Origin of the sequence: Mesorhizobium sangaii, assembly GCF_014207355.1 — a bacterium.
Classification (GTDB): domain Bacteria; phylum Pseudomonadota; class Alphaproteobacteria; order Rhizobiales; family Rhizobiaceae; genus Mesorhizobium; species Mesorhizobium sangaii.
Genome location: NZ_JACHEF010000005.1, coordinates 1 through 228976 on the forward strand (window position 1 = coordinate 1; position 228976 = coordinate 228976).

207 protein-coding genes, 1 other RNA gene, 1 pseudogene and 1 riboswitch (1 of these 210 cut by a window edge) are annotated in these 228976 nt (G+C 63.4%); of the genes and pseudogenes, 69 read left to right on the top strand and 140 right to left on the bottom strand.

All coding sequences use genetic code 11. The features are described 5' to 3' along the window. Positions 1-197: 197 nt before the first annotated feature. Both HNQ71_RS22805 and HNQ71_RS22810 read right to left on the bottom strand, forming a co-directional pair. A complete protein-coding gene (locus tag HNQ71_RS22805) occupies positions 198-1106 on the bottom strand; it encodes a sugar phosphate isomerase/epimerase family protein (protein ID WP_184874888.1) in 909 nt (302 codons plus the stop codon). Continuing rightward, a complete protein-coding gene (locus tag HNQ71_RS22810) occupies positions 1103-2137 on the bottom strand; it encodes a Gfo/Idh/MocA family protein (RefSeq protein ID WP_184874889.1) in 1035 nt (344 codons plus the stop codon). The genes HNQ71_RS22805 and HNQ71_RS22810 overlap by 4 nt, the downstream gene beginning before the upstream one ends. A gap of 197 nt (positions 2138-2334) precedes the next feature. On the opposite strand from HNQ71_RS22810, the gene HNQ71_RS22815 reads away from it, so the two are divergent. Continuing rightward, complete coding sequence (locus HNQ71_RS22815; RefSeq protein ID WP_184874890.1) at positions 2335-3360, top strand: LacI family DNA-binding transcriptional regulator; 1026 nt, start codon at positions 2335-2337, stop codon at positions 3358-3360. A 42-nt stretch (positions 3361-3402) separates the two neighbouring features. Here HNQ71_RS22815 and HNQ71_RS22820 read toward each other — a convergent pair whose 3' ends face one another. The 4 genes from HNQ71_RS22820 to HNQ71_RS22835 all read right to left on the bottom strand — a co-directional run bounded on the left by HNQ71_RS22820 (position 3403) and on the right by HNQ71_RS22835 (position 8600). After that, positions 3403-3717: a ferritin family protein gene (locus tag HNQ71_RS22820; RefSeq protein WP_184874891.1), complete on the bottom strand. Its 315-nt coding sequence runs from the start codon at positions 3715-3717 to the stop codon at positions 3403-3405. Positions 3718-3772: 55 nt separating this feature from the next. Next, complete coding sequence (locus HNQ71_RS22825) at positions 3773-4528, bottom strand: bestrophin-like domain (RefSeq protein ID WP_184874892.1); 756 nt, start codon at positions 4526-4528, stop codon at positions 3773-3775. A 97-nt stretch (positions 4529-4625) separates the two neighbouring features. Further along, complete coding sequence (locus HNQ71_RS22830; protein ID WP_184875564.1) at positions 4626-6179, bottom strand: trimethylamine methyltransferase family protein; 1554 nt, start codon at positions 6177-6179, stop codon at positions 4626-4628. Between the two features lie 9 nt (positions 6180-6188). Next, positions 6189-8600 (bottom strand): GcvT family protein, encoded by a 2412-nt coding sequence (locus tag HNQ71_RS22835; protein ID WP_184874893.1) that lies wholly within the window; start codon positions 8598-8600, stop codon positions 6189-6191. Between the two features lie 311 nt (positions 8601-8911). Between HNQ71_RS22835 and HNQ71_RS22840 the strand changes: the two genes are divergently transcribed. Further along, complete coding sequence (locus HNQ71_RS22840; protein ID WP_184874894.1) at positions 8912-10393, top strand: esterase-like activity of phytase family protein; 1482 nt, start codon at positions 8912-8914, stop codon at positions 10391-10393. Between the two features lie 56 nt (positions 10394-10449). On the opposite strand, the gene HNQ71_RS22845 is transcribed toward HNQ71_RS22840, so the two are convergent. Beyond that, on the bottom strand, positions 10450-11238 hold the full coding sequence (locus HNQ71_RS22845; protein WP_184874895.1) for a L,D-transpeptidase: 789 nt from the start codon (positions 11236-11238) through the stop codon (positions 10450-10452). Positions 11239-11379: 141 nt separating this feature from the next. Here HNQ71_RS22845 and HNQ71_RS22850 point away from each other — a divergent pair, with 141 nt between their 5' ends. Together HNQ71_RS22850 and HNQ71_RS22855 are read left to right on the top strand one after the other, a co-directional pair. After that, positions 11380-12852, top strand: a complete 1473-nt coding sequence (locus tag HNQ71_RS22850) for an MATE family efflux transporter (RefSeq protein ID WP_184874896.1) — start codon at positions 11380-11382, stop codon at positions 12850-12852. Between the two features lie 162 nt (positions 12853-13014). Next, positions 13015-13590 carry a TMEM175 family protein gene (locus tag HNQ71_RS22855; RefSeq protein WP_184874897.1) on the top strand — a complete coding sequence of 192 codons (576 nt, stop codon included), beginning with the start codon at positions 13015-13017 and terminating at the stop codon, positions 13588-13590. Between the two features lie 55 nt (positions 13591-13645). On the opposite strand, the gene HNQ71_RS22860 is transcribed toward HNQ71_RS22855, so the two are convergent. After that, positions 13646-13927 (bottom strand): hypothetical protein, encoded by a 282-nt coding sequence (locus HNQ71_RS22860; RefSeq protein ID WP_184874898.1) that lies wholly within the window; start codon positions 13925-13927, stop codon positions 13646-13648. A 261-nt stretch (positions 13928-14188) separates the two neighbouring features. Here HNQ71_RS22860 and HNQ71_RS22865 point away from each other — a divergent pair, with 261 nt between their 5' ends. Beyond that, on the top strand, positions 14189-15055 hold the full coding sequence (locus HNQ71_RS22865; protein WP_184874899.1) for an SDR family NAD(P)-dependent oxidoreductase: 867 nt from the start codon (positions 14189-14191) through the stop codon (positions 15053-15055). Positions 15056-15089: 34 nt separating this feature from the next. On the opposite strand, the gene HNQ71_RS22870 is transcribed toward HNQ71_RS22865, so the two are convergent. From HNQ71_RS22870 to HNQ71_RS22880, 3 genes are all read right to left on the bottom strand, one after another. After that, entirely contained in the window at positions 15090-15515 is a 426-nt protein-coding gene (locus HNQ71_RS22870) for a low affinity iron permease family protein (protein WP_184874900.1), read from the bottom strand. Between the two features lie 251 nt (positions 15516-15766). After that, a complete protein-coding gene (locus tag HNQ71_RS22875) occupies positions 15767-16408 on the bottom strand; it encodes a DapH/DapD/GlmU-related protein (RefSeq protein WP_184874901.1) in 642 nt (213 codons plus the stop codon). A gap of 76 nt (positions 16409-16484) precedes the next feature. After that, entirely contained in the window at positions 16485-16988 is a 504-nt protein-coding gene (locus HNQ71_RS22880; protein WP_246461879.1) for a CreA family protein, read from the bottom strand. A 191-nt stretch (positions 16989-17179) separates the two neighbouring features. Between HNQ71_RS22880 and HNQ71_RS22885 the strand changes: the two genes are divergently transcribed. The 3 genes from HNQ71_RS22885 to HNQ71_RS22895 all read left to right on the top strand — a co-directional run bounded on the left by HNQ71_RS22885 (position 17180) and on the right by HNQ71_RS22895 (position 20706). Further along, positions 17180-17755, top strand: a complete 576-nt coding sequence (locus HNQ71_RS22885; protein ID WP_184874903.1) for an SCO family protein — start codon at positions 17180-17182, stop codon at positions 17753-17755. 87 nt (positions 17756-17842) lie between these two features. After that, positions 17843-18715: a 50S ribosomal protein L11 methyltransferase gene (locus HNQ71_RS22890; RefSeq protein ID WP_184874904.1), complete on the top strand. Its 873-nt coding sequence runs from the start codon at positions 17843-17845 to the stop codon at positions 18713-18715. A gap of 146 nt (positions 18716-18861) precedes the next feature. Next, a complete protein-coding gene (locus HNQ71_RS22895) occupies positions 18862-20706 on the top strand; it encodes an aminopeptidase P family protein (RefSeq protein ID WP_184874905.1) in 1845 nt (614 codons plus the stop codon). Positions 20707-20930: 224 nt separating this feature from the next. Here the strand turns inward: HNQ71_RS22895 and HNQ71_RS22900 are convergent, their stop codons facing one another. The 23 genes from HNQ71_RS22900 to mraZ all read right to left on the bottom strand — a co-directional run bounded on the left by HNQ71_RS22900 (position 20931) and on the right by mraZ (position 48335). After that, positions 20931-21227 carry an AzlD family protein gene (locus HNQ71_RS22900; protein ID WP_184874906.1) on the bottom strand — a complete coding sequence of 99 codons (297 nt, stop codon included), beginning with the start codon at positions 21225-21227 and terminating at the stop codon, positions 20931-20933. Further along, the gene (locus HNQ71_RS22905; protein WP_184874907.1) at positions 21224-21952 is read right to left on the bottom strand and encodes an AzlC family ABC transporter permease; all 729 of its coding nucleotides are present in this window, start codon (positions 21950-21952) and stop codon (positions 21224-21226) included. Before HNQ71_RS22905 ends, HNQ71_RS22900 begins: the two co-directional genes overlap by 4 nt. 111 nt (positions 21953-22063) lie before the next feature. Next, on the bottom strand, positions 22064-22756 hold the full coding sequence (locus tag HNQ71_RS22910) for a DUF2461 domain-containing protein (protein WP_184874908.1): 693 nt from the start codon (positions 22754-22756) through the stop codon (positions 22064-22066). Beyond that, a complete protein-coding gene (ligA, locus tag HNQ71_RS22915) occupies positions 22756-24960 on the bottom strand; it encodes an NAD-dependent DNA ligase LigA (RefSeq protein ID WP_184874909.1) in 2205 nt (734 codons plus the stop codon). The genes HNQ71_RS22910 and ligA overlap by 1 nt, the downstream gene beginning before the upstream one ends. 264 nt (positions 24961-25224) lie before the next feature. Continuing rightward, positions 25225-26898, bottom strand: coding sequence for a DNA repair protein RecN (gene recN, locus HNQ71_RS22920; RefSeq protein WP_184874910.1), 1674 nt, complete (start codon positions 26896-26898; stop codon positions 25225-25227). 202 nt (positions 26899-27100) lie between these two features. Further along, positions 27101-27973: an outer membrane protein assembly factor BamD gene (locus HNQ71_RS22925; RefSeq protein ID WP_184874911.1), complete on the bottom strand. Its 873-nt coding sequence runs from the start codon at positions 27971-27973 to the stop codon at positions 27101-27103. A 263-nt stretch (positions 27974-28236) separates the two neighbouring features. Further along, positions 28237-29187, bottom strand: a complete 951-nt coding sequence (lpxC, locus tag HNQ71_RS22930) for a UDP-3-O-acyl-N-acetylglucosamine deacetylase (RefSeq protein WP_184874912.1) — start codon at positions 29185-29187, stop codon at positions 28237-28239. Positions 29188-29467: 280 nt separating this feature from the next. After that, positions 29468-31138 (bottom strand): cell division protein FtsZ, encoded by a 1671-nt coding sequence (ftsZ, locus tag HNQ71_RS22935; protein ID WP_184874913.1) that lies wholly within the window; start codon positions 31136-31138, stop codon positions 29468-29470. A gap of 66 nt (positions 31139-31204) precedes the next feature. Further along, the gene (gene ftsA / locus HNQ71_RS22940; protein WP_184874914.1) at positions 31205-32512 is read right to left on the bottom strand and encodes a cell division protein FtsA; all 1308 of its coding nucleotides are present in this window, start codon (positions 32510-32512) and stop codon (positions 31205-31207) included. Beyond that, the gene (locus HNQ71_RS22945) at positions 32509-33450 is read right to left on the bottom strand and encodes a cell division protein FtsQ/DivIB (RefSeq protein WP_184874915.1); all 942 of its coding nucleotides are present in this window, start codon (positions 33448-33450) and stop codon (positions 32509-32511) included. Before HNQ71_RS22945 ends, ftsA begins: the two co-directional genes overlap by 4 nt. Continuing rightward, complete coding sequence (locus HNQ71_RS22950) at positions 33438-34364, bottom strand: D-alanine--D-alanine ligase (protein WP_184874916.1); 927 nt, start codon at positions 34362-34364, stop codon at positions 33438-33440. The genes HNQ71_RS22945 and HNQ71_RS22950 overlap by 13 nt, the downstream gene beginning before the upstream one ends. Positions 34365-34665: 301 nt before the next feature. After that, positions 34666-35631, bottom strand: coding sequence for a UDP-N-acetylmuramate dehydrogenase (gene murB / locus HNQ71_RS22955; protein ID WP_184875566.1), 966 nt, complete (start codon positions 35629-35631; stop codon positions 34666-34668). A gap of 2 nt (positions 35632-35633) precedes the next feature. Further along, positions 35634-37040, bottom strand: coding sequence for a UDP-N-acetylmuramate--L-alanine ligase (gene murC / locus HNQ71_RS22960; RefSeq protein WP_184874917.1), 1407 nt, complete (start codon positions 37038-37040; stop codon positions 35634-35636). After that, positions 37037-38164, bottom strand: a complete 1128-nt coding sequence (murG, locus tag HNQ71_RS22965; protein WP_184874918.1) for an undecaprenyldiphospho-muramoylpentapeptide beta-N-acetylglucosaminyltransferase — start codon at positions 38162-38164, stop codon at positions 37037-37039. Before murG ends, murC begins: the two co-directional genes overlap by 4 nt. A gap of 1 nt (position 38165) precedes the next feature. Next, on the bottom strand, positions 38166-39317 hold the full coding sequence (gene ftsW / locus HNQ71_RS22970) for a putative lipid II flippase FtsW (protein WP_095086935.1): 1152 nt from the start codon (positions 39315-39317) through the stop codon (positions 38166-38168). Continuing rightward, complete coding sequence (gene murD, locus HNQ71_RS22975; protein WP_184874919.1) at positions 39317-40717, bottom strand: UDP-N-acetylmuramoyl-L-alanine--D-glutamate ligase; 1401 nt, start codon at positions 40715-40717, stop codon at positions 39317-39319. The genes ftsW and murD overlap by 1 nt, the downstream gene beginning before the upstream one ends. Before the next feature lie 8 nt (positions 40718-40725). Continuing rightward, entirely contained in the window at positions 40726-41808 is a 1083-nt protein-coding gene (mraY, locus tag HNQ71_RS22980; RefSeq protein ID WP_023765130.1) for a phospho-N-acetylmuramoyl-pentapeptide-transferase, read from the bottom strand. Positions 41809-41827: 19 nt separating this feature from the next. After that, entirely contained in the window at positions 41828-43258 is a 1431-nt protein-coding gene (locus HNQ71_RS22985) for a UDP-N-acetylmuramoylalanyl-D-glutamyl-2,6-diaminopimelate--D-alanyl-D-alanine ligase (RefSeq protein ID WP_184874920.1), read from the bottom strand. Then, a complete protein-coding gene (locus HNQ71_RS22990) occupies positions 43255-44703 on the bottom strand; it encodes a UDP-N-acetylmuramoyl-L-alanyl-D-glutamate--2,6-diaminopimelate ligase (RefSeq protein WP_184874921.1) in 1449 nt (482 codons plus the stop codon). Before HNQ71_RS22990 ends, HNQ71_RS22985 begins: the two co-directional genes overlap by 4 nt. A 54-nt stretch (positions 44704-44757) precedes the next feature. Next, entirely contained in the window at positions 44758-46467 is a 1710-nt protein-coding gene (locus HNQ71_RS22995) for a peptidoglycan D,D-transpeptidase FtsI family protein (RefSeq protein ID WP_184874922.1), read from the bottom strand. After that, positions 46464-46859 carry a cell division protein FtsL gene (gene ftsL / locus HNQ71_RS23000; protein ID WP_184874923.1) on the bottom strand — a complete coding sequence of 132 codons (396 nt, stop codon included), beginning with the start codon at positions 46857-46859 and terminating at the stop codon, positions 46464-46466. The genes HNQ71_RS22995 and ftsL overlap by 4 nt, the downstream gene beginning before the upstream one ends. Before the next feature lie 4 nt (positions 46860-46863). Continuing rightward, entirely contained in the window at positions 46864-47880 is a 1017-nt protein-coding gene (gene rsmH / locus HNQ71_RS23005; protein WP_184874924.1) for a 16S rRNA (cytosine(1402)-N(4))-methyltransferase RsmH, read from the bottom strand. Next, positions 47877-48335 (bottom strand): division/cell wall cluster transcriptional repressor MraZ, encoded by a 459-nt coding sequence (mraZ, locus tag HNQ71_RS23010; protein ID WP_184874925.1) that lies wholly within the window; start codon positions 48333-48335, stop codon positions 47877-47879. The genes rsmH and mraZ overlap by 4 nt, the downstream gene beginning before the upstream one ends. 408 nt (positions 48336-48743) lie before the next feature. Here mraZ and HNQ71_RS23015 point away from each other — a divergent pair, with 408 nt between their 5' ends. After that, positions 48744-49859 (top strand): cystathionine gamma-lyase, encoded by a 1116-nt coding sequence (locus HNQ71_RS23015; protein ID WP_184874926.1) that lies wholly within the window; start codon positions 48744-48746, stop codon positions 49857-49859. Between the two features lie 12 nt (positions 49860-49871). Here the strand turns inward: HNQ71_RS23015 and HNQ71_RS23020 are convergent, their stop codons facing one another. The 7 genes from HNQ71_RS23020 to HNQ71_RS35725 form a co-directional block, all read right to left on the bottom strand. Then, positions 49872-50174: a type II toxin-antitoxin system RelE/ParE family toxin gene (locus tag HNQ71_RS23020; protein WP_184874927.1), complete on the bottom strand. Its 303-nt coding sequence runs from the start codon at positions 50172-50174 to the stop codon at positions 49872-49874. Next, positions 50171-50446: a type II toxin-antitoxin system ParD family antitoxin gene (locus HNQ71_RS23025; RefSeq protein ID WP_184874928.1), complete on the bottom strand. Its 276-nt coding sequence runs from the start codon at positions 50444-50446 to the stop codon at positions 50171-50173. The genes HNQ71_RS23020 and HNQ71_RS23025 overlap by 4 nt, the downstream gene beginning before the upstream one ends. 173 nt (positions 50447-50619) lie before the next feature. Continuing rightward, an RNA gene (gene rnpB, locus HNQ71_RS23030) (RNase P RNA component class A) lies at positions 50620-51019 on the bottom strand. Positions 51020-51099: 80 nt separating this feature from the next. Continuing rightward, positions 51100-51780, bottom strand: a complete 681-nt coding sequence (locus HNQ71_RS23035) for a lytic transglycosylase domain-containing protein (RefSeq protein WP_184874929.1) — start codon at positions 51778-51780, stop codon at positions 51100-51102. A gap of 210 nt (positions 51781-51990) precedes the next feature. Beyond that, a complete protein-coding gene (locus tag HNQ71_RS23040; RefSeq protein WP_184874930.1) occupies positions 51991-52746 on the bottom strand; it encodes an N-acetylmuramoyl-L-alanine amidase in 756 nt (251 codons plus the stop codon). Then, positions 52743-53462, bottom strand: a complete 720-nt coding sequence (locus tag HNQ71_RS23045; RefSeq protein WP_184874931.1) for a J domain-containing protein — start codon at positions 53460-53462, stop codon at positions 52743-52745. The genes HNQ71_RS23040 and HNQ71_RS23045 overlap by 4 nt, the downstream gene beginning before the upstream one ends. A 150-nt stretch (positions 53463-53612) precedes the next feature. Further along, positions 53613-53873, bottom strand: a complete 261-nt coding sequence (locus tag HNQ71_RS35725; RefSeq protein ID WP_343068222.1) for a hypothetical protein — start codon at positions 53871-53873, stop codon at positions 53613-53615. A gap of 190 nt (positions 53874-54063) precedes the next feature. On the opposite strand from HNQ71_RS35725, the gene HNQ71_RS23055 reads away from it, so the two are divergent. The 3 genes from HNQ71_RS23055 to HNQ71_RS23065 are packed head-to-tail and all read left to right on the top strand — an operon-like array spanning position 54064 to position 59676. Beyond that, positions 54064-57684 carry a hydantoinase B/oxoprolinase family protein gene (locus HNQ71_RS23055; RefSeq protein ID WP_184874933.1) on the top strand — a complete coding sequence of 1207 codons (3621 nt, stop codon included), beginning with the start codon at positions 54064-54066 and terminating at the stop codon, positions 57682-57684. Between the two features lie 31 nt (positions 57685-57715). Then, positions 57716-59014, top strand: a complete 1299-nt coding sequence (locus HNQ71_RS23060) for a BtaA family protein (RefSeq protein WP_184874934.1) — start codon at positions 57716-57718, stop codon at positions 59012-59014. Next, the gene (locus HNQ71_RS23065) at positions 59011-59676 is read left to right on the top strand and encodes a class I SAM-dependent methyltransferase (protein ID WP_184874935.1); all 666 of its coding nucleotides are present in this window, start codon (positions 59011-59013) and stop codon (positions 59674-59676) included. Before HNQ71_RS23060 ends, HNQ71_RS23065 begins: the two co-directional genes overlap by 4 nt. 3 nt (positions 59677-59679) lie before the next feature. On the opposite strand, the gene HNQ71_RS23070 is transcribed toward HNQ71_RS23065, so the two are convergent. Further along, positions 59680-61059, bottom strand: coding sequence for a serine hydrolase domain-containing protein (locus HNQ71_RS23070; protein WP_184874936.1), 1380 nt, complete (start codon positions 61057-61059; stop codon positions 59680-59682). 285 nt (positions 61060-61344) lie between these two features. On the opposite strand from HNQ71_RS23070, the gene HNQ71_RS23075 reads away from it, so the two are divergent. Continuing rightward, entirely contained in the window at positions 61345-62148 is an 804-nt protein-coding gene (locus tag HNQ71_RS23075; RefSeq protein ID WP_184874937.1) for a glycoside hydrolase family 25 protein, read from the top strand. Between the two features lie 240 nt (positions 62149-62388). Beyond that, entirely contained in the window at positions 62389-63567 is a 1179-nt protein-coding gene (locus HNQ71_RS23080) for a lytic murein transglycosylase (protein WP_184874938.1), read from the top strand. Positions 63568-63622: 55 nt separating this feature from the next. Here HNQ71_RS23080 and HNQ71_RS23085 read toward each other — a convergent pair whose 3' ends face one another. Beyond that, positions 63623-64843, bottom strand: coding sequence for an alanine racemase (locus tag HNQ71_RS23085; protein ID WP_184874939.1), 1221 nt, complete (start codon positions 64841-64843; stop codon positions 63623-63625). Positions 64844-65052: 209 nt separating this feature from the next. Between HNQ71_RS23085 and HNQ71_RS23090 the strand changes: the two genes are divergently transcribed. After that, positions 65053-65970 carry a DMT family transporter gene (locus tag HNQ71_RS23090; protein ID WP_184874940.1) on the top strand — a complete coding sequence of 306 codons (918 nt, stop codon included), beginning with the start codon at positions 65053-65055 and terminating at the stop codon, positions 65968-65970. Positions 65971-66410: 440 nt separating this feature from the next. Here the strand turns inward: HNQ71_RS23090 and metF are convergent, their stop codons facing one another. Both metF and HNQ71_RS23100 read right to left on the bottom strand, forming a co-directional pair. Next, positions 66411-67328 carry a methylenetetrahydrofolate reductase [NAD(P)H] gene (metF, locus tag HNQ71_RS23095; RefSeq protein WP_184874941.1) on the bottom strand — a complete coding sequence of 306 codons (918 nt, stop codon included), beginning with the start codon at positions 67326-67328 and terminating at the stop codon, positions 66411-66413. Further along, positions 67328-68335 (bottom strand): ArsR/SmtB family transcription factor, encoded by a 1008-nt coding sequence (locus HNQ71_RS23100; protein ID WP_184874942.1) that lies wholly within the window; start codon positions 68333-68335, stop codon positions 67328-67330. The genes metF and HNQ71_RS23100 overlap by 1 nt, the downstream gene beginning before the upstream one ends. Before the next feature lie 130 nt (positions 68336-68465). On the opposite strand from HNQ71_RS23100, the gene tsaA reads away from it, so the two are divergent. Beyond that, complete coding sequence (gene tsaA, locus HNQ71_RS23105; RefSeq protein WP_184874943.1) at positions 68466-69005, top strand: tRNA (N6-threonylcarbamoyladenosine(37)-N6)-methyltransferase TrmO; 540 nt, start codon at positions 68466-68468, stop codon at positions 69003-69005. Then, entirely contained in the window at positions 69002-69319 is a 318-nt protein-coding gene (locus tag HNQ71_RS23110; protein WP_184874944.1) for a DUF2293 domain-containing protein, read from the top strand. The genes tsaA and HNQ71_RS23110 overlap by 4 nt, the downstream gene beginning before the upstream one ends. Before the next feature lie 12 nt (positions 69320-69331). Here HNQ71_RS23110 and HNQ71_RS23115 read toward each other — a convergent pair whose 3' ends face one another. Further along, complete coding sequence (locus HNQ71_RS23115; RefSeq protein WP_246461889.1) at positions 69332-69805, bottom strand: hypothetical protein; 474 nt, start codon at positions 69803-69805, stop codon at positions 69332-69334. Positions 69806-69990: 185 nt separating this feature from the next. Between HNQ71_RS23115 and HNQ71_RS23120 the strand changes: the two genes are divergently transcribed. Both HNQ71_RS23120 and HNQ71_RS23125 read left to right on the top strand, forming a co-directional pair. Then, the gene (locus tag HNQ71_RS23120) at positions 69991-70953 is read left to right on the top strand and encodes a D-amino acid aminotransferase (RefSeq protein WP_184874946.1); all 963 of its coding nucleotides are present in this window, start codon (positions 69991-69993) and stop codon (positions 70951-70953) included. A gap of 132 nt (positions 70954-71085) precedes the next feature. After that, positions 71086-71925, top strand: coding sequence for an SDR family oxidoreductase (locus HNQ71_RS23125; RefSeq protein ID WP_184874947.1), 840 nt, complete (start codon positions 71086-71088; stop codon positions 71923-71925). Positions 71926-72002: 77 nt separating this feature from the next. Here HNQ71_RS23125 and HNQ71_RS23130 read toward each other — a convergent pair whose 3' ends face one another. Next, complete coding sequence (locus HNQ71_RS23130) at positions 72003-72620, bottom strand: MOSC domain-containing protein (RefSeq protein WP_184874948.1); 618 nt, start codon at positions 72618-72620, stop codon at positions 72003-72005. Then, entirely contained in the window at positions 72595-73266 is a 672-nt protein-coding gene (locus HNQ71_RS23135) for a TetR/AcrR family transcriptional regulator (protein WP_184874949.1), read from the bottom strand. Before HNQ71_RS23135 ends, HNQ71_RS23130 begins: the two co-directional genes overlap by 26 nt. 119 nt (positions 73267-73385) lie before the next feature. Between HNQ71_RS23135 and HNQ71_RS23140 the strand changes: the two genes are divergently transcribed. The 3 genes from HNQ71_RS23140 (at position 73386) to HNQ71_RS23150 (ending at position 74934) form a co-directional block, all read left to right on the top strand. After that, a complete protein-coding gene (locus HNQ71_RS23140) occupies positions 73386-73808 on the top strand; it encodes a tautomerase family protein (protein WP_184874950.1) in 423 nt (140 codons plus the stop codon). Between the two features lie 32 nt (positions 73809-73840). Beyond that, entirely contained in the window at positions 73841-74239 is a 399-nt protein-coding gene (locus tag HNQ71_RS23145; protein ID WP_184874951.1) for a VOC family protein, read from the top strand. A 116-nt stretch (positions 74240-74355) separates the two neighbouring features. Beyond that, positions 74356-74934: a methyltransferase family protein gene (locus HNQ71_RS23150; protein WP_184874952.1), complete on the top strand. Its 579-nt coding sequence runs from the start codon at positions 74356-74358 to the stop codon at positions 74932-74934. 183 nt (positions 74935-75117) lie between these two features. Here the strand turns inward: HNQ71_RS23150 and HNQ71_RS23155 are convergent, their stop codons facing one another. The 4 genes from HNQ71_RS23155 to ettA all read right to left on the bottom strand — a co-directional run bounded on the left by HNQ71_RS23155 (position 75118) and on the right by ettA (position 79249). Further along, positions 75118-76239 (bottom strand): beta-ketoacyl-ACP synthase III, encoded by a 1122-nt coding sequence (locus tag HNQ71_RS23155; RefSeq protein WP_184874953.1) that lies wholly within the window; start codon positions 76237-76239, stop codon positions 75118-75120. A 107-nt stretch (positions 76240-76346) separates the two neighbouring features. Next, the gene (locus tag HNQ71_RS23160) at positions 76347-76682 is read right to left on the bottom strand and encodes a hypothetical protein (protein ID WP_184874954.1); all 336 of its coding nucleotides are present in this window, start codon (positions 76680-76682) and stop codon (positions 76347-76349) included. Between the two features lie 103 nt (positions 76683-76785). After that, positions 76786-77553, bottom strand: coding sequence for a trans-aconitate 2-methyltransferase (tam, locus tag HNQ71_RS23165; protein ID WP_184874955.1), 768 nt, complete (start codon positions 77551-77553; stop codon positions 76786-76788). Between the two features lie 46 nt (positions 77554-77599). Beyond that, positions 77600-79249, bottom strand: a complete 1650-nt coding sequence (gene ettA / locus HNQ71_RS23170) for an energy-dependent translational throttle protein EttA (protein ID WP_184874956.1) — start codon at positions 79247-79249, stop codon at positions 77600-77602. A gap of 272 nt (positions 79250-79521) precedes the next feature. Between ettA and HNQ71_RS23175 the strand changes: the two genes are divergently transcribed. After that, complete coding sequence (locus tag HNQ71_RS23175) at positions 79522-80814, top strand: GGDEF domain-containing protein (protein ID WP_184874957.1); 1293 nt, start codon at positions 79522-79524, stop codon at positions 80812-80814. A gap of 3 nt (positions 80815-80817) precedes the next feature. Here HNQ71_RS23175 and HNQ71_RS23180 read toward each other — a convergent pair whose 3' ends face one another. Continuing rightward, positions 80818-81432, bottom strand: a complete 615-nt coding sequence (locus tag HNQ71_RS23180; protein WP_184874958.1) for a hypothetical protein — start codon at positions 81430-81432, stop codon at positions 80818-80820. Between the two features lie 86 nt (positions 81433-81518). Next, positions 81519-82526, bottom strand: a complete 1008-nt coding sequence (locus HNQ71_RS23185; protein WP_184874959.1) for a ribonuclease T2 family protein — start codon at positions 82524-82526, stop codon at positions 81519-81521. A 188-nt stretch (positions 82527-82714) separates the two neighbouring features. Between HNQ71_RS23185 and HNQ71_RS23190 the strand changes: the two genes are divergently transcribed. The 3 genes from HNQ71_RS23190 (at position 82715) to HNQ71_RS23200 (ending at position 86584) form a co-directional block, all read left to right on the top strand. After that, complete coding sequence (locus HNQ71_RS23190; RefSeq protein WP_184874960.1) at positions 82715-83647, top strand: alpha/beta fold hydrolase; 933 nt, start codon at positions 82715-82717, stop codon at positions 83645-83647. A gap of 115 nt (positions 83648-83762) precedes the next feature. Continuing rightward, positions 83763-84938: a CaiB/BaiF CoA transferase family protein gene (locus tag HNQ71_RS23195; RefSeq protein WP_184874961.1), complete on the top strand. Its 1176-nt coding sequence runs from the start codon at positions 83763-83765 to the stop codon at positions 84936-84938. After that, positions 84935-86584 carry a thiamine pyrophosphate-binding protein gene (locus tag HNQ71_RS23200; RefSeq protein WP_184874962.1) on the top strand — a complete coding sequence of 550 codons (1650 nt, stop codon included), beginning with the start codon at positions 84935-84937 and terminating at the stop codon, positions 86582-86584. Before HNQ71_RS23195 ends, HNQ71_RS23200 begins: the two co-directional genes overlap by 4 nt. A 105-nt stretch (positions 86585-86689) precedes the next feature. Here the strand turns inward: HNQ71_RS23200 and HNQ71_RS23205 are convergent, their stop codons facing one another. Beyond that, positions 86690-87130 carry a CHRD domain-containing protein gene (locus HNQ71_RS23205; RefSeq protein ID WP_184874963.1) on the bottom strand — a complete coding sequence of 147 codons (441 nt, stop codon included), beginning with the start codon at positions 87128-87130 and terminating at the stop codon, positions 86690-86692. A gap of 207 nt (positions 87131-87337) precedes the next feature. Continuing rightward, positions 87338-88621 (bottom strand): cystathionine gamma-synthase family protein, encoded by a 1284-nt coding sequence (locus tag HNQ71_RS23210; protein WP_184874964.1) that lies wholly within the window; start codon positions 88619-88621, stop codon positions 87338-87340. Positions 88622-88745: 124 nt separating this feature from the next. Here HNQ71_RS23210 and HNQ71_RS23215 point away from each other — a divergent pair, with 124 nt between their 5' ends. Then, positions 88746-89204 carry a winged helix-turn-helix transcriptional regulator gene (locus tag HNQ71_RS23215; protein ID WP_184874965.1) on the top strand — a complete coding sequence of 153 codons (459 nt, stop codon included), beginning with the start codon at positions 88746-88748 and terminating at the stop codon, positions 89202-89204. Between the two features lie 43 nt (positions 89205-89247). Here the strand turns inward: HNQ71_RS23215 and HNQ71_RS23220 are convergent, their stop codons facing one another. The 5 genes from HNQ71_RS23220 to HNQ71_RS23240 are packed head-to-tail and all read right to left on the bottom strand — an operon-like array spanning position 89248 to position 93592. Continuing rightward, positions 89248-90219, bottom strand: a complete 972-nt coding sequence (locus HNQ71_RS23220) for an ABC transporter substrate-binding protein (RefSeq protein ID WP_184874966.1) — start codon at positions 90217-90219, stop codon at positions 89248-89250. A 40-nt stretch (positions 90220-90259) separates the two neighbouring features. Then, positions 90260-91414 carry an ABC transporter permease gene (locus HNQ71_RS23225; protein WP_184874967.1) on the bottom strand — a complete coding sequence of 385 codons (1155 nt, stop codon included), beginning with the start codon at positions 91412-91414 and terminating at the stop codon, positions 90260-90262. Next, on the bottom strand, positions 91411-92289 hold the full coding sequence (locus HNQ71_RS23230; RefSeq protein WP_184874968.1) for an ABC transporter permease: 879 nt from the start codon (positions 92287-92289) through the stop codon (positions 91411-91413). Before HNQ71_RS23230 ends, HNQ71_RS23225 begins: the two co-directional genes overlap by 4 nt. After that, the gene (locus tag HNQ71_RS23235; RefSeq protein WP_184874969.1) at positions 92290-92835 is read right to left on the bottom strand and encodes an endonuclease domain-containing protein; all 546 of its coding nucleotides are present in this window, start codon (positions 92833-92835) and stop codon (positions 92290-92292) included. After that, on the bottom strand, positions 92801-93592 hold the full coding sequence (locus tag HNQ71_RS23240; protein WP_184874970.1) for an ABC transporter ATP-binding protein: 792 nt from the start codon (positions 93590-93592) through the stop codon (positions 92801-92803). Before HNQ71_RS23240 ends, HNQ71_RS23235 begins: the two co-directional genes overlap by 35 nt. A 146-nt stretch (positions 93593-93738) precedes the next feature. On the opposite strand from HNQ71_RS23240, the gene HNQ71_RS23245 reads away from it, so the two are divergent. Continuing rightward, positions 93739-94137, top strand: coding sequence for a cupin domain-containing protein (locus tag HNQ71_RS23245; RefSeq protein ID WP_184874971.1), 399 nt, complete (start codon positions 93739-93741; stop codon positions 94135-94137). A 20-nt stretch (positions 94138-94157) separates the two neighbouring features. Here HNQ71_RS23245 and HNQ71_RS23250 read toward each other — a convergent pair whose 3' ends face one another. The 5 genes from HNQ71_RS23250 to aptA form a co-directional block, all read right to left on the bottom strand. Then, complete coding sequence (locus tag HNQ71_RS23250) at positions 94158-94535, bottom strand: hypothetical protein (protein WP_184874972.1); 378 nt, start codon at positions 94533-94535, stop codon at positions 94158-94160. Between the two features lie 14 nt (positions 94536-94549). Continuing rightward, positions 94550-94921: a hypothetical protein gene (locus tag HNQ71_RS23255; protein WP_184874973.1), complete on the bottom strand. Its 372-nt coding sequence runs from the start codon at positions 94919-94921 to the stop codon at positions 94550-94552. 2 nt (positions 94922-94923) lie between these two features. Then, positions 94924-96375, bottom strand: coding sequence for a dihydropyrimidinase (gene hydA, locus HNQ71_RS23260; protein WP_184874974.1), 1452 nt, complete (start codon positions 96373-96375; stop codon positions 94924-94926). Positions 96376-96440: 65 nt separating this feature from the next. Further along, a complete protein-coding gene (locus HNQ71_RS23265; protein WP_184875568.1) occupies positions 96441-97691 on the bottom strand; it encodes a Zn-dependent hydrolase in 1251 nt (416 codons plus the stop codon). Between the two features lie 70 nt (positions 97692-97761). Next, positions 97762-99090 carry an omega-aminotransferase AptA gene (gene aptA, locus HNQ71_RS23270; protein WP_184874975.1) on the bottom strand — a complete coding sequence of 443 codons (1329 nt, stop codon included), beginning with the start codon at positions 99088-99090 and terminating at the stop codon, positions 97762-97764. A 242-nt stretch (positions 99091-99332) separates the two neighbouring features. Here aptA and HNQ71_RS23275 point away from each other — a divergent pair, with 242 nt between their 5' ends. Next, positions 99333-99968 carry a TetR family transcriptional regulator C-terminal domain-containing protein gene (locus tag HNQ71_RS23275; RefSeq protein WP_184874976.1) on the top strand — a complete coding sequence of 212 codons (636 nt, stop codon included), beginning with the start codon at positions 99333-99335 and terminating at the stop codon, positions 99966-99968. Between the two features lie 13 nt (positions 99969-99981). On the opposite strand, the gene HNQ71_RS23280 is transcribed toward HNQ71_RS23275, so the two are convergent. Beyond that, a complete protein-coding gene (locus HNQ71_RS23280; RefSeq protein ID WP_184874977.1) occupies positions 99982-100884 on the bottom strand; it encodes a helix-turn-helix transcriptional regulator in 903 nt (300 codons plus the stop codon). 103 nt (positions 100885-100987) lie between these two features. Here HNQ71_RS23280 and HNQ71_RS23285 point away from each other — a divergent pair, with 103 nt between their 5' ends. Then, on the top strand, positions 100988-101833 hold the full coding sequence (locus HNQ71_RS23285; protein ID WP_184874978.1) for an SDR family oxidoreductase: 846 nt from the start codon (positions 100988-100990) through the stop codon (positions 101831-101833). Further along, the gene (locus HNQ71_RS23290) at positions 101830-102552 is read left to right on the top strand and encodes an SDR family oxidoreductase (RefSeq protein WP_184874979.1); all 723 of its coding nucleotides are present in this window, start codon (positions 101830-101832) and stop codon (positions 102550-102552) included. Before HNQ71_RS23285 ends, HNQ71_RS23290 begins: the two co-directional genes overlap by 4 nt. A gap of 44 nt (positions 102553-102596) precedes the next feature. Here the strand turns inward: HNQ71_RS23290 and otsB are convergent, their stop codons facing one another. From otsB to HNQ71_RS23350, 12 genes are all read right to left on the bottom strand, one after another. Then, on the bottom strand, positions 102597-103358 hold the full coding sequence (otsB, locus tag HNQ71_RS23295; RefSeq protein WP_184875570.1) for a trehalose-phosphatase: 762 nt from the start codon (positions 103356-103358) through the stop codon (positions 102597-102599). Then, on the bottom strand, positions 103358-105136 hold the full coding sequence (locus HNQ71_RS23300) for an alpha,alpha-trehalose-phosphate synthase (UDP-forming) (protein WP_184874980.1): 1779 nt from the start codon (positions 105134-105136) through the stop codon (positions 103358-103360). Before HNQ71_RS23300 ends, otsB begins: the two co-directional genes overlap by 1 nt. A 145-nt stretch (positions 105137-105281) precedes the next feature. Further along, positions 105282-107444, bottom strand: a complete 2163-nt coding sequence (locus HNQ71_RS23305) for an amylo-alpha-1,6-glucosidase (protein WP_184874981.1) — start codon at positions 107442-107444, stop codon at positions 105282-105284. A 46-nt stretch (positions 107445-107490) separates the two neighbouring features. Next, on the bottom strand, positions 107491-108552 hold the full coding sequence (locus tag HNQ71_RS23310) for a glycosyltransferase family 4 protein (protein ID WP_184874982.1): 1062 nt from the start codon (positions 108550-108552) through the stop codon (positions 107491-107493). Positions 108553-108687: 135 nt separating this feature from the next. Then, positions 108688-109590, bottom strand: coding sequence for a GNAT family N-acetyltransferase (locus HNQ71_RS23315; protein ID WP_184874983.1), 903 nt, complete (start codon positions 109588-109590; stop codon positions 108688-108690). A 131-nt stretch (positions 109591-109721) separates the two neighbouring features. Beyond that, the gene (locus HNQ71_RS23320) at positions 109722-110099 is read right to left on the bottom strand and encodes a DoxX family protein (protein ID WP_184874984.1); all 378 of its coding nucleotides are present in this window, start codon (positions 110097-110099) and stop codon (positions 109722-109724) included. A gap of 69 nt (positions 110100-110168) precedes the next feature. Next, positions 110169-110627, bottom strand: a complete 459-nt coding sequence (locus tag HNQ71_RS23325) for a carboxymuconolactone decarboxylase family protein (protein WP_184874985.1) — start codon at positions 110625-110627, stop codon at positions 110169-110171. 11 nt (positions 110628-110638) lie between these two features. Beyond that, complete coding sequence (locus HNQ71_RS23330) at positions 110639-111157, bottom strand: RrF2 family transcriptional regulator (protein ID WP_184874986.1); 519 nt, start codon at positions 111155-111157, stop codon at positions 110639-110641. A gap of 111 nt (positions 111158-111268) precedes the next feature. Then, positions 111269-112582, bottom strand: coding sequence for an NAD-dependent dihydropyrimidine dehydrogenase subunit PreA (gene preA, locus HNQ71_RS23335; RefSeq protein WP_184874987.1), 1314 nt, complete (start codon positions 112580-112582; stop codon positions 111269-111271). Between the two features lie 12 nt (positions 112583-112594). Continuing rightward, positions 112595-113437 (bottom strand): class I SAM-dependent methyltransferase, encoded by an 843-nt coding sequence (locus tag HNQ71_RS23340; RefSeq protein WP_184874988.1) that lies wholly within the window; start codon positions 113435-113437, stop codon positions 112595-112597. A gap of 4 nt (positions 113438-113441) precedes the next feature. Continuing rightward, entirely contained in the window at positions 113442-114797 is a 1356-nt protein-coding gene (locus HNQ71_RS23345) for an NAD(P)-dependent oxidoreductase (protein WP_184874989.1), read from the bottom strand. Positions 114798-114942: 145 nt separating this feature from the next. Next, the gene (locus HNQ71_RS23350) at positions 114943-115659 is read right to left on the bottom strand and encodes a gamma-glutamylcyclotransferase (RefSeq protein WP_184874990.1); all 717 of its coding nucleotides are present in this window, start codon (positions 115657-115659) and stop codon (positions 114943-114945) included. Between the two features lie 173 nt (positions 115660-115832). Between HNQ71_RS23350 and HNQ71_RS23355 the strand changes: the two genes are divergently transcribed. Next, positions 115833-116609, top strand: coding sequence for a VOC family protein (locus tag HNQ71_RS23355; RefSeq protein WP_184874991.1), 777 nt, complete (start codon positions 115833-115835; stop codon positions 116607-116609). Between the two features lie 85 nt (positions 116610-116694). Here the strand turns inward: HNQ71_RS23355 and HNQ71_RS23360 are convergent, their stop codons facing one another. Beyond that, a complete protein-coding gene (locus HNQ71_RS23360; RefSeq protein WP_184874992.1) occupies positions 116695-117183 on the bottom strand; it encodes a hypothetical protein in 489 nt (162 codons plus the stop codon). 206 nt (positions 117184-117389) lie between these two features. On the opposite strand from HNQ71_RS23360, the gene HNQ71_RS23365 reads away from it, so the two are divergent. Continuing rightward, positions 117390-117782, top strand: a complete 393-nt coding sequence (locus tag HNQ71_RS23365; protein WP_184875572.1) for a DoxX family protein — start codon at positions 117390-117392, stop codon at positions 117780-117782. Between the two features lie 100 nt (positions 117783-117882). On the opposite strand, the gene HNQ71_RS23370 is transcribed toward HNQ71_RS23365, so the two are convergent. Continuing rightward, positions 117883-120309: a GcvT family protein gene (locus HNQ71_RS23370; protein ID WP_184874993.1), complete on the bottom strand. Its 2427-nt coding sequence runs from the start codon at positions 120307-120309 to the stop codon at positions 117883-117885. A 57-nt stretch (positions 120310-120366) separates the two neighbouring features. After that, positions 120367-121905 carry a trimethylamine methyltransferase family protein gene (locus tag HNQ71_RS23375; protein WP_184874994.1) on the bottom strand — a complete coding sequence of 513 codons (1539 nt, stop codon included), beginning with the start codon at positions 121903-121905 and terminating at the stop codon, positions 120367-120369. Between the two features lie 214 nt (positions 121906-122119). Between HNQ71_RS23375 and HNQ71_RS23380 the strand changes: the two genes are divergently transcribed. Continuing rightward, positions 122120-122710, top strand: a complete 591-nt coding sequence (locus tag HNQ71_RS23380; RefSeq protein ID WP_184874995.1) for a transglycosylase SLT domain-containing protein — start codon at positions 122120-122122, stop codon at positions 122708-122710. Positions 122711-122742: 32 nt separating this feature from the next. Here HNQ71_RS23380 and HNQ71_RS23385 read toward each other — a convergent pair whose 3' ends face one another. From HNQ71_RS23385 to HNQ71_RS23410, 6 genes are all read right to left on the bottom strand, one after another. Then, complete coding sequence (locus HNQ71_RS23385) at positions 122743-124935, bottom strand: dipeptide ABC transporter ATP-binding protein (protein WP_184874996.1); 2193 nt, start codon at positions 124933-124935, stop codon at positions 122743-122745. A 60-nt stretch (positions 124936-124995) separates the two neighbouring features. Continuing rightward, on the bottom strand, positions 124996-126153 hold the full coding sequence (locus HNQ71_RS23390; protein ID WP_184874997.1) for an ABC transporter permease: 1158 nt from the start codon (positions 126151-126153) through the stop codon (positions 124996-124998). Between the two features lie 12 nt (positions 126154-126165). Beyond that, positions 126166-127200 carry an ABC transporter permease gene (locus HNQ71_RS23395; protein WP_184874998.1) on the bottom strand — a complete coding sequence of 345 codons (1035 nt, stop codon included), beginning with the start codon at positions 127198-127200 and terminating at the stop codon, positions 126166-126168. 226 nt (positions 127201-127426) lie between these two features. Then, positions 127427-129079, bottom strand: coding sequence for an ABC transporter substrate-binding protein (locus tag HNQ71_RS23400; protein ID WP_184874999.1), 1653 nt, complete (start codon positions 129077-129079; stop codon positions 127427-127429). A gap of 265 nt (positions 129080-129344) precedes the next feature. Further along, complete coding sequence (locus HNQ71_RS23405) at positions 129345-135404, bottom strand: translocation/assembly module TamB domain-containing protein (protein WP_184875000.1); 6060 nt, start codon at positions 135402-135404, stop codon at positions 129345-129347. 3 nt (positions 135405-135407) lie between these two features. Further along, complete coding sequence (locus HNQ71_RS23410) at positions 135408-137336, bottom strand: autotransporter assembly complex protein TamA (RefSeq protein ID WP_184875001.1); 1929 nt, start codon at positions 137334-137336, stop codon at positions 135408-135410. 272 nt (positions 137337-137608) lie between these two features. Here HNQ71_RS23410 and HNQ71_RS23415 point away from each other — a divergent pair, with 272 nt between their 5' ends. From HNQ71_RS23415 to HNQ71_RS23465, 11 genes are all read left to right on the top strand, one after another. After that, entirely contained in the window at positions 137609-143089 is a 5481-nt protein-coding gene (locus HNQ71_RS23415) for an alpha-2-macroglobulin family protein (RefSeq protein ID WP_184875002.1), read from the top strand. 216 nt (positions 143090-143305) lie between these two features. Further along, on the top strand, positions 143306-145396 hold the full coding sequence (gene pbpC / locus HNQ71_RS23420) for a penicillin-binding protein 1C (protein WP_184875003.1): 2091 nt from the start codon (positions 143306-143308) through the stop codon (positions 145394-145396). An 18-nt stretch (positions 145397-145414) separates the two neighbouring features. Further along, entirely contained in the window at positions 145415-146137 is a 723-nt protein-coding gene (locus HNQ71_RS23425; RefSeq protein WP_184875004.1) for a M15 family metallopeptidase, read from the top strand. 3150 nt (positions 146138-149287) lie between these two features. Beyond that, positions 149288-150592, top strand: coding sequence for an autotransporter outer membrane beta-barrel domain-containing protein (locus tag HNQ71_RS23430; protein ID WP_246461900.1), 1305 nt, complete (start codon positions 149288-149290; stop codon positions 150590-150592). Between the two features lie 183 nt (positions 150593-150775). After that, on the top strand, positions 150776-151879 hold the full coding sequence (locus HNQ71_RS23435; protein ID WP_210334018.1) for a TIGR03032 family protein: 1104 nt from the start codon (positions 150776-150778) through the stop codon (positions 151877-151879). Between the two features lie 223 nt (positions 151880-152102). Continuing rightward, positions 152103-153131 carry a sulfate ABC transporter substrate-binding protein gene (locus HNQ71_RS23440; RefSeq protein ID WP_095091463.1) on the top strand — a complete coding sequence of 343 codons (1029 nt, stop codon included), beginning with the start codon at positions 152103-152105 and terminating at the stop codon, positions 153129-153131. 22 nt (positions 153132-153153) lie between these two features. Continuing rightward, a complete protein-coding gene (gene cysT, locus HNQ71_RS23445) occupies positions 153154-154005 on the top strand; it encodes a sulfate ABC transporter permease subunit CysT (RefSeq protein ID WP_184875007.1) in 852 nt (283 codons plus the stop codon). Beyond that, on the top strand, positions 153998-154882 hold the full coding sequence (gene cysW / locus HNQ71_RS23450; protein ID WP_184875008.1) for a sulfate ABC transporter permease subunit CysW: 885 nt from the start codon (positions 153998-154000) through the stop codon (positions 154880-154882). Before cysT ends, cysW begins: the two co-directional genes overlap by 8 nt. A 13-nt stretch (positions 154883-154895) precedes the next feature. After that, positions 154896-155936 (top strand): sulfate/molybdate ABC transporter ATP-binding protein, encoded by a 1041-nt coding sequence (locus tag HNQ71_RS23455; RefSeq protein ID WP_184875009.1) that lies wholly within the window; start codon positions 154896-154898, stop codon positions 155934-155936. 230 nt (positions 155937-156166) lie between these two features. Then, complete coding sequence (locus tag HNQ71_RS23460; protein ID WP_184875010.1) at positions 156167-157153, top strand: sulfate ABC transporter substrate-binding protein; 987 nt, start codon at positions 156167-156169, stop codon at positions 157151-157153. A gap of 357 nt (positions 157154-157510) precedes the next feature. Further along, positions 157511-157960 (top strand): RrF2 family transcriptional regulator, encoded by a 450-nt coding sequence (locus HNQ71_RS23465; protein ID WP_013530871.1) that lies wholly within the window; start codon positions 157511-157513, stop codon positions 157958-157960. On the opposite strand, the gene HNQ71_RS23470 is transcribed toward HNQ71_RS23465, so the two are convergent. The 7 genes from HNQ71_RS23470 to HNQ71_RS23500 form a co-directional block, all read right to left on the bottom strand. Next, a complete protein-coding gene (locus HNQ71_RS23470) occupies positions 157957-158496 on the bottom strand; it encodes a gluconokinase, GntK/IdnK-type (RefSeq protein ID WP_184875011.1) in 540 nt (179 codons plus the stop codon). The genes HNQ71_RS23465 and HNQ71_RS23470 overlap by 4 nt on opposite strands. Before the next feature lie 2 nt (positions 158497-158498). Beyond that, complete coding sequence (locus tag HNQ71_RS23475; RefSeq protein WP_184875012.1) at positions 158499-159485, bottom strand: ABC transporter permease subunit; 987 nt, start codon at positions 159483-159485, stop codon at positions 158499-158501. Further along, a complete protein-coding gene (locus HNQ71_RS23480) occupies positions 159482-160462 on the bottom strand; it encodes an ABC transporter permease subunit (RefSeq protein WP_184875013.1) in 981 nt (326 codons plus the stop codon). Before HNQ71_RS23480 ends, HNQ71_RS23475 begins: the two co-directional genes overlap by 4 nt. Then, positions 160459-162006: a sugar ABC transporter ATP-binding protein gene (locus tag HNQ71_RS23485; RefSeq protein WP_184875014.1), complete on the bottom strand. Its 1548-nt coding sequence runs from the start codon at positions 162004-162006 to the stop codon at positions 160459-160461. The genes HNQ71_RS23480 and HNQ71_RS23485 overlap by 4 nt, the downstream gene beginning before the upstream one ends. Before the next feature lie 78 nt (positions 162007-162084). Continuing rightward, positions 162085-163212, bottom strand: coding sequence for a sugar ABC transporter substrate-binding protein (locus HNQ71_RS23490; protein ID WP_184875015.1), 1128 nt, complete (start codon positions 163210-163212; stop codon positions 162085-162087). Between the two features lie 303 nt (positions 163213-163515). Then, the gene (gene gntR / locus HNQ71_RS23495; RefSeq protein WP_184875016.1) at positions 163516-164544 is read right to left on the bottom strand and encodes an HTH-type transcriptional regulator GntR; all 1029 of its coding nucleotides are present in this window, start codon (positions 164542-164544) and stop codon (positions 163516-163518) included. Between the two features lie 156 nt (positions 164545-164700). Further along, a complete protein-coding gene (locus HNQ71_RS23500) occupies positions 164701-165930 on the bottom strand; it encodes an MFS transporter (RefSeq protein ID WP_184875017.1) in 1230 nt (409 codons plus the stop codon). 176 nt (positions 165931-166106) lie between these two features. Between HNQ71_RS23500 and HNQ71_RS23505 the strand changes: the two genes are divergently transcribed. Next, complete coding sequence (locus tag HNQ71_RS23505) at positions 166107-166391, top strand: DUF3175 domain-containing protein (protein ID WP_184875018.1); 285 nt, start codon at positions 166107-166109, stop codon at positions 166389-166391. 16 nt (positions 166392-166407) lie between these two features. Here HNQ71_RS23505 and HNQ71_RS23510 read toward each other — a convergent pair whose 3' ends face one another. Together HNQ71_RS23510 and HNQ71_RS23515 are read right to left on the bottom strand one after the other, a co-directional pair. Then, positions 166408-167184 (bottom strand): FadR/GntR family transcriptional regulator, encoded by a 777-nt coding sequence (locus HNQ71_RS23510; RefSeq protein WP_184875019.1) that lies wholly within the window; start codon positions 167182-167184, stop codon positions 166408-166410. A gap of 102 nt (positions 167185-167286) precedes the next feature. Beyond that, entirely contained in the window at positions 167287-168183 is an 897-nt protein-coding gene (locus tag HNQ71_RS23515; protein WP_184875020.1) for an NAD-dependent epimerase/dehydratase family protein, read from the bottom strand. Between the two features lie 119 nt (positions 168184-168302). On the opposite strand from HNQ71_RS23515, the gene HNQ71_RS23520 reads away from it, so the two are divergent. Beyond that, complete coding sequence (locus HNQ71_RS23520) at positions 168303-169241, top strand: NAD(P)-dependent oxidoreductase (RefSeq protein ID WP_184875021.1); 939 nt, start codon at positions 168303-168305, stop codon at positions 169239-169241. A gap of 63 nt (positions 169242-169304) precedes the next feature. Here the strand turns inward: HNQ71_RS23520 and HNQ71_RS23525 are convergent, their stop codons facing one another. Both HNQ71_RS23525 and HNQ71_RS23530 read right to left on the bottom strand, forming a co-directional pair. Next, a complete protein-coding gene (locus HNQ71_RS23525) occupies positions 169305-170087 on the bottom strand; it encodes a FadR/GntR family transcriptional regulator (protein ID WP_184875022.1) in 783 nt (260 codons plus the stop codon). Positions 170088-170270: 183 nt separating this feature from the next. Then, on the bottom strand, positions 170271-171260 hold the full coding sequence (locus HNQ71_RS23530) for a sugar-binding protein (RefSeq protein WP_184875023.1): 990 nt from the start codon (positions 171258-171260) through the stop codon (positions 170271-170273). A 470-nt stretch (positions 171261-171730) separates the two neighbouring features. Between HNQ71_RS23530 and HNQ71_RS23535 the strand changes: the two genes are divergently transcribed. The 12 genes from HNQ71_RS23535 (at position 171731) to HNQ71_RS23590 (ending at position 182593) form a co-directional block, all read left to right on the top strand. Further along, entirely contained in the window at positions 171731-172471 is a 741-nt protein-coding gene (locus HNQ71_RS23535; protein ID WP_095091448.1) for an ATP-binding cassette domain-containing protein, read from the top strand. 35 nt (positions 172472-172506) lie between these two features. Beyond that, positions 172507-173505 (top strand): ABC transporter permease, encoded by a 999-nt coding sequence (locus HNQ71_RS23540; protein ID WP_184875024.1) that lies wholly within the window; start codon positions 172507-172509, stop codon positions 173503-173505. Between the two features lie 87 nt (positions 173506-173592). Then, entirely contained in the window at positions 173593-174360 is a 768-nt protein-coding gene (locus tag HNQ71_RS23545) for an SDR family oxidoreductase (RefSeq protein WP_184875025.1), read from the top strand. Between the two features lie 186 nt (positions 174361-174546). Then, positions 174547-175374, top strand: a complete 828-nt coding sequence (locus HNQ71_RS23550; RefSeq protein ID WP_184875026.1) for an AraC family transcriptional regulator — start codon at positions 174547-174549, stop codon at positions 175372-175374. A 137-nt stretch (positions 175375-175511) separates the two neighbouring features. After that, complete coding sequence (locus HNQ71_RS23555) at positions 175512-175955, top strand: SRPBCC family protein (RefSeq protein ID WP_184875027.1); 444 nt, start codon at positions 175512-175514, stop codon at positions 175953-175955. Between the two features lie 12 nt (positions 175956-175967). After that, entirely contained in the window at positions 175968-176762 is a 795-nt protein-coding gene (locus HNQ71_RS23560) for an FAD binding domain-containing protein (RefSeq protein WP_184875028.1), read from the top strand. 61 nt (positions 176763-176823) lie between these two features. Then, positions 176824-177306 carry a (2Fe-2S)-binding protein gene (locus HNQ71_RS23565; RefSeq protein ID WP_184875029.1) on the top strand — a complete coding sequence of 161 codons (483 nt, stop codon included), beginning with the start codon at positions 176824-176826 and terminating at the stop codon, positions 177304-177306. An 11-nt stretch (positions 177307-177317) separates the two neighbouring features. Continuing rightward, a complete protein-coding gene (locus tag HNQ71_RS35555) occupies positions 177318-178685 on the top strand; it encodes a xanthine dehydrogenase family protein molybdopterin-binding subunit (RefSeq protein WP_184875030.1) in 1368 nt (455 codons plus the stop codon). A 1-nt stretch (position 178686) separates the two neighbouring features. Next, positions 178687-179691, top strand: a complete 1005-nt coding sequence (locus HNQ71_RS35560) for a xanthine dehydrogenase family protein molybdopterin-binding subunit (protein ID WP_184875031.1) — start codon at positions 178687-178689, stop codon at positions 179689-179691. Positions 179692-179700: 9 nt separating this feature from the next. After that, on the top strand, positions 179701-180582 hold the full coding sequence (locus HNQ71_RS23580) for an AAA family ATPase (RefSeq protein WP_184875032.1): 882 nt from the start codon (positions 179701-179703) through the stop codon (positions 180580-180582). A gap of 5 nt (positions 180583-180587) precedes the next feature. Beyond that, positions 180588-181706 carry a vWA domain-containing protein gene (locus HNQ71_RS23585; protein WP_246462072.1) on the top strand — a complete coding sequence of 373 codons (1119 nt, stop codon included), beginning with the start codon at positions 180588-180590 and terminating at the stop codon, positions 181704-181706. Further along, complete coding sequence (locus HNQ71_RS23590) at positions 181706-182593, top strand: amidohydrolase family protein (RefSeq protein ID WP_184875033.1); 888 nt, start codon at positions 181706-181708, stop codon at positions 182591-182593. Before HNQ71_RS23585 ends, HNQ71_RS23590 begins: the two co-directional genes overlap by 1 nt. Before the next feature lie 45 nt (positions 182594-182638). Here HNQ71_RS23590 and HNQ71_RS23595 read toward each other — a convergent pair whose 3' ends face one another. From HNQ71_RS23595 to HNQ71_RS23630, 8 genes are all read right to left on the bottom strand, one after another. Further along, positions 182639-183169, bottom strand: coding sequence for a GNAT family N-acetyltransferase (locus HNQ71_RS23595; RefSeq protein ID WP_184875034.1), 531 nt, complete (start codon positions 183167-183169; stop codon positions 182639-182641). 30 nt (positions 183170-183199) lie between these two features. After that, the gene (locus HNQ71_RS23600; RefSeq protein WP_184875035.1) at positions 183200-183607 is read right to left on the bottom strand and encodes a carboxymuconolactone decarboxylase family protein; all 408 of its coding nucleotides are present in this window, start codon (positions 183605-183607) and stop codon (positions 183200-183202) included. A 153-nt stretch (positions 183608-183760) separates the two neighbouring features. Next, positions 183761-185257, bottom strand: coding sequence for a sugar ABC transporter ATP-binding protein (locus HNQ71_RS23605; RefSeq protein WP_184875036.1), 1497 nt, complete (start codon positions 185255-185257; stop codon positions 183761-183763). Beyond that, positions 185257-186312: an SMP-30/gluconolactonase/LRE family protein gene (locus tag HNQ71_RS23610; protein WP_184875037.1), complete on the bottom strand. Its 1056-nt coding sequence runs from the start codon at positions 186310-186312 to the stop codon at positions 185257-185259. Before HNQ71_RS23610 ends, HNQ71_RS23605 begins: the two co-directional genes overlap by 1 nt. Beyond that, the gene (locus HNQ71_RS23615; RefSeq protein ID WP_184875038.1) at positions 186309-188432 is read right to left on the bottom strand and encodes an ABC transporter permease; all 2124 of its coding nucleotides are present in this window, start codon (positions 188430-188432) and stop codon (positions 186309-186311) included. Before HNQ71_RS23615 ends, HNQ71_RS23610 begins: the two co-directional genes overlap by 4 nt. Before the next feature lie 74 nt (positions 188433-188506). Then, a complete protein-coding gene (locus HNQ71_RS23620) occupies positions 188507-189532 on the bottom strand; it encodes a sugar ABC transporter substrate-binding protein (RefSeq protein ID WP_184875039.1) in 1026 nt (341 codons plus the stop codon). 61 nt (positions 189533-189593) lie between these two features. Then, complete coding sequence (locus tag HNQ71_RS23625; RefSeq protein ID WP_184875040.1) at positions 189594-190580, bottom strand: ABC transporter permease; 987 nt, start codon at positions 190578-190580, stop codon at positions 189594-189596. Between the two features lie 270 nt (positions 190581-190850). Then, positions 190851-192284 carry a DHA2 family efflux MFS transporter permease subunit gene (locus HNQ71_RS23630; protein ID WP_184875041.1) on the bottom strand — a complete coding sequence of 478 codons (1434 nt, stop codon included), beginning with the start codon at positions 192282-192284 and terminating at the stop codon, positions 190851-190853. Positions 192285-192402: 118 nt separating this feature from the next. Here HNQ71_RS23630 and HNQ71_RS23635 point away from each other — a divergent pair, with 118 nt between their 5' ends. Beyond that, the gene (locus tag HNQ71_RS23635) at positions 192403-193404 is read left to right on the top strand and encodes an ornithine cyclodeaminase family protein (protein WP_184875042.1); all 1002 of its coding nucleotides are present in this window, start codon (positions 192403-192405) and stop codon (positions 193402-193404) included. Continuing rightward, a complete protein-coding gene (locus tag HNQ71_RS23640) occupies positions 193401-194918 on the top strand; it encodes an HAL/PAL/TAL family ammonia-lyase (protein WP_184875043.1) in 1518 nt (505 codons plus the stop codon). The genes HNQ71_RS23635 and HNQ71_RS23640 overlap by 4 nt, the downstream gene beginning before the upstream one ends. Here HNQ71_RS23640 and HNQ71_RS23645 read toward each other — a convergent pair. The 15 genes from HNQ71_RS23645 to HNQ71_RS23715 form a co-directional block, all read right to left on the bottom strand. Then, complete coding sequence (locus HNQ71_RS23645; protein WP_184875044.1) at positions 194883-195683, bottom strand: 3-methyl-2-oxobutanoate hydroxymethyltransferase; 801 nt, start codon at positions 195681-195683, stop codon at positions 194883-194885. The two genes, HNQ71_RS23640 and HNQ71_RS23645, sit on opposite strands and share 36 nt — an antisense overlap. Before the next feature lie 33 nt (positions 195684-195716). Further along, complete coding sequence (locus tag HNQ71_RS23650; protein WP_184875045.1) at positions 195717-196031, bottom strand: MocE family 2Fe-2S type ferredoxin; 315 nt, start codon at positions 196029-196031, stop codon at positions 195717-195719. Positions 196032-196048: 17 nt separating this feature from the next. Next, positions 196049-197140 (bottom strand): fatty acid desaturase family protein, encoded by a 1092-nt coding sequence (locus HNQ71_RS23655; RefSeq protein WP_184875046.1) that lies wholly within the window; start codon positions 197138-197140, stop codon positions 196049-196051. A 20-nt stretch (positions 197141-197160) separates the two neighbouring features. Beyond that, complete coding sequence (locus tag HNQ71_RS23660; RefSeq protein WP_184875047.1) at positions 197161-198075, bottom strand: sugar phosphate isomerase/epimerase family protein; 915 nt, start codon at positions 198073-198075, stop codon at positions 197161-197163. A 57-nt stretch (positions 198076-198132) separates the two neighbouring features. Beyond that, complete coding sequence (locus HNQ71_RS23665) at positions 198133-199221, bottom strand: Gfo/Idh/MocA family protein (RefSeq protein ID WP_184875048.1); 1089 nt, start codon at positions 199219-199221, stop codon at positions 198133-198135. 114 nt (positions 199222-199335) lie between these two features. After that, on the bottom strand, positions 199336-199779 hold the full coding sequence (locus tag HNQ71_RS23670) for an aconitase X swivel domain-containing protein (protein WP_184875049.1): 444 nt from the start codon (positions 199777-199779) through the stop codon (positions 199336-199338). After that, a complete protein-coding gene (locus HNQ71_RS23675) occupies positions 199776-201026 on the bottom strand; it encodes an aconitase X (protein ID WP_184875050.1) in 1251 nt (416 codons plus the stop codon). The genes HNQ71_RS23670 and HNQ71_RS23675 overlap by 4 nt, the downstream gene beginning before the upstream one ends. A gap of 70 nt (positions 201027-201096) precedes the next feature. Beyond that, complete coding sequence (locus tag HNQ71_RS23680; protein WP_184875051.1) at positions 201097-202164, bottom strand: ABC transporter ATP-binding protein; 1068 nt, start codon at positions 202162-202164, stop codon at positions 201097-201099. Further along, positions 202164-202952: an ABC transporter permease gene (locus HNQ71_RS23685; protein ID WP_184875052.1), complete on the bottom strand. Its 789-nt coding sequence runs from the start codon at positions 202950-202952 to the stop codon at positions 202164-202166. The genes HNQ71_RS23680 and HNQ71_RS23685 overlap by 1 nt, the downstream gene beginning before the upstream one ends. Next, on the bottom strand, positions 202952-203815 hold the full coding sequence (locus HNQ71_RS23690) for an ABC transporter permease (protein ID WP_184875053.1): 864 nt from the start codon (positions 203813-203815) through the stop codon (positions 202952-202954). The genes HNQ71_RS23685 and HNQ71_RS23690 overlap by 1 nt, the downstream gene beginning before the upstream one ends. Before the next feature lie 69 nt (positions 203816-203884). Continuing rightward, the gene (locus HNQ71_RS23695; RefSeq protein WP_184875054.1) at positions 203885-204946 is read right to left on the bottom strand and encodes an ABC transporter substrate-binding protein; all 1062 of its coding nucleotides are present in this window, start codon (positions 204944-204946) and stop codon (positions 203885-203887) included. Between the two features lie 57 nt (positions 204947-205003). Next, positions 205004-205978 carry a PfkB family carbohydrate kinase gene (locus HNQ71_RS23700; RefSeq protein ID WP_184875055.1) on the bottom strand — a complete coding sequence of 325 codons (975 nt, stop codon included), beginning with the start codon at positions 205976-205978 and terminating at the stop codon, positions 205004-205006. Then, positions 205975-207015 (bottom strand): ADP-ribosylglycohydrolase family protein, encoded by a 1041-nt coding sequence (locus tag HNQ71_RS23705; RefSeq protein WP_184875056.1) that lies wholly within the window; start codon positions 207013-207015, stop codon positions 205975-205977. Before HNQ71_RS23705 ends, HNQ71_RS23700 begins: the two co-directional genes overlap by 4 nt. Before the next feature lie 3 nt (positions 207016-207018). Beyond that, complete coding sequence (locus tag HNQ71_RS23710) at positions 207019-207744, bottom strand: GntR family transcriptional regulator (protein WP_184875057.1); 726 nt, start codon at positions 207742-207744, stop codon at positions 207019-207021. Between the two features lie 214 nt (positions 207745-207958). Further along, positions 207959-208240: a DUF982 domain-containing protein gene (locus HNQ71_RS23715; protein ID WP_184875058.1), complete on the bottom strand. Its 282-nt coding sequence runs from the start codon at positions 208238-208240 to the stop codon at positions 207959-207961. Between the two features lie 74 nt (positions 208241-208314). Here HNQ71_RS23715 and HNQ71_RS23720 point away from each other — a divergent pair, with 74 nt between their 5' ends. The 3 genes from HNQ71_RS23720 to HNQ71_RS23730 all read left to right on the top strand — a co-directional run bounded on the left by HNQ71_RS23720 (position 208315) and on the right by HNQ71_RS23730 (position 210333). After that, positions 208315-208572, top strand: a complete 258-nt coding sequence (locus tag HNQ71_RS23720; protein WP_184875059.1) for a hypothetical protein — start codon at positions 208315-208317, stop codon at positions 208570-208572. A gap of 212 nt (positions 208573-208784) precedes the next feature. Beyond that, positions 208785-209072, top strand: a complete 288-nt coding sequence (locus HNQ71_RS23725; RefSeq protein WP_184875060.1) for a hypothetical protein — start codon at positions 208785-208787, stop codon at positions 209070-209072. 190 nt (positions 209073-209262) lie between these two features. Then, the gene (locus tag HNQ71_RS23730; RefSeq protein ID WP_184875061.1) at positions 209263-210333 is read left to right on the top strand and encodes a sensor histidine kinase; all 1071 of its coding nucleotides are present in this window, start codon (positions 209263-209265) and stop codon (positions 210331-210333) included. A 6-nt stretch (positions 210334-210339) separates the two neighbouring features. Here the strand turns inward: HNQ71_RS23730 and HNQ71_RS23735 are convergent, their stop codons facing one another. The 5 genes from HNQ71_RS23735 to HNQ71_RS23755 form a co-directional block, all read right to left on the bottom strand. After that, a complete protein-coding gene (locus tag HNQ71_RS23735) occupies positions 210340-210825 on the bottom strand; it encodes a pyridoxamine 5'-phosphate oxidase family protein (RefSeq protein ID WP_184875062.1) in 486 nt (161 codons plus the stop codon). Positions 210826-210843: 18 nt separating this feature from the next. Beyond that, entirely contained in the window at positions 210844-211017 is a 174-nt protein-coding gene (locus HNQ71_RS23740) for a hypothetical protein (protein ID WP_184875063.1), read from the bottom strand. Between the two features lie 271 nt (positions 211018-211288). Continuing rightward, a complete protein-coding gene (locus HNQ71_RS23745; protein ID WP_095091793.1) occupies positions 211289-211453 on the bottom strand; it encodes a DUF3309 family protein in 165 nt (54 codons plus the stop codon). 252 nt (positions 211454-211705) lie between these two features. After that, positions 211706-212326, bottom strand: a complete 621-nt coding sequence (locus HNQ71_RS23750; RefSeq protein ID WP_184875064.1) for a hypothetical protein — start codon at positions 212324-212326, stop codon at positions 211706-211708. A 481-nt stretch (positions 212327-212807) separates the two neighbouring features. Next, positions 212808-213443, bottom strand: a complete 636-nt coding sequence (locus tag HNQ71_RS23755) for a methyltransferase family protein (protein ID WP_246461902.1) — start codon at positions 213441-213443, stop codon at positions 212808-212810. A gap of 327 nt (positions 213444-213770) precedes the next feature. Here HNQ71_RS23755 and HNQ71_RS23760 point away from each other — a divergent pair, with 327 nt between their 5' ends. Next, entirely contained in the window at positions 213771-217514 is a 3744-nt protein-coding gene (locus tag HNQ71_RS23760) for a tetratricopeptide repeat protein (protein WP_246461920.1), read from the top strand. Between the two features lie 49 nt (positions 217515-217563). Beyond that, entirely contained in the window at positions 217564-218319 is a 756-nt protein-coding gene (locus HNQ71_RS23765; RefSeq protein WP_343068225.1) for a hypothetical protein, read from the top strand. 85 nt (positions 218320-218404) lie between these two features. On the opposite strand, the gene HNQ71_RS23770 is transcribed toward HNQ71_RS23765, so the two are convergent. The 5 genes from HNQ71_RS23770 to HNQ71_RS23790 form a co-directional block, all read right to left on the bottom strand. Further along, positions 218405-219427, bottom strand: a complete 1023-nt coding sequence (locus tag HNQ71_RS23770) for an ABC transporter substrate-binding protein (protein WP_184875067.1) — start codon at positions 219425-219427, stop codon at positions 218405-218407. After that, positions 219420-220199 (bottom strand): ABC transporter ATP-binding protein, encoded by a 780-nt coding sequence (locus HNQ71_RS23775; RefSeq protein ID WP_184875578.1) that lies wholly within the window; start codon positions 220197-220199, stop codon positions 219420-219422. Before HNQ71_RS23775 ends, HNQ71_RS23770 begins: the two co-directional genes overlap by 8 nt. Next, positions 220196-221020 carry an ABC transporter permease gene (locus tag HNQ71_RS23780; RefSeq protein WP_184875068.1) on the bottom strand — a complete coding sequence of 275 codons (825 nt, stop codon included), beginning with the start codon at positions 221018-221020 and terminating at the stop codon, positions 220196-220198. The genes HNQ71_RS23775 and HNQ71_RS23780 overlap by 4 nt, the downstream gene beginning before the upstream one ends. Positions 221021-221054: 34 nt before the next feature. After that, complete coding sequence (locus tag HNQ71_RS23785; RefSeq protein WP_184875069.1) at positions 221055-221663, bottom strand: Ykof family thiamine-binding protein; 609 nt, start codon at positions 221661-221663, stop codon at positions 221055-221057. After that, positions 221654-221767, bottom strand: a riboswitch (TPP riboswitch). Its footprint overlaps the gene before it by 10 nt. Before the next feature lie 105 nt (positions 221768-221872). Further along, positions 221873-222424, bottom strand: a complete 552-nt coding sequence (locus HNQ71_RS23790; protein ID WP_184875070.1) for a LysR substrate-binding domain-containing protein — start codon at positions 222422-222424, stop codon at positions 221873-221875. Between HNQ71_RS23790 and HNQ71_RS23795 the strand changes: the two genes are divergently transcribed. After that, the gene (locus HNQ71_RS23795) at positions 222387-222731 is read left to right on the top strand and encodes an SDR family oxidoreductase (protein ID WP_246461929.1); all 345 of its coding nucleotides are present in this window, start codon (positions 222387-222389) and stop codon (positions 222729-222731) included. The genes HNQ71_RS23790 and HNQ71_RS23795 overlap by 38 nt on opposite strands. 54 nt (positions 222732-222785) lie before the next feature. On the opposite strand, the gene msrA is transcribed toward HNQ71_RS23795, so the two are convergent. Next, complete coding sequence (msrA, locus tag HNQ71_RS23800; RefSeq protein WP_184875071.1) at positions 222786-223304, bottom strand: peptide-methionine (S)-S-oxide reductase MsrA; 519 nt, start codon at positions 223302-223304, stop codon at positions 222786-222788. 136 nt (positions 223305-223440) lie between these two features. Continuing rightward, positions 223441-224985: a glycosyltransferase family 39 protein gene (locus HNQ71_RS23805; protein ID WP_246461931.1), complete on the bottom strand. Its 1545-nt coding sequence runs from the start codon at positions 224983-224985 to the stop codon at positions 223441-223443. Positions 224986-225179: 194 nt separating this feature from the next. Here HNQ71_RS23805 and HNQ71_RS23810 point away from each other — a divergent pair. Beyond that, positions 225180-225885: pseudogene (locus HNQ71_RS23810) on the top strand (hypothetical protein). Positions 225886-225958: 73 nt separating this feature from the next. Here HNQ71_RS23810 and HNQ71_RS35870 read toward each other — a convergent pair. The 6 genes from HNQ71_RS35870 to HNQ71_RS23845 all read right to left on the bottom strand — a co-directional run bounded on the left by HNQ71_RS35870 (position 225959) and on the right by HNQ71_RS23845 (position 228818). Further along, positions 225959-226432, bottom strand: a complete 474-nt coding sequence (locus tag HNQ71_RS35870) for a hypothetical protein (RefSeq protein ID WP_425492260.1) — start codon at positions 226430-226432, stop codon at positions 225959-225961. Between the two features lie 612 nt (positions 226433-227044). Next, positions 227045-227368 carry a hypothetical protein gene (locus HNQ71_RS23825; protein WP_184875078.1) on the bottom strand — a complete coding sequence of 108 codons (324 nt, stop codon included), beginning with the start codon at positions 227366-227368 and terminating at the stop codon, positions 227045-227047. After that, positions 227368-227679 (bottom strand): hypothetical protein, encoded by a 312-nt coding sequence (locus HNQ71_RS34640; RefSeq protein WP_210334043.1) that lies wholly within the window; start codon positions 227677-227679, stop codon positions 227368-227370. Before HNQ71_RS34640 ends, HNQ71_RS23825 begins: the two co-directional genes overlap by 1 nt. After that, on the bottom strand, positions 227664-227885 hold the full coding sequence (locus tag HNQ71_RS23835; protein WP_184875080.1) for a hypothetical protein: 222 nt from the start codon (positions 227883-227885) through the stop codon (positions 227664-227666). Before HNQ71_RS23835 ends, HNQ71_RS34640 begins: the two co-directional genes overlap by 16 nt. Position 227886: 1 nt before the next feature. Beyond that, positions 227887-228111 carry a hypothetical protein gene (locus HNQ71_RS23840; protein ID WP_184875082.1) on the bottom strand — a complete coding sequence of 75 codons (225 nt, stop codon included), beginning with the start codon at positions 228109-228111 and terminating at the stop codon, positions 227887-227889. After that, the gene (locus tag HNQ71_RS23845; RefSeq protein WP_184875084.1) at positions 228111-228818 is read right to left on the bottom strand and encodes a glycoside hydrolase family 108 protein; all 708 of its coding nucleotides are present in this window, start codon (positions 228816-228818) and stop codon (positions 228111-228113) included. Before HNQ71_RS23845 ends, HNQ71_RS23840 begins: the two co-directional genes overlap by 1 nt. A gap of 81 nt (positions 228819-228899) precedes the next feature. Here HNQ71_RS23845 and HNQ71_RS23850 point away from each other — a divergent pair, with 81 nt between their 5' ends. After that, on the top strand, positions 228900-228976 hold the start of the coding sequence (locus HNQ71_RS23850) for an acyltransferase family protein (protein ID WP_184875086.1). The gene runs 997 nt beyond the window's last position; only the first 77 of its 1074 coding nucleotides appear in the window; its start codon is at positions 228900-228902; its stop codon lies off the right edge, out of view.

The following is a 228976-nucleotide window of genomic DNA, read 5'->3' on the forward strand; positions in this document are numbered from 1 at the left end:
TGTGCCGGCAAGGTGTTAATCGCAGCGGCGAGCGTCGTGGCGGCAGCCACGATGGTCGAGCGCAGAAGTGTCCTTCTCATCGTCATGCTCATGCACTTATCCTCCCTTTTTTCCCTGGCCAGGCCGAGGGGTTTTCGACGATCGCTTCGGCAGTGCGCCGCAATCTCGGCCAGCCGGCACCTCCCGCCGGCTCGCCTTCACACCGGGTTAGGCAGGTAGCTGGCACCTCCCCGGCATTGCTTCAGATAGTCCAGGGCGCGTACCTGCCCGGTGATCTCCAGCTCGTTGCGATAGACCGGATCGTGCCAGCCCTCGATGTCGATGGCGCCCTTGTAGCCGGCCAGCCGCAATTCGCTGATCACCCGCGTCCAGTCGCTGTCGCCGAAGCCCGGCGTGCGCATCTGCACGAACGGCAGCCGGCCGAATACGCCGTGTTCACGGATCACATCCCAGCGCACCGTCGCGTCCTTGCCGTGGACATGGAAGATGCGCGGCGCCCATTTGCGGATCTGCGGCAGAGGATCGATCAGGTAGACGAGCTGGTGGCAGGGCTCCCATTCGAGGCCGAGATTGTCGTCTGGCAATTCATTGAACATCAGCTCCCACGCGTCCGGATTGTGGGCGATGTTCCAGTCTCCAGCAGCCCAGTTGCCGTCCATGGCGCAATTCTCGAAAGCGATGCGCACGCCTTTGTCGGCGGCGCGCCTGGCCAGCGGACCCCAGACTTCCTTGAAGCGTGGCAGGCTGTCGGGCAACGGCTTGCCACGGAGGCGGCCGGTGAAGCCGCTGACGATCGAGGTGCCGAACAGATGCGCGTTGTCGATCACCGTTTCCCAGGCCTGGAGCACGCCGCGATCCACGTCGCCGCTCTCCAGCGGATTGCCGAACACGCCGATAGAGGAGACCGTGACGTCGGCATCGCCGATCGCTTCGCGGATCTGCCCGGCAAGCCGCGGCAAGTCCTTGCCGCCCAGCGTCTGCCAGAAGAAGGGCTGGATGCACTCGAAGCCGAGCGGCAGGATCGCCTTGATATAGGCGGCCGGATCGTCGAGATTGGCCCGCACCATGGTGCCGATCCTGATGTCGAGAAGCGGGTTTGGCATCATTGTCCTTCCTGCGAGGAGATCGTCACCCGGCGCCCGGTTTCGGCGCTCTCGATAGCGCCGAAGACCATGGCCAGGCTCTTGATGTTGTCGGCACCGCGCGTCTCCGGCTCGGTGCCGGTCTCGATGGCGCGCATGAAATCCTGGATGATGCCGAGATGGCCGCCGACGCGGTCGGCGGGATCGAGTGGCGGCACGGCGATCGGCTCGGTACGGTCGAAGAGGCCTTCACGGTCTGGAAGGACGACCTCGGCCTTCAACTCGTCATTGCCGTCCCAGACCAGGCTGCCGCGCTCGGCGACGATGCGCCATGTGCTCTCCCAGCTGGTGCGGAAACCGGCGGCGCACCAGGAGCCGGCATAAGTGAAGACCTTGCCGCCGCCGAGATCGAAGACGGCGCTGGCCGATGATCCCTGCCGGTACCAGGAACTCGCCGGCTCCCATTCCTGGCAGTAGACGCCGGCCGGCTCGCCATTCACCATGTAGCGGGCGGCGTCGAATGTGTGGATCGCCATGTCGAGCAGCAGGACATGCGCCATTTCCTCGCGAAAACCGCCGAAATGCGGCGCGACGAAGAAGTCGGCATGGATGCTGGTCGCAGCGCCGATGGCGCCGGAAGAGAGAAAGCGCCTGATACGCCTGACATTGGCGACGTAGCGCCGGTTCTGGACGACGGCATGGAGACGCCCGGCCTGGCGGGCGGCCTCGACGATGGCACGCGCGTTCTCCGGGCTGTCGGCGAGCGGCTTTTCCGTCAGGAGATGGCAATGATGGGCAAAGGCCGAGAACGCAACCTCGCGGCGGGCGGCGGGAACCACCACGTCGAACACCGCGTCGGGCCTGGTCTGGTCGAGCACCGCGTCGAGGCTGGTGCCGATAGCGGCGCTGGTGAGGTCGTATTCGCGCGCCCTCGCCTTCGCCCTGTCGGCGTCGAGGTCGACAAGGCCGACGACGGAAAGCCCGTCGATCTGCCTGACGGCATCGAGCCACTGCTTGCTCATCGCTCCGCAGCCGGCCAGGACGACATTGATCATCCAGCACTCCTCCTCCGCTCGGTCCCTCCAGACCGATCGTCACGGCATTCACGGCATGGCCGTAAACGTTTTCCGTAAACGTTTACGAGAACACACCCGATGGTGTAGAATGTCAATTGGTCGCTCGCAAAAAATTGTCTTGTCGCCTTGGCCTGAGCGCTTACCGGTGCTAGCCAAGCAAGGGGGAGAACAGTCACTTGGCGTCCAGCATTCATGACCTTGCCCGTCACCTGAACATTTCTATCGGCACTGTGTCGCGCGCCCTCAACGGCCGCGCCGACGTCAATGCCGACACGCGCCAGCGCGTGCTCGAGGCGGCCAGGACGCTGAACTATTCGCCGAACCAGTCCGGCCGCAGCCTTCGGCAGGGCGCCACCCATTCGATCGCCTTCATGCTGCAGCCGCATCCGGGCGACCAGCAATATGGCGAACCGTTCTTCATTCCGTTCCTGATCGGGCTGCAGGCGAAACTCGCCGAGAGCGGGCTCGACCTGATCGTGGTCATGGGCGCGCCGGGCGACTACCAGCAGGAGCGTCTGCGCCGTGTCGTCGAGACGCGCCGCGCCGATGCCGTGGTGCTGGCCTGGACGCGGCGCGAGGACGAGCGCATCGACTATCTCACCCAGGCCGGTTTCCCGTTCGCCACGCTCGGCCGCAGCCGCTCCGGAGCCAAGTCATACCCTTCGCTCGACCTCGATTTCGAGAAGGCCGGTGCCGATGCGGTCGACCGCCTGGTGGCGCGCGGCCACCGTCGCATTGCCGCCATCCGCCCGTCGCTCAATCTCAATTTCGCCTATCTGTTCCTCGACGGCTATCGCAAGGCCTTGCGGCGGCACGGCATCGAGGTGGACCCCGAGCTGATCGCGTCCGGTTTCATCAACGAGGCCGGCGGCTACGAGGTGACGCCGCACGTCATGCGCTCCAAGGACCCGCCGACCGCCATCATCTTCAACAATGACGCGATGGCGCTTGGCGGCTGCAAGGCACTGGCCGAGATGGGGATCAGGCCGGGGCACGACATGGCGGTCACCGTCATCGTCGACACGCCGCTCTGCCGTTACTTCTCGCCGGCGCTGACCGCCTTCCGCCCTGCCCTGGAGCCGATGGGTCAGCGGCTCGCTGAAATGCTGCTGGCCTCGATCCCGGCCTTCGCCGGCCCACAAGGTCCGCGCATCATGCGCGAGGTCTGGCCGCTCGAGCTGGTGGCGCGCGACAGCGATTGAACTGGCCGAAGCAGAGCCAGATCGGTCGCGACCTATCAGGCCTCAATCCACCTTCTTCTCGCCCCTGTCGCCGGCCTTGACGATGTCGCCCGTGGTGAAGAGGATTTCCTTCAGTTCAGCCCGCCAGTCCTTCTTCTGGCGCAGCAGGAATTCGAGATCCATGCCGAAATGCTTGAACTCCTCGCCCTGCGCGTTCTTCATGATGGCGCGGGCCTGCGGGTCCTTCTCAACCGAGATGCGTTGTTCGTACCAGCCTATCGCTTCCGCCTCCTCGATCAGCGAGGTGATCATGCGGGCAAAGGTCCGCACCTTCTGCGACAATTCTTCAGGCGGTTCGTGATACTGGTCGAATCCCATGTCGTCCTCCCTGGGGCAATCTCCATGAATGCCCGGGAACGACGCCGGTTCCGTATCATCGCTGCAATTCCGCCAGTGCCCTCTGCAGGGGCGCCGGCGAAATCTGGATCGGGCCGGAGAACGGAATGTCCATGTCCAGGATGAGGTAGATCGCACCCGCGATCAGCACGGCCGAAACCACGAAGGTCGAAACCGTGATTGCGTTGCGGGGCGCCCTGAACCCGAAGCTGGCGAAGATCAGCACCAGCCACGCAACCAGCATGGCGATCAGCGGCGCAGGGATCGTGCCCTCCGACTGCTCGATCAGAATCCATCGCAACTCCACCACTTTCTGCAGGCGCTGACCGGCATCCTGCAGAAGGGCGCTGTGCGCCGCGTCGGCCGGCTCCAGCGCCCTCAGCCGGGTGCCGATCTCCGTCAGCAGATGTTCGGACAGCCGGTTGGCGACGACCGGAGTTTCACCGGTCGGCGAAGCGTCGCCCGCCACCCTCTGCACATAGACGACCAGCGGCTGGCGCACCGCGTCGGTCTCCGGGCCATACTCGCGCAAGATCCTGTCGAGCAGGATCAGCTCCGTCGCATAGGCATGCACGTTGCTATCGATCGATTCGAAGGTGTTCTTGGCCGAGTTGATCATCAGGCCGAGCACAAGCGAGGTCATGACCCCAAACAGGTTGGCGGCGAGCCGCACCACATTGTTCGTATCGTCGTCGCGATGTCTGACCGGCAGCCTGGGCCAGATCGCCATGCTGACCAGCGGCGCCGCTGTCAGGCACAGGAAGATCATCACTGCGATCAAAGCTTCGCGCATGACGCACATTTCTGCACGGGATGCGCCGATTGCCAATGACCCCGGCACCGATCAGCCAGCGAAAGCTGCGCCAGGCGTCTTGCGGACTGCTCCTGCCTCAGGACACCGGCGGCGCTCCGCCCTCCTGCGTGCGCCGGGCGATGAACGCGTCGAGCACGCCGGCGGTGGCGTCAGCCGAAGCCGGCGGCACGAAATCGGCAAGTGTGCGCCTCCAGACACCGGTTGCCCGCTCGCTCGCCGTCTTCGAGCCGCTTTGCGTCCAATTGCCGAAATTCGACCAGTCGGCGACCAGCGGTTCGTAGAAGGCGGTGCGGTAGCGCGCCATGGTGTGGCCGGCCGAAAAGAAGTGACCGCCCGGCTGTACCTCGGCGATTGCCTCGAAGCCGATGGAATCGTTGTCGCCGGGCGTCGCCACGCAGAGTTCAGCCACGGTCTGCAGCGCCTCGATATCGGTGACCAGCTTCTCGAAGGAAACGCTTAAGCCGCCTTCCAGCCAGCCGGCGGCATGGATGCACATCGTCGCTCCGGCCAGCACCGAGCCCCACAGCGCGAACTGCGTCTCGTGCGCCGCCTGCGCGTCCGAAATATTCGCCGCGCTGCCGCCGCCGGACCGCCATGGCAGCCCGGTGAAGCGCGCCAGCTGGCCGGCGCCCAGCGTCGCCTTGACATGCTCCGGCGTGCCGAAGGCGGGCGCACCCGATTTCATGTCGACATTGGAGGAGAAGGAGCCATAGACGACCGGTGCACCGGGCCGCACGATCTGCGCCAGCGTCAGTCCCGTCAACGCTTCGGCATGCTGCAGTGTCAGCGCACCGGCGACCGTGATCGGTGCCATCGCGCCCGCCAGGCAGAAGGGCGTGATGACGGAGATCTGCCCGGCCCTGGCGAAATCGATGATGCCTTGCGCCATCGGAATGTCGAGCTGGCGCGGCGAGTTGGTGTTGATGACGGTGTAGCAATGGGCGCCGGCGAGGAATTCGTCCTCCGAGAGCCCGCGCGCCAACCTGATCATTTCAAAGCCGTCCTCGACTTGCGGCGTGCCGCGCGCGAAGACGAACGGAAGCTTGTCCGACAGCGTCAGCTGCGCGCGGTTGACCGCATAGTGGCGAAAGCGGTTGTCGACGTCCTGCGGCTCGATGCAGGGTCCCAGCATATGCAGCACGTCGAAATGCTGCACCAGCCGTATCAGATCCTCGAAGTCGGCCAGCGTGCCCGGCCGCCGGCCGCGCTCGAGATCGGTGACGTTCGGCGCCCCGCATCCGGCCAGGAAGGTCATCGAGCCGAGTTCGAGCGTCAGATCGCGGGCACGAGAACCGGCACGAGCGTGGATCGACTTCGGCGCCGAGGCCAGTGCCGCCGTCACCATGTCGCGGCCGATGCGCACCATGTCGGTGTCCGGATCGACCAGGGCGCCGGCATGGGCGAAATGCTCACGCGCCTGCGGCAGCAGCACCTTGATGCCGAGTTCTTCAAGCACGCGCAGCGCCGTGTCGTGGATGGCGGCGACCTGATCATCCGAGAAAATCGGCTGCGACAGGAACGGGTTCTTCAGCGAACGGTAATCGGGTCGGCGACTGGTTTCCGAGCCAGCCTCACCTGTCCGCCCACGCCGGCGCTCGCGCCTGCTGTCACGTGCCGCGTCATCCATCAGAAATCCTCCTCATAGCCGCATCGCCTTGCCGTCGGGGTCGTAGGGCGAGCCCGCGATGACGCGCGCCGGCCGCTCCGTGCCGACGACATGCACCGAAAGCGCGGTGCCCTCTCCTGCGAAATCGCGGTCGACGAGTGCCAGCGCCAGGCTTTTGCCGACCGTATAGCCGCAGCCTCCCGAAGTGACGAAGCCGACGCGCCGACCTTGATGCCAGACCGGCTCGAAGCCGCTGGCGTCGGCGTCGACGGCATCGATCTCCAACGTCACCAGGCATTGGCCGCTGCCGGCCTCCCGCTGCTTCAACGCCGCCTCGCGGCCGGTGAAGTCGCCCTTCCCAAACGCGATGAAGCGGTCGAGACCGGCCTGATCGGGTGTGTAGCCTTGGGTGAATTCACGCGACCAGATACCGAAACTCTTCTCCAGCCGCAGCGCATTCAGTGCGTAATAGCCGATCTCGGCAAGGCCGAGGTCCTCGCCGGCGGCCAGCAGCGTTTCGCGCAAGCCGGCATGCATGGTAACCGGACAACTGATCTCGAAGCCGAGTTCGCCGGCGATCGAAAGGCGGGCAACCCGCGCGGGCACCATGCCGATGTCGAATGCGCCGCAGGCCATGAACGGCAGTGCTGCGCCCGACACATCCTGATGCGTCGTGCGCGCTAGGATTTTGCGTGCATTCGGCCCGGTCAGCAGGAAGCCGCTCACCGTGTCGGAAAGGTCTGTAACCGTGATCCCCTCCGCCGCATGGCTCTCGAACCAGCGCATGTGGAATTCCCTGAGATAGTAGGAGCCCATCAGCCAATAGTCGCCGCCACCCCAGTTGATGACCGTGAGGTCGCCCTTCAGTCGTCCGTCATGGCCAAGCATCGGCGCCAGCCGCGCCTGTCCTGGTTTCGGCAGCCTGCAGGCCAGCAGCTGGTCAAGCCATGCTTCGGCCCTTGGCCCGGAAACCGCATAGCGCGCATAGGCAGAGATATCGACGAGACCGGCGGCACGCCGAACCTGCAGCGCCTCGTCGCCGACGATGTCGAAGGCGTTGGAGCGCCGCAGCGTCGTGTTCTCGCGAAACCCCATCGGCGCGAAATAGGCCGGGATTTCCAGACCCCAGGTCGCCGTCCATTCGCATCCCGCCGCCGTCATGCCGTCATAAGCGCCGGGGCGTTTCAGCGGCCGGCCGGCGGGCAGCCGCTCATTGGGAAAGGTCATGACGAAGCGGCGCGAATAGAACTGGCGCGTCGTCTGCCTGAGATATTCGCGGTTGGCGGCGAAGGCGCCGTAACGAGCGATGTCCATGCCGAAGATGTCGGCCTGCGGCTCACCATAAATCATCCACTCGGCCAGCGACTTGCCAACGCCGCCGCCCTGGCTGAAGCCGGCCATGACGCCACAGGCGACCCAGTAGTTCTTCAGCCCGCGCACCGGCCCGACGATCGGATTGCCATCGGGGGTGAAGGTGAAGGCGCCGTTGACCCATTTGCGGATGCCGGCCGTCCTCAGGCACGGAAAGCGTTCATAGGCCTTGGTCAGTTCCGGGCTGATGCGGTCGATGTCTTCCGGGATCAGTTCGATGCCGTAATCCCATGGCGCGCCGTCCATGTTCCAGTGCTTCGGGTTCTGCTCGTAAACGCCGAGCAGCACGCCCTTGCGCTCTTGCCTGAGGTAGGAAAAGCCGTCGAGATCGACCGCAAGCCCGAGTTCCTTGTCGAGGGCGGCAACCTCCGGAATGTCCTCGGTGATGAAATAGTGATGCTCCATCGGCGTCACCGGCAAGTTGACGCCGGCCATGCGGCCGAGCTGCTTTGCCCACAGCCCGCCGGCGTTGACGACATGCTCGGCGACGATCGTGCCTTGCTCGGTGACGACATCCCAGTGCCCGTCGGCCCGCGCCTTCAGCGCGACCACGCGGTTGCGCAGGATCACGTCGGCCCCGCGCTTCTTCGCGGCGCCGACATAGGCATGCGTCGCTCCATAAGGGTCGAGATGGCCTTCGTTGGAATCGTAGAGGCCGCCGAGTACGTCGCTGACATCGACGATCGGGCAGATCTCCTTGATCTCTTCCGGTGTCACTAGGCGAGCTGTCTCGATGCCGACCGACTGGAACACGGCCCAGGCCGATTTCAGCCATTCCCAGCGCTGGGGATCGCTGGCCATGTTGACGCCGCCCGTCATGTGCAGGCCCGCGTTCTGGCCGGATTCGGCCTCGATCTCGCGATAGAGCTTGATGGTGTAGTCCTGCAGCGCCGCGACGTTGGGATCGGCATTGAGCGCGTGGAACCCGGCCGCCGCGTGCCAGGTCGAACCGGCCGTCAGTTCGGCCCGCTCGATCAGCGCCACATCGCTCCAGCCAAAACGCGTCAGATGATAGAGCACCGAGGCTCCAACCACGCCACCCCCGATAACGACTGCGCGGTAGTGCGACTTCAAGGGCTTCCCTCCCCGGTTCGTCCGATGGCTGCACCATATACGCACTGGACATAAGTGTCTAGTGCGATGCGAACATGCCGCGCTTCGTCGATTTGAGCCTGTGGGAGTGATCAATTCTTTCGTGTGACCACACGTTTTTGTCGGCGTACAAAGACGCCGACGGGCGGGCCTTGCGCGCTGTCACGCAAGCATCATGTTCGCGCCGTAGACCGCTTTTCGGGGAGGCGCACGCGGCATCTTCGATGCCGCACCTCTTTCAGCTTTTTCGCCATCGGCCGCTCCGGCGCGCTTTGTCACAAAGAGGATCATCCATGAAACACCTGCCCCGAACCGCGTCGCTCGGCGTCGCGCTGGCCCTGTTCACCGCCTTGACGCCGGCGCTGGCCGACAGGACCGCGACCGTCGGCGGCACCAGCTTCGTCAACAAGGGACTGGTCGGCGTCGGCCGCATCCCGGCCAGCCAGAAGGACAAGTTCGGCGAGACGTTCGGCTCAGGTTCCGGCATGGCGATCGACACCACCGGCTGGACGCATAGCGCCGAGGGCTACAAGGGTTCGCTCTGGCTGCTGCCGGACCGCGGCTACAACGTCGTCGGCACCACCGACTACCGGCCGCGCCTCAACACGATCGGCATCGAGTTCGCACCGACCGCGCCTGGCGCGGCACCCGCGGCCGTCCAGGAGCAGTCCGGCGTCAAGGCGACACTCGCCGACACCATGCTCCTGACCGACGACAAGGGCGCTGATGCCACCGGCCTCGACCCACTCAACGGCGTGCGCGCAGCAAGCGGCGACACGCCGATCCTGCCCGAGGCCAACGGCAAGCTGGCGCTCGACAACGAGGCGATCGTGCGGCTGCCCGACGGCTCGATGTTCATCTCCGACGAATACGGCCCGAACATCTATCGGTTTTCCGCCGAAGGCCGCCTGCTGTCGGCGACCCAGCCGCCGGCTGCCCTCGTGCCGATGCGCCATGGCGCTCCGAACTTCGCCTCGGACAATCCGGGTCCGGGTGCTGCCGAGCCCGATCCGAAGGATCCCGACACCGGCCGCCAGAACAACCAGGGCCTCGAAGGCATGGCGATGACGCCGGACGGCAAGTTCCTGATCGCCGTGCTGCAGTCGGCGCCCCGGCAGGATGGCGGCGATTCCGGCGCGACGCGCCAGAACACGCGCGCACTGGTCTATGACGCTTCCGACCTCGCCCATCTCAAGCTTGCGCATGAATATGTCGTGCCGCTGCCGGTGTTCAAGGATGCCAAGGGCAAGACCAAGGTGGCGGCGCAGAGTGAGATCGTGGCCCTATCCGACCAGACCTTCCTGATGCTGACCCGCGACAGCGGCAATGGCCAGGGGTTGAAGGGCGACACCTCGCTGCTTCGCCAGATCAACATCGTCGATCTCTCCGCCGCGACCGACATCGCCCGTGGCGCCTTCGACGCTGCCGACAAGCCGGTGGCGCCCAAGGGCGTGCTCGACCCATCGGTGACACCGGCCAAGCTGACGCCGTTCATCGACCTCAACGACAAAGGCGAGCTCGGCCGCTTCGGCCTGCACAATGGCGCGCCGAACGACAGGAACAACCTTTCGGAAAAGTGGGAGGCGATGTCGGTGGTCAGCGTGCTCGATCCGAAGCTGCCCGACGACTATTTCCTGTTCGTGGCCAATGACAACGACTTCCTCACCCAGGACGGCTTCCAGGTCGGCGCACCCTACAAGGCAGAGGACGGCGCCGATGTCGACACCATGTTCACGGTCTATCAGGTCACGCTTCCCGGCCTCGCCAAGAAGTGACGACACCGACCAGGCGGACGCGCCAAGCGCGTCCGCCTACGATCGTGAAGGCACACTTACTGCAACATCTCCGCGTCCTTCGGTACGCCCGCGTCGATCGGCTCGGCCGTCCTGTTCGACACGGCGGTGATCTTCGCGGCGGCCGACAGGTTCGCGCGCACGAAGACCGGCGCGGGTCCGTTGACGCGGCCGTAGAGGTCGATGATGTCCTGGTTCATGAAGCGCACACAGCCGGACGAAGCGTTCTTCCCGATCGAATCCCACTCCGGCGTGCCGTGCAGCCGGTACATCGTGTCCTTGCCGTCGCGGAAGAGATACAGCGCGCGGGCGCCTAGCGGACTCTGCGGGCCGGGCGGCATGCCGTCCTTGTATTTCGCCAGTTCCGGCCGGCGCTGGATCATTTCCGGCGGCGGCGTCCAGACCGGCCACTTCTTCCTCGCCTGGACCACGGCGCTGCCGGTCCATCCGAAACCGGCCTTGCCGAGGCTGACGCCATAGCGGATAGCCTTGCCGCCGTCGCGCACCAGATAGAGGAAGTGCTCGGAGACATCGACCACGATCGTGCCGGGTTTTTCTCCGGTAGGGTCGGACACGATCTGACGCACGAACTTCGGATCCATCTTGGCCACCGGGATCGCCGGCAGCTGATAGCCCTCGTCGACGCGCGCCGCATACATGCTTGCGACATCGCCGAAGGCCGGATCGCTTGGCGGTGCTGCCACTGGCGGCGTCACCACCTCCGTCGTGGTGCACGCCGAAAGAGCCACGGAGGCCGCGCCCAAAGCGGATGCACCGAGAAACGCGCGCCTGTTCAGGCGCTCAAAAAACAGTGGAATATCGGACATGACCCCCCGGCTTACGCAAATGATCTAGTAAGGAACGCGCCCCACGCGCCCAGAACCAGTATCCGATTACCGAAGCTTTGAGAACATGATTAGATCAAGGCACGGACCGCACTGAGATAAGCCTTCGCCGAGTTGCCTGCCATGGACGACAAGATGCCCACGCGCCGGCGCACCGGCGACCTGACCAGCGGCCCGATCCCGCGCACGCTGCTGCTGTTCGCCTTGCCGGTGCTCGGCTCCAACGTGCTGCAGTCGCTCAACGGATCGATCAACGCCGTCTGGGTTGGCCGTTTTCTCGGCGAATCGGCGCTGACGGCCACCTCCAACGCCAACCTCGTCCTGTTCCTCATCCTCGGCACGGTGTTCGGCATCGGCATGGCGGCCACCATCCTGGTGGCACAGTCGGTCGGCGCCCGCGACCTGCCCGAGGCGCGCCGCATCGTCGGCACCAGCGCCACCTTCTTCTTCCTCATCTCGGCCATCTTCGCGGTCTGCGGCTGGGTCTGGGTTGATGCCATCCTCAACACGCTCGGCACCCCGGCCGATGCGCTGCCGCTGGCGCGCTCCTATCTGCGCATCATCTTTGTCGCCGTGCCGATGACGAACCTTTTGTCCTTCGTCATGACCGTGCTGCGCGGCGCCGGCGATTCACGCACGCCCTTTTTCTTCATGGCGCTCGCCGTCGTCCTCGACATCGTGCTCAACCCATTGCTCATCCGTGGCATCGGGCCATTCCCGGAGCTCGGCATCGCCGGCTCCGCCACCGCGACGCTGATCGGCCAGACGGTCAGCGTGATCGCCATTCTGATCGTGCTCTATGTGCGTAAGCACCCGCTGCGGCTGGCCGGCGCCAACCTCGCTCTGCTACGGCCCGACCCCACATTGCTGCGCATCATCGTCTTCAAGGGCGTGCCGATGGGCCTGCAGATGATCGTCGTCTCGGCGGCGGCGCTGACGGTGATGGGGATCGTCAACTCCTACGGTTCGCAGGTCGCCGCCGCCTACGGCATCGCCGCGCAGTTGTGGACCTACATCCAGATGCCGGCGCTCGCCATCGGTGCGGCGGTCTCCTCGATGGCGGCGCAGAATGTCGGTGCCGGCCGCTGGGACCGGATCGGCCGCATCGCCGCCTCCGGTGTCGGCTTCAACCTGGTGCTGACCGGCGCACTGGTTGCCGTGCTTTGGCTTTTCGACCGTTCGGTCCTCAGCCTGTTCCTGAGCAGCGACAGCGTTGCGATCGACATCGCCGCCCACATCAACAATGTCGCGTCCTGGTCGTTCATCCTGTTCGGCATCACCATCGTTCTGTTCGCCACCGTGCGCGCCACCGGCGCGGTGATGCCGCCGCTGATCATCCTGGTGATTTCGGTGCTGGTCGTGCGCACCGGCTTTGCCTATTTCATGCGCGGCGTGATCGGCGAAGAAGCGCTGTGGTGGAGTTTCCCGGCCGGCTCGATCACCTCGCTGGTGCTGGCCGCCGCCTACTACCGCTTCGGCCGCTGGCGCACCATGCACATGATCGAGGACAGGCCGGCCGCCGGCGAGCCGCCGGATACCGGCCTTGGCGTGCCGCGCCAGCGCGCGAATATGGCGCCCGAGACGCCGAACGGCTGAAAGACAGGCAATGCCTCCGCAGTTCGCCGGCAACGGCGGCGAAGTGATCTTCTTCCATCCCGAACCGTCCCGTCCCGTCCTCAAAGGTGGTCGCCCAGCCACATGGCGGGTAGCCGCCCGTCCCGCCATCGCGTAGATATCGCCGATAGAGGGGGAGGACTTATGGGCAAAGGCAGGGTCGAGGCATTCACCGATGGCGTCGTGGCCATCATCATCACCATCATGGTGCTCGAGCTGAAAGTGCCGCACGGCGAGGATGTTTCCGCCCTCTTGCCGCTGTGGCCTATCTTCTTCAGCTATGTGCTGTCCTTCATCAACGTCGGCATCTACTGGAACAATCTGCACAACATGTTCCACACAGTGCAGCGCGTCGACGGCCGCGTGCTGTGGGCGAACCTCAATCTTTTATTCTGGCTGTCGCTGATGCCGGTGACGACGGCCTTCATGGGCGAGAACCACTTCGCGCCGGTGCCGGTCGCCGTCTATGGCATCGATCTCGTGCTATGCGCCGTCGCCTATACGATACTGGCCGCCGCGCTGCATCGCCTGCACGGCAATGAGACCGCCTTTGCCAAGGCGCTGGGGAATGACCGCAAGGGCAAGATCTCGCTGACCCTCTACATCGCAGCCGTCCTGCTGACCTTCGTCAATCAGTGGATCGGCGTCGCGCTTTATGTGCTGGTTGCGATGATCTGGTTTGTGCCGGATAGGCGCTTCGCCCGGGTGATCGAAAAATAGCGCTTCTTATCTGACGCAATACGGAAAACCGCTTCACACTTTTCCTGGAATTGCTTTACTTGCGCATCGCTTTCAGTTTTTCCGCCACCGAGGCGGCAAGATCGGCATAGCGCTCCTCCAGCCGTTCCGCCGCCTTGATGATCGAGAAATCATGGCCAAATTTCTCCAGTGCCATGCGCAGCTTCTCGACGAACTCGGCTTGTTTCTCCAGGGCCGAAAAGAGCGTTTTCACCTGCGCTTCGCTGATGTCGGGGTTGGCCAGCATCTGCGGCACCTCGCGGCTCATCTGATCGCCGGTGGCGGTCTGTTCCTTCAGAATTGCGACCCAGTCCGTCAATCGGGAAATCTCCATTTCTCACGGCAAAAGTCTCCTTTTGCCGAGGCAACATGCGCAGCCTCGGCCGGGCTGGTCAACCCGGGCCAGTGCAGGTCGCCCGAATGGGCGCAGCGGCTCTGGGACGACGACATGCATGAAAACAAGGCCTGAAGCGCGCCCCATAAATCCCTTCAAACCCGATGCGCTTTAAGTGCAGTGAGGCTTGCGCTGCCCCGTTCCAGCGCTAAGTTCTGCGCCATCGAAAGAAGGACCCCATCGCCCATGATCACCGACGCCAAAATCCAGACCGCCCTGCCCGCTCTTGGCCCGGGCAACACCGCCGTCATCACCGGCGCCGCCAGCGGCATTGGTCTTGCGGCCGCCAAGCGGCTTGCATTGATGGGCATGAAGATCGTGCTGGCCGACATCGGCAGCGCGCGCCTTGACGAAGCCTCCCGCGCCGTTTCCGCGATTGCCGGCGAGGATGCCGTGCTTGCCGTGGCCGCCGACGTTTCGAACGCGGACGAAGTGGACCGTCTCGCCGACAGAGCGTTCGGCGCCTTCGGCGACGTGTCGCTGCTGATGAACAATGCCGGCGTCGGCAACAACCCCGGAAAGCCCTGGGAAAACCGCGATGCCTGGAGGCGGCTTCTGGACATCAATTTCTGGGGCGTCGTGCATGGCGTCGAGGCCTTCGCGCCGCGCATGCTGGCCTCGGCCAAGCCCGGCCTGATCATCAACACCGGCTCCAAGCAAGGCATCACCACACCGCCCGGCAACCTTGCCTACAATGTCTCCAAGGCTGGCATAAAGACTTATACCGAAGGCCTGGCGCATGCGCTGCGCAACGAACCCGGCGCCCATCTTGCAGCCCATCTGCTGATCCCCGGCTTCACCTTTACCGGCCTTACCGAGGGCGCGACGGAAAAACCGGCCGGCGCCTGGACCGGCGAACAGGTCGTTGATTTCATGCTGGAATCCTTGACCAGGGGCGATTTCTACATCCTGTGTCCGGACAATGAAGCGGCGCGGCCGCTGGATGAAAAGCGCATGGCCTGGGCGATCGGCGACATCATCGAGAACCGCCCGGCTCTGTCGCGCTGGCATCCGGACTACAAGGAGCCTTTCGCGGCCTACATGAAGCAATGAGCGTTCTCAGCGACCGATCCTGAATTCCAGCCTTTCAAGCCGCGTGCTTTTTCGGCCCACGCTTCTGCGCCACGGCCTTCTTTGCCGCCACGGCGGCGATCTTCTCGTCATGCCGCTTCGCCGCACGCTCGCATTTGTCACGGATCTCCTCGACCTCGGATTCGGTCAGATGTTCGATGCCGATGAAGTTGTTGTGACCCTCGCTGACCCGGATCAGTTCGTCGAGCTTGGCCTGGATCGCCGCGCCGTCGCGGTTCTGGGTGTTCTGGATGAGAAAGACCATCAGGAAGGTGATGACGGTCGTGCCGGTGTTGATGACGAGCTGCCAGGTGTCCGAGAAGCCGAAGAACGGCCCGCTCACCGCCCAGACCGCGACGATCAGGCAACAGACGGCAAATGTCAGTGGCAGGCCGGTTATATGGGCGACCCTGTTGGCGATCTTGGTGAAAAGCTTTTCCATCTATCGAAATCCCTGAACGCCGCGGCATAATGAGAAACAACCGGCAACCGTTTCAGGTTCCCGGCGCAAACAAAATACAACGACGCAATTAGCTACACGTATAAAGAGAACAATGCGGAAAACACACCTTATGGCTTCAATGCGACAGTGGAGGTGCAGGCAAGAGAACCTGCTCCTTCCGCTACCCAGCGGTTTATCTCCAGCCCCTTCCGCCGCGCCACCCCCGCATGGCGGAAGGGGTTTCAGTCGGATCAGATGGCGTCGTTTTCCCAGCGGTCGAGGAATGCCTCGATCGGCAATGCCTGCATGTCGGGAACCGCCTTGGCCAGCTTTTCGACCGGCCAGTCCCACCAGGCGAGCGCTTCGATACGAGCCGCGACAGCAGCCGTGAAGCGTGACCTGAGGGGTCGGGCCGGCACCCCGACGAGGATTTCGTAGGACGGTACGTTATGCGTCACCACCGCATTGGCGCCGATGACGGCGCCATTGCCGATGGTGAGCCCGGGCATGATCACGGCGCCGTGGCCGACCCAGACATCATGGCCGATGGTCACGGCTTTCGCCTGCCGCCGCTCGCGGAATGCGGCGTCGACGCCCAGCCAGCGAAAATACTCGTTCGGCCGGTAACTGACCTTGTGCTGGGTCAGCCGCTCGATGGGGTGCTCCAGCGCGTTGATGCGGCTGTTTGAAGCAATCGAACAGAATTTGCCGATCGTCGTGTAGATGGCCTCCGAATGGCGTTCGAAATAGGAGAAGTCGCCGACCGTCACCTCGCGCAGCACCACCCGCTCGCCGATCGAGGCATAGCGGCCGAGCTTGCAGGCCTTCAGTTCCGCGGTCGGATGGATGCGCGGCTCGGAATCCTTCGGGACGAGATTTTCGGAACGGTCCATGCAGCGGCTTTACCCCTCGGCGATTGGTCCGGCAAGCGGGACCAATCACCCGTAAGGTCGGTTCCAGCCGACCCACTTATTTCGGCTTGCCGTTGGTCCACACGACGTTCTGGCCGTAGAGCGGCACGGTGGTGACCGACATCTTGGCCGAGCCGTTCTGCACCTGGCGCGAATGCGACAGGTAGATCAGCGTCTCGTTGGCCTTGTCGTAGATACGGTTCACCACCTGCTTCTTCCAGATCAGGCTGATGCCTTGCTTGAACACTTCCTCGCCAGCCTCGCTCATATCGATGTCGCCGATGGTGATCGGGCCGGTCTGGCGGCAGGAGATCGAGGAATCGGAGGGATCCTCGAACCAGTTGCCCTTGTGCAGGCGATCGATGATGCCGCGATCGAAATAGGAGACGTGACAGGTGATGCCCTCCACCTTCGGATCCTTGATCGCCTCGACGATGATGTCGTTGCCTAGCCAGTCGACACCGACCTTGCCGACTTCATCGGCGACGGCCGTGCCCGCGCCGAGGACAACGCATGCGGCCAACGCGCCGCCGATCAGTTTTCGCCCAATCAGTCCCTGCAACATAGCCTCCTGCGGTTCGAGTTGCCGGTCACAGGTGGGGCGAGCAGCCCGGCTTTGCAAGCGGATACGTCAACATCACTGCGGTTGCGGCAACGCGGCACTTTGCCTGGACGGGGTCGAACCGTTAAGACTGTCGTGCTGGCGCGGCCTGGGGCCGGCGGCCCCGATGATTCTGCGGACGGACCTTACTGATGATGCGTTCTATTCTGGTCGGCATTCTCGTCCTGATGGCGGCCGGCATCGGCTGGCTGACCTTCGACTGGTACCGCGGCCACTATGGGGGCGAGCCCTTCGGCGCCGCCTTCACGCTGGTCGACCAGAAAGGCGCGCCGATCACCGAGGCCGCCTTCAGGGGCCAGCCCAGCGTCGTCTTCTTCGGCTTCACCCATTGCCCCGAGGTCTGCCCGACCACGCTGTTCGAACTGGCCGGCTGGCTGAAGACGCTCGGCGACGACGGCAAGAACCTGCATGCCTATTTTGTCTCGGTCGATCCGGAGCGCGACACGCCGGATGTGATGAACGCCTATGTCAGCAATTTCTCCGACCGCATCGTCGGCATCACCGGCGACCCGGACAAAGTCCATGCCATGGCCAAGTCGTTCGGCATCTACTGGAAAAAGGTCGACACCGGCGGCGGCGACTACACGATGGACCATACCGCCTCGGTGCTGCTGCTCAACGCCAAGGGCGACTTTGCCGGCACCATCGCCTATGGTGAAAGCGCCGACACGGCCGTCGCCAAGTTGAAGCGGCTGGCCGCGGGTTGACGCATGATCCCGAACCGAAGGACCGCGCCAGCGAAAAGTGGGAGCCGGTTTTCGGACAAGATCATGCTCGAACAAGACACATAATCCATGACCCAGACGCGGCTCCATTTCATTACCGGAAAGCTTGAATCCATCAGCGTTTTCGCGGCGTTCGAGGCGGCCTTCGAGGATGAAGGCCTGCCGATCGCCGTGCTGGAAGTCGATGAGGATCGCGACATCTACGAAGTGTCGCTCTATGCCGATGGCGACGTCGATGCGGTCGAAGCGCGGGCCAAGGACATCCTTGCCGGCCTTTCCATTGCGAGGCCGATCGGCCGCGAGGCCTTGCCCGACATCGACTGGGTGGCGCGCTCGCTGGAGGGCTTGAAGCCCGTGCGCGCCGGCCGTTTCTTCGTCCACGGCGCGCATGACCGCAGGAAGCGCCACAGCGGCGAACTCGCCATCGAGATCGAGGCGGGCCTTGCCTTCGGCACCGGCCACCACGGCACCACTGCCGGCTGCCTCGAAATGCTGGAAAAGGTCATGCGCCGCGAGCGCCCGCGCAATGCACTCGACCTCGGCACCGGCAGCGCGGTGCTGGCCATCGCCGTCGCCAAGCTGGCGCACATTCCGGTGCTGGCCACCGACATCGACCCGGTGGCGGCGAGAGTGGCTGCCGCCAACGCGCGGCTCAACCACGTCAAGGCATTGGTGGAGACGGTGACAGCGCCGGGCTTTCACCACCCGATCTTTGGCAAGCGCGCGCCGTTCGATCTCATCGTCGCCAACATATTGGCGCGGCCGCTGATGCGGCTGGCGCCGCAAATGGCCGATCACATCGCGCTTGGCGGCTCGATCGTGCTGTCAGGCATCCTTGAGCGCCAGCGCGACGCCGTCGTCTCGGCCTATGTCGGCCAGAACTTCCGCCACGTGCGCACCTTGCACCGCGAGGGCTGGGTGACGATCCACCTCAAGCACTGAGGCAGACAGACCGGCAACGACCCAAGCTGGACCAAGCCCGGCCGGTTGTCAGTCAAGCGATGCTGTAGCAGGTTGCGCCAGCCGGAAATCGATTTCGATTTTCAAGCCCGTGCGCTACGGTCGCGCGGAATTCAGGGAGGCCCACAATGTTCCAGACCTTCGATTCCGCGGGCGACCCGGCAGTCGGCAAGCCGCGCGTTGCGCTCCTGCGCCAGTGGCTGGCGGCCAACGGGCTGGACGGCTTCATCGTGCCGCGCGCCGACGAACATCAGGGGGAATATGTCGCCGATCGCTCGGCGCGGCTGAAATGGCTGACCGGCTTCAGCGGTTCGGCCGGTGTCGCCATCGTGCTGCGCGACCGCGCCTTCGTCTTTGTCGACGGGCGCTACACGCTGCAGGTGCGCCACGAGGTCGATCTCGACATCTTTTCGATCGAAAGCCTGGCCGACAACCCGCCAGCTGTCTGGCTGGGGGACGCCATCGGCAAGGGCGCGCGGCTCGGCTTTGACCCGTGGCTGCACACGATCAGCGAGGTCAAGGCGCTGCGGGCCTCGGCCGACAAGACCGGCGCGGTGCTGGTGCCGCTCGACAAGAACCCGATCGACATCATCTGGACGGACCAGCCCGAGGCGCCGGTGGCGCCGGTCGAGCTCCACCCGATCGGCTTTGCCGGAGAGCTCGCCAAGGACAAGCTGGCGCGGCTGGCAACGGCGATCGCCAAGGACGGCGCCACACATGCGGTGCTGACCGACCCCTCCTCCATCGCCTGGGCCTTCAACATCCGTGGCGGCGACGTGCCGCATACACCGCTGGCGCTCGGCTTCGCCGTCCTCGCCGCCGACGGATCGCACCAGCTGTTCATGGACCGGCGCAAATTCTCGCGCCAGGTCGAGGCCTATCTCACGCAGCTCGCCGAGCCGCATGAGCCCGGCGAATTCGAAGCGGCGGTCGTAGCCCTTGCCAAGGGCGGTGCGAAGATCGCGCTCGACCCGGTGCTGGCGGCCGACAGGCTGCGCATGCTGGTCGAGGACAATGGCGGCACCGTGATCGCCGCAGCCGACCCTGCCCGCATTCCGCGCGCCACCAAGAACCAGGCCGAGATCAACGGGTCCCGCGCCGCGCACCGCCGTGATGGCGCTGCGGTGGCGAAGCTTTTGTGCTGGCTGGAGCGCCAGAAACCCGGCTCGCTCGACGAGATTGCCGTGGTGACGAGGCTGGAAGAGACGCGCCGGCAGACGGGCGAGGAAACCCAGATGCCGCTGCGCGACATCTCTTTCGACACCATTTCCGGCGCCGGCCCGAACGGCGCCATCATGCACTACCGCGTGTCGCGCGCCACCAGCCGCAAGCTGCAGGCCGGCGAATTGTTCCTGCTCGATTCCGGCGGCCAGTATCAGGACGGCACCACCGACATCACCCGCACGGTGCCGATCGGCCAACCGACCGAGGAAATGCGCGAACGCTTCACGCTGGTGCTAAAAGGCATGATCGGCATTTCGACGCTGCGTTTCCCCGCCGGCACGCGCGGCTCGGAAATCGATGCCGTCGCCCGCATGGCGCTGTGGAAGCACGGCTGCGACTTTGCCCACGGCACCGGCCACGGCGTCGGCTCCTACCTCGCCGTGCATGAGGGACCGCAGCGCATTGCCCGCACCGGCACCGAAAAGCTGCTCGAAGGCATGATGCTGTCCAACGAGCCCGGCTACTACAAGGAAGGCTCCTACGGCATCCGCATCGAAAACCTGATCCTGGTGACGCCGGCGGAGAAGATCGAAGGCGGCGACATCGCCATGCACGGCTTCGAGACGCTGACGCTGGCGCCGATCGACATCCGCCTGGTGCGCACCGATCTGCTGACGCGCGACGAATTGCACTGGCTCGACGCGTACCATGCCCGCGTGCTGGCCGAGATCGGGCCGATGCTCGACGGCGAAACGCTGGCCTGGCTGGAAAAGGCCACCGCGCCGCTGCCTCATGATGCCAAGATTTGAATCTGACTTGGGAAGTCGGCGCCCCTCATCCGGCTGCCGCCACCTTCTCCCCGTATAGTGACGGGGAGAAGGGAGCTGTCGCAACCTTGGCGCTTTTTCTGCAACGCAGATGATTGGCGAAACCATCGATGATGGCGTCCTTCGCCCCGTCACTATACGGGGAGAAGTGCCCGGCAGGGCGATGAGGGGCAGCGCCAACGGTCCAACCGGTCGCGTCTCGAACTCTACCCGACGAACTGCCGCGCCAGTATCAACACTGCCGCGCCCGCCAGAAACATAGACATCAGTCCGCCGCGCAACGAAACCACGGCGGTGACGACCAATGCCGCCCATTCCGCCGGTCCGGCGTTCAGCAGCTCCGGCGCGACCAGCGTCGTCAGCACAGCCGCCGGCACGGCATTGAGGCCAGCCTCGACGCGCGGATGGATGTTTTCAAAACGGGAGATGACCAGATGCCCGCCAATGCGCGTCAGGTACGTTGCGATCGCACCAGCGATGATGATCCAGAATGTCGTGCTCATGGCTGTGCTTTCACGCCGCTGTGGTGAGGTGGCAGGATGACGGCAAGCAGCACCCCGGCAATTGCGCCAATCGAGACGTGCCAGGGCGAGCCGACCGTCTTGTAGGCGATGATCGAGGCGGCAGCGCTGGCAATGACCACCGGTAGCCACAGCGGTCGCTTGCGAAAGCCCAGCACAAGGCCGAGAAAATAGATCGGCAGCAGGAAATCGATGCCCAGTGCATGCGTGTCGGGGATCAGCTTGCCAAACACTGCGCCAAGCGCGCTTTCGATCACCCAGAACACATAGACCGGCAGGCCAAGCCCAAGATACCAGGCGAAGCCGACCGTCTGGCCGGATTGTGCCCTCGCCTCGGCCACGGCGAACTGCGGATCGGTGAGGATGAAATAGCCGAGCGCCTGCTCGATGATGGGCCAGTGCGCGATGCGCCGACCGATGCCTGCCGAATAGAGCACATGGCGGAAATTGACGGCGAAGATCGACAGCACGATCAGCCACGGCGCCACATGCTGGCCGAACAGCTGGATGCCAACCATCTGGCTGGCGCCGCCGAAGACCAGCGCGCTCATCAGGAAAGCTTCGAAGACCGAGAAGCCATTGTCAACGGCGAGTGCACCGAACAGCACCGCAAACGGCGCCGACGCCACCACGACCGGCATCGAGAGCCGCACGCCCTGCCAGAAATCGCTCTTTGCGCCGCTCTCGGAGATTGCGTCCGTCGCCATCAACCACTCCCTTGCGAAGGGCGGTATGTAGGTGGCGCAGCCCGGTCTGTCACACGAATTCGCTTGAGCCAAATGATCAGCGGAAATGATCGTCGTGATGCTTATCGAAGGCTAGGCGGCGAGGACTGTGCCCTCGATCGCCCTGCCCCAGTCGAGCAGCGGCCTTGCGCGCAAGGTGAAATCGACGAGTTCGTCGACCAGCGCCGCCGTGTGGATCCCCGCCGGGTCGATCACATGCTGGACGACAAAATGCCGGTTGCGGATGGCGTCAGTCAGATCGGGTTCGCTGATCTGCTCGAAGCCGCGTGGCGTACGCTTCATGCGGCCTTCGGTCTCGAGTTCAAGGCCGTTCTTCCTCAGCGCCTTTGCCATGGCGCGAAACTTGTCAGGCTGCGTCGCGATGGCTTTGCGCATCGCCAGCAGCAGCGCCGGCTCCGGCTGCCACCAGGCGACGTCGGCAAGGCAGCGCTCCAGGCCGACATGAACATAGAACACGCCCTGCCCCATCTTGCTGCCGTCGGGCGACAGGATCGCCGACAGATGCCGGTTGTAGGGGCTCTTGTCCTTGGCGAAGCGGACATCGCGGTTGATGCGGAACAGCGATTTCTTGCGATCGCCGCGCAGGCCAAGCCCAGCTTGCGCGAAACGCTCCGTGAGCGTTTCGACCAGATCGCCGAAGGGGTCGCGCAACTCCTTTTCGAACAGGTCGCGGTTTTCCAGGAACCACTCCCGGCTCTGATGGAAATCCAGCGCCTTCAGGAACGGAATGGCCTTCTGCCCGAAACCCTTGAATGCACCTGCCATCACGCCTTGCCGATCCGCACCAGCCAGGCGTCCTCGTCGATCACCTCGACGCCGAGCTCGCTGGCAAGCTTGAGCTTGGAGCCGGCACCGGGTCCGGCGACCACCAGATCCGTCTTCGCCGAAACCGAACCCGCGACCTTAGCACCGAGGCGTTCGGCCATCGCCTTGGCTTCGGGGCGCGTCATCTTTTCCAGCGTGCCTGTGAACACGATTGTCTTGCCGGCCACCGCGCTGTCGGCCGAGATGGTCACGATATACGGCTTCGGCTTGACCTGTTTGAGCAGCGCGTCCAGCACGTCGTCGTTGCGCTCATTGCCGAAGAAGTCGCGAAGCGCATCGATAACCGTGTCGCCGATGCCGTTGACCGATGGGAAAACGGTGTGCGGATCGTCGGCCGCCGCTGTCTCCTTGCCGACGCGGATCAACTCCTCGATGGTCGAGAAGGTTTTGGCAAGCACTGCGGCCGTGGTTTCGCCGATATGGCGGATGCCGAGCGCGAAGATGAAGCGGTCGAGCTCGGGTTCGCGGCGCGAATCGATGGCAGCAAACAGCTTGTCGAGGCCCTCGTAATTGCGATCCTCGACGCTGCGTACATTCTTGCGCGTCTTGCCCGACGCGGCCTCGCGCTGCCTGGCCTGCTCCTCGCGCCGCTCGGCCAGCGCCTTGGTGACGGCGGGACGGCGATCCCTGAGCGTGAAGATATCGGCGGCTGTCTTGATCAATCCCGCATTGAAGAAGGTGTCTATGTTTTCCGCGCCGAGGCCTTCGATGTCCAAGGCGCCGCGTGACACGAAGTGGCGCAATCCTTCCACGGCCTGCGCGGGGCAGATAAGTTCGCCGGTGCAGCGGCGGCGGGAATCTTCCTTGCCGGTCTTCTCGTTGATCTCGCGCGTCGCGGGCGAGCCGCAGATCGGACAGGTGTGCGGGAATTCGTATGGCACCGCGTCGGGGGGTCGCTTGTCGATGACGACGCTGACGATCTGCGGAATGACGTCCCCTGCCCGCTGGATCACCACCGTATCGCCGATGCGCACGTCGATGCCGTCGCGGATCGGCTGGCCTGTGCTGTCCAGGCCCTTGATATAGTCCTCATTGTGCAGCGTGACGTTTTCAACCACGACGCCGCCGACCGTGACCGGCGCCAGCCGCGCAACCGGCGCCAGCGTGCCGGTGCGACCGACCTGGATGTCGATCTTCTGCACGGTCGTCATCGCCTGTTCGGCGGGGAATTTATGCGCAACCGCCCAGCGCGGTTCGCCAGTGACGAAACCCCATCTGCGTTGCAGCTCCAACTGGTCGACCTTGTAGACCACGCCGTCAATGTCGTAGCCCAACGAGGAGCGCTGCTCCTCGATCCGATGATAATGCGCGATCAGCTCCTCGGCCGACTTCGCCCGCACCATCAGCGGACTGATCGCGAAACCCCAATCCTTGAACTTCTGCACGGCGCCGTACTGGGTGGGAGCGGGATCCTCCGACGTATAGCCCCAGGCATAGGCGAAGAATTTGAGGTTGCGGCTGGCGGTGACGGATGGATCCTTCTGGCGCAGGGAACCGGCCGCCGTGTTGCGCGGATTGACATAGTCCTGGCCGCCAACCGCCGCCGAGCGTTGCTTCAGCGCCTCGAATTCCGCGTAGGTCATATAGACCTCGCCGCGTATCTCGATGATTTCGGGCCAGCCCGAACCCTTCAGCTTCGCGGGGATGTCGGCGATCGTCCTGAGATTGGCGGTGATGTCCTCGCCGACGGCACCGTCGCCACGCGTCGCGCCCTGCACGAACACGCCGCTTTCATAACGCAGCGAAGCCGACAAACCGTCGATCTTCGGCTCGGCCGTGAAGGCGATGTCGAGATCCTTGTCGCGATCGAAGAACCGCCGGCCGCGTTCGATGAAGTCGGCGACATCCTCGTCGGTATAGGCTTTGGCGAGGCTGAGCATCGGCACCGCATGACGCACCTTGGCGAAGCCTTCCGCCGGCGCCGCGCCAACCCTGCGCGACGGCGAATCCTCGCGCACCAGCGCCGGAAAGCGCTGCTCGATGGCAAGGTTGCGCCGTGTCAGCGCATCATATTCCGCGTCGGTGATTATCGGCGCATCCTCGGTATGGTAGCGCCTGTCATGCTCGGCGATCTCTTCCGCCAGGCGCTTCAGCTCGGCTTCGGCTTCGCTGTCTGTCAGGACATCGACTGGTTTTTCGGACATGGTTTCAGACCCGGCTCGATCAATGTATGCCGCCCAAAGTGCGCAGCGGTTTTGGGACAACGACACGCATAGCAACAAAAACCCAGAGCACGTCGCGCAAATCCGATTCGACGCAACGCGCTTTGGTGGTCCGCGACCATAGATCAGCTTTCGGATTCAAGGGAGCAAAATTCTAATAAAACCGCGCCGAAACAGCGGGATGGCGCCACAAGCTGACTCTCTTGCGAAGCCGGGCTTTTTGCCAGCCTGGCGAACCGTGCGCCGTCAGGACGCGGCGGTGTTCTCGCGCAGCAACCGCTCCGCGGCGGCGCGCGCCTCGTCGGTGATGGTGGCGCCGGCCAGCATGCGCGCGATCTCTTCCTGCCGCGCCGGCCGGTCCATCTCGGCAATGCCGGTCGCGACGCGGTCGGTACTGCCCGATTTGGAGATCAGGAAATGCGTCGCCGCACGCGCCGCAACCTGCGGCGCATGCGTAACCGACAGCACCTGGACGCGCTTCGACAATCGCGCCAGTCGCTGGCCGATGGCGTCGGCGACAGCGCCGCCCACCCCGGTGTCGATTTCATCGAACACCAGCGTCGGCGCCGAGCCACGGTCGGCCAGCGCCACCTTGAGCGCCAACAGGAACCGCGACAGCTCGCCGCCGGAAGCGACCTTCATCATTGGCCCGGGCCGTGTGCCTGGATTGGTGCGCACCCAGAATTCGATCTGGTCGATGCCTTCTTCCATGCGGCTCTCGGCCTCGCTCTTCATCTCGACGATGAAGGCGGCGCGTTCGAGCTTCAGCGCCGGCAATTCGGCCATGACCGCCTTGGTCAGACCGACCGCCGCCGCATGACGCAGCGAGGACAACTGTGCGGCGGCAATGTCATAGGTCTCGCGCGCCGCGCCAGCCTGCTTTTCCAGGCCGTGCAAGCGTTCCTCGCCGGCATCGAGATCGGCGAGATCGGCCGACATCGTGTCGCGCAGTTGCGCCAGGTCGTCGACGGCGACAGTGTGCTTGCGCGAAGCGGCGCGCAGCGAAAACAACCGCTCTTCCGCCTTCTCCAGCCGCTGCGGATCATATTCGGTGGCGCGCAGTGCCGCCTCGACACCCGATTGCGCGGCGTCGAGTGACAGCATCGCCTCGTCGAGCGACTTGACCACGTCGTCGAGCAGGCCCGGCGCTTCCGTCACCTTGCGCTGCAGCCGTCTGAGCAGGCTCGCGAGTTGCGGCAAGGGCGAGGACGGACCGGAAAGCACATCTTGCGCGTCATGGATTTCGGAAGCGATCTTCTCCGCCCGCATCATCGATGCCCGCAACTCGGCGAGATCGGTCTCCTCGCCCGGCTGCGGATCGAGCTTCGTCAGCTCCGCCACCGCCGCACGCAGATAGTCGGCCTCGCGCGCGGCCGCCGACACCTTGGCGCGGTGACGCGACAGTTCCTGCTCGCAGGCGCGCCAGTGCCGCCATGCTTCGCCGGTCGAGCGCACAGCGCCGAGATGGCCGCCAAAAGCGTCGAGCACATCGCGGTGCGCGCCGGGATCGACCAAAGCGCGTTCGTCGTGCTGGCCGTGGATCTCGACCAGCGCGCGGCCGACATCCCGCATCAGCGTGACGCTCGAGGGCTGATCGTTGACGAAGACGCGGGTGCGGCCATCCGCCGTCTGGAGGCGGCGCAGGATGATGTCGCCGTCATCGTCGATGGCGTTTTCGGCAAGCAGTGCGCGGGCCGGATGGTTGCGCGGCACATCGAAGACGGCGATCACCTGGCCCTGGGCCGCGCCATGGCGCACCAGCGACGCGTCGCCGCGCGCGCCGAGCGCCAGCGACAGGGCATCGAGCAGGATGGATTTGCCCGCGCCGGTTTCGCCGGTCAGCACGGAAAGACCCGGCTGGAAGTCGATATCCAGCTTCTCGATCAGGACGATATCGCGGATCGACAGTCTGGAAAGCATCAGAACCCGGACCTATTGCATGTCGCCCAAAAGTGGACCCGGTTACGGGATAACGACATGCACAAAGACAAAAGACCTAAAGCGCGACGCGCCTTAAAGCGGCACGCGACCATCTGGAGTCGCAGCGCCGCACTATCTTTTTGTTTGGGCACCGGATCAATCCGAAAAAGCGTTGCGCACGCTTCGGTCCAATGCTCCGGGGTCAGGCGCCGCCGGTGATCATCTTCCCGGCCTTGGATATCCACGAGCCGGCATTCTCGCGCGGCGCAAGCCCGTTGCTCTGCAGCAGCTTGTAGGAATCCTTGTACCACGTGCTGTCGGGGTAGTTGGTGCCGAGCACCGCGGCTGCCGTCTGTGCCTCCGAGGTCAGCCCCATCGCGTAGTAGCTTTCGGTCAGGCGGGCCAAGGCTTCCTCGACATGTCGCGTGTTGGAGTAGTTCTCCACCACGGTGCGGAAGCGCTTGACGGCAGCAATGTATTCGCGACGCTCGAGATAGTAGCGGCCGATCTGCATTTCCTTGCCGGCTAGCTGGTCGTTGGCGAAGCGCATCTTTTCCTTGGCGTCGTCGACATACTCCGATGTCGGCCAGCGCGTGACCAGGTCCTGCATCGTCTGAAGGGTCTGGCGTGCTTCCTTCTGGTCCTGCGTTACGTCCTTGATCTGGCGGTAGTAGCTCAAGCCGATGATGTACTGCGCGTAGGCTGCGTCGTCCGTCGACGGGTAGAGCGTGAGATAGCGCTTGGCCGAGCCGATCGCCTCATCGTAATTGCCCTGGCGATAGTCAGCGAAAGCGCCCATGACCATCGATTTGCGGGCGAATTCCGAATAGGGATGCTGGCGGTCGACGGCATCGAATTTGCGGCTCGCCTCTTGCAGGCGCCCGGCATTCAGATTGGCAAGGCCTTGATTGTAGAGAACGTCGGCCGGTTCGGTCTGGTCGACATAGGTCGACAGGTCGATATCTTTCTCCGACGACATGCAGGCCGACAGGAAGAGCGATGGAACAACCACCGAAAGCGCCAGGAAAACAGCCCGCTGCGGCGCTTTCGATTGACCAACTCGCTTGAAGAACATGATTGGATTCCGCCCTTTCGGCGTTATTTCAATACGTGTCGCATGCCGTTGTCCCAAACTTGATCCCCACTTTTGAGCGACATGCACTAATCGACGGCAGCAGCCATAAACCATAACCGCCTTGCCCGGCAACGCTATCGCCGGCCAATCGCACATTTTTGTGGCGGCCGGACGCGGCTTGAAAATCCGTGCAATTTCACCAACAGATGGTGCATTCGTGCAACACCTCTATCGGCTATGGAATCCGAAAAAAATTAAGAAAATCAGATCATCCAGGGCGCATAGAGCGGCGCGTTGACGGCGCTCATCTCGGCGCTGCGGCCACGCTCGCGGCGTGTCGTCTCGACGATCTCGAATGCCGTGCGATCCGACAGCAGGCGCCGCAGCGATGCGGCATTCATCCTGTGGCCGCCGCGATAGGAGCGAAAGCAGCCGATGAAGCGGGCGCCGGCCAGCGCCAGGTCACCCATGGCGTCAAGCGTCTTATGGCGCACGAATTCGTTGGGGTAGCGCAGGCCGCCCATGTTGATGACGCGGTTGTCGTCACCGATCACCAGCGAATTCTCCAGCGAGGAGCCGAGCGCGTAGCCGGCGGCCCACAGCCGCTCGACGTCCTTCATGAAGCCGAAGGTGCGGGCGCGTGCGAGGTCGCGGCGGAAAATATCGGCGTTGAGGTCGGACGCGAACAGCTGACGGCCGATCGCCGGGCTTTCGAAGTCGATCTCGATCTCGAAACGGGTGCCGTCATAAGGCTTGAATTCTGCCCACGAGGCGCCGTTCTCGATGCGAACCGGCTTGATGACTCGGATATAACGCCGCTTGACCGACTGCGTCTCGACGCCAGCCTGGTCGATGGCTTCGACGAACGCCATGGCGCTGCCGTCGAAGATGGGAACCTCGGACCCGTCGATCTCGATGGCGACATTGTCGATGCCGAGCCCGAACAGCGCCGCCATGATGTGCTCGACCGTGGCGATGTGCTCGCCGGCGGGATCACCAAGCATGGTGCACAGGTCGGTGGCGCCGACTTCGGAAACCAGGGCGCGGAACTCGCGGCCCTGCTCTGCGCCGTTGAAAAGCTGGAACACGATGCCGGTATCGGCATCTGCCGGTATGAAGCTGATGGAAACTTCCTTGCCGCTGTGGACGCCGGTGCCGGTAAGCGACGCGCGCGTCTTCACTGTCGTCTGATAGTCGTGCAAGACAATCCCCATAAGCCCGTAATGCCTAAGGTCCGCTTCTCCAGCCCGAGGGCGCGGCTCTTGTTGAAATCGGCAGGCAGGGCGACTTCCCCCGAAATCCTGACAAACCGACTATGGTGGCCGGAAGATAATGTCGCGGGTGGGAGACTCCAAATCACGGTTTCTTACTCTTTGTAACCGCAAGCCGGATCCAGTTGATCTTGATAAGCCATTGAAATATCACCATTTTAAACGTTAACAGGCAAGCAATTCCTTGCTTGCCTGTTAACAATTCTTAAAGCCCGTTTACCGATCAGTTGGCCTGGCGGCGCAGGAACGCCGGAATCTCCAGCTGATCGTCGTCCTGAGTCGCCCTCACCTGCGGCGTCAGGCGGCCTTGCTCGTCGAGTTGACCGCGGCGCGGCGCGTAGAGCTGCGCGTCCTGGCTGGCAAGACGGCGCACTTCAGGCGCTGCCTGGCGCAGCTTGGGTTCGCGCGGCTGCGCCGGCTGCAGCCGGGCAGGCTCTTCCTCGCGACGAGTCAGGCCGTTGGTCAGGCGCTTCAGCAGGCCCATCGGTCCGCTGTTGTTCTCGTGGTCAGCCGGGCGGCTCTTGGCATCCACCTCGGCCTTGACGACCGGCGGAAAGTCCTCGACGCGCGGCATCCGCTGCGGCGCCACCGCAACCGGCTGCGGCGCTTCACGCAGCATTTCGCGCGGCTGCGGGGCCGGCTGCACCACGGGCTGCGGCATTGGCTGTGCTGGCGGCGCCTGGAAGATCTTACTCTGCGGGCGGAAATCCTCCGCATGGGCAACGGGAGCCGGACGAGCCTGCGCCATCGCCGCTGCATTTGCTTCCGCCAGTTGGATGGCTTCGGCGACCGGGTCGACGGCGCGCGGTTCGTAAGCTGCCTGCTGGACCGGCGCCGGGCGGCTTTCGACCGCGGCAACGGCCGGGCGGCTGACCGGCTTCTGCGGTGCGGTGCGGATCGAGATCGGCGCTGCGGCGATTTCCGCCGCCGACTTGTCGATGCCGGTGGCAACCACTGAGACGCGGATGACGCCTTCGAGTTCCTCGTCGAAGGTGGCGCCGAGGATGATGTTGGCGTCCTGGTCGACTTCCTCGCGGATGCGGGTCGCCGCTTCGTCGACCTCGAACAGGGTCAGGTCGCGGCCACCGGTGATCGAGATCAGCAGGCCCTTGGCTCCCTTCATCGAGGTCTCATCGAGCAGCGGGTTGGCAATGGCAGCCTCGGCGGCGGCCATTGCGCGGCCCTCGCCCGAAGCCTCGCCGGTGCCCATCATCGCCTTGCCCATCTCGCGCATGACCGAACGCACGTCGGCGAAGTCGAGATTGATCAGACCTTCCTTGACCATCAGGTCGGTGATGCAGGCAACACCGGAATAGAGCACCTGGTCGGCCATGGCGAAGGCGTCCGCGAAGGTCGTCTTGTCATTAGCCAGCCGGAACAGATTCTGGTTGGGGATGACGATCAACGTATCGACGCATTTCTGCAGCTCTTCGATGCCAAAATCCGCCGTCTTCATGCGGCGCTGGCCTTCGAAATGGAACGGCTTGGTGACGACGCCGACAGTGAGGATCCCCTTTTCGCGTGCGGCACGCGCCACGACCGGAGCCGCACCCGTGCCGGTGCCGCCGCCCATGCCGGCGGTGACGAAGCACATATGGGTGTTGGACAGATGATCGATGATCTCGTCGATGCATTCTTCCGCCGCCGCGCGGCCGACTTCCGGTTGCGATCCGGCGCCAAGGCCTTCGGTGACATGTGCGCCGAGCTGGATCAGCCGATCGGCCTTCGACATGGTCAGCGCTTGAGCGTCGGTGTTGGCCACCACGAACTCGACACCGCGCAGACCGGCGGTGATCATGTTGTTGACAGCATTGCCGCCGCCGCCGCCGACACCGAACACGGTGATCCGCGGCTTAAGCTCGGTGATGTCCGGCTTCTGCAGATTGATGGTCATTGTCTCCGTCCTTTGCCTTTCACGCCGCTTCGCCGCCGCGGCCGCCTATGGGGCTGTCCCCGTCAATTAGAAACTGTCTCTCAACCACTGACTCATGCGATGCAGTTTTCCACCCGTTCCAGTCATTCTGAGACCGGAAATTCCTTTCGCCGGATGGCTCTCGAAGCTCGCCATCTGCGGATAGATCAGAAGCCCCACCGCAGCCGAGAAGGCCGGTCCCTTTGCCGCTTCCGGCAGGCCGGCCACGCCGAGTGGGCGGCCGATGCGCACATTGCGTCCGAGGATCCGGCGCGCCGCCTCCGGCAGGCCGGCAAGCTGGCTGGCGCCGCCGGTCAAGACGACACGCTTGCCCACCGCATTGCCGTAGCCGGACTTGTTCAGCCGGTCGCGCAGCAGCTCGAGCGTCTCGTCGATGCGGGCGCGCACGATGCGCGTCATCACCGAGCGCGGGATCTGCAACGGCACGTCGCCATCGTCGCCGATCGGCTGGATCGAGACCAGGTCGCGGTCGTCGGCGCTGCCCGGCAATGCCGAACCATGCATCACCTTCAGCCGCTCGGCGGCGTCGAGCGAGGTCGACAGGCCCTTGGCCATGTCCAGCGTGACATGGTTGCCGCCGATGGCGATGGCGTCGCCATGGACGAACTTGCCTTCCGAAAACACTGAGATCGTCGTCGTGCCGCCGCCCATGTCGATGCATGCGGCGCCCATTTCCAGCTCGTCGTCGACCAGGGCGGCTAGCCCGCTGGCATAGGGCGTCGCCACCATGCGCTCGACCGACAGGTGCGACCGGTTGATGGAAAGCTCCAGGTTACGCATTGGCGCGGCGTCGCCCGTGAGCACATGCATGTCGACGCCAAGTGCGTCGCCGACCATGCCGCGCGGATCGCGCACGCCGCGCTCGGCATCGAGCGAAAAGCCGACGGGGAGCGAATGGATCACCTCGCGCTCGGCCTTCAGTGCCTGCTTGGCGCCGGCACCGAGAACGCGCTTGATATCGGCCTCGTCGGCCTCGTGGCCGCCAAGGTTGATGGTGGCCGAGAAGGCTTCGCTCTTCAGCCGGCCGGCGGTCATGTTGACGATCAGCGAATCGACCGTCAGCCCAGCCATGCGCTCGGCCGCATCGACGGAGAGACGGATGGCATGCTCGGCGCGGTCGAGATCGACGACCACTCCCGACTTCACGCCTTGCGACTTCTGATGGCCGATGCCGATCACCTGGATCCGGTGCGAACGGCCGCGCAACAGCTTGCCGTCTTCGCTCGGCTTCAGCTTGGCCACCATGCAGCAGACCTTGCTCGAACCGACGTCCAGCACCGTCAGGGTGCCGGACCGGCGCGACGCGGCGTCGCCATGACCGCCAAGCCAGCTCATATTTTCGTCTCCGGCTTGCGCTTCAGGCTTTTGGGTTTTTCGTTGAGGGCGGCTTCGCGCTGCGTCGCCGCCTCGGGCGTCAACTGCACGACCAGCCTGTCCGTCAGGCGCATGTCGACGGCGGCGATATCGCGCGACAACAGCCCCTTGTCCTGATCCATCTTGACGAGCTCGGCGATCGCCTGATCCTCGCCATCCTCGGGAAGCTTGACGGTGATGCCGTTGTCCAGCTTCAGGTCCCAGCGCCGTTCGCCAACACGGACAAAGCCTTTGATCCGGCTCGCGAGTTCAGGATACTTTTCGACCTTGACCAGGAAGTCCGGCGCCTTGGCCGGCGCACCGACGCCGATCAGCAAAGGCAAAAGCACCTGCTTGCCGCCGGAGAACGGCGCGATCACGGCGCCATTCTTCTCGATGACCGAGAGCTCATCGCCCTGTTGCCAGAGCGCGAAGGGCTCGCGCTCCTCGACACGCACTTCCAGCGTGTGCGGATAGACCTTGCGCACCGCGGCGACCTCGATCCAGGGCAAGGTAGCAATGCGCTCCCGCGCCGCCTCGGCGTCAAAACCGATCAGCGAGGTCCAGCCGTCGAGCTCGAGCCTGTCGAGGATGTCGATCTCGGAGGTCTGGCGATTGCCGACCACCTTGACCTGATCGACGGCAAAACCGGTGCGGGCAGTGATGCTTTGTACGATGCCGTCGACATGGCCGCCGAGATAGGCGCCATAGGCACTGCTCGAGACAAGCAGCACGGCAGACATCATGGCCGCGGAGAAGCGCGGCGCCTGGAACTCACCCACACCCAGGCGCGCAAGAACGCGCACCGGGCGGCGAAGCACACGCGGCAGCACGAAATGGCCCGATGACAATGGCAGGCCGAACAGCGCCGGCCCGGCCGCGCCCTTCCCCTTACCTTGTCCCCATTTCAACGCAGACACGAAGCGTCCTCCACCATCCAACTCAACAAATCGCCAAACGAGTGCCCGGCCTGGGCGGCGATTTCAGGCACCAAGGACGTCGGCGTCATGCCCGGCTGGGTGTTGACCTCGAGCCAGACAACCTCGCCGTTTTCGGAATGCCGATCGTCATAACGGAAGTCCGACCGGGAAACGCCCCGACAGCCGATCGCTTGATGAGCCTTGAGCGCCAGTGTTTGTATTTTTTGGTAAATATTCGGTGAAACTTTTGCGGGGCATTCGTGCTTTGATCCCCCAGCGACATATTTTGAATCGTAGTCGTAGAAGGAATGGCCGGTCGGGATGATCTCGCAGACCCCCAGAGCCACATCGCCCATTACAGCGCAGGTCAGCTCGCGGCCATGGATGTAGCGCTCGACCATGACGGTATCGCCATATTTCCACTCGGACGAGCCGATGACCTGCGGTGGATGCGACTGCCCCTCATGCACGATGACTACACCGAAGCTCGACCCCTCATTGACAGGCTTGACCACATAGGGCGGCTTCATCGGGTGCTTGTTCTGGATGGCGAAGCGGCTGGCGACCTTCGATTCGGCGACAGGGACGCCGACCGACTTGGCAACCCGCTTGGCCTGCTCCTTGTTCATGGCCAGCGCCGAAGCGAGCACGCCGGAATGCGTATAGGGAACACCGAGATATTCGAGGATACCCTGGATGGTACCATCCTCGCCAAACGGACCATGCAGCGCGTTGAAGGCGACATCGGGCCGGAGTTCGGCAAGCACCGAGCCGACATCGCGCCCGACATCGACGCGCGTGACCTGGTAGCCTTCCTTCTCGAGCTCATCGGCGCAAGCCTTTCCCGAGGACAAAGACACGGGCCGCTCGGATGAGAAACCACCCAGCAGGACGGCCACATGCTTGTTTTTCATTCCCCGTCATCCCCTCTCACGGCGGACCAAAAACCAAGATTTCCGAAACATTGAGTCCGAGTCTCCCGGCAGGTTGCCCCCCCAGACGGAAAACGCTGAAAACGCGTCGAACGACTCAAATCAGGAAACGCTTTGGAGCAGAGAATCAGAGAGTTGATTCACTGGCAAGTACTTACGATTCCGAGAGATTCACTTTCTGAGAAAATGGATGCGAAAACTGTGCCGCTGAGTCTTTACAGCAACGGTCGTGGACCGTTTCGGCCCCGTTGAAGTTCATGCATCACGTGAACTTCAACACCCGCTACAGGAGTTGCCCGAGAAACTCCTGGACGGCATGCCCGGGCCGGAAATTGCCGATGCGTTTGATTTCCCATTGCAGCCGGATGCCCGCATTTTCCAGCACCCGCGTGCGCACCGTCTCACCGAGATATTCAAGGTCGTAGCCTGTCGCGGTTCCCGTGTTGATCATGAAGTTGCAATGCATCGGCGACATCTGCGCACCGCCGATCATCAGGCCGCGGCAGCCGGCCTTGTCGATCTCCTTCCAGGCTGACGTGCCTTCGGGATTCTTGAAGGTTGAGCCGCCGGTCTTTTCGCGGATCGGCTGCACGGTCTCGCGGTGGTTCTGCACCGCGTCCATCGCGGCCTTGATCGCTGTCTTGTCCTCGGCAAACCCCTCGAACAAAGCCGAGGTGAAGATCAGCCCGGAAGGTGCCGCCGAATGGCGGTAGGCGTAGCCCATGTCGGCATTGCTCAGCGTTTGCACATTGCCCCCGCGGTCGAGCGCACGCACCTCGACGACGCGTTCGCGCGTCTCGACGCCGTTGGCGCCGGCATTCATCCGCAGCGCGCCGCCGACGGCGCCCGGAATGCCGTGATAGAAATGGAAGCCGCCAATGCCGGCTTCCAGCGCCACGGCGGCAACGCGCTTGTCGGGCGTCGCCGCACCCGCCTTGATCGTGGTCGGCGAAACAATTTCGGCCTCACCAAATCCCTTGGCCGAAAGCCGGACAACAAAACCCGCAATGCCGCCGTCCCGGACTAGAAGGTTCGAGCCGACGCCGACGATGGTCAGCGGGATCTCTTCGGGAACGGCTTTGAGGAATGCGGCCAGGTCCTCCTCGTCGGCCGGCTGGAACAGCACTTCGGCCAGCCCGCCGGCGCGGAACCAGGTGATCTTGTCCATCTCGGCATTCGGCGTGAGGCGGCCACGCAGGCCTGCAAGCCGGTCGCCAAGTCTGTCGATCAGGGCCTGGCCGTGCATCATGATCATGAGACTGTCCCGCCAAGCTCCTTGGGCAGCGCATAGGCCCATTGGGTGATGTTGCCGGCGCCGAGGAAGACCACGAAGTCACCGGGCTTGGCCAGATCACGGATGATTGGTGCGATTGCTGCCGGACCCTCGATGTAGCGCGCGTCGCGATGGCCGCCCGCGCGGATGCGCGACACCAGCGCATCGGATGTGACGCCTTCGATCGGTTCTTCGCCGGCCGCGTAGACCGGCGCCACCATCACCGTGTCGGCGTCGTTGAAACACGTGGAAAACTCGTTGAACAGGTCGTGCAGCCGGGTGAAGCGGTGCGGCTGGGCAATGGCGATGACGCGGCCCTTGGTGGCGCTGCGCGCCGCCTTCAGCACCGCCGAGATCTCGACCGGATGATGGCCGTAATCGTCGAACACATCGACACCGTTCCACGAACCGGTATGGGTGAAGCGGCGCTTGACGCCGGCGAAGGACGACAGGCCCTTCTTGATCGCCTCGGCGGACAGGCCAAGTTCATGCGCGACAGCGATCGCCGCTGTCGCGTTGGAGACGTTGTGCCGACCGGGCATCGGCAGGCGCAGGCCGGCGATCGTCGTCTGGCCACCGCCTTTGCGGTTGCGGATCATCACGTCGAACTCAGATATGGCACCCGCCATGCGGTGGTTGGTGAAGCGCACGTCGGCCTGCGCATTCTCGCCATAGGTGATGACGCGGCGGTCCTCGATGCGGCCGACCAGCGCCTGCACTTCCGGGTGGTCGGTGCACATCACGCCGAAGCCGTAGAACGGCACGTTCTCGACGAACTGGCGGAACGCCTCGCGCACCTTGTCGAAACTGCCATAATGGTCGAGATGCTCGGGATCGATGTTGGTGACGACGGCGATCTCAGCCGGCAGCTTGAGGAAGGTGCCGTCGCTCTCGTCGGCCTCGACCACCATCCACTCGCCATCGCCCATGCGCGCATTGGTGCCATAGGCATTGATGATGCCGCCATTGATGACGGTCGGATCGAGCCCGCCGGCTTCGAGCAAGGTCGCCACCATCGAGGTCGTCGTCGTCTTGCCATGCGTGCCGCCGATCGCCACCGCCTGGCGAAAACGCATCAGTTCGGCCAGCATCTCGGCACGCCGCACGATCGGCAGCAGCTTTTCGCGCGCGGCCTTCAGTTCGGGGTTGGTTTTCTTGATCGCCGTCGAGACGACGACAACCTCGGCATCGCCGAGATTTTCGGCCTGGTGGCCGACGAAGCAATCGATGCCCTTGTCGCGCAGCCGCTGCACATTGGCGCTGTCGGACTGGTCCGACCCTTGCACCTTGTAGCCCAGATTGTGCAGCACTTCGGCGATGCCGCTCATGCCGATGCCGCCAATACCGATGAAATGCACAAGGCCGATGGTCTGCGGCATCTTCATGCGTGCGTCCCCTTCCTGAAGTCTGAAACGGTTTTTTGGGACGCAATAGCCTCTGTAAGATCGGCGAGCAACCGTGCCGCGTCGGGCCGCCCGGCCGATTTCGCTCCCGCCGCCATGGCCGCCAGCCGCTCGGGGCTGTCCATCAGCCCACCGATGAGAGCCGCGATGCGCTCGGGCGAAAGCGAGGATTGCGGGTGCACTTCGCCACCGCCGGCGGCGGCAAGGGCCGCCGCGTTCGCCGCCTGGTCGTGGTCGAGCGCGTAGGGATAAGGCACCAGCAGCGCCGGCCGGCCGATGACGGCGATCTCCGAGACGGTCGAGGCGCCGGAGCGCGAGATCACCAGATGCGCCGTCGCCATGCGTTGCGCCATATCGGTGAAGAAGGGCGAGACTTCCGCGGCGACGCCAAGTGCGGCATAGGCCGCCTTCACCCGCGCCACGTCGTCGGCGCGCGCCTGCTGCGTGATCACCAACCGCTTGCGTTGGGCGTCGGAAAGCAGCGCGATCGCCGTCGGCACCGCGTCCGAGAAGAACTGCGCGCCCTGGCTGCCGCCGAACACCAGCATCTTGAACGGCTCCTCGCCGGTAGATGCCGTATAGGGCGTCTTGGCCGCTTCCAGCACGGGAGGCCGGACCGGATTGCCTGTCGTCACCGTCTTGGCGCCGGCCGCACTGCTGTCCTGTGGCAGGAAGCCGCCGGCGATGGCGTCGACACGCCCGGCCAGAGCCCGGTTGGCGCGCCCCATCACCGCGTTCTGCTCATGGATCAGCGTCGGCACCTTGCGCCGCGTCGCCGCGTAGAGCGGCGGCAAGGTCGGATAACCGCCGAAGCCGACGACCGCATCCGGCTTGATCCTGGCGATGACAGCGGAGGCTTGGCGCACGCCGCGCCAGATTTTCCAGAAGGCACCGAGCAGGGCGATGGGATTCTTCGAGCCCATCGTCGCCGACTGGATCGGATGGATGGCGGCCGCCGGGAAATGAGCGGCGAACCGCTCGGCGCGGTCGTCGGTGGCCAGATGCACCGTCCAGCCGCGCTCGTTCAGCTCATGCGCCAGCGCCTCGGCCGGAAACAGATGCCCGCCGGTTCCACCTGCCGCGAGAAGGATGACGCCTCTCGCCATGTCACTCCGCCGGCAAGGCGCGTTGCGGCAGGGCAAAGCCCATTTGCTTGCGCTTTTCGGGCCGCTTGCGCGTCAGCGCCAGCACCATGCCCATCGAGATGGCGATGGCGATCTGCGAGGAGCCGCCATAAGAGATGAAAGGCAGCGTCATGCCCTTGGCCGGCACCAGCTGCAGGTTGACGCACATGTTGATGACGGCCTGCAGGCCGAACACGGTGACGAGGCCGCCGACCGCATAGCGGGTGAAGTCGTCATGCTCCTTCAGGGCCGTGTTGAGGCCGCGCAGCACGATGAAGGCGAAGATCGACATGATGAAGAAGCACATGATCAACCCGAATTCCTCGCCGGCGACCGAAAAGACGAAGTCCGCATGGCTGTCGGGGATGACCCGCTTGACGGTGCCCTCGCCCGGCCCGACGCCGAACCAGCCGCCATTGATCAGCGCCTCTCGGCCCATGTCGACCTGGAACGTGTCGCCTTCGCCGGTGAGGAACTTGTCGATGCGCAAGGCGACGTGCGGAAACACCGAATAGGCGGCAAATACGCCGCCGACGCCGGCGCCACCAAGCGCGATGATCCACAGCCACGGTAACCCGGCCATGAAGAACATCACACCCCAGGTGCCAGTCACCAGCATGGTCTGGCCGAGATCCGGCTGCGCCACCAGCAGCGAGACGACCAGCGCCAGCAGCAGCATGGCAAACAGATTGCCCGGAATGTCGGGCTGGCGCTTGTGCTCGGCAAACAGCCAGGCGCACATGATGACGAAGGCGGGCTTGAGGAATTCCGACGGCTGGATCGACAGGCCGGCTAGCGACACCCAACGGCGCGCGCCCTTCACTTCGACGCCGATGTAGAGCACCGCCACCATCAGCACCAGCATCAGGCACAGCATGATCAGCGCCATGCGCCGGATCTGCCGGGATTCGAGGAAGGACACCGCCAGCATCACGCCGAGCGCCGGCACGGTGAAGATGATCTGCCTGGTGGCAAAATGGAAGCTGTCGAGGCCGATGCGTTCGGCCACCGCCGGGCTGGCAGCGAAGGACAGCACGATGCCGAGCCCCATCAGCGACAGGAACGCCGCCAGGAACCAGCGATCGATCGTCCACCACCAGGTCGCAACTGGACTTTTATCGAGACGGCTCTGCATTATCGTGCCCCTCCGATGGGTTTCACACCCTGGATAGCATTCGCAGCTTGCCTGAAGGCTTCGCCGCGGACTTCGAAATTCTTGAACTGGTCGAAACTGGCGCAGGCCGGCGACAACAGCACCACCACTTCGCTCGTATCGTCTTGAGCCGCATCATGCGCGGCATGTTCGACCGCAGCGGCCAGCGTGCCCGATATTTCGTAGGGCACCGCCTCACCCAGTGTCGCAGAGAAGGCGGGCGCCGCCTCGCCGATCAGATAGGCCTTGGCGATGCGCGGGAAGAAGCCGCGCAACGGCTCGATGCCGCCCTCCTTGGGCAGGCCGCCGGCGATCCAGTAGATGCGCGGAAAGCTCGACAAAGCCGGTGCCGCCGCGTCGGCATTGGTCGCCTTGGAATCGTTGACGAACAGCACATGATCCTTGCGGCCGACCTGTTCCATACGGTGCGCAAGGCCGGGAAAACTTTCCAGTCCGGATTGGATTTCGCCAAGGTCCAGCCCGACCTTGAGGCAAGCAGCGACCGCCGCCAACGCGTTTTGCGCATTGTGCTGGCCGCGCAGCGAGCCGATGCCTTCGAGGAAAGCGACGCGGCTGTAGCGGCCGTTCACCGCCTCCATCAGGTTGCCGCCGTCGGCGAAATAGCCGTCGGTCAGCGGCAGCCGCTTGGAAATGCGGATGACATGCCGCCCTGCCCGCTCCAGCCGCTCGGCGATCTGGGCGCACCAGGAATCGTCGATGCCGATGATCGCAGTCTCGCTGCCGGCCACCAGCCGTTCCTTGATCGAGGCGTAGTGCTGCATGGTGCCGTGCCGATCGAGATGGTCCGGCGTCAAATTGAGCAGGATGCCGGCCGTCGGGTTGATCGAGGGCGCGAGATCGATCTGGTACGACGAGCATTCGACGACATAATGCCGATTGGGCTCGGGCGGATCGAGCGTCATCACCGCGCGGCCGATATTGCCGCCCATCTGGGTGTCGCGTCCCGCCGCATTGAGGATATGCGCGGTCAATGCGGTCGTCGTCGACTTGCCGTTGGTGCCGGTGATGGCGATGAACGGCGCTGCCGGCGCGGCGAGCATCCGCTCACGGCAGAAAAGCTCGATGTCGCCAATGATCTCGACGCCGGAACCACGCGCCAGCTCCACCGTCCAATGCGGCTTGGGATGCGTCAGCGGCACGCCCGGCGACAGCACGAAAGCCGAGAACTTCGCCCAGTCGGCGCCGCGCAAATCACTGGTTGCGATGCCGTCGGCCGCCGCCTTGGCAACGCTTTCGGGATTATCGTCCCAGGCCAGCACGTCCGCCCCGCCGGCGATCAGCGCGCGCGCCGTCGCGATCCCCGAGCCACCGAGCCCGAAGAGCGAAACGCGCTTGCCTGCGAAGGATGCGGCGGGGATCAAGCGGCCTCCTATCTCAGCTTCAGGGTGGACAGGCCGACCAGCGCCAGGATGACGGCGATGATCCAGAAGCGGATCACCACCTGGCTTTCGGTCCAGCCGAGCTTTTCGAAATGATGGTGGATCGGCGCCATCAGGAACACCCGCTTGCCGGTCATCTTGAAGTAGCCGACCTGGATGATGACCGACAGGATTTCGACGACGAACAATCCGCCGACGATGACCAGCACGATCTCATGCTTGGTGGCGACGGCAACCGTGCCGATCAGGCCGCCCATGGCCAGCGAGCCGGTGTCGCCCATGAAGATCGCCGCCGGCGGCGCGTTGAACCAGAGGAAGCCGAGGCCGGCGCCGATGACCGCGCCGAGCACGACCGCCAGTTCGCCGGTGCCGGGCACGAAATGGATCTGCAGGTATTCTGCGAACACGGCGTTGCCGGACAGATAGGCGATGACGCCGAAGGACGCCGCCGCGATCATGATCGGCACGATCGCCAGCCCGTCGAGGCCGTCGGTCAAGTTCACCGCATTGCCGGCGCCGACGATGACGAAGCAGGAGAACGGGATGAAGAACCAGCCGAGATTGATGATGAATTCCTTGGCGAAGGGGAATGTCAGCGACGACGAGAACGGCGCCTGGCCGTTATGCATGATCACCCAGGCGGCGATGCCGGCAATGACGAATTCGAGCGCCAGCCGTGCCTTGCCGGAAAAGCCGAGATGCGACTGCTTGGTCACCTTCAGATAGTCGTCGTAGAAGCCGATCGAGCCGAAACCCAGCGTCACCAGCAGCACCACCCAGACATAGATGCTCGACAGGTTCGCCCACAGCAGCGACGACCCGATGATGCCCGACAGGATCATCAGCCCGCCCATGGTCGGGGTACCGGCCTTCTTGAAATGCGTCTGCGGCCCGTCGGCGCGGATCGGCTGGCCCTTGCCTTGCCGCAACCGCAGCGAATTGATGATGGTCGGTCCGAAGATGAAGACGATCAGTGCCGAGGTTATCAGCGCCCCGCCGGTGCGGAAGGTGATGTAGCGGAAGACATTGAAGACCGAGATCTTGTCCGCAAAATCGACGAGCAGTGTGAACATGCGCTTATCGTCCCCCGACCTAGGTCTGTTTGCTTGTCGTTTGAGCCGGGAACTTGCCCAGCAGCGCATCGACCAGTTTTGCAAAACCGATGCCCTTCGACGATTTGATCATCACCACGTCGCCCGGCTTCAGCGCGGCAAGCAGCACCGGCTTCAGTTCCTCGACGCCGGCGCGGTATTCCGTCCTGATTTCGCCTGGTAGCCTCTCGGCCAGCGCCCGCATTTCCGGGCCGCCGAGAAAGACGGTCTGCGTCCCGGTGCCGACGATGAGATCGGCAAGGGCGGCATGCAGCTTGGCCGAATGGTCGCCGAGTTCCAGCATGTCGCCGAGCACGGCGATGCGGCGGCCCTCGCCTGTCACCGGCGTCGCGTTGAGCAGCGCCATGGCAGCGCCCATCGAAGCCGGGTTGGCGTTGTAACTCTCGTCGATCAGAGTGATCGGCCCGCCGGGGAGGCGCAGCACATGGCGCTTGCCGCGCCCGCGCTCGGCCGAAAGATCGGCCAGCGCCAGCGCCGCCCTGTCGAGATCGGCGCCGACCAGATGCGCCGCACCCAGCACCGCCAGCACGTTCTGCACCATGTGCCGGCCGGGCGCACCGACCCGGGCCGTCACCTCGTGGCCGCCGATCCTGGCGGTGATGTCGGAATGGTCGGCATGGAGTTCGCATTTGACCAGCCTGAAGGTCGAGCGAGCATTCTCGCCGAACCCGTACACGTGCTCGACCCCGGCGGCATGCGCCATCTTGTCCAGAAGCTTCCAGCGCCCATCGTCGCGGTTGAGGATGGCTGCGCCTTCAGGCTCCAGGCCTTCGAATATCTCGGCCTTGGCCCTGGCGATCTCGTCGAGATTGCGGAAGAAGCCAAGATGCGCCGCCGCGATCATGGTTACGATGGCGACATGCGGCCTCACCATCTTGACCAGCGGCCGGATTTCATCGGGATGGTTCATGCCGATTTCGAACACCGCATAGTCGCAATCGATCGGCATGCGCGCCAGCGTTAGCGGCACGCCCCAATGGTTGTTGAACGACTGCGCCGAGGCATGCACCTTGCCGACGGCCGACAGCACGTGGCGCAGGGCTTCCTTGGTGGTTGTCTTGCCGGCCGAACCGGTCACCGCGATGATCTTGGCCTCGGAGCGGGCGCGCGCCGCGGCACCAAGCTTCTCAAGGGCGGCCAGCACATCTTCGACGACGATGATCGGCGCCGTCAGCCGGCCAAGCGACGGCAGCTTGCCCTCCGCCACCACCAGCACGCCGGCGCCGGCCTTTATGGCGGCGGTGGCGAAGTCATGGCCGTCCATCGTCTCGCCTTTGATGGCGAAGAAGGCGTCGCCCGGTTGCAAGGTGCGGCTATCGATCGAAATACCGGATATGCCTTCCGGCATCGGCCCGAGCGGCCGCCCGTCCATGCCGGCAACCAGCGCCTCGGAGGTCCACAGCAAGCTCATGCGGCACGCTCCCGCAGCGCCGCGCGGACTTCCTCATGATCGGAGAAATGCAGCGTTTCGGTGCCGATCGTCTGGCCTTCCTCGTGGCCTTTGCCGGCCACGATCAGCGTGTCGCCGGCATGCAGCATGGCGACCGCCTCGTGGATCGCCCGGCGCCGGTCGCCGATTTCGATGGCGCCTGGCGCGGCGGCAAGAATAGCGGCGCGGATCGTTTCCGGCACTTCCGAACGCGGATTGTCGTCGGTGACGATGACGACATCGGCGAGCCGCGTCGCGATCTCGCCCATGATTGGCCGCTTGCCGCGGTCGCGGTCGCCGCCGCAGCCGAACACGACGATGACGCGACCGGTGGTGAACGGACGCACCGAGGCCAGGACGTTTTCCAGCGCATCGGGCTTGTGAGCGTAGTCGACATAGACCGGCGCGCCGTTGGTGGTGGTGCCGACAAGGTCGAGCCGACCCGGAGCGCCCTTCAGTTTCTCCAATGCCATCAAGGCTTTGGCGACAGGTGTTCCAGTGGAAATGGCAAGCCCCGCCGAAACCAGCGCGTTCGAAATCTGGAAATCGCCGGCGAGCGGCAGGTCGACCTCGTAGAGCACGCCGCCGGCCTCGACCTCGGCGCGCTGGCGATGGCGCTCGTGCTCGACCCGCTTCAGCTTGAGGAAATCGCCATGGCGGCCAACCGTCAGCACGTCGAGCCCGGCAGCATGCGCCGCCTGGATCGTCGGCGCCGACCACGGATCGTCGGCGAAGATGACGGCCGGCGCGCCTTTCGGCAGCAAACTGTCGAACAGGCGCAATTTGGCGCGGTGGTAGTCCTCGACGGTCGGATGATAGTCCATATGGTCGCGACCGAGATTGGTGAAGCCGCCCGCCGCCAGCTTCACGCCGTCGAGGCGGCGCTGGTCGAGGCCATGGCTGGAGGCTTCCATCGAGGCGTGGGTGACGCCGGCATCCGCCAATTCCTTGAGCAGTTGGTGCAAGGCGACCGGATCGGGTGTCGTCAGCGAGCCATATTCGTTGCGACCCGGCGCCACCACGCCGGTGGTGCCGATGGAAGCGGCGGCATAGCCGGCCTGCTCCCAGATCTGCCTGGTGAAGGCGGCGACCGACGTCTTGCCGCTGGTGCCGGTCACGGCAACCATGGTCTCAGGCTGCTTGCCGAAATAGCGCGCCGCGCTCAGCGCCAGCGCCAGGCGTGGATCATCGACCGCCAGCACTGGAACCGGCAACCCGGCGATGGTGCTGCCTGCCACGATTGCGGCGGCACCACGCTGGGCGGCGTCGGTGGCATAGGTCGCGCCATCCGCCTTGGTACCGGCGAGCGCGAAGAAGACGACGCCGGGTTTTACCTGGCGGGAATCCGACGAAATCCCGGTAACCTCCAGATCGGCGGAAGCTGTTCCTTCGACTGGCAGGATACCGGCTAGATCTCTGAGCTTCATCGAGTCCCGTTCACCACAACAAAATAGCGCGCAGTTGCCGGCGCGCCCTAAGAATCACTGATAGGAAACCAGCGTTGCACCATTTTCATGGCTGAAATCTGGCTTCACGCCAAGCATGGCCGCGGATCGCTTGATAATATTGCCGGCGATAACCCCTGCATTCGCGGCCGCGACGTCCGTCATGCCGGGCTTTTCCGGGTGCGGAGCGTCGGCGATCGTAAACACCAGGTATTGCGGATCGTCCATCGGGAAAGCGGCAACGAAGGTATTGAAATTCAATTCCTTCGAGTAGCGGCCATTGATGACCTTCTCGGCCGTTCCAGTCTTGCCGCCAACGCGGTAGCCGGGGACCCTGGCGTTTCTGGCCGAGCCCTTCTCGGCGTTGAGCGTATAGAGATAGCGCATGCCATCGACCGTCTTTTCGCTGACTACTTTCTTGGCCATCGCCATCGCTTCTGCCTGTGTGCGGACCAGGAAGGTAGGGTTCATCAGGAACCCGCCATTCATCAGCGCCGCGCAACCGACAGCCGCTTGCAGCGGCGTCGTCGACACGCCATGGCCGAAGGCGATGGTGAACGAATTAACCTGTTTCCAGATCTTCGGCTCAGTCGGGCGGGCGACTTCCGGCAGTTCGGTCTGCATCTTGTCCAAAATTCCAAGGCGATGCAGGAATTCGCGGTGCCCCTCGATGCCGACCATCTCGGCCTCCCTCGCCGACCCGATGTTGGACGAATAGAGGAACACCTCCGGCAACGACAGCACACGGTTCTTGCCGTGGAAATCGTGAATGGCCTGATGGCCGACCCGGATTGGATGCGAAGCGTCGAAGCGGCTCGCCATCGTCGCCTTGCCGGAATCGAGCGCCATGGCCGAGGTGAAGCTCTTGAAGGTCGAGCCCATCTCATAGAGCCCCGCCGACATCCGATTCAGGCGGTCCTTCTCCTGCGCATTATAAGGATTGTTCGGATCGAAATCCGGCACCGAGGCCATCGCCACCACTTCGCCGGTCTTGACGTTGAGCACAACGGCGCCAGCACCCATGGCGCGATAGCGCTCCAGGCCGGCGGCAATCTCGTCGCGCACCACATGCTGGACACGCAGATCGATCGAAAGCCTCACCGGCTTCAGATCCTTGGCGACCGCCAGGCCCGATGCCTGCAAGTCGCTCAAGCCCTGTTCATCGACATATTTCTCCATGCCGGAGATGCCCTGGTTGTCGATGTTGGTGAGCCCGACAACGTAGGACGAGGTCTCGCCGCTCGGATAGAAGCGGCGCTTTTCGGTGCGGAAGCCGAAACCGGGAATGCCGAGCTGCATGATGTCGGACTGCTGCTTGGGCGTCAGCTGCCGCTGCAGCCAGACGAAGCCGGCGCCGCTCTTCAGCTTGTGGTAGGTCTGCTCGTAGTCGATTTCCGGAAGCACCGTCGACAGCTTCTCGATCGCCTCGTCGGCATCGACGATGCGCCGCGGTTCAGCGAACAGCGACGCCGTCTTGATGTCCGTCGCCAGCACTTCGCCGTTGCGATCGACAATGTCGGGCCGCGACGCCGTCACCCGGCTCTGCGGGCCGCCCGACATGTCCGGGGTCTGGAAGCCGAGATAGACCAGCCGTCCGGAAATCGTCGCGAAGATGCCGAAGAAGACCGCCATCGTCATGACGATACGCGTCCTGCCCTTGCCGCCGGTCGCCTTGCGGGCGCCCTCGACCACGATAGATCCGCCTTCACCGGCCTTGGTGCTGCGCTTCAGCAGTTTGCCGATCATTGGGCGATGCCTCCGGTCACAACGGGATCCTTGCCGTCCGGGGACGCCTTGTCGGAATTGTCGGCCATGCCGCCCTCGCGTCCTTTGAGGATGTCCTGAATGTCCAGGGCTTTGGCCGGCAGGTCGCCGATGCCGACGATCTGGCGGGCGCTGACCGGCTGGAGTTCGAGCTGCGACTTGTAGAGGTCGGCTAGCTTCTGCAGCCGCGACGGCTGGGTGAGCAGGCTCCAGTCGGCCTTGAGCAGGTCGATCGTGTCCTCCTCATAGCGGATCTGCTGATGGATCTTCTGGACCGCCGCCAATTGTTCCTCGGCCTCGCGCTTGGTTTTGTAGGTAAGGGCCGCCGCCGAAACCATGACGGCGATCAGGACGATGTCGCTGGTACGAAACACGTGCTTACCTCTCTCTCGGCCGGTCGATGCCGGGAAGCTTTGGAAGGCCGAAGATCGAAAAGTCGCTGCTGCGGGCCGGTGCCTCGGTGCGGATAGCCGCGCGCAGCCGGGCCGAACGGGCGCGCGGGTTGGCCGCGACCTCGGCGTCGCCGGCAGTCACGCCGCCACCCGCCTTGCGGAAGGTCGCGGTGCGCGCCTTCGCCTCGGGCATATGGCGCGAGCCTGTCACGGCGTCGGCGCGATCGGCGATGAAGCGCTTGACGATGCGGTCTTCCAGCGAATGGAACGTCACCACGGCGAGCCGCCCGCCCGGCTTCAGCGCGCGTTCGGCGGCCAACAAGGCCCTCGCCAGTTCGCCAAGCTCGTCATTGACGAAGATGCGCAACGCCTGGAAGACGCGCGTCGCCGGATGGATCTTGTCCTTCGGCGCTCGGCCGACATGTGTCTCGATGGCGTCGGCGAGTTCCAGCGTGCGCTCGAACGGCCGCTTTTCGCGGCGAGCCTCGATCATGCGGGCAATACGGCCGGCGTGACGCTCCTCGCCGAGGAAACCGAAGATCCGGGCGAGATCACCCGGCTTGAAGGAATTGACTACATCGGCGGCGCTCAGCCCCGCTTGAGCCATGCGCATGTCGAGCGGCCCGTCGGCGCGGAACGAGAACCCGCGTTCGGCCTGGTCGAGCTGCATCGAGGACACGCCGATGTCGAGCACGACGCCGTCAGCGCTCTCGACATGCTCGTCCAGCGTCGAGAACGGCGCCTGCACTAACCTCAGCCGGCCGCCGGATTGCGCCTCGAGATCGCGCCCGGCCGCGATGGCATCCGGATCGCGGTCGATCGCCACGACGGAAGCGCCCGTCGCCAGAATGGCCTTGGTGTAGCCGCCGGCCCCGAACGTGCCGTCGATGATGATGTCGCCCTCCACCGGAGCCAGCACTTCGAGCACTTCGCCAAGGAGGACCGGAATGTGGCGGGCCGATCCGCCAACGGCGTGAGGGTCATCGCCGTGGCCTACCGTCATTCCGGTCGCTCCCCAGGCTTCGTCCCCTGCCGAAGCTGCAAAAGCCGGACTCGCGCCTGCGCCCCATAGGCGGCTAGCCGTCCCGGCTCCCAGATCTGAAAGAAATTGCCGCGCCCGACAAAGGCCACCTCCGCCGAAATGCCGGTATGCTCGCGAATGAAATCGCTCATCGTGATGCGGCCGTCCTGGTCGAGCTTCAGGAAGGCGCCATCGCCATGGCAGAAGAATGACATGTCGTCCGCCGTCTGCAGGAAGGGATCTTCGAGCGCGATGCGCTGCTCGTAGCGGTCGAGCAGGTCGAGTCCCCCGACATCCATTGCCGGCTGATCGAGGCAGCGCAGCCCATAGAGCTCCGAATAGCCGCGCTTCTGCACGACGGCACGGAAATGCGCCGGAACGGAAACCCGCCCCTTCGCATCGATCCTGCTCACCGTATTTGACAGAAACCGGTCCATTAAACGTCGCAGCCGCTTGCGCCGCCGCACCCCTCTCCATCTTGTCGCACGCGCCGCCGCAGCGCGCTCCCTGCCCCGTATCAGCCTCGTCCATAAGGGCAAAAACCGGCAAACGCGCAGCCGCCGCGGCTGCCCGATTGGCGTACGCTTTACCCTGACGCGGAACGAAGGCTTGAGTATCGAAATGGGATATCATGGGGCACTATGGGCGTCAACGGGAATGGCTTCACAAACACGCACGCCGCGACCAATGAGAGCAGCCTTGACGGCACGTCTCGTCTTTATGGTCCATTAAGCCTAACGAAGCGTTTAGACCCGCCTGGCCCAACCGGACGCGCCTTGCCGCGAGCCACCGCCCGGCATAGCGTCTCGCCGCATCCAGTGGGTCACCAGAGGGTCTGAGAATCGATGTCTGAAACAGCGAACGCACGCGCTGCGGCACTTCCCCATCTGCGCGACAGAGGGTTCGCCACGGGTGATCCGATCCCGCTGCCGCTGACCATGGCCGCGATCTATCACACGCCCGGCGACGCCGCCGGTTTCGATCAGTACGGCCGCTTCAGCAACCCGACCTGGGACGCGGTCGAGCATATGCTGGCGCATCTGGAAGGTGCACCCTGCGTCGCCTTTCCGTCCGGGATGGCTGCAACCTGTTCGGTGTTTTTCGCCCTGCTCAAGGCTGGTGACCGTATCCTGCTGCCTTCGGACGGCTACCACACGACAAGGGCATTGGCCGATCGCTTCCTGAAGCCGTTTGGCGTCACCTACGATATGAGGCCGACATCGACCTTCCTCGACGGTGGCTTCGAAGGTTACCGCCTCGCCTTTGTCGAAACCCCGGCCAACCCCGGACTGGATATCTGTGACATCGCGGCCGTTGCAAAAGCCGCTCAAATGGCCGGTGCGCTCCTTGCCGTCGACAACACGACCATGACGCCCTTCGGCCAGCGCCCGCTCGACCATGGCGCCGATATCGTCGTTGCCGCCGACACCAAGGCGCCCAACGGCCATTCCGACGTGCTGTTCGGCCACGTCGCCAGCCGCAATGCCGATATCATCGCCGCCTTGACCGGCTGGCGAGAAATCTCTGGCAGCATTCCCGGACCGTTCGAGGCATGGCTGGTGCATCGCGGCCTCGAAACGCTGGATGTGCGCTTCGACCGCATGTGCTCTTCGGCGGAAGTGATCGCACGGCGGCTGAAGGGCCACCCGGCAATCAGCGGCCTGCGTTTTCCCGGACTGGAGAGCGACCCATCGCACAACCTTGCCCGAGCCCAGATGGAGCGCTTCGGCTTTCTCATCTCTTTCGAGCTCGCCTCCGAGGACAAGGCCGAGGATTTCATCAACAACTGCGATCTGATGCAGGCCGCAACATCCTTTGGCGGCGTCCATAGCTCCGCCGAGCGCCGATCTAAGAGAGGCGATGCGGTTGCCGCCGGTTTCGTTCGCCTCTCGGTCGGTTGTGAGCCGGTGGAAGAGCTCTGGAAGGCGATCGAGGCGTCGCTGGACAAGATCAGCGGCTGACCGGGGCGTCGATCACGAACCGAGGTCGTCGGCTTCGATCTTGCGTTTGCCGTGCAGCACGCGGATGATTTCGATCGCGTCGTCACCGACCCGGTACAGAGTGAGGTAATCGCCGACCACCAAGTGGCGGATGCCGGGCGAGATATCGTCGCGCGGCGCGCCTGAGAAGGGATAGGTAGTCAGTTGCTGCCACCGCGCCGCGATGCGATCGAGTAACCGGTCGGCTGCAACCTCGCTGTCGCGTGCAATATGAAGCCAGATTGCGATCAGGTCGTCTTCTGTGCGTGCGTTCCGAACGATGGGCAGCAAATTCATGCTGCGTCGTCAGATCGCAAGCGTCTCCGCGCCTCAGCCTTGATGTCATCCATCGATTCAAATCGCCCGGGCCCGCTGTCGATCCCCTCCTGGACCAGCTTGCGCAACTCCTCGACCGTGTAGCCATGCAGATCGCGCCGGTCCTTCCATTGCCGGAGCGCATCGCGGATCACCTCGCTCGCCGAAGCGTATTCGCCGGCCGCGACGACGTCATCCACCGCCCGCGCCAGTTCCGGCGACAGCGTGATGCTGCGTTTGTCGACCTGTCCCATGATAGGCTCCTGATGCCATTCTCTGGCCGATGGTACGATTTAATCGCACCTATTTCAAGCAATCCGTCAGTTCCCTCTGCAGCGGCAAATAGCTGAACGGTTTGACTCAACAGGCGCGCCCGAGGACGCAACCTGTTGATCTCAAAAGACTTCTTTTCAATGTCGAGGAGAGAATTGCCAGCTGGCCTGTAAGCCGGGTTCTGTATGGCCCTCGCCCCTTGCGAGGCGAGAACGTGGCGGCCATTCATCTTGGGCGCATGTTGCCATGCGCCTCACGCAACCTACCCGGACGGTGAGCCGGAAACAGCCCTCGAGGGTTTCCCCTCGCACCGCCCCTATTCGGTCTTGCTCCCGGTGGGGTTTACCGTGCCGCTCCTGTTGCCAGTCGCGCGGTGGGCTCTTACCCCACCCTTTCACCCTTGCCCCGATTGGATCGTGGCGGTTTGCTTTCTGTGGCACTTTCCCTGGGGTCGCCCCCGCCGGCCATTAACCGGCACCGTGTCTCCATGGAGCCCGGACTTTCCTCACCCGCGGCCTTTCGGCTGTTGCGGGTGCGGCCGCCCGGCCAGCTGGCAAGGCGTATAAAGGGGTTCACGCTCGAAAACGCAAACGAAAAAGCCGGCCGCTCGGGCCGGCTACACGCAACCGATCGGCTAAAGCGCCGCCATCTGCACCTTGACCTTGCTGCAATAGGCGGCCGACACTGGGTTCATCCGCGTTGCCGCGTGGCCGGCATTGTATTTCAGGATCGTGCCGCAGGTGGTGCCGCCGCCGAGATCCTGCGCCATGGCGAGATACTTCATGCCATATTTGATATTGGTGTCGGGGTCGAAGAGGCCCTTGGCCGAACCGTTGTAGCCCATCATCCGCGCCGTCGCCGGTTTGATCTGCATGAGGCCGATCTCGCCGGCGCTGCCGACCATGTTCGGCCGGTAGTTGCTCTCGATGCTGATGACTGCGTGAGCGAGCGAAACCGGTACGCCGTAGCTCGCGGCATAGCGCGCGACGATCGCCGAATACTGACCGCTGCCGGCCACTGCTGCTGTCGACGCAGCCGCGTTCCTGAGGCCGATCGACGCCGTTGTCGCCATGTCCAAGGTCTTGCGACTGCGCTTGGTCTGCCTTTTGGCGGATTTCTTCGGCTTGGCAAAACTTGCCTTTTCCATTTTCACGGAAGACCGCTTCGTGGCCTTGGCGTCATGGCCTGCCTTGCTGGGTTTTGCCGATACCTCGACGAGCCCTTGATCCGCCCGCGGGCTGGCATTTGCGGCGCCGAAGGCAAAAGTCATTACGCCGGCAGCAACAGCTGCCGTTAAAACGGTCAATTTCTGCATGTGATCCTGTTCTGTCTGAACTGCGCGAAGGTGTTCACGCAGCAACGCCTAATCAATATCGGAACATCCGGGGGCTGTGGGGTCCGACAACTTGCACGCCAGCCGTTTGAAGCTCGAATTGGTGCCAAACAAGGCCAGGCAAGTCACTTTGAGTGACAGCTTGTAACTTAGGGACTGGAAAGAGGACTTTGGTTGCGGCTTCCCCCGTGGTCAAGACCTTACGGAAGCAAGCAGCCTTTCTAGCGTCCGCTGTGTCGAGCCATCGGCAACGCCATCCACTTTGCACGGCCGGAAATGCCGCTGAAACGCTTCGACGACAATCTCCGTCTGCCGGTCGAAAATGCCTGATATCTCGACGCCATAGCCATAGAGCGCCAGCATCGACTGCAACGCCTCGACATCGGCGCCGGTGTCTCCGGTCTTGAACACGGCCCCTCGCCTGACGGGTGCAGCCGCCACGAGATGGCCGACGCCGGCCGCAAACAGCGTCCGCCATGGAAACTTCTCGCCCGGATCGACCTTGCGCCCCGGCGCCACGTCGGAATGCGCCAGCACTCGCTCGGCGGCAATCGAGTGCCGACCTGCGATCCCGGCGCACAAGCCGATCACCGCATCGATCTGCCGTCTGGGAAAACCGGGATAGCCCAGCGAATGTCCCGGATTGACGATCTCGATGCCTATCGAGCAGGAATTGATGTCGGCGCGTCCGAACCACGAGCTCTTGCCGGCGTGCCAGGCGCGATCGTTTTCCCTGACCATCTGAACGATGTGGCCATTCTCGTGCACGAGATAGTGCGACGAGACTTCGCTGGCCGGATCGCACAGCCACGCTTCGGCGCCGGCGCCGGTCGCCATTCCAGTGTAATGCAGCACGATCATGTCGGGCCGGAGAGTGTCGCGCCGCGGACCAAAATTCGGCGATACCCTGACCTCGGCGCTAGGCTCGTCGGGCAGGAAGCCGCTCATGCGTGCCGCAGGCCCCGCTCGATCATCTCATAGGCGGCGTTGATGGCCGCCACCCTGGTAGTTGCGATCTTGATGAACTCCTGCGGCAGGCCGCGCGCGATCAGCCGGTCCGGATGATTGTCGGAGACCAGCTTGCGATAGCGCTTCCTGACCTCTTCGAACGGCTTCCCGCGTTCGATGCCGAGCACGACATAGGGATCACCTGCGCCGAGATTGACGTGCCGCGCCATGATGCTCTCGTAATGGGCCTCGTCGATGCGGAAAATCTCGGCGATACGATGCAGGAAGTGGCCTTCGCGCTCATGTACCAGCCCGTCGGCCTTGGCGATGTGGAAAAGCCCGTCGAGTATGTCTTCCAGCATCACGCAGTTGGAATGGCCCGAGCCGCACAGCTGCGCCATCCGCTCGGCATAGGTTTCGAAACCGGCCACGTCGCGCTGGGCGAGATCGAACAGCCGCGCCACATTGCGCGTCTCCTTCGGTGGTACCTCGAATATTTCCTGGAACGCGCGCACCTCGTCCTGGGTCACGATACCATCGGCCTTGGCCATCTTTGCCGACAGCGCGATCATCGCCACCGAGAAGGCGACACGCCGGCGCAGGTCGGCGTCGCCGGAGAAGACCGTGCGCACGGCCTCTACGACGTCGGCGATGCCCGACGAGGTTGAGGATGAAACGCGTGTGATGAACTCGCCAAGGCGATCCCAAATCGACATGGCCTGCTTCTTAGGGCCACGGCCCCTTGCTATCAAGACGGGACAGTGCCGCAGCCTTGGCGCAACCGAACAGTCAAGGGCGAGACAATAAGAGAAAGGCCAGCGCGCAGCTGGCCTTCCTCAATCATCACACCAGTACTGCTTTGCTGACTACTGCGCGGGCGCAGGAGCTGGTGTTGCCGGAGCCGGCTCGGCAGGCTTCTCGGGTGTGATGCTCTTCGTGGTCGAGTTATCGGTTGCCGGAGGCGTTGCTGCCGGCGGCGTAGCTTCCGGCGTCGCCGGCTTCATCGGCTGCTCGGTGGCCGGCGGATTGGTGCTCTGGGTGGTGGTGTTGTCCGTGCCGCTGTCGCTACAGGCAGCAACGCCAAGCAACGCCAAGGCGGAAACGGACGCAAAAATGAGCTTTTTCATAACATTTCTCCTTCACTACACGTTCACGTTGTGGTGAACGGTCGAAGGGGAAATGCATCAGACGGCCATGAGTTTCGTAACGTTGCGTTTCCGGATGTAATATCATCTGGCCCGTTTGCGATTGCCGGCCAGACAACGGCGAACTAACAGGATGTGTTGAACCATCGAACTGAAACTGCCGGGAGCTGCCATGACCGCGACGTGGGATTTCTGGATCGATCGCGGCGGCACCTTCACCGACGTCATCGGCCGCGACCCGCAAGGCGGGCTGCACCCGCGCAAGCTTCTCTCCGAAAATCCCGAAGCCTATGCCGATGCCGCCATCCAGGGCATCCGCGACCTTCTCGGCCTGTCCTCCGGCGCGATCCCGCCCGGCCTGATCGGTGACATCAAGATGGGCACCACCGTCGCCACCAACGCCCTCCTGGAGCGCAAGGGCGACCGGGTGCTGCTGCTCATCACCAACGGCTTTCGGGATGCGCTGAAGATCGCCTACCAGGCGCGGCCGGACATCTTCGCCAAGGAGATCATCCTTCCCGAACAGCTCTATGAGCGCGTCATCGAGGTCGATGAGCGCGTGCGCGCCGATGGCAGCATCGAACGGCTGCTCGACATCGCCTCTTGCCGGCCGGCGATCGAGCAGGCGAAAGCCGATGGCATCGACGCAGTCGCCATCGTCTTCATGCATGCCTGGAAATATCCAGACCACGAGAAGGCGGTGGCAAAAGTCTGCCGAAAGCTCGGCTTCGGCCAGGTTTCCGTCAGCCATGAGGTGTCGCCGCTGATCAAGTTGGTCGGCCGCGGCGACACCGCCGTTGTCGACGCCTATCTGTCGCCGATCCTGTCGAGATATGTGCAGAAGGTGGCTGGGGAATTGGGCGCGGCGCCCGGCCAAGCTCCCCACCTCATGTTCATGATGTCTTCCGGCGGCCTGACCGCCGCCGATATGTTTCAGGGCAAGGATGCGTTGTTATCCGGGCCGGCCGGCGGCGTTGTCGGTATGGTGGAGACGGCGAAGCTTGCCGGCTTCGGCAAGGTCATCGGTTTCGACATGGGCGGCACTTCCACCGATGTCGCCCACTATGACGGCGAATATGAGCGTGCCTTCGACACCGAGGTGGCCGGCGTACGGATCCGCGCGCCGATGATGCGCATCCACACCGTCGCCGCCGGCGGCGGCTCGATCCTGCACTACGAGGCCGGCCGTTTCCGCGCCGGACCCGATTCCGCCGGCGCCAATCCCGGCCCGGCCGCCTACCGCCGCGGCGGCCCACTGGCCGTTACCGACGCCAATGTCATGCTGGGCAAGCTGCAGCCCGATTTCTTTCCGAAGATCTTTGGTCCCGCCCAGGACCAGCCGCTCGACGTCGAGACGGTGCGCGAAAATTTCACCGCGCTGGCCGCCGAAATCGGCGATGGCCGCACGCCGGAGGCTGTCGCCGAAGGGTTCGTTACCATCGCCGTGGAAAACATGGCCAATGCCATCAAGAAGATTTCCGTCCAGCGCGGCTACGACGTTACCGAATATCTGCTCAATTGCTTCGGTGGCGCCGGCGGCCAGCATGCTTGCCTGGTTGCCGACGCGCTCGGCATGGAAGCGGTGCTGATTCATCCCTTCTCCGGCCTTCTGTCGGCCTATGGCATCGGCTTGTCCTCGGTTTTCGCCTCGCGCCAGCAGGCGCTGCTGAAGCCGCTGGCGGAAGAGTCCAGAACCGAGATCGGCAACCTGATTGCCACCTTGAGAAAAGCCGTCCTCGCCGAATTCGCAGTGCAGGGCATCGCCGAGGATAGGGTTGCCGCGAAGCCGGTGCTCCACATTCGATATGACGGCACCGACACGACACTGCCGGTGAATTTCGAGGAAGACTCGATTTTCAAGGCCAAGCGCGACTTCGAAATGGCCCACAAGGCGCAGTTCGGTTTCGTCTATGACAACAAGCCGATGATCGTCGAGACCGTCGGCGTCGAGGGCACAGACACCGGCGGCACGGGACGCGACGAAAGCGATTCCGCGCTCGAAGACATCGCCGCAAGTTCTTCGGAGGTTGGAAAAATCTTTTCCGACGGCATCTGGCGCGACGCCGGCATCCTTCGCCGCGAAGGGCTCAAGCCCGGGCACAGAATTGCCGGCCCTGCGCTGATCATCGAGCCGAACCAGACGATCGTGGTCGAGCCGGGCTGGCAGGCCGAGATCACCGCCAAGAACCATGTGCTGCTGCGTCGCGTCGAGGAGAAACACCGGCAGGCGGCGCTCGGCACCGAGGCCGATCCGGTGATGCTGGAAGTCTTCAACAATCTGTTCATGTCGATCGCCGAGCAGATGGGCGTGACGCTGCAGAACACCGCCTATTCCGTCAACATCAAGGAGCGGCTGGATTTCTCCTGCGCCGTCTTTGACCGCAGTGGCGCGCTTGTCGCCAATGCGCCACACATGCCGGTGCATCTTGGCTCCATGGATCGCTCGGTCGAAACCATCATCCGGCTGAATTCAGGCGACATCCACCCCGGCGACGTCTTTGCCCTCAACGCCCCCTACAATGGCGGCACGCATCTGCCCGATATCACCGTGGTGACGCCGGTTTTCGACGACGCCCAGCAGAAAATCCTCTTCTGGGCCGCCTCGCGTGGCCACCACGCCGATATCGGCGGCACGGCGCCGGGCTCGATGACGCCGCTGGCTACCACGGTCGACGAGGAAGGCGTGCTGTTCGACAATTTCCGCATCGTCGATCGCGGCCGCTTCCGCGAGAAAGAGCTGGAAACGCTGCTCACCGACCATCCCTGGCCGGCCCGCAATCCGCACCAGAACATCGCCGACCTCAAGGCGCAGATCGCCGCCAACGAGAAAGGCGTCGCCGAACTGCGCAAGATGGTCGCGCATTTCGGCCTCGATGTCGTCGAAGCCTATATGGGCCATGTCCAGGATAACGCAGCCGAAAGCGTACGCCGCGTGCTGGAGCGGCTGCCGGACGCTTCCGAATATGAATATCCGACCGACACTGGCCAGCTCATCAAGGTGAAGATCACGGTGGATCGGCAACGTCGCGAAGCGACAGTCGACTTCACCGGCACGTCGCCGGTCATGAAGAACAATTTCAATGCGCCCGAGCCGGTTGCCCGCGCGGCCGTCCTCTATGCCTTCCGCGTCATGGTCGAAGACATGATCCCGATGAATGCCGGCTGTTTGCGGCCAATCAACATCATTATTCCTGACGGCTGCATGCTCAAACCCGCCTATCCTGCCGCCGTTGTCGCCGGCAATGTCGAGACCTCGCAGCACGTCACCAACGCGCTGTTCGGCGCCATGGGCGCCATGGCCAATGCGCAAGGCACCATGAACAACCTGACCTTCGGCAACAAGCAGTACCAGTATTACGAGACGATCTGTTCCGGCTCACCCGCCGGCCAAATGAACTCCGGCCGCGGCTTTGCCGGCACTTCCGGCGTCCACACCCACATGACCAATTCGCGCCTCACCGACCCGGAAGTGCTGGAACTGCGCTTTCCGGTGCTGCTCGAGGATTTCCACATCCGGGAAGGTTCCGGCGGCAAAGGCAGATGGAGCGCCGGCGACGGCACCAAGCGCACCATCCGTTTCCTCGAGAAGATGGAATGCGCAATCCTGTCCTCGCATCGCAACCGCCCGCCGCAAGGCTTGGACGGTGGCGGCGACGGCGAAGTCGGGTCGACCAAGGTCCGCCGCAAGGACGGCACGATCGACGTGCTGAAGGCCTGCGACCAGACCGTGCTTCAGGCCGGTGACGCCGTCATCCTGACGACGCCCACGCCGGGCGGGTTTGGCAAGGCCTGAACTTGCGTCAACAGGCTGTCACCGGCCTGTCATGACCCTGCGCTACCCGCTTGCGCCAAAGCAAATGGGGAATCACCTTGCCATGACGGACGTTTCCGCAGATCTGGTTTTTCGCCGCGGCAAGGAAGTTGGAAAAGCCGTCTACCAGAACCGCCCGCTGTCGAAGGCCGGCATTTCGGAGCGGCTGTTCGCCTTCCTGTTTTCCGGCCTCGTCTACCCGCAGATCTGGGAGGACCCCGATGTCGACATGGAGGCGATGCAGCTTGGCCAGGGTCACCGCGTCGTCACCATCGCCTCGGGCGGCTGCAACATCCTCGCCTACCTGACCCGTTCGCCGGCACAAATTGACGCCGTCGACCTCAATGCAGCGCATATCGCGTTGAACCGCATGAAGCTGGAGGCAGTGCGCCACCTGCCTTCGCAGGGCGATCTGTTCCGCTTCTTCGGCGCCGCCGACACCAGCCACAATTCGGAAGCCTACGATCGTTTCATCGCGCCGCATCTCGACCCGGTCAGCCGTCACTATTGGGAGCGCCGCAACTGGCGCGGCCGCCGGCGCATCGCTGTCTTCGATCGCAATTTCTACCAGACCGGCCTGCTCGGCCTGTTCATCGCCATGGGCCATCGCACGGCAAAGTTCTTCGGCGTCGATCCTGCCGGCATCATGCAGGCCCGCAACATCGGCGAACAGCGCCGCTTCTTCAACGAGGAACTGGCGCCGGTCTTCGACAAGCCGCTGCTGAAATGGGCGACATCGCGCAAAGCTTCGCTGTTCGGCCTCGGCATTCCACCGGCGCAGTACGATTCGCTGATCACCTCCGGTGACGGCACCATGGCCAGTGTGCTCAAGGCCCGGCTGGAAAAGCTCGCTTGCGATTTTCCGCTGGTGAACAACTACTTCGCCTGGCAGGCTTTTGCCCGCCGCTATCCGAACCCCGGCGAGGCCGCCCTGCCAGCCTACCTCGAAAAGGAGAATTACGAGACCATCCGCGGCAATGTCGACCGCGTCGCCATCCACCATGCCAACCTGATCGAGTTCCTTGCCGGCAAGGATGCAGGCGCGGTCGACCGCTTCATCCTGCTCGATGCGCAGGACTGGATGACCGATGACCAGCTCAATGCGCTGTGGGCGGAAATCACCCGCACCGCGTCGGCCGGCGCCCGCGTCATCTTCCGCACCGCCGCCGAGCCCAGCCTGTTGCCCGGTCGGGTTTCCAGCTCACTGCTCGACCAGTGGAATTATCAGGACGAGGCGTCGCGCGAATTCTCGGCCCGCGACCGCTCGGCCATCTATGGCGGCTTCCATCTCTACGTGAAGCGCGCGGCATGAGCACCACCGAACTGCCGGCCAACCATGCCGAACTGATGGACGGCGTCTACCGCTGGCAGCGCCACATCTATGACCTGACCCGCAAATACTATTTGCTCGGCCGCGACCTGATGATCTCGGGGCTCGACGTACCGGCTGGTGGCACCGTGCTTGAACTCGGCTGCGGCACCGGCCGCAACATCATCCTGGCCGCCCGTCGCTACCCCGACGCCCGCTTCTTCGGCCTCGATATTTCGGCCGAAATGCTGGAGACGGCCGGCACTGCCATTGCCCGCGAAGGCTTGTCGGGCCGCGTCACTCTGGCGAGGGGCGACGCCACCGACTTCGACGCGGGCGCGCTTTACGGTGTCGAACGGTTCGACCGCATCTTCGTATCCTATTCGCTGTCGATGATCCCTGGCTGGGAAAAGACGGTGTCGGCGGCACTTGCTGCGCTGTCACCGAATGGTTCGCTGCACGTCGTCGATTTCGGTCAGCAGGAAGGCCTGCCAGGCTGGTTCCGGGCGTTGCTGCGTGGCTGGCTCAAGAAGTTCCATGTCGCGCCGCGCTCGACTCTGCGCGAGGTTCTGGAATCGGAATCTCGTCGAACCGGTGCAAGCTTCCGTTTCCGCACGCTTTATCGCGGCTATGCCTGGCTCGGCGTGATCGGGCCGCGTCCGTAGAAGCTAATGTAGCGCCGTCACCAGCGCCCCTACCATCGCCTGAGGGCGGTAGCCGAGCTTAGCCGGCGTCAGCCCGAGCCGCACCACCACCAGCCGCTCCGAGGGAATGATGGTGACCGTCTGCCCGTCATGGCCTTCCATCCAATAGGTGTCCTTGGGCAGCCCCGCCGCCACGCCGGCGCCGGGCTTCTTCTCGTCGCCCGGAGCCTCGATCCACAACTGGCCCTTGCCGTAGACTTTCGAGGCGGCTGCCGGCTCCCGCATCCAGTCGACGAAGCCAGCCGGCAGCACCTGGTTGCCGTTCCACACGCCGCCCTGCAGCAGGAACTGGCCGAAGCGGGCCCAGTCATGCGCCGTGGCATAGAGATAGGACGAGCCGACGAAGGTGCCCTGTTCATCGGTCTCGAGCACCGCGCTGTGCATGCCGAGCGGCTCGAACAGCGCGGTGCGCGGCCACATCAGCGCCTTGCCCTTGTCGCCGATCGCGTTCTGCCAGAGGCGCGACAGCATCACCGCCGTGCCGCTCGAATAGGAGAACAGCTTGCCGACCTCGGCCGCCAGCGGCTTGGCTTCGGCGAAGCCTGCCATGTCGGGTTCGAGATAAAGCATGCGCGTGACGTCGGCGACGTCGCCATAGTCCTCGTTGAACTCCAGCCCGCTCGACATCGCCATCATGTCGGCAAGGCTGATCGCGGCGCGGCCATCCGCCTTCCACGGCGCGAACAGGCCTTTGTTGTCGACCGCCATCTTGCCGTCCTTGACCAGCGTGCCGACGATCGCGGCGTTCACCGTCTTGGTCATCGACCAGCCGAGCAGCGGCGTCTTTGCCGAGAAGCCCGCACCATAGCGCTCGGCGACAACACGGCCGTTCTTTGCAACCACCACCGCGCGCATGCCGCTGCCGGTCAGCGCCGCATCGTCGAGCAGCTTTCCAATCACAGGATCCTGAGATGGCTCGACGCGTTCGCCCTCGGGCCACAGTGCGCCCTGGCTGACCGCCGAGGGTTCGGCATAGACCGCCGTCCGCCGCGCCTTGCCGACATCGCCATCGGGAACCGAAGCGCAGCCCAGCCCGTCACGGGCGACAGCGAGGCTCTTGCCAAGGAAGCCAAGCAGGCCCGCCGAGACGGTTCCCCTATTCTTGTCCACCGAGACCCGCATCAACCGCAGCAGCGGGTGCCCGGGCGCCTGCACGTCGACTTTGAGCACCTCATTGGCGTCTCGACCGGCAATGAAGACGTTCGAGCAGACGATCTTGGCCGAATAGCCCGAGCCGACGCGGATCATTTCCGGCGGCGCGATGTAGAGCCAGGCGAAGAGCGCGGCGATCGCCAGCACGACCAGGCCAAGCAGCCATCTGACGATCTTGGCGACGATCCGCATTTGTTTCCTCCCAGGCCCGTGCCTGACGCTTGTCATCGATTTGCCGCCATTGCTTCCGCAAAATCGCAGTGCTTGTCGAGCGCCGTCAACCTGATATCAACCATGTTCGGCGATCACTGGATGCATGTCGCCCAAAAGTGCGCAGCGGTTTTGGGACAACGGCATGATGAAAGCGAAGATACCGGACGATGCTGTGGGGCGATCGTCCGTCGGGGGCCAGACCAAGCGCCGGCCATCAATGCACAGACCCATCAGCGACCGGCTGAATCCGGCTCGGGAGTTGCGATGCGCCGTCTTGCGGGCCTCATCATGCTGACGCTGCTTGGCGCCTGCTCGACGGTGGACGATCTCTCGCCGCTGTCGCCGTCTGCGTCCAGTAGCCCGACGACAGTTGCCGTGCGTGCGCCGCGCTTTGCCGATTCCAAGCCGCATGAATGGGAAAGCGGCGCACCGTGGAACTATGCCGTCCACGGCACCGACGTCTCCAAATACCAGACTTCGGTCGACTGGCCGGCCGCCAAGGCCAGCGGCATCTCCTTCGCTTTCATCAAGGCGACCGAGGGCGGCGATCGCTTCGATGAATATTTCAACGAACACTGGGCCCGCACGAAAGCCGCCGGCGTCCCGCGCGCGGCCTACCATTTCTTCTACTTCTGCACGCCCGCCGCCCAGCAGGCGCGCTGGTTCATCCAAAACGTCCCGGTCGATCGCTCGGCCATGCCGCCGGTCCTCGACATGGAGTGGAACCCGAAATCGCCAACTTGCAGGTTGCGTCCCGATGCCGCCACGGTGCGCGCGGAGATGACCACCTTCCTCGAAATCGTCGAACGACACTATGGCAAGAAGCCGATCATCTACACCTCGGTCGACTTCTTCGACGACAACCAGTTATCGACCTTCCGCGGCTATCCCTACTGGCTGCGTTCCGTCGCCGGCCATCCGCGCGAAAAATACGGCAGTCACCCCTTCACGTTCTGGCAATACACCGGAACCGGAATCGTTCCGGGCATGACCGGCAAGTCCGACATCAACGTCTTCAACGGCAGCGAAGCCGCGTGGAACAAGTGGTTGCGGCAGAACACCCGCTGACCCCGGTTTAGTGGCAGCGAGGCAGTGCGGTATAAGGGCTACGGCAGAACACCGTTGACACCGGTTCAACGGCAACGAAGCCGCCTGGAATAAGGGGCTGCGGCAGAACACCGTTGACACCGGGCCTGCCGCTTGCTTTTCGATACAGCCAGCGGCAAAGAGTGCAACCGCCGGTAATCAAGGGCGTTGGGCTTCCGAGGGGGGCACGACAAATGCCCTCATTCGTTCGAAAGGAAGCTGATGCGACTGCGTTCCCAAGCCCTCGCGGCGCTATTCTTGTGCGCCACGGCCTTGCCGGCGATGGCGCAGGAATGTGGCGGCGACTTCGAAGCCTGGAAGCAGGGCGTGGCGGCGGAAGCCAAGGCGGCCGGTGTCGGTGCCGTGGGTCTGGACGCGCTGGAGGATGCCACCCTGGACGACAAGGTCCTGGCGCGCGACCGCGCCCAGGGCGTCTTCACCCAGACCTTCACCGAATTTTCCAACCGCATGATCTCGGCCTACCGGCTGAAGCAGGGTGCGGCGAACATGAAGAAATACGCCGATGTCTTCGCCCGTGCCGACCAGCAATTCGGCGTCCAGGCACCGATCATCGCCGCCTTCTGGGCGCTGGAGACCGATTTCGGCGCCGTGCAGGGCGATTTCCACACGCTGAGCGCCCTGGTGACGCTGTCACATGATTGCCGCCGCCCACAACTATTCCGGCCTCAACTGGTGCCGCTTCTGGAATTGATCGACCGCGGCGTCGTGCCGGCCGATGTCAGGGGTGCCTGGGCCGGTGAGATCGGCCAGACGCAGATCCTGCCTTCCGACTATCTGGCGCGCGGCGTCGACGGCGATGGCGACGGCAAGGTCGACCTGCGCGGCAGCGTGCCGGATGTGATCATGACCACCGCCAACAAGGTGCTGTCGCGCGGCTGGAAACGCGACGAGCCCTGGATCCAGGAAGTCCGCGTACCCGACAACATGCCGTGGGACCAGACCGGACGCACCAACAAGCTGCCGTTGACGCAATGGGCGCAATGGGGTGTCACCTACCCCAGCGGCGCACCGTTGGTCGACAACGGCCTGAAAGCGGGCCTCGCGCTGCCGATGGGCCGCAAGGGGCCAGCCTTCCTCACCTACGACAATTTCGACGTCTATCTCGAATGGAACCAGTCCTTCACCTACGCGCTGACCGCTGCCAACCTCGCCGCCAGGCTGGCAGGCGCGCCACAGTTCGATCCGCGCAATCCCGAGACCGGCCTCAACAACGAGCAGCTGAAGGCGCTGCAGACCAAGCTGGAAGCCAGGGGCTACGATGTCGGCACGGTCGACGGCATCCTCGGCACCAACACCCGCGAAGCCATCCGCAAGGAGCAGATGCGCCTTGGCCTGCCGGTGGATGGCTGGCCGACACCGGAGTTGCTGGCGAACCTGTGAGAGCGAGTAGAGGTAACTCCTTTTTCCCCCCGGCTCGGCAAATCTTCGCTATTCGCTAATCCGCCATCGTCTCCAAACTCGCAAACCCTTGCGGCGCGTCGCCTTCGTCGAACGGCGTCGTCACCTCGACGAAGGTGTCGGGGTAAAAGCCGTTGAAGCGGGTCCGGAGCGACAGCGAATAGGCGCCGATATGGCCAATCTCGATCCAGTCGCCGGTGTCGACCGTTTCCGGCAGCCAGAACGGCCGCGACAGGATGTCGACGGAATCGCAGGTCGCGCCGCAGACCTTGAATGGCACGATGTTCTTTTCCTCGCCATTGCGCGAGCGGATCGCCGGATCGGGGATGAAACGCGCCGGCAGCGTGATCTTGCCGGTCCAGGAGTCCGACAGCGACGCCCAGATGCCATCATTGATGTAGAGCCGCTTGCCCTTGCGCAAGAGCACCCGCACGATCAGCGACAGGCATCGCGCCACGATCACCCGCCCGGGCTCGGCCACCAGCGGTATCTGGTCGAATTGGTATTCCTTCAGGTCGCCGGAAAGCCGCGACATGATCTGGCCGAGCGACGGCATCTCGATCTGCTTGCGATTCGGGTCGTGGCCGTATTCGGCCGGAAAGCCGCCGCCGACATCGAGTCCGGCAATGTCGAAGGTCAGGCGGTTGCGCACCCAGTCGGCAGAGGCCAGCGCCCGCTCATAGGTGTCGGGATCCTCGATCTGGCTGCCGACATGGAAACACAGGCCGACCTTGTAGCCGGTGCGGTTGAGCCGCTCGGCCAGCTCGACCGCATAGGCCGGCCCGGCGCCGAACTTCTTCGACAGTTCGTAGGCGGCCGATCCTTTCGTCTGGATGCGCACGAACACGGCTATCGCGCCCGGATCGATGTCGAGCGCCCGCACCACCCGTGTCAGCTTGGTGATCTCGTCCTCATGGTCGAGCGAAATGACACGGATGGCGTACTTCTCCAGTGCCAGCTTGATGTCCGACTGCGCCTTTACCGGATGCATGTAGAGCATCTCGGCATCGGGTGAGACCGCGCGCACGGCGGCGAACTCGCCGGGCGAGGCGACGTCGAAAGCGGTGACGCCGGCCTCGACCAGCGCCTTCAGCACGATCGGCTCGCCATTGGTCTTGACCGCATAGGCGGTCTTGCCGGGGAACATGCCCATGAACTGCCTGGCATCCGCCATCAGCACCTGCGGGCGGAAGCAATAGATCGGATCGTCCGGGCGAAGCGCCAGTGCCGCCTCGCGGGCATTCTCGAATCGCTGCATGGACGAATCCTCATGTCGGCTGCGCACAATTAATCCAAGCTAGCGGCTAATGAAAACAATTCTGTGTCTCGTGGCACTGACGCAGCGGCGCGAATTTTTTGGCCGCAACGTTTGCCATCAGTCAGGTTTCGGGTGGCCCTTGTCGCCCGACCCTATATGCGTTCTGGCTGACCGGCCGGCATTGAGGCCGTCTGGGGAGGACGAGTGACATGGCAATGGCCGCGACATCAGCATCACGCGGACCGATGGTGCTCAAGGACTGGGGACAGCTCCTGCTGCTCGGTGCGATCTGGGGCGGCTCGTTCTTCTTCGCCCGCATCGCGGTGGCGGAACTTCATCCGCTGGTGCTGGTGCTGTTTCGCGTCGCCATCGCGGCGATCGCGCTGCAGCTGTATCTGGCCATTCGCGGACCGTCCTTTCGCCTCGCGCTTCCCCATGCCGGCCTGTTCTTCCTGCTGGCGTTCACCAACAATGTCATCCCTTTCTCGCTGATCTTCGCCGGCCAGACCCAGCTTGGCGCCGGCGTCGCCTCTGTACTCAATGCAACGACACCGTTCTGGACGTTGATCCTCGCCAACGCGCTGACATCAGACGAAAAACTCTCCTGGAACAAGCTCGCCGGCATTGCGCTCGGGGTCGCCGGCACGGCGGTGATGATCGGCCCCGGCCTGCTTGCCGGGCTCAGCGGCCCGGTCTGGGCCAAATTCGCGCTGATCGGCGCTTCGCTGTCCTATGGTGTGGCGCTGATGGTTGCGCGCCGCTTCAAGGGCGTGCCCTCGCCGGTCATCGCCACGGGGCAATTGACCGCCTCGACCATCATCATGATCCCGATCGTGCTCTTCACCTATGGCCCGGCCGGTCTGTTCTCCGCCTCGCCTCCGGTCTGGGCGGCGGTGCTGGCTCTGGCGCTTTTGTCCACCGCCTTCGCCTACATCCTTTATTTCAACCTCGTCGCCTCGGCCGGCGCCACCAATGCCTCGCTGGTCACGCTCATCGTGCCGGCCAGCGCCATGCTGCTCGGCTTCCTGTTCCTCGGCGAACGGCTCGAACTGTTCGAAATCGGCGGCGTGGTGCTGATCGCACTTGGCCTCGTCACCATCGACGGACGGCTGTTCGGAAGGCGATAGAGCGCCGCGGTAGCGCTGCCATGACACGATAGTGACACATCGCCGCCACATTTTGTTCACAGGTCTGAAGCGGGTTTTTGCCGAAGAGTTTCAATGCCTAACGGCAAAAGGCGGGTCGCAAATCTGGCAATCACGTCGCAATGCAGCACATTTTTCGCTTGCCTGTGGCACAAATGAACCTAGACTCTCGGACATAGCTCTTTAAGAGGAGGCTATGTCATGGGACTTACGAGGCCTATCAACGCATTGATGATCTGTGCTGCGTTCGCCTTCATCGGAGCCCTCATTATGGGCTTTCTTCCCTGACCCGCCAAGACGGGGAAGACCAGCACCACATAGTCAAAACCATCGAAAAAGGCCGGGTCTTTACCCGGCCTTTTTGCATTTCGGAAGCCCTTTTGAATCTCTTTGCTTGACGCAATTCCGAACGGGGAATTGCTCTAAGCCGCGGCGGTACCGGCCGGCTCGGCTTCGTGTGAGCGGATGCCGATCATGTGGCAGATGGCAAAAACCAGATCGGCTCGGTTCATCGTGTAGAAATGGAAATCGCCGACCCCGCGCTCGACCAGATCCATGACCTGTTCGGCCGCCACCGCCGACGCCACCAGCGCATGCGTCTGCGGATCCTGGTCCAGGCCCTCGAACCGCTCCGCCAGCCAGCCGGGCACATGCGCGCCCGCCCTCGCGGAAAAGTTCGCGACCTGCTTGAAACTGTGAACCGGTTGGATGCCCGGCACGATGGGGATGTAGATGCCGGCGCGGCGGACGCGCTCGACATAGCGCTCGTAGAGATCATTGTCGAAGAAGAACTGGGTGATGGCGCGCGTCGCACCATTGTCGACCTTGCGTTTCAGCATCTCGATATCGGTGGCAAAATCGGGGCTCTGCGGATGCTTTTCCGGATAGGCCGCGACTGAGATGTCGAAATCCGCGATCATCTTGAGTCCGGCGACCAGGTCCGCACCATTCTCGTAGCCTCCGGGATGCGGGCGATAGGGTTCGCCGACACCCGAGGCCGGATCGCCGCGCAGCGCTACGAATCGGTTGATGCCGATCGACTTGTAATCCTGGATGACCGCGTCGACCTCGTCGCGCGTTGCACCGACGCAGGTCAGATGCGCCGCGGCCGGAATACCGGTTTCGGTCAGGATGCGCTTTACCGTGCGGGCGGTGCGCTCACGCGTCGAGCCGCCGGCGCCATAGGTCACCGAGACGAATTTCGGCTTCAGCGGCTCCAGCCGGGTCACCGTGTCCCACAGCCGTGCCTCCATCTCGTCGGTCTTGGGCGGGAAGAACTCGAAGGAAACCCGGACCTTGTCGCCAATGTCTGGGCGGCGGGAAAAGCGGAACTGGTTCATCAGGCAATTTCCCTTATCTGCCTTGTGTCGTTGGAAGGATCGGCGATCAGCAGGCGCCGGTCGCGGCCAAGCCAGAGCTTGACGGTGAGCCTGGCCTCGTTGCCGCCGCGTGGCTCGAACTCCTGGCTGTCCTCGAGATCGAGGCCGGCTTCCGCAAACCAGTCGGCGATCTGCCGGTCGGAAAAGCCGAGCCGCATATGCGCGTGTTCGTCGCGCAGGAATTCAAGCGTGTGCGGCGCGAAGTCGACGATGACCAGCCGCCCGGCCGGACGCAAAAGCCGGGCCGCCTCGTGGATGGCGCGAGCGGGATCGTCGAGATAGTGCAGCACCTGGTGGATGGTGACGAGATCGAAGGCGTCGCGCTCGACCGGCGGCGCGAAGATGTCGCCCTGCCGCACCTGCGCATTCGAAACGCCTGCCTTGTCGAGGTTAGCGCGCGCCACGGTCAGCATCTCGCGCGACATGTCGATGCCGACACCGCGCCGGTACAGTGGCGAAAAGATTTCGAGCAGGCGCCCGGTGCCGGTGCCGAGGTCGAGCATGGACTGGAACGGCCGCTTGCCGACCAGCTTCAGCATCGCGGCCTCGACGGCGCGGTCCGGCACATGCAGCGAGCGGATATGGTCCCAGCTTGCCGCATTCACCGAAAAATATTCAGCCGCGCGGTCCTGCCGCTTGCGCTTGACCGAGCCCAGTCGCTCTTGATCGCGCTCGACCTGGGGGTCGGCGCCGCGAATGCTGGAAACCAACCCCAGCACGAAGTCGCGCGCCGAATCCGCATCCGACAGGCGGAAGAAGGCCCACGACCCTTCCTGGTAGCGGCCGATCAGCCCGGCCTCCAGCAGCAGCTTGAGGTGCCGCGAAACGCGCGGCTGCGACTGGCCGAGAATTTCGGTAAGATCCGAAACGGTGAGGTCGCCGCGCGACAACAGTGCCAATATGCGCAGGCGGCTGGATTCGGCCGCCGCCTTCAATGTGTCCACCATGGTGTCGAGCGAGACATGCATCAGCGTATTCTCTTTGAAAAAGATATAAACATATGTTTATGTCGATTTTCGTATCGTTGCAAGCGCTATGTCGCTTCCGGACAAAAAAATGCCGCTTGCGTGATCCCGACCAAACAGATGCGAGGGTGGAATGACCGGACCGCGTGAGATGTTCGAGGCGCGCGACGGAGAGCAGGAGCTGGATACCGATCCGGCGCTGATGCCAGCCGACGGCGGCATCGTCTTCATCGGCCGCATCACCTCGCCATGGACGACACGGGAGACCTGCCCGAAGAACATGCGCGCCGCGCGCGAGACCGGGCAGCCGGCGGTGCTGACCATCGACGCACCCTATCGCAGCGGCCTGCAGGGGCTGGAGCGCGCCAGCCACATCATCATCCTGTCCTGGCTGCAGCACGCGCCGCGGACTCTGATTGTACAGAAACCCCGCCATGCGGCTGAAGCCAAAGGCGTATTTTCGCTGCGCTCGCCTGCCCGGCCGAACCCGGTCGGCCTGCATGTGGCCAGGCTGGTCGGGCTCGACATCGGCACCGGACGCCTCGATCTCGACGCCATCGATGTGCTGGACGGCACGCCGGTCATCGACATAAAACCCTACTTCGCCTCGACCGATGCCTTCGCCGAGGCGACCATCGAAGGGCGCGACGAGCCCAATCGGATTCAGCGATGAAAGCAGCGCCGACCGGGCGCCGCCGCGCCATCGCCAAGGCGCTGACGGCACTGCTGCCGCTGGCGCCCTATGCAGACATGGAGAAGATCCGCGCCGATGCCGGCTCGGTTCACATGAAGACGTTGCCGCCGACCATCGCCGTGTGGCTGGCGACCATTGCCCACATCCGCCACATGCACACCGATTACGAAAAACTGGTGGGCGAAGGCTACGACCGCGACTCGGCGCGTTTTTTCGTCATCGAGCAGACCAACATGATACTCACCCGCTGGCGCGCCACGCGACTACTCGATGCCGACGACGAGGAGGAATGAGGCGGAGGCCTGTTATTGCCGCGTCAGCACGGCGACCGCATTGTAGGGCTGGCCGTCCGCCTGGCCGGTCCACGTCCAGGACAGATTCCCCTTGAAAAACCTGACGGTGATGTTGCCGCCGTCGATGCACTTGTCCTGCCCGTAGGTGATGCTCTCATGATATTCCGCCGACGTCTCGTCCCTGGACGTCTGGGACAGGTATCCACCGCAGCCAAGTGACGGATAGTCGATCGACGCACCGCCATCATTGATCGTCACGGTGATCGACCAGTCGGCGCCGGGGACCCCGGCCGGGCTCTGGTGACCGCTGCCGACCCAGGTGCCGCTCAGCGTCGGCGCATTCGCCGCGCAAGGCACGTTCTGGAAGATCGGCGTCAATTCGCTGCCGGTTTTCTCGCAGCGATAGCTCTGGCCGCTCTGGCACAATTCCTCGCCTTCGCGCGCGCATTGCGCACTGGCTTGGCCCGTGGCGACAAAAATCATCATGGCTGCGATAACGGTCCCGAACCTGCCCATGTCCCCTTCAGGTCAGAGTTCGCAACATAAGGCAAGTCCAGTCCAATGTATCGGCCGGATCGCCATCGAGGACGAACAGCACCTGTTGGCTGGCTCTATGCCTTCCGCATGGCGCCGATAGCCTGCTCATCCGCCTCGTGCGACAGGACGCCCCGATGAGCCAGACGATGGCAAGACATGATGCAAAGCCACTACCGACGGTCAGCGACCGCCACGTAGACCCGCATTCCTATCCAGACGGGGTCGCCTTCCTCGACGGCCAATACCTGCCGATGTCACAAGCCAAGGTCTCGGTGCTGGACTGGGGTTTTCTGCATTCCGACGCCACCTACGACACCGTGCATGTCTGGAATGGCCGCTTCTTCCGCCTCGACCTGCATCTCGACCGCTTCTTCGGCGGGCTCGAAAAGCTGCGCATGACGATCCCCTTCGACCGTGAAGGCGTGATCGAGATCCTGCACAATTGCGTGGCGTTGTCGGGACATCGTAGCGCCTATGTCGAAATGCTGTGCACGCGCGGCGCCTCGCCGACCTTCAGTCGCGACCCACGCCAGGCGGTCAACCGCTTCATGGCGTTCGCGGTGCCGTTCGGCTCGGTCGCCAATGCCGAGCAGCTACAGCGCGGCCTACACGTCGCCATCAGCGACAAGGTGCGCATCCCGCCGGCCTCGATCGATCCGGCGATCAAGAACTACCACTGGCTCGATCTGGTGCGCGGCCTCTACGACGCCTATGACCGCGGCGCCGAGACCGCAGTGATTCTCGACTTCAACGGCAATGTCGCCGAAGGCCCGGGCTTCAACGTCTTCTGCGTCAAGGACAGCAAACTGTCGACGCCAGCCATTGGCGTGCTGCCCGGCATCACCCGGCGCACCGTTCTCGATCTCTGCGCCGAACAAGGTCTCGCCGCCGTCGCCACCGATGTCAGTGTCGCCGCTTTGCGCGAAGCTGACGAGGTCTTCATCACCTCGACCGCCGGCGGCATCATGCCGGTGACTGAGATCGACGGCGACCGGATCGCGAACGGCAAGGTCGGGCCGATCACCAGCCGCCTGATGGCGCTCTATTGGCAAAAGCACGACGACCCGGCATGGTCGAGCCCAGTGCAATACCCCTGATCACCAAGGCGGTTTGTTCAAAAAGATATCCTTCGCCTCTGGAAAAACGCCGGTTCGTCCGTATATGCCCCAAAGCGGAGAAGCCTCCGCTTTCACCCGAAATCACGCCCGCTGGGGCAAGGACTCCACATCATGACAAACAAGGTTTGGTTCATCACCGGATCGTCGAAGGGCTTTGGCCGCGTCTGGGCCGAGGCCGCACTCGCCCGTGGCGATCGCGTCGCGGCGACCGCCCGCGATGCCGGCACGCTCGCCGATCTCGTCGAGAAGTACGGCGACAATATCGCGGCGATAAAGCTCGACGTCACCGACAAGAAAGCCGTCGACGCCGCGATCGCCGAGGCGCATAAGCGCTTTGGCCGGCTCGATATCGTCATCAACAATGCGGGCTACGGCCATTTCGGCGCCATCGAGGAGGTCAGCGAACAGGAAGCGCGCGACCAGATCGAAACCAATGTGTTCGGCGCCCTGTGGGTCACCCAGGCCGCGCTGCCGATCATGCGGGCGCAGCGCTCCGGCCACATCATCCAGATCTCGTCCATCGGCGGCGTCAATGCCTTTGCCTCGCTCGGCCTTTATCATGCCTCGAAATGGGCGCTGGAGGCCTTCAGCCAGTCGCTCGGCATCGAGGTCGCGGAATTCGGCATCCACGTGACGCTGGTCGAACCGGGCGGCTTCTCCACCGACTGGGCCGGTCCGTCGGCCAAGGTCTCCAAGCCGATCGAGGCCTATGCGCCCGCCCGCGCCAAGATGGCAGAGCGCCGCGCCAATTCGGTCGCCGGCGATCCCGAGGCCACCGGACCGGCGATGCTGGCCATTGTCGATGCCGCCGAGCCGCCGCTGCGCGTGTTCTTCGGCGATGGCGGCCTGCCGATGATTAAGCAGGAATACGGCAACCGCATCGCCACCTGGGAAAAGTGGGACGACGTTTCCATCAGGGCGCAGGGCGCGAAGAAAAACCGCAAAGCTTGAGGCCAGTTCGGAGATATCGCTACGCCGCCTCGGCGGCGTAGCCCCTGCCCTATAAGGGATTCCGATGCGGCGAGAGTCTAGCTCGGATAGATCCACTGCTCGGGCACGCGCACCGATATCTCTTCGCCGACCTTGATCGTTCCCGGCTTCTCGACCCAGGCGACGAGGCCGCGGAGCCGCTTCGCCGATTTCGGGAATAAGAGCGCGCTGGCCTCGATATCGACCATCCCAGCATGTTCGGCGATCGATCGGCCGGCGATGCGGCACGGTCCGTTCTGTGCGTCGACTTTGATGGTCACACCGTCCTTGAAGAACAGCAGCGTGCCGGCCGGCAGCATGGACAGATGCGGCACACCTTCGATCAAAAGATTGGCGCCGATCCACTCCGGCTTGATCTCGGCCAGGCCCATCCGTTCGGCAACGATGGCCAGTTCGTCCGCCGCCACGACGGACAATTGCCGCTCGTTGCGCATTTCGGTGCCGCGCGGATACCAGGGCTCGCGCCCGCCCGAGCGCCGCGTCGCGCCAGCGTGGAAATCACCCGATATGCCGTCGAAGCCCAGCCGCAACGCGTCGACCGGGCGCGTCTCGAAATGATCGGACGGCGCCACATAGAGCGCGGCCACCTTGGCGACCAGCTTACGCGCCGGGACGATTTCGACCGGCTTTTCAGCCTCGGGGAAGAGATCCAGCATCGGCTTCATTCCTTGGATGATGCGCCTGTTTTTGCCCTTCGATTGCGAACGCCGCAAGAGCGGTTTGGGCCAAAGTGCGCAACTCTTCGACCGAAGCGCCGTCGCGCGCCTGGATTGACATGCCGTTCATGACGCCGGCCAGGTATTTGGCGAAGCCTTCGACGGAAAGGCCTTCCGGTAGGTCACCGATTGCCCGGCCCTTGGCCAGCCGCTCGGCGATCGCCGCTTCACTTGCCTTGCGATAGGCCTTGAGTTCATCTGCAATGGCTTGCGCCTGCGGCGAGGCGGCGAGCGCACCGCTGACGAACAGACAGCCCCCCGGCTTGCCGGGCCTGGAATAGGCCTCCGCCGCGCCGAGCAGCAACCGCCGGATCGCCTCCCCCGTCGGCACCGGCGCGCCCAGCGCCTCCACCGCAAAGCCGATCTCGGTCTGGTGGTAGCGCGTCAGCGCCTTGCGGAACAAAGTCTCCTTGTCGGTGAAGGCGTTGTAGATCTGCGGCGGCGTCAGCCCCATCGCCTCGCGCAGCATGGCCAGCGATGTCGCCTCATAGCCATGCTCCCAGAACAGATGCATCGCCGCATCCAGCGCCCGATCGAGGTCGAAGGCGCGTGGCCGGCCACCCCGATTCTTTTCCAAATTATCCATAGTGATCGATACGAAACCTGTTGACTCACCTTGTCCGCATAACGTAACAATTGATACGAAACATGGCAAGCCGGAAGACATGTCTGCCGGCATGGAAACCAGCGAAAAAGGAGAGCCAAATGCCAATCACCGTGACCGCGCCGGAAGGCGTACTGACCCCGGCGGGAGAGCGCGAGATCCTGCCGCGCCTCAGCGCCGCCCTCATCGAAGCCTCCGGCGCCACCGGCAATTCGTTCTTCACCGCGATCGTCGGCGGCACGGTCCACATCCTGCCGCTCCATCGCATCTATGCCGGTGGCGCTAATCGGCCGGTCGTCATGGTCGAGCTGAAGCTGCCGAACATCGGACTTGGTTCGATCGAAGCCCGAAACGCTTTCATCACCGAAGCCGCCGGTATTGTCGCCGCGCTCTGCGTGCCTGGCCACCGGCCTGAAAACACCTGGATCAACATCGTCAATGCGCCCGACGGCGGCTGGGGTATCGGCAGCCGGCAATATTCAGGCGAGGCATTTGTCGCTGCTGCAACCGCCGCCGCGCAGTGATCTGGCGGCCGCGATGAACAGGAGCGGAACCGATGCGGCTCTCACCTTCGCTGTTCTTCACCACCAATTGCGAGCCGGCACTGGCCTTCTACGAACAGTGCGGTCTTGGCCGGGCAACGATCCTGCTGCGCTGGGGCGACAACACCATGCCGGTGCGGACCGAAGCCATGCGCGGAAAGGTGTTGCATGCGCGGCTCGAAGGCCCGGGCGTGCTATTTCATGCCTCGGACAATGACGATGCCGAGCCGATGAAAGGCTCCGCCCTTTGCCTGGAATTCGACAGCCTGTCGGCGATGCGGGAGCTTTTCACCCGCATGGCCGCGGGCGGGCGGATCACCGTCCCCCTGGCGCCGCAATATTGGGGAACCAGCTTCGGCATGCTGGTCGACGCCTTTGGCGTGCAATGGATGTTCAGCTGTCCCAATGAATGAGGTCCGGCGCGGATCACGATCTTCTTACCTGAAATTGGAACCGGTCCACGCAACGCCGCATTGCTGCCGCGCTGCCGGCTTCATGGTGACGCCAGACCAAGTCTGCGGAGGTTCTCATGCGTCCCGGGACAGCAATCACGCTGCTTTGGCTGATATGGGCGGTGACCTGGGCCGTTTCGGCGCTCTGGGCCGACCCTGCCCAGAAACGCGCCGGGTTCAGGGTGGAGGCTCGCTATCGGGTTCTCTGGCTGGTCGGCGCGGTGTTGCTGTTCATTCCAGCGCACGGCTATGACGGCCGCCTCAGGCTTTGGATGCCTGACCTCGCCGAGGCATGGATCTGTGTCGCCGTGATCGCCATCGGCATCGCCTTTGCCTGGTGGGCGCGCCTGCATCTCGGCAGGCTGTGGTCGGCTACCATCACCGCCAAGGCCGGGCACCACGTCGTCGATACCGGCCCGTATGGGTTGGTCCGGCACCCGATCTACACCGGACTGTTGCTGGCGATCCTGGCCACCATGGCGGCCAAAGGAACGGTCTGGGGCATTGCCGGAACAGCGGTGCTCATCATCGGCATCGTGACGAAGGCAAAACTCGAGGAACACTTCATGCACGGCGAGCTGGGCAGTGCCTATGACAACTATGCCAGGCAGGTGCCGATGCTGGTGCCGTTCGCGCCGGCCCGATACGGCAGGTGAGCGCCGTCTCAGTTTGATTTTCTTGCCGCGCTGCTTTGCTGGATGTGTTCGACAGCGCCATCGGCGCGAAGCGACTGGAATGGTGGATTCCGGGAACCGGAACGCAACGCACTTTGGGGTGCGGGAGCACCGAATGCGCAGAAGGCTGCCATTCGCAGGCCGGCTGAATACGGATCCCCGAGTCTAGAGCATTCTGAGAAGCGCGCCGCCTATTGAATACCCCGCGCCAAACGCGCAGATCAAGCCGAAATCGCCGGGCTTCATGTCGGCATGGTTCTCCGACAGCGCCACGATGGCGCCGGCGCCCGCGGTGTTGCCCAGCCGCTCCAGCACCATCGGCGCGCGATCGTGGTCGACCTCGTGGCCGAATGACAGTTTCAGGATCATGGCGTTCATGCGCGCATTGGCCTGATGCAGCCAGAAGCGCCGGACCGCCTGCGGCGTCAGCCCGTGCTCGGCCAGGAACTCGACGATGAACTTCTGCCCGGCGACGGTGACTTCCTTGAACACCTTGTTACCGACCTGCTTGATAAGATTGCCTTCCAGGTTGATCATGTAGGGATCCTCCTGGGCGGTGCGGGTATGATAGCCCAGATTGGTGCGGATGTTGTTCGACATCTGCGTCCAGATGCGTGTGTCCAGCACCTCGAAACGCCCCGGCCGTTTGTCGCCTTGAGCAAGTCCCTCCACCACCATCGACACCGAGGCATCGCCGAAGATGAAATGCGTCTGCCGGTCGCGGAAATTGAGATGGCCGGTGATGATCTCGGGCGTCGTCACCAGAATGCGCTTGTGCGCACCCGAGCGCACCAAATTGACCGCCATGTGAAGGGCCGCCGCGGCGGACGAACAGCCAAGCCCCATGTCGAAGCCGGCGCCCCTTGTGCCCAGCGCCTCCTGCATTTCGATGGCGATCGCCGGATAAGGCCGCTGGTGGTGCGAGGCCGAGCAGATGATCAGATCGATCTGGGACGGTTCAAGTGCAGCATGGTCGACAGCTTTTCGCGCCGAGGCGATGCCGAACTCGGCCTCCAGCGACAGCGCGTCATCGGGCCGCACCGGAATGCGCGGCGCCATGCGGGTCGGATCCAGAATGCCTTCGCGCTCGATCACATGGCGGGTGCGCACACCCGAAGCGTGGACGATGAAGTCGCTGTCCGATTTCGACAGCGGCGGCTCGTCAGTGCCCTGACGGCGCGCATTCTCCATGTCTACCCAGGCATTGAAGCTGGCGACCAGGTCTTCATTGGTGATCGTGGGTTCGGGGATTTCAACGCCAATGCCGCTGATGATGACGCGATGCATGTCCAGTCCGTCCCATCCGCAGGCGTTGCGGGCTTCATGTGGGCGCCGGAACGCTCCGGCGCAACACTTTTCTCACCGAGGCGGTTTACGCCGGCTTAAATCTGACTTCACCAGGCGCACAGCTTGGTGTTGGTCTGCGGGTTGTTCCAGCAGGCGCCGTCGTCGCGACTGCGCACGAACTGCCCCGGCAACGGAACGTTGCGGCGGCCGAGTTTGACATAGCCATAGGCAAAGCCCGGCCCGTCAATCTCCAGGACATAGGTCGGGTAGCCCGGCGCCGAGATGCGGAAGCTGCCCGCGTCGTCGATCGCCCTGTAGCTGCATGAGAAATAGCCGTCATCGCTGGTATAGCAACGCGCCCGCTTGGCCTCCGCCGAGATCGAGAACGCGAGAAGCACTGCCGCGCACACGCCGCCGCCGAAAAGCATCTTTTTCAGTATCATCACCCACCCCTGCCACGGGCCATCATTGCCCCCACGCGATGAAATGCGCACGGCGGCGAAACCCGGTCAAGCCGCCGCAATTGGCGCGACCCAACGTGGACAATCAAGCCCGCTTGGCGACGATGAAGATGCGCGGGAAGCGCAAAAGCACGTTGCCGTTCGCCATCTTCGGATAGGCCCTAGCGATCTTGGCCGTGTAGCTGTCGAGGAACATTTTGCGCTCGTCCGCCTCGAGCGGATCGAGGAACGGTTTCAACCCGGTCGATTTCACCCATTCGACGATCGCCTCGGCGTCGGCAAGCGGATGATTGTAGATGGTGTGCCAGATGTCCAGCCGATCGCTGAGCGGCGACAGGAGATCATAATAGAACGGGACCGACGGCAGCGGCGCGCGCGCCGCACCCTTGATCTTGTCGGCAAACGACATTTCGGCCGCGGTCTCCCGCATCAGGCGGTGCGAATCCTCGCCCATATTGTCGGGCATCTGAATGGCCAGCGCGCCGCCGGGGGCCAAAAAACCCATCAGCCGCTGGAAGACCGCCGGATGCTCGGGCAGCCACTGGAACACCGCATTGGCGAAGATCACGTCGACCGGCTCCGTTGGCTGCCAGTTGGAGGCATCCGCAAGGTCAAAGGTCACGTCAGGCAGGCGCGCCCTCGCCTTCTCGATCATGTCGGGCGACGTGTCGAAGCCGCTCACCTGCGCATCCGGCCAGCGCTCGACAAGCAGCTCGGTCGAGTTGCCCGGCCCGCAGCCGATGTCGACGACCCGGCATGGGAAATCCACCGGTACCTGTGCTGTGAGATCACGCGCGGGTCGCGTGCGCTCGTCCTCGAATTTCAGATATTGGGCGGCGGACCAATCGGCCATGTGAGCTCCTCATGTCGTTTTGAGAATTCGCCGCCCGAAAAACCCCTTACCGCGTCAGCCTCTTGTAGGTCATGCGGTGCGGGTTGACTGCATCCGGGCCGAGGCGGCGGATCTTGTCCTGCTCGTAATCCTCGAAATTGCCCTCGAACCATTCGACATGGCTGTCGCCCTCGAAGGCGAGGATGTGCGTCGCCAAGCGGTCGAGGAACATGCGATCGTGCGAGATGATGACCGCGCAGCCGCCAAAATTTTCCAGCGCGTCTTCAAGCGCCGCCAGCGTTTCCGTATCGAGGTCGTTGGTCGGTTCGTCGAGCAGCAGCACGTTGCCGCCGGTCTTCAGCATCTTGGCCAGGTGTACGCGGTTGCGCTGGCCGCCGGAGAGATTGCCGACCTTCTGCTGCTGGTCGCCGCCACGGAAGTTGAACGACGCGCAATACGCACGCGTGTTGGCCTCGAACTTGCCGAGCTTGACCACTTCGGCGCCGCCGGAAATCTCTTCCCAAACCGTCTTTGACGGATCGAGCGCATCGCGGCTTTGGTCGACATAGCCGAGCTTGACCGTCTCGCCGACGCGGACCGTGCCGGCATCCGGCTTTTCCTGGCCGGTGATCATGCGGAACAGCGTCGTCTTGCCGGCGCCGTTCGGGCCGATGACGCCGACGATGCCGCCGGGCGGCAGCTTGAATTCCAGGCCGTCGATCAGCAGCGTATCGCCAAAGCCCTTCGACAGGTTGTCGACCTCGATCACCACATTGCCGAGCCGCTCGCCATGCGGGATGACGATCTGCGTGTCTGTCGGTCGCCGCTTGTCGGCTGCATCCAACAGATCCTGGAACGCCTGGATACGGGCCTTGGACTTGGTCTGGCGAGCCTTGGGGCTGGACTGGATCCACTCGCGCTCGCGGCCGATGGCGCGCTGGCGGGCGTCGTCCTCGCGGCCTTCCTGCTTGAGCCGCTTGGCCTTGGCTTCGAGATATTTGGTGTAGTTGCCCTCGTAGGGAATGCCGCGGCCGCGGTCGAGTTCGAGGATCCAGCCGGTGACATTGTCGAGGAAGTAGCGATCGTGGGTGATGATCATCACGGCGCCCGGATAGGCGCGCAGATGCTTTTCCAGCCACGCAGTGGTCTCGGCGTCGAGATGGTTGGTCGGTTCGTCGAGCAGCAGCAGGTCAGGCTGGCGCAGGAGCAGTTGGCAGAGCGCGACGCGGCGGCGCTCGCCACCTGACAGCTTGGTGACGTCGGCCTCCTTGGGCGGGCAGCCCAGTGCTTCCATCGCCATCTCGACCTGCTGTTCGAGGTCCCACAGATTGAGCCGGTCCATCTCGTCCTGGAGCTTGGCCGACTCGTCGGCCGTCTCGTCGGAATAGTTCATCATCAGTTCGTTGTAGCGTTCGATGATGGCGGTCTTGGCGGCCACGCCTTCCATGATGTTCTCGAACACGGTCTTCTTCGGATCGAGCGCCGGCTCCTGCGCCAAATAGCCGACGGTGGCGCCTTCGGCGAGCCACGCCTCGCCGTTCCACTCCTTGTCGAGCCCGGCCATGATCTTGAGGATCGTCGACTTGCCGGCGCCGTTGGGGCCGAGAATGCCGATCTTGGCATCCGGATAGAAGGACAGATGGATGTTCTCGAGCACCTTCTTGGTGCCATAGGCCTTGTTGAGGCCGGCCATGTGATAGATGAACTGGCGTGCCACGCGCGCTTTCCCTGAAAAACTGACAGGCCCAGAGAAACTGACTGGATTTGTCAAATTGAATGGAGGTTGGCCGCTATGTAGGCGATGCGGCGGCGAACGGCAATCGCTTTTGCCGCTTCTGGCCGGTCACACGCGGAAGTGTCCGCCAACCCTGAAGTTTTCCGCCGGCCGCCCGGCGCGATGAAAGCTCCGATTAACCCTTCGCCGTCAAAACAGGATCGGGTGGAATCGCCAGCTTGTCGCGATTCAGGAGAAAGATCGGATCGACGGCATTGCTGAACAGTTTCCTGCTCCTTGCCGAAGCGGTCGTCTACTTCAGCGTCATGGTGACGCTTTTCCGCTTCAGGAAACGCATCGGCCTCGGCGTCTTCGTCTGCGCGCTCGGCGTCATGCACTTCCTCGAGACCTATCTCGCCAGCGTCTTCTACGTCGCCTTGCCGTTCGGCATGGTCTCGCCGGGCTCGGCGGTGCTGTTTTCCGGCAAGCTGGTCATGCTCCTGCTGCTCTACATGAAGGAAGATGCCGCCACCGTCCGTCAGCCGATCTATGGTCTGCTGCTTGGCAATGCGCTGATGATCGGGCTGGTGCTGCTGTTGCGCCTGCATGCCATAGCCCCGCTTCCCGACGGCAGGCTCCCCGACATCGGCTTCATCGACGAGATGGGCTGGCTGATGGTGTGGGGCACGACGCTGCTCTTCATCGACGCCATCCTGATCATCCTGCTTTATGAAAAGCTCGGGCGATACCTGCGCAAGGCACAGTTCGCGCGCATCCTGATTTCGGTCGCCTGCGTGCTCACCTTCGACCAGGCGGGGTTCTTCACCGCGCTGCATTTCGTCGCCGGCGCACCGATCGCGGTGTTTTTCGGCGGCTGGTTTGCCAAGATGGTCGCCGCGCTGACCTACAGCACCATGCTCGTGGCCTATCTCAGATGGTTCGAAGAACGCGAGATCACGCTGCCGCGCGGACTGACCGACATCTTCGACACGCTGACCTATCGCGAGCGCTACGAAGCGCTGATCGAACACGTCGGCCGTGACGGCCTGACAGGCCTGCTGCATAAAGGCCGCTTCGACAGCGATGGCGAAGCCGCCGTCCAGGTCAGCCTGCGAACGGCGAAGCCGCTCAGCCTGCTGATCATCGATGTCGACCATTTCAAATCGATCAACGACCGTTTCGGCCATGCCGAAGGCGACAAGGTGCTGAAAGCCGTTGCGGCCCTGCTTGGCGAGGCAGCAAGTGCGGAAGACCAGGTGTTCCGGATCGGCGGCGAGGAATTCGCCATCCTCAGTTCGCGTCCGCACGCGGTCGCCAGGCTGTTCGGCGAGAGCATCCGCTATGCGGTCAAGGCATCCGTCAACACCAGCCGCTTCGACCTGACCGTCAGCGCCGGCGTCTCCAGCGTCGGCGAAACGACGCGCTGCCTTGCCGATCTGTTCGCGCTTGCCGACCAACGCCTCTACAAGGCCAAGTCGACCGGACGCGATCGCGTCGTCGGCGAGCCGGACGGCCACGAGGCCGACGCCGCCCTTGCATGGACAAAATCCGCGCAAATCCAGTCCTGACGCTTACGGCGACTTTTTCTGCCGCCGAATGCCGGCGACCGTGGAGACCGCCATCAGGGCAATCGCCAGCCATTTCAGCGCGGTGATGATCGGTCCGGCTTCCATGTCATAGGCGATGAACAGCAGGATGCCCGGCACCAGCAGGCCGCACATGATCAGCACGATGCGGTTGATCTGCCAGGATACTTTTGAGGCCAACGCCTCGTCGCCGGGCGCGGCGATCAGCGCCGCACGCACCGCCTTGCTGGCCACCAGCACTGCCGAAAGGCGCATCGAGATCGGCAGGCCAAGGCCGATGATAAGGAAGGCGCAGGCAGCCAGCAGCAGCGAAAACTTCAGCGCGCTGGTCTCGGCCGGCACAGGAAACAGCATAGTCGCCAGCGGCAGGAAGACGCCAAAAATGCCGAGCGCAGCAATCGTGATGAACATCACCGCATTGACGATGGTGAACAGCTGGTAGGTGCCGGCGCCGATCGGTTCGGAGAGCGTCCGCATGCGCGCCCATTCGGCGTCGGCATAGGAAAAACCCGGCCATTCCATGCGCCCGTCGCTGATCGCGACCATGCCCTTGGCCCAGAAGGCCAGCCGCGCCAGCGCGCTGTTCGTCAAGCCATCCATTGCGACCCCCGCCCGAATGATGCTGGGCGCAGCATAGCACCAAGACGCGGCAAGGCGACAGTCAGGCGTCTGCGTTCGGCCAGTGCTTACTGGAACCCGATCGCGTCGACGGTGCCGGTCGGGCAGCCGGCCTTGTTGGTCGGCACCGAAGCCAGCAGCAGGTCCTTGAGCGAGCTGTTGGGGCCGATCGGGCCGGCAAGGCCGAGCGTCAGTTCCCCGATCAGCCGCCTGCCGCTCGACGGATCGATGACGCAGGAGACGCGCACCCGGTCCCCTGCCCCAGCGCCAAAGGCGCTGTCGAAGGCGCCACGGATCTGGTCGGCCGTCAGCTTACCGCCGATGTTCTTGGCAAATAGATCGCGCACCGGCGAGCTGTTCACCGCGCGCATCAAATTGAGCGCGTCGGAGAAATAGTCCTGTTGGCTCTTGCCGTAGCAGGTGCCGTGCTTGATCCACTCATGCCGCTCGAGTTGGGAAGCGGTACCCGGCATCACCTGATCGAGTTCCGTGCGGGTGCTGGCATCCAGATTGACCGGCGGCAGGTCCTTCCAGTGGGCCGGATTGTCATTGGCCTTGTCGCTCGCTGTCACCTGGCAATAGAAATTGCCGTTCGGCTGCGGCCACAGCCCGTGCAAGGTGAAATGCGTGGCGTCGAAATCACCGGCGCTCTGAGCCTTGCATTCGGTCTTGCTCGACTTGGTCTCGCAAAAGGCCGGCTGCCAGCTCAGCGCGAAGACATATTCAGGCTTGCCCGACGCCGCCGGCTTGCCTTGCCCGCCAGGTGCTGCCGGCACCGTCGCCGCGCTGCTGCCGGAGACATGCCCGCAGCTGACCTTCACCCAGCGGCGCTCCGGATCGGCGCCCGGCACCAGGATGAGATAATGCGTCGGTGCATCCTTGTTGCCGGCAAGCAGCTGGTAGCTCTGCCCGGCGTCGGTCGAGACATTGCCGGGATTCTTGCCGTTCTTGATGGCTTGCGTTGCCGGACAGGCCGAATCGGCAACGAAAGTGCCCTTCATCTTGACATCGGCACGCGCCGCACCGGCCAGCGAGGCCGCCAGCATCGCCAATCCGAAAACAACACCAATGCGCATAGGAATCCCCGGCTGAAGAAGTGGGCGACAGACTGAAGCTGTCTCCATGTCAGAATTGCGATATTTTGCTGGCCAAACGCAAGAAACATCGTCGCGGAAAAGCAGGCAGGGCGGATTGACGCAAAATCGGTGCCGGCGCAAACAAAGCCGGCGCCACGATGGCGGCCAGAGCCTGGAGACCGAGCCGCATGTCATTCAGCCAGCAGCGCGTGGTTCGCTCGCCGACGGGTGCCGACCTCAATCTCTTCGTCAGGCAGGCCGATGGCAGGCCGCGTGCCGTCGTGCAAATCAATCACGGGCTGGCCGAGCACGCCGCGCGCTATGCCCGCTTCGCCGATTTTCTTGGCCCGCGCGGCTACCACGTCTATGTCCACGACCATCGCGGCCATGGCGCCACCAAGGCGCCCGATGCGCCGCTCGGCAAATTCGCCGACAGGGATGGCGCCGCCAAGGTGATCGCCGATGTCGGCGCCGTCCATGATCTCATCGCCCGCGAACAGCCGAACCTGCCGGTCATCCTCTTTGGCCATTCGATGGGTGCATCCGTGGCGCTGAATTTCCTGTTGCGCCATTCGCCACGCGTTCATGCGGCCGCGATCTGGAACTGCGACTTCTCGCAAGGCCTGCTCGGCCAACTGGCGTTGGGTATTCTTGGCTGGGAACGCATGCGGCTGGGCTCGGATCTCCCCTCGCGCCTGCTGCCGAAGCTCACCTTCCAGGCGTGGGGCAAGGCAGTGCCCAATCACCACACGCTGTTCGACTGGCTGTCGCGCGACGAGGCTGAGGTGGCGAAGTACATTGCCGACCCTCTGTGCGGTTGGGATGCGTCGGTGTCGATGTGGCGCGACGTCGTCGGCATGGCGCTGAATGGCGGCAGGGACACCGGATTTGCCGACATCAGGCGCGATCTCCCTGTCGGCATCGTCGGTGGCGAGAAGGATCCCGCCTCGGACTACGGCAAAGGGATCACCCATCTTGCCAATCGCATGCGCAAGATGGGGTTTTCGAATCTGATTCCAAAGGTTTATGCCGACACCCGCCACGAAAGCCTGAACGAGGTCAACCGCGACATCATCATGGACGATTTCGTGGCCTGGGCCGACGGCGTGCTAGGATCATAACCCGGCCAAAGCGGCGCGAATCCATTTCGAACTGGCACCTTGGCCCATTGCAAGGGCCGTGACAGCCATCGCCGGGCTTGATAGAGGCTCTGCTTTCGATCAACCACGGTGATTTATGGCCGAACCCCCGCTGAAAGGCGTCCGCGTCGTCGAACTCGCCCGCATCCTCGCCGGACCCTGGGCCGGGCAATTGCTGGCCGACCTTGGTGCCGATGTCATCAAGGTCGAGAGCCCCGATGGTGGCGACGACACCCGCAAATGGGGACCGCCCTTCGTCATGGGCAGGGACGGCGAGAACCTGTCAGCCGCATATTACCATTCCTGCAATCGCGGCAAGCGCTCCATCGCCATCGACTTCTCGACGCCGGAGGGTGCCGAGACGGTGCGCCGGCTGGTCGCGACGTCGGATGTGCTGATCGAGAACTTCAAGCTCGGCGGCCTCAAGAAATACGGCCTCGACTACGACAGCCTGAAGACGATCAACCCTCGCCTCGTGTACTGCTCGATCACCGGCTTCGGCCAGGATGGGCCCTACGCGCCGCGCGCCGGCTACGATTTCATCATCCAGGCCATGGCCGGCATGATGTCGATCACCGGCGAGGTCGGCCGCGAGCCGCAAAAGGCCGGCGTCGCCATCTCCGACATCTTCACCGGCCTTTATTCGGTCATCGCCATCCAGGCGGCATTGCGCCATGCCGAACTGACCGGCGACGGCCAGCACATCGACATGGCGCTGTTCGACACCCAGATCTCGGCGCTCGGCAACCAGAACCTGAACTATCTCGTCTCCGGCAAGTCGCCGGTGCAGATGGGCAACGCGCATATGAACATCGCGCCTTACGAGGTGGTTCCGGTCAGAGATGGCCACATCATCCTGGCGGTCGGCAATGACGGCCAGTTCGTCAAATTCTGTGCCGCCGTAGGGCTGGACGAACTGCCGTCGAATCCCGACTTCGCCACCAATCCGGCCCGGGTCGCCAACCGGGTCAAGCTGCGCGAGCACATGATCGAGGCGCTGAAGATCTTTGATCGCGACCCGCTGCTGGCAAAGCTGGAAGCGGCGAGCGTGCCGGCGAGCCCGATCAACACGATCGGCCAGATGTTTGCCGACCCGCAGACGATCGCCCGCGGAATGCGGCTCGACCTTGACGACGGCCATGGCAATCTTCTGCCTTCGGTGCGCGCACCGATGGTGATGTCCGGCACGCCGCTTGTCTATGAGCGCCCCTCGCCGCGCCTTGGCGAGCACACGCAAGAAATCCTTGCCGAACTGGAGAAGTCTGGACAATGAAGACTGGCGGACAACTGATCGTCGACGCGCTCGAAGCCAACGGCACCGACCGCATCTATTGCGTGCCTGGCGAATCCTACCTGGCTGTGCTCGACGCGCTGCATGATTCGGCGATCCGCACCATCGTCTGCCGCCAGGAAGGCGGCGCCGCCATGATGGCCGATTGCCATGGCCGCCTGACCGGCAAGCCCGGTATCTGCTTCGTCACCCGCGGGCCCGGCGCCACCAATGCGTCCGCCGGCATCCACATTGCCATGCAGGATTCTATTCCCGTCATCCTGTTCATCGGCCAGGTCGCCAGCCACGCCAAGGAACGCGAGGCTTTTCAAGAGGTTGATTACAAGCGTTTCTTTGGAGACATCGCCAAATGGGTGGTCGAGATCGATGATGCCTCGCGCATCCCGGAGTTCGTCACCCGCGCCTTCGCGGTGGCGACATCGGGCCGCCCCGGCCCGGTGGTCATCTCGCTGCCGGAAGACATGCTGACCAGTGTTGTCGAAGCGCCCATCGCCTTGCCGCACACACCGGTCGAAACCCGGCCCGGTGAAGCCGAACTCGATGCGCTGGAGAAATTGCTGGCCAAGGCCAAGCGGCCATTCGTCATCCTCGGCGGCACGCGCTGGGATGCCGAGGCCGTGGCGCAGATGCGCACGATCGCCGAGGCCTGGTCGCTGCCGGTCGGATGTTCCTTCCGCCGCCAGATGCTGTTCGATCATCTGCATCCGAACTATGCCGGCGATGTCGGCATCGGCATCAATCCGAAGCTGGCCACGGCGATCAAGCAGGCCGACCTCGTGCTGTTGATCGGCGGCCGCATGGGTGAAATGCCGTCGTCCGACTACACGCTCTTGAAGAGCCCCTACCCCGACCAGACACTGGTCCATGTCCATGCCGACGCCGGCGAACTCGGCCGCGTCTACCGGCCGACACTGGCGATCAACGCCTCGCCGTCAGCCTTCGTTCAAGCCTTCGCCAAGCGCAGGCCGGCCTCCGCACCCGTCTGGGCAGCCGAGACGCCAAAGCTGCATGCCGCCTATCTCGACTGGTCGACGCCGCCCGAAAGCGGCCCGGGCCCAGTCCAGATGGGGCCGATCATGAATTATCTTGAAAAGGTGTTGCCCGACGACGCCATCCTCACCAACGGTGCCGGCAATTACGCCACCTGGGTGCATCGCTTCCACCGGTCCCGCCGTTTCGCCACGCAGGCAGCCCCGACGTCAGGCTCGATGGGCTATGGCACCCCTGCCGCAGTCGCTGCCAAAGGGCTGTTCCCGGATCGCATGGTGGTTGCCTTTGCCGGCGACGGCTGCTTCCTGATGAACGGGCAGGAGTTCGCCACCGCCGTCCAGTATGACCTGCCGATCATCGTCGTCGTCGTCAACAATGGTATCTACGGCACCATACGCATGCATCAGGAGCGCGAGTATCCCGGCCGAGTCGTTGCCACGGATCTCAAGAATCCCGACTTTGCGGCCTTGGCCCGTGCCTATGGCGGCCATGGCGAGACGGTGGAGAAGACCACGGATTTCGCTTCCGCCTTCGAGCGTGCCCGCGCCAGCGGCAAGCCGGCTATCGTCGAGATCAGGCTTGACCCCGAGGCGATCACGCCGACCCGGACGATGACCCAGATCCGCGACAAGGCCTGAGCGCCAACGGCATAGGTCCAATAGCTTCGCGCCCCCTCCATCCTGCCGGACAGAGGGGGACGCTGTCCCACTAACTTCGGGATGAGTCACCGCAGGGCGACGACCCTACTTCGCCTTTTCGATCTGGCCGCGGATCTCGCCGTCCTTGTTGGCGGCGGTGTGGACGTTGACGTAATATTTTCCGGCCTCGAGATCAGCGGCCTGGGCATCGGTCAGCGTCTCCGATCCCTTGATCGGGCTCTTGAGCTTTTTGAACGGAATGACGGGTCCAGCGTTTTCACCCATCGCCGCCGGGCCGTGAATATGCGCGGCCGTCGCTGGCCCGCTAAGACCGGAATATTTGACGTTCCAGCTAAGCTTCTTCTTGGCCGTATCGAACGTGAGAGTGGCCGTGCCCTTGCCCTTCGTGGTGACGGGCGGGCTCTGCTGGCCGCCATCGAGCGTCGCAGTGAACTTTTCCATGTCGGCCAAGGCCGGCGAGACAAGGAAGATAGAAACAGTGACGGCAAGTGCCGAAACGATCGGCGAAAAGGACTTCATGCGCATTTTAGAAACCTCCGTTGGATGCAACACCCTGCGGCCCCCCAGCGCATGGATACATCAACACAACGATCTGCCGGCCAAAAGTATCCCGGGCGCACGCATATGTGATGACCGATGAAAAGAGAGGCGGTTGCCCGCCCCTCCTGGGATTATCCAATCTCAAAGGCGCGACGGCGCCTCCGCCTCGCTGCCGAGGCGCCCCGGAGGCGGTCAGACCGCTGCCAGCGCCTGCGTCAGGTCGGCGATCAGATCGTCCGGATGCTCGACACCGATCGACAACCTGACCGTGGTCTCCAGCACGCCGATGCGTTGGCGCACGTCGAAGGGAATGCCCGAATGGGTCATGGCCGCGGGGTGGCTGGCCAGCGATTCCGTTCCGCCGAGGCTCACCGCCAGCTTGAAGATCTGCAGGCCGTTGAGAAAGGCGAAAGCCGCTTTCTGTCCGCCGCGTATGTCGAAGGAAAAGGTCGAGCCGGCGCCACTGCACTGCGCCCTATAGGCACGGCCCGCCGGGGTGTCCTCGCCCAGGAACGGCAGGTAATGCACCTTCTCGACCTTGGCATGATCGCGCAGGAATTCGGCGACCAGGCGCGCATTGTCGTTCGCCCGCTCCATGCGGATTGACAACGTCTCCAGCGAACGGCCAAGCATCCAGCACGAATGCGGGTCGAGCTGCGTGCCGATCGCGCCGCGCAGCGCCTTGATCGGCTTGGTGACGGCCTTGCTGCCCATTGCGGCGCCTGCGATCAGGTCGGAATGGCCGCCGACATATTTGGTCAGCGAATAGACGGACACATCGGCGCCGTGTTCGATGGGCCTCTGGAACACCGGTCCGAGCAGCGTGTTGTCGCAGACGACAATCGGCGCCGACCCCTGGCTCGCGCCGGTCTCGTCAGCGATCTTCCGCATCAGCGCGATGTCGACCAGGCTGTTAGTGGGATTTGACGGCGTCTCGATCAGGATGACCGAGACACGGCCCTTCGCGACTGCAGCGTCGGCAGCCGCGCGCACCGCCGTCTCGTCGACGCCATCGGCGAAGCCGACAGCACCGATACCGAAGCCGGAAAGCGTGCGCGTCAAAAGTGTCTCGGTGCCGCCATAGAGCGGCTGCGAATGCAGGATGACGTCGCCCGGACGGGCATAGGCGAGAAGTGTCGTCGCGATCGCCGACATGCCTGACGAAAACAGGATGCAGGCATCCGTCCCCTCATAGATCGCGAGCCGGTCCTCGACGATCTCGCTGTTGGGATGGTTGAAGCGCGAATAGACCAGACCGGACGTCGTGCCGCTCGGTGGCTCCTTGCGGCCGGACGTGTAGTCGAAGAAGTCGCGTCCCTCTTCCGCCGACTTGAACACGAATGTCGAGGTCAGGAACACGGGTGGCTTGACCGCGCCCTCCGAAAGCTGCGGATCGAAGCCATAGCTCAGCATCAGCGTCTCCGGGTGGAGCTTGTGATTGCCGATATGGGTTTTCGACGGGCGTGGCGCGGGCATGGCTTTTTCCTGCTTCTTCGAGGAATGTCGCACGGCAATTTATGCGATCCCGATCGCGCAGTCCTTGCTATTTTTGCGCGCGCATGGCTGCATCCTCGCAACAAATTGCCTGGAGAGGCCGAAAGTGCAGCAAAAGATAGCCGATGATTTCGATCGCAGAATTCTGCAAGAACTGCAGGCCGACGCCCGCATCACCAACAACGAGCTTGCCGAGCGGATCGGCCTGTCGCCGTCGCCTTGCCTGAGGCGGGTGCGGCGGCTGGAGGAGACCGGCGTCATCAGAGGCTACACCACGCTGGTCGATCCGGCCGCCTTCGGCAGGAGCATGGTCGCCATCGCCACAGTCCGGCTCAGCCGTCAGAACGAGGACGAGATCGTCATGTTCGAAGACGCGATCCGCGGCTGGGAAGAGGTGCTGGAATGCCACCTCGTCACCGGTTCGCGCGACTATGTGCTGAAGGTGGTGACAGGCTGCCTCGAACAGTACGAGCGCTTCATCAAGGAAAAGATCGCGCGGCTTAAATGCGTCGCCTCGATCGAGACCAGCTTCGTCATGAACACCATAAAGGAACGGCGCCTCTGACAGAGGCGCCGTTTTCTCAATATCAAGATGTTGCCGGCTAGGCTTACTTGACCGCCTTGTCGGTGATGGCGGTGGTGTAGGCGCCTTTCGGCTCCTTGGTGATGATCTTCTGGTCGAGCAGCGCCTTGGCGGTGCGCTCGTAGGTTGCCGGATCGAGCTTGCCGTCGGCATTGTCGACCAGCTTGGCGACTTCGCTCATCATCCGCTTCTGGTGGTTCTCGTCCTGGCCGCCACCGTCCATGACGATGCCTGCGGCCTCGTCATTGTTGTCGACGGCGTATTTCCAGCCCTTCATCGAGGCGCGCACGAAACGCACCATCTTGTCCTCGAACGCCGGATCCTTGAGCTTGTCTTCCGACGCATAGAGCCCATCCTCGAGCAGGTCGTTGCCCATCGCCGAATAGTTGAACACGGTCAGTTGTTCCGGCTTGTAGCCGGCGTCGATCAGCTGCCAGTACTCGTTGTAGGTCATGACCGAGATGCAGTCGGCCTGCTTCTGGATCAGCGGCTGCACGTCAAAGCTCTGCTTCAGAACGGTGACGCCATCTGGGCCGCCTTCGGTCTTCAGGCCGAGCTTGTTCATCCAGGCGTAGAACGGATATTCATTGCCGAAGAACCAGACGCCGAGCGTGTGGCCCTTGAAGTCGGCTTCGGTCTTGATCGGGCCGTCCTTCGGGCAGACCAGTTCCATGCCGGCCTTCTTGAACGGCTGGGCGATGTTGACCAGCGGCACGCCCTTCTCGCGAGCGGCCAGCGCACCGCCCATCCAGTCGACGATAACATCGGCGCCACCGCCGGCGATCACCTGCTCCGGAGCGATATCGGGTCCGCCCGGCTTGATGTCGACGTCGAGACCTTCGGCCTCGTAGAAGCCCTTGGCCTTGGCAACATAGTAGCCGGCAAACTGGGCCTGCGTGACCCATTTCAGCTGCAACGTCACCTTGTCGGCGGCCATTGCCTGGAACGCCGCTAGCGACATCGCGCCGGCCAGGACAGGAATAATCAGTCTTTTCATCTTTTTACCCTCTGAAGTTAGTACCCTTAGACCCACCGCCCTATCCACCACGGACAGAGGGATGCCAAAACGTGACGGCTCTTTCGACAAGAGCGACCACGCCATAAAAGACCGAACCCGCAAGTGCTGCAACCGCGATTTCGGCCCAGACCATGTCGATGTTCATCCGCCCGACCTCGGTCGAGATGCGGAAGCCCATGCCGACGACAGGCGTACCGAAGAACTCGGCGACGATGGCGCCGATCAGCGCCAGCGTCGAGTTGATCTTCAGCGCGTTGAAGATGAAAGGCGCGGCTGCCGGCAGCCGGAGCTTCAGCAGCGTCTGCCAGTAGCCCGACGCGTAGGTGCGCATCAGATCGCGCTCCATATGGCCGGACGCGGCGAGCCCGGCGACCGTGTTCACCAGCATCGGGAAGAAGGTCATGATGATGACGACCGCCGCCTTGGATTGCCAGTCGAAGCCGAACCACATGACCATGATCGGGGCGACGCCGATGATCGGCAGCGCCGAGACCATGTTGCCGATCGGCAACAGCCCGCGGCGCAGGAACGGTACGCGATCGGCGAGGATCGCGGTGATGAAGCCGGCACCGCTGCCCACGACATAACCGAAGATCACCGCCTTGAAGATCGTCTGCCGGACATCGGCGCCGAGCACCGGCAGCGAACTGGCGATGCGCGCGCCGATGGCGCTTGGCGGTGGCAAAAGGATGAAGGGAATGCCGGCGCCCCGCGTCACCGCTTCCCAGATGATCAGGATCCAGGCGCCGAAGATGGCGGGGATGATCAGGCGCAGCGCGCTCCGGGCCCAGTTCGCCATCGGACGAAGTCCCGACAGGACGGCGACGCAGCGCCAGCCGAGCAGCCAGGCAGCCGTAAGCAGCAAAAAGTACGGCGCCAGTGCCGTACCTTCAAAACCGGATATGCCCGATATCAGCAGCCAGCCGACAAGGTGGGCGCCGACAAACAGCACCACCGCCTCTGCAAGCGGCGGAATCCTGGTCATCGAGATCAGCGCCGCCAGCAGGACCAGGCCGAGCATCAAGCCTTTCGTTCCGAGAAAGGGGTAGTTGAAGCTGGCCGCCGGGTCGGCAAGCGCTGCCGCTTCCGGCTTCGACATCGCGCCGAGCGCCAGCGCGATCAGGCACAGCATGATGGCGAGCACCGCTTGCCAGGAGGGTTTCAGCCAGTTCATGCCGGCCTCCCGCCCATGGCGCGGTCGACGATGCGCCCGGCAATGCCAACCACCATGACCAGTAGTGCGGCCACCACCGAACCGGCAACCAGTGTCGACCAGATGTCGATGGACTGGCTGTAATAGGCACCCGCCAAAAGCTTGGCGCCGATGCCGGCGACAGCGCCGGTCGGCAGTTCACCCACGATAGCGCCAACCAGGCTTGCGGCCACCGCCACCTTCATCGAGGTGAACAGGAACGGCACGGAGGCTGGCACGCGCAATTTCCAGAAGGTCTGCGAGGCGCTGGCATTGTAGGTGTGCATGAGGTCGAGATGCATGATCTCCGGCGAGCGCAGGCCCTTCACCATGCCCACCGTCACCGGGAAGAATGACAGATAGGTCGAGATCATCGCCTTCGGCACCAGGCCGGTGATGCCGATCGCCGCCAGCACGACGATGATCATTGGCGCCACCGCCAGGATGGGAATGGTCTGCGAGGCGATGATCCACGGCATCAGGCTGCGGTCTAGCGTCGCCACATGCACGATGCCGACGGCGATGATAATGCCGAGCCCCGTGCCGAAAGCAAAGCCAAGCAGCGTCGACGACAGCGTCACCCATGCGTTATAAACGAGGCTGCGGTTCGAGGTGACGGGCCGCAGGAAGGTGTTCTCGAAGAAATTCACCGCCACCTGATGCGGTGCCGGCAGTGTCGGCTTCGGCTGCGACAGCGTCTTGCCTATGAATTCGCTCAAGGCGGGCGTTTCACCAGCGCGGCGGTCGAGATCGCGCTGGAACGGCGCGTTGAGGATAACGGCGAAAACGTACCAGAGCACGACCACGCCAGCGAGGATCGATGTCACCGGGATGAGCTTGTCGCGGAAGCTGTCCATCTAGCAGCCTTCCTCTCCTCTCCCCAACGGGGAGAGGGTGGCCGGAGCGAAGCGGAGGTCGGGTGAGGGGGTAGAAATCTTTCCGTCAAGGCAAGCCAAGATCGTATCAAGCACCGCTCGGCGTTCGGCCAAAACTTCGTGGTTCCAGAATCGAAGAACGGAATAGCCATGGCCGTTCAGCCAAGCTGTCCTGGCAGGATCGGTAGGAGAATCCGCATGCTGGCTGCCATCGAGCTCGACAATCAAGCCTTTCGCACGACAAACAAAATCGGCGATGAAAGGTCCAAGCGGCACTTGTCTCACAAATTTGTAGCCATTGAGATGGCACCCTCTCAGTTCCCCCCAAAGCCTGTATTCAGCCTCGGTCTCGTCATACCGTAGCTTTCGGGCACGAGTGGTTGCGCCGACCTTTCTTTTAGTCGGATCCGCCAAGGCCCCCTCACCCGACCTCCGCTTCGCTCCGGCCACCCTCTCCCCGTCGGGGAGAGGAGGGTGCTCATCTTTCACCGCCTCAATCTTCATAGCTGTGCCCTGCCCGCAGACCATCCCGGACGCGCGCGGCGATCGACAGGAATTCCGGCGTCTCGCGGATGTGGAGCGGCCGCTCCTTCGGCAGCGTCGATTCGATGACATCAGTAACGCGGCCCGGACGTGGCGACATGACGACGATGCGTGTCGACAGATACACGGCTTCGGGAATGGAGTGGGTGACGAAGCAGATGGTCTTGTTGGTCCGTCCCCACAGTTCCAGCAATTGCTTATTGAGGTGGTCGCGCACGATCTCGTCAAGCGCGCCGAACGGTTCGTCCATCAACAGAAGGTCGGCGTCGAAGGCCAGCGCACGCGCGATCGAGGCGCGCTGCTGCATGCCGCCGGAAAGCTGCCAGGGATATTTCTTCTCGAAACCTGAGAGGTTGACGAGGTCGAGCGTGCGCTTGATCCGCTCCGCCTGTTCCGCCTTGGAGAGGCCCATGATCTCCAGCGGCAGCCCCACATTGCGCTCGATGGTACGCCAGGGAAACAGGGCGGCGGCCTGGAAGACATAGCCATAGGCGCGTTTCTCGCGCGCCTGTTCGGGCGTCATGCCGTTGACCGAAATCGTTCCCGAGGTCGGCTTCTCCAGATCGGCGATGACGCGCAGCAAGGTGGTCTTGCCGCAGCCCGATGGCCCGATGAAGGAAACGAACTCCCCCTTGCCGATGGTCAGGTCGACATCGGACAGCGCCTGCACCGGTCCGTCATTGGTCTGGAAGGTCAGTCCGAGTTTGCTTGCCGCGACAACGGCTGGCGAAGTCCCTGTCATCGGCTGCAGCCTGCCCGTTCCCGCCACTGAGGCGCCGGCTGGAATCCGATTGCTTTTATCGCGATGTTGTTTTCCACTCGCCCCTGTCCCATTGGCCGCAGTCCCACTAATTTTGTCCCACTCAATCGACGCCCGGAGTTTCCCCGATGTCGCCCACTTGTCATCTTATCCGCCCTGAAACCACTTATGAAGGCAAGCAGGGATTGACCTATTTCGCCGGCATCGCCGCTGAAACCGTCGGCTCCTCCGGGATCTGTATGCATATGCTGACCATGCCGCCCGGCGCCCGCGCCAAGGCGCACATGCACGAGAGCCATGAAACGGCGATCTATGTGCTCTCCGGCGAGGTCCATACCTGGTACGGCGACCGGCTGGAGCACCATATCGTCGTCAAGGCCGGCGACCTCTTCTACATTCCGGCCGGCGTGCCGCATCTGCCGGCCAATCTCAGCGGCGCACCGTCTTCCGCCGTCATTGCCCGCACCGATCCCAACGAACAGGAAAGCGTCGTCCTGCTGCCGGAACTGGATGCGCTGGTCGCTTGAAGCCGATGGGAACGTGATCGTCATCGGCACCGGGAGACTTCCCCCATGACATTGCCGTCCGTATCGGTGATCACCAGCTTCTTGGCGCTCTTGGGGCTTTTCTTGACGGTGAACTCTGCCGGCGACTGCCCATCCTCGCCTTCGGCCTCGCATTGCGCCTTGATGACCAGAGAACCGTCCGATTTCGCCTGCTTGTCGGTAAAGGTGCAGGCGCTTGCCACGGTGACCAGATCCGTGTCTGTTAGCAGCAGCATGTCCTCGGCATAGACTTCCTGGCCGTTCTTGTTGATGCAGCCGGACTTGTTGCCGTAGGGCTTGGACAGATCGATGCCCTTTGCCGAAGCCTGACCGGCAGCCAGCACGAGCGCCATCGCAACAGACAGACCAAAAACGCGCATGCCAACGCCCCATGTCACGAACATGATTGCAGCGGCCCCATCTCTTCAAGGCCGGGAATGGTGACGAAGAAACCATCCTCCCCCTTGTTGGTGACCACAATTGTTTCGATCGTCGTCCCCGCCTCGCCCTCGGCGGAACAGGTCGAAGTCAGCGATTGGGCACCCAGCACCGGCGTCAATCGCTGCGGGAACCGGCAGCCGCTGCCATAGGTCTCGATGCCCTCGGCGGTCAGCACGATATAGGCATCGCTGTCCTGATAGCCGGCCTTGACGCCGGCGCAGCCGACATCGTTGCCCCAGGAGCCGGCGAGCACGCCGCTCGCTGCTGCCGGGCCAGCGACAACTGCCGCCAGGACCAACGAGATGAGCGCGACCGAGCGCTCCAAGCTCAAACCCCGGTCGCCGGGATGCCGGTGCGTTCGACCTTGCGCGGCGCGGAAATTTCCTTCCACGTCGACAGCGCCCGGTTGACCGCCGCGTTCGGCTCGCGGGCCACGAACTCGCCGTGCCCCGGCTTGGCCTTGATCTCAGCCTCCTGGATTGACAATTCGCCGCGCGAGAACACGAAGCGCGGCAGGCCGGTCACCTCGAACCCTTCGAAGACATTGTAGTCGATGACAGATTGCTGCTTCTTCGACGAGATCTTCTTCTTGCGCTTCGGATCCCAGACGACGATGTCGGCATCCGCCCCTTCGACGATGGCGCCCTTCTTCGGGTACATGTTGAGGATCTTGGCGATGTTGGTCGAGGTCACGGCGACGAACTCGTTCATCGTCAGCCGGCCCGTGTTGACGCCGGTGGTCCAAAGCACCGGCATACGGTCCTCAAGCCCACCGGTGCCGTTCGGGATCTTGGTAAAATCGCCGACGCCATTGCGTTTCTGCTTCGTCGTGAAAGCGCAGTGGTCCGTCGCCACCACCTGCAGCGATCCCGCCTGCAGGCCGGCCCACAGCGAATCCTGGTGCAATTTGTTGCGGAAAGGCGGGCTCATGACGCGGCGCGCCGCATGGTCCCAGTCCTTGTTGAAATACTCGCTCTCATCGAGCGTCAGGTGCTGGATCAGCGGCTCGCCGAACACCCGCATGCCCTTCTGCCGCGCCCGGCGGATCGCCTCGTGGCTCTGCTCGCAGGAGACATGCACGACATAGAGCGGCACGCCCGCCATGTCGGCGATCATGATGGCGCGGTTAGTTGCCTCGCCTTCCACTTCCGGCGGCCGCGAATAGGCATGACCCTCGGGGCCATTGTTGCCGGCGGCTAGCAACTTCTGCGACAGGGCTGCAACCACATCGCCATTCTCGGCATGCACCAGCGGCAGCGCGCCAAGGTCGGCGCAGCGCTGGAACGACGCATACATCTCGTCGTCGTCGACCATCAGCGCGCCCTTGTAGGCCATGAAATGCTTGAACGACGTGATGCCCTTGTCGACGACGGTGGCCATCTCGTCGAACACCTGCTTGCCCCACCAGGTGATCGCCATGTGGAAGGAATAGTCGCAGGATGCTTTCGAGGTTTTGTTGTCCCACATCTGCAAGGCTTCCAGCAGCGACTGCTGCGGCGCCGGCAGGCAGAAATCGACAACCATCGTGGTGCCGCCGGCGAGCGCCGCGCGCGTGCCGGATTCGAAATCATCGGCCGAATAGGTGCCCATGAACGGCATTTCGAGATGGGTATGCGGATCGATGCCGCCCGGCATGACATAGCAGCCGGTGGCATCGAATTCGTGGTCGCCATGCAGGTCCGAACCGATGGCGACGATCTTGCCGTGCTTGACCAGCACATCGGCCTTCCACGTGCGATCGGCGGTGACGATGGTGCCGTTCTTGATGACTTTGGTCATTGTCTTGTTCCCTTGTTCTCTTCGCGCTTCTTTGCGAGCGGCGTTTGGAATGCGGATTTGTAAGCTCACTCCACGATGACTGCCGTCTCCACCACGGCGTGGAAGAGCACGTCGGCACCGGCCGACGCCCATTCCTTCGTGATATCCTCGGCCTCGTTGTGGCTGAGCCCGTCGACGCAGGGGCACATCACCATTGCGGTCGGCGCAACGCGGTTAATCCAGCAGGCATCATGGCCGGCGCCGGAGACGATGTTGCGGTGGGAATAGCCGAGGCGTTCGGCGGCATCGCGGATCGCCTTGACGCAGCCGGCGTCGAAGGTGACCGGGTCGAAAGCGCCCACTTGCTCGATCTTGTACTGGATGTCGAGCGCCTCGCAGATCGTGTCGATGCCTTCGCGGATGCGGCCGTCCATCGCATCCAGCACCTCCTTTTCGGGCGAACGGATGTCGATGGTGAAGACGGTGCGGCCGGCGATGATGTTGCGCGAGTTGGGAAACACCTCCATATGGCCGACCGCGCCGACGGCGTCGGGCTGGTAGTCCATAGCGATCTCGTGCACCAGTTCGATCACACGCGCCATGCCGAGCCCTGCATTGCGGCGCTTCGGCATCGGCGTCGAGCCGGTATGCGCCTCCTTGCCGGTCAGCGTCACCTGCAGCCACTTCAAACCTTGCCCGTGGGTGACGACACCGATGTCGATGCCCTCGTCCTCGAGGATCGGTCCCTGCTCGATATGCAGTTCGAAGAAGGCATGGATCTTGCGGTCGCCGACCTTCTCGGTGCCCTTCCAGCCGATGCGTTCAAGCTCCTCGCCGAATTTCTTGCCTTGCTTGTCGACATGCTCATAGACATCGGCCTGGTCGAGCACACCGGCAAACACGCCCGATGCCATCATTGCCGGGGCAAAGCGTGCGCCTTCCTCATTCGTCCAGTTGGTGACGACGATCGGATGTTTGGTCTTGATGCCGAGATCGTTGAGCGAGCGCACCACTTCGAGCCCGCCCAGCACACCGAGCACGCCGTCATATTTGCCGCCGGTCGGCTGCGTATCGAGATGGCTGCCGACATAGACAGGCGGCAGGCTTGGATCGGCGCCTTCGCGGCGGGCAAACATCGTGCCCATCTCGTCGACGCCCATTTCGAGCCCGGCCGCATCACACCAGCGCTTGAACAGGTGCCGGCCCTCGCCGTCTTCGTCGGTCACAGTCTGGCGATTGTTGCCGCCGGCAATGCCGGGGCCGATCTTCGCCATCTCCATTATCGAATCCCACAAACGGTCTGAATTGATTCGTAGATTCTCGCCGGGTGCGGCCATTCCAAGTCCTCTCATTTTATGTCCTGGGCGGGCGGCGGTTCCCGTCGCCACCCGTCCAGGTAAAAGCAGATTAGTCTATCGAGCGCAGAACATCGCGCACGTGGTCGATCAATTCGTTGATCTGGCCCTTGGTGATGATCAGCGGCGGCGACAGCGCGATGATGTCGCCGGTGGTGCGGATCAGCGCGCCGCGCTCGAACGCCTTGACGAAGGCCGAGAAGGCCCGCTTGGTCGGCTGGCCGGCTATCGGCGCCAGCTCGATCGCGCCGATCAGGCCGATGTTTCTGATATCGATGACGTTCGGCTCGCCGTTGAGCGAATGCAGCGCGTCTTCCCAATAGGGCGCCAGCTCCTCGCCCCGGGTCAGTAGGCCCTCTTCCTTGTAGGTATCGAGCGTGCCCAAGGCCGCGGCGCAGGCGATCGGATTGCCCGAATAGGTGTAGCCGTGGAAAAACTCGATCATGTGCTCGGGGCCTGTCATGAAGGCGTCGTGGATTTCCTTCTTCACGAACACCGCGCCCATTGGGATGACGCCGTTGGAGACGCCCTTGGCGGTGGTCATGATGTCGGGCGTGACGCCGAAATAGTCGGCGGCGAACGGCGTGCCGAGACGGCCGAAGCCGGTGATGACCTCGTCGAAGATCAAAAGGATGCCGTGCTTGGTGCAGATTTCGCGCAGCTTCTGCAGATAGCCCTTGGGCGGCAGGATGACACCGGTGGAACCGGCGACCGGCTCGACAATGACGGCGGCGATGGTCGAGGCGTCATGCAGGGCGACGATGCGCTCCAGCTCGTTGGCCAGTTCCGCGCCATGCTCCGGCACGCCTTTGGTGAAGGCGTTCTTTTCGGGCAGATGCGTGTGCGCCATGTGGTCGACGCCGCCGAGCAGCGTGCCGAACATCTTGCGATTGGAGACGATGCCGCCGACCGAAATGCCGCCGAAATTGACGCCGTGATAGCCGCGCTCGCGGCCGATCAGACGGGTGCGCGAGCCCTCGCCCTTGGCGCGGTGATAGGCGATCGCCATCTTGAGCGCCGTTTCGACCGATTCCGAGCCGGAATTGGTGAAGAAGACATGGTCCATGCCCTTGGGCGCGAGGTCGACCAGGCGGTTGGCCAGTTCGAAGACGATCGGATGGCCCATCTGGAAGGCCGGCGCGTAGTCGAGCTCGGCGGCCTGATGCTGGATGGCCTCGGTGATCTTCGGCCGGCAGTGGCCGGCGTTGACGCACCACAGACCCGCGGTGCCGTCCAGCACCTTGCGGCCATCGCTGGTGGTGTAATGCATGTCCTTGGCGGACACCATCATGCGTGGTGCCTGCTTGAACTGCCGGTTTGCCGTGAACGGCATCCAGAATGCACTGAGATCGTTCGGCGTGACTTTCAGCCGGTTGGACATGACCAAGACTTCCCCTTGTAACTTGTTTCGGTGCGCCCAACGCTTGGTCTTCGTTGCGATTTCGTGCTACGCAAATTTTTGACCGATTGGACAAACGTTAGCACCGCCCTGTCGGCGGTCAAGGGATTACTAGCGGAAATGCGGCACCTGAAGTGCGTTCCACAGGCCAAGGAAAAACTGGTCCAGAGAATTGGTCCAGATGACCTTGAACGCGAGGTTTGGCAAAGCGAGGGCTGGCAACGGTGACCACCAGCACGGACGCCCCTCGCCGCACCCGCATCCAGCAGGAAAAGCGCGAACTCATCCTGGAGGCGGCGCTCGAGGTTTTCTCCACCAACGGCTTTCGCGGCTCGACCATCGACCAGATCGCCGAAGCCGCCGGCATGTCGAAGCCGAACCTGCTTTACTATTTTCGCCGCAAGGAAGACATCCACGCGACGCTGATGCAGCGCCTGCTCGACACCTGGCTGGCACCGCTGCGCGAGTTGGACGACATCGGCGATCCTATGACCGAATTGCGCAACTATATCAGGCGCAAGCTCGAAATGGCACGCGATTTTCCACGCGAGAGCCGGCTGTTCGCCAACGAAATCCTGCAAGGGGCGCCGCGCATTATGCCGCTGCTGGCGGGTGACCTGAAAACGCTGGTCGATGAAAAGGCCGCCGTCATCAAGAGCTGGATGCGCGCCGGCAAGATCGCCAGGACCGACCCCTGGCACCTGATCTTCTCGATCTGGGCAACGACGCAGCACTATGCCGATTTCGACGTCCAGGTCCGCGCCGTGCTCGGCCCCGACCGCGGCGGCGATGGCCGTTTCGAGGATGCCGCCCGTTTTCTGGAGCAATTGTTCCTCGACGGGCTGAAGCCGAAAAACTAACTTTCGGCGGTTATCAGGCGCTGCGCCGTTCGGCCGGCAGTGCGTCCAGCAACGTTTGCAGCTTGGCGACCGAGTTCTGTTCGGCAAGCGGCGTGTAGACGATCAGCTTCATGTCGGAGCCGTCGCCCACCGACAAGCTCATATGCTCGAACGTCATGCCGCCAGCGCTCGGGTGCCGGACATGCTTCACCCCCGACAATCGGTGCGCCACGTCGCGCTGCGGCCACCAGGCGCGAAACTCCGGGCTCGAGCGCGTCATCAATTCGATCAGCCGCTCGAAATCCGGATCGCCGACATATCTGGCGCTTGCGGCCCGGAACGAGGCCAGCACGATGCGCGCCAGTTGCTCCCAGTCGACCAGCAGCCGCCGGTGGTGCGGATTGGTGAACACCATGTGGACGATGTTGCGGGCATCACCCTCTAGCAGACCATAATCGCCGAACACCGCCACCGCCGCCGGGTTCCAGGCCAGCACATCCCAGCGCCGACCGACGACATAGGCCGGCTGCAGCACCAGGCTTTGCAGCATGTGCAGCAAGGGGCCGTCGACCTTTTCCGGCGCCACGGCGCGACGCTCCGGCTGCTGACGGCCGGCGAGGATGAACAGATGCTGTTTTTCGGCGGCGTCGAGGCGCAGCGCCTCGGCAAGCGCCGTCAGCACCTCGACCGAGGGCCTGACCTCCCGCCCCTGCTCCAGCCATGTGTACCAGGTGGTGCCGACGCCGGCGATCATCGCCACCTCCTCGCGCCGCAGCCCAGGCGTGCGCCGTCTGAGGCCGGTGGCAATGCCTGTGGCCGATGGGGTCAGCCTTTCGCGGCGCGAGCGTAGGAAAGCGCCCAGCTCGCGCCGGCGGCTGTCTTCGGCGGAGTGCGTGGGAGCAGAGCGAGTGAGGGCAGAGTGAGGTTGGGATTCCATGAGGCTAATATAGCAGTATTGATACCAGGATAAAGTTTGAACTGTTTGACGCGCGCCGGCTGTCGCATCTTCCGTTCAGAGCAACAGAACGGAGGCTCTGAACATGGAACTCAAAGACAAGACAATCCTCGTCACGGGGTCGACCGACGGCGTCGGCCGCGTGGTGGCGCAAAGGCTCGGCGCTGCCGGCGCCCGCGTGCTGGTGCATGGCCGCGATGCTACGCGCGGCAAGGCAGCAATCGCCGACATCGAAGCCGCCGGCGGCAAGGCCGAACTGCTGGTCGCCGACCTCTCCTCGCTAGCCGAGGTGCGCCGCCTCGCCGAAGCCGTGCGCGCCAGGACGGACCGGCTCGATATCCTCATCAACAATGCCGGCATCGGCACAGCCGGCCAAGGTGCCAAACGGCAAGTCAGCGCCGACGGCTATGAGCTGCGCTTTGCCGTCAACTATCTCGCCGGTTTCCTACTGACCTCGGAACTTCTGCCGATGCTCAAGGCAAGCGCTCCGGCACGGATCGTCAACGTCGCCTCGGCGGGACAACAGGCGATCGACTTCGGCGATGTCATGCTGACCCGTGGCTACGACGGCGTGCGCGCCTACTGCCAGAGCAAGCTGGCGCAGATCCTATTCACCGTCGACCTTGCGCAGGAGCTGAAAGGGACAGGCGTTACCGTCAACGCGCTGCATCCGGCCAGCTACATGAACACCACCATGGTCCGCCAGGCAGGCGTCACGCCATGGAGTTCGGTCGAAACCGGTGCCGACGCCATCCTCAACCTCGCGACCTCATCGGCGCTGGATGGACGCAGCGGCCTCTATTTCGACGGCCTGCGGGAATCCCGCGCCGACGCCCAGGCCTACGACGCCAAGGCAAGACAACAGTTGCGAGCCTTGAGCCTCGACCTCGTCGGCCTCGCCTCCCCAACATCGAAGGAACAGCATTCATGACCACGACAATCCAGCACACCGTCGTCATCGGCGGCTCGTCCGGCATCGGCCTGGCGACGGCGCGCAAACTGATTGGCCCCGGCATGAAGGTGACCATCACCGGGCGCAACCAGGATAGGCTCAACGGCGCGTGGAAGAGCCTCGGCGGGGCCGTCGAGAAGGCTGCGTTCGATGCCTCGAAACCGGACGAAGTCAGCCAGTTCTTCGAACGCCTCGGCCCCTTCGACCACCTGGTCCTGGCTGCCAGCGGCGGCAAGGGCCTTGGTCCCTTCCAGACGCTTGACCTGACCGATATCGGCAGCGGCGTCGACGAGAAAGTCCGCCCGCAACTGTCATGCCTGCAGGCCGCCCTGCCGACGCTGAACAAGAGCGGATCGGCCACCTTCATCTCGGCAGTCTCGGCTCAGCTCGCGACGCCGGGCGTCGCCGGCATCGCAGCCATCAACGGCATGCTTTTGACGGTGGTGCCGATCCTGGCCGTGGAGCTGAGGCCGCTGCGGGTCAATGTCGTGGCGCCTGGCGTCATCGACACGCCCTGGTGGGATTTTCTGGCCGAGGAGCAGCGGCAAGCGATCTTTGCCGAATATGCCGGCAAGACCCCGGTCGGCCGTATCGGCCGCGCCGAGGACGTTGCCGACGCCATCGCCTTTCTCGTCTCCAACGGCTTCATGACCGGTCAGGTGCTGACTTGCGACGGCGGCCTGCGATTTGCGGCTTGATCCACATCGCCCAAAGTGGCCGCGGTTTCGTGTCTCGGCTGGACCTAAAGTTGGCCTCTCAGCCAGGCGAGCGTTTCGGTAACGCCGGCAAGGCCGAACCGCGCGGTGGTATGCGCGGGTGGTTTGACCCGTATCGATATGCCGCCGGCATCGTTGACGGCTTCGAAGCCGTTTTCGTCCGGCGTGTCGTCGCCCAGGAAGACCGGGCGGCGGCCTGTGAAGGGCGCCATGCCCATGAACCGCCGGATCGCAGCACCCTTGGCTGCCTCGAGCGGCAGCAGCTCCACGCCTGCATTGCCGGCAACCACCCGGTAGCCCTCGGGCAGGCTGGCCAGCGCCTGCTCGACAAGCTGCGTCGCGCGCGGAAGCAGATGCGGGGCAGCGCGCGTGTGGATGGCGAGTACCCGGCCTTTGCGCTCGATATAGGCCTGCCCACGGCCGAGTTCAGCCTCGATCTCGACGGCAAGAGCAGCAATATCCGCCGGCTCTCCCGCGACTTCCACGTCGTCGTCCGGCAGCAGCCTGTGTTCCAGGCCATAGAGCCCGGCCGCACGCAGTTTCAAAGGGTGAAACAGCTCGTCCACGGCCGCAACGGAGCGGCCTGTAATAACGGCCAATGCCCCGTTCAGCTTTTGATCCAGGCCTTGCAGCAAGGAGCGAAGCTCGTCGCTCACCGAGACCGCGTCCGGGTGTTCCGCATGCTCAAGCAGAGTGCCGTCGATATCGAGGAACAACGCCCATTCGCCGGTCAGCACGGCCTGTGGCTTTTGCAGGGTATCGCTCACATTTTCCAAGGTCTCGCTCATCACATTGCCACCCGTTTGCGCTCGAACATGGAAACGACATTGTCGATGCTTGGAGGTTGCCTCTCGGCAGTACCGGTTGCCCGATCGAGGTCACCGCGCTTGCGCAACCGCGCCGCATCCAGAAGCATGCTGCCGGCCCAGCGATAGACATTGTTGTCGCGGACCATCTGCCGCATCGGCCGCATGCGCTCGCGCTGTTCGTCGGGCGTCATGGTCAGCGCCTGCAGCAGTGTCTCGCTCATCATGGCGGCGTCATAGGGGTTGACGATCAGCGCCTCCAGCAATTCGCGCGAGGCACCGGCGAACGTGCTGAGCATCAAGACGCCCTGTTCGTCGTCGCGCGCCGCAACGAATTCCTTTGCGACCAGATTCATGCCGTCATGCAGGCTGGTGACCATGCATATGTCGGAGGCGCGATAGATCTCGTAGACCTGTTCCTGAGTGTGATGTTCTGCCACCATGATCACCGGCTTGTAGCCGTCGCTGCCGTAGCGCTCGTTGAGCTCTTCGGCGTAGCGGTGACATTCGTCGTGGAGCAGTTTGTAAGCCGGGAGCGTGCCGCGGCTGGGTGCAGCGATCTGCAGGAAAACCAGTTTTCCGATCCATTCCGGGTATCGCTTGAACAATTCGTCGAGCGCCTGAAACCGATCAAGAATGCCCTTGGTGTAGTCGAGACGCTCGACGCCGACGCCAAGCTTCACATCCGCTTTCAGCCCGAACCTGTCGCGCAGGCGGGCGCGGCAGTCATCGACATCGGGCAATCTTGCCAGGAGGTCCGCCGGCCACTCTATCGAGATGGGATAGGCGTGCACCAGCGTCGTCTGCCCGCCATAGGAGATGGCCGCATCCGCCCGCTCGATGCGGCTTTCCAGGAAGCGATCGACGCTCTCGGTGAAATTGTTGGCATGGAACTGGGTGTGGAAACCAATGATCGAGCTGCCGAGCAGCCCCTCGAGGATGCGCTCGCGCCATGGACAGATGCTGTACACTTCCGAGTTCGGCCACGGGATGTGCCAGAAGGTGATGACGATCGCCTCGGGCAGGCGCTCGCGGATCATCCGCGGCAGCAACGCGAAGTGGTAGTCCTGGACCAGCACGATCGGCCGCTCGTTGCGTGCTTCGGCCACCACCGTGTCGGCGAACTTCCGGTTGACGGCTTCATAGGCCTCCCAGTCCGAAGCGCGAAAGATCGGCCGGGTGAAAGCGATATGGCAAAGCGGCCACAGGCCCTCATTGGCGAAGCCGAGATAGTAGCCCTGATGCTCTTCCTCCGTCAGCCAGACCCGGCGCAGCGTGTAGGACGGATTGCCGGGCGGCACCTGTACCCGGTCGTCCTTGTCGACCATGAGACGGTCTGCTGTGCCGCCGCCATAGGCGATCCAGGTTCCGGCGCAGGCGCGCGTGATCGGCTCAAGCGCCGAAACCAGCCCGCTGGCCGGCACAAGCAGTTCCACGCCATTGCCGCTGACGTTGTGGATGTACGGTTCGCGGTTGGAGACCACGATGACCTGCGCTTCGGGCAGATCGTCGGCCAGGATCTTGCGCAAGGTCTCGGGCGACCATGTCACCAGTGCGGCATCGGCCGATTGGCCGTTCTTTTCGAACTCCCGTATGATCTTGCGCGCCGCTTCCGCGGTCACGTCCTCGCCGGCCGGATGTGCTACCGTTGGCGGGTGACTGCGGCGTTGCCGCGAAATGGAGAAGAAAACGGCAAGAGCGGAAAGACCGAAGCTCGCCAGGATCAAGACCCACAGCAGGCCCGCACCATAATCTGTCATTGGAATGCCAACTCACCTCAGGCCGTTCGGCGGCCTTTTTGTTCGTGTTTCCGATTTGAAACTGTCCGCGGCGACCTGGTCGCCGTCCGAACCTGTATTTTGCAACGCACAAGGCGGCGATCGGTTCCAGCCAAACTGGCTCGGATCATGTTCTGACGATGAGCGGCACCAGGCCTTCATGCCGGTCGGCGAGGAAGGCGACGACCCGGTCGCCGACGCGCTGGAACGTGAGATCGACCACCCTTTCGCCGACGCCCAGATGCCGCAGCGTGAGTGTGTCGATGCCGATCGGCAACCTCGGACGGGTGACGCGGATTTCGCCGTCCCAGCCATCGATTTCCAGGCCGAGGCAGGCCTGCATCAGCATGAAGGCCGACCCCGCCGACCACGCTTGCGGCAGGCAAGCGACGGGATAGGCGATCGGCGCTTCGCCCGGCGCGCGGGTAAAACCGCAGAATAATTCGGGCAACCGCATGTTGAAATGGACCGCGGATTCGAACGTGCCGCTCATCAGGCGGACAACGCTGTCACGCTCGCCATAGCGCGCCAGGCCGGCACCGCACATGGCGGTGTCATGCGGCCAGATCGAGCCATTGTGGTACGACATCGGATTGAAGAACACGGCATCGTCGGCAAGCGTTCTCAGCCCCCAGCCGGAATGGAAGGAGGCGGAAAGAAGCTGATCGGCGACCATCTGCGCCCGCGCCGGCTCCGGAAGCCCGACAAGGAGGAGATGGCCCGCATTCGAGGTCCGCACCTTGCAGGGTTCGCCGGCACCGTCGATCGCCAGAGCATAGAAGCCGAGATCGTCGAGCCAGAAATCGCGTTCCACCGCCACGCGCATGGCCTCGGCGAGGCTGTCCCAGTGATCGGCTCTCTCGTCCTCGCCACGACGATGGGCAAGTGCTGCCAGCCCCCGGAAGGCTGCAAAGACGTAGCCTTGCACCTCGACCAGCGCGATCGGACCCTTGGGGATGCGGCCATCGGCATGAAACACGGAATCGAAGCTGTCTTTCCAGCCCTGGTTGGCGAGGCCGGACTCGGCAGCCCGCTGGTAGGTCACGAACCCGGTCTCGCGGCCCGCCTCCTCCGTCCATTCGGCCGCCGCGCACAGCGACGGCCACAGGCTGTCGATGAACGCCATATCGCCGGTACGATCGGCATAGGCACAGGCGAGATGGATGTAGAGCGGCGTCGTATCAACGCCGCCATAGTAGCGGCCGAACGGAAGCTCCCGCAGAGCCGCCATCTCGCCCTTGCGGGTCTCGTGCATGATCTTGCCCGGCTGCGAATCGCTGAACGGCGATGTCTCCGTGGCCTGGTGCTGGGCCAGGAAGGCCAGAACGCCCCGTGCCAGGCCGGGATTGAGCCAGAGCATCTGCAGTGCCGAGATGACGCCGTCACGGCCGAACGCCGTCGAGAACCAAGGGATGCCCGCATACGGATAAGGTCCGGTCGCAAGCTCGGTGGTCAGCAGCGCGACATCGGCGCGGGCGCGCTCGACCCAATCGTTGAAGACGCGACCCGAACTATGCACCGTCGCGCCATGGCGCCGCTTGGCCCGCATGCCAAAGCGAGCCCGGGCGGCGGCGGCGCGGAAACGGTCGCGATCGGGCGCATCCGCCACCTCGGAACCGACCTCGACATAGAGAACCTTGCTAGTGCGCTTGGTCACCGCGAGCAGGAAATCGGCGCGGTCGGCTGTCAGTTGATCGGGCGCCTGCGAGAACGAGATCGCCGATGCGCGCGCCAGTCCGTCCAAGCCATCGTAGCGCAGCAGGACGGATGTCGCATCCATCTCAGCCAAATGGGTCATGCCGCGCCGCAGCCGTGTCGAGCCGCGCACTTCGAACATGTCACGGAAATCGGCGGCAAAGTGCAGGGAAACGCCGATCGTCGACGTTTCCCGACTGTAGTTGGAAAGGGTGATGCGTTCGAACAGCCTGTCCTGCCAGAGCAACCGGACGCGTTCGACATGAATGGCTCCCTGCGGAATATCGCGGCCGCTGGCGCTGAGCATTGGCAGATTGGTCAGGTTGGTGGTGAACAAGACATTGTCCTGGCTGAGCGAAGCGCCAAGCAGCGATGTCTGCCTGCCGCCGACGGTCAGCCGGAACTCCGAGAGCACCCGTGTGTCGTCGCGGAAGAAACCGTCACCGGCGCCGCGTATATCGCCATAGGCATCGGCAACCACAAAGCAATCACCCTGCTTGAGCGCAAACAGGCGGTGCGGCTCACGAGGCGCGGTCGCGTCGAGCGAGGCAAGCGCGACGGCCGGATCGAGCTGGCGTTCATCGAGTTGGGCCATTCGTCACAAATCCCTGTCGTTTCGTTCTGCCGCTCAAGCGCGCTGCTCACGACGCCTTCGCTTCCGCCGGAACACCGATCAGGCGCGCATAGGCGGCCAAATAGTCGCCGGCCATTCTTCTGGCGGAAAACCGCTTTTCGAAGACGCCCCTCACCTTTCGCCTGTCGAGCTTCAGTAAGTCCGGCACCGCGGCGACCGCGCCATCCATCGAATCCGCGATAAAGCCGGTCACACCTTGATCGATGATCTCGGGCAGCGCGCCGCAATTCCAGGCGATCACCGGCGTGCCGCAGGCCATTGCCTCGATGGCGGCAAGGCCGAACGGCTCCGGCCAGTCGATCGGGAACAGCAGGCCCGCCGCGTTGCCGAGAAATTCCGCCTTTTGGTCCTCCTCGATTTCGCCGACATAGTCGATGCGATCGCCGTCGATGAAAGGCTCGACCACTTCGTGGAAATAGGCTCGGTCGTCGTCGCCGATCTTGGCCGCGAGCTTCAGCTTGAGCCCCGAGCGCAAGGCGATCTCGATGGCGCGATCCGGGCGCTTGTCGCGTGACAACCGGCCGAGGAAGGCAAGATAGGGTTCTTGCGCCTTGGTCTCGAACGTCGGTTCGTAGATACCGGTGGGCAGTCCGTGGTGGATCGTTGCCAGCCAGTTGGCCCCGGCAAGGCCTGTCTTCTGGCTGTGCGAAATGGAAATCATCGGAAAGCGCGGGAAACGCTCATATGCCGGCGCCAGGTCGACATAGTCCAGCCTGCCATGCGGCGTCGTCACCGTCCGCTCCGCGATGTCCTCGAAGAAGGAAAAGTGCAGGAAGTGGCTGAGATGGAAGTGGATGACGTCAAACTCTTGCGCCCGTTTCCGCACCTCGGCAAGCATCGAAAGATGCGCCGCGATCTCGGATTTGAGCGCACGCGGATCAAGGCGAAGCGCGCATTCCCGGCCGGCGACCAGCTTTGCGGAGGTCTGGCTGTCGCCACTGGCAAACAGCGTCACCTCATGGCCAAGGTCCACCAGCGCTTCGGTCAGGTACGAGACGATGCGTTCGGTGCCGCCATAAAGCCTGGGCGGCACCGATTCATAGAGCGGCGCGACATGGGCAATTTTCATATTTCATCCCGGGATGCTCGGCATATAGGTGCCAAATGCATCAACGGCTCGATTGGTTCCGATTTAAGATCGATGCCGTCGGAGGCGACGAGAGGCTGCGGGTCGAATGCCATGCTACGCAAGCAGTGGCTGCGATCACATGAAACCAGGATTGCGGGGCAGATACTGAGACCAATCGCCAAGATCCCGCGTCGACATCAGAACCATGGGAAGCGTGATGCGCATCCCATGCTCGACGGCGGTGCTCAGAGCTGTTTGCGTTGTGCCAGGCAAAAACGCCGACACCTGCGAAGAACCAATCTCCGCGGCGAGATTCAGTGCCGTCCTGAAGGCAGCGTCAAGCTGATCGGGCTGCGTGACCGCAAGTGGCCCGATGTGGCCGTTGGTGCCTATGTAGACGTAGTCGACGCAGTCCTCCCCGGCATAGAGAACGACACCCCTGGTCTGCTCGTCGTTGATCAAATACCGATGGTGCTTTTCGCGCGATACGCCCAAGGCTCGGTTGTCAATGCGGGCAAGGCTATGCATGTGCAAAGCTGTTTCCTTCAGAGGCACGCTGCGGAACGGCCCGGCCTTCAATCGACCTTTCAAGACATCCTGGGCGACGCTGAGATTGTAGATCGGAAATCGCGGGAACAGTCCGTGCCTGATGTAGAGACCTTGCGACACGGTGTTGAAGCTGAAGGTGATCAACGCCTTGCTGGTCGCTCCCGATTGCCGCGCATGCTCCAGAGTTCGTTTCAGCAGTCCGTTGCCGATCCCGCTGCCCTTATGTCCGGTAGACACGAACAGCTGCGCGAGAAACCACAAATCGCCGCAGACCCAACTGCAGGCAAAGCCGAGCATTTCACCGGCGTCTTCCGCCACCCACAAGCCAGCAGCGTCATCGTTCAAGGAAAACAGTTGAAAATTGGTCGGGCGCGGCACAGCCATGGGGCCAAAGCCATGGCGCTCGGTCAAATCGTTGATGCTGGCAACGACAAGCTCGTCAGCTCGTTTCAGATCTTGCGCGTTGGCAGGTCGATAGACGACTGACATGGCCACTCCTTGACAAGAAGCCGCCGGCGCAGGTTAGAGCGTCCAGTGCCGAAGTCAAACAGCGCCGCCGCCTGCCATCCTCGTGATCCCTCGATCGTCCGCGCGGAAAACCCGATCGGCTTGCTCTTCGCCTAAACAGACTGCGCGATCAGCGTCAGAAAACCACCGCCCAGTGCGACATTGCCGACGAAGCCGTTGATGCGTGACGCCCGATCCGGGCCCTGATGATCCCAGAAATTGTGGAACATCGGCGTGGCGACGATCAGGAACAGCACCAGCACCGTAGAGGCAATTGCCATCCGGAGGCCTGCTATCACCAAGGTGCCGGCAATGATCTGCAGGACAATGCCGGCCCATAGCGCCGACCGCGCCTGCGGCACGCCGCGCGCGGCCATCAGCTGGGTCAGGAAGGCCGCGTTCTGGATGTTGCGCAGGCCGGCGCAGACGAAGGCGCCGCCGAGCAACAAACGGCCGACAAACAACAAGGTCGAAGGCAAATCGACAGGCATCAAGCTCTCCCTTTCAAAAACAGTTGGAGCGCAGCCTCCTCGACGGCGCTCCAAGACAAAACCTGTCAATCAGGCAGCTTTGACCGTCGCCACTGGATGGATGGCGTGGAACGGGATGCACAGCCGGTTCCAGGTGTTGATCATGCCGAGCGCGACCGACAACTTGACCAGTTCCTCTTCCGAAAAATGCTCGAGCGTCTTGGCATAGAGTTCGTCCGACACGCCGTTGTCAGCGATCAGCGTGACGGCCTCGGTCCAGGCGAAGGCGGCGCGCTCACGCTCCGAAAACAGCGGCGATTCCTTCCAGGCCGAAACCAGATAGAGCCGTTGCTCGGTCTCGCCGTCGCGCCTGGCCTCGCGGCTGTGCATCTCGACGCAAAACGAGCAGCCGTTGATCTGCGATGCCCTGAGTTTGATCAGGTGCAGCAGGCTCACCTCGAGCCCGCATTCGTCGACCGCCTTGTTGAGCGCCGACACCGCCTTCATGATCTCCGGCGCCTTGGCGAAAAATTGCAGCCTCTGTTTCATCTTGATGTCCTTTACGCTTGCTTGGATGAACTAGATTTCTGCGGCCGCTGATGGCGCGCCACGAAGGCGCAGCCGGCAGCAACCGAACGCGGATCGGCATCGGTCACGTATTCCGCCACGATGTCGGACAGCTTTGCCTCGGCGAGTGCGGTGCGGTAGGCCTTCTCGGCCTTCAGCATCGCGGTATTGATGCCGCAGGGTTTGACATAGGCTGAGACATCAAGCCTGGCCGCGCCGTTGCGGCGGATTTCGCCGCAACGGAAGGCCGGTTCACGCCCTTCGACCGCCAGCACGATATCGAGCAAGGTTATGCGCTCGGCTGGCCTCGCCAGCCGGTAGCCGCCGGCCGGTCCCGGCACCGATTCCAGGATGAGCGCCGCGCTCAGCATGTTGAGATGCTTCAGGAGATAGCTCGGCGACAGGCCAAAGGCCTCCGCCAGCGCGGCGCCCGGCATGGTCGCTTCGCCCTCGACGCCGGCCAGCATTGCGGCGCAGTGGATGGCCGCCTCGACGCCCTCGCCCAGCTTCATTGTGTTGATCTCCAATTCATGGATATTTTTTATCGTGGATAAGTTTTATCTGCAATAGGAAAATGAAAAACGGCGCCCGAAGGCGCCGCTTTTTTCGACGAATGGCTGCCCCTACTCCGCGGCCACCTTGGCCATCGGGTTGTTCGGATGCGTCGTCCAGTTGGCATAGATCGGCGACACCGGCTTGCCGGTGCGTTGGTCCATCGCGCCTGCCGCGAGCGGCTCCATGGTGATGCAATTCTCGACCGGACAGACGTTGACGCACAGATTGCAGCCGACGCACTCGGCTTCGATCACCTCGAAATGCCGCTTGCCGTCGACCATGCTGGTGATCGCCTGGTGCGAAGTGTCCTCGCAGGCAATGTGGCAGCGGCCGCATTTGATGCAGGCGTCCTGGTCGATACGGGCCTTGGCGACATAATTGAGGTTGAGGTACTGCCAGTCGGTGACGTTGGGCGTGGCGCGGCCGACGATGTCGTCGAGCGAAGCATGGCCCTTCTCGTCCATCCAGTTTTCCAGACCGGCGATCATCTCCTGCACGATCTTGAAGCCGTAGGTCATCACCGCCGTGCAGACCTGCACATTACCGGCGCCGAGCGCCATGAACTCGGCCGCGTCACGCCAGGTGGTGATGCCGCCGATGCCGGAGATCGGCAAGCCGTGGGTTTCGGGATCGCGCGCGATCTCGGCCACCATGTTCATGGCGATGGGCTTCACCGCCGGGCCGCAATAGCCGCCATGCGAACCCTTGCCGTCGATGGTCGGCTGCGGCGCGAAACTGTCGAGGTCGACGCCAGTGATAGAATTGATGGTGTTGATCAGCGACACCGCGTCGGTGCCGCCGGCAAGCGCGGCACGCGCGGGCTTGCGCACATCGGTGATGTTGGGCGTCAGCTTGGTGATGACAGGCATGCGGGTGTTGGCCTTGCACCAGCGCACCACCATTTCGATGTATTCCGGCACCTGGCCGACGGCGGCACCCATGCCGCGTTCCGACATGCCGTGCGGGCAGCCGAAATTGAGCTCGATGCCGTCGGCCTCAGTCTCCTCGACCACCGGCAGGATCGCCTTCCAGCTCTCTTCGACGCACGGCACCATCAGCGAGACGACGATGGCGCGGTCGGGCCAGTCCTTCTTGACCTGCTTGATCTCGCGCAGATTGACCTGCAGATCGCGGTCGGTGATCAGCTCGATGTTGTTGAGGCCGAGCAATCGCCGGTCGGCGCCCCAGATCGCGCCGTAACGCGGGCCGTTGACGTTGACCACCGGCGGGCCTTCCTCGCCAAGTGTCTTCCAGACAACGCCGCCCCAGCCGGCCTTGAAGGCGCGGATGACGTTGTAAGCCTTGTCGGTGGGCGGCGCCGAGGCCAGCCAGAACGGATTGGGCGATTTGATGCCGACGAAATTATTGCGGATGTCTGCCATGACAGGTCCCTTTCAACCGAGACGAAGGAGCAGTTCGACGGGTGCAAGAATGCCGCCTTCAAGTGCGGCGGTGAGATTGGCGATCTTGGTGCGGGCGTCCTCGCCCATGACGAGGCCGACGCCGGGCGGCGGCTTGCTGCCTTCCGCTTGCGCGGCTGCCAGGCGCTCACGCATCGCGGCAAAGAACTCGATGGCAAAGGCGCCGCGCGGCCGCTCGGCGATCACAGAGAACCCCGCAGCGACGGCCGCCGAGCGATAGTCGTCCGGGGTGGCTACGAAGGACATGGTTTCATCGGACGCCCATGGTAGCGGATAGGTCAGCGCGCCGTCCTTCAGCCGCATCACATCGTAGACGGCGAAAACGCCGCCCGGCCGCAGCACCCGGGCAGCCTCGCTCATCAGTCCCGGCTTGTCGGGGAGGTTCATGCCGACATGCAGGATGATCGCCGCATCGTAGCTGGCATCCGCGAATGGCATGTCCAGCGCACTGCCTTGCACGAACCGCGTCTTGCCCGCCATGCCGGTTCGCTCGGACAGGCTGGCCGCGATATCGACATAGCTTTGCGTGAGGTCGATGCCGGTAACATCGGCGCCAACATTGTTGGCCACAAAGCGGGCCGGCCCTCCGACGCCCGACCCGATGTCGAGAAGCATTGTCCCCGGCTTCAGCCCCATCTGCCCGACGAGTGCCTTGGTCGCGGCAACGCCGCCAATGTGAAATTCGTCGACCGCTTCGAGATCGCTTGCACGCAGATTGGCAACGTCCGCGCCGCTATCGGCGAGCGCGGCAATGATCCGCTCCTCCAGGCCCGATATGTCGTAGTGACGGGCGATGCCCGGTTCCACCGTGGCCATGATCCTATCCCTGAGCAAGACTCCTGTGGATGCTCTCCGCCGCGTCGCGGCCTTGCGCCACGGCCGAAACGGTGAGGTCGTCGCCGCCGAAGATGCAGTCGCCGCCGGCCCAGACCTTGGCGAGCGAGGTGCGCCCTTCCGCATCGACCTTGATGCGGCCGGCCTCGAGCTCGATCTCGGCACCGCTGCCGTTAAGCGCGGCCGGCACGAAACTCTGGCCGATCGCCTTGAACACCTGGTCGGCGACCAGTGTTAGCCTCTCGCCGGTGCCTGCAAGCTGTTCGCCGTTCATGGCGGTGTATTCGAGTTCGATGGCCGACACCTTGCCGCCTTCGGCAATCACCCGCTTCGGCTGCAGCCAGTGGCGGATGGTGACGCCGTTGGCCGCGGCCAGATCCTGTTCGAACCCGGAAGCGTTCATCTGCTCCTGGCCGCGCCGGTAGCAGATCGTTACTTCCTCGGCGCCGAGTAGCTTCGACTGCACCGCCGCGTCGATCGCCGTCATGCCGCCGCCGATGACGACGACGCGCCGGCCGACCGGCAGGCTGGCGAGATCACTGGCCTGGCGCAGTTCGGCAATGAACTCGACCGCATTGGTGACGCCGTCGGCATCCTCGCCATCGGCACGCAGCGCATTGACACCGCCAAGCCCCATGCCGAGGAACACGGCATCGTAGTTGCGCATCAGGTCGGACAGCTGGTAGTCGCGGCCAAGTGCCTTGCCGTTCTGGATGTCGATGCCGCCGATGGCGGTGACGTAGTCGACTTCGGCCTGGGCGAAATTGTCGACGCTCTTGTAGGCGGCGATGCCGTATTCGTTGAGCCCGCCGGCCTTCGGTCGCGCTTCCAGGATGGTCACGTCATGACCATGGCGGGCGAGCCGGTGTGCAGCGGCGAGGCCTGCCGGCCCTGCGCCGACCACGGCGACCGTCTTGCCGGTGGCAGTGGCGCGTTGGTAAAACTGCTTGTTCTCGCCCATCGCAACATCGGTGGCATAGCGCTGCAGGCGGCCGATCTGCACCGGCTTGCCTTCCGCCACCTCGCGCACGCAAACCTCCTCGCACAGCGTCTCGGTCGGGCAGACCCGGGCGCACATGCCGCCCAGAATGTTCTGGTCGAAGATCGTCTTGGCAGAACCGATCGGATTACCGGTCGATATCTGGCGGATGAACAGCGGAATGTCGATCGAGGTCGGGCATGCATTCATGCACGGCGCGTCGTAGCAGAAATAGCAGCGGTCGGATTCGACCAGCGCCTCATGGTGATCGAGTGGCGGGTGCAGGTCGGAAAAATTATCCGCATACTGGTCGGCTTGGAGCCGGCCGCCGGCAATGCCTTCCTTGAACTGGCCTTCTGGCATCGTCAGTTCCCCATGTTTTGTTTTGGGGAAGGCTAGCACGTTTTATTTTTTTATCAATTGGTCAATTTTCGGTGCAAAGCGCTGAAAAGGCTGGATAAAACATGATTTTTCTACTCATGTTATGGCGTTTCTCATGTTATGGCGTTTAGAGTGCGAGCGAATGGCTGGGCTCGACAGCATGGCCATGGATAGCCCGCACCTCATCCGCGACCAGCTCCTGCAACCGCCACAGATTGCGGTCGTGGATGCCGAACGCTTCGAGATGACTGACCGTATTGTAGAGATATTCGGCGCCGGATCCGATGTGCCCGCAGGCTCTGGCCAGCACGCTCGCCACCTTGTCCAGCGGCTGCTTCAGCGACGTTCCCCTGCCCTTAACGCCGACCCAGAAGCCAAGCGCGCGCAGCGACCCTTGTGCCGTATGCACCGGCAGCCACCTGACCGTGTCGATACTTTCGTGGTCGCTGATCTCGCGCCGCAGCAGCCTTTCGATCTGGGCCGGTTTTTCGCCCTCCGGCAAGCGATAGATGACGCCATTGCACCGTCCACCCCGTTCGAGCGCCATCATCAGCCCCGGCTGCTCGGCGCTGCCGCGCCACCGCACCATGTCGAGGCAGAAGGAGCGGTGCCAGCCAAAGGCCGTGGCGAGCCGCTGCTCGACCGACTCGAACTCCGGCTTCCAGATTAGCGATCCATAGGCGAATACCCAAAGCGGCCCCTCGTCGGCTTCATCGGACAGCCGCAAGGCAAGAGGCCGGAAATCCTCGTCCTTCAACTCCGTCCAGCTCGGGTCAGGGCCAGGATCGGCCTCCTCCCGATGGCACAGTGCGACAAGCTCAGGCGTGAGCGACATCCGGCGCATGAAACGACATCCCCTCTCCACCGCAGAGAAATCGAAAACCGCTCGGCGCGCAACCCGGCAACGCTTGTCATGAATAGACATTCTTGTTTGGGCGATTGTCGGATTTCCATCGTGAAGATCGTCCTAGGATGGATCGACCGACGATCGTTGCATAACCAGTGAGGAGACCGACCATGCCAAAATCCCCGATGCCCTTTTTCTGGTACGAATTGATGACCACAGATCTGGACGCCGCGGAGGCGTTCTACACCAAGGTGGTCGGCTGGACTGCGCAGCCTTTCGACAAGGCCCCCGGCATGCCGCGCTACATCGTCATGAATGTCGGCGAGCGCGGCGTCGGCGGGCTGATGACGATGCCCGAGGACGCCGCCAAGATGGGCATGCCGCCCGCCTGGCTCGGCTACATCCATACAAAAGACGTCGATGCCGCGACGGCATCGCTGGAGAAAGCCGGCGGTGCGGTTCACCGCAAGCCCGACAACATTCCGGGCGTCGGCCGCTTTGCCGTCGTCGCCGATCCGCAAGGCGCGACCTTCATGTTCCTGCAGCCGAACGGCCCGGACCAGCCCATCGTGCCGGCCAGCACACCGGGCCATATCGGCTGGCACGAGCTTTACACATCGGACTGGAAGGCCGCGTTCGATTTCTATTCCGACCAGTTTGGCTGGGCCAATGCCGGCGATTTCGACATGGGCCCGATGGGCACCTACCAGACCTTCACAGCCGGCCCCGAATCCGGCGGCGGCATCATGAACAAGCCGCAGCAGATCCCGGTCCCGGTCTGGCAGTTCTACTTCAACGTTGCGGCCATCGACGCGGCCGCCAAGCGCGTGACCGACAATGGCGGCAAAATCCTGATGGGCCCGATGGAGGTCCCCGGCGGCAGCTGGATCGTACAATGCCAGGACCCGCAAGGCGCCCATTTCGCACTGATGGCGCCGGTGCGCTGACGGCGCTCAGCGCCACCTGGCGCACAGAGACGGCCTTTCATCGCACCGCCGATGAAAGGCCGTATTCCTCGGCCCTGGCGCCGACCTATTCCGGCGCTAGCACCGCGACCTTCAGGTCTGCCTTTTTCGCGCCGCTGAACTGGACGGTGGCCGGTCCGGCCGCGAGCTTGAAACGCACACTCTTGCGGATGCCGGGGCAGGTTTTCACGCCGCTATAGCCCACTGACTTCAAGGCGTGGCCATCCTGAATGACATCGATCCAGGCCTCGCCTGACAGACTTATCTGAATGGCCCCCTCGGCCGGCACCTCGACGCTGGCCACGGCACCGAACGTGCCTGATGCGGGGGCATGTTCGGGTGGCAGCGCAAAACCGGCTTTCTCCGCCGGCACCAGTGCCAGATCCGCAGCAGCACCCACCACCAGCGTCGCTCCGGACGGCCTTGCAGGCGCTGCGGCAAACAACGCCTGTTCCCGCGTCACCGGCCATTTGAAGGCCTCGCAGCCGGCATCCTCGGCCATGGCGAAGCTGGTCCCTGCAAGGATTGCGAATAGGCTGACGACGACTTTTTTCATGACCAAGGGAACCCCACATGTTCGGAATGACCATATTATGGATACAACCATAGCGATACAATTGCAACCCACACGAGAACAATATGAAAGGTCAAACCGGGGAATATTTCCAATCACCGATTGTTGATGGCATGCCATGGGAAGTGAATGGTCCGTTGCCCAGCGACAATCTATGGCCGGTCGGGAAGCGACAAATGGAGTCATTTATGAAGCTTTTCGAAAGCCTCGCCAAGTATCAGCCGCAGGTTCTGGGCGTGCTGCGCATCATGACGGCGCTGCAGTTCATCGAGCACGGCAGCCAGAAATTGTTCAATTTTCCCATCAGCGACCAACCCCACGCGCTCACTGGGCTGACACTCACTGCTGCAATTCTCGAATTCGCCGGCGGCATCCTGTTGGCGCTGGGCCTGTTCACCCGCCCGGTCGCGTTCCTGCTGGCCGGCGAAATGGCGATCGCCTATTTCATGGCACACATGCCGCGCGACTTCTTCCCGATCAACAACGGCGGCGATTTGGCGATCTCGTTCTGCTTCATCTTCCTCTATCTGGTGTTTGCCGGTGCCGGCGCTTTTGCGTTGGACAACCGCCGTAGCGCCTGACGCTCAACCAGCCGCCCGATGCATGTCGCACACGCCCAGCGGGTTGGGATGACGACATCCATAAAAAGGACCTGAAGCGCAGCGGCGAAGCCGAAGCGCTTCAGGCGCGAATCCGTTCGAAATTGGCGTCGAACAGTGGCGCCGCCTGCATGCGCGCGGCATGCCGCTTGCCCAGGAGTTCGATCTCGAAGCCGTCGCTCTCGTCGGCGATCTCCTTCGGCACATAGCCGACGGCAACGGACTTCTTCGAATGATGCGCGTAGCCGCCCGAAGTCACCCAGCCGCGCACAATGCCGTCGAACCAGATCGGTTCGTCGCCGATGACATCGGCGTCGTCGGCATCGACGATGAAGGCGCGCAGGCGCAGCTTGCCGCCCTGCTTGCGCTCGGCGAGTGCCGCGGCCTTGCCGATGAAATCAGCATCCTTGCTGTAGGCAACGAAGCGGTCGAGCCCGGCTTCCAGCGGCCCATAGATCGGCCGGTACTCGCGCGCCCATGAGCCGTAATTCTTTTCCAGCCGCAGCGCGTTCAGCGCCCGCGAGCCGAACAGGCCGATGCCGAATTCCTCGCCGGCCGCCATCAGGGTCTGGAATGCAGCGCGCTGATACTCCGGCGCCACCCAGATCTCGTAGCCGAGATCGCCGGTGTAACTGACGCGGCCGACCAAGCACGGCGCCATGCCGATGTCCATTTTTGCAACCGCCATGAACGGAAAAACGGCGTTGGAGACATCCGCGCGGCTGACCTTGGCCAACACTTCCCGCGCTCTCGGCCCGGCGATCGCAAGGCCGGTGAGTTTCGGCCCCAGCGCCTCGATACGGACCGAACCATCGCGAGGCAGGTGATTCTCGAACCAGCGCATATGGTATTGCTCGGCGATGCCGGAGCCGGCGAGGAACCAGCCCTCACTGCTGAGATTGGCCAGCGTGAAGTCGCCGATCAGCTTGCCGTCCTCCTTCAGCATCGGCGCCAGCGTCATGCGGCCGGGCCCGGGTAATTTGCAGGCGAGCATCCGGTCGAGCCAGGCGGCCACTCCCACGCCCGTCACCTTGTATTTGGCGAAGGTCGAAATCTCGGACAGGCCGACACCGTCGCGAACGGTCGCGACCTCCCTGGCGACCTGGGTGAAATCGCTCGAGCGGCGCCACGAGAACTCGTCCTTGACGCCTTCGGGCGCATACCACAGCGGTACCTCCAGCCCATAGGCGACGCCCCATTGCGCGCCCTTGGCCGACAGCAGATCATAGACCGGCGTCGTCTTCAGCGGCCGCCCGGCGGGCAGTTCCTCATTTGGGAAGCGGATCGAAAAGCGCCTGGAATAGTTCTCGCGCACCTTGGCGTTGGTGTAGGCCATCGTCGCCCAGTCGCCATAGCGCGCGACATCCATCGCCCAGATATCGGCGCCGGGATCGCCCTCGATCATCCAGTTTGACAGCGCCAGGCCGACGCCGCCGCCTTGGCTGAAGCCGGCCATGACTCCACAAGCAACCCAGAAACCCGGCAGGCCGCGCACCGGCCCGACCAGCGGGTTGCCGTCCGGCGCGAAGGTGAAAGGGCCGTTGATGATCTGCTTGATGCCAGTGTTCTGGAACGCCGGGAAATGCCGGAACCCAACCTCGAGCGATGGCGCGATGCGGTCGATGTCCGGCGCCAGCAATTCATGGCCGAAATTCCATGGCGTCTGGAACTCGGACCACGGCTTGTTGGCCTTCTCATAGGTACCCATCAGCATGCCGCCGCGCTCCTGGCGCAGATAAAGCTCGCCGTCGAAGTCGACCGCATGGATGATCTCCGTGCCGGTCTTGGCGTTCCAGGCGGCGACCTCCGGCATGTCCTCGGTAATCAGGTACATGTGCTCCATCGCCAGCACCGGCAGTTCGAGCCCGACCATGCGGCCGACCTCGCGCGCCCACAGACCGCCGGCATTGACGACATGCTCGGCCACCACCTCGCCCTTGTCGGTGATGACGCGCCACATCCCATCGGCACGCCGCACGATGTCCTCGACCTTGGTGAAGCGCTCGACCTCGGCGCCGAGTTTGCGTGCGGCCTTGGCATAGGCATGGGTCACCCCCGACGGATCGAGATGGCCGTCCTCCTTGTTTCTGACAGCGCCGACGAACTGCTTGGGATCTAGCAGCGGCATCAGTTCGGCCGCCTCGCAGGGCGAGATCTCCTCGAGCTCGATGCCGAGATAGCGCCCCTTGGCGACGACGCCGCGCAGCCAGTCCAGCCGCGCCTCGGTCGCCGCCAGAAGCACACCGCCGGTCAGGTGCACGCCGGTCGCCTGGCCGGAAAGCTCCTCGATCTCCTTATAGAGGTTGATGGTGTATTTCTGCAGCTTGGCGACGTTGGGGTCGCCATTAATCGTGTGCATGCCGCCGGCCGCGTGCCAGGTCGAGCCCGAGGTCAGTTCGTCACGCTCCAGAAGCACGACGTCGGTCCAGCCATGGCGGGCCAGATGGAACAGCACGGAGCACCCGACGACGCCGCCGCCAATGACCACGACCTTTGCATGCGATTTCATGGATTTTTCTCTGACATCAGTGAGTTGGATGGGTGAGATGAATCGAAACGGAAGGCATCACGGTTCGCCCTGCCCGATCGCTTCACGCCGCTTGGCCATGTAGGCCTCCAGCGCTTCGCGCACGGCGACATCCATCACCGGCTCGACATAATCCTCGAGCGCCTTCTTCCACAGCCGCGTCGCCCGCGCCGTGGCGTCGAGGCCACCGGCCTCTTGCCAGGCTTCGTAATTCTGCCAATTGGACAGCATCGGCTGGTAGAAGGCGGTGGCGTAGCGCTCGAGCGTATGCGGCTCGCCGAAGAAATGGCCGCCGGTCGGCACCGCGCCAAGCGCTTCGACGGCAAGCTCCGCCTCGTTGACCTCGATCGGGCGCAGGAACTCCATCATGTGCTGGATCATCTCGACATCGATGATGAGCTTCTCGAACGACGCCGTCAGTCCGCCCTCCTGCCAGCCGGCGGCATGATAGACGAGGTTGCCATGGCCGAGCACCGCGCCCCACAGCGCCATCAGCGTCTCATAAGTGCCCTGCGCATCGGCGGCGTTGGAGGCGGAACCCGGCGTGGTGCGGTAGGGCAGATTGTAGCGCCGCGCCAATTGCCCCGACGCGATGTTGGCCTTGGTATTCTCCGGCGTGCCGAAGGCCGGCGCGCCGGACTTCATGTCGACATTGGAGGTGAAGGCGCCGTACATGACAGGCGCACCGGGGCGCACCAATTGCGTCAGCACCACGCCGAACAGCGCCTCTGCATTCTGCTGCGCCAGCGCGCCGGCCAGCGTTACCGGGCTCATTGCCCCCATCAGCGTGAACGGCGTCACCGCCACCGACTGGCCGAACTCGGCCATCGTCATCAGCCCCTCGGCCATCATCTCGTCGAAGCGACGCGGCGAGTTGACCGAGATGATGGTGGTGATCCCCGGATCGTCGCGCAGCTGGTCGAGCGTCAGTCCGCGGGCAATCGCCATCATCTCGATGCCGTCCAGCGCCCTGCCCCGGCCGATCGCCGAGACGTGGAAACTCTTGTCGGTCAGCGTCAGATTGGTGAAATAGGTGTCGAGATGGCGGGAATTCGCGGGCAGTTCCACTGGCGCGCAGACCTGGTTGCCGAGCATGTGGATGCAGTTGAAATGCTGCGCCAGCCGGGTGAGGTCCGAATAGTCGCGCAGATTGCCGGCGCGGCGGCCGCGTTCCATGTCATGCACGTTGGGCGGTCCGGCGACGAGCGTGAAGTTGATGGTGTTGCCGCCGAGATGAACGGCATTGGCCGGATTGCGCGGCGTCAGCACATAGCTGGACTGCGTGGTTTTCAGGGCCTCGGTGACCAGGCCGCGATCGATACGGACATTCGCCGAGGCATGATCGACCCTGGCACCGGCCTTCTCGAACAGCAACAGCGCGCGCGGGCTCATCACCTCGATGCCGAAATTCTCCAATATGTGCATCGACGCCTGATGGATCTGCTCGATCTGGTCGGCCGAGAGCATCGCCATGGGCGGATAGGGATTGGTCACCCGCCGGAGCGGCAATTGTGGGATGGCCGACGGCCCCCTGTTGCTGGTGCGCTCGGCGCCGCGTTTGCGTCTGGGTTCGTTCATGCCTGATATCAAAGCCCCGGCGAACCAGACAAGCTGTCAGAAATGCGCCGTTTGCGGGCGTGATTTTAGCCACGGCGGCATTTCTGTGATCCTCTTTTAAGAAAAACGACCAACTACGTCGTTTTATCAGTACTGGATATCCTCGAGCGGCTGCGCCGATGCATTAACGAACGGCGCAAGATTCCTTTTATGTTTTCGGACTATTGCTCCTCCAATGCGTAGTTCGAGTTTTAGTAAAATTGCTGCGGTTTGCGTGCTGCTGGCGCTTTCGGCCTGCGCGACGGCGCCCAATCATATCAACAATGTCTGCGCCGTCTTCGACCAGAACGACGGCTGGTTCGACAACTGGCAGTCGGCCGCCGAGCGCACGCAGGAGAAATACGGCGTGCCGGTTCCCGTGCTGATGGCGACGGTGCGCAAGGAATCCGGCTTCAAGAGCAATGCCCGGCCGCCGCGCACCAAGCTGCTCGGCTTCATTCCATGGAAGCACGTCTCGTCGGCCACCGGCTTCTCGCAAGCACTGGACGGCACCTGGTCGCAATATCAGAGGGAGACCGGCAACTGGGCGGCGCGGCGGACGAAATTTGCCGACGCCGTCGATTTCGTCGGCTGGTATCACTCCAAGACGGCAGACAGCTATGGCGTCGCCCGCAACGACACCTACAATCTCTATCTCGCCTACTACCTCGGCTGGACCGCCTATGGCCGCGGCAACCGCGGCGATGCCGGCGTGCAGGGCTATGCGCGGGCCACCGACAAGATGGCGCGGGACTATGCACAGCAGCTGAGCCAGTGCGGCAACTGACCACGCCGCCGAGTTGCCCCCGGCTGCGTCGGTCAGTTCGGCTCCTTGCCGCGTGGAGGCTTGGGTGTGGGCGCCTCCGAAACATGCGGCGCATCTTCCGGCACGCCCTCATGCGCGGCGTGTTCCTTGTCGAACTTGATCACCGGTTCCATCTTGGCCAGCACGTCGTCGGCCAGCCAGCATAGGCTCATATGGCCGTCGCCAAGATGCTTGACCGGCGGCACCTTGGTTTCGCACAAATTGTCCGGCACCAGCTTCTTGTAGCCGCAGCGCGTCTGGAACGGACAGCCTGACGGTGGGTTCATCGCCGAAGGAATGTCACCCTCCAGCACGATGTGCCGCTTCACCACGCTGGTGTCGGCGATCGGGATCGCCGACAGCAGCGCCTCGGTGTAGGGGTGATAGGGCGGCGCGAAGATCTGGTCGGTCGTGCCTTGCTCGACGATATAGCCGAGATACATGACGACGACACGGTCGGCAATGTAGCGCACCACCGACAGATCGTGGCTGATGAACAGCATCGTCGTCTTGTTCTTGCGCTGGATGTCCATCAAGAGTTCGGTCACTGCCGCCTGCACGGACACGTCGAGTGCCGACACCGGCTCGTCGGCCACCACCACCTTGGCGTCGCCGGCAAAGGCGCGCGCCACGCCGATGCGCTGCTTTTGGCCGCCCGAGAGTTGGCGCGGCTTGCGGGTTTCGAACGCCCGCGGCAGCTTCACCAGGTCGAGCAGTTCCAGCATGCGCTTGCGGCGGTCGGCAACCGTCTTGCCGACATTGAATTTCTCCAGGGTGCGGATGATCTGCGAACCGACCGAATGGCTGGGATTGAGCGTGTCGAACGGGTTCTGGAATACCATCTGGATCGACGACACGGTTTCGACACTACGGTTCTCGATACCGGTCGACTGGATTTCCTTGTTACCCAGCGTCACCGTGCCGGCACTTGCCGTCTCCAGCCCAAGCAGCACCTTGGCCAATGTCGACTTTCCGCAGCCGGATTCGCCGACGATGGCGACCGTCTCGGATTCGCGCGCCATGAACGAGATCGTCTCGTTGGCCTTGACGACGCGGCCTTCGCTCGAGCCGAACACCTCGCTGCCGCCGACCTTGTAGTATTTTCTCAGATCCTCGATCTTGAGCACCGGCGCGCCGGGCACGACGCGCTCATTGACCTTCTTGGCGCCGGGCGGCAGCGCTTCCCAATCGATCTCGTTGAAACGCACGCAGCGCGAGAAATGGCCTTCGTGGCCCGCGACCTCGATCATAGGGATTTCGGCGGCGTTGCAGACGCCCTCAACGAAATGGTGGCAGCGCGGGCCGAAATTGCAGCCCTTCGGCCGCTCATGCGGCAGCGGCAATTGCCCCGGGATGGAGATCAGTGGCCGCGAGTTCTTGTCCGCGCCGGGCAGCGGGATCGAGCGGAACAGCCCTTGCGTGTAGGGATGTCGCATGCGGTCGAACACGTCCTTAATCTTGCCGGTCTCCACAGCCTCACCCGAATACATCACCGTGATGCGGTCGCAGGTCTCCAGGATCAGGCCGAGATTGTGCGACACGAAGATCATCGAGGTGCCGAACTTCTCGCCGAGCCCCTTGACCAGATCGACGATGCCCGCCTCCACAGTCACGTCGAGCGCCGTCGTCGGCTCGTCGAGCAGAAGCAGTGCCGGCTTCGACAGCAGCGCCATGGCGATGACGATGCGCTGCTGCTGGCCGCCTGAGAGCTGGTGCGGATAGGAGCGCATCATGCGCTCGGGGTCGGGCAGCTTGACCGAGCGCACCATTTCGAGCGCCCGTTTATAGGCCTCTTCCTTCGACACCTTGTCGTGGATCAGCGGCACTTCCATCAATTGCTGGCCGACCTTCATCGCCGGATTGAGGCTCGCCATCGGCTCCTGGTAGATCATGGCGATCTTGTTGCCGCGGATGGCGCGCAGCTCCTCGTCGGAGAGCTCGCCCATGTCCTTGCCCTGGAACTTGATCTTGCCGCCGACGATCTTCCCGATGTTGGAGAGGTCACGCATGATGCCGAGCGACACGGTCGACTTGCCGCAGCCGGATTCACCAACGATGCCCATCGCCTCGCCCGGCATGACCGTGCAGGAAAAATCCATGACGGCCGGGATCTCGCCCTTGCGGGTGAAGAAGGAGATCGACAGGTTCTCGATCTCGATGATCGGCCCATTGGTCGGCTTGGCGGGATTTCGAACTGCCTCATTCATGGGTCGCTCCAATCCTTGTTTCAGGCCGGCTCTTCGTTCTTGGGGTTGAAGATCCGTCCATTAGTCTTTCATCGATTGTTCGCGCAGCGAGTCGGCCAACAGGTTCAAGCCCAGCACGAACGACATCAGTGCGATCGTCGGCGGCAGCGCCGGATGGATGAAGGAGCGCAACAGCCGGCTGGCGTCCTTGATCGCGGTGCCCCAGTCCGGGCTTTCCGGCGCCAGGCCAAGGCCGAAATAACCGAGCGTGCCGAGCAGGATGGTGGTGTAGCCGATGCGCAGGCAGGCATCGACGATCAGCGGCCCGCGTGCATTGGGCAGGATCTCCCACAGCATGATGTACCAGGGTGATTCACCGCGCGTCTGCGCCGCCGCCACATAGTCGCGCGTCTTGATGTCCATCACCAGGCCGCGCACGATACGGAACACGCCGGGGCTGGAGGCGAACACCACCGCCACGAAGATGTTGAGCTGGTTGGGGTCGATGTGCACGATCTTCAGCGGATCGGCGTCGAACACCAGGCCGGCATAGATCCAGCCACCGACGATCAAGGTGATGCCGAGCAGGATGTAGAGCCGGTCGGGCCGGTTCTTGTAGCGCGTCCAGAACAACACGCTGAAGAAGATGATCGGAAACAGGAAGAACACGCCGGCCATCGCATAGGGGATCGGCGTGTCCATGATGCCCGGCGTCACCAGCAGGTAGAACAGCAGGATCACCGGGAAGGCCAGCACGAGATTGGCCAGGAACGACAGCACGGTGTCGATCTTGCCGCCATAGTAGCCAGCAGGCAGGCCGAGCGTGATGCCGACCATCAGCGCGAAACCCGTCGCGGCAGGCGCGATGATCAGTACGATCTGGCTGCCATAGACCATGCGCGAAAACACATCGCGCGCCAGCTTGTCGCCGCCGAACAGATAGGTCAGCCCCGATTGCGGCTCGATGGCGCCCGGCAGCACGTCCTTCATGATGGGGACCTGAGCCAGCGGATCGAAAGGCGAGATGGTTGCGGCGAAGATCGCCGTGAACAGCCAGAACAGGCAGATGCCGACGCCGACGATGCCGACGCCGCTGTCGAACAACTGGCCGTAGAGCGCCAGCTTCTTCTTATAGGCGAAGCTCGCTCCCATGACGATGAGGAGCGCGATCCAGACCGGCCAGAAGCGCGACAGCACTTCGAGAACGACGGTGAAGGCACTGATGTATTGGACCGGCATCCGCTTCGCTCCCTACTGAACTCTGATACGCGGGTTGAGAAACGCGTAGCCGACATCGGAAATGAGCTGCGTGATCAAGACGATGAACACCGAAACCAGCGAGCAGCCGAGCAGCAGGTCGATGTCGTTGTTGCCGGCCGCTTCGACCAGCGTGTAACCGAAGCCCTGATAGCGGAACATCACCTCGACGATGACGACGCCGGTGAGCAGCCATGGAAACTGCAGCATGATGACGGTGAACGGCGCGATCAGAGCGTTGCGCAACGCATGTTTGACCACCACACTGCCGAAGGAGAGGCCCTTCAATCGGGCGGTACGGATATATTGCTGCGTCATCACCTCGACCATCGAAGCGCGCGTCATGCGGGCGATGTAGCCGATGCCGTAGATCGCCAGCGTCATGACCGGCAAAGTGAAATTATAGAAGGTGATGCCCTGGCTGGCCGAAGCCGCCGAGCCGTTCAGCCAGCCAAGCCATGAGGCGAAGATGACGGTGAAGATGACGCCCGACACATATTCGGGTGTCGCCGTCGAGGCGATCGAGGCCACCGACAGCACGCGGTCGGTTCGCGACCCCTCGCGCATGCCAGCCAGAATGCCGATCAGCAGCGAGATAGGCACCATCACCGCCAGCACGCAGAGCATCAGGGTGCCGGTCGCGCCAAGGGCGGGAAACAGTTTCGAGGCGACGCTAGCCTTGAACTTGGTAGAGCAGCCGAAATCGCCCTCGAGAACGCCAGCGAAGGTCGGCACGACCGGATCGTTACAGAAGGAGAAACGCTGCGCCGGCTTGCCGGTCGCCGGGTCGGTCACCGGCTGCTTGGGCACGACGCCCAGCCACTGTGCATAGCGGACGAAGAAGTTCTGCCGATAGCCATGGTTGACCAGCCAACTCTCGAGCTGCTCGGCAGATGTATGCATTTCGGTTTGGCTAATCGCCAGCTTCTTCAGATTGGGTTCAAGGTTGATCAGGAAGAAGACGATCATGGTCAGGCACAGCATCGTCAATGCCATGGTGCCAAGGCGCCTGATAACGAAAGAAAGCATGGCGGTCCCCTGCCGATGGGTTGGGGTTTGAGCCGGCTATGAAAGCCAACCCTGCCGTGACCGGCGGGGCTGGCTGTCAGGCAGGCCTTTGGATGCGATCAACCTGTTTTTGTTGCATGACCTTGCCTGGGAGTCCGCAACATTTTTTGAGAAGCGCGGACCAACAGGCACCGATGATGCAAAGAGCAAGGGAAAGGGACTGACGCCCCTTTCCCGATCCGTGCGATCAGGCCTGGTCGAGCCAGACCTTGCCGTAGTCGCGCTCGAAGGTCGGATGCATCTTGTAGTTCTGCACCGCCTTGACCGAGTGGCTGTAGAGCTTGCGCCAGTATGGCTGGATCAAGATGCCGGAATCCTGCAGGATCTGCTCGATGTCCTTCATCATTTCCTTGCGCTTGGCGGCGTCGGCAACGGCGAGCGCTGCATTGAGCTTGGCGTCCCAGTCGGGGTTCGACCAGGCCGTCTCGTTCCAGGCCTCGCCTGTGCGATAGCCGATCGCAAGCACCTGGACGCCAAGCGGCCGCATGTTCCAGTTGGTCATCGACAGCGGATACTTGGTCCAATCGTTCCAGAACGTCGAGCCAGGCAGCACGGTGCGCTTCACCTTGAGGCCGGCGTCGCGCATCTGGGCGGCGATCGCATCGCCGGTGTTCTTGTGCCAGTCCTCGTCGACGGTGATCAGCTCGTGCTCGAAGTCGGCCTGGCCTGCCTCCGCCATCAACGCCTTTGCCTTGGCCGGATCGCGGGCGACCTTCGCAAGCTCGTAATATTCCGGGTGAATCTGGCAGACATGGTGGTTTTCGGCAACGGTGCCGGCATTGCCGTAGCCGAGCTGAAGAACGACATTGTTGTCGACCGCGAGCTGCAACGCGTTGCGCACCTTCTGATCGCCATAGGGCTTGTTGTTGACGTTGGTGCGGCAGACGATGGTCGACGCCGTGACGATTTCCGACTTAACCAGGTCCATGCCGTCGAGGATCGACACGTAGTCGGCCGAGGTCTCGAAGTTGGTGTGGACTTCGCCGGCTTCGAAAGCGCTGACCATGGCTGCCGGATCGGTGCCGTAGTCGATGAATTCCAGGCCATCGAGGAACACTTCGCCGTCCCACCACTTGTCGTCGGTGCGGCGCTTGTAGACCACCTTCTGGCCGACATCGTAGGAGACCAGCTCGAACGGGCCGGTGCCGATCGGGCAGGATTTGAAATCGCCGCCCTTCTCATCGAAGCTCTTGTGAACAATGAGACCGGGATAGTCGCACATGTTCGGGATCAGCGCGATGTCAGGCTTGGCGAGCTTCAGCACGACCGTGTGGTCGTCCGGCTTTGTCACGGCGCTTTCGTCGAGCTTGTCGTCCTTCACAAGCGAGCCGAGACGGCCGGGCATGGAATTGCCTTCGGCTTTCTTGTCGGCCCAGCGCTTGAGGTTGAAGATGACGTCATCGGCGGTGAAGGGGTCGCCATTTGACCAGGTGACGCCCTTGCGCACATGCAGCGTGTACTGCGTAGCGTCGTCGTTCACGTCCCAGCTTTCCAAGAGATAGGGGCGGAACGTGTATTCGGATGTGTACTTGACCAGCGGCTCGAGCGCCTGGCGCTCGGCATTGGCGATTTCCGACCAGTCGGCCTTGCGCGGGTCCTTCGGATCCTTGATCCACTGGGCGATCTTCAGCGTGCCGCCCTTCTTGCCTTTTACCTCTTCGGCCTTCGCCGGCGTCGGGTCGGCGAGGCCGAGCAAGCCGTAAGCCATTGCCGTCGACGCGCCGAACACGCTGGCCATGGCCAGGAATTCGCGGCGATCCACCTTGCCTGCCTTGGCGTCTTCGGCCATGGCCAGGATGTGATCGGGAACGCGATCGCCGTTACTCTTATAAATTGTCATGACTTAACTCCCATTGTTGGCTTTCCGCCTTTTAACATTCCGCATCCAGGCCATGATGTCAAAGCCGGTATGGATTGGAACATGTTAGCGAATGTGCAACTTTGGAAAGCGAGCGGTTCGCGTGATAACGACAGTCTTGGCGCAAAATTGCTACTGCCCGACGGATTCCTCTGGAATCTCGATAGTCAAATAAACTGAGACATTTACTCAAGGCCGGACAGCGCCAGCCTGGGGCCAACATGGGGCCAAAAGCCTCGCCGAAATCTCAATATTCCTTCTCGTAGAAGATGCCGCCCTTGGCTTCGCCGGCATCATTGGCCTCGCCGCGCAGTTTGACGCCGCGCCCGACATTGAGGTCGATGGTGGCTTTGCCGGAACCCGGCTTGTCACCTTTCTGGATCGTCACATAGGTGCGGTCGTTCAAATACTTGCCCGCCGAAACTGCGGTACCGCCCTTGTCGTCGGTGGTGACGTCGAGATCGTCGACGCCGATCGCGCTGCGCAGGTTTTCAAGCAGCGACGTCGAGCCACCGACCCCGGCCAGTTGCCCGGCCGCTTCGGCGAGCTGGGCGATCTGCAGCGGCGACAGGTTCGACATCGAGCGCCCGAAGATCAGCTGCGCCAGCACCTCGTCCTCGGGCAGCGCCGGCACCGAGGAGAAGGTGAATTTCGGATTGGTCGCCTCGCCCGACACCACGATGGTGACGGTGGTGCTGCTCGTCGTCGTTGTCGCCGTCAAATTAAGGTAAGGCACCAGCGAGCCGGAAAAGCCGACCGTGCCTTCGGTGAAGGTCAGCCGCTTGCCGAGGATCGACAGCCGCCCGCGCTGCAGCGTGAAGGTGCCGACCGCTTGCGGCGACGATGCCGGGCCGGTCAGCCTGAGCGAGCCGCCGAGTTCGGCATCGACGCCCCTGCCCTGGATGAATATCTGGTTCGGGGCGTTGACCGTGACATCGAGGGCGAGGCCGCTGCCACCGCCACCGCCACCGCCACCGGTCGTCGGCGGGCGCAGCGCCTTGTCCTGTGCCAGCACGGCGCCAGGCGCATTCTTGTGCTTGACGTCGAGTGCCGCCAGCGAGCCTGGCAGCTTGTCCGGAACCGTGATCACCGTCTTGGCGAGATTGATGGTGCCGGCAATCACCGGTGCGGAGGTCAGCGGCCCCTTGATCGTCAGGTCGCCGCCGAGATTGGCTGTCACCACGCGGCCGTCCGTATAGCGGCCGTCGACCAGCTTGATCGACAGATCGGCCGGAAACCCTTGCGCCGGATTGATGCCGACCGTGCCACTGGCCGACAGGCTGCCGCGCGTCGACAGCGTCCCGGTCAGCCGGTTGATCCTGGCAACACCGCCGGCGATCGACACGTCGGCGGCGAGATCGTTGACCGCGAGGCCCGAGCGCGCATCGACGAGGCGGGCGCCGGAGGTGCTGACCGAGCCGCCGATGACAGGCGATGTCGCGGGACCGCGCACCTGCACATTGACATTGGCGGTTCCAGACAGCGACAGCCCCTGCGCGGCGAGTTTCTGGCTGATCAGCCCGAACGGCACGGCGCCATTGAAATCGAGCACCAGCGCCGGCGTGCCTGCCGTTGTCACGGTACCGCCGCCCTTGAGGCCAAGGCCAGCCCCATCGCTGACATTGGCGTTGAAGGTCAGCTTGTTGGCGGCGAAGGTACCGGACGAAGCAACACTCACCGCACCGACACCCGCGCCCCGAGTCTGCGACGTCTGCACACCGGCCGCGTCGATGTTGAAGGCAACAGCGGGGCTCGCCGGAGCACCCGTCACCTTCGCAGTGCCCGAGATCGAACCGGCGGCATCGAGGCCAGGCGAGAAACTGTTGGCAAGTGACATCGGCACCCGCTCCAGCGTCGCGTTGATGTCGAGCGCCGTGCCGACCTTGCCGGTCACCGTCGCCGTACCGCCACCCAGGTTGAGCACGAGCCGGTCCAGCGTCGTCGTGCCATTGGCAATGCTGACGGTCGAGGCTTGGGCGATGGCCGCCTTGATGCCCTTGACCACGGCCTGGCCGGAAGCAAGCTCGATGGTGGTCGTGCCGTTGGCCACTTTCACGCGGCCAGCCGCCTGCGCCGGGATACCCTTGACTGTGGCGCCGCCGGAAAAGCCGGTCCAGTCGCCATCGCGCTTCAAATCCACATTGATGCCGCTAATCACCGTGCCGCCGGAGGTGACGGTGTCGGCGCGGACCTTTCCGGAAATCACCGGAGCCGCGAGATAATTGGCGATGAGCGCATCGACGGAAACGGCCTTTGCCTGGAGATCGCCTCGCGAGATCGACGCCGTCGCCGCCTTGATCGCGGCTTGCGGCGCGGTGCCATTCTTGGAAAAGGCAATGGTGCCGCGCACGTCGCCTTCCGCCTTTTCCAGCGCAAGTGCCGCCAGTGGGCCGATATCGGGCAGGTCGAGTGCGATGGTGCCCACCGGCACGAACTTCTCGTCCAGCGCCAGATCGCCGGAGATCCTGTTCTTGCCGAGCGACAGCAGCAGGCCGTTGATGGCGCTTTTGCCATCCGCCGTCGCCAGCACCGCACTGCCTTGCAGTGCCTGGCCGGCGACATTGCCGGTGAGTTGCACATTCGCCGCCGGGGTGGCGGCATCGGCCTTGCCGGTGGCGGTTAGCTTCAGCCCGGTGATTTCGCGCGCCGCAACGAGCAGCCGGTCGCTGTCGACCGTCAGCGACAGGTCGGGCGCGGTCGCCGGGCCCTGGGCGTTCAACGCAAAGGCTATGGCACCCTTGGCGTCTTTCGAGAGCAGCGAGATGTCGCTCAGCGCGCCCTTGATGTCGGCGGCGACCTTGTTGTCGGCGAGGCTCGCTTGGCCCTGCGCGGTCAGCGCGCCCGAAACCAGCTTCAATCCATCGACATTGACATTGCCCGACGCATCGCGCTTCAGCGCCGCACTCAGTTCCGTGCGTTCGGCAAGCACGCCGCGCACCGCCGCCGGCAGCGCCGCGGAGGCGGCGTCGGCTTTCAAATTGAGCTCGATGGCGCCGTCGGCCAGCGATACCCGGCCACTAAAGTCGCTGATCAGCGCATCGCTCGTCACCGAGCCGCTGTCGATGATGATGGCATCGGCGGCGAGGCTGCCGGCAACCTTGGCCGTGACCTTGCCGGCGATCAGCGGCGCGATGGTTGGGTTGTCGAGGCCGATCCGGTCGGCCGACACCGTGCCGGAGATCGGCCCTGTCCGGGACTTCAGATCGAAAGCATCGGAATGCAGGGCGACAGCGACGCCTTCGAGCTTGGTCAACTTGGTGGCGACCGAGGGCAGCGTCGCCGAAATGTCGAGCCGCGGCCGCATGCCCTGCCCCGCTGCCTTTACCGACAGTGCCTGCAGTTCGAGCTTGATCGGGCTTTCCGCGCTGCCCAGCATCAGCGGCAGGCTGGGTCCCGTCGAGGCGAGGTCGAGGGCGAAATCGCTGGCACCGTTCGGGTTGAGGGTGCCCGCCGCCTTGCCGGAAATCTTGTCGCCGGAGAGCGTCGCATGGTCGAGAGCGACGCCGCCGGCCACGGTGTAGCTGCCGGCCGCATCGACGGCGAGCAACCCGAGCCCGGCCTGGCGGGTCTGGCTGGTTTCGACGCCGGCCAATTGTGCGTTGAACCGAACCTCGGGCATCGACGGCGATCCAGTCACTTGCGCAGTGCCGCCGAGCGTACCCACTGCATCGAGGCCGGGCGAAAAATCATTGGCAAGAGTGGCCGGCAGTGCCGAGAATTGCGCCGCGAGATCGAGCGCCTGGCCGGCGGTGCCGGACAGCGTCACCGAGCCGCCGCCGACATCGAGCGCCAGTCTTTCGATGCTGGTCGTGCCGTTGGCGATGCTCAACGTCGATGGCTGCGCGATCGCGGCCTTGATGCCGCGGACCGTGGCTTCACCCGAAGCGATCTCGATGCTGGTGGTCCCGTCCGCGATCTTGACCCGGCCGGCAGCGGTCGCCGGAATGCCCGATACGGTGGCGCCACCGGTAAAATTGGTCCAGTCGCCGTCGCGCTTCAGGTCGACGCCGATGCCGCCGATTTCCGTGGTTCCCGAGGTGACGCCGTCGGCCTTGATCGAACCGGCGATCGCCGGCGCCTTGAGATAATTGGCGATCAGCGCATTGACGGTGATGGCCTTGGCCGTCACCTCGCCGCGCGCGATCGACGTGCTCTTGGCGTCGATCGAGACCGATGGTGCGTCGCCATCCCTGGCGAAGCGGATAGTGCCGTCGATGTCGCCCGTCACCGCCTGGCCGGCGAGCGCGGCCAATTGGTCGATAGCGGGCGCGGCGAGCGTCAGCGTGCCCAAAGGCATGAATTTGTCATCCAGCGCGAGATCGCCCGAGACCTTGTTGTCGCCCAGCGAAACCAGGAACCCATTGATCGAACGCTTGCCTTCGCTGGTCACCAGCGCTGCCTTGATGTCGAGCGGCTGGTCGTTGACCGAACCGGTTAGCGAGATATTGGCGGCGGGGCTCGCAATGTCGGCCTTGCCGCTTGCCGTCAGCTTTACGCTCTTCACCGTGCGGCCCGAGGCCGTCAGGCTGTCGCTGTCGGCGGAGACCGTGAAGTCCGGCGCCGTCCTGGCGCCGCTTGCCGACAGCGCGAAATTGACGCCGCCGGCAACCGGCACGCCAACCATCGGCGACAGCACCGAAACGTCGCCCAGCTTGCCCTTGATATCGGCCTGGATGTCGGTGCCCTGCGCGCTGGCAGTGCCGCTGGCGCTGAGCGTGCCGGAGGTGAATGAAATCGAGTTGGCGGCGAACGATCCCTGCGGATCGCGCGTCGCCGCAGCCGAGAACTTCACCCGGGCGCCGAGCACCGAGGCGATCTGCGGCGGCAACGCCGTCGCCACGGCATCGGCATTCATCTTGAGCTGCATCGACAGGTCGGCAAGCGCGACCGTGGCGGTCAGCGAGGCGTTGAGCGCGTCGGAGCGCAACGTGCCCTCGTCGATGGCAATGGCATCCTTGCTGACCGACCCGGCCAGATCGACATTGACCTTGCCGGTAACCAAGGGTGCCAGTGTCGCCACGTCGGTTTTGAGGCCGCCCGCCGCTAGCTTGACGGTGACCGGCCCGGCACGATTCTGGATATCGAAGCCGTCCGAATGGATCTGCGCCGCCAGATCGTCCAGCCGCGTGCCGCCGGCGACAATCGAAACGAAGGAGGCGCCGATGTCGATGATCGGCGTCTTGCCGTCGCCGAACGCGCGTGCGGTGGCGTTGTTGATCGCCAGCGTGATCGGCTGCGCCTTGCTGCCGACGCTGATCACCACAGGCGCGCCCTTGGCGGCGAGTTCGACTGCGAGATCGCTGGCACCGGCAGGATCGACGATGCCGGATGCGGTGCCATGCACCGCATCGCTGTCGATGCTGGCGCGGTCGACGGTGACACCGCCGGCCGATGTGGCGGTCCCCGCGACATCGAAGCTGGTCTTGCCGGCGAACAGCGGCTTCAAATTGACCGGCAGGAAGCGCGCGAAATCACCGTCGCCCTTGGCCTCGATGTGATTGCCCTTGTCGGTCAGTTGATGGCGCCCGGTGAGCTGGGTGACGATCTGGCCGTCGACAACGAAGGTCCCGATGCCGCTCCAGTTGGCGAGCGGCCCCGTCCCCGAGACAATGATGTCGACCGGCGGCGCATCAGGCAGATTGAGCAGGTTGGCGATGATGCCGCCCGCCGGCTCCGATGCCTTCAGATCGAGGTCGAGCTTGTTGTCGGCTGGCGCGAAATGGACTTTGGCGTCGACATTGCCTTGCTTGCCGTCATGGCGGGTGACGTTGAGCGTCGTCTCGACCGCCAGCGGCGCGGCGTCGGCCTTGAGCATGCCCTTGGCGGCGAGCTCGGCGATGCCGCTGCCGGCCAGATCCTGGCCGAGCGCGATTTCGGGAAGGTCGATCTGCTTGATGTCAAGCGAGACCGGCAGCGCCGTCGTGCCGCCGCTCTGTACCGGCTGCGTACTGGCGACCGGCAGACGCGCCAGTTCGATGCGCTCGGCCGCGATGCGCTGGGCACTGAAGCTTTTCGACAGCAGCGCCAGCGGCGACCAGTCGACGGCGACCTTGCGCGCCACCAGCCAGGCGCCTTGACGGTCTTCCAGCACGACATGGTCGACGCTGAGCGCACCCGACCAGATGCCGTCGATACCGCTGACGGTGATCTTGCGGTCATCGCTCGAGGCCAGGCGCGAAATGATGCCGGCGAGATTGTCGCGTCCGCGCTCGGTCTTGGTCAGCACCACCAGCGCGCCGATCGCCCCGGCGACAGCGATGAGCAGCGTGTAGAGGACAATGCGAAGGATGCGCCTGAATATCTTCATCGCTCAGAACGCCTGCCCGATGCCGGCATAGATGCCGAAATGCGGATCGTCTGGGTCGCGATTGAGCGGCACCGCCGCGTCGATGCGCAGCGGCCCGAATGGCGTGACATAGCGCAGGCCGACACCAGCGCCGACCTTGACGTCGGAGAAATTGGGCACCGATTTGGTCGACACCGTGCCGGCATCGACAAACGGCACGATGCCGATCGTATCGGTGATGGCGATGCGCATTTCGACCGAGGTCTCGAAGAAGGACAGACCGCCGATCGGCTGGCCGGTGAAATCCTTGGGACCGATGCCCTGGTAGGCATAGCCGCGCACCGAACCGCCGCCGCCGGAATAGAAGCGCCGGTCGGCTGGTACATTTTCAAGGCTGGTGCCGACGATCGAGCCGACGGCGACACGCTCGGCCAACACGAACTTCGAAGCCGAATCCAGGGACTGATAGGCCGAACCCTCGCCCTTCAGCTTGAGGAATGCCGCACCGCTCAGAATGTCATAGCTCGGCTCGGCATAGGCCAGGATCCGGAAGCCGCCGGTCGGGTTCAGACGGTTGTCACGGTTATCGTAGACATATTGCAGCGGAATGCTGGCGATCAGATATTTGTGCTTGCCGAAAGCATCGTGGATACGCGAATAGTCGAGCGACACTTCCGCCGAAACCGTCTGCTTCTTGGTGAGTTCGTAGGACAGGCCGGTGCTGCCCTTGACCGAGAAATGGTCATAGGCGTCCGGATGCTCGAGCACGGTCTTGAACCTGGCGAAGAACTTTGACGCCGGCCCGATCACGCCCGGTTTTTCGAACATGATTCCGGCATTGTAGTTGAGCTCGCTGAGGTCGTTGCTGCCAATACCGCTGATGGCCCCGTCGATGCGCAGCTTTTCGGCCCGGCCAAACAGGTTGCGATGGCCCCAATAACCTTCCAGGCCGAGGCCCTCGGTGTTAGAGAAGGTGCCGCCGACACCGAAAAAGCGTGGCTTGCGCTCGCTGACCTGGACGCCGATCGGAATGTTGCCGTCGGCATCGAGCTTGTCGGCTTCCTTGAACGTCACGCTGTTGAACACCTCGAGCGCCAGCAACCGGTCGCGCGCATCGCTGATCTCGTCGGGCGAATATTGCCGGCCGCGCTTGAGGCCGGTCATGTATTCGGTGAAGTCGCGATCGACCTTCTCGGTGCCTTCCACCGTGGTGTCGCCATAGCCGGCGACCGGCCCGGCGGCGACCGTCAGCGTCACGTCGAGCGTCGAGGTAGCATGGTCGGCGACGATCTGGCGGTCAGTCACCTTGGCCAGCGGCCTGCCCTCCTGCTTCAGCGCCCGCACGATCAGCGCTTCGGCCTTGAGCACAGCGCCGGATCCGGCGTCACCGCCGGCGATCAGGCCATAATCGGCGCTCATCAAGCCCGCCGCGTCACCCTCCAACCGGATATTGCCGAGAGTGAATTTCGGCCCGCTGGCGATATCGATGACCACCGGGACCGGCTGCGGGCCCTTGAATTCGGCATCGGGCGGCAAATCGTCGAGCGGCTTGCCGTCGATGGTGATGGTGACGACACCTTCATAGCGGGCATCGGCATAGAGCGCCGCGACCAGCTGTTCACGGTCGCTACGCGCCTTCGCCATCAGCCCGAGCGAGCCGGAAACCGGACGCTCCTCGTCACTTTTCAGGGCCGAGGCATTTTCGAGCTTCTTGACGAGATCCTTGTCGGCATCGGGCGCGGAAATGGTGACGGCATAGCGCAGGGGGTCGACGATGTCGGCGTCCTCGTCCTTCGACGATCCCCACAGCTTGATGCCGAAAAGCTCGAACGCAGCAGCATCTCCGGCCTCGGCGACAAGCGCGGTTGAGCAGATCATGACCAAAAGCAGGGCGCGCGAAAGCACACGCCCTGGCGCGGTACCTCCTGACATCTGCTCTTCATGCGCCGGCATTAAGACAACCTAGAATGAAAACCTAAAATTGGAATGAAGTTCTGAAGCGCTCGTAAAGGGGCCACAATCCAATTGTCTGAAATAGGATGGGCTTGGAATTCACACCTTCTGCGTCGCCGCAAGAAAGCGTGATCCCCTGTCCTATGGAGCTACTACCGGTGATCGGCCGGAAAGGAAACCGTTGGCAGGCGGAACCCTGTCGCGTCCTTGTGTTGACAAGCCTGACTGATGCTTGATCATGCCTGGACGTCAGCAGTGTCTGGGAGGGTGTTATGGCAATGCGCGCGGCCCGTGGTCTGTCGATCCTGATTTTTCTCTTTTTTGCCTGGAGTGGTGTCGCGCAAGCGGCTGAAGCCAGGCGAATCGCGACAACGGACAATTCCGATTATTTCGGATTTGATCTCCGGTCCGACCAGAATGTCACGCTCGACCAGTGCAAGACGACATGTCTGGGTGATCCGGCCTGCCGCGCCTTCACCTACAACACCAAGGCCAAATGGTGTTTCCTCAAATCCGACTACAATCAGCTGAAGCCGTTCAGCGGCGCGGTCGCCGGCAAGGTCGTCAACATCGATGGCGACCCCGACATCGGCGCGCCGCCGGAACTTGCCTTCTTCCCCAACTGGATGGCCGATCAGGCCCAGCAATACCGCAACAAGCTGTTGGGTCCGGCCTATGTCAAGCCGACGGAAGGGCTGACGGCGCTGACGAATGCCGCCGAACAGTCCGTGCTTACCGGCGACCACCGCTCCGCCATGCTGAGATATGAAGGCGCCGTGTCCGTCATGCCCGATGATGGCCAGCTCTGGCTCGACCTCGCGCGCGAAACGCTGGCCGTGCAGCCTGCCGCCAACACCTCCGAGGCTTCCACTTTGCCGGCAAACGGCACCTCGGCCGCCTTCAACGCCTATAAGCTGCTGCGCACCGCCAAGACGCGCGCCGAAGTGCTGGCGTTGCTCGGCAACGGCCTCGACAAGCGCGACCTCTACCGGCCAGCGCTGCAGGCCTATGAGGCGAGCCTTGCGCTGGTCCCCTCGCCGGCAGTCCAGGCCGACTATGCCGACCTGAAGGCCCGCAAGGGTTTCCGCGTCATCGACCACACTGTCGACGCCGACACCAGCGCGCCGCGCATCTGCGCACAATTCTCCGAGGATCTGGTCAAGACCGGCGTCGACTACGCCCAGTTCGTCACCGTCGACAACGCGCCGCCCAAGGGCGTCGAGGCCAAGGACAAGCAGATCTGCGTCGAAGGTCTGGAGCACGGCCAGCATTACGAGGTCACCTTCCGCGCCGGCCTGCCGGCCGCCATCGGCGAGGTGACTGCCGCCCCCGTGGTGCTGTCGATCTATGTGCAGGACCGGGCGCCCTCGGCCCGCTTCACCGGCGACAGCTTCGTGCTGCCGGCGGGCGCGCGCCGCGGCATTCCGGTTGTCACCGTCAACATGATCGCGGCCGAGATGAAGCTCTACCGCATCGGCGACCGTTCGCTGGCGCAGCTTCTTTCGGGCTATCAGTTCCTCCACCAGCTCGACAGCTATGATATCTCCAACATTTCCGAGCAGATGGGCGAGCCGGTCTGGCAAGGCCAGCTCGACATCGCCAATGATCTGAACAAGGAGGTCACCACCTCCTTCCCAGTCGACGAGGCGTTGCCGCAACGCAAGCCCGGCGTCTATGTGCTGACCGCCCAGGCCGTCAACGACAAGAGCGACGACTACAACTCGATGGCCACGCAATGGTTCGTCGTCTCCGACATCGGCCTGTCGACCTACACCGGCCAGGACGGGCTCAATGTCTTTGCCCGTTCGCTGGGCAGCGCCAAGCCGATATCGGGCGCCGAACTGACGCTGGTTGCTCGGAACAACGAGGTTCTCGGCACCGCGACCACGGATGCCGACGGCCACGCCGTCTTCAACCCCGGCCTGACGCGTGGCGACGGCGGCATGGTGCCGGCGGTGCTGATGGCCAAGCAGGGCGACAATGATTTCGTCTTCCTCGACATGGGCCGGGCCGGCTTCGACCTGTCCGACCGCGGTGTCACCGGACGCGCGGCGCCCGGCGCGCTCGACGTCTATGCCTGGACCGAGCGCGGCATCTACCGCGCCGGCGAGGATGTCCATGTCGCCGCCCTTGCCCGCGACGGCGCTGCCAAGGCGGTCGAGAACCTGCCGCTGACCTTCATCTTCTCGCGCCCCGACGGCGTCGAGGACCGCCGCATCGTCAGCGACGGCGCATCGGCCGGCGGCCATGCCGTTGACCTGCCGCTCGAGCCCAACGCCATGCGCGGCACCTGGTCAGTGTCGATCTACACCGATCCCAAGCAGCCGGCGGTCGCCAGCCAGATGTTCCTGGTCGAGGATTTCGTACCGGATCGCATCGAATTCGACCTGAAGGCTGACAAACAGGAGATCGCGCAGGGCGAAACCGCCAACATCAACATTGACGGCCGCTTCCTCTACGGCGCGCCGGCAGCAGGCCTGGCGCTCGAAGGCGAGCTGACGCTGTCGACGTCCCGCGATTGGGACCGTTTCCAGGGTTTTTCCTTCGGCCTCGCCGATGAGCAGTCGGCCGAACCCACGGTCACCCCCCTCACCGATCTGCCGGTGGTCGGCGATGACGGCAAGGCGACCTTCCCGGTCTCTGTCGAGCAACTGCCCTCGACCACCAAGCTGGTCGACGCCAAGGTGACGGTCAGGATGCGCGAAACCGGTGGCCGCGCCATCGAGCGTTCGCTCAACATCGGCATCCGCCCGCAAGGTCATATGATCGGCATCCGCCCGGATTTCGCCGACAATGAAGTGCCGCAAGGCGGCACGGCGAAGTTCAGCCTGATCGCCGTCGATCCCGACGGCAAGCGTGAGGCGCTGAAAGGCGCGCAGTGGACGCTGGTCAAGGTCGAACGCAATTACCAGTGGTACCGCTCCAACAACTCCTGGAACTACGAGCCGGTCACCTTCACCAAGTCGATCGCCAACGGCCAGGTGGACCTCAGCGCCGACGGCGACGCAACGGTCTCCGTGCCGGTCGACTGGGGCCAGTACCGACTCGAGGTCGAAACCGCCGATCCCGAGGGACCAGCGACCAGCTATGAGTTCGACGCCGGCTGGTACGTCTCCTCGACCACCACCGAAACGCCTGACGGCCTCGAGATCGGCCTAGACAAGGACACCTATGCCGCCGGCGAAGTGGCCAAGCTCAAGGTCTCGCCGCATTTTGCCGGCGAACTCCTGATCAACATCGGCTCGGACAAGCTGTTGAAGACCGTCACGGCAACCGTGCCGGCCGGCGGCAGCACCGTCGACATCCCGGTCGGTGACGACTGGGGCGCCGGCGCCTATGTCACGGCGACCCTGTTCCGGCCTGGCGACGCGCAGGAATCGCGCATGCCGGCCCGGGCCATCGGCGTGAAATGGCTGAAGGTCGATCCGGGCTCGAAGAAGCTCGCCATCACCCTGACGCCGCCGGACAAGACCATGCCGCGCCAGCAGCTGTCGATCCCGGTCGCGGTGGCCGGCGTGCAGCCTGGCAGCAACGCCTATGTCATGGTTGCCGCCGTCGATGTCGGCATCCTCAACCTGACCAACTACAAGGCGCCCGATCCGGAAAACTGGTTCTTTGGCCAGCGCATGCTGGGCATGGAAATCCGCGACCTCTACGGCCGCCTGATCGACGGCTCGCTGGGCAACACGGGCAAGCTCAGGACCGGCGGCGACGGCGCGAACATGCAGACGCAAGGCAGCCCGCCGACCGAAAAGCTGGTCGCCTTCTTCTCTGGTCCGGTTCAGCTCGACGCCGACGGCAAGGCGCGGATCGACTTCGACATTCCGCAGTTCAACGGCACCGTGCGCGTCATGGCTGTCGCCTGGACCAAGGAAGCGGTCGGCCATGCCCAGTCCGACGTCATCGTGCGTGATCCGGTGGTCATAACCGCCGGCCTGCCGCGCTTCCTGGCGCCTGGCGACGCCGCCGTCATGCGCCTCGATGTCGCCGACACCGATGGCCCGGCCGGTGACTATGCGCTGTCGATAAACACCACAGGCGACCTGTCGACCGGCGACAAGCCTCTGCCTGAGAAGCTGACGCTGGCCAAGGGCAAGCGGCAGACACTGACCGTGCCGCTGATCGCACAGACGGCGGGCAATGCCTCGATCATCATCAAGCTTGCCCATGCCGACGGCACCGCTGTCGAGCAGACGCTGTACGTGCCGGTGCGGCCGGCGCAATTGCCGGTCACCACCCGCCTGGTCGTCGACCTCAAGGGCAATGGAGGCGCACTGCGCGTCGACAAGGAACTCCTGGCGGCAAGCCTGCTCGACGGCGCTTCCGTCAGCGTCGGCGTTTCGCAGGCGGCAGCCTTCGACGTACCCTCGCTTTTGATGACGCTCGACCGCTACCCCTACGGTTGCGCCGAGCAGACCACCAGCCGCGCCATGCCGCTTCTCTACGTCAATGAATTGGCGTCCGGCATCGGCATGGCCAGTGACCCTGACCTGCACGGCCGCATCCAGGACGCCATCTACAAGGTTCTGAGCTACCAGGCCTCTGCCGGCAGCTTCGGCCTGTGGGGCCCGGGCTCCGGCGACCTCTGGCTCGACGCCTATGTCACCGACTTCCTGACCAGGGCGCGCGAGCAGAAATACGACGTGCCGAGCCTGGCCATGAACCAGGCGCTGAGCAACCTGCAGAACTCGCTCGGCTACGATCAAAGCGTACAGGACCGTGGCAGCGAGATCGCCTACGCCCTCTACGTCCTGGCCCGCAACAAGAAGGCCTCGATCGGCGACCTGCGCTACTATGCCGATACCCAGCTCGAAGCCTTCTCGAGCCCGATGGCGGTTGCCCAGCTGGCGGCGAGCCTGGCGCTCTACGGCGACACGCCGCGCGGTGAAGCGACGTTCAAGACCGCGCTGCAGCTCGCCAAGGCAACAACCGACTATGACTACTACCGCTCCGACTATGGCTCGCCGCTCCGTGACGGCGCGGCGATGCTGGCACTGGCGGCGGAATCGAAGCCGGTGCCAACGATCGTGCCGGAGCTTATCAAGCTGGTGACGAAGGAACGCGCCGAAGCCGATTGGACCACCACCCAGGACGAATCCTGGATGCTGCTGGCGGCCCGCGCATTGAAGGAAGGCAATGATTCGATCACGCTGACCGTCAATGGCGCGCCGCATTCTGGCGGTTATTCCAACCAGATCAACGGCAGCGACCTGGTCGACAGCCCGCTCGCCATCGCCAACACCGGCAAGACCCCGCTGCAGGCCGTCGTCACCACCGTGGCGTCGCCGATCCAGCCGTTGCCGGCCAGCGGCGACGGCTTCACCATCGGCCGAACCTACTACAAGCTCGATGGCACCGAAGCCAACGTCACCGAGGCGACGCAGAACGAACGCTACGTCGTTGTGCTCAAGATCTACGAGCAGAACAACTGGCCTTCGCGCCTCTTGATCACCGACTTGTTGCCGGCAGGCTTCGAGATCGACAATCCAGGCCTGGTCTCCAGTGCGCAATTGTCGAACTTCTCCTGGCTCGCCCAGACCGACGCCGCCCATCTCGAATTCCGCGACGACCGTTTCGTCGCTGCGTTCAACCCCAATGAGGGCGACGGCGACCGCAACATCACGCTTGCCTATGTCGTGCGCGCGGTGACGCCGGGCACCTACGCCCATCCGGCGGCAACGGTGGAGGATATGTACCGGCCGCAGTATTCGGCCCGCACCGCCACCGGCATGATGGAGGTCAAGGCGCCGTAAGGCGTCGATGATGGCGATCATGAACATGGCGACAGCGCTGCCCCTCATCCGCCTGCCGGCACCTTCTCCCCGTATAGTGACGGGGAGAGGGGGACTGCCGCGATCGTCGGCACCTGTTCTGCAATGTTGGAAATTGGCGAAAGCCTCTGCGCAGGCTCCTTTCTCCCCGTTTCTATACGGGGAGAAATGCCCGGAAGGGCAATGAGGGGCGGCGCAATGCTCTCAAGAAAACTCGTTCACCGCTCCGCAATTGCCGCCGCCTCCCTCGTCGGCTTCTTAGCAATCGCCACCGCCTCCCTCTGGGAACTCGACCGCGCCTTTCCGCCCCCACTGCCGGCCAAGCTCACGGTCTCGACGGAAGTCCAGGACCGCGACGGCCAGCTGTTGCGCGCCTTCGCCACCCCTGACGGCTATTGGCGGCTCGAAACCAGGCTCGACCAGGTCGACAAGCCGTTCGTAGACATGCTGGTCACCTATGAGGACAAGCGCTTCTGGGACCATGAGGGCGTCGACGTGCTGGCGCTGGCGCGCGCCGCCGGCCAGTTCGCCACCAGCGGCCATATCGTCTCCGGCGGCTCGACCCTGTCGATGCAGCTCGCCCGGCTGATCGAGCCGCGCGAAAGCCGCAGCCTCGGCTCCAAGATCAAGCAGATGCTGCGCGCCATCCAGATCGAGCGCCGGCTGTCCAAGCGCGAGATCCTCGAACGCTACCTGACCCTGGCGCCCTATGGCGGCAATCTGGAAGGCGTGCGCGCCGCCTCGCTGGCCTATTTCGGCAAGGAGCCGAAGCGGCTCACCGTTTCCGAAGCCGCCCTGCTCGTTGCCTTGCCGCAGTTGCCGGAAAAGCGCCGGCCCGACCGCAATCTGCAGATCGCCCATGCCGCGCGCGACCGGGTGCTGACCCGCATGGTGTCAGCCGGCCTGCTCGGCGAGCGCGAGGCCGCGCGCGCGGCTCTCGACGATGTGTCGGGCCTGCGCCGCACCTTGCCGGCGCTCGCCGCGCACGCCGCCTATGCGATGCTGCCCAAGGCCGTCCCCGGCCAACCCTTGCAACTGACGATCCGCAAGAGCGTCCAGGAAGGGCTGGAGCAGGTGGCCAGGGACGCCGCCACCAAGCTTGGGCCTCGCCTCTCCGTTGCCATGGTGCTGGCCGACGCCCGCACTGGCGATATTCTCGGCGAGGTCGGCTCCGCCAATTTTTTCGATGCCAGCCGCTCCGGCTGGATCGACATGACCAAGATCGTCCGCTCGCCCGGCTCGACGCTGAAGCCGTTCATCTATGGGCTTGCCTTCGAACAGGGGCTGGTGGCACAGGAAACGCTGATTGACGACAGCCCGGTCGATTTCTCCGGCTACCGGCCGAAGAATTTCGACATGGGCTACCAGGGCGACGTCAGTATCCGCCAGGCGCTGCAGCTGTCGCTCAACGTGCCGGCGATCCGCGTGCTCGACGCGGTCGGGCCAACGCGGCTGATGGCGCGCTTCCGGCAGGCTGGGGTGAGCCCCATGCTGCCCGTCAACGAGGCGCCGGGCCTGGCCATCGGCCTCGGCGGCGTCGGTGTGTCGCTGCGCGATCTCGTCCAGCTCTACACAGGCCTAGCCAACGGCGGCAAGACGCACACGCTGCATGACGGCACCGAGCCGGCCAATGCCGAGCGCAACACCGCCACCATCCTCGACGGTCAGGCCAACTGGCAGATCATCGACATCCTGTCGGGCGTCAAGCCGCCCGAAGGTGCCTTGCAACGCGGCATCGCCTACAAGACCGGCACCTCTTACGGCTACCGCGACGCCTGGTCGGTCGGCTTCGACGGCCGCTACGTGCTGGGCGTCTGGGTCGGCCGTGCCGACGCCGGCGCGGTTCCCGGCCTCTCCGGCTATGTCTCGGCCGCCCCCATCCTGTTCGAGGGCTTTGTCCGTTCGGGTCTGGTCACCGTGCCTTTGCCCGACAAGCCGCCCGGCGTCTTCAGCCCCAAACGCGAGGACCTGCCGATGACACTCGCCCGCTTCGGCACCGGTTCGGACGGCCTGGTGCAGGCGACACCGACCGAACCCGCGCCGACCATCATCTTTCCGCCGGACGGCGCCCGCGTCGACCGCGGCACCAACTCGGCCGATGCCTCGCCGCTGGTGCTGAAGCTGCAAGGCGGCCGCGCGCCGTTCCGCTGGCTGGCCAACGGCAAGCCGCTGACCGGCATCGACCGCCGCCGCACCGCAACCTGGCAGCCGGACGGCGCCGGCTATTCGACCCTGACCGTGATCGATGCCGCTGGGCGCGCAGCCAGCGTGAAAGTGTTCGTCGAGTGAAAGCGTTCCTTGAATAGAATGCGCCATGCGATTCAGCGCATTGGCTTTTGCGCGCTGATGGTCGCGGCTTTCGCTCTGCCGGCACATGCCGACACCCTGCCCACCGGCTTTGTTCGCCTCGCCGACATCGACCCTTCGATCCGCCAGGACATCCGCTACGCCGGATCGGGCAATTTCCTGCGTCGCAAGGTGAACGGCTATGAAGCGCCGGCCTGCATACTCACCGAGCAGGCGGCCAAGGCGCTTTCCGGCGTCCAGAAGGCGATTGCCGCCAACGGCCTGACGCTGGTCGTGTTCGATTGCTACCGCCCTGCCCTTGCCGTCGCCGACATGGGGGAATGGACGCGAGAGGGCGGGCCGCCCGATCCGCAATGGTATCCGCGGGTCAAGCGCGGCGACCTCATCGCCAAGGGCTATGTCGGAGAACTGTCCAGCCATTCTCGCGGCTCGACGGTCGATGTCGCCATCGCGCGAGCCGACAGCAGATCCACGCCGAAACCGGCCTGCGGCGCCCTCGACGCCGACACGCTCGATTTCGGCAGCGGCTTCGACTGCTTTGACCCGATGAGCGAAACCGCCCACCGCGGCCTCGCCGGCGAAGCCGCGCTAAACCGCAAGATGCTTCTCGATGTCATGCGCACCGGCGGCTTCAAAAACTATGCCCGCGAGTGGTGGCATTTCACGCTGGCAAATGAACCGTTCGCCAAGCAGCGATTCGACTTTCCCGTGACCGCCAGGTGAGACAGCCACCAAACCGGCGGAACTGCTGTTCAGCGAACTGATACTTCAAGTTGTTGTATAAATACAACTTAAATTGCCCGTCACTAACGATCGCCCTGAAATCGCGCAGTCTCGAATTGCAATTCCCTTCCGCAAGGATACGCATGGCCGCTGGAGGGCTTCCAATGGGTTTTACGTCGGGTTTTGACGTCGTGTTCGTGCGCGACGTCGTTCAACTATGTCCAAAGCGTCGCCGCTCGCTGCTTTTGGGCACGGCGCTCGGCTCGACGCTGGCGGCGCTCTCCGCCTCCCCTTCATTTGCAGCAAACTGCACGCAGCCGGCCTCGCCCTCGCCGATCACGGTCAACGCTGCGGCAACGCCGATTTCGTGCACCAACACTGTTGCACGCACGGCAAGCGTGGCTGGCGACAACGCCATCGGCATTGTGACGACCGGCAATGGCAACATCGTCGACATCACCAACAGCGGGCTGCTGACCACGACTTCGACTTCACTCATTCCGGGGCCGACTTTCTCGCAGTCTACCGGCGCGCGCGGTATCTATGCCGGCACCAACGGCATTGGCGCTGACATCACCATCAACAACACCGGCACCATCAACTCCTACAGCGACAGCATCAAGGCGACCGACGCCGCCACGAGCGGCACCGTTTTCAGCAGCGACACCCACATCACCATCACCAATTCAGGCAAGCTGACCTCTGGCCCCAACGCCGAGGGCATCTATGCCAACGCCAGCTACGGTTCCAACAACGTCGTGACCATCGACAACAGCGGCGCCATCCAGACCGGCGCCAGTGCCTCCCAGAGCGGCACATCGTCCGGCATCCTCGCCACCGTCGACGGCGACAACAGCCAGATCAACATCACCAACAGTGGCGCCATCAACACGATCGGCGACACCGCTTCGGATATCTCGGCGATCGCCAACCATTACTATGGCAACAACGGCAGCATCGTCATCGACAACAAGGCAGCCATCATCGCGACGGGCGCCGGCGCCAATGGCATCCTCGCCCAGGCCGGCAATCCGGACAATGGTGGCACGGTCAAGATCACCAATGCAGCCACCGTCAGTGCCGGCAATATCGGCATCGCCAGTTTCACCAACGGCGCAGGCGGCAACATTACCATCGACAATAAGGGCAACATCACGGCCGGCACCAGCGGCGCCAATGTCTCCGACGGCATCATGGCTGTCGCCTACGGCAGTGACGCGACCATCACCATCACCAACAGTGGTGCCATCGACACGACCGCCGGCGGTCACCGGTCTGTCGGCATCGAGGCCACGGCCGGCTACTACGACTCCAGCAATGCGCACATTTCAGTAAACAACACAGCCAGCATCACCACTGGCACCTACTTCGAGGGCATCCTCGCCCGCTCCTATGGCACCGGCGCCACGGTCACCATCGACAACAGCGGCGCCATCAATGCCGGCTCGCTCGGTATCGTCGCCAACGTCTACGGCGACAGCAGCCAGATCAGCGTCACCAACAGCGGGGCGATCACAACCACGGACCCGAACGCGAATGGCATTACGGCGGTCGCCATTTCCTATGGCAGCAGCGGCGACAGCATTGTCATCGACAACAAGGCCGGCGGCACCATCGACACCAGCACCGGTACGTTCGGCATCTTCGCGCTGGCAGGTAGCAACGGCAATACCGACCCCGACAATGGCGGCACCATCACCATTACCAATGCCGCCACGATAAATTCGGGCCACACCGGCATCGCTGCCATCACCTATGGCAATGGCGGCGCCCTAACGGTTTCGAACTCGGCCACGATCACAGCCGGAAAACTAGGCGAGAACGGTTCCTACGGCATCCTGGCTGTTGCCATTGGCAGCGACATAGCCATCGATATCTCCAACACCGGCGCCATCGACACGACTGCCGGCGGTCCTAACGCGACGGGCATCCAGGCCATGGGCACCTATTCCTCGGCCAGCAACGTGCACATTTCGGTCACCAACAGCGCCAGCATCACCACCGCCGCCAATTCCGAAGGCATCTTCGCCCAGTCCTACGGCGACGGCGGCATTGTTACTGTCGACAACAGCGGCGCCATCAAGACCGGCGACAGCACCTCGACGAACGGTCGTTCGTCCGGCATCGCCGCCAATGTCAATGGCGACAACAGCCAGATCAGCGTCACCAACAGTGGCGCGATCACAACCATCGGCGTCGGTGCGAACGGCATCACCGCGATCGCCAACCTGTATGGCACCTGCAGCTGCCAAGGGCCCCTTTTCCCGGCCACCAGCAACGGCAGCATCGTCATCAGCAACAAGGCTGGCGGCACGATAACCACGACAGGCAACTATGCGTCGGGCATCTTTGCACGGGCCGGCAACAAGGATCCGTCCGACCCGGGTAATTCCAATCCCGACGATGGCGGCTCGATCAGCATTGCCAATGCCGCCGTCATCAAATCGGGGGGCAAGGGCATTGCCGCCGGCACTTACGGAACCGGAGGCACCATCAGCGTCACCAACAGTGGCGACATCGTCTCGACGGCCGGCGAAGGCCTCTATGCCAAGTCCAGTGGCAACAACAGCAGCGTTACCGCCGCCAATACGGCATTCGTCAATGCCAAGGGCGGCGTTGCCGGGCTGGCTGCCTACACGAGCGGCAGCGGCAGCAACATCGTCATCGCCAACACCGGAAACAATGCGGAACTGTTCAGCAGCGTGGGTTTCGGCGCAATCGCCGGCGCAACCGGCGCGTCGAGCACGGTGCTCGTCACCAACGATGGCAAGATTCACGGCCAGGTCGGCGGCCTGCAGGTCAATTCGAGCGGCGGCTCCACGGTCACCATCGGCACGTCCGGCTTTGTCGGCGCCAACAACAGCCTGGCCATCAAAGTCGACCGTGGGCACAACCAGGATCGACGATGCCGGCGTGATTGCCGGCCGGGTCGAATTGAGCGACGCCGGAAATATCATGAACGTCAACGACGCCGGCATCTTCAGGGCATTCACCGACAGCAAGTTCGGCGCCGGGGCCGATGCGCTAAACAATGGCGGCACCCTCTACGCATCAGGCAGCTTCTTCGGGTCTTCACCGGGCACTGTCAGCTTCATCGGCCTCGAAAACTTCGTCAACGGCAGCCCGGGCTCCGGAGCCGGCCTGACAACGATGATCGATGGCGTGGCAGGCGACAGACTAACCACGAGCGGCAATTTCACCGGCCAAGGCAATTCGAAGCTCGGCGTCGACGCCAACTTTACCACCGGCGTCGCCGATACTCTGACGATCGGCGGCAACTCGTCCGGTCATACCGATTTGGTCGTGAATGTCGTCGGCGCCGGCGCGCCGGCGGTCTTCATTCCCGTGGTCACGGTGACCGGAACAACCGCCGACAGCGATTTCGATCTGGCTGGTCCCGTCAATGCCGGCTTCTTCACCTACGGCCTGTTCCTGCAGGGCAACACACACGGCCTGCGTTCCATCGGGCTTGACAATGCCGGTTTCGAACTGCCTGCCGGCGTGACCGGAGCACAGGATGTGTGGCTGGACACGACCGGCTTCTGGCAGGACCGCATGGCGGATCTGCGCACCCAGGAAAGCGGCGTCCACAACGCGGATTTGCCGGAGGACAAACTCGCCGCGCGCATGGGCGGCCTCTGGGCGCGGGCGTCCGGCGATTGGTCTAATCGCGACAGCAGCGTAGGCTTCACCGATCCGGTCTCGCAGCAGGCCGAGACCCTCAACCTCGATCGCAAGCAGCGCACCAGTGCCTTCGTCGGCGGCATCGACATGGGGCTCGAAGGTATCGCCGGCGGCGATATGCTGTTCGGTGTCATGGGCGGCTACGTCACCTCCAGGCTCGACTTCACCGCCACAGACGACAGCTGGAACTACAAGGGCGGGACGGTCGGCGCCTATGCTACCTACCTTAACGGTGGCTTCTACCTCGACGGCCTCGTCAAGGCAGACTTCCTCGATGTCGACATCAACGACGTCGGCGGCAAGGCAACCACCAACGCCACCAATATCGGCGCACGCCTCGACGCAGGTTACCGCGTCGCCATGGGCTGGGGCTTCGTCGAGCCGCAGGCCAGCCTGGAGTGGGTCCGCACCAATATGGATTCGGTCTCGCTGTTCGGCGGCGACATCGACTTCCAGAACGGCAGCAGCGGCCGCGCCAAGATCGGCGTGCGCATCGGCACCGATATGCAGATGAACGGCATGACTGTCAGCCCCGACCTGACGCTGAGTGTCTGGAACCATTTCGGCGACGGCAACGCCGTCGACATCAACTTCCCCGGCAGCGCCTTCTCGGCCACCGACAGTGCCGGCAACGGCACATTCGGCGAGGTCGGCGTCGGCGTGAACGTGGCCAGCGCCAGCAACTGGTCCGGCGTGGTCCGCGGCAGCGTCCGCTTCGGCGACAGCTACAGCGCCGGCTCCATTGGCGCGGCACTCCGTTACGGCTCGTAGTCCAGCGGATTGCGTCTGAACTTCTTGCGCCGGCCCTCGCGGCCGGCGTAGTCATGACTGGAGCAACTCCAGGAAAAGTGTGAAACGGTTTTCCGTCCGGAATTGCGTCAAAAACAAAGAGATAGAGCGGTTCTGCGGTTCCGTGAAACGATGAACCGCTCTGGGTCCACCCATGGAGCAAGCGTGAGCACATCCAAGGCCACCGACGAGGTTCCTGCGAAACCGGCTGAAACCCCGCCTGCCGGCCTGGCCGAACAGCAGACCAACATCTCGCTGTCGCGCGGCTTCATCAACTGGATGGAGACGGCGCAGTGCTCGTTGGCCTTCACCTCCTACCAGACCGGACAGCTGTTCCTGGTCGGTCTCACCGGCGACAGGAAGGCCTCGATCCACCAGACCAGTTTTGTAAGGGCCATGGGCGTGACCGTTGCCGGGCAGCGCATCATCCTGGCCTCCGACACGGCAGTGTGGCGGCTGGAAAACATCCTCGGGCCTGACCAGGTCGCTAACGCCATCTACGACCGCATGTACATGCCGCGCGCCGCTTCTTACACGGGCGATCTCGACATCCATGAGCTGGCCGTCCGCGAAGATGGCCAGATCGTCTTCATCAACACCAAGTTCTCTTGCCTGGCGACGCTGAGCCCGACGCATTCCTTCCGGCCGTTGTGGAAGCCCTCTTTCATCAGCAAGCTGGTGCCGGAGGACCGTTGCCATCTCAACGGCCTCGCCATGCAGAACGGGCGGGCCCGCTATGTCAGCGCGATCAGCCGGTCGGACTCGGTCGGCGGCTGGCGCGACCGCCGCTGGGAAGGCGGCATGATCATCGACATCACCGAGGACAAAGTGGTGGTCGACGATCTGTCGATGCCGCATTCGCCGCGCGTCCATGACGGTGCGCTGTGGGTACTGGATTCCGGCCGCGGCATCCTGGTCCGTGTCGATCCAGCAACCGGACAGCGGCAGAACATCGCCTTCTGCCCCGGCTTCCTGCGCGGCCTGAGCTTTCACGGCCGCTTTGCCATCGTCACCACGTCGTTGCCGCGCGACGGCCTGTTCAAGGACCTACCGCTGCAGGACAATCTGCAGACGCGCGACGCCGAGCCGCGCTGCGCGCTCTACATCATCGACCTGCATACCGGCGGTATAGCCGAGTGGATCGAGTTGAAGGGACACATCACCGAGTTGTTCGACGTCGCCGTCATTGCTGGCTGTCGCTGTCCCTCGTCGGTGCCGCTCAACAGCGCGAACATGGCTTCGCTGATCACCATCGACAGCGAAGGTTGAGCGAATCGGGCTCGGCCTGCGAAGTCCTTGTCCCGGCCGGTCCAAAGCCTAGATTAAACGTCAGGCAGGCTCGGAGTTCGCTCAGCGCAGCCAAGAGGAAGAAATTTCTCCACACGCCGAAATATCGTCGAATATTTTCTTCAGGAGGGCAAAAAAGGCAACATTGAATGCATCTAAATTCTATCAATTCGGTAGATTTGGCGCCGGTTCAACGGAGGCAGAAATGACCAAACCTCATTTCAGGAAACTGCTCGGCGCACTGGTCGCCACATCTGTCCAGTTCGGCACGCTCGGTTTCGCGTTTGCCGACACCACGATCCTCAACGTGTCCTACGATCCGACACGCGAGCTCTACAAGGCCTATGACGAAGCCTTCGCGGCGCATTGGAAAGCCGAGACCGGCGAGACGGTCACCATCCAGCAGTCGCATGGCGGATCGGGCGCCCAGGCCCGCGCCGTAATCGATGGCCTCGACGCCGATGTGGTGACGCTGGCGCTCGAAGGCGACATCAACGCCATCGTCTCCAAGTCGAAGAAGATCAATCCCGACTGGCGCACCAAATTCGAAAACAATTCAGCGCCTTACACCTCGACCATCATCTTCCTTGTCCGCAAGGGTAATCCCAAGGGCATTCACGACTGGAACGACCTGGTCAAGGACGGCACCCAGGTGATCACGCCCAATCCCAAGACCTCCGGCGGCGCGCGCTGGAACTATCTCGCGGCCTGGGCCTACGCCAACGCCAATGACGGCGGCGACGAGGCGAAGACCAAGGAATTCGTCGGCAAGCTCTACGCCAATGCCCCGGTGCTCGACACCGGCGCTCGCGGCTCGACCGTGACCTTTGCGCAAAAGGGCATCGGCGACGTGCTGATTGGCTGGGAAAACGATGCCTACCTGGCGCTCGACGAATTCGGCGCTGACAATTTCGACATCGTCTATCCCCCGACATCGATCCTGGCCGAGCCGCCGGTGGCGGTTGTCGACGCCAATGTCGACGCCAAGGGCACGCGTAAGGTCGCCGAAGCCTATCTGGGCTGGCTCTATTCCAAGGAAGGCCAGACAATCATTGCCAAGAACCACTATCGTCCGGCCAAGCCTGACCTTGTGGCTCCGGCTGATCTTCCGAAGACACCCGATATCAAGCTGATCTCCATCGACGATCCGCTTTTTGGCGGCTGGAAGAAAGCACAGCCTTATCATTTCGGCGACGGTGGTATATTCGACCAGATCTACAAGCCGGCCCAGTGAGCTAGATCTAGATCAGGACGATATGACCACAGCACCCGCGCAGGCGGGGTGGCGGTTCAGACAGCCGAGTGTCATTCCGGGTTTCGGACTGACGCTCGGCTTCTCGCTTGCCTACCTCACCCTCATCATCCTCATCCCGCTGTCCGGGCTGCTCTGGCGGTCCGCCGCCCTTGGCTGGCCTGAATTCTGGGCCATCGCCACCGATCGCCGCACCATCAAGGCGCTGGAAATCAGCTTCGGCACCGCCTTCATCGCGGCTGCCGTCAATGTCGTCTTTGGCACGCTGGTCGCCTGGGTGCTGGTGCGCTACCGCTTTCCCGGCCGCCGCATCGTCGATGCCATGGTTGACCTGCCGTTCGCGCTGCCGACAGCGGTGGCCGGCATCGCGCTGACCACGCTCTACGCGCCGAACGGCTGGATCGGCAAATTGCTGATGCCTCTCGGCATCAAGGTCGCCTATACGCCGCTCGGCATCGTCATCGCACTGGTCTTCATCGGCCTGCCCTTCGTCGTGCGTACAGTGCAGCCGATCATGGAAGAGATCGACAAGGAAGTTGAAGAAGCTGCCGCCACGCTTGGCGCCAGCCGCTTCCAGATCATCACCCGCATCCTGTTTCCGGGGCTGGCGCCGGCCATAGTCACCGGCTTTTCGCTGGCCTTCGCGCGCGGCGTCGGCGAATACGGCTCGGTCATCTTCATAGCCGGCAACCTGCCTTACAAATCCGAGATCGCGCCGCTGCTGATCGTCATCCGGCTGGAGGAATACAATTACCCGGCGGCGACCGCGATCGCGGCGATCATGCTCGCTCTGTCGTTCGTCATGCTGCTGGTCGTCAATCTCGTGCAGGCATGGAGCCGCAAGCGCTATGGCTGATCCCGAGATCAAATCCTATGAGCCGCATCACGAGAGCCAGTCGGCGGCGGTCACGGAAAGCCGCCCGGCGCGGCTGGCGCTGATGGCAGTTGCCTTCACCTTCCTCGGCATCTTCCTGCTGTTGCCGCTGATCATCGTCTTCAACGAGGCGCTGGCGAAAGGCGTCGGCGCCTATACGCAATCGCTGAGCGATCCCGACGCGCGCTCGGCGATCCGGCTGACGCTGCTTGTCGCCGCGATCTCGGTGCCGCTCAACATCGTCTTCGGCATCTCCGCCGCCTGGGCGATCGCCAAGTTCGAGTTCAAGGGCAAGGCCTTCCTGACCACGCTGATCGACCTGCCCTTCTCGGTCTCGCCGGTCATATCGGGCCTGGTCTATGTGCTTTTGTTCGGCGCCCAGGGGCTGCTCGGCGGCTGGCTGAAGGCGCATGGCATCGTCATCCTGTTTGCCGTGCCGGGCATCGTGCTGGCCACCGTCTTCGTCACCTTTCCCTTCGTCGCCCGCGAACTGATCCCGCTGATGCAGGAACAGGGCAATGGCGACGAGGAGGCAGCCCTGTCGCTCGGCGCCAATGGCTGGCAGACCTTCTGGTACGTGACCTTGCCCAACGTCAAATGGGGGCTGCTCTACGGCGTGCTTCTGTGCAACGCGCGTGCCATGGGCGAGTTCGGCGCGGTGTCGGTGGTGTCGGGGCACATACGCGGCCTGACCAACACCATGCCGCTGCATGTCGAAATCCTCTATAACGAGTACAACGCCGTCGGCGCCTTTGCCGTCGCTTCATTGCTTGCGGGCCTGGCGCTCGTCACGCTGGTCTTGAAAACACTTCTCGAGATGCGCTACGGCGCCGAGATCGCCGCGACGCGCGGACACTGATAGAGGGGTTTGCATGGAAGTTCGCGTTGCCAACGTGCGCAAGGAGTTTGACCGGTTTCCGGCGCTTCACGACGTGTCGCTCGACATCAAGTCGGGCGAGCTGATCGCGCTTCTGGGGCCGTCCGGTTCCGGCAAGACGACGCTGCTCAGGCTGATTGCCGGGCTGGAGCGGCCGACACGGGGAAAGATCTTCTTCGGCGACGAGGACGCCTCGCAAAGGTCGATCCAGGAACGCAATGTCGGCTTCGTGTTCCAGCACTATGCGCTGTTCCGGCACATGACGGTGGCCGACAATATCGGCTTCGGCCTCAAGGTCCGGCACGGTCCGTCGCGTCCGCCGGCGCAGGAGATCCGCCGCCGCGCTTCGGAACTGCTCGACCTTGTCCAGCTTTCGGGGCTGGAAAAGCGCTATCCGGCACAGCTCTCCGGTGGCCAGCGCCAGCGCGTGGCGCTGGCGCGCGCCATGGCGATCGAGCCCAAGGTGCTGCTGCTCGACGAGCCATTCGGCGCGCTCGACGCACAGGTGCGCCGGGAATTGCGCCGCTGGCTGCGCGAAATCCATGACGCCACCGGCCACACCACCGTCTTCGTCACCCATGACCAGGAAGAGGCGCTGGAGCTTGCCGACCGCGTCGTGGTGATGAGCCAGGGCCGCATCGAGCAGGTCGGCACCGCCGACGACATCTACGACACGCCGAACTCGCCCTTCGTCTATGGCTTTATCGGTGAATCGAGCTCGCTTCCCGTCAAGGTCGAGAATGGCGAGATCTGGCTCGCCGACCGTCCGATCGGACTTGCCGCGCCCCACGAGCCCTCGGGCGACGCGACGCTGTTCTTCCGCCCGCACGATGTCGAATTGCTCGACGGCTGCAGCGGCTGCATCGCCGGCACGGTCGCCGCCAGCCGCCGCGTCGCCGGTACGCGGCGAGTGGAGCTTGAGATCGGCGGCGAGCGCCAGCGGGTCGAAATCGAATTGCCGGTCGATCACCCCGCGGCGCAGAAAAGCCGGGTGGCCTTCCGCCCCGGTCGCTGGAAGCTTTTCCCGGCCACTTGATCCAATTCGCCTCCCCATCAGTTTGGGAAGGATTGTGCGCGTACCCAGCGTCATTGTGCCGGCTGGGACATTAAAAAGACTCATGCCTGGAAGGCATGTCCTAACAGCCGGCCGTTTTGGCGATATCTTTTCTCGCGATACGAGCGTGGAACCGTTGCGCGTACCTCGTCGCGCATCCTGCGCCACGGCTATGGTCCGACTATAAACGCATTGCATCGGAGCCCGTTTTCATGAAGCGATTTTTCCTTGGCGTCGCCGCCGTCGCCGGCCTGTTCCTCGCATCCTCCCAAGCCTGGTCGGCCGACAAACTGCTCAACGCATCCTATGACGTCGGCCGCGAACTGTTCGTCCAGGTCAACAAGGCCTTCGTCGCAGGGCATCCCGGCGTCACCGTCGACCAATCGCACGCCGGCACCTCGGCGCAGGCGCGCGCCATCGCCGAAGGGCTCGGCGCCGATGTCGTCACGTTCAACCAGGTCACCGACATCGATTTCCTGGTCAAGAAGGGCCTCGTGTCGGCCGACTGGCAGAAGGGTTTTCCTGACAACGCCTCGCCCTTCTATTCGCTGCCGTCCTTCCTCGTGCGCGCCGGCAATCCCAAGCACATCAAGGACTGGAACGATCTCGTGCGCGACGACGTGCAGGTGATCTTCCCCAACCCGAAAACCTCGGGAAATGCGCGCTACACCTATCTAGCGGCCACCGCCTACGCCAAGGAAGCCTTCAAGGGCGACGACGCCAAGGTGAAGGAATTCATCACCAAGCTGTTCAACAACGTGCCGATCTTCGACACCGGCGGCCGCGCCGCGACCACCACCTTCGTGCAGCGCGAGATCGGTGACGTGCTGATCACCTTCGAGTCCGAGACGCGCGGCATCCGCAAGGAATATGGCGACGACAAGTTCGAGCAGGTCACGCCCTCGGTCAGCCTGCTCGCCGAATTCCCGGTGGCGATCGTCGACAAGGTGGCCGACGAGCATGGCACGCGCGATCTGGCCAAGACCTATCTCGACTTCCTCTACACGCCGGAGGGCCAGGACATCCTCGCCCAGAACGGCAACCGGGTCCGCGACGCGACCGTTGCCGCCAAGTACAAGGCCGACTTTCCCGATGTCCGCCTGCTGACCGTGGATGACGTCTTCGGCGGCTGGGACAAGGTCCAGAAGGAGCATTTCGCCGCCGGTGGCCTACTCGACCAGACCTACGGCAGCCGCTGACGGCAGCAACATCCGAGGGTGAACGCGGAAGCCGGCGCTTTGCCGGCTTTTTTCGTTTCATGTGCCGGCAATCCGGTTTCAGCGGACCCAAAGCATGATCTCGAACAGCGGAATCCGGTTTTCGCTAGAGGTCATGTTCAAGCCGAGAAGCAGAGTTCCAGCCCGATTCTATCGGGTGGAACTGACTCTATCGGCTTCATCCCTGCAAAACGTTACAAAGAATCAACGCGTTTGTGCCTAACGTGCCATCTGGCGGCTTGTTTTCGGGAAACGTCATCGCGCGGCGAAAACGTCATTATTTGCACACAAACAGTCGCCAGATGCGGGTGGTTGGGGCTTCAATGGGTTGATCTGGGCATGCTGACTAAAAAAGGCAAATACGGCCTCAAGGCCCTCGTGCATCTGTCCGGCCTGCCGGCTGGCCAACTGGCCTTTGTCAACGACATCGCGGTTGCCAACAACATCCCGAAGAAGTTCCTCGATGCCATCCTGGGCGAGTTGCGCAACGCCGGCTTCGTCCAGAGCCGCAAGGGCAAGGAAGGTGGCTACCGCCTTGCCCGGCCGGCCTCCGAAATCAAGATCGGCCATGTCGTGCGCGTGCTTGACGGACCGCTGGCGCCGATCCCCTGCGCCAGCCGCACACAGTATCAGCGCTGCGAGGACTGCGACGAGGCGACCTGCCAGGTCCGGCACATGATGTTGGAAGTGCGCCAGGCGATTGCCGAAGTGCTGGACAATCGCAGCCTCGCCGCCATGCGCGACGCCGACAATGATGATTTTCCGGTCGAACTGACGTCGCAGATTTAGCGCATCTGACGAATCGCGGCAGCGACAAGTTCGTCGACCGGGCGCGTCGCATCGAGCGTCAATGCCCGCTCGTCCGCCGCCGGCGGCTCAAGGATGGCGAACTGGCTGTCGACAAGGCTCGCCGGCATGAAATGGCCCTTGCGGCTGGCGACGCGTCGCCTCGCCGCAGCAGCGTCGATCTCCAGGTAGAGGAAGACGATCTCCGGGCAGAAGCCGCTCAGCCGCTCGCGATAGCTGCGCTTCAGCGCCGAGCAGGCGGCAACCACGCCTTCGCCTTGCCCTACCGAGACCACGATGCGCTCGCCGATCGCGTCGAGCCAGCCTTCGCGCAGTTGATCGGTGAGCGGTTCGCCTCTTGCCATGCGCGCGACGTTTTCGGGCGGATGCAACCTGTCGCCCTCGATGAAGATGGCGCCCAGCGTGGCGGCCAGCGCGGTGCCGACGGCCGACTTGCCGCAGCCGGCGACGCCCATCACCACAATGGCCGGCACCGAACCGGGAGCGCCCGTTGGCGCCTGTTCTGTCTTTTCGTCCACTGTCAGCGGCTTGCCGGCGCGCGGCCGTAGAGCAACAGCATGGCAACGATGACGATGCCATAGATGATCTGCCGCCCCGCCTCCGGCATCTGCATGACCGACAGGATGGATTGCAGCAGCGTGATCAGGATGACGCCTGCAACGGTGCCGAGATAGGAGCCGCGCCCGCCCAGGATCGAGGTGCCACCAAGCACCACCGCGGCGATTGACGGCAACAGATAGGCGTCGCCCATCGATTGCGCCGCCTTGGAAGCATAGCCGGCAAGAAGCACGCCGCCGAAGGCCGAGAGCCCGCCGGAGACGGCGAAGGCGATCATCACTACGCGCCGCGTGTCGATACCAGAGAGATAGGCGGCGCGCTCGCGGTTGCCGATGCCGTAGACGGCGCGGCCGAAGCTGGTGCGGGTCAGCACGAACACCATCGCCGCGCCGATCAGCGCCCAGATGATGACCGCGTTGGGCACACCCGGAATGGCAAACCCGGTTGCCAGGTAGCGCATGGCGCCCGTCGCCGAATCCTGTGGCGAGAAGCCGCCGGTGTAGACCACCATCAGCCCCTGCGCGACGGCGTTGGTGGCCAGCGTGATGATCATCGAGGGGATGCGCAGATAGGCGACGCCGATGCCGTTGACGACGCCGATCAGCATGCCGCAGATGATGCCGAACGGGATGGCCACCGCCACGCCGACCGGACCATAGGCGGCTGCCGCACTGGCCATCATGGCGCCCATTGCGACCGACCACGGCACCGACAGGTCGATCTGGCCAAGCAGGATGACCAGCATCATGCCGGTGGCGATGACGCCGAGGAACGACGCCACCTTGAGCTGCTGCAGAAGATATTCAGGTGACAGGAAGCTTCTGGAATAGAGGCTGCCGAGGAACAGCAGCAGCACGATGCAGGCAAAGGCCGTCAGTACCGCCGGATCGGCGCGCCGGATGAATCGGGGCATGCGGCCGGCAATGCCGCCAAGCGTCGTTTCGCTCACAGGAACCACTCCAGCCGGTTGCGGACCCGAAACAGGGCGAAGGCGCCGAGGCTGACCGCGATCAGCAGGATAACGCCCTGGAACAGCGGTTGCCAGAGCGGATCGAAATCGAAGACGAAGAGCAGGTCACCGATGGTGCGGAACGCCAGCGCGCCGAAGATCGCCCCGATGGCGCTGCCCTTGCCGCCGAACAGCGAGACGCCGCCAAGCACCACGGCGGCGATCGAAAACAGCGTATAGGCGTTGCCGCTGGCATAGGCTGCCTCGCCGGTATAGGTGAAGAAGGTCAGGAACAGCCCGCCGACTGCGGCAAGCAACCCGGCCAGAGCGTAGGCCGCGAATTTTCCACGGCGGATCGGCACGCCGGACATGTAGGCCGCCGTCTCCGACGAGCCGGCTGCGTAAGCCGCACGACCGAGCACCGAGCGGCTGAACGGCACCCAGACAAACAACACCACGGCCAGCAGCACGACCAAGCTTGCCGGCACCACGCCGAACAGTCGTCCAGTCAAAGCGTCGGCGAGGTCCTCGTTGACCGAGCCGCCGGGAAAAGGCCGCAGCAGCAGGGCAATGCCGAAGTAGACGGCGCCGGTGGCGATGGTGGCGACAATCGGCTGCAGCCGTCCATAGATGACGATGGCCCCGTTGATCGCCCCGCACAGCAGCCCGGTGCCGAGCACCGCGAGGACGCCGAAGGCTGTTTCGATGCCGGTACCGATGACCAGCCAGGACGCCAGGCAATTGGTCAGGGTGAAGATCATGCCCACGGACAGGTCGATGCCGGCGGTGATCACGACCAGCGTCTGGGCCATGGCGACGAAGGCGAGCAGCACGCCCTTGTTGGCTGCCGTCTGCACGACATTGGCGGTGAAGCCGGCCGGATGGTTCGAGGTGTAGATGACGAACATAACGATGAAGATGCCGAGCGCCAGTAGCGTCCCACGCTGCTCGGCCAGCCAGTAGCGCCAATCCTTCACGCGTTTGCTCCCAGGCTCACGGGGCTCTCCTCGCCGTGAATGTTGAGCGCGCTGGCGATCAGCGCCCGCTCGGTGATCTCGGCGCCAACCAACTCGCGCTTGACCGCCCCGTCATAGAGCACCAGCACGCGGTCGCAGCAGCCGATCAACTCGTCATAGTCGGTCGAATAGAACAGGATCGCAGCGCCGGCATCGGCGAGCTTGCGCATCAGTTGGTAGAGCTCCTGCTTGGTGCCGACATCGATGCCGCGCGTCGGATCGTTGAGCAGGATGATGCGCGGCTGGCGCATCAGCCATTTGGCGATGACCACCTTCTGCTGGTTGCCGCCCGACAGCGCGCCGACCGGAATGTCGAGCCCCGCGGTCTTGATCGCCAGCAGGCCGACCATGTCGTCGATCAGCCGCTGCTCGGCGGCACGGTCGATGATGCCGGCTTTGGACAGCCGGTCGAGCGCGGCGAAGGACAGGTTCTCGCGCACCGTCATCGGCAGCATCAGCCCTTCGGTCTTGCGGTCTTCGGGAATGAGCGCCATCCCGATACCGTCTTCACGCGCGCCAGCGGGGCTGGCAATGGCAACGGGCCTGCCGTCGATGAGGACCTGGCCCGACAGACCGCGCAACACCCCGAAGAAGGCAAGCAGCAATTCGCGTTGGCCCTGACCGTCGAGGCCGCCAAGACCGACGACCTCGCCTGCCCCAACCGTCAGCGAGACATTGTCCAGCCGGTCGGTCCATGAAAGCTTGCGTGCCTCCAACACCGGAACGGCGGCAACCGAAGCGCGTGCCGGCTTCGGCGGAAAGATATGGCTGTATTCTCGCCCGATCATCAGTTCGACGACTTCATTGTCACTCTTTGTGCCCGCCGCATAACTGGCGACATTGCGACCGTTGCGAAACACCGTGCATTGGTCGGCCAGTTCGGCGATCTCGTTCATGCGGTGCGAGATATAGAGCAGCGCCAGCCCTTCCAAGCGCAGTCGTTTCAGCACGCCGAAAATCTTGGCGACATCCGTCGCGGTCAGCGCCGAGGTCGCCTCGTCGAGGATCAGGATTCGCGGCTTGCGTGCCAGCGCCTTGGCGATCTCGACCATCTGGCGGCGCGACAGCGGCAGGTCCTTGACCAGTGCCAACGGGTGGATGTCTGCGGCGCCCGCGCGCGCCAACGCTTCCTCCGCAATCCGGCGTTGTGCCTTGCGGTCGATCATGCCGAACCGCGTCGGCGGGTCCGAGATAACAATGTTGTCGGCAACGCTGAGTTCGGGAACCAGCGACAATTCCTGGAAGATGCAGACGATGCCGGCCTGGTTGGCGGCAGCCGGCGAAGCGAATGTCACCTCGCGGCCATCGAGCGTCATGCGGCCTTCGTCGGGCGCAACGACACCCGCCATCACCTTGATCAGCGTCGATTTGCCGGCACCGTTTTCGCCGAGAATGGCATGGATGCTGCCGGATGAGACCGAAAGCTCGGCCTTTTCCAGCGCCCGCACACCACCATAGCGCTTGGATATGCCTTCCATCCGGAAGAGCGGAACCGCACCGTCCATCGGGCCTCCCGAGGCTCTTTGACGACTAGGGATATCGAGTGGTCGGCGCCGTGGGGTCTCCGCGGCGCCGGGGTGCAGCTACTGGTCGGCCTTGGTCTGGCCCATGATTTCCTGCGCGGTGAAATTGATACCGCAGGTCGGGAAGGAATTGCCGACGAAGAAATTGTCGGACTGATCGGGGAAGAAATCCTGACCTGCCTTGAAGTTCGGATCCTCGACGATCGCAAGCGGCAGCTTGACCGACTGCGGGACGACATTGCCTTCAAGAGCTGAGATCGCCGTCTTGATGGCAACCGCCACCTGGGCCGGGCCGGTACCGGCTGACGAGCATTTCAGTCCGTCCGCCGCATGCGCCGCGCAGAACTTGCGGAAGCCGTTCTCCGTTTCGCCGCCGAACGGCACGAACGGATGCTTGGCGTCGATCATCGCCTGCACGATACCGGTGTCGCCACCCTGGCCGGTGATGCCGACGAACGGACCATTGGTGGCGATCGCGTCAGCGGTGACCTTCTGCGCTGTCGGATCGTCCCACTTGCCGGCGACTTCGGTGACGTCCCATTTCTTGCCCGAAGCGTCGAGAACCTCATGGATGCCATTGTGGCGATCGGTGTCGACCGACGTGCCGGCGACGCCACGGACTTCAAGAATCTTGCCGCCTTCGGGTATATGGCCGGTCAGCCATTTGCCCCAAAGTTCGCCGAGGCCCTTCTGATCGACATTGACGTTGATGGCATCCTTGGTGTCGAGAATGTTGTCGAAGGCGACCAGCACGACGCCGGCTTCCTTGGCGCGCTTGATGACCGGCGCGAAAGCTGTCGGGTTCTGCGCGTTGACAACAATGGCGTCATAGCCGGAATCGATGAAGTTATTGATCGCCGAAATCTGCGCCGGCACATCCTCGCCGGTCGACACCACCTTGAATTCCTTCAGCTTGGCGGCGACGTCCTTTTGCGCTGCATACGCCTTGGCTGTCTGGATCATCTGGATACGCCAGGTGTTGGCGATATAGCCATTGGCGAGCGCGATCCGGTATGGGCCATCTTTTTTGGGAAACTTGAAGAACTGCGTATCTGCGGCCCAGGGCGCGAAGCAGTCCGGTTCGGCGGCTGGTCCCTTCACGATTTCGGGGCCGGCGGCCATTGCGGCCGAGTTGAGCATGACAAATGCAGTGGCGGCAACGATGCCACCCACGAGTGACTTGATCATCGATATTCCTCCCAGTTGCAGTTTTGATTGTTTTGGCTGCCATGCACTTCACGCGTCCGGCCAGACACCTCCTGCCTTGCCTGTCGCGCTTTCTTAAGTCGCCAATGTCGACCGGGCTCCCTCCCTTGCCACCTCTAAATGGGAAATAAAAACTATCATATTATACATAATAAACAAGCATCAGCTGTCGCTTATGTATAATAAACAGGACTTGGCTTTTGCCGTAGGTTTCCATCTTAGGCAATTGGTAGCGCTACCATGACGTTGTGTAAACCGGCATTCACACAGTCGCTTCTGTGTGTTTCAACGGGCAGTGCTCTCGCGGCGCTTGAGTTCGAAGCCGAGATCGACGATCCGTTGTTCCGGCCTGCTGCCGGCGATCGCCGCCAGCGCCATGGCGACCGCGCGTCGGCCGATCTCATAGCGGTGGGTGCGGATGCTGGTGATCGAAGGAAACGCCACCTGCATCATGTCGAGATCGTTGAAGCCGACGATGCCGATCGTCTTCGGCACGGCTATCGAGGCCCGATGGCACTCGAACAACACCCCGAGCGCGATGTCGTCATTGTTGCAGAACACACCGTCGAGCGTAGGCACCTTGGCCAGCGCGTCGCGGAGCATTTCGCGCCCGAGCGGCACGCTGGACAGCACCGGCGTGGTGGTGACGAGGCGTGGGTCGAACAGGCCGGCGGCCTCCATCGCCGCCCGATAGCCGGCCAGACGCCGCTGCGAGCGCGGGTCCATGCGCGCGCCGATGAAGCCGATGCGGCGGTAGCCAGCCTCGATCAGATGTTCGGTCGCCGTCCTGCCGCCGTCGAAATGCGAGAAGCCGACCATCATGTCGACAGGATCGGGCCCGGTTTCCATGACCTGCACCACCGGGCAGCCGGCACTCTCCAGCAGTTTTCGCGAGATCGGCGTCTGGTCGATGCCGGCGACGATCAACGCTGCCGGCCGCTGCGAGCCGAAGACCTGCAGCAGCCGCTCTTCCTCGAGGCCGGAATAATGGGTGTTGCCAAGCTGGATGCGGAACGGGCTGGCCGACAGGCTGTCGTAGATGCCGCGCACCACCTCAGCAAAGACGTTGTTGGTGAGCGACGGCACCAGCACGCCAAACACCTCGGCGCGCGCCGAAGCCAGTGCCCGCGCATTCGGGTCCGGCACGTAACCGAGTTCGTCGACTGCGGCCTGGATCTGGCGTCGCAATTCCTCCGAGACGCGCTCCGGCTCGCGCAGGGCGCGCGACACGGTGATGGCGCCGACGCCGGCCTTGCGCGCGACATCGGCAATCGTTGGGCGGCCGCCGCCCCTGCGCGAGCGCGGCTTGATCAAGGACCCGCTCGCTCTGAAGCGCACCCACCAAAGCGCGGTTGCGCCACGATCGTCCTTCCAGTCGTCATCACACCCGGCTTGCTTTGCCGTACCACTCGCCTTCTGGCGTCGCGCAGCCTCTCGCCCTTGTCAAGCAATGCGAACTGCCCTGCCCGTTCAAGCCATCGCCACGGCACGTTGCCTTGCCTTCCAGAACAACAGACCGATCGCCAGTACGTTCAGCAGATTCCAGGCGATACCGTTGAGGAATGCCGCGGCGTAGGAGCCGGTCAGGTCGTAGATCCAGCCCGACATCCAGCCGCCGATCGCCATGCCGAAGATCGTCGCCATCATGACGATGCCGATACGCTGGCCGGCCTCCCTGGCCGGCATGTATTCGCGCACGATGATCGCGTAGCAGGGTACGATGCCGCCTTGCGACAGGCCGAACACCAGCGACACGACGTAAAGCGATGCAAGCCCGTCGAAGGGAATGTAGAACAGCAGCGACAGGCATTGCAGCACCGAGCCGATGAGCAGCGTTTTTACGCCGCCGATGCGGTCAGCGAGAAAACCGGAGGCCAGCCGGCTGGCGACGCCCGCCGCCATCATGATCGACAGCATGTCAGCTCCGTGCGCCATGCCGTAGCCGAGATCCATGCAATAGGCGACGATATGCACCTGCGGCATCGACATCGCCACACAGCAGCCGAGGCCGGCGATGACCAGCAGCACCTGCAAGGTCGCCGGCGACAGCGGGATCGGCTGCACCGGCCGGCTTCCCGGCGAACCAGCTGCGGCAGTCTCCGGGGCACCGCGCCGCAGCATCAGCACCAGCGGCACCATGGTCACCAGACAGAAGACGCCGATCGCGGCATAGGTGAAGCGCCAGCCTTCCGCCTTCATCAGCGTCGGCATGATGGTCGGCCAGATCGCTCCAGCAAGGTAGTTGCCGGCGGCGGCCGCGGTCACCGCGACACCGCGCCGGCGATTGAACCAGTGCGAGATATCGGCGATCAGCGGCCCGAAGATCACCGATGTACCGACACCGATCAATAGCCCTTGAGCAAGGGTGAATTGCAGGATGGAGGTCGACAGCGCCGCGAGCAGGAGGCCGGCGGCGAGCGCAATCGAGGAGAGCAGCGCCGGGATCCAGTAGCCCATGCGGTCGATGGCGCGGCCGACCAGCACGTTGCCGGCGGCGAAACCGACCATGGTCGCGGTGTAAGGCATGGACGCCGCGGCGCGATCAACGCCGAACTCGGCCTGCACGGCGGGCAGCACGACGACGACAGCCCACATGCCGACGCCGCCGATCGTCGCCAGCAGCATCGAAATGGCGAGCCGCATCCAGGAATAGCTGCTGTCGATACCGGGGCTCGGCCGGCTCAAATCGGTTCGGGTCAAGGCGTTACCTATCGGCGGTCTCGAAAATCGGCTGCCGTTTGCGCCACTATCGGCACATTCGCAACGCGCAGCAGCGCCACGGTGGGCAAATCTGTCGCACCAGACCCAAGACGAATGAGGAACCGATGCCAAGGTGTGGAGTTTCCCGGCAAGCCACCCTGCAAAGGAGTCCTGCCATGACGGCGAAGAAGAAATGGTCGGCCGAGGTGACCGAGCACAGCGACGCTATGGATCTCGAGGACCACGTCTTCGAGTCCGACGCTAGGAAGATCGCCGCCTCCCTCAAACGATCCGCCGAACACAGCCACCGGCGCAAGGCCGAGCCGTTCAAGTCCGCCATGTCGATGCTGAACTTCTACATCAACCGCGCCGGCAAGAATCTGCCCGCTTCGCGCAGACAAGTGCTTGAGGACGCCAAGGACGAGCTTCGCGCCGCCCTCGGGCGGGAGAAGGAGGGTTAGCCGCGCCCTTTAGGCCCTACCGTGAACGGATGACGCCGTCGGTGTTGGCCAACAACTTGCGCACCGCATTGCGTGCCGCATCCGGCCGCTGCAGGCGGATGTTCTTCTCGATCGCCTCATGCAGCTTCTGTGCGTGCTGCAAATCATCCAACTCCCGCGTCGTATAGGCGAACAGGTGATCGAACGCGGATTCGATGAGCACGCCGAGTGGCACCAAAAGGTCGTTGCCGGATGCCCGCAGGATCGCCAGGTGGAAACGCGTGTCGGCACGCGTGCGCTCCTGCAGGTTCGTCGCCTCGCCCATCTCGCGGCAGGCCTGGCTGATCTCGGCCATCTGCTCGTCGGTCCGCCGCACGGCGGCAAAGGCGGTCGCTTCCGGCTCGATGATGTGGCGGAACTCCTGCACGGTTTTCAGGAACACCTCACGATCCGGGGACGTCGCGTACCAGGCGAGTACATCGCGATCGAGCAGGTTCCAGCGTTCCTTCGGCTCGACCCAGCTGCCGATCTTGGGGCGCGACGCCAACAGGCTCTTGGCCATCAGCATCTTGATCGCTTCGCGCACCGCCGAGCGGCTGACGCTGAAGGTCTCCGACCATTTCGCTTCATTGGGCAGGATGGTACCGGGCGGGTAGTCGCCGCGCACGATCCTGAGACCTATCTCGCTGGCCAGCGAAGCATGGACGCTCGAGCCGGGGATACGCGCCGAGTCAGCTCGGCGAACGCCGGCCGGGCGCTCCCCGGAGGCCGCTTTCGCCGGCGATTTTTCCTTGTTCGGCTTCGCGTCCCGCATAGGCTCCAGAAAGGCCGGATTGCAGGGGCTGTCAAGCGCGGCAAGCGGCTTGGGCGGCAAAGCCGGCCGCTGTGCACAGATCAGCCCGATTGCTCCGGTGGGTCAGGCCTGCTTAACGTATTTGCGCCAGCTGTGCTCCGGGCGGAAGCCGAGAATATCCCGCGCCTTGCGGTTCGAGAGCAGCGTCTCGTATTCACCGAGTTCGGCCTTGACCGGTACGCTGGGATAGAACCGCTTCAAGAGTTCGGCGGTCGGCAGGTCGGATGAGGTATCGTCATTGGCGGCGTTAAACACCTGATAGCCGAGCCCGTCCTTCTCGATGGCACGCAGCGTGATCTGGCCAAGGTCCCGCGCGTCGACATAGCTCCAGGCGATGCGCTTGCGGAACCCCGGGTCGGCGAACCATTTCGGAAACAGCGAATATTCATGTGGCTCGATGACGTTGCCGATGCGCAGCGCATAGATGTCGGTGCCGTTGCGCAGTGCAAAGGCGCGCGCCGTCTTTTCGTTGACGACCTTGGACAGCGCGTAGCTGTCCATCGGATCGACATCGTAATCCTCGTCGAGCGGGAAGTACTGGGGATCACGCGGCTCGTTGGCGAACACCAGCCCATAGGTCGTTTCGCTGGAGGCGATCACAACCTTGCGGATGCCGAGCTTCACCGCCGCCTCGATGACATTGTAGGTGCCGAGCGCATTGATGCGGAACACCTCATTGTCGGTGGTGATCATGATGCGGGGAATGGCGGCGAAATGCACCACGGCATCGATAGGCTGTGGGCGCAGTGACGGGTCGAATTCGTGCAACCCCATATAGCTCGACAGCGCATTGAACACCTGTCCGCTGTCGGTGATGTCGGTGATCAGCGTGCGCACCTTGGGGTTGTCGAGCGGCTTGGTGTCGATGTTGAGCACCTGGCAGCCCTGCTCCACCAGATATTGCACGACATGGCGTCCGGCCTTTCCGCTGCCGCCGGTGAACATGATCCGCTTCGACATTTTGCTCTCCACATCCGCTGGGGTTTATGTGTATTGTCAGACAAAATCGCAATCCGCAACCACCCTCGCCTGCAAAACGGCAGCGCTGATCATCAATCATTGCAACAGGACTTGAAGACATGAACACGACCGCCGCGCGCGAAAAGATCGGCTTCATCGGGCTTGGCCTGATGGGGCACGGGATCGCCAAGAACATCGTCGACAAGGGCTACAGCCTGACGTTTCTCGGCCGCAAGAACCGCAAGCCGGCGGAAGACCTGCTTGGCCGCGGTGCCGCGGAAGCATCGACCTCGCGCGACGTCGCGGCGGCATCGGATATCGTCTTTATCTGCGTCACCGGATCGCGCGAAGTCGAGGCCATCATTCGCGGCCCGGGCGGCCTCAAGGAGGGCTTGAAAAAGGGCGCGGTCGTCGTCGACTGCTCGACCTCCGATCCAGTCTCGACCATTGCACTGGCGGCCGAACTCAAGGCGCTCGGCATCGACTATGTCGATGCGCCGCTGAGCCGCACGCCAAAGGAGGCCTGGGAAGGCACGCTCGACGCCATGGTCGGCGCGCCCGACGCCATCTTCGCCCGGCTGAAGCCGGTGCTCGAAACCTGGGCCGGCCGCATCGTCCATATCGGCGACACCGGCGACGGCCACCGCATGAAACTGCTCAACAACTTCATCTCGCTCGGCTATGCCGCGATCTATTCCGAGGCGCTGGCGCTGGCGCAGAAGGTCGGCATCTCGCCGCCGCGCTTCGACAGCGTCATCCGCAACGGCCGCATGGATTGCGGTTTCTACCAGACCTTCATGCGCTGGACGCTGGATGGCGACCGCGACGCCCACAAATTCTCCATCGCCAACGCCTTCAAGGACCTGACCTATTTGGAATCGATGGCCGGCGCGGCCGGCATCGCCAACCCGCTCGGCAACGCCACCAAGAACTCTTTCGCCGGCGCCTTCGCCACCGGCCCGGCCGAGCAATTCGTGCCGATGCTGGCAACCCATATCGGCAAGGTCAACGGCGTCGACCTGATGCCGACCAAGGATGGCAAGAAACAGACGATTTGAGGGGAGAAGCGGTCGGCGCAGCGGACGGAAAGCCAATTAAGGGCCGGCGTCACTGCCGCGCTATCACCGCCGTGACCGCCCGATCCCTTCATCGGTGTTCTCAAGCAGTTTGTGCACGGCGTTGCGCGCGGCTGTCGGACGCCGCAGGCGGATGTTCTTCTCGATCGCCTCATGCAGCTTCTGCGCATGCCGCTGATCACCAACCCTCTGCGTCGTGAAGTCGAAGAGATGGTCGAGTGCCGATTCGATCAGCACGCCGAGCGGCACCAGAAGGTCGTTGCCGGAGGCGCGCAGGATGGCGAGGTGAAAACGCGTGTCGGCGCGGATACGCTCCTGCAGGCTCAAGGCATCGCCCATCTCGCGGCAGGCCTGGCTGATCTCGGCCATCTGCTCGTCGCTGCGCCGCATGGCGGCAAAGGCCGAGGCTTCCGGCTCGATGATATGGCGAAATTCCTGCACGGTGCGCAGGAAAGCCTCGCGGTCTGGCGCCGTCGCGTACCAGGCCAGCACGTCGCGGTCGAGCAGGTTCCAGCGCTCTTTCGGCTCGACCCAACTGCCGATCTTGGGGCGCGAGGCCAGAAGGCTCTTGGCCATCAGCATCTTGATGGCTTCGCGCACCGCCGAACGGCTGACATCGAAGATTTCGGCCCATTTGGCCTCGTTTGGCAGGATGGTGCCGGGCAGATAATCGCCGCGCACGATCCTGAGACCGATCTCGGCGGCCAGCGAGACATGAACGCTCGCTCCCGAAAAGTGTGCGGCGCCAGCCCTGCGCATGACAGCCGGACGAAGGCTGGCTTGTGCCTTGGCCCGGTCGGCTGGCTTCTTTGACTTCTTGTCCGGCATCCACGTTCCAATGCGTCGGCCGTCTGTCGTCCGGACTGGTCCGAACCCGCACGGCGCGCCGATCTCGTTGCCGAAAAATCCAGACCATGGACGCGTCAAAGCCGGAGCCTGTCGCCCCAACCGCAGCGTCCCGCTCAGGAATCGACGGGGGGCGCTCGTTGCCGAGCGCCCCAAATCAAGAACCTACTTCTGGATGCAGGTGTCGACGGTGTCCTTGGTGCATTCGTCGAGACCGGTAAACACCGGATCGGCGACGGCCTTGCCTTCGATCAGGTCGATCATGACCGATGGTGCCTTGTAGCCCATTTCGAACGGCCGCTGGCCGACCAGTGCGGTGACCAGGCCGTCACGAGCAATCGCGACCTCGTCGCCGATCGTGTCGGCTGCGCCGATGACGAAGTCGTTGCTGGCGATGCGGTCCTTGAGCGGCCCGAACAGATCACGATAGGGCTGCGGCGCACCGAACAGCGGCCAGCCGCCCATGATGCCGAACGCATCCAGCTTGGGGTTGGCGGCGAGGATATCGGTCATCGCCTGAACGCCCTTGGCGCCATCGTCATTGGTGAACACCGGGCAGCCGGCGACTTCGGTCCAGCCACCTTCGCCGGCCAGCGCCGCGAGGCCTTCCTTGCCCGACAGTGCATCGCGCATGCCTTGCGCGCGGCGCAGGATGTTGTCGGCCGCAGGATTGCCCTCGATGGTGCAGATCGTGCCGCCATTCGGCTTGCCCTTCTTGATATACTCGCCGATCTTCTTGCCCATCAAATAGTTGTCGGTGCCGAGATAGGTCTTGCGCAGCGCCGCATCTTCCTTGCTGAGGTCGGCATCGACCGTCATGATCGGGATCGTCGGATTGGCGGTCTTGATCGTTTGCGCGATCAGCGGCGCGTTGGACGGCGAAATCGCCATCGCCACGGTGTCGGCCTTGCTCAGCATGTCCTGGACGATCTGCGCCTCGCCGGCCTCGTCCGAGGTCGAAGCCGGGCCGGTGTAGAAGCATTCATATTCCGAGCTGGCGTTTTCCTTGTTCCATTTCTCGCAACCCTGGTGGATGGCTTCGAAGAACGGATTGTCGAGACCTTTCACGACAATGACGAGCTGTTTCTTGGCCAAAGCCGGCCCGGCGCCAAGCGCCATCATGGCGGCGGCGGCAAGCAAAAGTGATTTCCTCATGTCAGTCCTCCCTTGAAACAGACGGACACGGCGTGCCCGCCACACAGATCGATCGGACGCGTGATGACCGAGGTTCGTTTTGCGAGCTCTCGTGTCGCCAAGACAGATCGATAAGCATTTCCAGATGCGGCCTTGGACCGGCTCAACACACGGTGTGCCGCCGGAACCTCCACCGATAAACCTCCACCGATTCCACCCAGCGAACCGCAGGCAGGGATCGGCAAAATCTCCTCCGACGCTTAGCTAATATCGGCTCGCCGCCAACGTCAATGCTATTTGTCCTACAAAACAGATTTTTAGAATAATCCAGCCTTAATTCATCCGACAATTGATTGACGCGCGCCGGCTTTTGCGTAAAAGAACGCTGACGCTGTTTCCGGGAGGAGTTGGGGAGAGCGAGGCCAAAGCAGCGTCGGCATTCACGCCGGGAACAGCAGCAGGTCGCAAAGCACGGGGAGGCAAGAAGGCTGGTGGCGGTTCTCGAACTCACCAACATATCGAAGCATTTCGGCGCCATCCAGGCGGTCAACGACGTGTCGTTGTCGATCGAGCCCGGCCAGGTTGTCGGCCTGATGGGCGACAATGGCGCCGGCAAGTCGACGCTGGTCAAGATGATCGCCGGCAATTTCCGCCCGAGCCACGGCACCATGCAGATGGACGGCAAGGATTTGATCCTGCACAAGCCGGTCGAGGCCCGCCAGCACGGCATCGAGATCGTCCATCAGGATCTGGCGCTTTGCAACAATCTGACGGCAGCGGCGAATGTCTATCTCGGCCGTGAATTGCGCCGCGGCGTCGGCCCCTTCCGCATTCTCGACTACGCTTCTATGTACAAGCGCGCCGGCCAGATCTTTGCGGAGCTCAAATCCGAGACCCGCCCGCGCGACCTCGTCAAGCAGATGTCGGGTGGCCAGCGCCAGGCGGTGGCGATCGCCCGCACCATGCTGTCGCAAGCCAAGATCGTGCTGATGGACGAGCCGACGGCGGCGATCTCGGTGCGGCAGGTCGCCGAGGTGCTGAACCTGATCCGCCATTTGCGCGACCAGGGCATTGCCGTCGTACTGATCAGCCACCGCATGCCCGACGTCTTCACCGTCGCCGACCGCGTCATTGTCATGCGGCGTGGCCGCAAGGTCGCCGACAAGACGATCGCGTCCAGTTCGCCCGAGGAAGTCACCGGGCTGATTACTGGTGCTATCGAACAGGTTTGATTTCAGCGCGTTCCACCGGCAGATAAAGGTCGATAATGGCAGTCACCCTTGACCAGACGATCGCACAGAAACAGCACACCTTGCTGTCGAAGATGTTTGCCAGCCAGACCTTCTGGGTGGTTATCGCGGTCATCCTCGCCTGCCTGTTCCTGTCGTTTGCCACCGACGCCTTCGCCACGCAGAAGAACCTCTACAACATCACCCGCAACATCACCTTCGTCGCCATCATCGCGCTCGGCATGACCTTCGTTATCATCACCGGCGGCATCGACCTCTCGGTCGGTTCGGTGCTGTGCCTGTCGTCGATGGTGCTTGCGGTCACCATGCATGCCGGCTACTCGATCGAGATCGGCATCCTGGCCTCTATCGCAACCGCGCTTGCCATCGGCGCCTTCAACGGAATCCTGATCGCCTATCTCGGCTTTCCGCCGTTCGTGGTGACGCTCGGCATGTTGTCGATCGCCCGCAGCCTGGCCATGGTCGCCTCCAACAACACCGTCGTCTTCCAGTTCGGACCGGACCACAACAAGCTGCTGGCGCTGGGCGGCGGCGCCTGGGTGTTCGGCATCGCCAATCCAGTGCTTTACATGATCCTTTTGGCGCTGATCACCGGCTTCGTCCTGCGCTGGACCAAGTTCGGCCGGCACATCTTCGCCATCGGCGGCAACGAGCATGCGGCGACGCTGACGGGCGTTCCGGTGCGCCAGATCAAGGTCGCCGTCTACATGATTTCGGCGCTGTCGGCCGGCATTGCCGGTATCATCCAGACTGGATGGCTGGGCGCCGTCACCACCAATCTAGGCACCGGCATGGAGCTTCAGGTCATCGCCGCCACCGTCATCGGCGGCGCCAACCTTGCCGGCGGCGTCGGCACCGCCTTCGGCGCCATCGTCGGCGCCGCGCTCATCGAGGTGATCCGCAACAGTCTCGGCCTGCTCGGCATCAATGCGTTCTGGCAGGGCGTGTTCATCGGCGGCGCCATCCTGCTGGCGGTTCTGTTCGACCGCATCCGCAATTTCCGCCGCAACGACTAGGACCATGATCCCGAAAAGTGGAAACCGGTTTTCTCGGACAAACGGAAACCGTTTGTCCGAGATCATGGTCGAACACAAGACAGCCTGATGGCAAACTCGCTGTTCAGCCTTGAGGGCCGGCTGGCGCTGGTAACCGGCTCTGGTCAGGGCATAGGTTTTGCCCTGGCGCGTGGCCTAGCCGAACATGGCGCCAGCGTGGTGCTGAACGGCCGCGATGCCGCCAGGATCGGCGGCGCCGTCGAAAGGCTGCGCGCTACCGGCTTCAAGGCGCACGCCTCGACCTTCGACGTCACCGATTTTCAAGCGGTCAACGCGGACATCGCCCGCATCGAAGCCGAGATCGGCGCCATCGACATCCTGATCAACAATGCCGGCGTCCAGTTCCGCGCCCCGCTCGAGGATTTTCCCGAGGAGCAATGGGAGCGGCTGTTCAAGACCAATGTGTCGGGCGCCTTCCATGCCGGCAAGGCGGTTGCCCGCCACATGATCGCGCGCGGCATGGGCAAGATCATCAACATCGGCTCGGTGCAGAGCGAACTGGCCCGGCCGAACATCGCGCCCTACACGGCAACCAAGGGCGCGATCAGGAATCTGACCAGAGGCATGTGCGCCGACTGGGCGAAACACGGCCTGCAGATCAACGCGATCGCGCCCGGCTACTTCCGCACCGAGATGAATCAGGCGCTGGTCGACAATCCCGAATTTTCCGCCTGGCTGGAGAAGCGCACGCCCGCCGGGCGCTGGGGCAATGTCGACGAACTGATCGGCGCCGCCGTGTTCCTCGCCTCCGACGCATCGTCCTTCGTCAACGGCCATACGCTCTATGTCGATGGCGGCATGACGGCTTCGGTTTGAGGCACCAACTCTGGCGCGGCCATCCAACCGTTGTTCGGTTCACTACCTATCGCTCAGTCTGAAAATCCACCGGCATCGGCCGTCACCCGACCCTCGCCAAAGGCCACGCCTTGACGCGGCCCCGAACTCCGCCGCACAATCCCCCTGCAGGCGAAGGGAGGCCAGTCGTCTGCGGGAGGAATACCCATGACGGAAGCGATCAGGCTCTACTGGGGCCGGTTCGGACATGTTTCTGTCCTGAATGTCGCAAGCGACTTCGTCACCCATGCCCATGTCGAAGCACATTTGATCATCTGGCTGGAAGGCACGGCCGGCGAGATGACCATCGGCCGCGAGACGGTACGGCTTGGACCGCGCACCGCCGCCGGCATCAACTCCTTCCAGCCGCACAGCCATGTCCTGTCGCGGAACGGCACTCCGGGCCTGTTCCTCGCCTTCTACATCGATCCCGACTGGGCGCGCCGGCGCCGCGACCTGCCTTCGTCCGCACCGCTGTTCTCGCAGGCCGCAATCACGCTGGAGCCCTGGCTGCACCAGGCCGCCGCCAGTCTGCTCGATCACCTCATCGACAATGAAAGCGTCGACGATGTCGCCAATTACGAGATCGAGCGTTTCATCGACAGTGTCCTTGATGCCGCTGACGCTTCGGCGCCGCAGGAAGCCCGCGTCCACATAAACACCATGCAGGATTTCCGCGTCCGCAAGGCAATTCAGCTAATGAAGGCCAATGTCTGCGAGCGCATCTGCTTCGACGACGTGGCGCGCGCCGTCGGCCTGTCACGGCCGCACTTCTTCGCCCTGTTCAAGGAACAGACCAATCTGACGCCCAATGTCTACTGGAACACGCTGCGCATGGAGGAAGCGGTGCGGCAATTGCAGTGGTCGCAGGAACCGCTGATTTCGGTCGCCTGCAATCTCGGCTTCACCACGCAGGGCAATTTCTCGCGCTTCTTCCGCGACCATGTCGGCGTGCCGCCGACACTCTACCGTGAAGCGGCGCGGATGATCGCCTGAGCCAACCGGCCGCACCCTTTTTCAGACTCCCACCGTTTTTCAGACTCATTGATACGGGCTCAAGACGCATTGATAAGCGCCTTTGACTTGGCCGCCCTACCCTTGCCCAACTGCCGCATCTGCAAGGGGACATCCATATGGCGAACGTCACCATCTCCAGCGTCATCGACGCACCGGTCGAACAGGTCTGGGCGCGCATTCGCGACTTTAACGGCCTGCCAGGCTGGCACCCGCGAATGGTGGAAAGCCATATCGAGGACGGCAAGGACGCCTCGACGATCGGCTGCGTGCGCAATTTCCAGCTCGCCAGCGGCGCCCGCATTCGCGAAAAGCTGCTCGACTTCTCCGACAACAATTTCCTCGTCAGCTACTCGATCTTGGAGACACCGCAGCCGCTCACCAACCACAAGGCGACGCTGCAGCTGCGACGCGTGACCGATGGCGACCGAACCTATGCCGAATGGACCGCCAGCTTCGACGCGGCGCCCGAGGAAGCCGGCAAGCTGGCCGAGGGCATGGGCGCCAACGTCTTCCAGGGCGGCTTCAATGCCCTGAAGAGCCATTTCGCCGGCCAGAGCTGAGGGAGCCCGGCTATGGCGCTAGCACTGCACACTTTTGCGACGGTGAAGGAGGCCAACGCGGCGCTGAAATCCCGGGGCAGCCGCTATCTCGGAGGCGGCACGCTGGTCGTGCGCGCCGCCAATGAAGGCGATGTTTCCGTCTCCAGCCTGATCCGTTCGACCGAGCCGTCGCTTTCATCGATTGCCGTCACCGACAGCAAGGTCCGCATTGGCGCTTCAGTGACCATGGCGGCGATCGCTCGTCATCCGGACCTCAGCTTCCTTACCAAGGCCGCGAGCGCCGTCGGCGGCCCAGCGGTCCGCAACATGGCGACCGTTGGCGGCAATCTGTTCGCACCGGCGCCCTATGGCGACTTTGCCGTTGCCCTGCTGGCGCTCGATGCCACGGTTGGCACCGATGATGGCGAAACGCCGATCGAAACCTTCCTGGCCGGGCGCGACACCAACCGTGCCATAGTCACTTCGGTCGCTTTCGCGCTTCCGAAGGCAGACGGCTTTCGCTTCCTGAAAGTGTCGCGTGTCAAGCCGAAGGGGGTCTCGGTGCTCAGCATCGCCGCCGTGCTTGAGCTGGCCGGCGACGGCGCTGTGTCCTCGGCACGGATCGCGCTCGGCTGCATGGCAGACCGGCCAATGCGCGCCAAGGCTGCGGAAAAAGCGCTGATCGGCAAAAGCCTGACCAAGGACGGCATCGCGCCGGCGCTCGCCGCGGGCAACGAAGGCACCTCGCCCATCACCGATCCGATCGCCAGCGCCTGGTATCGCAACGAAGTTCTGCCGGTGCATCTCGGCCGGCTGCTGCTGACCTGAAAACACCCGTTGGGGGGCGCGCGTCTGTCCGATCATTCGGGCAGGCGCGCAAGGAGGAAACATGGCAAAGGTCCCGGTCCAGTTCACGCTCAACGGTTCTGAAAAGGCCGAATTCATCGACAGCGGCACGACCCTGCTTCACGCGCTGCGCGACAAGATCGGCGACACGTCGCCGAAAGGCGGCTGTCACCAGGGCACCTGCGGCGCCTGTTCGGTCATCATCGACGGCGAGCTCCGGCTGTCCTGCCTGACACTGGCCGAGACCTGCAATGGAGCCGTTATCACGACGACGTCAGGGCTTTCGGAGGGCGGCGTTCTGCATCCGCTGCAGCACGCCTTCCTCGACACCTTCGCCACGCAATGCGGCTTCTGCACGCCGGGCATGATCATGGCCGCCAAGGTGCTGCTCGACCATAAACCCAATCCCAGTCGCGACGAGGTGGTCGAGGCGCTGTCGGGCAACATCTGCCGCTGCACCGGCTACGAGCCGATCATCCAGGCGGTGCTGCACGCCGCCCGCGCCAATTCGCAGAACGCCGCCTGAGGGAAGCAAACATGGACCTGCGCAAGAGCTACTTCGCCGATGTCCGCAAGGATGATCTGCACGAGATCGGCCAGCCCCGGCCGCGCTCGGATTCACCCGGTCATGTCACCGGCAAGACCGCTTTTTTCGCCGACCGCAATTTCCCCGGCATGCTGCACCTGAAGATGGTGCGCAGCCCGCACCATCACGCCCGCATCCGCTCGATCGATACGTCGGAGGCCGAAAAGCATCCCGGCGTGGTGAAGATCCTCACCGCCAAGGACGTGCCGCACAATGTCTACACCATCCTGATCCTGATCCAGATCGGACCGGAGGACGAGACGGTGCTGGCCGACGGCAAGGTGCGCTGGAAGGGCGAGGCCGTGGTCGCGGTGCTGGCCGAAACCGAGCGCGCCGCGCAAGAGGCCGCTGCCAAGGTCAAGGTCGACTATGAGGTGCTGCCGGCCGTCTTCGACATGGAGGAAGCGCTGAAGCCTGGCGCCCCGCTGGTCAACGAATACCATGGCCAGAATTATTATCTCTATGACAGCGGCGAATGCCGCAAGGTGCGTTTCGGCGACGTCGACGCAGGCTTCGCTGCCGCTGACCATGTGCTGGAGCAGAGCTACCAGTCCTCGCCGATCGAGCATGCGCCGACCGAAACCACCGGCTGCGTGGTGGCGCCCGAAGGCAATGACCGCTTCACCTGCTACACCAACACGCAGGCGATGTTCTTCACCCTCGACAACGCCTCGATCATCCTGCAGATGCCCGGCAACAAATTGCATTTCGTCGGCGGCACCGTCGGCGGCGGCTTCGGCGGCAAGGTCGACGTCATCGTCGAGCCGATCGCCATTCTTGGCGCCAAGCTGACCGGCCGGCCGGTTTCCTTCATCTACAGTCGCGAGGAGGAGATGCAGATCTCCTCGCCGCGCGCCGCCGAAAAGGTCGTCATCAAGGACGGCGTCATGAAGGACGGCCGCATCGTCGCGCGCAAGGTCACCGGCTATACCGATGCCGGCGCCTATTCGCGCCACTCACCCTACGGCGCGCAGAAGGGCGCTGGCCATTATCCCGGGCCCTACACCATCCCCAATGTCTGGATCGACACCTACTGCGTCTACACCAACCGCACGCCCTCCTCGGCCATGCGCGGCTTCGGCGTCACCATTGGCGACTTCGCGCTGGAGGTGCAGATGGACAAGCTGGCGCGGCTGATCGGCATGGATCCGCTCGAGTTCCGCTTCATCAACGCCTATCGTGACGGCGACATGAAGGCGCATCGCCAGCCGACCGAAGGTGCGGCGCTGATCGAGTGCATGCAGGAAGCCTCGCGCGCCGCCAACTGGCCGGTGGCGGAAAAATTCATGGCGATATCCTCCTACGTGAAGGGAGCTTGAGATGGCGATCAGGCTCGGGCGCGGCGTTGCAGCGATCAACTATCCGACTGGCATGAACCTTGGCGGCGACCCGACCCAGGCGCTGGTGCATTCGACGCCGACCGGCAATTTCATGGTGACGCTGTCATCGGTCGATCTCGGCCAGGGCATGAAACAGATCATGGCGCAGATTTGCGCAGAGACCATCGGCGTGCCGACCGACCGCGTCGTCGTCGACACCGCCGACACCGACACCGGCCCGCACTGCATGGGCACCTTCGCCTCGCGCGGCACCCACCGCGCCGGCAATGCCGTCATCCAGGCCGCCAAGGAAGCCCGCCAGGTGATGCTGGAAGTGGCCGCCGAGGAGCTAGAAGTGAACGCCTCCGACCTCGAGACCGACGGACAGGGCAACATCCTGGTCAAGGGCGCGCCGCAAAAATCGATCTCGATCTTCGATGTCGCACTGTCAGCGCATTTCAAGCGCGGCCGCTCGATCTCCGGCCGCGGCATGTTCCTGATCCCGCGCTCCTACCCCGAGAAAGAGACCGGCGCGATGAAGCCGTCGACCTGCTATGCGCATGCCTGCACTGTGGCCGAGGTCGAGGTCGACGACGAAACCGGCGAGGTTACCGTGTTGACGGTAAAGAACATTTTTGAGATCGGCCGTGCGCTGAACCCGAAAATGGTCGAGCAGCAGTTGGTCGGCGGCTCATGGATGGGCATCAGCCACGCGCTCTACGAGACGACCGAGCCCTATTATCCCAACCGCGACCATGGCGGCACCGACTTCAACCAATATCTGATGCCCGGTCCCGGCGATCTTGCGGAGACCGAGATCATCGTGCTGGAGCGGCCGTCGGCCGACGGGCCTTATGGCGCCAAGGGTCCGGGCGAAATGTGCGCCAACCCGCAGATACCAGCGGTTGCCAATGCCGTCTTCGACGCCGTCGGCGTGCGCATCGACACGCTGCCGATCACGCCAGAGCGCATCCTGCGCGCGCTCAAGGCGCAAGCGGCGAACTGAGTGATAGAAATGCCTGAGGTGAACGCCGAGACTGTCGCGACCTCGCCGGAGGCGATGGCGCAGCACCTGGCCGCGACGCGCTATCTGGCCGATGACAGCTTGGCGACCGCCATCTTCCTGGCCATCCGGCTGGGCAAGCCGCTGCTGCTCGAAGGCGCGCCGGGCGTCGGCAAGACGGAAGCAGCCAAGGCGATCGCGCAGCTGCTCGGCCGCGATCTCGTGCGGCTGCAATGCTACGAAGGCATCGACGCTTCGCACGCGCTCTACGAATGGAACTACCAGCGCCAGCTGCTCGCCATCCGCCACGCCGGCGAGCACGAGATCGACATCTATGACGACCGCTTCCTGATCGCCCGGCCGCTGCTGCAGGTGCTGAAGGCGCCGGTGCAGCGCGTGCTGCTGGTCGACGAGATTGACCGTTCGGACCATGAATTCGAGGCGCTGCTTCTGGAATTCCTCTCCGATTTCCAGATCAGCATTCCGGAGCGCGGCACCATCCGCGCCACAACCCAGCCGATCGTCATCCTGACCTCGAACCGCACCCGCGAACTCGCCGAAGCGCTGCGCCGCCGCTGCGTCTACCACTGGATCGGCTATCCCAACGCCGAGCGCGAGGCCGCCATCATCATGCTGCGCGCCGGCGATGTCGCCGAGGCGACGGCGCGCGCGGTGGCGGCAGCCGTGCAGAGCATCCGTGCCCGCCCGCTGGCCAAGCCGCCCGGCATTGCCGAGGCGGTCGAATGGGCCAACGCCGCGACCATTCTGGAAAGGGGCGGCAGCCCGTGGCCCGAAGCGTTCCGCCGTGCCATTGGCGTGCTGATCAAGGACGAAGAAGACCTGACCTACATCGCGCCCGAGCTTGGCCGGATTGTCGAGGAGGCACTGGCGTGAACGCCCTGCCCCGCGCGGCCACGCCGTTCCTCGGCTTCGGCCGGCTGCTGCGCCGCTACGGTTTCGCCGTCGCGCCGGAGCAGGTGTCCGGCTTCATGCAGGCCGTGACATTGCTCGGGCCGCGTTCGATGGCCGATATCCGAGAAGCCGCCCTTGCCACGTTGGCGCCACCACCCGACCGCCGCGACGAATTCGAGGCGCATTTCCAGAGCCATTTCTACGGCAACGCATCTGCCTTGGTCGAAGGCGATGCCGACGAGGAAACCCGCATCAAGGACGATGGTGGCGCGAGCCAGGAAGAGATCGAGGTGATCAGCCGGCAGGAAGGCGGCGAGTTGTCCTCCGGCGCCGAACAGCTGAGCACGCGCGATTTTCAGCGCGACGACGATAGGCTGGCCGCCTTCCGCCGCAAGCTCGCTTCCGCCTTGCCCGCCCGCCGCTCCTTCCGCACCGTGCGCACCCACTCACGCGGCAAGCTCGATTTGCGCCGGTCGCTCCGGGAAATCGTCAGCGCCGACGGCGACGTACCCTCGCCGCTGCTGCGCCGCCGGCAGACTGTGCCGCGCAAGCTGCTGATCCTGATCGACGTCTCCGGTTCGATGAAGCTGCACACAGCCGACTATCTCAAGCTCGCCCATGCCGCCGTGCAAGGTGCTGACCGCGCCGAAATCTTCACCTTCGGCACGCGGCTCACCCGCATCACCGCCGCACTTCGCATTCGCGACCGGGACCAGGCGCTGGCCCGCGCGGCGACGCAGGTCGACGACTGGGACGGAGGCACCCGCATGGGGCCGACGCTGCTCGCTTTCCTGTCGGTGCCACGCTTCTCCGCTTTCGCCCGCGGTGCAGCGGTCGTCATCCTCTCCGACGCGCTGGAGCGCGGCGACCACGTCGAACTGGAGACTGCGATGCGCCGGCTGAGCGCGCGCGCTTTCCGATTGTCTCTTGCAACGCCCCTGGCCGGCGACCCGCGCTTCCGGCCGGCAACGGCGGCACTGCGCGCCATCCTGCCGGTGCTCGACGATCTCATCGACGGCTCGTCGCTCAAGGGCCTCACCGATTTCATCCTGTCGCTCGCCAGTCCAGCCCCGGCGGCGGCGGCAATCTGGAAGAAGGTTTCGTGATGCAGAAAGCAATCGACGCGCATTTCCACATCTGGCGCCAGCAGGACCAGCCCTGGCTGGTCGGGCCGATGGTGCCGCGCATCTTTGGCCCCTATGAGCCGATCCGCCGCGACTACCCGATCGAGGAATTCTTGGCCGACCAGAAGGGTGCCGGCGTCGAAAAAGCCGTCTATGTCCAGACCAACTGGGCCAAGGAGGATTTCGAGAAGGAGGTCGCCTTCCTGCAGAGGACCGCTGACGAGACCGGCTGGCCGCACGCCATCGTCGGCTATACCGACATGACCGTGGACGATATCAGGCCGCAGATCGACCGGTTGAAAAAATATCCGCTGCTGCGCGGCGTGCGCATGCAATTGCACTGGCACGAGACGCCGGCCTTCCGCTTTGCCACTTCGGCCGATCAGGTCATCGACCCCAAGGTGCGGGCGAATGTGCCGCGACTCAGGGATTATGGTCTCTCCTTCGATCTGCAGCTCTTTCCCGCCCAGATGAAGGACGGGCTGACCCTGGTCGGCGAGAACCCCGAGACCAATTTCATCCTCACCCATGCCGGCATGTTGACCGGCATGGAGCCCGAAATCACGGAAGCCTGGAAGGCTGGCCTGCGCACGCTGTCAGCGGCGCCAAATTTCTACGCCAAGCTGTCCGGCCTTGGTACCTTCGTCCATCGCAACGACCCGGCACTGATCGCCTATATCGTCGACAATGCGATCGACATCCTGGGCGCGGATCATCTGATGTTCGGCTCGAACTTCCCGATCGAGAAACTGTGGACCAGCCACGCCGAGCTGATCAAGGCGCATCGCGCGGCGGTGTCAAAGCACGGCGCGAAAGCTGAGGCGGATATTTTCTGGAACACGGCCGAGAGGGTTTATCGGCCGGTATAGCGCGCGCCTTCCAGAAGGTGGGCCGAGCGCCTGTGATGGATCTGCTCACAATGGCCGGCCTAAAACCTGGACCATATGCCGTTTTGCCCCAATGCTGACTGGCCCCGCCGTCCGCACCAGCTCGAAGCCTTGCCCCTGCCAAAATCGAAGAGCCTGCTCATTTTCTGTGATCACGCCGAGCTCCACGCGCTTGACGTTCTGGGATTTCAGCCACCTGAAAAAGTCGTCGCACAGCGCTCGCCCCAACCCTCTTCCGCGAAGTGTTTTGTCGATCATGAACAACGCGATCCACCAACACTCAACTCGCGGATAATTGCGGTCGCAGGCCAGCAAGCCCACGAATTCACCATCGATTGCCTTCATCCCGAATACGAATTTGTCTGCTTCAGTTCGGTTCGGTGGAAAGTTCTCAAATTCCTCCTTTGCAGTGGCAACGTTGGGCGGCTCGCCTCTTTCCAGCACGACATAGTCCGAGCAGCCCTGATACAGCGGCACCAGTCGTGGAGCATCAATTCCAATCAGGCCTTCAATCTCGTAGCCAGAGAGCGAGGTTGGAAATCTGATGCTTTTGTCCATGAAAATTCCAGCCCCGGAAAGCAGCCACCCTCACTTCACCTCGAACTGCGGATCGACCGGGATCTGCATCGCCGTGACCATATGATTGGTCTGCCCGGCGAGCCCAATGATCGACACCAGTTCGCCATGCTGTGCATCGGTCATGCCTTTCGCACGGGCGGCGGCGGTGTGCGAGTGGACGCAATAGGAGCAGCCATTGGCGGTCGACACCGCGATATAGATCATCTCCTTGGTCAATGGATCGATGGCGCTGTCAGCGACCATCACCACCTTCAGCTGTTCCCAGATCCGCTTCAGCGCCGGTGGATCATTGGCCAGCCCGCGCCAGAAATTGTTGACGAAATCGGATTTGCGCGTCGCACGGATGTCGTCGAACACCGCCTTCACAGCCGGGATTTTCTCCACCTCGGTATCGCTCAGAAGTTTCGTCGTGGCCATGGTCTGGTCCTCTTTGTTTCAATCGTCGTGTGAAGTAAATCGGGTCTTGAGCAATCGCAGCCAATCCATTTGCCCGATTCACTTTTTGGCGGGTTGGCGATTCAGATCAGGAAGCCCAGGAAGCCGCCATTTGCAGGCCGGCCTCACCTGAATCTAGTGAACCGCCGCGTACATGATCTTTTCCTCTGTGGCCTCCGCCGGCGAAAACTCTTCGACGATGCGGCCTTGCCGGCAGACCAGGATGCGGTCGGACAGGTTCATGATCTCCGGCAGGTAGGAGGAAATCACGACGACAGCCAAGCCCTCGTCGGCCAGCCGGTTGATGATCTGGTGGATCTCGGCGATCGCGCCGACATCGACGCCGCGCGTCGGTTCGTCGAAGATGACGACGCGCGGCTGCTGCACCAGCCCCTTGCCGATCACCACCTTCTGCTGGTTGCCGCCGGACAGCTCGACGACGCGCGCATTGTCGTTGATCGCCTTGATGTTAAGCGTTTTGGTCCATTCGGCTGACAGCGCGCGCATCTCCTGCTGGTTGATCACCCAGGCCTTTTCGCGGCCCGCCGCCAGCAGCCCGCCGAACAGGTTCTCGGCAATGCCCATCGTCTCGAAGATGCCCTCGCTCTTGCGGTCCTCGGTGACATAGACGATGCCGTCGGCCACGGCCTCGCTCGGCACGAGATAGCGCACTGGCCTGTCATCCAACTCGATCGCCCCGCCACGCAGGAAATCGCGCTTGTAGATGCCGGAGACGATCTTGAAGGTCTCGGTGCGGCCAGAACCGATCAGCCCGAACACGCCGGTGATCTGGCCCTCGAAGATCGAGAACGAATTGTTGCGCACGACATTGCTCATCGAAATGTCCTGCACCGACAGCACCTTCTTGCCGGCCTTGCGCAATTTCGCTTCGTCGCGCTGCCGGTAAATCTGCCCGGACAGTGTTCTCCCGACCATGGCGGCGACGATCCGGTCGCGGTCGAAGGCGGATGTGTCGTCGGTGACAACCAGCTCGCCATCGCGCAGGATGGTGATGCGATCGGCAATCATCAACGCCTCTTCCAGCGCGTGGCTGATGAAGACGATCGACACGCCATTCGCCTTCAGCCGCCGGATCAACGCGAAGAAATGCCGTTTCTCCTCTGGCGTCAGCGTCGCCGTCGGCTCGTCGAAGATGATGACCTCGGCATTGTGGTGGACGGCGCGCGCGATCTCGACCATCTGCCGCTTGGCGGCACCCAGCGTCGACACCATCGCGTTCGGGTCGACGGGAAAGTTGAGGGACTGCAGGAATTGCTGCGCCGAAATGTAGGTGCCACGCAGCCGGTTGAGGAATTTCTCGGTGCCGAGATAGAGGTTCTGCGCCACCGTCATCGACGGCACCAGGCTGGTTTCCTGGAACACCATGGCAATGCCGGCTTCGAGCGCCGCATGCGGCGAGGCGTAGGCAATTTCGGCGCCCTTGTGGAACATTCTGCCGGAGGTGGCGTCGACGACCCCGGCGACGATTTTGGTCAGAGTCGACTTGCCCGCACCGTTCTCGCCGAGCAGCGCGTGGATCTCGCCCTTGCGCAGGTCGAAGCTGACGTTTTTCACCGCGGGCACGCCGCGATAAGTCTTGGTGACATTTTCCAGGCGAATGATCGGTTCCATCAAAAACCTCCCGAGGCGAGGTCGACGGACAACACGCAGTCGCCGCCCCTGGAGGCGATGAACAGAAGGCCGGCCTTTTCGGCAACGCTGCAAATGCCGTGGCGCGTGCCGTTGGCGCGGCTGTGCAGGCTGAATTGCGGCTGCAGCTTCTGGTCGAGCCTTACTACCAGCCCGTAGGAGCGGCTTGGCGACCAAGGCTTGTGGATGCCCATGGTGCGGATGCCGCCGCATTGCAGCGGTTCGAGGAAGCTGCGGCTGGAAGCCAGCGCCGGCGCGATCCAGTAGGCCGGCGGCACCTGCTCGATCATGTCCTGCCGGTAGTGCGTTTCCTGCAGCACGAATTCGATCAGCCGGTTGCGCGGCGCAAACAAGGTCAGCCATGCCCCGCCATCGGCGGTCCGTGACAGCCGTGCGGGATAGCCGGGCAGATGCGCCAGCACCGTCGAGCGGTCGCCGGTCGCGCCGTCGAAGCGGACGAGTTGGTGGCGCCAGCTTTCGCTGACCAGCACATCCCGCCCCATGGGATGGAGCCCATAGGGAAAGGCGATCTCGCCGGCCACCTTGCGGAAGTCGCCGCCCGCCACGTCCCGCTTCCACAGCGAACCGGATGCGCCCATCTTCATCAGGTCGGCGGCCCATTGCGACGGCGCGTGTTCAGCCGAACCATTGGCCAGCCACAGCGTGCCGTCGTCTGCATAGGCAAGTGCGGTGATGCAGCCGATCCCGGCCGGCAGCGAAACCTCCTTACCGGCAATCAACAGCCTGCCGCTCTCCAACCCGACCGTCAGTTCGCCTGATGGCGACAGCGCCAGCGCCGTGACCGGAGATGAAAAGGTCTCGACCACGGTGGACATGGCGCCGGCCGCAATAGCGTGGATGGCATTGCCGCTGGAGGCCAACAGCCTGTCGCTGGAAACCAGCAGATTGTCTGGCTCGGTCATCTCGGCGAAAGCCGGCGCGTCGTCCAGCCGCGTGTTGGGGCGGAAGGCGCCGTCGAGCGGCGGAATGGTCACCGCCTTGCCGCGAAACAGGTCAAGCACCGGATCGAGGATCATGACGCCGCCCCCCAGTAGGAAGCGGGGCTGGTCCAGTTCGGGTCGGCGCCTGATATCTTGTAGCGACCGATGCGGTTGTTGAGGATGCCGCCGACGAACAGATACCCCTTGTGCTCGCGCATCGAGGTGACCATCGGGTGCGCGCCACCGGTGAGGTCGCCCATCGCCTCGACGATGCCGCCCTTTTCGTTGAACTTCACCACGCCGCCGGTGTTGATGTTGGGGAACAGCCATTCATCTTGCGGCAGCCGGCGCGTCATGCGCTTGCGCATGTCGGGGTGGCGCAGCGACAGGTCGAAGCTCGGCGTGCGCATGCCGAGCCACGCCATCCAGTAATTGCCGTCGGAGGCGCGGTTGATGTTGTCGGGGTAGCCCGGCATGTCGCGGATGACGCATTCGGCGGTATCCGCCTTCGGCCCTTCCAGCCAGTAGCGGTGCACGCGACAGGCCCAGCTTTCGGCGAAGAACAGCGACTTGCCATCATGCGCCATGCACACGCCGTTGGTGTAGCGGTAGCCGTCGAGCAGGGTCTTGGTCGAACCGTCCTTCGGGTCGTAGACCAGCAGCCGGCCGGTGGCACGGTTCTCGATCGAATCCAGCGCCCAGTCATGGGCGTCGTAACGCTTGGTCGAGTCGGTGAAATAGATACGGCCGTCGGGTGCCACGTCGCAGTCGTTGGGATCGCGCATCCGCGCATCGTCGACGATCGAGGTCCAGGAGCGCGAGGTCTCGGCCGATAGGCGTTTCACCTCCCGATCCGGCGACACGGAATAGAGCCCCATGGCGCCGACACAGCTGATCAGGTTGCCTGATTTGTCGAAGGCTAGGCCGAGCGGAAAGCCGCCAATATGGGCAAACACTTCCGACCTGACATAGTCCGGCGCGAAGAAGCGGATGATCTCGCCATGGCGCGTACCGCAATAGAGATTGTCGTCGCGGTCGAGGATGACATCCTCCGGCCCTTCCAGTTCGCCAAGCCCGATATGGTCAGCTTCTGACAATCGATTATCGAGTTCGTATGGCGTGCCCGAACCGGGTGCCGCCGACTGGGTCGCGCCCATCCTGAGGTAGACCGGCGCGACATAGACTTCGTTCAGCACCTTGTGCCGGTTCTTCAGCCAGCGGATGTCGATGGTCACCGCCACCGCCAGCATGATGCCGAGCACCATCTGGTTGGTTCCGGTGCCATAGCCCAGCCGGATCAGCCCGTTGGTCATGGTCAAGACGATGATGGCGCCCATCAGCCCCTTGACCACCGAGCCGCGCCCACCGCCCAAGCTGACGCCGCCGACCACGGCCGCCGTCAGCGCCATGATCTCGAGATTGAGGCCGGTGCCCGGCCCTGCCCCGCTCAGGCGGCAAGCGATGAGAAAGCCGCCGATCGAGGCGCAGAAGCCGGAGAAGACATAGGTCATGAACACGGTGCGGCGCACCCGAATGCCGGCATTATGGGCCGAACGCCTGGAGCCGCCGACCGCCAGCACATGCCAGCCCGGCCGCGAACGCGTCAGCGCGATATGGGTGACGATCGCCAGGATGATGGCCAGCCAGACCGAGACCGACAGGCCCCAGAAGGTGCTGTCGCCGATGAAGTCGAGCACATCCGACGTCGCCGTCGAGAGCTGCACGTCGGCGGCATAGGTGGTGACCAGGATGTCGAACAGCGCCCGCCCGAAGATGAAGGTGACCAGCGTGGTGAGAAAGGCGCGCAGGCGGAGATAGCCGACGAGATAGCCATTGATGGCGCCGAAGACGAGGCCGGTGGCAAGCGAAGCGGCCAGCGCCAGCCAGATCGACTGTTCGAGGATGAAGAAGACATAGACGGCGGAAAAGCAGGACAGCGCGAAGATCGAACCGACCGACAGGTCGATGCCACCACCCAGCATCACCACCGTCATGCCGGTGACCACCATCGAGAATTCGCCGAGCTGGCGGGTCGATTCCTGCAGCGAGGTCAGCTTGAAGAAGCCCGGAATGACCGAGCCGAAGGTCGCTAACGTCGCCACCAGCGCCAGGAACGGAATGGCGTTGTCGGTCCAGCGCTTGGTCAGGATCTCGCCGACAAGATGATCGGGCACGAGATTGTAGCGCCAGGACTGGAGGCGTTCACGAAAGGACATTGGCTGCCGTGGCTCAAGAGAAAGAGGTGGCCGAACTGATCCGGCCACCTCGTGAATTTATTCGAAGGCGTGGCTTACTTCGCCGCCGCTTCGGCTTGCAGCGCCTTCAGGTCCCAGCAGCTGTCGGGCTTGAGGTCGGCCTTGGTCGTCGCCTTCTCCAGCGTGTAGATGTAGGTGTGCGAGGTGCCGGCCGGCTGGCCGCTCTGCAGCAGGAACTTGATGATGGCGTTCATGTCGCCCGACTGGCGGGCAAGCTCGGTCATCACCACGGCGCCATAGGTGCCGTCCTGCAGCTTGTCGCAGTCGGCAGCCTTTTCCCCGCCTCCGGTGGTGACCAGGAACACCTTGCCCTCGAGCTTAGCGTCGCGGATCGCTGCGGACGCGCCGGTGGCGTCACCATCCCAGAAATCGATGATCGAGCAAATGTCCGGGTTCTGTTGCAGCATCGTCGTCGTCACGTTGCGCGAGGTCGTCGCATCCCAGTTGGAGTCGGGCTTGGCCACCACCTTGAAGTCGGGATGCTTGTCCAGCACCTTCATGATGCCGGCATACTGATATAGGCTGGAGGAGTTCGCCTGGTCGCCCTGCACCAGGCCGATCTTCTTCGACGAGTTTTCGCCGCAGCCCTTGATCGCCGCTTCGGCCTCGAGCTGCCCAAGCCGGTCCCAGTCGCTGCCGACAAAGGCATCAGCCGGGAAGTTGGCCGGATTGTCGACCAGGAGCACATAGGTGCCGGCCGCCTGCGCCTTCTTCATCAGCTTGGAATAGGAGTTGAGGTCCGGCGCATGGATGATCAGCACGTCCGGCCGGGTGTCGGACGAGATGGCGTCGGTGATCGCCTGCGCGCCGGCATCGACCACCCAGTTCGGATCGCGCGTTTCGAACACGCCGCCCCAGGCCTCGACTTCGGTCTTCAGATAGTGCGCCCAGCCCTGCGCCAAGTCGAACCCCATCGCCAGCGGCACCAGCATGACGCGCTTACCCTTCAGCGCCTGCGCATAGGCCGCCGGGCCCGGATCGTCGGCGGCGAAGGTCGGCGCCACGAAGGCGGTAACGGCGAGCGCCGTTGCAGCGGCCATAAGTGTCTTGATCAGTCTCATGTCACGTCCTCTGGTTCGGTTTTCATTTGCCGGCCGATCGTCGCGATCGCGCCGGGTACCCCTAAATGTCGCCCTGTTGCGCGGTCTGTTCGTCGCGCGGATTGATGATGCCGTCGACGATGATGGCGCCGAGCAGGATCGCCGCCTTGATCAGGTTCTGGTAGAGCAGCGGGATATCGATGATGGTCATGGCGTTGAGCAGGATGCCGATCAGCGCCGCCCCGACCAGCACATTGCGCACCCCGCCCCGCCCGCCGGACAGGCCGATGCCGCCGATCACCGCCACCAACACGATGTCGTAGAGCAGCGTCGAGTTGACGACGCGGGTGTTGATCGAATGCAGGCTGGCCGCCGTCAGCAGGCCGGCGATGAACGCGACGAAGGCGGACAGCACATAGCGCAGCACCAGCATCGGCCGCACCGGAATGCCTATGTTGCGCGCCGCGACCGGATTGTCGCCGGCGAAATAGATGTAGCGGCCCCATTTGGTGTAGCGCAGGAACAGGAAGATCAGGAAAGCCAGGCCGGCGAAGACGAATACCTCGACGGGAATGTCGAGGAAGCGCAGGCCGCCGAGCAGCTCGACCCAATGGCCCTGCGGCACCGGCACGGCATCCTGCGTGATCAGTTGCGAGCGCACATAGCCGAAGACGAAGGAGCCCGTCGCCAGCGTCACGAAAATCGCCGGTACATCGGCATAGGCGACGAGGAAGCCGTTGAGCAGGCCGATCGCGAGTACGCCGGCCAGCACATAGGCGAAGGCCAGCCCGTCCGGCGTTCCTGAATTCAGGAGTTGCAGATACCAGGCGACAGACATTGCCATGATCGCAACGGCCGAGAGGTCGATGCCTCGGCCGATGATCACGACAGCCATGCCTAGCGCCAGTATGCCGAGCACCGACACCGAGCGGACAATGGCGACGAGATTGTTGGGGTCGATGAAGCCCGGCAGGCCGAAGGCAGCGGCAACGAACAGCACCACCGCAATGGCAAAGACGATGCCTTCCTGATTCAGGCTCCTGAAATTCGGCCAGCCGATCGCGCTCATGTCTGCTTACGCCCCCGAATGGCAGCGCTGCCATCCCACGGAAAGCTAATCGGCTCAGCGCCGGTTCGTCAAATGAATCCGCGTTCAGAACCTCGCTCGGCGGCGATATTCATCGAGTGGACGCATCGATTGCCAAAACTGGCGCAATGCGTGGAAAAGGCTGGATTTTTAGCAATTGGTTGCGCCATTGCGATCGCTTGCGAAAGCACCGCACCAAAGCGGAAGGGACGGAGCAGAATTTATCTCCGCATCAGGTGGGAAAATTCGATTTCAGTTCCCCGGTGCGTGACCGGAAACCTCGGCGCCCGCACCTGGCGGCAGCGCGAGGAAACGCAACGCCGCCACCAGCCCGATGGCGCCGATGGCGAGGAAAGCGATTCGAAAATCGACGAGGTCGAGCGCCGGGCGGTCCCTGGCGATCTGCGACAGATTGAGGATCACCGCCGCGACCGCGACGCCGAACAGCATCGCCACTTGCTGGAGCATGCTGGACAGTGTCGCCGCCGAGCTACGCTGCGCTGCGTCGATATCGGCGAAGGCCAGCGTGTTGAGGGCGGTGAACTGCATCGAGCGCGACAGGCCGGCGATCAGCATCAGCACAATCACCAGCGCTTGCGGCGTCTGCGGTGAGATCGCCGCGCACGCCATGATCGACGCCGAGGCGATCAGGCCGTTGATGACAAGCACAGAACGAAAGCCGAAGCGACGCAGCGTCGGCGTCGTCACCATCTTCATGCCGAGTTTGCCGACGAAATAGGCCAGGATCATCATGCCGGCATCGACGGGGCTGAGACCGAAGGCGACCTGGAACAGCAGCGGCAACAGGAACGGCGTCGCGTTGATCGCCACCCGGAAAATGGTGCCGGCGGCGAGCGTCGAGATGGCGAAGGTCAGCACCTTGAACGACGAGAGGTCAAGCAGCGGATGTGGCGCACGCCTGAGATGGCGCACCGCCAGCCAGCCGATGACGATGCCGGCAGCGATCAACAGCACCGTCGGCAGGACACCGTCTTCCGGATGCGCGATGCGTTCGAGCCCGTACAGGACGCAAGCAAGTCCCGCCGATGTCAGGAAAAAGCCCGGCCAGTCGAGCGGCTTGGGATCGGCCTCGCGGCCGCCAGGAATGAACCGGGCGACCAGCGCCAGCCCGATCACGCCGAGCGGGATGTTGATGAAGAAATTCCAGTGCCAGGACAGATAGGTGGTGATGAAGCCGCCCAGCACCGGCCCGACCACCGGCGCGAACAGCGCCGGCCAGGTGATCAGCGCGGTGGCGTTGAGCAGCTCGGACTTCGATGCATTGCGCAAGACGAGAATGCGGCCGACCGGGGTCATCAGTGCGCTGCCCAGCCCTTGCACGACACGTGCGGCGACGAACTGGGTGAGGTTTTGCGAGAAGCCGCAGGCGAGCGAGGCCAGCGTGAAAAGGATGATTGCCAGCAGGAAGATGTTGCGCGCACCGAAGCGGTCGGCGAGCCAGCCAGACAGCGGCACGAACACCGCCATGGTCAGCATGTAGGCGGTGATGCCGATGCTCATCGCCACCGCCGGCACGCCGAAGGAAGCGCCCATCTGCGGCAGCGATGTCGAGATGATCGTCGAATCCAGCAATTGCATGAAAAAGGCGATGGCGACGATCAGTGCAACGCGCCGCGCATTGGTGGCCGTTTCGGGTAAGGCTTCAGTGTCGGGAATGGCAGTCATGACGGAACCGGTTTGAACAGCAATTAGCCGGGCACGTCCATAGACGGCGCAACAAACTTTCGTGTCGCGTCACGGCCTGTTATGGATGAGAGGCGACCGGGGAAAGTGCACGCAGCAGATGAAACCCATCTATATCGACTATCTCAATGCTTTCGACATCGACGCCCTTGCCATGACCGATGGTGAAATCATCGCCGCCGTCGAGGCCGGCCTGGTGGCGCAAGGCAATGGCCAGACAGTGATCGAGCCGCGCGTTCATCTCGAGCCGGACCCGTCCTTCCATGGCCATTTCAATGTCTTGCGCGGCTACGTCGCGCCGCTCGACACCGCCGGCGTCAAGATCGTCGGCGACTATGTCGACAACTACCTGCACGGCCTGCCCTCCGAATTCGGTATCCTCAATCTGTTCGATCCGCGCACCGGCACGCCGCGCGCTATCCTCGATGCCACCGTCATCACCGACATGCGCACCGGTGCCGTCACCGCCATCGGCGCCAAGCATCTGGCGCGCAGGGGCTCAAAAGTGCTGGCCCATATCGGCGCGCGCGGCACCGCCTACTGGAACGTGCGCCTGCTCGACCATCTCTTCGATTTCGACGAGATCCGAGTCCATTCGCGCCGCCCGGCAAGCCGCGACGGTTTCGCTGCAAAACTCTCCGCCGATCTCGGCAAGCCGGTGACCGCTGTGGCCGACTGGAAGCGCTGCGTCGAAGGCGCCGACATTGTCGTCGAGGCCTCGCGGCTGCCGGAACCGCAGCCCTTGTTGAAGACCGAATGGATAAAGCGCGGCGCGCTGGTGGTGCCCTATGGCACGATGAGCGCGGTGGAGCTGTCGCTGACCGACATCATGCAGAAGATGGTTGTCGACGATTGGGGCCAGTGCAAGGGCGGCAAGTTCGGCTCGCTGCGCGCCCATGTCGAGACCGGGCGGCTGAGTGAAAAAACGCTTCATGCCGAGCTTGGCCAGATTGCCGCCGGTCTCAAGGCCGGGCGAGAGAATGACGGCGAGACAATCCTTTTCTGGCACCGTGGCCTGTCGCTGTCCGACATCGCATTGGGCAAGGCGATGCTGGCCAAAGCGCAGGCGCAAGGCATCGGCCAGCGGCTGCGCTTCGCATGAGTGCGCTCGTCCTCACCGGAGCCGGCGTCGGCACTGCGGATGTCGCCACGGTGGCCCGCGAAGCGCGCAAGGTGGAGGTCCGACCCGATGTCCTCGGCAGGCTGCAGAAGGCGCGGACAGTGCTCGACCAGGCCGCCGCCTCCGGCCAGCAGATCTATGGCCTCAACACCGGGCTCGGCGCCAATCTCGGCACGACGGTCGAGGGCGATGCCAGCGCCTTCCAGCGCCAGCTGCTGGAAGGACGCAGCGGCGCGGTCGGCGAAGCGCTGCCGGTCGAGACCGTGCGGGCAACTATGTTTGCCCGCGCGGCGATGCTTTCAACGGGAGGCTCCGGGCTTTCGCCCACCGTGTTTGTCGCTTTGGTCGACGCGCTCAATGCCGGTGTCCACCCGGTCATGCCGTCGCTCGGCTCGATCGGCGCCGGCGATCTGGTGCTGATGACGGCGCTGGCCCGCCTGCTGACCGGCGAAGGCGACGCCGACTATCAGGGCCGGCGCATGCCGGCAGCCAAGGCGTTGATGATGGCCCGCCTCGTCCCCATCAGCCTGGCGCCCAAGGACGGGCTGTCGCTGATTAACGCTTCGGCTGTTTCAGCGGGCAGCGGTGCGCTGGTGGTGACGGATGCGCTGTCCGCCCTTGCCCAGCAGCACCAGGCCGGCGCGCTGACCATGGAAGGTATCGGCGCCAATCGCACCATCCTCGACCCGCGCCTGCATATGGCGCGGCCGGCGGCCGGCCAGCAGGAGGCGGCCAAGGTCTTGCACGATCTGCTCGCCCGCGACGAGGCGCCGGCGCCGACCACCTTGCAAGATCCCCTGTCGATCCGCTGCATGCCCTCGATCCATGGCGCTCTGATCGAGGCGCTCGGTCAGGCGAAGCGGGGCGTCGAGATTGAGCTCAATGCCGCCGCCGACAACCCGCTGGTGCTTAGCGACGACGAGCTTGTGCTGTCGACCGGCAATTTCCACACTGCCTCGCTGTCGCTCGCCTTCGAAACGCTCGGCCTGGCGATCGCCCAGTGTGCCGCGGCGAGCGCCGCCCGCTTCATTCAGCTCACGGGCTCCGGCCGCAACGGCCTGCCGAAATATCTGTCGCCGGTCGGCGGCGCCTCGGCCGGCTTCGTGCCGCTGCAGAAGACGGCGACGTCGATCCTGGCCGCCATCCGCCACAGGGCCAATCCGGTGATGCTGGATTTCTTAGCCGTCTCGGAAGGCGTCGAGGACCATGCCACGCAGACACCTCTGGCCGTCGCGAAATGCGCCGCGATGATTACACTGTGGCGGCGGCTGATCGCCTTTGAGCTGCTGGCGGCGGCACAGGCGGTCGACCTGCGCGACGGGCTCACCCTTGCGCCCCGCACCGCCACTGTTCATACGGCGATACGCGCGCTGGTCCCTGTCCTAAAGGAAGACCGGCCGCTCGGCATCGACGCCGAAGCGCTCTACGCCGCGCTCGCCAATGGGCCCTGGCCGGTGACCTTACGCCCGGCCGACCTTGTCCAGGAAAAGTCGTAGCTCATCGGGGTCCATGTGCACGACGTGCCTGTCCTCGGGATAGGCCAGACTGTTGACGTCGGCGACATATTCGGAGAACGCCGCGATGCGCTCGGCTTGCAGGCGGTCATATTCGGCGGCGAAATTGCGATAGACCTTGGAGTGGCGGGGCATGTGGCCACGGTTCTGGCCGAGAATGTCGTCGGCAAACAGATATTGCGCGTCGCAGCCGGTGCCCGCCCCCATCGACAGCATGATCAGCGACGTCCGCTCCGAGATCGCCTTTGCCACCTCGACCGGCACCACTTCGATCTCGGCGCCGATGGCGCCGGCAGCCTCAAGTTGCTTCACCGCTGCGAAGACCTCCATGGCCGTGTCCGCGGTCTTGCCGACCGCCTTGAAGCCGCCCGTCCAGGTGGCACGTGACGGGATGAGACCGACGTGACCGATGACCGGGATGGCATCATCGGCCATCCGCTTGATCGTGGGGTAGCCGGCGCTGCAATAGACCGCGTCGGCGCCAGCCTTGTAGAGTCGGAAAGCCCAGCGCAGGAAATCGTCCGCCGTGCCGATCTCGAAGAAATTCTCCCCCGGCATGGTGAACAGGCTGGGGGCTGCGTCGCGGTATTGCGGGTTGAGCACCAGATCGGGCGGCACCGAGACGATGTCGACCCCTGCCCGTTCGGCGGCCTCGGCCTCGTCCATCGTCAACACGCGCAGCATGGTCAGCTGGCGCTTGCCCTTCATGGCGCGCAGGTCCGCCACCGTTGGTCTTTTTCGGCTCATCGAAAGAATTCCTCTGTTACGTGCGGCAGCAGGTCAGCCGACCTGGATCATCACTTTGCCAGCCTCGACCCTCACTGGATAGGTCTTGAGGTTGACGCACACCGGCGCACCCTTGGCGGCACCAGTCTTGTAGTTGAAGCGGCCATTGTGCTTGGGGCATTCGATAATGTCGTCCATCACCAGCCCGTCAGCCAGATGCGACTTCTCATGCGTGCAGTACCCGTCGGTGGCGAAGAACTCGTCATCCGGGCTGCGATAGATGGCGAAGGTGCGACCGCCATGGTCAAAGCGGATGACGTCCTCTTCCTCGACATCATCGACGCCACACGCTTCAACCCAGCCGGCCATCTTGTTTCTCCTGCAATCTATTCCGCTGCCGCCGGGACGGTCAGCTCATGGAACTCGTCGCGGTACGGTCGCGCCGTCGGTGGCAGCTCACGTTTTAGGAAATAGTCCTCGTACTGGAGCTGCTTGATCAGCACCGGCCAGACCTCGCGATAGGCATGCCACATCGAAGGGTTCGGCTCCGGCAGATCATGCTTGATCAGTTCATGCAGCTTCGGCAGCGCATGATAGGGCACCATCGGAAACATGTGATGCTCGACGTGGTAGTTCATGTTCCAGTAGATGAAGCGGCTGATCGGGTTCATGGTGACGGTACGCGTGTTCAGCCGATGATCGGTCACATTGTCGGCCAGCCCGATATGCTGCAGGAGCCCGGTCAGTACCATGTGCCAGCTGCCGTAAAGGCGCGGCAGGCCGATCAGTACCAGCGGCAGGAACGACCAGAGGTAGAGCGCCAGCGCAATCGCAGCGAGATAGATGCCGATATGCCAGCGCGCGGCGATCACCGCCTTGTGCTGTTCCATCTCCGGCACGAAGCTCTTCTCGCCCGGTGAGAGGTTGCCGAACGCATTGCGCAGCAGTGTCGGCAGCGAATAGCGGTAATCGAGGACGCCGGTGAAGGCAAGTGCGGCGCGCAAGAGGTCCGGCGGTCGCATCACCGCGATCTCGGCGTCGCGACCGACGATGATCGTGTCGGTGTGATGGCGGGCGTGGCTCCAGCGCCAGGTCACCGGATTGCGCATCAGCATGAAGCTGGCGATCTGGTAGACGACGTCGTTCATCCAGCGTGTGCGGAAGGCGGTGCCGTGGCCGCATTCATGCCAGCGCGAGTCGCTGGATGAACCGTAAAGCACGCCGTAGACAAAGAAGAACGGCACGCACCACCATGAACCCCAGAACCAGATGCCGCCGGCAGCCGAGCCCAATATGGCGGCGATCCAGATGATGGTGTCGCGGATCGCCGGCCCGTCGGAGCGCTGCATCAGTTCCTTCATCGTCTTGCGCGGCACATCGGTGTGATACCACTCGGCCGAGGCCAGCCCGGTCTCGATCGCGATCCGCGTGCTTTCGCCGACCAGGCTGTAGTCGCGCTTCATCTTGACCGTCGCCATCGTCGCCTCCCGTGCGGTCCTCAAAGGCCGTTGGCGCGGAATTTTCCATCGAGGAATGTCTTGGCGCGTGGCACATCGTCCTCGGTCAGATGCTCGATGATGACCGGAATGTTCGGGTGCTTTTCGCTGAGCCGCTTGAGATAAAGATCATAGTTGAGCGAACCGAGGCCGGGCGCAGGCAATTCGATCTCGCCGACGCCGCGAAAGGTAAGGCCTTCCGAAGCATTGTCATCGCCAATGTCGGCGTGCTTCTCCGACTTGTCGCTGCCGGAGCGCTTCACGTCCTTGGCATGCGCGATCCTGATCTTGTCGGTCAGCGTGTCGAACACCTGGTTCAGCACCTGGTCCATGCGGTCGATGTTGTGCGCCTCGAAATAATTGGTCGGGTCCATCAGCAGGCCAAGGCCGGGATGGTCGACCTGCGCGAACATCTTGACCGTTTCCTCGACTGAGCCGACGACATTGTTGACATAGGTTTCAAGCAGGAAGACCGCCCCATGGTCATAGGCCGTCTGGGCAAGGTCGGAGATCACCTTGCGGCATTCCTCGAATCCTTCCTCGGTCTTGTTCCTGGGATGGTGCACCCAATCGGATTCGGTGTTGTAGGTGCCAGTTTCCGCGATCACGTAAGGCGAGCCGAATTCGCGCGCGTTGCGGATGATCTCCTTGAGATAGCCGACGCGTTTCTCGCGCTCGACCTTGTCCGGGTGGATGATGTTGGTGTAGCCGGAAATGCAGCAGACCGGCAGATTGTGGTCGCGGAACGTGTCCCGCACAGTCCTCGCCTTATCCCTGGTAATCTGCCCAGCCGACAGGTCGATATCCCTGAAATGCAGGTCGAGTTGTACCGTGTTGAAGTCGAGCGCGCGAATGCGCTTCGCGACCTCCTCCAGGTCATAGGGGAAATAGCCGGTGAAGATACCCGCCTGCATCATGATGTGAACTCCTCCCGGTAAGCGATTCAGCCGCCACGCTATTCGGCGACCAGATGTTCAGTCGATCGAGATCTCGGACAGCTTGACCGTGCGGCCCTCCGCCATGGAGCGGTAGCCAGCTTCGACCAGCGCCATGGTCTTGACGTTGTCGGCGACCGACAGCGCCGGTGGCGTGTCCGTCTTCACCGCGTGCTGCAGCTGTTCCATCACGCCGATGAAGGCATGCGGGAACCACATCGTGTCCCAGTTGGGCGTCACCCACTCGCCGCCCGTTGTCTCGGTCGAGGCATAGGTCAGCGTCGAAGCCACGCCCGTCGGCCAGCCGATCGTGCCCTTGGCGACACCCCTGGTGCCGTCGACGCGCCAATTGATGTGCTGGTCGTCGCGATAGCCCTGCTCGCGCGGGCCGGACCAGACATCCTCCAGCGAAACGGCGAGCACCCTGGAGGGGAACCGAAGCGTCGACACGGTGATGCCGTCGGAATGGTCGAATTTCGTGCGCGGGTCCTTGCGTGTCAGCGTCGTGATCTCCTGCGGATCGCCGAACAGGAAACGCAACACGTCGAGATGGTGCACGCTCATATTGGCGAGCGTCAGCCGGTCGTAGCCGGCGAGGAAAGACTGCCAGTGCGGAATCGCGTGCATGTCGATCTGCGCGAAGACGATGTCGCCCAAAGCGCCACTGTCGATGATCTGTTTCAAGACGCGTATCGACTGGTCGTAGCGCATATTCTGGTTGACCGACAGGATCTTGCCGGACCTTGCTGCCTCGTCGCGCAGCCGGACCGCTTCCTCGACCGACAGCGCCAGCGGCTTCTGCGCCAGGATCGCCTTGATGTGTGGCTGCTTCAGCGCGTGACGGATGAGAGCCGGCTGCTGGTCGGGCGGAAAGGCAAGGTCGACGATCTCGACGTTGGGATCCTCGATCAATTGCTCGGGCGTATCGTGAACGATCGGAATATTCCAGCGCCTGGCCACCTTCTCGGCGCTGGCCTTCGTCCGCGAGGCGATCGCAACCACCGGGAAGCCGGCTTGTGCATAGGCGGCGAGATGGCATTCGGCCATGATCATGCCGGCACCGACGCAGCCGATCCGGTATTCCCTGGTGCGAATCTTCACATCCGGCTCGAAATCCGTGCCTGCCATCCATTCCTCCCTGGAGGACAGCATATAGCGCCACGGCTTGCCGGTCAGCCAAGGCCGGCACCATCATTTCCCATCACCGCCGTCATCAGCGACACCAATCACTGGGGGCAGCAGCTATTGGGCTTTTTGGATGATCGCCTCGCCCTCCTCACCAACACGGATGGCGATCCGGTCGCCGGAAACGATCCCCGCAATGTCGCAGACCACCAGCGGCATGTGGATGTCGTAGAGAAACTCGGCGACGATCCCCCCCACTGCCAGGATCGGGTCGGGCCGCTCCAGAAGGATACCCGCCGGCGCCGTACCCCGGCGGATCGCTTCGGCCAGGACAGACGACGAGGAGGACGACCCTCGCCCGCTCGGCATGACCAGGATCTTGCCGGCGACATTCTGGCCCAGCCCAGGATGCGAATGGTCTATGATTTCACCCGTCTCGGCGTCGATGCCGCCCCAGAAACTGAGCGGCTGAGAGAACACCAAAGCCGCGCCATCGGCCTCACCGGCGAGTTGGAAAGTGCCTGGCCGATCGACGGCGTCCTTTGCCACCGGCTGCGTCATGAGGCACCCCGCACGACGTGTCCGGCCGCGGCTGAGCGGATGCAATCCCTCATCTCGGCGAAGGCGACGGACACACCGATATTGCCCGGTGCGTAATGCGCCCATTTGCCGGAATTGGTCATCACCACGCCGTCGAGACGCTCGAGGATCGAGGTGACATAGGTGCAGGTGTCGGCGACCGGGATCAAGCCGAACGCCTCCATGCCAGCCAGCGCGCCCTCCTCCTGCAATCGGGTCAGCGTCGCGCGACCGGTGTTGACATAGATCGGGATACGCCTGCCTGGCGCAATTTCGCGCAGCATCGGCAACAGGCGCATCCATTCCTCATGCGAGAAATGCGGTGTGCCCAGCGACACGGCCGCCACCGGCGCGCCATCGCGCACGGTCGATAGCCTAGCCAGCGCTTGATCGACGTCGGCGCGGCTGATGCGGATCGTTGCCTCTGGCGCATGGCCCTGGAACGCCTCGTCGAGCGTGCTTGCTTCCGGCGTGATGCCGACCGCATGGAACAACGCCACCGCGCCGGTGGTTGCCGCAGAGGCGCCCAGTGCCTTCAATTGGTCCTCGTCACGCGGTTGTGGCAGGCCGGCGACCACCGGAATCCGATCGCCGCTCGCCTGCCCGATGAATAGGCCGACGCCGACGAACAGGCTGTCGCTCGGTTCCGGATCAGGAACGGCCAGTTCGAACAGAATGCGGCCGCGCCGGTTCTCGCTCAGTTGCAGGCCCCAGGCCGGCGCACGCCCGGTCATGGCGCAGCAGAGGTCGATGAAATCGCCATAGCGGTTGGTGCGCGCGCCGACAACCGAATTGGCAAAGACGATGGCGTTGGATTCACCCCATGCGATCTGCTCGCCGAAGCCCGGCCGGAACCGCGTCTGATAGGGTGCGCAGGTGAACGTCGCCTGGCAGCCGAGTTCAAGATGCGCCCTCATCAGCCGCCGAGCCGGCACTTCCTCCGCCGCCGGCATCTTCACCATGCCGGGATGGATGAGATCGAACGAACCGACATTGAGCGTCGTCGGCACCTGGACACGGCCACCACCCTCGACCAGCCGTTCGACGAAATCGAGCCCGGCCTTGCCGTGGTAAAGGCAACCATCGATATGGGCGCCGGCAATGTCGAGCAGGCTCGGCGCCCCAACCGCATTGGAAAACGCGACCAGGATCTTCATCGCAGCGGCTGCGGACGGACCCTGCTCGCCATCGAGCATCGACTGATCCCGCCCACTCAGTTCCAAGGTCATCGCAGCTCCGGACTCTTGCCCGGCTATGCTGTCCCTGATTGCGAACGGTCTGGCAAGACCCGTTGCAGTCTCAACTCGCGGCGATCAGCACCGTGCTCTCCGGCGACCAGCGCAGCACCACGTCCTGGCCCTCCGACAGCCGCTCGATGCCGGTGTTCTGCACAATGACCTTCAGCGTCTGGCCGGCACGGTCGACGAAATACGTGCTGTTGTTGCCGGCGAAGATGCGCTTGGAAACCTGACCCTTGAGCACGTTCGTGTCGGTGGCATTGGAAACCCCGGCATCGGTGGCAATGCGGATGCGTTCAGGCCGCACGGCGCAGCTCGCCTTGGCGCCAGCTGCAAGCGTCGCGCCCGCGCCCGCGGCGATCGCCGTGCCGTCCGCCAGCAGGATGCCGCTGCCCGTTGCGTCGCCGCGAAAGATGTTGGCGTCGCCGAGGAAAGTGGCGGCGAACTCGCTCTTTGGCCGGTCATAAATCTCTTCCGGCGGCCCTTCCTGCACCAGCCTGCCGTCGCGCAAGATGCCGATGCGGTCGCTCATCGTCAGCGCCTCTTCCTGGTCGTGGGTGACGAAGATGGTGGTGATGCCGATCTCGCGCTGGATGCGCTTCAGTTCGATCTGCATGTCGACGCGCAGCGCCTTGTCGAGCGCGCCGAGCGGCTCATCGAGAAGCAGCACGCGCGGCTTGGTGACGATGGCCCGCGCCAGCGCCACCCGCTGGCGCTGACCGCCCGACAGTTGGTGCGGCCGGCGTCCACCGAGCTTGCCGAGTTGCACAAGATCGAGCGCGCCCTGCACCTCGGCGGCAATCACCGCCTTGGCCTCGCCGCGCACCGACAGGCCGAAGGCGACATTGTCGGCGACGCTCATATTGGGAAACAGCGCATAGTTCTGGAACACCATGCCGATGCGCCGCTTCTCGACCGGCACCCGCTCGACGCTCTCGCCGCCGATGGCAATGCGGCCAGAGTCTGGAAAGTCGAACCCGGCGATCTGGCGCAGCAGCGTGGTCTTGCCGCTGCCCGACGGCCCAAGCAGCGCGTAGAAGCCACCATCGGCGAAATCGATGGAGACATCGTCCAGCGCCTTGTGCGCGCCGAAGCTGCGCGAGACATTCGATACCTGCACGCCGGCCATTATTTCTCTCCGCCGAATTTGAAGAAGCGCGCCGTGAGCAGCATCAGCGCCATCGACACGACAATGATGATCGTCGAGACCGCGTTGATCTCGGGCGTGAAGCCCTTGCGGATCGCGGCGTAGATTTCGACCGGCAGCGTCGTCTGCCCCGGCGTAGCCAGGAAATAGGACACCACGAACTGGTCGAACGAGACGGCGAAGGCGAACAGCCCGCCGGCAATGACGCCGGGCATGATCCACGGCAGCGTGACACGCCACGTCACTTGCCACTGGTTGGCGCCGAGCGAGCGCGCCGCCTCTTCCAGTTCCGGCGCGAAGGTCTGAAGCCGGGCTGAAACGACGACGATGACATAGGGCAGCGCCAACGCCACATGGCCAAGCAGGATGGCATGCAGACCGCGGCCGATGCCGACGCCGAAGAAGAAGATCAGCATCGCCGTGCCGGTGATCAGCCACGGAATGGCGATCGGCGGGAAAAGCAGCGCCTGCAAGAATTTCTTGCCGCGAAATTCATAACGATAGAGCGCCAGCGATGCAGCCGAGCCAAGCACCGTGCAGATGACGGTGGCGATGACGGCGATCTCGACACTGTTCCAGGTGGCGGCGATCAACTGATCGTTCTGCCACAGCGATGCGTACCACTCCGTCGTCCATTCGAACGGCAGTTGGTAGAAGGGCGAGACGTTGAACGACATCAGCGCCATGATGATGATCGGCAGGTATAGGAAGGCGAGCAGCACCGAGATGTAGAGGCGGCCGAGCCATTCGAGGATGCGGGTCGTCGCCATCAGGCCTCCCTCTTGAGCACTGGTGAGGCAGCCGCCAGGATCACCAGCACGACGGCCAGCAGGATGAAGGAGAGCGCCGCACCCAGCGGCCAATTGAACACCGCGACGAACTGGTCCTCGATGACCGTGCCGTAGAAGGTGCCTGTGCGGCCGCCGAGGATGCGTGGCTCCATGAACGAGCCGACGACGGGTACGAATATGAGCGCCGCGCCCGCCACCAATCCGGGCATCGACAGCGGAATGATCACCCGCTTCAGCACCTGCAGCCGCGAGGCGCCGAGCGAGCGTCCGGCCTCGATCAGCGAGTCGTCGATCGCCTGCAGAGTCAGGTAGCAGGTCAACACCATGTAGGGCACGTAGGAATGCACCAGCCCGATGATCACGGCCGGATAGGAATACATCAGGTCGATGTTGATCTTGAACGGCAGCACTGCGTTAAGCGCCGTATCGAGGATGCCGCCTTCGCGCAGCACCATCGCCCAGGAAAAGATGCGCACCAGCCCGTTCGACCAGAACGGCAGGATGACGAGCAGGAAGATCGCCTCGCGGCTGCGGCCCTTCAGCACCTTGGCCAGCACGTAAGCCGCAGGATAACCGATAACGATGCACCACAGCGTCACTTCAAGGCCAAGCCGCAGCGAGGCCAGCAGCAGCGTCAGGTAGAGGCTTTGCGAGAAGAAGGCGGCGTAGTTGCCGAGCGTGAATGTCCACGGCTTCCCGGACAAGGGCAGCTCGGTCATGAAGGAGAAGAAGACCATGGCCGACAGCGGCAGGAAGATCGCCACCGTCAGCCAGAGATAGGCTGGCGCCAAGAGCGGCAATGCCGATCTCAGCCCGCTTCGCGACGCTGTCGCAGCTGCCATGATACCCTCCTCCCCAGGATTGAAAGAAACCAGCCGGCGCGAAACCGCCGGCTGGCCCGGATGTCGGCCTTATTTCACGTCGACCTTGAGCTGCTGCCACAGCGCCAGATAGGCTTCGCGCTGCGCGTCGGTGATCGGCGCCTGGAACTGAATGCGCTTGGCCACTTCGGGGTCGCCCATCACCTTGCGGTTGAAGGCATCTTCGGGCAGCGCTTCCACGGCCTTGGTGTTGGCCGAGACAGGAGCGCCGACCTTGGTCACCCATTCGACATAGAATTTCGGGTCGATCATGTAGTTGATGAAGGCCTCGGCGCCGGCGACATTCTTGGCGCCGACGGGAATGGAAAAGGCATCAAGCCAGGCGACGGCACCTTCCTGCGGCACGACCAGCGAGACCGGCAGCTTGAAATGTGTCTTGGCGCGATCAGCCGAACCGCTCCAGTAGGTCCCGATGTCGATCTGGTTGGAGGCGACCATCTGGTTCCAGTCGTTCTCCGAGCTCCAGAAGGTCTTGATCTGCGGCATCAGCGAGGTGAGCTTCGTCTTGACCGCATCCATATCCTTGATGTCGTTGATGTTCTGGCCGGTGGCGATGGCGCCAAACTGCACCGCCTCGACGGCGTCGTCGCGAATGACGACGCGGCCCTTGTGGGCGGCATCCCACATCGCGGCGATGCTGGTCGGCGGCTTGTCGAAGGATTTGTCGTTGATGGCGAGCGCCGTCAGTCCCCACACCCACGGCACGCCATAGACCTTGCCGTCATGGACGAGCATCGGCGATCCCGCCTTGTCCTTGCTGATGTCGGCGTAGTTCGGCAACTTGGACGTGTCGATCGGCTGAATCAGCTTTCCGTCCATCGCCTGGTCGTTGAAGGCGGCATTGATCATGACGACGTCGTAGAGGCCGGGATTGGTCCGGATCTTGGTCAGCATTTCCTGTTCGGAATTGAAGAAATCGTTGACGACCTTGTTGCCGGTGGCCTTTTCGAACGCCTCGACGGCCCACGGCTCATCCGTACCGTAGCCCTTCCAGTTGAGCACATGCACTTCGTCGGCCTTGGCGGCAAAGGTAAGTGCAGAAGTGAAGACGGCAGTCGCCGTCAGCAGAGCAGTCAAATCAGGCATGCGCATGGTTGGTTCCTCTCTGTGGTTTGCCCGCTTTCCCGGGCTTGTCAGGCTTTCTGGCAGTTATGCATTGGCCTTCTGTGTCCGGCCCAGTGCGCCGGACGGGTCGGCGACAGAGCTCAGGAATGTCTGGATCTGGTGATCGGTCGGCGCTGACGAGCCGCCATGGCGGGTCACCGAAATTGCCGCCGCCGCATTGGCGTAACGCGCTGCCTCTAAAGGCGGGATGGCGCGCGACAACGCGCTGACGAAGGCGCCGATATGGGTATCGCCGGCGCCGTTGGTGTCGATGGCGGTGACTTTGAAGCCGGCCACGGTCTGCACCGAACCGTCTGCCAGCCGTACGTGGCAGCCCTTGGCGCCGGCGCGGATGACCGCGCCCGCTGCCTTCGGGCAATGGACTTCCAGCAACCGCGCGGCAACCGTTTCAACGGCTCCCGGACCGGCAATCTCGGCCGCTTCGGTCGTGTTGCAGCTCAGCCATGTGGTGCGGGCCAGCACTCGCGACAGGATCGGGCGCGGAATGTCCGATATCACCGGCGTCGGATCGAAGACAAAAGGAATGTCTGCCGGCAGTGCCTCGATCCAGTCTGTGAGCGCGTCGCGGCTTGCGGGGTAGCTCAGCGTGTAGCCGGAGGTGAACACCCAGTCTCCCTGTGCGACCGAGACGGGCGCCATCATGTCGAGGCTGAGCACGCTCTCCGCACCTGGCCACGACACGAAGGTGCGTTCGGCGTCGCTCGAGATCATGGCGACGCAATTGCCGCTGTCCATCAGGGGCGATGGCGGCGTCAGCGTCTCAATGCCCTCGTTGGCGAAAGCGGCACGCAGGAAGTCGCCGTTGGGTCCGCTCCCGAGTTGGCCGCCGAACACTACCTTCATGCCGGTACGGCTGGCCGCGACCATCATGTTGAAGCCGCCGCCGGCGACCTGGGCGAAGCTCGATGCGGTCTTCTCCGCGCCGGGCGCCGGCAAGGCATCGATGCGGTAGACATAGTCGACCACAGCACTGCCGATATGGACGAGGCGCCCGCTCATGCCGCCGCGTCCTTGCCGGAACCTTTTTTCGCCACCCTCGCCGCCATCAGATCTGCGGCAAGGGCGCGAACCTCCGACATGTCGATGCCGACAAGCCTGGCGACATGCTGCGGCGGCAATCGGGAAAAGCCGGTGCAGGCTCCCGCCATGCCGGCCGCGATGGCGCCGATCGTGTCGGTGTCGCCGCCGAGATTGGCGCTGATGACGGCCGCTTGCCATGGATCGCCGCCGGCGACTTCCAGCACCGCGAAGGCCGCCGGAACCGATTCCTGGCTGGCGACGCCGGTGCCGACTAGATCAGTGATGAGCCGGATCGCATCCTTCATCACCTTGCCACGCACCATATCCTGCGCCCAGACGATGCGCGCGGCGATGTCGCCGCCGGTCACCCAATGGCCGAGAGTGGCCCCGAGCCTCGCCGCCGCAACGGCGCTGTCGGACGCGGCGCGCCAGCCACCGCCGGCGATGCCATGGCTGACAGCGGCAGCGACGGCGGCGGCCGAGGCGATGGCGATCGAAGTGTTGTGCGTCGCCCGGCAGGTTTCCGCCACCTTGGCGACCAGCGCGTCGAGCGGCTCCAGCGGCATCATGATGCCGACAGGCGCAATACGCATGGCCGCACCATTAGTGTCGCCGCTGCGCCCGGCTTCTTCCGCCGGCAAGCCATTGTTGATGGCGTCGATGGCGCGTTTGGTCGACGGCCCCAGCAGATCGTAGCTACCGCGCGCCTTGACCTCGCGCTCCCAGTCGAGCAGCCCGTTGACCCAGCGCGCATGGTCGAAATGGTCACCGGACTCCACAAGGATGCGGCCAAGCAGCAGCGCCTGTTCGGTGTCGTCGGTGACGGTGCCGGCCAGCAGCCCTTTCGACACCGGGTGGTCGGCCACCGGGGCGACGAAATCGTCGACATGGCCATATAGCTCGGTGATCCGGGCCGGCGACAGGAGTTGCGTCGGCATACCCAGCGCATCGCCAATCGCCCCGCCGACAAGTGCGCCCATGGCGCGGTCGATCGCCTTGTTGGCTGCATCCGACATCGCTCAGAACCTCATATGCAGTGCGAAATGCGCCGGGTTGAGCAGGCTGGTGACATACTCGATCGGCCGCTCGTCGGCGGCGCGGGTCAACCGGCGGCCGCGCAGGAACGGCGTGCCTTGCGGGCAGCCGAGGATGGCGGCATCCTCTGCATTGAGCATCTCGATTTCGACCCATTCCTCACCATGGTCAGGAATAAGCCCGGCGCCGCGCAGCGTCTGGTGCAGCGAACCCTCGCGTAGGCCGCGCAGCGGCACGTCCTCCAGTTCCGGCGACAGGGGCAGCCGGCTGCGCTCGATGGAAATCGCATGGCCGTCGCTGGCGTTGGTGCGCACCCGGTCGACGGCGATGAAAAACGGGCTCTCAATGCCAAGCCAGGCGGCCAGGTCGGCGTCCTCGATCACCTCCAGCCGCAGCGTCCGCGTCTCGGCATTGGCGCCCGCATTGGCGAGCGCCCGCGACCAGCCGACCGCGTCGTCGACCGGCTTGCCGTCGAAGGTGACGAACGAGCCGATGCCGACCTTGGTGGTGATCAGCCCGCGGCTGGACAGTTCCTCGAGGCCCTTGCGGACCGTGTTGCGGCTGACGGAGAAGCGCTGGACCAGCTCGTTCTCGCTTTGCAGGCGGTCGCCGAAGCCGAGCACGCCGGAGCGGATTTCATGCTCCAGAACGATAGCGATCTGCTCGGGCTTGCCCGTGCCGGGAGACAGTTGAACCGCGCGCCGCTTCATATGCGTACCTGTCCAGTGAACCTGTATAATCCTGTTCAATATATGGGTACGGAGACCGTGTCAACGGGACGCGCCGAAGACAAGCCAAACGGCCAGCGAATGATACGGAAATGCCTGCAAAGCGTCGACAGGCCCGGCAGTATGAACCCCGAAAAGAAGATCCCGATCACCGAAAACATTGCAATCAATCAAGAGGATAGAGCCAAGTCTTGATTCAATTTTGGCCGGTTGGCATCGACACTTCACGGGGTTCAACGAGGATATCCGCCTCGATTGCGGCACTGATGAATGCCGCTCGTGCCACCGAGGCTTCTTTTCTTCCCTCAAGCACGGCGAGGCAGACTTTGCGGGCTGCCATGTGCCTTTGCCCTGTCGCAACAGGCCAGCGGTTCATCAGAATGTCGGCGGCCTGAGCGACCCGCTCCACGTTGAAGATCGAGTTTCGCGACCGGCCGAGCGCAATCCTGACCGGCTCATCGAAACGCTGGTCCTGCACCACATCACCTCCCGAAGTCGAACGTGCCGACCTAGTTCCCTGTAGTGTGATAGATTTCCTGAGGAAGGTGCAAGATGTCCGATTCCCAAGGCCAGAAAAGTCCTAAACTGATTGTCGTGGTCGCGTTCGACCGCGGCGATGACGGCGAATTGTTTCCGGCCTTCGGCCCTGCGGACCAGCAGAGCGAGGATCGCGCCATCCGCACGGCTAGGGCACTGGCGACAAAACATGTTGGCGTCATTGCCTGGAGCCGGGAAGCCGACACGACACTTGGCGAGTACGGTCCGCCGAACACCCTGTTCGTCAGCGGCGACGTGCCTGACATGGAGTAGCCCGTTGGCCCCAAGCTCCTGGGCCGCACTCAATGTCTGCGGCCAGATTGGAAATATTGCCAAAGCGCCAGTTGGCTTTGCGGCGAACCGGCTAGGGGCAGGAAATAAATTTCGTTTTTAATATTAGCTCATCTGAAGGAACTGTTTTCTCTCGATCCCGTTTTGTCTGCAGGTCGTTTATTCCAATGGCCTCCACAGAGAGGAATTCCCAAATGAACTTCAAGATTCTCACTATGGGCGCGATGGCGCTTGCAATGATGACTGGCTCGGCGCTTGCGGCTACCAACACGTCCGCGCTGGACGATCCGGCAAAGATGTCGCCGTTCTTCACCGATGCCGGCATGAAGACCATGAAGTCCGAGGCGGAGTTCAAGGCCGCCTGGATGGCCATGAAGGAAGAAGACCGCGCAGGTATGACGAAGGAATGTGGCGACGAGGCCATTGCCAAGTCGCACGACAATTTCTGCAAGATGACCAAGCAGCTCGGCGGCGCCAACTGACGCACCTCGATTTGGGCGTGCCCGAAATCGAACAGCTGGATAAAGGCGGGCCAAATGCCCGCCTTTATCCAGCGGCAACCTGAGATATCACATCCCCGTGCCAGCGGATTCACTTCGCGACAACGGTCGGGCAAATGTGTAAATGTCCCTGTTTGGAGCGGCAGAACGCCGCTTATTTGGCTTTGTGCCCATGTTTCAACCCATTGCGAATATCGAGGACGCGCAGACGCTGGCGCAGGCGATCGTCAACACGATCACCGAGCCGTTTCTCGTCCTTGACGAGCAGTTTCGCGTGCTGGCGGCCAGCCGCTCCTTCTACAAGACATTTGACGTCGACCCCGCGCAGACCCAAGGCTCGCTGCTCTACGCGCTCGGCGACGGTCAGTGGGATATTCCCGCGCTCCGCCTGCTGCTGGAAACGATCATTCCCGAGAAGACCGCCATGGACGGCTTCGAGGTCGAGCATGATTTCCCGCGCATCGGGCGCCGCACCATGCTGCTCAACGCTCGCAAGGTGCTTTACGACCACAGCTCGGCCATCACCATCCTTCTCGCGTTCAACGATATAACAGCCCGTCGTGTCATCGAGCGGGAAAAGGAAGAGCTGCTCAGCCGCACGGAAGATTTGCTTCGGCAAAAGGACGTCCTGCTGCGCGAAATGGAACATCGTGTTGCCAACAGCCTGCAGATCATCGCCAGCATCCTGTTGCTGAAGGCTCGCTCGGTCACGTCGGAAGAGACGCGCCAGCATCTCAAGGACGCCCATCAGCGCGTTCTGTCCGTGGCGGAGGTCCAACGCCATCTTCACACCTCGGCCGGTGCCGACGAGATCGATGTCGGCTCCTATCTTTCGAAACTGTGCGGAAGCCTTGCTTCGTCAATGATCGGCGAAACCCAACCGATCGACGTTGCCGTTACAGCTGAAGGCGGCAGGATGGACTCGCAGCGCGCCGTCAGCCTCGGTCTGATCGTCACCGAACTCGTGCTCAATGCCATCAAATATGCCTTCCCCAAGGAGAAGGCCGGCGCCCGTATCCAGGTGAGCTACGAGACTGCGGGCAGCGACTGGAAACTGACGGTTTCGGACAATGGCGTCGGCAAGATCGCCAACGACGTCCCGGCTACCGGACTTGGAACAGCCATCGTCGAGGCGCTGGTCAAACAGTTGGAGGCCAAGGTGGACGTCATCAGCGACGCCGACGGCACCAGCGTGTCGGTGACCCGGGCGACATTCACCTCACGGGTGCCGCGAGCGGCGTAAGAACCGCTACCACGATGCCTGCCTTCCCGATATCGCCTCGATCCTGATCTGATAGAAGAGATGGCTGCCCGAAACCGTTGACGCAGCACCTGGCTTCAGGGCTCCCGGTTCCCACCAGTTCGCGTGCTTTGCAAGAAGCGACCAGGCGAATTTGCGCTCAACGTCGATCGGAGCGCTCATCCTTTCAACGCCGGCGGCGCTGTCGTCCAGATCCGGCCCTTTGGGCAATTCTTCGAAGACGCCGTCCACGACGACGCTTCTCCAGCCGTGCGGGTCACCAACATCATCGACCTGAAGACAGACGTTCGGGTTGGCCTGCATCCACTCGACCTTCCTGCCGGGAAGCGAAAAGCTGAAAATGGCGTTGTCACCGAAGGCAAAATGGATCGGCACCACATAGGGTTTGAGGTCACGCACACAGGCCAGGCGGCCAATGCGTTGCGTATTAAGCAGGGCGACGCAGTCCTGCCGCGTCATTTCCTTTACGTTCATCCCGATCCTCCCTTCTGTTCAGCCAGCGCGATCGATGCGACGGATGACCTTGATGGCCTCTGCTTCCGCCACCCCGATAAGCGCATCGATTCCCTGGATGGTCTCGATATGGCCGCGAGCCGCCACCATCCGTCGCAGGACGTGAAGATCATCGCGAATTTCGCAGAGTGTTGTCCGAAGTGTTGCGGGCATTTGGTGGCCTTCCGCAACTCAACTGTCTCGACGGCAAGCTGGTTCCGCCGACCGCCAAGCAAAAGCCCGCCACGGCGAACCGGAGCGGGCCTTGGAGGAGGACAAGGGGTGGGACCCTTTCCTCTTGTTTCCACGGGGGGTGTGGACCGCGATCACCTTACAAAGTTTTCCAAGCAAGCCGGATCACAAGCCGGCTTGCGAAGTTCACATTCCAGTGCGCGTCGGCACCGACGCGGTCACGGGATTGCGACCACTTCGGCGAGCAACGCGACTAAATCCGTCCGAGCACGACAAGCACGATGATGATGAGCAGCACGAGCCCGAGACCGCCGCCGCCATAATAGCCTGTGCCATAAAAGGGACCGCCGCCGAGGCCACTGAAGCCTCCAAGCAGCGCTATGACAAGAAGAATAATAAGTATGGTTCCTAGGCTCATGGTTTCCCGCTCCTTTGTGCGCGCTTCTGCGCCGGCTCAACAACGCGCCATTCGCGTGTTGCTTGGGATGTGAACGCTTTCAACGCATTAGCGTTCCGCCGGCGGAGCGATGAAGGCCCCAGGGAGCAATCAGTGCAGCCGCGGCCGAAAAGTCCGCCAGGATTGGCGGGCTTTCCGGCCCGTCGGAGGCCAGGAGAGTGCGGTCAAAGCCTCACGGCTGGTTCGGCACTTCCGCTCCCGGCACTCTTGGCGTCAGCGGCGTGCGATCAAAAGGCACAGTTGGCGCAGGTCGCGGTCGTAGTCTCCGGAACTGCCGAGGACATCGACGCAGCGCTTCTTCAACCGTGCCACCTGACTGTCCGACATGTCGGCGACGACACCCGGCAGGTTCCGATGTCCCGAAGTACCCGATGTTCCGGTGTTGGCCGGGTTCCCTGTTGTGCCCGGATTGCCGGGATTGCTCGGGTTGATTGAACCAACGCCTCCGCCGACGCCAACGCCACCCGTTCCACCAACACTGGCGCCGAGGCCGGCAGTGATGCCGCCAGACCCGCCGACATTGGCGCCGGCACCGGCGTTGACGCCGTTGCTGCCGCCTACGGAAGCGCCGAGGCCCGCGCTGACGCCCCCGCCGACCGACGCACCGGCACCAGCGTTGACGCCTTCACTGCCACCGAGCGATGCGCCAACACCGGCATTGATGCCGCCACGGCCGCCGACCGACGCACCGGCACCAGCATTGACGCCGCCGCTACCGCCCACCGAGGCGCCTGCGCCAAGACCGAGCCCAGCACTATTTGCCGGCAGCGAAAGGACGAAGACCACTGCACTACCTGCCAACACACTGGCGACTGCTTTGATCGTAAAAGTCATAACGCTCTCCCTTTGTCGTTGCGATAAGGCAGTCAGCCAGAGGCCGATTGCGAGTTAATCTACGCAGAGAGTGAACTTAAGTTTCATAAAACGCTTCGATGGCGAGAGCGATGGTGTTTATCTTTGAAATTTCAAAAGTATAAAAATAATAAAATTGACGTACAATCTTCACGATCGTGATATAGCGCGGATAGATATGATCGATATGTATTTCGAAATGCGCTAAGAATCGATTCTTATGGCATTTTGTTCCAGGCCGCGCGCAACCAGGGACCCCGCATGATTTTTGGCCAGGGCTGCAGCGCCGCCGCGATGGGTGCCGGAGCCCGCCAGCGAGATGTGCGCATCAAAACGCAACGCATTCGCGTCACGGCTGATCGATGGACGTCAATTTGCGCCAGACAGGAATGGAAGGCCGGTCACGCCAAAAAATCATCCGGCGTGATTGCCGGCAAAACGACGCTGTCCACAGGCCTTGTGGTCAGACGATCCCGTAGTACAGCCTGTAGCGGACGCGCTTCATATAGTCCCGATATTCCGGCGTGGCGGCAAGCAGCGCCTCTTCGCGCAGGATGCGATGCACCTGGAAGAACGTGATGACGGCGTAGACCGCGAGATTGTAGAAGGAAAAGGCCGACAGCAGGAACAGGACATGGCCGACCAGATAGCCGGCATAGATCGGGTGTCGCACAATGCGGTAGGCACCACCCGTCATCACGCCGCGATTGCCCGGCAGAATGGCGAACGAACGCCCCAGCGATGCCTTTCCCCAGATCACGAAACTCAACGCCAGGGCTTGCAGCGGCGCGGCGACATAGACCGGGATGATGGCAACGCCCGGCTCGAAAGTGACGAAGCCGACACCGAAGCTGGCTATCACCGAGACGATCACCGTGAGCGGATTCCAGTCGCGAACCTGCGGTCGCCGCGACAGAAGCAGCCAGGTAAAGGTAAGGATCTCGGAAGTCGCCACCAGCGCCACATTGATACGGGTGGGGTCGAGCATGAGGTGATATATGCCGCGGTAGACAAACAGCCCCGCGAAAGCCAGCGCGCAGAGCCGAAAGAAGCCTTCGCGCAAGTCGACCAGGATTTCCCGCTTTCGGGCTGCGGACAAAATCCCTTCGTCGTTGACGTGCGAAAGGGTTTCAATTTTTGACATGAGCAAGGTCAGGCACCCGGTTATCCCTCGGGGCGACCTTTGCACGCAACCATTGCCGTACGGTTAATCAACAAGATCAGATCGGCACTAAACCGCGCTTATCCGTCCCCGGAAGCCAGCGGAGCGCACGACTTCACCGATCGCGACAGGGTTCGACCGGCGCCAAGACGCTTGCAGCCCATTCCGTCGCATTGCAATTTATGCTTGCATTTTGGAACAAATAAAGAACAATAGATGGATTACCCGCTAGTGCGGACCAGGGTTTTCGGGGGGACCAGTGAGATGGCGAGACGGAAAGGTGCGGGGCTGGCTGCCGCCGCGATCGGATCATTCGTGCCGGTGAAGGCCCAGCCCTGGGTGCGCTGGTCGCTGGCAAGCCTCGTCGTCATACACATCTCGGGCGCTTCCGCGATGGCCGCCGACAAGGACTACGCCGGCTGCATTGGTAAGAACATCGATCCGGACAAGCGCATCGTAGCCTGCACGCCGATCATCGAGGACAAGGCGGTGTTCTACCAAAACCGCAGGATCGCCTATTTCAAGCGCGGTATCGCATGGGATGACAAGCACGATTACGACCGCTCCATCGCCGACTACGACGAGGCGATCACCCTCGACCCAAAGCAGGCCTCGACCTATTACAATCGCGGCACGGCCTGGTTCAGCAAGGGCGATGACGAGCACGCCATAGCCGACTTCAACAAGACGATCAGCCTCGATCCGGGTTTCGCCGATGCCTTTTACAAGCGGGGTCTATCCTTGTTCCGCAAAGGCAAGGATGACGCCGCCATTGTCGACTTTGACCAGGCGATAGCGCTCGATCCAAAATTCGCCAAGGCTTACACGGCCAGAGGCTATGGCTGGGCGCGCAAGGCCGACGATGTGCGTGCCATGGCCGACTACAACCAGGCACTCAGCCTGGACCCGCAAAACAGCGAGGCCTATCTTGCCCGCGGTACTGTCTGGGCCGACAAGAACGACCATGACCAGGCAATCGCCGACTACGACCGGGCAATCAGCCTCGATCCGAAAAGCGGCGCTTACTACAATCGAGCCTTGGCCAAGACGATTGTGGGAGACCTCGCCGGTGCAGCCGCCGATTGCCGAAAAGCCATCGAGCTCGATCCGAAGAAGGCCGGTGCTTGCAGCACGAAAGTAACGGGCGCCGAGCCGCCGGCTGCACCCCAGGCGGTCAAACCGGCGATACCATTCGTCGTCCCCAAGGAAGATAACTCCGAGCGCATTGCCTGGAACCTTAAACAGGGCTTGGAAGAACAGATTCAAGGAAACGTCGGCAGCGCCCTGCTCGATTTCGACAAGGCCATCCGCCTCGATCCGGACAATGCCGACGCCTATCTCGGCCGCAGCCGTGCCAAGACGCTCAAGGGAGACAGCGCCGGAGCAGCAGCGGATTGCCGGCGCGCCACAGTGCTCGATCCGACGCGGGCAGCAAGCTGCGGCGACCGGGTTTCCGGCGACGAGAGCAATCCGGCACCGTTGCCAGACACACAGCGACCGGAGCCGCCATCCGTCGTTCCGAATGTGACGGCCATGCAAGACACGCTGGTCGCGAAGGTCTTGGAGGCGACCGATCCGCGGGCCCTGGAAGCGATCCTTGGCGGCGATGCCTTTCTGGACATGGGCAAGTACGATCAGGCGATCGGTGCCTACAACCAGGCGATCTCGCTCGATCCGAACAACCGGTTCGCCTATTTCGGCCGCGGCAAGGCCTGGGCCGCCAAACGCGCCTATGAGCAGGCGATCGCCGACTACGACAAAGTCATCGAACTCGCCCCCGATTTTGCCGCGGCTCATTTTGGCCGGGGCCTCGCCAAGGTCACGTCAGGTGATGCGGAGGGCGCGCTTGCTGATTGCGGCCGGGCTGCAGCACTCGATCCAAAGGCGCGCGACGCCTATTTCTGCACGGGCATGGCCTGGCACGCAAAGGGCGACCCGGGAAGCGCGATCGCCGCCTATTCGGTGGCGATCGAAATCGATCCGAAGGACGACGCCAGCTACTACGGGCGCGGCATGGCGCGGGCCGACGGGAAAGACTACGACGGTGCCATCGCCGACTTCGACCAGGCGATCAAGCTCGATCCGGACAAAGCGGACTACCTCGTCAGCCGCAAGGCGACAGTGGCGGCGAAAGGACAGGGCGACACGGCGGCCGCCCCGGTCGGCACCGAACCCGCGGCCCGACAGGAGGCTAGCAATAATACCCGGTCTAACAGCGAGCTTTCCACCGCCAAGATGGCGGATATCATTCAGGCGACCGACCCGCGTGTTCTGGCCGCGGTGCAGAACGGTGACAGCTTGTCGGATGCGGGCCAATACGACCAGGCAATCGGCGCGTACAAGAAAGCGATCGCGCTCGACCCCGACAGTCCCCTCGCCTATTTTGGTCGGGGCAATGCCTGGACCGCCAAGCAAGCCTATGATCGGGCGATCGCCGACTATGATCGGGTGATCCGTATCCTACCGGATCTGGCCTCGGCCCATATTCGCCGAGGCATGGCCAAGGCCACGTCTGGTGATGCCGAAGGTGCTCTCGTCGATTGCGGCCGGGCCGCCGTGCTCGATCCGAAGGCGGTGGATGCATATTTCTGCATGGGCATGGCCTGGCACGTGAAGGGCGATGCTGGGCGAGCGATCACAGCCTATTCGGCGGCAATCGAAATCGATCCGAAGGATGCCCCCAGCTACTATGGCCGTGGCATAGAACGGGCTGACAGCAAAGATTACGACGCTGCCATTGCCGACTTTGACCAGGCCATCAAGCTGCATCCGGGCAATCCGGACTACGCGGTCGCCCGCAAGGCGGCGGTGGCTGCGCTAAAGAAAGGTGGTTTTGCACCTGGGGCCGTCGGTTCGGATCCCAAAAACCTCAAGGCCTTCATGGATCGCGGCGATGCGTTCTTTAGGAAGCGCAAATACGGTCGCGCCATTGCCGAGTACAGCCGCGCGATCGCGCTTGATCCAAGGAAGGCCGCCGCCTATGTCGGGCGGGGAATGTCGCGCGTCGAGAAGGGTGATTATGATGGAGCCATCGACGACTACGGCAAGGTGATCGAACTCTATCCGGCCTATTTCGACGCTTACCTCGGCCGCGGCATTGCCTGGAGCAAGAAGGACCAATTGGATCGCGCCATCGCCGACTACAATCGCGCGGCCGAAATCGAGCCAGGCTACGCACCTGTCTATTTCGGGCGCGGCAGCGCCTGGTTCGCCAAGGGCGACTACGATCGGGCCATTGCCGACTACGACCAGGCGCTCAAGCTCGATCCAAAGCTGGCCATCGCTCATAAAGATCGCAAGCAGGCAGTGACAGCGAAAGCGAACGCCTCAAAAACATCAGACGAAGCCACTGGCCAGGCCAGCGAGGAGGCGATCAAGCCAAGTAGCACTTCGCCAGCCGCGCAGGCGTTCAGCAAGGGCTGGACGCTGCACGAGAGGGACGACCATGACGGCGCCATAGCGCTTTACGACAAGGCGATTGCGCTCTTTCCGGCATACCACGACGCCTATCTGGCCCGGGCGATGGCCTGGGAATCCAAGGGCGAATACGCTCATGCCGTCAACGATTACAGCCAGGCAATCACGCTCAATCCGAATTTTGCCGACACCTACTATGACCGTGGTCAGAACCGCAGCTTCCAAAAAGATTACGACGGGGCGCTTGCTGACTACGGAAAAGCCATCAGTCTCAATGCCAAGGACGCAAGGGTCTTTGCCGATCGGGGCCTCATATTGATGGGCAGGCATGAGGACGTTGCAGCGTTACGTGATTTCGAAGAGGCCCTCCGCCTCGATCGCAAGAACCCCCTTGCCTATTTCGGCCGAGGCGTGGTTCGGATCAGCAAGGCGGATTATGACGGAGCCATCGCCGATTTGAGCCAAACGATAAAGCTCAAACCGGATTTCGCCACCGCCTACAAAGTGCGGAGCAGGGCGTGGGACGCCAAGGGCAACCACAAGCGCGCCGAGGCTGACCGCAAGAAAGCGATCAGCCTCGGGGCGAAATAGAGACAAGGCTCGGGAGGGCTGCCAGATGACGCGTTGGCAAGGTTGGGGCGTGGCGGTGGTCGCCGCTTTGTCTTTCGTTGCGGTAAAGGTGTTGCCCTGGGCGCTCGGCTTTGCCGGCGGCAAATATCTCTACCAGACGGTGGCGGGCTCGCCCGATCCACAGACACTGACTACAGCTCAGGTGAACGAACAGATTCAGAGCCAGGGAAGCCAGATATTCCTCGCAATCAAGCAGGAGTTTCCAGACGACTATGACACCGTCGTGGAAAAGATCACGGCCGTGGCCAGACTTGGAAACGTAGAACAAGTGCGAAACACGAGCAGGATGGCGGTTACCGGCCTCAGGCAAAGATACGCGTCTCTGCTGTCTTCGGCTCCAGACAGCAAAGCCGCCGAGGCGCTGCGTGCACAATTGGCCATGCTCAACCATGTCATGTCGCGGGAAACCGCGGCCACCTGCAACAACTACCTTCGCCAGGGGCCGGGCGCGCTCAGCACGCCGGATCAGGATTTCCTGGCCGACATGGACAAGATCGGGGCCACCCTGTTTCGCGCCTTCGGCGCAGCGAAGAATGGGGGGCTGCCGGCCGCTGCCGCCAGCGACGAAGATTGGTCGCTGCTGGCCGACGCTTTCATCAACGCCGGCGGCACCCCCGCCGAGATGAATGCCATTGCCAATGTCAGCCCGGAATTCGAAGGTCTCTGCCCGGCCGTGGTGAAACTCTACGCGGCCGCTTTGTCGCTGCAGGGTGAATCCGGGCGGCACATCAGAACCACTCTGCTCTATGAGATCGCGAGGAATTAGCTGGAATCTGCCAATGCGTGCGCGTTTGACGGGAAGCTGCCACGCCACGCGAGTCCTTCGAAGTTTCGAGAGTCAGATAGGCTCCCTACCCCAGAGTTGAGTTGCTGAAATACTCCGCGAAATCAGGGCGTTGCGTCAGAGCTTCGCCATCGGCATCGCGCAGAACGTCCGCAGCGAGAAGATAGTCGCCAATCGCGTGCATCTTGGCTGGATCCATCGTGCCGATGGCGCCATTGTTCCCGCGCAAATAGTGGCCATCGATCAGTGCCTTCAGCGAGGCTTCGATAAGCGCCGGATTTGTCAGTGTGTCCTTGTTGGCGGCGATCAGCAGGGCGGCAGCCGCATCGGGATCGTCGACGGCGAACTGGTAGCCGCGCCGCGTCGCCTGCACGAAGGCGGCCGCAGGTTTGGGGTTTGCCTGGAGATAGGCCTCGCTCGAGGAGATCAGGGTCGTGTGCTCATCAGGCACGCCATAGTCGGCGTAGACGAAGCTGCGCTGCTTGACACCTTTCAACTCGGCTTCGACACCTTCCCAGGTCGAGACCTCCAGCGTGAAATCGACCGAACCGTTGGCCAGCGCTTCATAGGCTGAAGTGCCGAGTGTCACCGTCTCGAAATTGCCCATGCCGCCATCGTGGCGGATGATGGTGCCGATCAGCGCGTTTTCCCAGGCGCTGCCGAAGCCGCCATAGGTCAGGCCGTCAAGGTTCCTCGGGCTTTTGATCTCGCTGCGTGCCGCGTTGAACACCAGCCGGCCGGTTTCGGATTGCACGACGGCATAGACGCCCTTCAGGTCGGCTCCGGCGGTTTTCTGGGTGAACAGGCTGATGGTGCCGTTGATGCCGAAATCGGCGACGCGGTTGGCGACCAGCGTGCCGGCACCGGTATCGCTGTAGGGCAGGATGTCGACCTCGAGCCCGGCTTCGGAATAGAACCCTTTGTCGCGGGCGACGAACAGCCCGATGTGGTTGGTGTTGACCGTCCAGTCGAGGGCGACGGTGACCTTTTGCGCAGCCGATTGTGCTTGGGCACGGCTCGCTCCGGCCACCAGCGGAAGACCGGAGGCAAGGGTGAGCAACAAGGCCTGCCGGCGCGTCAAGTCAGTCATGGTCGTGTCCTTTGGATGAGTGCGGGTTGGGCTCGGGGTTGAGCAGGATGTCGAGGATCTCGGCCTCGATCGTGCTTGTCTGCAACGCGTCAGCGCGGCCAAGGCTGCGCGGGCGTGGCAGTGGCACTTTGATTTCACGGACGATGCAAGCCGGACGCGCCGAAAGCACATAGATGCGGTCGGACAGGAAGACGGCTTCACGCACATCGTGGGTGATCAACAGTGCCGTCCAGCGATGGTGCCGCCACATCTGTTCGAGCCAGCGCTGCATGGCGGTGCGGGTCAGTGCATCGAGCGCGCCGAACGGCTCGTCGAGCAAAAGCATGTCTCGCTCCTGCACCACCGTGCGCAGTAGAGCCGCGCGCTGGCGCATGCCGCCCGAAAGCTGCGCCGGAAAATGCCGCTCGAAGCCAGCAAGCCCGAACTCGGCAAACAGCGGCGCGACGCGCGCCCGCGCCGCCTTGCGCCTGATGCCTTGCACTTCGAGCCCAAGCGTCGTGTTGTCGAGGATGCGGCGCCACGGCATCAGCGCGTCACGCTGTGGCATGAAGGCGAAATGCCTGCCGTGGTCGTCGAGCGGCGTTCCGTCGAAGAACATCTCCCCCTCGCCGTGCTGCGCGCCGGTCAGAAGCTGGAATAGCGTCGACTTGCCGGCGCCCGACGGACCGAGGATGGAGACGAATTCACCGGCGCCGACGCTGAGCGAAATATCGGCGAGCACGTCGAGCCCGCCAAATGCCTTGCGCACATGCCGCAGTTCGAGCCGTCTCATCGCCACGGCCCCGTCCCCGCGGGTTGCTGGCCGGCGGCCCGTTCCCAAGGCATGGCGAGGCGCTGCAGGAGTACCGTCAACCCGAACAGGATAAGTGTGAGCGCGGCGCTGACGCCGACCGCTGCCAGCACCAGATCGGGGCGGAAATTGTTCTTTGCGTTGAGCATGTAGATGCCCAGCCCCTTCGCGGCGCCGGCATATTCGGCGAAGATGGCGCCGACCACGGCATAGGTGATGGAAATCCTCAGGCCGGCGAAGAAATAGGGCAGCGCCGAGGGCAGCCGCGCCAGCATGAAGACGCGCCACCGCCCTGCCCCCATGGCGCGCAGCATCTGGCCGATCTCGGCCTCAGTCGCCTCGTAGCCCTGCACCAGTGCCACCAGCATCGGAAAGAAAGTGACCAGCGCCACCAGCATGATCTTGGGCACCAAGCCGAAGCCGAACCACAGCACTACCAGCGGCGCGATCGCCACCAGTGGCAAGGTCTGGCTAACGATGAAGACGGGAAACAGCGCACGCCGAAGCGGCCGGAAGAAGTCGACCAGCATCGACAGCGCAAAGGCCGCGCTGAGTGAAAAGGCAAAACCGATCAGCGTGGCGCGGATGGTCGGAATGGCGTTGTCGACCAGCGCCTCGCGATTGAGCATCGCCTGCTCGAACACGCGCGAAGGCGCCGGCAGTGTCGTCGGCTTGATGCCGGAATAGGTGGCATAGAGCTCCCACGCCAGCAGCATCAAACCGACCGCGATGATGGCCGGTGCCGCCTTGACAAGAAGGCTCGCGATCGGGCGCGAAGCGACTGATGATGAGGCCACGGGCATAACCTTTGACGGGGGGTCGCGAAAGCGCAGCCGTTCAGCCGGCCGACGGGCTGTTCGCCGAGACCGTGACGTCGAGGGTTACGTGGCCGGCACCTGGCCCGAAGCGGCAGAAGGCTTCGTCCAGCGCCGAAAAGATCGCGCCGGCATCACCGCGCAATTTCGTACAGAAATGCTTCGAGCGCTCATAGACGCCGGACTGCTTGAGAAAATCGATGCAGCCGTAGATCTCGTCCATGTGGTCGTCGGTGCCCATCACATAGAGCGAGAACTGCGCTGCCGCCGGCTGGCCGGTCAAGGCCGCGCCACGCACCGCGGCAATTGCCGCATCCTTGCGCGGACCGAGGGGGCCGACAGGCCCGCCAAGCGCATCGGAACGGCAGATCGGATCATCCGGCTCGCCGGGGCAGCCGCGCGAAATGGTGGCCGACAACACGCAATGTTTGCCGCTGCGTGCCGTCGCCACGAACAGGTCCCGCATCGCCGGAAACAGCACTTCGGGCGGCCCGACCAGCAAGGTCGAGATGTCGTCGGTCTCGATCCTGAGCCGATCGCGGTAGGGATCGAGCCCGCCCAGCGCGCCAAGGATGACGCCGACGAAATCGTCGGCCATAGGATATAGGGAAATCTGTGCGCCTGAAAACATCGCCCGCCTCGCTCCGCTGGTATTACCCAGATCAGCTTCTAGGGTCTGTGGGCTTGCCGCCCCCGTCTCAGCCCCGACCGTACGGAGCACCCCTGTGGATGCGCGGGTTAAAGCACCATTCGAGCGGAAGCGAAAGCCGTTTTTTTGGTGCGCTGCGCCAAAAGCATTGCGCCAGCCCTGCGAAACCGGGTCGTCGAAGCGACAAACTCTCAACCACGAGGCGGCGTCCGGCGGCCGGTATGCGCATGGCGCAGGAAATCGACGAAGGAGCGTACGGTTGGTGATGTATGACGCTGCTTCTGATAGCAGAGGAACCAGCCGGGAAAGGCCGCGCACCAATCATCCAGCAGCGACACCAGTTTGCCGGCATCGATCAGCGGACGCACGAGATCTTCAGCCCAAAAAGCGATGCCGACGCCCTGCACGGCGGCGGCAATCGCCATGTCGCGGCTGGAGACGACAAGCGGACCGTTGACCGCGACCGAGAACCATTGGCCATCCCTGGCGAATTCCCATGCGTAGGGCCCGGCACTGCCCGGCCGGCGCCAATTGATGCAATGGTGCAGGAGCAGATCGGCCGGCGCCGACGGCGATCCGTCACGGGCGAGATAGTCCGGCGAGGCCACGGCGAGCTGGCGCTGCGTGCCGCCAAGCGCCGCCGCAACCATGTCGGCTTCGAGAAATTCGCCAAGCCTGGCGCTGACATCATAGCCGGCCTCGACGATGTCGAGGGCGGCATCGTCGATCGTTTCGTCGGGCACCGGCCGCTATATCCACCCGTCGGTGGTCTATTCCGGGACCAAGCATGCGGCCAGCGCCATGGCCGAATCACTGCGCCGCGAAATCGGCAAGGACGGCATCCGCGTCACGGTGATCGAGCCGGGCGCGGTCAGCACCGAGTTCACCGCCAATATGCGCGACGATGTTCGGCTGGCTGTCGAGCAAAGGTTGGGCGAGATGGAGCAACTGGAGAGCGAGGACATCGCCGCTGCCATGCTCGACGCGGTCTCGCAGCCACCAAGGGTCAACGTCAACATCCTGACCCTCTATCCGACACAGCAGGCTTGATTCGCGACGGTGGGCAAGGTGTGGATCGGGGCCTTGGCCCCGATCCTGTAAACCTTACGAAACCGCCTTCTCGCGAACCGGCAGCTTCCAGCCCGGCCTGACGAAGTGGCAGGTGTAACCGTTGGGGTATTTCTCCAGATAGTCCTGATGTTCAGGCTCGGCTTCCCAGATGGGACCGACCGGTGCGACCTCTGTGACGACCTTGCCCGGCCACAGGCCAGAGGCATCGACGTCGGCGATGGTATCTTCGGCGATGCGCTTCTGTTCATCGCTGGTGTAGTAGATCGCCGAGCGATAGCTCATTCCGACATCGTTGCCCTGCCGGTTACGGGTCGTCGGATCGTGGATCTGGAAGAAGCGCTCCAGCAGCGTGCGATAGCTGATGATGGCCGGATCGAAATTTATCTCGATGGCCTCGGCATGGGTGCCATGGTTGCGGTAGGTGGCATTGGGCACGTCGCCACCGCTGTAGCCGACACGGGTTGAGATGACGCCGGGATAGCGCCGTATCAAATCCTGCATGCCCCAGAAACAGCCGCCGGCAAGCACTGCGCGTTCGGTCGAAGTCGCCATATCACGTCTCCTCAAAAAGCAATTCCAGGAAAAGTGCGTAGCCGTTTTCCATCTGGAATTGCGCAAAAAGCAAGTTTGGATCTCGCCATAAATGGGCATTGTCTCTTGCTTCGTCCAGCGGACCGGCCGACCTGCTTCACTTGCCGGGTTGAGCGAGGCTGTCGATCGCACTCGGCAGTTGGGGCGCGCCGGGCGGAACGGCGGCAAAGCTGATCGCGACCGGCGGCGCCTTGAGCGACCAGTCGAAGAGAACGGTTTTGACCGGAATGTTGCCCAACCACGCCTGCAGATAAGGTGGCACGTCGCGCCCAGGCCAGACCAGGAGTATGCCGTGATCACGCAGCCGCTGCTTGGTGATCCAGGGGGCGTACTGCATGTTCAGGTCGGTGAAGATCGACGGCTTGTCATAAGCATTGAGGCCCGCCAGCGGCGCAACAAGGTTATGACCGCCGACGATGTCGAGCCGACCGGGCGTCGCCGCGTGCCAGACGGCTTCTGCCTCATCCGAGATCTTCTGCGCCGGCCAGCAGACGGCGTCCATGCGCCCGCGCAAATTGCATTTCGTCCAGCGGATGCCTGCATAGGCACCAGATATGCTGATGATGCAGATGAGCGCGCAGATTACCAGCTTTCGCATCTCGACGGGGCCGAGACGGTGGCCCAGGAAGGCAAGCGCCACAACGCCCACAAGGTTGTACATCGGCGCGCCCCAGGCCTCGCCTGTGCCGGTGAACAGGGACGCCACCATGATGAGGACCGCCGGGCCAAGTCCCATCCACAAGAGATAGACCAGCGTGCCGCGCCCGACCGGCTCTTGCGGCGGGGGCGAGCGCCGCAGCAGCCCTGATATCGCCAGCACCAGAAAAAAGCCGCCGAGTCCGGCCGTCTGGACGCCGATATAATAAAAGCGCGAGCGATGCGCCATCACCCACTGATCGCGCCAGGCGGCGTAGGTCAGCGGCAGGAAATCGACGCGGTAGAGCTCGATGGCCAGCGGTGCGGCGACAGCGATGAAAACTGCAAGCCCAACCCATGGCCACGGCGTAGCCAGCCGGCTGCGTGCCCGAGCGTCGTACAACAGCCAGATCGCGCCAAACAGCAACAGCAGGCCGGTCGAGAATTTGGCGTAGAGCCCGACGCCCGAAACCAGTCCGAGCGCCAGCCACCAGATCGGCCCACCGCCGCGGCCCGCACGCCACAACAGCCAGCAGATAGCGGCCCAGAAGGGCATCTGCGCGTAGTCATGATTGAACTGCGGTGTCGGCCAGCCGAAGAAATAGAGCGACGGCATCAACAGCACGGCGGCCAGCGCACGCCTCTGCCCGAGCATGTCGCGGGCCAGCAGATAGACCAGGACGAACGTCGCCGAGATCGTCAGCTGCGCGACGAGATATTGCGGCCAACGGAACGATCCGGTCAGGAGATGGCTGGTCTCGAGCAGCCAGGCGGGAAGTTGCGGATGCTTGTAGGTCAACAGCACCCATTCGCGTCCCCACATGAAGCCTTCGACGACATCGTTGGGCGGTGAGACGTTGATAAGCGCCGGTGCCACCGTCCAGCACAGGATCTGCATCAGGCACAAAAGCGCCAGCAAATGCCAGGGATGACGGATCAGATTGGACAAAACCGATGGGGAATCGACGCCGGCGGCGGGCAATCCCGCCGGCACCAAGCGATCCATGGATCCATCTATCCCCACCATGCGGCGCTTAAATCACATAGTCCGCTTTGACGAACAGCCCAAAAAATCGAAGCTTACGAAAAAGTATAGCTGTGTGCCATTGCAGCACCAAGATCGGGCAGGAGCATCGGCGCTCCTCTGTCCAGGCAGGACAGCGTTGCACGTCTTGCCCTGTCTGAAAAATCCGGGTCCCGATGCGCCACCAGCATGCCGTCATCCACTACCGTGCGCTCGACTTCTGGATGGCGCGTGCGGCCGTCCTCGTCATCATTTGCCTGCAGCTTCTGGTCATCAACAACCTCTCCTTCGGGCCGCGCTGGCTGGCGCCGGCGCTGGAGGCAGCCCTGCTGCTGCCCTTGTCGGTGGCCACGGCCTGGACACAGGTCGTCACCCGAAAGGCGGTCGAGGATCACGAATGGCATGCGATCGGCCAGTTTCGTGTCATGATCCGCAGAACGGCCCTGACCATGACCGCCATCATAAGTGTTATGAATTGCGGCTCGCTGGTCTTGCTGGTGCGCGCCTTGCTGGAGGGCCATGCCGGCAACAGCGGCACGACGCTGTTGATCGACGCGCTCAACATCTGGGTAACCAACGTCATCGTCTTTGCCCTGTGGTTCTGGAGCACCGACCGGGGCGGGCCGCCGACCTGCGGCCTTGTCAAGCTCGCGCAGGCTGATTTCCTGTTTGCGCAGATGACGCTGAACGACCGTGAGCTTCGCGACTGGCTGCCCGGCTTCGTCGACTATTTCTTCCTCGCCTTCACCAACGCGACAGCCTTCTCTCCGACCGACACGCTGCCACTCAGCCAACGCGCCAAGCTGCTGATGATGGCCGAGGCCATGATCTCGCTGCTGACCATCGCGCTGGTCGCGGCGCGCCGTCAACATCCTGGCCTGATCGGGCCGGAAACGCAAAACAGCCCGCCCGGCGAACCGGAGCGGGCTACTATGCGTCTGCCGGCGACTAGGTATCAATACCGCGGCCGTTTGTCGGAGACCACGACCAGCCTCCCCCCGACATTTTGGCACCGTTTGCACACCAGCTTCGACGCTAGTCGCCGTTCGGTGATGAAATCGTAGTGGGTCCCGTAGATTTCGATCAGGGCATCGAGATCCAGCGAACGCAAATGACCACAACGCGCATTGCCGCAATATGCGCTGAGGCCCATGCCTTGTTCGCGAAGCTCGCCAAGCTTTGTGGGCAGGGCGACCGGGAAAACCATGGCTTCGGGCATCGCGGGGTTCGCCACCGCAACGAGAATGGGCTTTCGAAACGCGGCCCGGTCAATGTCGCCGATCGCGTCGACTGCCTTGTCTTCCGCGACGCTTATGAGGGAATCGATCTCCTCCATTGCCTCGATATGCCCGCAAACAAATAGAGCCCTTCGCAGCACGTGCAACGCATCTCTCGTTTCGCAAAGTGTCGTCCGCAGGGTGAGAGGCATTTGGCGCTCACTTCCTCATGTAGCTATCGGGAAGACAATCGGCTTCAACCGCCGCGGCAATGAAGGCTCGGTGGACGTCCCTTGTGCTGCAACATCCCACTCTTTCCCCAACCAAGGCAGCAAGTGCTGCTAAAAACATTGGGCCGTCGGATGGCCAGTCGTCTGCCAAAGCGTCGGCCATTTGGGGAAGTGTACAAAGAATCGAGATAGTGCCATCACTTCTCTCGATGGGGATTCCGGAAAACATATTAGGGCGGCTGACCGTCACTGCATAGCTCCCGCTGGGGCGGGAGAATGTTAAGCGCTCTCAAGCACCAGCGCCCATGCAATAGCTGATGACAATTCCATGTAAGCACTTAAACAAGACGCCGTCTATTAACTATGACATATCAGACAAGCAATATCCTGGTTTGAGGCGAATCTCAAAATTTACTTGGCGAGTAAACGGTACGATTACGACAATTCCTTTGGCGCGAGTATTGGGGCAAAACCGACAAACGCCAGCCCATTGCCATAGGCAGCGGGCAGGTTCTGGGGTGCTGCCAGGGATCGACCCACCAAGGTCGACGCCAAGGTCAACGACCGGCGGAGCGGATGGTTGCGGTTGCGAGTTCACTCGTCCGGCGCAGGCTTGAACCTGCGCACGACGAACTCGAACAGGATGTCCGAGATCCACATGGCGCTGACGCCGATCAGGAAAGCCGCTGCAAGCGTGGTGGTGTCGTCAGAGGGGTCGGGCATCGGCAGGCCCGCGATCCTGACATAGGACACCACCGGCAGCGTCAAATAGGCCGCGGCAAGCGCGCCGCAGATCGGTGAGGCCACCATTTCGCGCAGCTTGTAGCGATGCCGCGACAGCGCCCGCAGGACGCCGCCGGCAAGGCCGGCGGCGACGACCGGTCCCTTGATGCCGAGCAGGTCGAAAAGATCGTGCATCACGGCCTCCATCCACAAAGCGCCTGGCCCTTTTCATTGTGCGCCAGGATCGCCGCCACCGACGCGCCGGAAAGGGTCGCCACCTCTGCCTTTGCCGGCCGGATGGGATGCTCGACCGCGCAGAACGACCCGCCCGCGCTTGCGCAACCGGCCAGCAGGAGCGGGAGCGCCAGAGCAATTCCAGGAAAAGTGTGAAACGGTTTTCCCGGGAAAAGCGCGTAGCGCTTTCCCTGGGCAATTGCGTCAAAACAAAAAGATGGAGCGGTTCTGCGTTTCCGTGAAACGACGAACCGCTCTATGATCTTGACCATTTGGCCAGCCTCCCCCTGTTGTCGTCCGGCGTCCGGCCGGCGACGGCGTCATCGATCTTCTGGGCTTGGCTGCGCGCCGCGGCGTCGGCGGCATCCTGCCTGGCCTTCTGGCTGGCCTTGCCCTTGGCGTAGGCCGACCAGAGACCGGCGAGCGCGGCACCCATTGCAAGCAGATACGGCCACAACTGGCCAAGCAGCGCTCCCATCTCATTTCTCCTCGACCGGCCGCGGCGGCGCGACCATGCCGCGCGGACCGTCACGCACCGCGTTGATGATGATCTTGGCAAGGGCAATGGCGCCGCTGATCTGAAGCGCGGTGCGATCGGTGACGCCGAACATCGTCCAGTCGAAGCCGACCAGGGCGCCACCGCAGATGATCGCGATCAGCGTGTTGAGCAGATTGTGCAGTGCGTTGGTGTTGAGGAATTTCATCAAAAGAGGCTCCCGAAAAGATCGGTGACGTGCTCCCGGAGGGCCGCGAGCGCTCCGGCGATGAGGACGAGGATGCCGGCCGCGGCAGCAGTCTTGACGGCCGGCGGCACGGGCTGGGCCGCCGGCGCCCCGCCCGCGGGCTTTTCGACGCCGGGCGACGACGCGGCCGGCACAGGCGCCGGCGCGGTCACAGGTGCCGCCGACATCAGCAAGGCCTGAGCCCGCACCGACGTGACGCGATCGGACCAGCCGCGCCCGAATGTTGCCCATGTCGGCAGCCGTTCGAGAAACGCCAGCCGCGCATCGCAAAGCGCGTCGATGGTGACGCCTGCCGGCTTTGCCCTGGCCGCGGCAAGGGTGGCCGGCCCGATCCGGCCATCCTGGGCGACGCCCAGGGCCGCCTGCAGGGTTTTCGCCGCCCTGCCCGGCCCGCTGTTCACGGCGAAATCGAACACGGCATGGTCGACCCCGTCGGGCAATTCGGCGCCGAGGACCGCATCCCAGTAGTAGCGGCGGAAGATGGTGGCGAGCTGCGCGTCGCCGATCATGCGCAGGTCAGCCTTGGTGGCATTCGCCTTCACATAACGGCGGAAGTTGGCGAGCGTCACGCCCTTCATCGTGGCGCCCCCGGGGTCGGCCGGATTGTCCGACCACCCACCTTCCGATTTCAAGACGAGCGCAAGCGCCCGCGCGAAGTTGCGGTCCATGGCAGTTCCTTTCCGCCCTCTCCGGGCAGGTTGCTGAGTTTCGGAATTTGGCTATAGTCGGCCCAGGACGAGGGATTTGAATTGCAGAACAACAATGCGCGAATATTCGCGCTCGACGGGCTGCGAGGCATCGCCGCGCTGTCAGTCTTCCTTCAGCA

Bases quoted from the DNA above. Each gene is read 5' to 3' on its own strand.
- HNQ71_RS22805 (WP_184874888.1), bottom strand. From the start codon at position 1,106: ATGATGCCAAACCCGCTTCTCGACATCAGGATCGGCACCATGGTGCGG.
- HNQ71_RS22810 (WP_184874889.1), bottom strand. From the start codon at position 2,137: ATGATCAATGTCGTCCTGGCCGGCTGCGGAGCGATGAGCAAGCAGTGG.
- HNQ71_RS22820 (WP_184874891.1), bottom strand. From the start codon at position 3,717: ATGGGATTCGACCAGTATCACGAACCGCCTGAAGAATTGTCGCAGAAG.
- HNQ71_RS22825 (WP_184874892.1), bottom strand. From the start codon at position 4,528: ATGCGCGAAGCTTTGATCGCAGTGATGATCTTCCTGTGCCTGACAGCG.
- HNQ71_RS22840 (WP_184874894.1), top strand. From the start codon at position 8,912: ATGAAACACCTGCCCCGAACCGCGTCGCTCGGCGTCGCGCTGGCCCTG.
- HNQ71_RS22845 (WP_184874895.1), bottom strand. From the start codon at position 11,238: ATGTCCGATATTCCACTGTTTTTTGAGCGCCTGAACAGGCGCGCGTTT.
- HNQ71_RS22850 (WP_184874896.1), top strand. From the start codon at position 11,380: ATGGACGACAAGATGCCCACGCGCCGGCGCACCGGCGACCTGACCAGC.
- HNQ71_RS22855 (WP_184874897.1), top strand. From the start codon at position 13,015: ATGGGCAAAGGCAGGGTCGAGGCATTCACCGATGGCGTCGTGGCCATC.
- HNQ71_RS22865 (WP_184874899.1), top strand. From the start codon at position 14,189: ATGATCACCGACGCCAAAATCCAGACCGCCCTGCCCGCTCTTGGCCCG.
- HNQ71_RS22870 (WP_184874900.1), bottom strand. From the start codon at position 15,515: ATGGAAAAGCTTTTCACCAAGATCGCCAACAGGGTCGCCCATATAACC.
- HNQ71_RS22875 (WP_184874901.1), bottom strand. From the start codon at position 16,408: ATGGACCGTTCCGAAAATCTCGTCCCGAAGGATTCCGAGCCGCGCATC.
- HNQ71_RS22885 (WP_184874903.1), top strand. From the start codon at position 17,180: ATGATGCGTTCTATTCTGGTCGGCATTCTCGTCCTGATGGCGGCCGGC.
- HNQ71_RS22890 (WP_184874904.1), top strand. From the start codon at position 17,843: ATGACCCAGACGCGGCTCCATTTCATTACCGGAAAGCTTGAATCCATC.
- HNQ71_RS22895 (WP_184874905.1), top strand. From the start codon at position 18,862: ATGTTCCAGACCTTCGATTCCGCGGGCGACCCGGCAGTCGGCAAGCCG.
- HNQ71_RS22900 (WP_184874906.1), bottom strand. From the start codon at position 21,227: ATGAGCACGACATTCTGGATCATCATCGCTGGTGCGATCGCAACGTAC.
- HNQ71_RS22905 (WP_184874907.1), bottom strand. From the start codon at position 21,952: ATGGCGACGGACGCAATCTCCGAGAGCGGCGCAAAGAGCGATTTCTGG.
- HNQ71_RS22910 (WP_184874908.1), bottom strand. From the start codon at position 22,756: ATGGCAGGTGCATTCAAGGGTTTCGGGCAGAAGGCCATTCCGTTCCTG.
- ligA (WP_184874909.1), bottom strand. From the start codon at position 24,960: ATGTCCGAAAAACCAGTCGATGTCCTGACAGACAGCGAAGCCGAAGCC.
- recN (WP_184874910.1), bottom strand. From the start codon at position 26,898: ATGCTTTCCAGACTGTCGATCCGCGATATCGTCCTGATCGAGAAGCTG.
- HNQ71_RS22925 (WP_184874911.1), bottom strand. From the start codon at position 27,973: ATGTTCTTCAAGCGAGTTGGTCAATCGAAAGCGCCGCAGCGGGCTGTT.
- lpxC (WP_184874912.1), bottom strand. From the start codon at position 29,187: ATGGGGATTGTCTTGCACGACTATCAGACGACAGTGAAGACGCGCGCG.
- ftsZ (WP_184874913.1), bottom strand. From the start codon at position 31,138: ATGACCATCAATCTGCAGAAGCCGGACATCACCGAGCTTAAGCCGCGG.
- ftsA (WP_184874914.1), bottom strand. From the start codon at position 32,512: ATGAGCTGGCTTGGCGGTCATGGCGACGCCGCGTCGCGCCGGTCCGGC.
- HNQ71_RS22950 (WP_184874916.1), bottom strand. From the start codon at position 34,364: ATGAAAAACAAGCATGTGGCCGTCCTGCTGGGTGGTTTCTCATCCGAG.
- murB (WP_184875566.1), bottom strand. From the start codon at position 35,631: ATGATGCACGGCCAGGCCCTGATCGACAGACTTGGCGACCGGCTTGCA.
- murC (WP_184874917.1), bottom strand. From the start codon at position 37,040: ATGAAGATGCCGCAGACCATCGGCCTTGTGCATTTCATCGGTATTGGC.
- murG (WP_184874918.1), bottom strand. From the start codon at position 38,164: ATGGCGAGAGGCGTCATCCTTCTCGCGGCAGGTGGAACCGGCGGGCAT.
- ftsW (WP_095086935.1), bottom strand. From the start codon at position 39,317: ATGCAGAGCCGTCTCGATAAAAGTCCAGTTGCGACCTGGTGGTGGACG.
- mraY (WP_023765130.1), bottom strand. From the start codon at position 41,808: ATGTTCACACTGCTCGTCGATTTTGCGGACAAGATCTCGGTCTTCAAT.
- HNQ71_RS22985 (WP_184874920.1), bottom strand. From the start codon at position 43,258: ATGAGCTTGCTGTGGACCTCCGAGGCGCTGGTTGCCGGCATGGACGGG.
- HNQ71_RS22990 (WP_184874921.1), bottom strand. From the start codon at position 44,703: ATGAAGCTCAGAGATCTAGCCGGTATCCTGCCAGTCGAAGGAACAGCT.
- HNQ71_RS22995 (WP_184874922.1), bottom strand. From the start codon at position 46,467: ATGATCGGCAAACTGCTGAAGCGCAGCACCAAGGCCGGTGAAGGCGGA.
- rsmH (WP_184874924.1), bottom strand. From the start codon at position 47,880: ATGACGGTAGGCCACGGCGATGACCCTCACGCCGTTGGCGGATCGGCC.
- mraZ (WP_184874925.1), bottom strand. From the start codon at position 48,335: ATGGACCGGTTTCTGTCAAATACGGTGAGCAGGATCGATGCGAAGGGG.
- HNQ71_RS23015 (WP_184874926.1), top strand. From the start codon at position 48,744: ATGTCTGAAACAGCGAACGCACGCGCTGCGGCACTTCCCCATCTGCGC.
- HNQ71_RS23020 (WP_184874927.1), bottom strand. From the start codon at position 50,174: ATGAATTTGCTGCCCATCGTTCGGAACGCACGCACAGAAGACGACCTG.
- HNQ71_RS23025 (WP_184874928.1), bottom strand. From the start codon at position 50,446: ATGGGACAGGTCGACAAACGCAGCATCACGCTGTCGCCGGAACTGGCG.
- HNQ71_RS23035 (WP_184874929.1), bottom strand. From the start codon at position 51,780: ATGCAGAAATTGACCGTTTTAACGGCAGCTGTTGCTGCCGGCGTAATG.
- HNQ71_RS23040 (WP_184874930.1), bottom strand. From the start codon at position 52,746: ATGAGCGGCTTCCTGCCCGACGAGCCTAGCGCCGAGGTCAGGGTATCG.
- HNQ71_RS23045 (WP_184874931.1), bottom strand. From the start codon at position 53,462: ATGTCGATTTGGGATCGCCTTGGCGAGTTCATCACACGCGTTTCATCC.
- HNQ71_RS35725 (WP_343068222.1), bottom strand. From the start codon at position 53,873: ATGAAAAAGCTCATTTTTGCGTCCGTTTCCGCCTTGGCGTTGCTTGGC.
- HNQ71_RS23055 (WP_184874933.1), top strand. From the start codon at position 54,064: ATGACCGCGACGTGGGATTTCTGGATCGATCGCGGCGGCACCTTCACC.
- HNQ71_RS23060 (WP_184874934.1), top strand. From the start codon at position 57,716: ATGACCCTGCGCTACCCGCTTGCGCCAAAGCAAATGGGGAATCACCTT.
- HNQ71_RS23065 (WP_184874935.1), top strand. From the start codon at position 59,011: ATGAGCACCACCGAACTGCCGGCCAACCATGCCGAACTGATGGACGGC.
- HNQ71_RS23070 (WP_184874936.1), bottom strand. From the start codon at position 61,059: ATGCGGATCGTCGCCAAGATCGTCAGATGGCTGCTTGGCCTGGTCGTG.
- HNQ71_RS23075 (WP_184874937.1), top strand. From the start codon at position 61,345: ATGCGCCGTCTTGCGGGCCTCATCATGCTGACGCTGCTTGGCGCCTGC.
- HNQ71_RS23080 (WP_184874938.1), top strand. From the start codon at position 62,389: ATGCGACTGCGTTCCCAAGCCCTCGCGGCGCTATTCTTGTGCGCCACG.
- HNQ71_RS23085 (WP_184874939.1), bottom strand. From the start codon at position 64,843: ATGCAGCGATTCGAGAATGCCCGCGAGGCGGCACTGGCGCTTCGCCCG.
- HNQ71_RS23090 (WP_184874940.1), top strand. From the start codon at position 65,053: ATGGCAATGGCCGCGACATCAGCATCACGCGGACCGATGGTGCTCAAG.
- metF (WP_184874941.1), bottom strand. From the start codon at position 67,328: ATGAACCAGTTCCGCTTTTCCCGCCGCCCAGACATTGGCGACAAGGTC.
- HNQ71_RS23100 (WP_184874942.1), bottom strand. From the start codon at position 68,335: ATGCATGTCTCGCTCGACACCATGGTGGACACATTGAAGGCGGCGGCC.
- tsaA (WP_184874943.1), top strand. From the start codon at position 68,466: ATGACCGGACCGCGTGAGATGTTCGAGGCGCGCGACGGAGAGCAGGAG.
- HNQ71_RS23110 (WP_184874944.1), top strand. From the start codon at position 69,002: ATGAAAGCAGCGCCGACCGGGCGCCGCCGCGCCATCGCCAAGGCGCTG.
- HNQ71_RS23115 (WP_246461889.1), bottom strand. From the start codon at position 69,805: ATGATGATTTTTGTCGCCACGGGCCAAGCCAGTGCGCAATGCGCGCGC.
- HNQ71_RS23120 (WP_184874946.1), top strand. From the start codon at position 69,991: ATGAGCCAGACGATGGCAAGACATGATGCAAAGCCACTACCGACGGTC.
- HNQ71_RS23125 (WP_184874947.1), top strand. From the start codon at position 71,086: ATGACAAACAAGGTTTGGTTCATCACCGGATCGTCGAAGGGCTTTGGC.
- HNQ71_RS23130 (WP_184874948.1), bottom strand. From the start codon at position 72,620: ATGCTGGATCTCTTCCCCGAGGCTGAAAAGCCGGTCGAAATCGTCCCG.
- HNQ71_RS23135 (WP_184874949.1), bottom strand. From the start codon at position 73,266: ATGGATAATTTGGAAAAGAATCGGGGTGGCCGGCCACGCGCCTTCGAC.
- HNQ71_RS23140 (WP_184874950.1), top strand. From the start codon at position 73,386: ATGCCAATCACCGTGACCGCGCCGGAAGGCGTACTGACCCCGGCGGGA.
- HNQ71_RS23145 (WP_184874951.1), top strand. From the start codon at position 73,841: ATGCGGCTCTCACCTTCGCTGTTCTTCACCACCAATTGCGAGCCGGCA.
- HNQ71_RS23150 (WP_184874952.1), top strand. From the start codon at position 74,356: ATGCGTCCCGGGACAGCAATCACGCTGCTTTGGCTGATATGGGCGGTG.
- HNQ71_RS23155 (WP_184874953.1), bottom strand. From the start codon at position 76,239: ATGCATCGCGTCATCATCAGCGGCATTGGCGTTGAAATCCCCGAACCC.
- HNQ71_RS23160 (WP_184874954.1), bottom strand. From the start codon at position 76,682: ATGATACTGAAAAAGATGCTTTTCGGCGGCGGCGTGTGCGCGGCAGTG.
- tam (WP_184874955.1), bottom strand. From the start codon at position 77,553: ATGGCCGATTGGTCCGCCGCCCAATATCTGAAATTCGAGGACGAGCGC.
- HNQ71_RS23180 (WP_184874958.1), bottom strand. From the start codon at position 81,432: ATGGATGGCTTGACGAACAGCGCGCTGGCGCGGCTGGCCTTCTGGGCC.
- HNQ71_RS23185 (WP_184874959.1), bottom strand. From the start codon at position 82,526: ATGCGCATTGGTGTTGTTTTCGGATTGGCGATGCTGGCGGCCTCGCTG.
- HNQ71_RS23190 (WP_184874960.1), top strand. From the start codon at position 82,715: ATGTCATTCAGCCAGCAGCGCGTGGTTCGCTCGCCGACGGGTGCCGAC.
- HNQ71_RS23195 (WP_184874961.1), top strand. From the start codon at position 83,763: ATGGCCGAACCCCCGCTGAAAGGCGTCCGCGTCGTCGAACTCGCCCGC.
- HNQ71_RS23200 (WP_184874962.1), top strand. From the start codon at position 84,935: ATGAAGACTGGCGGACAACTGATCGTCGACGCGCTCGAAGCCAACGGC.
- HNQ71_RS23205 (WP_184874963.1), bottom strand. From the start codon at position 87,130: ATGCGCATGAAGTCCTTTTCGCCGATCGTTTCGGCACTTGCCGTCACT.
- HNQ71_RS23210 (WP_184874964.1), bottom strand. From the start codon at position 88,621: ATGCCCGCGCCACGCCCGTCGAAAACCCATATCGGCAATCACAAGCTC.
- HNQ71_RS23220 (WP_184874966.1), bottom strand. From the start codon at position 90,219: ATGAAAAGACTGATTATTCCTGTCCTGGCCGGCGCGATGTCGCTAGCG.
- HNQ71_RS23225 (WP_184874967.1), bottom strand. From the start codon at position 91,414: ATGAACTGGCTGAAACCCTCCTGGCAAGCGGTGCTCGCCATCATGCTG.
- HNQ71_RS23230 (WP_184874968.1), bottom strand. From the start codon at position 92,289: ATGGACAGCTTCCGCGACAAGCTCATCCCGGTGACATCGATCCTCGCT.
- HNQ71_RS23235 (WP_184874969.1), bottom strand. From the start codon at position 92,835: ATGGTCTGCGGGCAGGGCACAGCTATGAAGATTGAGGCGGTGAAAGAT.
- HNQ71_RS23240 (WP_184874970.1), bottom strand. From the start codon at position 93,592: ATGACAGGGACTTCGCCAGCCGTTGTCGCGGCAAGCAAACTCGGACTG.
- HNQ71_RS23245 (WP_184874971.1), top strand. From the start codon at position 93,739: ATGTCGCCCACTTGTCATCTTATCCGCCCTGAAACCACTTATGAAGGC.
- HNQ71_RS23250 (WP_184874972.1), bottom strand. From the start codon at position 94,535: ATGCGCGTTTTTGGTCTGTCTGTTGCGATGGCGCTCGTGCTGGCTGCC.
- hydA (WP_184874974.1), bottom strand. From the start codon at position 96,375: ATGACCAAAGTCATCAAGAACGGCACCATCGTCACCGCCGATCGCACG.
- HNQ71_RS23265 (WP_184875568.1), bottom strand. From the start codon at position 97,691: ATGGCCGCACCCGGCGAGAATCTACGAATCAATTCAGACCGTTTGTGG.
- aptA (WP_184874975.1), bottom strand. From the start codon at position 99,090: ATGTCCAACCGGCTGAAAGTCACGCCGAACGATCTCAGTGCATTCTGG.
- HNQ71_RS23280 (WP_184874977.1), bottom strand. From the start codon at position 100,884: ATGGAATCCCAACCTCACTCTGCCCTCACTCGCTCTGCTCCCACGCAC.
- HNQ71_RS23285 (WP_184874978.1), top strand. From the start codon at position 100,988: ATGGAACTCAAAGACAAGACAATCCTCGTCACGGGGTCGACCGACGGC.
- HNQ71_RS23290 (WP_184874979.1), top strand. From the start codon at position 101,830: ATGACCACGACAATCCAGCACACCGTCGTCATCGGCGGCTCGTCCGGC.
- otsB (WP_184875570.1), bottom strand. From the start codon at position 103,358: ATGAGCGAGACCTTGGAAAATGTGAGCGATACCCTGCAAAAGCCACAG.
- HNQ71_RS23300 (WP_184874980.1), bottom strand. From the start codon at position 105,136: ATGACAGATTATGGTGCGGGCCTGCTGTGGGTCTTGATCCTGGCGAGC.
- HNQ71_RS23305 (WP_184874981.1), bottom strand. From the start codon at position 107,444: ATGGCCCAACTCGATGAACGCCAGCTCGATCCGGCCGTCGCGCTTGCC.
- HNQ71_RS23310 (WP_184874982.1), bottom strand. From the start codon at position 108,552: ATGAAAATTGCCCATGTCGCGCCGCTCTATGAATCGGTGCCGCCCAGG.
- HNQ71_RS23315 (WP_184874983.1), bottom strand. From the start codon at position 109,590: ATGTCAGTCGTCTATCGACCTGCCAACGCGCAAGATCTGAAACGAGCT.
- HNQ71_RS23320 (WP_184874984.1), bottom strand. From the start codon at position 110,099: ATGCCTGTCGATTTGCCTTCGACCTTGTTGTTTGTCGGCCGTTTGTTG.
- HNQ71_RS23325 (WP_184874985.1), bottom strand. From the start codon at position 110,627: ATGAAACAGAGGCTGCAATTTTTCGCCAAGGCGCCGGAGATCATGAAG.
- HNQ71_RS23330 (WP_184874986.1), bottom strand. From the start codon at position 111,157: ATGAAGCTGGGCGAGGGCGTCGAGGCGGCCATCCACTGCGCCGCAATG.
- preA (WP_184874987.1), bottom strand. From the start codon at position 112,582: ATGGCAGACATCCGCAATAATTTCGTCGGCATCAAATCGCCCAATCCG.
- HNQ71_RS23340 (WP_184874988.1), bottom strand. From the start codon at position 113,437: ATGGCCACGGTGGAACCGGGCATCGCCCGTCACTACGACATATCGGGC.
- HNQ71_RS23345 (WP_184874989.1), bottom strand. From the start codon at position 114,797: ATGCCAGAAGGCCAGTTCAAGGAAGGCATTGCCGGCGGCCGGCTCCAA.
- HNQ71_RS23350 (WP_184874990.1), bottom strand. From the start codon at position 115,659: ATGCGCCGGATGTCGCTCACGCCTGAGCTTGTCGCACTGTGCCATCGG.
- HNQ71_RS23355 (WP_184874991.1), top strand. From the start codon at position 115,833: ATGCCAAAATCCCCGATGCCCTTTTTCTGGTACGAATTGATGACCACA.
- HNQ71_RS23360 (WP_184874992.1), bottom strand. From the start codon at position 117,183: ATGAAAAAAGTCGTCGTCAGCCTATTCGCAATCCTTGCAGGGACCAGC.
- HNQ71_RS23365 (WP_184875572.1), top strand. From the start codon at position 117,390: ATGAAGCTTTTCGAAAGCCTCGCCAAGTATCAGCCGCAGGTTCTGGGC.
- HNQ71_RS23370 (WP_184874993.1), bottom strand. From the start codon at position 120,309: ATGAAATCGCATGCAAAGGTCGTGGTCATTGGCGGCGGCGTCGTCGGG.
- HNQ71_RS23375 (WP_184874994.1), bottom strand. From the start codon at position 121,905: ATGAACGAACCCAGACGCAAACGCGGCGCCGAGCGCACCAGCAACAGG.
- HNQ71_RS23380 (WP_184874995.1), top strand. From the start codon at position 122,120: ATGCGTAGTTCGAGTTTTAGTAAAATTGCTGCGGTTTGCGTGCTGCTG.
- HNQ71_RS23385 (WP_184874996.1), bottom strand. From the start codon at position 124,935: ATGAATGAGGCAGTTCGAAATCCCGCCAAGCCGACCAATGGGCCGATC.
- HNQ71_RS23390 (WP_184874997.1), bottom strand. From the start codon at position 126,153: ATGCCGGTCCAATACATCAGTGCCTTCACCGTCGTTCTCGAAGTGCTG.
- HNQ71_RS23395 (WP_184874998.1), bottom strand. From the start codon at position 127,200: ATGCTTTCTTTCGTTATCAGGCGCCTTGGCACCATGGCATTGACGATG.
- HNQ71_RS23400 (WP_184874999.1), bottom strand. From the start codon at position 129,079: ATGACAATTTATAAGAGTAACGGCGATCGCGTTCCCGATCACATCCTG.
- HNQ71_RS23405 (WP_184875000.1), bottom strand. From the start codon at position 135,404: ATGAAGATATTCAGGCGCATCCTTCGCATTGTCCTCTACACGCTGCTC.
- HNQ71_RS23410 (WP_184875001.1), bottom strand. From the start codon at position 137,336: ATGCCGGCGCATGAAGAGCAGATGTCAGGAGGTACCGCGCCAGGGCGT.
- HNQ71_RS23415 (WP_184875002.1), top strand. From the start codon at position 137,609: ATGGCAATGCGCGCGGCCCGTGGTCTGTCGATCCTGATTTTTCTCTTT.
- pbpC (WP_184875003.1), top strand. From the start codon at position 143,306: ATGCTCTCAAGAAAACTCGTTCACCGCTCCGCAATTGCCGCCGCCTCC.
- HNQ71_RS23425 (WP_184875004.1), top strand. From the start codon at position 145,415: ATGCGCCATGCGATTCAGCGCATTGGCTTTTGCGCGCTGATGGTCGCG.
- HNQ71_RS23430 (WP_246461900.1), top strand. From the start codon at position 149,288: ATGATCGATGGCGTGGCAGGCGACAGACTAACCACGAGCGGCAATTTC.
- HNQ71_RS23440 (WP_095091463.1), top strand. From the start codon at position 152,103: ATGACCAAACCTCATTTCAGGAAACTGCTCGGCGCACTGGTCGCCACA.
- cysT (WP_184875007.1), top strand. From the start codon at position 153,154: ATGACCACAGCACCCGCGCAGGCGGGGTGGCGGTTCAGACAGCCGAGT.
- cysW (WP_184875008.1), top strand. From the start codon at position 153,998: ATGGCTGATCCCGAGATCAAATCCTATGAGCCGCATCACGAGAGCCAG.
- HNQ71_RS23455 (WP_184875009.1), top strand. From the start codon at position 154,896: ATGGAAGTTCGCGTTGCCAACGTGCGCAAGGAGTTTGACCGGTTTCCG.
- HNQ71_RS23460 (WP_184875010.1), top strand. From the start codon at position 156,167: ATGAAGCGATTTTTCCTTGGCGTCGCCGCCGTCGCCGGCCTGTTCCTC.
- HNQ71_RS23465 (WP_013530871.1), top strand. From the start codon at position 157,511: ATGCTGACTAAAAAAGGCAAATACGGCCTCAAGGCCCTCGTGCATCTG.
- HNQ71_RS23485 (WP_184875014.1), bottom strand. From the start codon at position 162,006: ATGGACGGTGCGGTTCCGCTCTTCCGGATGGAAGGCATATCCAAGCGC.
- HNQ71_RS23490 (WP_184875015.1), bottom strand. From the start codon at position 163,212: ATGATCAAGTCACTCGTGGGTGGCATCGTTGCCGCCACTGCATTTGTC.
- HNQ71_RS23505 (WP_184875018.1), top strand. From the start codon at position 166,107: ATGACGGCGAAGAAGAAATGGTCGGCCGAGGTGACCGAGCACAGCGAC.
- HNQ71_RS23510 (WP_184875019.1), bottom strand. From the start codon at position 167,184: ATGCGGGACGCGAAGCCGAACAAGGAAAAATCGCCGGCGAAAGCGGCC.
- HNQ71_RS23515 (WP_184875020.1), bottom strand. From the start codon at position 168,183: ATGTCGAAGCGGATCATGTTCACCGGCGGCAGCGGAAAGGCCGGACGC.
- HNQ71_RS23520 (WP_184875021.1), top strand. From the start codon at position 168,303: ATGAACACGACCGCCGCGCGCGAAAAGATCGGCTTCATCGGGCTTGGC.
- HNQ71_RS23525 (WP_184875022.1), bottom strand. From the start codon at position 170,087: ATGCCGGACAAGAAGTCAAAGAAGCCAGCCGACCGGGCCAAGGCACAA.
- HNQ71_RS23530 (WP_184875023.1), bottom strand. From the start codon at position 171,260: ATGAGGAAATCACTTTTGCTTGCCGCCGCCGCCATGATGGCGCTTGGC.
- HNQ71_RS23540 (WP_184875024.1), top strand. From the start codon at position 172,507: ATGGCAGTCACCCTTGACCAGACGATCGCACAGAAACAGCACACCTTG.
- HNQ71_RS23545 (WP_184875025.1), top strand. From the start codon at position 173,593: ATGGCAAACTCGCTGTTCAGCCTTGAGGGCCGGCTGGCGCTGGTAACC.
- HNQ71_RS23550 (WP_184875026.1), top strand. From the start codon at position 174,547: ATGACGGAAGCGATCAGGCTCTACTGGGGCCGGTTCGGACATGTTTCT.
- HNQ71_RS23555 (WP_184875027.1), top strand. From the start codon at position 175,512: ATGGCGAACGTCACCATCTCCAGCGTCATCGACGCACCGGTCGAACAG.
- HNQ71_RS23560 (WP_184875028.1), top strand. From the start codon at position 175,968: ATGGCGCTAGCACTGCACACTTTTGCGACGGTGAAGGAGGCCAACGCG.
- HNQ71_RS23565 (WP_184875029.1), top strand. From the start codon at position 176,824: ATGGCAAAGGTCCCGGTCCAGTTCACGCTCAACGGTTCTGAAAAGGCC.
- HNQ71_RS35555 (WP_184875030.1), top strand. From the start codon at position 177,318: ATGGACCTGCGCAAGAGCTACTTCGCCGATGTCCGCAAGGATGATCTG.
- HNQ71_RS35560 (WP_184875031.1), top strand. From the start codon at position 178,687: ATGGCGATCAGGCTCGGGCGCGGCGTTGCAGCGATCAACTATCCGACT.
- HNQ71_RS23580 (WP_184875032.1), top strand. From the start codon at position 179,701: ATGCCTGAGGTGAACGCCGAGACTGTCGCGACCTCGCCGGAGGCGATG.
- HNQ71_RS23590 (WP_184875033.1), top strand. From the start codon at position 181,706: ATGCAGAAAGCAATCGACGCGCATTTCCACATCTGGCGCCAGCAGGAC.
- HNQ71_RS23595 (WP_184875034.1), bottom strand. From the start codon at position 183,169: ATGGACAAAAGCATCAGATTTCCAACCTCGCTCTCTGGCTACGAGATT.
- HNQ71_RS23600 (WP_184875035.1), bottom strand. From the start codon at position 183,607: ATGGCCACGACGAAACTTCTGAGCGATACCGAGGTGGAGAAAATCCCG.
- HNQ71_RS23605 (WP_184875036.1), bottom strand. From the start codon at position 185,257: ATGGAACCGATCATTCGCCTGGAAAATGTCACCAAGACTTATCGCGGC.
- HNQ71_RS23610 (WP_184875037.1), bottom strand. From the start codon at position 186,312: ATGATCCTCGATCCGGTGCTTGACCTGTTTCGCGGCAAGGCGGTGACC.
- HNQ71_RS23615 (WP_184875038.1), bottom strand. From the start codon at position 188,432: ATGTCCTTTCGTGAACGCCTCCAGTCCTGGCGCTACAATCTCGTGCCC.
- HNQ71_RS23620 (WP_184875039.1), bottom strand. From the start codon at position 189,532: ATGAGACTGATCAAGACACTTATGGCCGCTGCAACGGCGCTCGCCGTT.
- HNQ71_RS23625 (WP_184875040.1), bottom strand. From the start codon at position 190,580: ATGAGCGCGATCGGCTGGCCGAATTTCAGGAGCCTGAATCAGGAAGGC.
- HNQ71_RS23630 (WP_184875041.1), bottom strand. From the start codon at position 192,284: ATGACTGCCATTCCCGACACTGAAGCCTTACCCGAAACGGCCACCAAT.
- HNQ71_RS23635 (WP_184875042.1), top strand. From the start codon at position 192,403: ATGAAACCCATCTATATCGACTATCTCAATGCTTTCGACATCGACGCC.
- HNQ71_RS23640 (WP_184875043.1), top strand. From the start codon at position 193,401: ATGAGTGCGCTCGTCCTCACCGGAGCCGGCGTCGGCACTGCGGATGTC.
- HNQ71_RS23645 (WP_184875044.1), bottom strand. From the start codon at position 195,683: ATGAGCCGAAAAAGACCAACGGTGGCGGACCTGCGCGCCATGAAGGGC.
- HNQ71_RS23650 (WP_184875045.1), bottom strand. From the start codon at position 196,031: ATGGCCGGCTGGGTTGAAGCGTGTGGCGTCGATGATGTCGAGGAAGAG.
- HNQ71_RS23655 (WP_184875046.1), bottom strand. From the start codon at position 197,140: ATGGCGACGGTCAAGATGAAGCGCGACTACAGCCTGGTCGGCGAAAGC.
- HNQ71_RS23660 (WP_184875047.1), bottom strand. From the start codon at position 198,075: ATGATGCAGGCGGGTATCTTCACCGGCTATTTCCCCTATGACCTGGAG.
- HNQ71_RS23665 (WP_184875048.1), bottom strand. From the start codon at position 199,221: ATGGCAGGCACGGATTTCGAGCCGGATGTGAAGATTCGCACCAGGGAA.
- HNQ71_RS23670 (WP_184875049.1), bottom strand. From the start codon at position 199,779: ATGACGCAGCCGGTGGCAAAGGACGCCGTCGATCGGCCAGGCACTTTC.
- HNQ71_RS23675 (WP_184875050.1), bottom strand. From the start codon at position 201,026: ATGACCTTGGAACTGAGTGGGCGGGATCAGTCGATGCTCGATGGCGAG.
- HNQ71_RS23680 (WP_184875051.1), bottom strand. From the start codon at position 202,164: ATGGCCGGCGTGCAGGTATCGAATGTCTCGCGCAGCTTCGGCGCGCAC.
- HNQ71_RS23685 (WP_184875052.1), bottom strand. From the start codon at position 202,952: ATGGCGACGACCCGCATCCTCGAATGGCTCGGCCGCCTCTACATCTCG.
- HNQ71_RS23690 (WP_184875053.1), bottom strand. From the start codon at position 203,815: ATGGCAGCTGCGACAGCGTCGCGAAGCGGGCTGAGATCGGCATTGCCG.
- HNQ71_RS23695 (WP_184875054.1), bottom strand. From the start codon at position 204,946: ATGCGCATGCCTGATTTGACTGCTCTGCTGACGGCGACTGCCGTCTTC.
- HNQ71_RS23700 (WP_184875055.1), bottom strand. From the start codon at position 205,978: ATGAGCGGGCGCCTCGTCCATATCGGCAGTGCTGTGGTCGACTATGTC.
- HNQ71_RS23705 (WP_184875056.1), bottom strand. From the start codon at position 207,015: ATGTCGGATGCAGCCAACAAGGCGATCGACCGCGCCATGGGCGCACTT.
- HNQ71_RS23710 (WP_184875057.1), bottom strand. From the start codon at position 207,744: ATGAAGCGGCGCGCGGTTCAACTGTCTCCCGGCACGGGCAAGCCCGAG.
- HNQ71_RS23720 (WP_184875059.1), top strand. From the start codon at position 208,315: ATGTCCGATTCCCAAGGCCAGAAAAGTCCTAAACTGATTGTCGTGGTC.
- HNQ71_RS23725 (WP_184875060.1), top strand. From the start codon at position 208,785: ATGAACTTCAAGATTCTCACTATGGGCGCGATGGCGCTTGCAATGATG.
- HNQ71_RS23730 (WP_184875061.1), top strand. From the start codon at position 209,263: ATGTTTCAACCCATTGCGAATATCGAGGACGCGCAGACGCTGGCGCAG.
- HNQ71_RS23735 (WP_184875062.1), bottom strand. From the start codon at position 210,825: ATGAACGTAAAGGAAATGACGCGGCAGGACTGCGTCGCCCTGCTTAAT.
- HNQ71_RS23740 (WP_184875063.1), bottom strand. From the start codon at position 211,017: ATGCCCGCAACACTTCGGACAACACTCTGCGAAATTCGCGATGATCTT.
- HNQ71_RS23745 (WP_095091793.1), bottom strand. From the start codon at position 211,453: ATGAGCCTAGGAACCATACTTATTATTCTTCTTGTCATAGCGCTGCTT.
- HNQ71_RS23750 (WP_184875064.1), bottom strand. From the start codon at position 212,326: ATGACTTTTACGATCAAAGCAGTCGCCAGTGTGTTGGCAGGTAGTGCA.
- HNQ71_RS23760 (WP_246461920.1), top strand. From the start codon at position 213,771: ATGGCGAGACGGAAAGGTGCGGGGCTGGCTGCCGCCGCGATCGGATCA.
- HNQ71_RS23770 (WP_184875067.1), bottom strand. From the start codon at position 219,427: ATGACTGACTTGACGCGCCGGCAGGCCTTGTTGCTCACCCTTGCCTCC.
- HNQ71_RS23775 (WP_184875578.1), bottom strand. From the start codon at position 220,199: ATGAGACGGCTCGAACTGCGGCATGTGCGCAAGGCATTTGGCGGGCTC.
- HNQ71_RS23780 (WP_184875068.1), bottom strand. From the start codon at position 221,020: ATGCCCGTGGCCTCATCATCAGTCGCTTCGCGCCCGATCGCGAGCCTT.
- HNQ71_RS23785 (WP_184875069.1), bottom strand. From the start codon at position 221,663: ATGTTTTCAGGCGCACAGATTTCCCTATATCCTATGGCCGACGATTTC.
- HNQ71_RS23795 (WP_246461929.1), top strand. From the start codon at position 222,387: ATGTCGAGGGCGGCATCGTCGATCGTTTCGTCGGGCACCGGCCGCTAT.
- msrA (WP_184875071.1), bottom strand. From the start codon at position 223,304: ATGGCGACTTCGACCGAACGCGCAGTGCTTGCCGGCGGCTGTTTCTGG.
- HNQ71_RS23805 (WP_246461931.1), bottom strand. From the start codon at position 224,985: ATGGATCGCTTGGTGCCGGCGGGATTGCCCGCCGCCGGCGTCGATTCC.
- HNQ71_RS35870 (WP_425492260.1), bottom strand. From the start codon at position 226,432: ATGCCTCTCACCCTGCGGACGACACTTTGCGAAACGAGAGATGCGTTG.
- HNQ71_RS23825 (WP_184875078.1), bottom strand. From the start codon at position 227,368: ATGCACGATCTTTTCGACCTGCTCGGCATCAAGGGACCGGTCGTCGCC.
- HNQ71_RS34640 (WP_210334043.1), bottom strand. From the start codon at position 227,679: ATGGTCAAGATCATAGAGCGGTTCGTCGTTTCACGGAAACGCAGAACC.
- HNQ71_RS23835 (WP_184875080.1), bottom strand. From the start codon at position 227,885: ATGGGAGCGCTGCTTGGCCAGTTGTGGCCGTATCTGCTTGCAATGGGT.
- HNQ71_RS23840 (WP_184875082.1), bottom strand. From the start codon at position 228,111: ATGAAATTCCTCAACACCAACGCACTGCACAATCTGCTCAACACGCTG.
- HNQ71_RS23845 (WP_184875084.1), bottom strand. From the start codon at position 228,818: ATGGACCGCAACTTCGCGCGGGCGCTTGCGCTCGTCTTGAAATCGGAA.